This window comes from Georgenia sp. SUBG003 (assembly GCF_000715355.2).
Classification (GTDB): domain Bacteria; phylum Actinomycetota; class Actinomycetes; order Actinomycetales; family Actinomycetaceae; genus Georgenia.
The window spans coordinates 922,747-1,153,432 of record NZ_CP180204.1 but is presented as its reverse complement, the minus strand read 5'-3'; the positions used below and the strand labels follow the sequence as shown (position 1 = coordinate 1,153,432).

Genomic DNA, 230,686 nt, shown 5'->3' with positions numbered 1-230,686 from the left:
TTCAGCAGCCTCGAGGACTTCGAGGACGCCATCGCTATCCTGCGCGCGGAACGGGCCGACCGGACGAGGTCGGAGCAGGGCGGGCAGACGGCCGGCGGGCGGGCCGCCGGGCAGGACGGCGACGTCGTGGACGGCTCCGCCGACGTGGGGCCGGCCGGCGAGGTGGAGCAGGCGCCGGCCCGCTGACGCGTCGGGCGGCGGGCTAGGAGGCGCTCCCCGGCGGGCCGGCGTCCTTCTCGTGAAGCTGGGAGCGGACCTGCTCCGCCGCCGAGCGCACGTGCTCACCGGCCGCGAGCAGCTCCTCCCGGACCTTCCGGCGCAGCACCTTGCCCAGCTGCGAGCGGGGAAGCTCGTCGAGGATCGCGACGCGTCGCGGCATGGCGTAGTGCGCGAGCCGCTCGTGCGTCCACGCCCGCACCTGCGCGAGGTCGACGTGCACGCCGGGGGCGACGACCAGGGCGGCCACCACGCTCTCCCCGTGGGACTCGTCCGGGACGCCGACGACGGCGACGTCGATCACCCCCGGCATGGAGCGCACGGCGTCCTCCACCTGGGAGGGGTAGATGTTGAAGCCGCCGGAGATGATGAGCTCCTTGCGTCTGTCGGCGAGCACCACGAAGCCGTGCTCGTCGCGCCGGACGATGTCGCCGGTGCGGAGCCAGCCGCCCTCGAGCAGGACCTCCGCGGTCTCCTCCGGGCGGCCGTAGTAGCCGGCGAAGACCTGTGGTCCGCGGACGAGGAGCTCGCCCTGCTGCCCCTCGGGCACGTCTCTGGCGGGGTCCTCCGGGTCGACGATCCGGATCTCGGTCGAGGGGAACGGCAGCCCGAGCGTCCCGGGGCGCCGGCCCGGCCCCACGGGGCTGCCGAGGGCGACCGGCGAGGACTCCGTCATGCCGTAGCCCTCGATGATGAGCCCGCCCGTGAGCTCCTCCCAGCGACGGGCCACGTCGGCGGAAAGGGCCATGGCGCCGGAGATGGCGTAGCGCACGGACGACATGTCGACGCCGCGCTCGCGTGCCGCGGTCGTCAGCTTGTCGAAGATCGGCGGGACGCCCGGGAAGAACGTGGCCGGATGACGGCGCATCGCGGCAAGGACGATGTCGACGTCGAAGCGGGGCAGCACCACCTGCGTGGCCCCGAAGTGGACGGCGAACGTGAGGCACAGGGTCATGCCGAAGGCGTGGAAGAACGGGAGTACCGAGTAGATGGTCTCCTCGCCGGGCTGGAGGCCGTGGACCCAGGCGGCCCCCTGAACGGTGTTCGCCATGAGGTTGCGGTGGGTCAGGGCGACCGCCTTCGGGGTGCCGGTGGTGCCCCCGGTGTGGATCAGCACCGCCAGGTCCTCGGCCCGCGGCAGCGGGTGGGACGGGTCCAGGGGCGAGGCTGCGGCCGTCATCCGCTCCCAGCTGCGCGTCCCCCCGGGGACGGGCCCGCGAAGCGTCTCGCGCTGGCGGCGGGCGGCCCGGACGGGCAGGCGCAGGAGCAGGCAGGATCGGCGGGGGAGCGCAGCGGCGAGGTTGACGGTGAGGACCCGCCTGCCGCCGAGCTCGCCGCCCGGTGCCACCCGGTCCACCGCCTTCTCCCAGCACACCACCACACGGGCGCCGTGCGCCGCGAGCTGCGCCTGGATCTCGGAGGCCGGCGCCAGCGGGTTGTGCTCCGCCACGACGGCGCCCAGCCGGAGGACGGCGTAGAACGCGACCACGTGCTGCGGACAGTTCGGCAGGACGAGGGCCACCCGGTCGCCGGGGCGCACCCCCGCGGCGCGGAGCATGCCGGCCGCACGCTCCACCTGGTCGGCGAGCTCGCGGTACGTGGTGTCCGCGCCGAGGAAGTCCAGCGCCACCCTCTCGCCGTACCGGCGCGCCGCGTCGGTCAGGAGGGTGGGGACCGGGCGGTCCGGCACCTCGATCTCTGCGGGCACTCCCGGCGCGTAGCCGGGCCGGGCGGGCGCGGGGGACTCCGTGGCTCTCTCGGTCATCGTCTGCCTCCGGGTCGCGGGGTTCCTGCCTTCGGCTCAGAGGTCCGAGGAACGGGGGGCCCAGATGTTGATGCCGGCGTCGACGGCGTGGCGGTCGATCTGCGTGAGCTCCTCCTCGGTGAACTCCAGGTTCTCCAGCGCCCGCACGGAGTCCTCGAGCTGGGCGACGCTGGACGCCCCGATCAGCGCGGTGGTCACGCGCGGGTCGCGCAGCACCCAGGCGATGGCCATCTGCGCGAGGGTCTGCCCGCGGCGGGCGGCGACGTCGTTCAGCGCGCGCACGTTCTGGAGCGTGGACTCCTGGAGAAACTCCTGCCTCAGCGAGCCGTCGCGTGCCGCTCTCGACCCCTCCGGGACGCCGTCGAGGTACTTGTCCGTGAGCATGCCCTGCGCGAGCGGCGAGAAGACGACGGCGCCGGTGCCGGCCTCCCCGAGCACGTCGAGGAGGCTGGGCTCGCCCTGCTCGATCCAGCGGTTCAGCATCGAGTACGAGGGCTGGTGCACCAGGATGTCCAGGCCGATCTCCGCGGCGATCTCGAGCGCCTCGAGGGTGCGTTCGGCGGAGTAGGAGGAGATGCCTGCGTACAGGGCGCGCCCGGAGTCCACCGCGGTCTTGAGGGCGCCCAGCGTCTCGCGCAGCGGCGTCGTCGCGTCGAACCGGTGGGAGTAGAAGAGGTCGACGTAGTCCAGGCCCATCCGCTCGAGCGAGGCGTCGAGCGACGCGAGCAGGTACTTGCGCGACCCCCCGTTGCCGTACGGGCCCGGCCACATGTCGTAGCCCGCCTTGGTGGAGATGACGAGCTCGTCGCGCAGGCCTGCCAGGTCCTCGGCGAGCATCCTGCCGAAGTGTTTCTCGGCCGAGCCGGGCGGGGGACCGTAGTTGTTGGCGAGGTCGATGTGGGTGATGCCCAGGTCGACGGCGCGCAGGACGATGTCACGCTGGGTCGAGTACGGCGTCTCCTCGCCGAAGTTCTGCCAGAGGCCGAGGGCGACGGCGGGCAGGTCGAGGCCGCTGCGGCCGCAGCGGCGGTAGGTCATGGAGTCGTAGCGCCCGGGCGCGGGGGGTGAACATGCTCCGACGTTACTGCCGTTGCGCGGTCCGTCGCCGCCCGGCCCGCGTCGCGGCGGTCCCGCACGACGCCGCACCCGCCGGCGGTCGCTCACTGCAGGCCGTTGACCGCGTCCTCGTGACCGGGGCGCACCATGACGCGCAGGCGCACGGTGTCCTCCATGCTCCGCACGGCCTCCACGGCCTCACGGGGCAGCTCGGAGCCGATGTCCGTCACCACGTAGCCGATCTCGCCGACCGTGCCGAGGATCTGTCCCTCGATGTTGGCGCCGTGCTCCGCGAAGGTCTGGTTCACCAGGGCGAGGACGCCGGGCGTGTTGCGGTGCACGAAGGCGACGCGGTAACGCGCGGCGTCCGAGGGCTGCAGCGTGAGGCGGGGGGAGGTTGACGGAGAGGTCGGTGGACCCGGCGCGGACGTACTTGGTCAGCTTGTTCGCGACGAAGTGCCCGATGTTCTCCTGCGCCTCCTGGGTGGAGCCGCCCACGTGCGGGGTCAGGATCACGTTGGGCAGCCCGCGCAGCTCGGAGTCGAACGGGTCGCCGTTGCGGCGCGGCTCGTCCGGGAAGACGTCGACGGCGGCGCCGGAGATCGACCCGTCGAGGATCTTCTCCCGCAGCACGGAGTAGTCGACGAGGAAGCCCCGCGAGAGGTTGAGGAACGCGGCGCCGTGCTTCATCTTCTCGAACTGCTCGCGCCCGAACATGCCGGCGTTGCCGGCCCGTCCGTCCACGTGCAGCGTGACGACGTCGGCGACGGCCAGAACCTCCGACAGCGAGCTCATCCGGTGGGCGTTGCCCAGGGCGAGCTTCTCGGCCGTGTCGTAGAACACCACGCGCAGGCCGAGCGCCTCGGCCACCACGGAGAGCTGGGTGCCGATGTTGCCGTAGCCGATGATGCCCAGGGTGCGGCCGCGGACCTCGTGCGACCCCGATGCGGTCTTGTCCCACACACCCGCGTGCAGGGCCTTGTCCCGGACCGTCAGCCGGCGCGTGAGGGCGATGATCTCGGCCACCGCGAGCTCCACCACGGAGCGGGTGTTGGAGAACGGCGCGTTGAACACGGCGATGCCGCGGCGAGCGGCCGCACGGAGGTCGATCTGGTTCGTGCCGATGCAGAAGGCGCCGATCGCGGTCAGGCCCGGGTGTGCCGCGAGCACCCGCTCCGTGACGTGGGTGGTGGACCGGATGCCGAGCACGTCGACGCCGTCGAGGGCCTCGATCAGCTCGTCCTCCTCCATGGCGCCGGGGTGCCGGACGACGTCGAAGCCTGCGGCGGCCAGGATCGGGTCGGCGTCGGGATGGGGGTTCTCCAGGAGCAGTGCGCGAGCCACGAGGCCATGCTCCGCCCGTCTCGGTATGCGGAGCAAGTTCGTCCAGGTGTTGGATGAGTCTCACCGTCCGGCGCCGACGCCCCGCCGCGGGGCCGGCGAAGGCCCGCCCGCCCCGCCGCGGCGGCCGGGTCAGCCCGGGAAGCCGGCGGGGAGCTCCTCGGAGTGGACCACGTGCAGCCTGCGGGTGGGGCGGGTCATCGCCACGTACAGGTCACCGGCGCCGCTGCCGAGGACGCTTGCCGGATCGAGCAGCACGACCAGGTCGTACTCCAGGCCCTTGGCCTGCACCGCGTCGACGACGGCGATGCGGGCCCCCGAGCGGGTCGCCGTGCCCGGACGTCAGCGCGTCACGCAGGTCCTCCTCGGCGAGCAGCGCCTCGGCGACCCTGCGCTCGGACCCCGACGGCACGATCACGGCGAGGCGGCCGGAGCCGGGCCCGACCTCGGCGTCCAGGCGGGCCAGCTCCCCCGCGGACGCGCGACCGTGGCCGCCGGCAGGTCCTGCCGCCTGGCTGGGGTGGTCGCCAGGGAGCCCGGGAGGTCGCGTGCCGCCCGGACGGGGTAGGCGGGTTCGGCGCCGAGCTCCGTCATCACCGCCGTCGCCGCGTCCATGACCGTCGCGGGCGTGCGGTAGCTGACCGTGAGCACCGCCTCGCGCACGTGCTCGCTGCCCGCGGCGCCGAGGACCTCCGTCCACGAGCGGGCGGGCCGGTGCCCACTGCGCTGGGCCAGGTCGCCGACCACGGTCATCGACCGGGAGGGGCAACGGCGCAGCAGTGCCCGCCAGGCCATGGGAGAGAGCTCCTGCGCCTCGTCGACGACGACGTGGCCGTAGGTCCAGGTGCGGTCCGCGGCGGCACGCTCCGCCGTCGTGAGTCTCGGGCCGGTGGCCGTGAAGCGTTCGGCGAGCATCTCGGCGGTGACCATGCCCATGCCCAGCCCCTGCGACGTGATGGCCTCCTGGGCGTAGCGCACCTCCTCGGCGGCCTGGAGCCGCGCCTCGGCGGCGGCGCGTGCGGCCTCGGCCTGCTCGTGCGGGCCGAGCAGCTCGGCCAGCTCGTCCAGCAGCGGCACGTCGGCCACCGTCCACGGCGACCCCTTCTCGCGGCGCAGCAGCTCCCGGTCGTCCGCGGACAGGCCGCGCCCGTGCAGGGCCAGCAGGTCCGGCCGTGCGTACAGCCGCTCGAGCAGCCCGTGCGGGGTGGTGGGCATCCAGCAGAGGTTCACGGCCCGGCGCACGTCCCGCGCCGTGCGCACGTCCTCGCGCAGCCACGCCCGGTCCTCGGGGTCGTCGTCGCCCTCGCCGCCGCGGGCGACGGCGTACTCACGCACCAGGACGTCGAGCACCGCGAGGGCGAAGGTCTCCCGCGCCTGGTTGTGCGGGAGGCCCGTGCGGCGCGCGCGGCCCATGGCGGTGCGGACGTCCTCGGGGCGCAGGTGCAGCCGCACACCCTCGACGTCGAGCTCCTGCACCTCGGCGGGGACGCGCTGGAGGGCGCGCACGGCGCGGGAGAGGACCTTCGCCATGGCGGTGCGGCCCTTGACCTCCGCCACCTCCGCGCGCTCGGTGGCTGTCGCCGTCGTCCCGGGGAGGAGCTCCGCCATGGTGGTGGCGACGACGTCCGTCTCGCCGAGGGAGGGCAGGACCTGCTCGATGTAGCGCAGGAAGACCCGCGACGGGCCCACGAGCAGCACGCCGGAGCGTTCGAGGCGCTCGCGGTGCGCGTACAGGAGGTAGGCGGCGCGGTGCAGCGCGACGGCCGTCTTGCCGGTGCCGGGCCCGCCCTGGACCACCAGCACACCGTCGAGGGGGGAGCGGATCACCGCGTCCTGCTCGCCCTGGATGGTCGCCACGATGTCGCTCATGCGGCCCTCGCGGGCGGCCGACATCGCCGCGAACAGCGCACCCTCGCCGGTCAGGCCCTGGGCCACGTCCTCGTCCAGGTGCGCGTGGTCGAGGAGCTCGTCCTCCACCCCCACCACGGAACGGGCCCGGGTCATCAGGTGGCGGCGCCGGACGACGTCGCCCGGGTGCGCAGCGGTGGCCTGGTAGAACGGCTGCGCGCTGGGGGCCCGCCAGTCGACGAGCAGCTGGTCGTGGTCGGCGTCCGACATCCCGATCCGCCCGACGTACCGAGGCTCCTCGGAGCCGCGCAGGTCGAGGCGGCCGAACACGAGACGGTTCTCCACGTGGTCCAGGCGGGACACGGTGTCCTCGTAGTGTGCGGCGAACGCGTCGCGCTCGGAGCGGTTCTGGGGCGAGCCGGAGGGACCGCCGCGGCGCACCTGGGCCAGCCGTTGCCGGTACGCCGCGCGAAGCTCGTCCAGCCGGGCGTAGACGACGTCCAGGTACCGCTGCTCCTGGGCGATCGCCGCCTCGGCGGTCGATGCCGGCACTGCCTGCTCCGGCGTGATGGCCTCTCGTGGCACGCGGGCCCCCTCGTCGTCCTGTCCGTGTGTCGTCCCTGCCGTGTGCGGTCGACACACGGCCATCCATTATCCGCCACCGCGCGGCCCGCTGCAGGCGGTCCGCGTGATGGAACCGGTGATTCCGGACGCCCTCTGCGGCGTGCCCGGCGGTGCGCCGACCGCCGTGGAATGATGCGGACGCCTCCGGTGTTGGGTAAGGCAGAGACCGACAGAGGTGACTTCACGAGAGGAGCGCGGCAGCATGCGCGACCCCCACGACCTGTACGCAGTGAGCCCGGAGGCGTTCGACGACGGCCCCGTCCCGGTGCTCGTGCATGCCCTCCGCGGGGCGATGGACGCCGGGCACGCCGGGGAGATGGTCGCCCGCCACCTGCTGGAGTCCCTGCCCGTCGAGCGCGTGGTCACCTTCGACTCGGACGCGCTGATCGACTACCGCTCGCGCCGGCCCGCCATGACCTTCGAGGACTGGCGCTACACCGACTACGACGAGCCGGTCATCGCGGTGGACCGCCTGCGCGACGACGAGGGCACCGAGCTGCTGCTCCTGCACGGGCCCGAGCCGGACCTGCAGTGGGACCGCTTCACGGCCGCCGTCGTGGACCTGGTGGAGGCGTTCGGGGTGCAGCGCACCATCGGCCTGCAGGGCATCCCCATGGCCGTCCCGCACACCCGCCCCATCAGCGTGACCGCCCACGCGACCCGCGACGGGCTCGTCGACCCGCAGCGCCACCTCATGGGCCGCGTCCAGATCCCGGGGAGCGCCGCCGGGCTGCTGGAGCTGCGTCTGGGCCGCACCGGGCACGACGCCCTCGGCTTCGCCGCCAACGTCCCCCACTACCTCGCGCAGTCCGAGTACCCGCAGGCCGCCGCCGAGCTCGTCCGTCAGGTCGCGGCCAGCACGGGCCTCGCCCTCCCCGTCGGTGAGCTGGAGGCCGCCGCCGCCGAGACCGCGCGTCAGATCGAGGCGCAGGTCTCCGCGTCGGCCGAGGTCGGAGCGGTGGTCCACGCCCTCGAGCAGCAGTACGACGCCTTCATGGAGGCCGCGGCGCAGCCCACGCACCGGACGCTGCTCGCCGAGCCGGACCCGCTTCCCACCGCCGACGAGATCGGTGCCCAGCTCGAGGCCTTCCTGGCCGAGCAGGCCGACGACGGCGGCCGCCCCGACCAGCCCTGACGTGGCCGGCGCGCCCCTGGATCTTGCGGGCGCGGCCCGGACGCGACCACGCGCGGCGCGGCGTGCCGGAGACCGGCGCGACCCTGCGTGCCGGACAACACCCGGCCGCGGCGTGTGAGCAGGCTCATCCGCCCTCACCGGCGCTCGTGGGGCCACGGGCGGCGGGGACTGGGACAATAGCGGCCGTGTCACCGTTCCGATCCCCAGCGCCCACCCGAGCGGCGATGACCGTCTGGGGCGCCGGACTGGTGGCCTACGTCGTCGCCACCACCGGTCGCACGTCCCTCGGCGTGGCCGGGCTGCAGGCGGCCGAGCGGTTCGGCATCTCGGCGTCCGTCCTGTCCCTCTTCGTCGTCGTCCAGCTCGCCGTGTACGCGGCCGCCCAGGTCCCGGTCGGGATGGTCCTGGACAAGGTCGGCAGCCGGAAGGTCATCTTCACCGGCGCGCTGATTCTCGCGGGCGGCCAGCTCATGCTGGCGCTCGTCGACACGCTGCCTCTGGCGCTCGCGGCCCGGGCGCTGGTGGGGGTCGGTGACGCCACCGCTTTCGTGTCCGTCCTCCGCCTCGTCCCCGCCTGGTTCCCCGGTCAGCGCGTACCGCTGCTGACCCAGATGACCGGCATCGTCGGGCAGACCGGTCAGATCGTCTCCGCCGTCCCCTTCCTCGCGCTGCTGCTGGGGGCGGGATGGACGACGGCGTTCGCGTCGCTGGCTGCCGCCGGCGTCTTCGTGGGCCTCGTCGTCCTCGTCGTCGTCCGGGACCACCCGACGGTGCGCCCGGGGCGGCGGTCGTCGGAGTCGGTGCAGCCCGTGGGGACCGGGGCGGAGGTGCCCGCCGCGCCGGTCCCCGCCGCGGCGACCCGGGTGCCGATCGCCGTCGTGCTCCGCGAGCCGGGCACCTGGCTCGGGTTCTTCACCCACTTCGTCTGCCTCTTCCCCACCAACACCTTCATGCTGCTCTGGGGCGTGCCCTTCCTCACCGCCGGTCAGGGGGTGAGCACGGCCGCGGCGAGCTCCCTGCTCACGCTCGCCGCGCTCACGGGCGTGGTGACCGGCCCGGTCACCGGGCTCCTCCAGAGCCGGCACCCGCTGCGCCGCTCCTGGCTGGTGCTCGGCGCCGTCGCCGCGACCGTCGTGGTGTGGGCGACGGTGCTCCTTCCTTCGACACCACGCCCGACGTGGCAGCTGGCGCTGCTGGTCGTCGTGCTGACCGTCTCGGCGACCGCCTCCAACATCGGCTTCGACTTCGCCCGCACGTTCGTCCAGCCCGAGCGGCTCGGGACCGCCACGGGCCTGGTCAACGTCGGGGGGGTTCGTGGCGTCCCTCGTCGCGATCTTCCTCGTCGGGGCGGTGCTCGACGTCGTCCGCCCGGACGGCGCGTACACCCTCGCCGACTTCCGGCTCGCGATGTCGTCGCAGGCCCTGCTGTGGGTGGTCGGCCTCGCCGGGCTGCTGGTGTGCCGTCGAAGCACCCGGCGGCGGATGGCAGCGCACGGCGTCGTGGTCCCCCCGGTGCGCGAGGCGGTAGCCCGCCTCCGCCGTCGGGGTTCGGGTCGCTCCTGACACCCTGTGGGGCCTGCGGGCAGGTCCGGGCGCCTGCCGACCGGGCGCGGTGACGGCAGCGGCAACACCGGTCGCGGCCGCCGCAGGCACCTGCGACGCCCGCCGCGAGCGGTGCAGGTAGCAGGTTCTGGTGAGGCGCGGAATTCCGCCGTAGATCCCTAGCCGCCGAACGTGACTTCTGCCATGCTGTGGCCGTTGCATCTGCGTTTCCCTGACGTGCGGTCCGGGACCCGCCCGAAGGTGGGCCCCACGGGCACCGGTCGCTCCGGCGGGCGGGGTCCGGGCAAGGAAGTGGGACGAGGTATTGCGGCAAGAACCGGGCCGGCACGAGGCAGGCCCACCAACGTCCCGGAAGGACACAGCAAGATGGCACAGGGAACCGTGAAGTGGTTCAACGCTGAGAAGGGCTACGGCTTCATCGAGCAGGACGGTGGCAACGCCCCCGACGTGTTCGTCCACTACTCCGCGATCCAGTCCGACGGTTACCGCTCGCTCGAGGACGCGCAGCGTGTCGAGTTCGAGATCACCCAGGGCCCGAAGGGCCCCCAGGCCGAGAACGTCCGCGCTCTCTGACCTGCCGGCCGGCTGACCGGCCACCTACGGGCCCGTACCGCCAGGTACGGGCCCGTTCCTCTTCCGGCCCGGTCCCGGCCGCTCAGCGGGCCGACGCCGTCTCCGCGTCCGCGGGCGGGTCGAGCACAGGCGGCACGGTCCCGCGGAAGGCGTCGAGATCGGGGCCCTCGACGAGCCGGACCGGCAGCGGCAGGCGTCGCAGTCCCCGCTCGACCTCCGCGACCGGGATCGGCCGGTCCGACGCCGCGAGGACGACGTTGCCGTAGCGCCGACCGCGCAGGATCGCCGGGTCCGCCACCAGCTGCACGTGGGCGAACACCTGCTGGAGCGTCGCGACCTCCACGCGCGCCCGGTGCAGCGGCGGGTGGTCCGTGAGGTTCACCAGGTACAGACCGCCCGGCACGAGCACCCGGTGCACCTCCGCCACCGCCTCGACCGTGCGGACGTGGCGCGGCACCTCGGCGTGGTCGAACACGTCGCGGACCACCACCTCCCACGAGCCCTGGCGCTGGGACGCCGTCACGGCGCGGGCGTCACCCGTGCGGATGCGCAGCCGGGGGGCCCGGGGCAGGTCGAACCACTCGCGCACCAGCGCGGCGAGCTTCTCGTCCAGCTCCACGGCCAGCTGCGTCGAGCCGGGACGGCGGGCCTCCAGGGCGCGGGGCAGCGCGCACCCCGCGGCGCCGAGGTGGAGGGCGCGCACGAGGCCGGCCGGCCGGGCCGCGCCTCTGTCGAACGTCTGACCGCCGCCCGGCGCCGACAGGTCCCAGCGATATAGCAACTACTCCGGCCTCATCCTTAGCCAGCTCTACCAGTCCACCGAAAAGAACGACTCGATCCTCACGCCGTTGACGAAGAAGTCTTGCTCCTTGAAGCAGTCCACCCGCGGGGAGACGACTACTGGTCAGATCTTTCTCCCGAGTTCCGCTCCCTAGATGCGACCCATAGCCCCAAAGTCACCAAAGCAAGGAACCCCAATACGCCGCCCACCCAGTTACCGAGGCTGTCACTCACGAACACACTCAGCCCGATCTTCGCGATCAGCCCGAGCAACCACAGAGTCAGCGGCACCTTCCACGAAACACTCCACGGCGACTCGCTCATGTCCCACCGCCCTCCGTCGGATTAAAAAACGCTATTGCCCGGGGTCCCGGTTGTGGGGGAGATGCCACTCAGGCGCAATCGGTATGCCGATCCAGAACCCCTAGCGCGGTGTTGAGCTGTCGCTTCGCCCCAGGCGGCGATCCTCTTTGAGCCGCCGCCACGCAAGGATCAACTGCACGATGAAGACCACGAACAGAGCAGCGCATCCTGCCAGGAGCGCATAGCGGAGTGACGTCGCGCCGTCGCTCCTCAGACCTAGGACGAGTCCAATTCCGCTGAGGAGCATACCGACGGCCAACATCGCATTCGCCCAGATACGGGCTTTCGGATTCTGCGACGCGCCAGTCACGGCCTCACCATAGCGACGCCAGGTCGCCTCGCACGGAAGTTCCGTGTGCAATCACGGCATGCCGGGCGGAAACCCGTTCCGCATAGACATCGTCGAGGAGGTGCTCACCCGCGACGGAGTCGACGGCGTGACGCTCGTGCTTTACCTCTACGAAGGCCTCTTGGCCTGAACCAGAGATGACTTCCCGGGGTCAAGCGGTTCCTCAAGAACCAAGGATTAGCTGGCGCGGTCGGGAGCCGGCAGGTCCAGTTCGGGATGGCCACACAGGTTGCCGAGTTCCTCGACGGGCAGCGTCGGCTTCCCGGACGCGATGTCGTTGATGATGAATTCGCCGAGGTGTTGCTGCTGCTCTGGGCTGAGCTGTACGCCGGGTAGGACGGCGAGCAGGCGTAGAGGCGCGGGGGCTCCCGTGCCGAGCGCTTCTGCGGTGACCGTCGCGATCCACTCGTCCGACCTCAGGCGGCGGGCGGCCATGGTGAGCCAGTCCATCTGCCGGTAGTAGAGATCTTCCGAGGTGCAGGTGCCGAGCAGCACCTCTCGTGCACGTGGCAGATCCAGACTCGCCGGGTCGAGGTCCGACAGTCCCATAAGGAGCCACAGCGCGTGCCTAGCGGCCACCGGCGTCCCCTGGCTGAGCGTGGTGAGCAGGAACGGGCGAACCTCGTCGTCGAGGGCCCGAGCGAGTTCTCCGACCGGGCGGAACTCTCGGCGGTCCGGACCAAGAACGTACGACCTGACGACTGCGGCGCCGCGGCGGCGCTGGGCTTCGGTGAACTCGGCTGTGCCGAGCGCCCGGAGCAACCGTTCCTTGGCGTAGCCGGACCGGAAGCACCACGGGTCGGCCTCGAGAAAGGTCAGCGCATCATCGGCGCCGTGCGGCGCGCGGTGGCGGACCCGTTCGACGATGTCACTCACGAGGGCCTCGAGTGTGCCAACCGCGCGGTGTGCTCCTTCCGCGCTCTCCGTGCCCTTAGCGCCGGCCGCACCGGCCGCCGCCGACCAGTTTTCGCGGACCGTTCGCGCGAGGACGTGGACGTCACTCTCGCTCAACGGGGTCTTCTTCGCTGCTCGCTCCCCTCGCGGTGCCACTCTCAAGCCCCGTCCCCTCCACCGGCAGCAGCATCACGCTGCCCCCTCTATCTTCTGGATCGCAGCCATCTGGCGCACTGCCGAAGTCCGCGAGATGAGGGTCACCACCGCACCAACGGTTCCTGCGATGACGAGGACCGCCCAGAGCAGGAGGGTGCCCCGAGGAAGAAGACTCCACTGATGACGAATGCCGCTATCAGTATCAGCGGGCTGATCACGACCATGAGGAAAGCCCCCGGAAGTGGAGAACGAAGAGCGATCACGCTCTTGGGGTCTTCGACGACGTAGCCCTTCCGCCGGCGGAGTATTTCCAACGGGATGATGACGAGGACGCCAAGGAGAAGGAAGAGGGAATGCACCCACATGAGCGTCAGGCTCAGCGCCACAGCTGCGCCTAACACGGCGAAGTACCACCACGGAGGGAGGCGCGGATCGGCGGCGGCAGCGGCCCGCTCCTCATCGTTTCTCACCCGTACGGACGATACGCACGGTCCGGCGCCAGTGTGGCGGAAATTGCCACACCTCGGCGACGCTCGGTTCTAGGGTTCGATTGTGCAGACCGCTCTCGGTGCCGCCTCGCTCGCCGGCTTGGCCGTCATCGTGGTGTTCTCTTTCGTGGTGCTGATCAGGCTGGAGACGCTTACGTCCCAGCCGGAGAAGCGCCGGCGGTTCCTGCGGTGGTGGGCTCCGATGGTCATCGTGGCCACTCTGATAGGACTTGTCGGTCTCACTGGACAACTCCTGCTGAGCTAGCGACAACCCACTTCCCGGCCGAGTATCAAGCACGAACGGTTATGGACGCTCGCGTCGCAAGGAGCGTCCATAACCGCCTGTTAGGTGCCGGCGTGCTGTCGGCACTCCATAGCGGGCCTGCCTCAAGTAATGGGTCCTGCAAGACACTATTAACATGACGTGATCCCAGCCACTGGGCGCCCTCTGCTCGATTGCAGGTTCCGCATCGGGATCGTCGGAGAAATGTAAAGAAGCGAACCATCCGCCTTCTTGTCGCTCAGGTTCGTTCCAGTCTGATTCTCCGACCCGAACGCGGATGACTGCGAGCGGATCTGTCCGACGAAAGACCACGTAGTAGGTAGCGTCGACCGCTTTCACGCCGTTCGTAGGCGCAGCCCGTCTCGTTGGGCAACCGACTCACGCTGTCGCGCTGAGCGTCTCCCGGAACCACGCGACCGTCCGGTCGAGGCCCTCGGCCCACCGGACCTTCGGCCGCCACCCGAGCACCTCGGCGGCGAGCGTGGTGTCCGGCCGGCGCACCTTGGGGTCGTCGACGGGCCGCCCGACGAAGGTGATCTCCGAGCGGGACCCCGTGGCGGCCCGGACGTCCTCGGCGATCTCGAGGACCGACCGCTCGTGCGGGTTGCCGATGTTGATGGGCCCCGGGTGGGCGCTGGCCGCCATGGTGAGCACACCGGCGACGAGGTCGTCGACGTAGCACACGGACCTGGTTTGACGGCCGTCCCCGGCCACGGTGATCGGCTCGTTGGCGAGCGCCTGGCGGATGAACGTCGGGATGGCGCGTCCGTCGTTCGGGCGCATGCGTGGGCCGTAGGTGTTGAAGATCCGCACGATGCCGGTGTTGACACCGTGGGTGGAGCGGTAGGCGGTCACGAGCGCCTCGCCGTACCGCTTGGCCTCGTCGTACACGCCGCGGGGCCCGATCGGGTTGACGTGCCCCCAGTAGTCCTCGGACTGCGGGTGAACCTGGGGGTCGCCGTACACCTCCGACGTCGATGCGATGACGAAGCGCGCCCCCTTGTCGCGGGCAAGCCCGAGCGCGCGCTCCGTGCCCACGGACCCCACCCGCAGGGTCTCGATGGGCATCTCGAGGTAGTCCACCGGCGAGGCCGGCGACGCGAAGTGAAGCACCAGATCCACGTCGCCGCGCACGTGCGCGTTCTCCGTCACGTCGCAGTGGACGAGCTCGAAGCCGGGCCGGCCCATCAGGTGTGCCACGTTCGACGGCGTGCCGGTGAGGAAGTTGTCGAGGCACACCACGGCCCAGCCCTGGGCCAGCAGCGTCTCGCACAGGTGGCTGCCCAGGAACCCGGCCCCACCGGTCACCACCGCGCGGGGCCGTGCCGTGCCGTCCCGCCCCTTGACGCTGCGCACCGACCTCATACGTCACCTCCGTTGCTCACGGCGCCCACCCGGGCGTCCTCGGTCATGCCCGTCCGGGCACGTGTCCTGCGCTCGGCCCGCGCCGCACCGCCGCTGGCCGGCGGGGCGGCGGGGGCGAACCGCACCGGCGCGAACGGGCTCGTGCCCAGCCCCGCGGAGACGTTCACCCACGTGGAGCCCGATCCGCCGTCGGCGTCCGGCCGGGCGCCCGGCCATCCGTGGAGGCCGGACGCGCGCGAGCGGTCGAGGTCGCAGTTCGTCACGAGAGCGCCGTAGAACGGCACGCACAGCTGCCCGCCGTGGGTGTGCCCCGCGAGCACCAGGTCGCACCCGTCACCGCGCATCTCGTCAAGCACGCGGGTGTAGGGCGCGTGCGCGACGCCCAGGTGGAGGGCGGCGTCGCGGGCCGGCGGCTCCGGAACGGCCGGACGGATCCTGCCCCGCGCTGAGCCACCGTTCTGCCGCGCGGGGAAGCGGTCACGGTCCAGGTGCGGATCGTCCACCCCGACGAGCGTGATCTCGCTGCCCCCGACCTCGAGCCGGTCACGGCGGTTCGTCAGGTCCTTCCACCCCGCCGCGCGGAACGCCTCGGCGAGCTCGTCCGCGGGCAGCGGGGCGTGGTCCATCTCGGTCCGTGCGTCCGGGAGCAGGTAACGGGCGGGGTTCTTCGGCCTCGGTGCGAAGTAGTCGTTCGAGCCGAGAACGAACGCGCCCGGCCTGTCGAGGAACGGCGCGTACGCCTCCAGGACGCTCGGCAGGGCGTCCTGGTGGGCCATGTTGTCCCCCGTGGTCACTACGAGGTCAGGCTCGTGCGCGGCCAGGTCGCGGACCCATGCGACCTTGTGACGCTGCGAAGGCACCAGGTGCAGGTCGGACAGGTGCAGCAGGCGCAACGGCCGGGCGCCCGCGGGAAGCACCGGCACCGTGTGGCGGCGCAGGGTGAACATCGAGGTCTCGGCGAGCGCCCACCCGAGCGCACCAACCCCCGCGAGTGTCAGCGCGCCCAGGCCTCCGGCCAGGCGCCGCGGGCCGACGGCGCTCAGCCGTCGTCCCCGTTGCCGTTGCCGCCGCCGTCGTCCGCCGCCGTTCCCGTTGCCCCCACCGTTGCCGTTGCCGCCGCCACCACCGCCGTCGCCACCGCTGTCCCCGCCGCCGGCGGCGGGCTGCTCGGGCGCTGGGGGGCGGGTGCAGGACCGGCGCTCGGGACGATCGTGGACGGTGGTCCCCGGGGCGACCCGGGTGCCGGCGGACGGGTTCGTCGCCACGGCGGCGCCGGGGCGCCAGCCGGAGTTCACGGGGGAGCCGAGCTGGACCTGGAACCCGGCCTGCGCCAGGACGGACTGTGCCTCCGAGGCGCTGCGCCCGGCGACGTCCGGCACGGGCACGCGGTCGCCGAAGAGCGCGCTGCCCGGCGCGGCGGCGAAGGGCTGGTGAGGGGTGCCCTCGAGGGCCCTGGCGACGTAGTCCCGCCACGTGGGCGCGGGGATCCTGCCGCCGTAGACGAGCTCGTGGTACTGGCCGTTGATGGTCGAGTCGAACATCGACTTGGTGCCCTCCTGGTACCCCATCCACACGGCCGCGGCCAGCTGCCGCGTGTAGCCGACGAACCAGGCGGCGGAGTCGTCGTTCGCCGTTCCCGTCTTGCCGGCCGCCGGGCGGCCGTCGGGCAGGACGGCGTTCATGCCGGTGGACCCCCGCTGCGTGGACACCACGGCCTGCAGCGCGTGGGTGACGCCCTGGGCGACCTCGGGCGCGATCGCCTGCTTGCAGGCCGGCTGCGGTGCCGCGATCTCGTTGCCGGCACGGTCGGTGACCTTGGTGATCGACAGGGGGGCGCACGTCTTGCCGTCCGCGGCCAGCGTCGCGAACGCGACGGCCTGGCTCAGCGGGGTGATCGTGTTCGAACCGAGCACCGCGGCGGGGTTCGGCGTCAGCGGCTCGCCGGAACCCGTCCGGATGCCCATCGCGGCCGCGGTGTCGACGACGTTGCACATGTCCATCTGGTTCGCCATCTCGACGAACGGCAGGTTCACGGACATCCGGGTGGCTTCCAGGACGGAGAGCCGACTGGCGTCGGGAGAGCTCTCGAGGTTCTTGGGCTCGTAGTTGTCCTCGTACTTCCCGCAGGAGATGTTCCAGCTCTCGCGCGGGTACGAGCGCCGGTTCGCCACGACCCGGTCGTTCAGGCTGTGGCCGGTCTCGAGCCACTCCACGAGGGTGAAGACCTTGAACGAGGAGCCGGACTGGAAACCGGAGCCCCCGCCGTGGCTGAGCCCGACGTTGAGGTTGACCTTCGTCGCGCCCGGCTCCTCCGCCGAGGGCGTGCCCCAGTTCGTGTTCTGCACCATCGCCTGGATCTTGCCGGTGCCGGGCTCCACGGAGGACAGTGCCATCTTGATGGTCGACGGGTCGTTGACGGGGACGCTGCCGGTGACGGCGTCGTAGGCGGCCTGCTGCCTCGCGGGGTCGAGCGTCGTGTGGATGACGAGGCCTCCGCGGTAGAGCGCCTGCTGGCGGTCCGCCCGGTCCTCGCCCCAGTCCTCGGAGTTCAGGAGATCGTCCACCACGTACTCGCAGAAGTAGACGGAGATCCCGGCCGCCGCGCACCCGTTCGGGGTGGGGGAGACGTTGAGCATGTCCTCGATGGACAGGGCGACCGACTCGTCGTGCTCCGCCTGGGTGATGAACCCCTGGTTGAGCATCTGCCGCAGGACGGTGTCGCGCCGGGTCTTCGCGTTCTCGGGGTTGCGGACCGGGTCGTGGCGGGCCGGCGACTGGGTGATGCCGGCCAGCATCGCGGCCTCGGGGATGGTCAGGTCCTTGGCGGACTTGGAGAAGTAGTACTTCGACGCCGTCTCGACCCCGTACTGGGACGGGCCGAACTGCGCGATGTTGAGGTAGCCCTCGAGGATGTCGTCCTTGCTGACGTTCTGCTCCAGGCCGATGGCGAGCCGGGCCTCCTCGAGCTTGCGACCGACCGTCGTCTCGGTGGCCGCGTCGATGGCCTCGGGGTCCCCGGAGATACGGCCGGCCTCGACGAGCACGTTCTTGACGTACTGCTGCGTCAGGGTGGAGGCGCCCTCGAGCGGTCCGCCGGTGAGGTTGTTCACCAGGGCGCGGAGCATGCCCTCGGGGTCGACACCGCGGTGGTCGTAGAACCGCCTGTCCTCGATCGCGACGACGGCGTCGCGCACGTACGGCGACATCTCCTCGAGCGGCACCACGATGCGGTTGTCCGCGTAGATGGTCGCCAGCAGCGAGCCGTCGGCGGCAAGGATCTGGCTGCTCTGCGACGGCTCCGGGATGGCGAGCTCGCTGGGCAGGTCCTCGAACAGGTCGGTCGTGGACTGGCTGACCGCCCCGGCCGCGCCGACCGCGGGCATGACCAGCCCCGCGGTGAGGACTCCGCCGACCCCGGCGACGAGGAGGAAGGCGAGCAGCATGACGAGCAGCTGCATCGGCTTGACAGCGCGCCCCGGCGCGACGAGGGAGACGACATACGCCTAGGGTACGGGGCCCCTCTGACGGCGGCCCCGCCAGGTGGGGCGCGCCACGCCGGTCGCCCCGTCCCCGGGCGGGACGCCGGGCCGCCGCCGTCCGCCCGCCGACGGTGCGCGGAACCGGGCCCAAGGTCGCGGTTCAGTCACGGCTCTTCCATGACACCTGCATCACGGATAGCGTCACCGGTGGGGCGAATTCGACCGGCGATGGCGCCGGGGGCGGCGGGGGGGCGTCGCAAGGAGGAGGTCCGATGATCGACGAGGATCAGTCATGGGCGTCCGGCGCAGCCTGCGCAGGGATCGAGCCCGACGCGCTCTTCGTCCGGGGCGCGGCGCAGCGGCAGGCACGCCAGCTGTGCTTCACCTGCCCGGTGCGGATGCAGTGCCTGGCCGAGGCGCTGAGCTCCAACACCTCCTTCGGGGTGTGGGGCGGCCTGACCGAGCGGGAGCGTCGTGCGCTGGTGCGCCGGTACCCGGGCGTGCGGGACTGGGCGGAGTGGCTGCGCGGTGACGACGACGAACTGGTCGCCGAGCTCCGCGCGCAGCGCCCGCCGCGGATCATCGCGCGGATCCGCGCCACCAGCACGGCCTAGATGTACCCGGCCAGAAGGTTGGTGACATCGGAGCGGTCGGGACACACGGTCGTGGGTGATTGAACGAGGGAGGGCCTCCGGGTGGGGGTGTGGCTTGCCTAGAGTCCGCACCCACCGGAGGCCCTCGTGTCCCACCGTAACGCCCGCCTGACCTTCCACGGCCGCCTGACCATCGTCGACCGGGTGCGCCGGCAGGGCCGCCCGCAGGCCCATGTCGCCAAGGAGATGGGCGTCTCGCGCAAGACCGTCATCTACTGGCTCAAGCGATACGACACCGAGGGCGAGGCCGGCCTGCACGACCGCTCGTCGCGGCCACGTTCCTCACCCCGGCGCACCCCGGCCGAGGTCGAACGGCGGGTGCTCGAGCTGCGCGCGTCGTCCCGGCGCGGGCAGGACTGGCTCGGCCCCGAACTCGGTCTCCCCGCCCGGACCGTCTCCCGGATCCTGCGCCGCCACGGCGTGCCCTACCTGCGCGAGTGCGACCCGCTGACCGGAGAGGTCGTCCGCTCCTCCAAGGCCACCACCACCCGGTACGAGCGCGCCCGGCCCGGGGAGCTGGTCCACATGGACGTCAAGAAACTCGGCAAGATCCCCGACGGCGGCGGCTGGAAAACCCACGGCCGTGAAGCGGTCTCCACCACCCGGGACCGCTCCGGCAAGCTCGGCTACGACTACGTCCACTCCCTCGTCGACGACCACTCCCGCCTGGCCTACTCCGAGATCCTGCCCGACGAGAAGGGCACCACCTGCGCGGGGTTCCTGCGCCGGGCCGCGGCCTACTTCGCCGCCCACGGCATCACCCGGATCGAGCGCGTCATCACCGAAAACGCCTGGGCCTACAAACACTCCCTGCGCGAGGTCGTCGCCGAGCTCGGCGCCAGGCAGAAGTTCATCAAGCCGCACTGCCCCTGGCAGAACGGCAAGGTCGAAAGGCTCAACCGCACCCTGCAGACCGAGTGGGCCTACCGGCAGGTCTTCACCAGCAACGCCGAACGCGCCGCCGCCCTTGCCCCCTGGATCGAGTACTACAACACTCAAAGACGCCACAGCGCACTCGGCGGCCTCCCGCCGATCAGCCGACTGTCACCAACCTGATGGCCGGGTACACCTAGAGCCGCACGGCGGTCGCTGTCCGGGCCGCCGGGCCGGGCTCCGGAGGGACCGGCCCTGCGGCCCGGACCGCCGGCCGGCGCGACCCGGGCCGCCGGGCGCGCCAGAGGGCGGCCCCTAGGATGAGCGCCATGACCACATGGGAGTACGCGACGATTCCGCTGCTGATCCACAACACGAAGGCGATCCTCGACCAGTGGGGCGAGGACGGCTGGGAGCTGGTCCAGGTGGTGCCGGGACCCGCCGGCTCGAACAACCTGGTGGCGTACCTCAAGAGGCCCAAGGGGCAGCGGTGAGCGTCGGCGCGCGACTCGCCGAGCTCGGGATCGAGCTGCCGGCCGTCGTCCCGCCGGTGGCCGCCTACGTCCCGGCGGTGCGTCACGGGGACCTGGTGTACACCTCCGGGCAGCTCCCCATGGTCGACGGCGCACTGGCGTTCACCGGCAAGGTCGGGGACACCGCCGGCGCGGTCACGCCCGAGCAGGCCAAGGACGCGGCCCGCACCTGCGCGCTGAACGCGCTCGCCGCCGTCGCCGCGGAGGCGGGCGGCCTCGACCACGTGGTCCGGGTGGTCAAGGTGACCGGCTTCGTCGCCTCGGAGCCGGCCTTCACGGGTCAGCCCGGCGTGGTCAACGGTGCCTCGGAGATCCTCGGCGAGATCTTCGGCGACGCCGGGCGGCACGCCCGCTCCGCCGTCGGGGTCGCCGCACTGCCCCTCGACGCACCGGTCGAGGTGGAGATCGTCGTCGCCGTGCGCTGACGGGCCGGGCCCGCCCACGGATACGGCGCCCTCCCTCGGGAGGGGGCGCCGTATCCGCAGGAGCCGGTACCGGCCGTCAGCGGGCGCGGCGGCGCAGCCTGTCGAGGTCCATCAGCAGGACGGCGCGGCCCTCGAGGCGGATCCACCCGCGGGAGACGAACTCCGCCAGGGACTTGTTCACGGTCTCGCGGGAGGCGCCGACCAGCTGGGCGAGCTCCTCCTGGGTGAGGTCGTGCGGGACGTGGACCCCCTCGTCCGTGGCCTGCCCGAACCGGTCCGCGAGGTCGAGGAGGGCCTTCGCGACGCGCCCGGGGACGTCGGAGAAGACGAGGTCGGCGAGCGACTCGTTGGTGCGGCGCAGCCGCTGCGCGAGCGCCCTCAGCATGTGCCGGGACAGCGCCGGCCGGGTCTCGGCGAAGCTCATCAGCGCGTCGTGCTCGAGAGCGAGCAGGCGGGTGGGCGCCACGGCCGTCGCCGTCGTCGAGCGCGGGCCCGGGTCGAAGAGGGTCAGCTCGCCCAGCAGCTCCCCGGGGCCGAGCACGGCGAGCAGGTTCTCGCGGCCGTCGCTGGCCGTGTGACCGAGCTTCACCTTGCCGTCGACCACGATGTAGAGCCGGTCGCCGGGGTCGCCCTCGTTGAAGAGCGTCTCGCCACGTCGGAGCGTGGTCTCGGACATCAGGGAGCGCAGCTCGGCCTGGTCCTGCTCGTCGAGCGCGTCGAAGAGTGGCACGGTGCCGATCACGTTCTGTTCCACAGTGGCTCCCATCTGCCGCCGGTCATCCTCGTGCGGCCCGCCTGAGGAGCCGCGACATCGGCTACATCCTGCCACCACCTGTGAGGGCGGGCACGGGCGGTCCGCCGGGAGCGCGATCTAGGCTGGCCGCATGAGCCCCGCCGCACCTCGCACCCGGCCGGCCAGGCCGCCGCGCCCGCGCTCGAAGAAGGCGGCGCGGGAGCAGGCCCTCGCCGTCGACGAGCTCCTCGCCGCAGCGTGGCCCGACGCCCGGTGCGAGCTCGACTTCACCACGCCGCTCGAGCTGCTGATGGCGACCGTGCTCTCGGCGCAGACGACCGACAAGCGCGTCAACCAGGTCACCCCCACCCTGTTCGCGCGGTACCCCGACGCCGCCGCCTACGCCGGGGCGAGGCGGGAGGAGCTCGAGGAGGTCCTGCGGCCGCTCGGGTTCTTCCGCGCCAAGGCGGCCTCGGTGCAGGGCATCGGCGCCGCGCTCGTCGACCAGCACGGGGGCGGGGTGCCCGCGACTCTCGAGGAGCTCGTGAAGCTGCCGGGTGTCGGCCGGAAGACCGCGAACGTCGTGCTCGGGAACGCGTTCGGCGTCCCCGGCATCACGGTGGACACGCACGTCGGCAGGCTGGCACGGCGGCTGGGATGGACCCGGGAGAAGGACCCGGTCAAGGTGGAGAGGGCGATCGCCGAGCTGCTCCCGCCCGAGGAGTGGACGATGGCGTGCCACCGGCTGATCTTCCACGGACGGCGCGTGTGCCACTCCCGCCGGCCGGCCTGCGGGGCGTGCGTGCTCGCGGAGCTGTGCCCGTCGTACGGCGAGGGTGAGACCGACCCGGAGAAGGCGCGCGCCCTGGTGACGGTCTGACGAGGCTGTGGCGGTCTGACGTCGCGGTGACGGCCTGACGTCTCCGTTCCCGCCGGGGCGCGGTGCGCGGACGCCCGCTCTCCGCCTGAGCCGGGTGGCTGCCGGGGCCTCACACGCCGGCGAGGAACTCGAGCAGGAGCTCCGAGACCAGGTCGGGGGTCTCCTCGGGCAGGAAGTGCCCCGCGCCGTCGACGACCTCCTGGCGCAGCGGCCCGGTGACGTAGGTGGCGTCGTGGGCGAACATCCGGCCGGGGAGCAGCGGGTCGAGGGCACCCCGGACGGTGAGCGTCGGGACCGTCACGGGCGCGCTGACCTGCGCCAGGTACCGGCGCCCGTCGATGCGCGGGGTGGACCGGACCAGCCAGCGGAAGTGCTCCATCGTCGAGTGGGCGGCGAACGGCAGGCCCATCGCCTCGGTGTACAGGGCGGCCTGGGAGGTGGCACCGTCGTTGCCCGGAGCGGACCACGCCCGCAGCATCCTCTCCACGAGGTCTCCGCGGCGGAGCGCCTGCTCGGGGAACCAGGGAACCTGGAAGCGCAGCAGGGTCGTGGCCGCCCGGGCGGGGAGCGGGTTGCGCAGCCGGTGCAGGGGCACCGGGTGGGGATTCGCCAGGGCGGCGACGGCGCGGGTCAGGTCCGGGGCGACGTGCGGCATCGCCCATGCAACGGTGCCGCCGAACCCGTGCCCCACGACGACGGCGCCGGCGGCGCCGAGGGAGCGGATGACGCCGGCGACGTCGCGGGCGAGGACAGCGGTCTCGTGGCGGTGCGGCGGCTTGTCGGATCCCGCGAAGCCCCGCAGGTCCATGGCGGCGACGGCGTGCCCGGCCTCCGCCAGCGCCGGGATCTGGTGCCGCCACGCCCACCAGAACTCGGGGAAGGCGTGCAGCAGCAGCACCACCGGCCGCTCCGGGCGGAGGTCGCCCGCCGTCACCACGTGGAACTGGGCGCCGTTGGCGGGGACGTCACGGTGCTGCCAGGGACCTGGGACCAGCACACAGCTCGAGTCGGCGACCACGCACGGCACGCTACCTGCTGCCCTGCCCGGGCCGGACGGAATCGCCCGGTAACGCGCGGAACCTCTCAGAGCACGGCGAGCAGCGCCATGTAGGTGCCGGTGCCGCCGACGATGCTCAGCATGGCGTTGCGCCGCCACAGGTGCAGGGCGGCAGTGACGCCGACCCCGGCCAGCTCGGGCAGACCGTGCGGGGCCGCCGCGAGGTCCACCGTGGAGAGCGTGTACACCACCAGGATGGCCATGACGCCGAGCGGCATGGTGCGGGCGAGATGGTCGACGACGACGGAGTCCCGCACCCGTCGCAGCGCGACGAACGGGGCGAGCCGGAGCGCGTAGGTGACGGCGAAGATGACCAGCAGCGTCAGCAGGATCTGGCCGGCGCTAGGCATCGGCGCCTCCGAGGTGGTGGCCGTGGTCCCCTGCCCCGGTGCGCGCGGGACGGCGCACCAGCAGCCGGGCGACGAGGACGGCCACGAAGGCGGTCAGCGCCAGGACGAGCATGCCGCCGGGCGCGACCGCCAGGGCGAGACCGGCGCAGACGAGCGCCATGACCAGCGTCGGCAGGTCGGGCGCGGCGCGGTAGGCGTCGATCGTCAGGACGACGAAGAGAGCCGTGAGGGTGAAGCCGAGGCCTTCGGCGTCGAGACCGAGGCCGGCGCCGAGAAGCGCCCCGACGGTGGAGCCCGTGAGCCAGTACAGGTGGCACAGGATCTGCGTCGCGAGCACCCGGGTGCCGGTCAGTCCCTGCTGGGGCCGGGTGGCGAGCAGCGCGTAGGCCTCGTCCGTCAGGGCGTGCACGCCGTACAGACGCCCGGCCCCGGAGCGGATCTTCCGCAGCGGGAAGCTCAACCCGTAGAACACGTGCCGGAAGTTGACGAAGAACGTGGTCGCCGCCACCTGCGCGAGGGCGACGCCGCCGGTGACCAGGCCGATCGCGAGGAACTCCATCGACCCTGCGTAGATCAGCACGGAGAACACCGGCGCCCACCACCACGCCAGACCGCTGGTGGAGAGCAGCACCCCGAAGGCGGCGCCGAGCGGCAGGTACCCCATGCCGACGCCGAGGGTGTCCCTGGCCGCGAGCGCTACCTGGTGGCGCCGGTAGGCGCGCCGGTCCCGCTGGGTCCCTGGTCCGCCGTCGTGCCCGGGTTTCTGCTGCGGCGCTGCGTCGCTCGGGACTGCCTGCCGGCTGTCGGGCGCCGCGTCACCCGGGTGGGTGCCGTCGTCGCCCTCGGCGGCAGGGAAGGCGGGCGTGGACATGGGGCCAGGCTAGGTCGGCGCACCGCGCGTGGTGCCTTCTGCCCATGCCTCGGAAGGCGCTGCGACACCGGCCCGCAACGGCGCGGGGCCGACCGCGCCACGACGCGACGACCGCTGCTGGCGCACCAGCAGCGGTCGTCGTGTCGGGCAGCGGTCGCGGAAGGACGTCTCGGTCCGGGAGTCCCGTGCGGTCCCGCGTCGGTCAGCGCTGCATGCCGCGGCTGATCTGGTCCATGACGGAGGAGTCGGCCAGGGTGGTGACGTCACCGGCCTCGCGGCCCTCGGCGATGTCCTTCAGCAGGCGGCGCATGATCTTGCCGGACCGCGTCTTGGGCAGCTCGGACACCACGAGGATGGAGCGGGGCTTCGCGATGGGACCGATCTCCTTGGCCACGTGAGCCCGCAGCTCCGCGACGACGTCGGCCCCCTCGCCGGCCTCGTCGGCCCGGTCGACGGCGTCGGAACGAAGGATGACGAACGCGACGACGGCCTGGCCGGTGGTGTCGTCCTTGGCGCCGACCACCGCCGCCTCGGCCACGACCGGGTGGGAGACGAGCGCGGACTCGATCTCCGTCGTGGAGAGGCGGTGCCCGGAGACGTTCATGACGTCGTCGACGCGACCGAGGAGCCAGATGTCGCCGTCGTCGTCCTTCTTGGCGCCGTCGCCGGCGAAGTACATGCCCTCGAACCGTGACCAGTAGGTGTCCTGGAAGCGCTGGGGGTCGCCCCAGATGCCGCGCAGCATGGACGGCCACGGCTCGGAGAGCACGAGGTACCCGCCGCCCCCGTTCGGGACCGGCTCGCCACGCTCGTTGAGGACGTCGGCCGCGATGCCCGGCAGCGGCGTCTGGGCGGAGCCGGGCTTGGCCGCGGTGACGCCGGGCAGCGGGGAGATCATGATCGCGCCCGTCTCGGTCTGCCACCACGTGTCGACCACCGGCGTCCTCCCGCCGCCGATGGTGCTGCGGTACCAGACCCAGGCCTCAGGGTTGATCGGCTCGCCCACCGAGCCCAGCACGCGCAGCGAGGAGAGGTCGTGGCGCTCGGGGTACTCCGCGCCCCACTTCATGCACGTGCGGATCGCCGTCGGGGCCGTGTAGAGGATCGAGACCCTGTACTTCTCCACGATCTCCCACCACCGGTCCTTGTCCGGGGTGTCGGGCGTGCCCTCGTAGATCACCTGGGTGGCGCCGTTGACCAGCGGGCCGTAGGTGACGTAGCTGTGTCCGGTGACCCAGCCGATGTCCGCGGTGCACCAGTAGACGTCGGTCTCGGCCTTGAGGTCGAAGACGTTCTTGTGGGTGAACGCCGACTGGGTGAGGTACCCGCCCGTGGTGTGCAGGATGCCCTTCGGCTTCCCGGTGGTCCCGGAGGTGTAGAGGATGTAGAGCGGGTGCTCCGCCCCGACGGCGACCGGTGTGTGCTCCGGCGAGGCGGCGGCCAGCAGGTCGGTCCACCTCTTGTCCCGGCCCTCCGTCCACGCGACCTCCTGGCCGGTCCGCTCGACCACCAGCACGTGCTCGACGGGGGGTGCCCTTCTCGAGCGCCTCGTCCACGGCGGGCTTGAGCGCGCTGGGCTTGCCGCGGCGGTAGCCGCCGTCGGCGGTGATGACCACCCGGGCGTCGGCGTCGTTGATGCGGCTGTGCAGCGCCTCGGCGGAGAAGCCGCCGAAGACGACGGAGTGCGGGGCGCCGATCCGTGCGCACGCGAGCATCGCGACGACCGCCTCGGGGACCATCGGCAGGTAGATCGCGACGCGGTCGCCGGTCCGCACGCCGAGCTCGGCGAGGGCGTTGGCGGCCCGCGACGTCTGGTCCTTCAGCTCCGCGTAGGTGATGGCGCGGGTGTCGCCGGGCTCGCCCTCGAAGTAGATGGCCACGCGGTCGCCCAGGCCCGCCTCGACGTGGCGGTCGACCGCGTTGTAGGTGGCGTTGAGCTCGCCGTCGGCGAACCAGCGGGCGACCGGCGCGCCCGAGAAGTCGAGGACCTCGGTGAAGTCCTTCGACCAGGTCAGCAGCTCACGCGCCTGCTCCGCCCAGAACCCCTCGCGGTCGGCCGCGGCCCGCTCGTACATCTCCGCCGTGGCGTTCGCCTGCTCCGCGAACTCGGGGCTCGGCGGGAACGTCCGCGTCTCGCGGAGAAGGTTCTCCAGGTCGGCCTCGGGGGCCTGGGGCGTCGTGGTGGCGTCGTGCTGGGACATCTACGTCCTCCCTGTGGCGAGGGTCATCCGTGCGTCGCCGAGGTGTCGCGGCTCACACAAACTGTCGCATGCAACATAGCGAACTCGCTCCGTCCGGACAGCCTCCGGGCGCCCGCCTCCGGGCCGCCCGCTTCTCGGGCCGCCCGCTTCTCGGCCGCCCGCTTTTCGGGCCGCCCGCTCTCCGGACGGCGCCGCCGCGCGACTCAGCCCCGGCCGTTGCCGTGGCGGGCCGGGCGGCCCGTGCTGCGCGCGTAGGCCTCGCGCGTGTCGTTCCTCGGCCCGGCCGCGACGGCGGGCGCCGCGCGCGACGACCCCGGTCAGGAGCAGCGCGAGTCCGTACAGGGCCAGGCGCCCGGACGGGCCGTCGGCGAGCAGGTGGTGCGCGACGTTCCCGCCCAGGTCGTTCAGGTCGCGCAGCCAGGCCAGAGCCGGCTCCAGGAACGCCGCCGTCCGGGCGGGCACGACCACGAACGTGAGGCCGGCGAGCAGCACGAGCGTGCCGGTCACCAGCGCCCCCAGGGAGGACCACCGGGCGGTCAGCAGGACGACGGCGGTGGCGACGAGGCCGGCGGCGAGCTCGGTCAGCGCCGCGGGGCTCAGCTCCCCGCGGGCCCAGGGACTGTCCTCACCGAGAGCCAGCCGGGCTCCGCCGTCGGCCACCAGGTACCAGGCCACCGGGGAGAGCACGAGCGCGAGTACCAGGCTCCACCAGTGCGCGGCGGCGCGGGAGCGCGGGCCGGCCTGGGTGGCGCCGTCGAGAAGGGCGTCACCGGCCGGCGCGGGGCGTTCCCGCCAGCGGTCGCGCAACGCGTCGTCGTCCGGCGTCGTCGCGGACCGGACCGTGGTGCGGGCGGGGCGCGTCGGCCGCCGTCACGGTCTCGGTCTCCTGCGGGCCAGGATCGGCCCGCACGCCGAGGAAGCCCTGCCGGCGGACGGCCGTCGTCTCCAGGTCCGAGGTGTCGTGCCGCTCCGCGCGCCGGCCGGTCGGGCCGGTCCCGGGCGGCTGCTGCGTGGACTGGTCCCGGCCTGGGCCGCGGGCGTCGTCGGAGCTGGGCGTGGTCACGAGGCCTCCTGGATGGTCGACGGTCCCGGTCGATCGCCGTCACGGTAACGGACGCCTCCCAGCCGCCGGCGGGGGCGCGCCGCCCGGGGCACCCCTGCCTACGCCTCCGCCGTCGACAGCGCGAGATCCGTGCGCTCGTAGCGGCGCCCCGACAGGCGGGCCCAGTGGGCAGAGGCGCCGCAGACCGCGAGGACCGCCCCCAGGAGCAGCCACGCGCCGGAGGTGAGCAGCTGGAACCCTCCCGGCAGGGCGCTGAGCGCCTCGAGGAGAGGTGCGAGCCACCGCCAGCCGTGCGCGTGGAGCACGGGGAGCGTCCCCACCACCAGCAGCAGCCACCCGGCCAGCTGGGGCCCGAGGGACGACAGCCCCGCGAGCAGGACGACGACGGCGATCAGCGCGGCTCCTGCCAGCAGGCTCGGCTGCTGCCAGGGCTGGCTCGTCATGCTCACGCCGAAGACGAGCGCCGCCGTCGTGCCGCGTCCGAGCAGCACGGCGACCGGCGGGAGAAGCACGAGGGAGAAGAAGACGCTCACGGCGTGGCCCCACATCCGCGAACGGGGCGGGACGGGGCCGGGCGTGCTGCCGCTGAGCGTGGCGTCCTCCCGCTCGTGCGTCCGTCCGGCGCGGCGGGCGAGGTGGCACGCCGCCCCGCCGGGCGGCGAGCGCGACGCCCGTGACCAGCACGAGACCGGAGGCGAGGGGCCGCAGGAGCGGGTCGACGAGCTCCGCCGACGTGCCGGTGCCCAGGAGGGGCCGCAGGACCGGGAACCCGACGAGCCCGGGGAGCACGCCCCACACGAGCCCGGCGACGCCCAGAGCCAGGCTCGAGCCCCCGCGCCGCGACCGCGCCGAGCGCCGCGAGCACCACGACCCCCGAGCAGGAACGGGCCGGCCCCGACCAGGTCGGACGCGCCCTCCAGCGGCAGCATCAGGTCGATGCCGTACAGCACGAGGAAGAGCGCGACGGGGGGTGGCCACGAGACCGGCGACGACGGCGAGCAGGTGCGCACGCCTCCGCGACCGGGGTGGCGCGGGCGGGCCGCCGGTGCCCGCGGGCGAGCCCGGGGAGCCGTCGGACTGCGGGCTGTGCTCGCTGCGGGCAGGGTCCTCCATCGCCTGGGAGCCTACGCGTCCTGCCCCGTGCGGGCCGCGCGGCGCCCGACCTGGCTGCCCACCTAACCTGGCCCGGTGAGCTCCGACGTCGTCACCGCCCTGGCCTCCCTCGCGCACCTGGACGGGGTGGCCGAGGCGGCGGACCGCGCGCGCGAGGCGACGACGGCGCTGAGGTGGCACGAGGGCCTGCGCCGGCGGTGGCGCGAGGCCCGCGCGGAGACAGCGGTGCGCTCCGCCGTCGCGACCGTCGCCCTGGAGGGGGTGCGCGCGGACACCGCCGAGCTGCGCCGGTGGGTGGCCTCCGGCGCCCACCGCGAGCCGGCCGCCGCCGAGCCCGGCCCCACGGACGTGGGCGGCGCCGAGTGGGCGTTGGTGGGTGGCTGCCTGGCGGGCGCAGGTGCACGTGGGGGGAGGTGCTGGGTGAGCTCGGCGGCCGCGGGGGACCGCCCGTCGTGCCCTCGGGCGGAGCTGCTCGCCGGGCTGGCACCGCGACCTCACTGCGCACCTCGCCTCCGCCGCGCCCGCCAGGGCGACCGCGATGGCCACCAGCACCACCGCGAGGATCACCCGGGCGAGGCCGGCGGTCCGCGTCACGCCCCGCCAGCTCACCGCGGTCAGGGCGACCACCGCCGCCGCCGCGACCGGCCGCTGCCACGGACCGGGGACGGTGTAGGCCGCGAACGTCGTCGCCATCGCGGCGCACGAGGCGGTCTTGCCGACGACGAAGCACCACCCGGCGGCGAAGCCCCACCACGGCCCCAGCTGCTCCCGGCCGTAGACGTACGTCCCGCCCGAGGTGGGGTAGGTGGCCGCGAGCTGGGCCGTCGACGTCGCGTTGCACAGCGCGACCACGACGGCGACGGCCAGGCCCGCCAGGAGCCACGGCCCGGCCGCCCGGGACGCCGGCGCGAAGACGGCGAACACGCCCGCGCCGATCATCGACGAGGCGCCGATGACGACGGCGTCACGCAGGTCGAGCCGGCGGGCGAGGGGAGCGGTGGTCACGGCGGGCAGGGTAGCCCCCGGAGGTGACCGGCGGGTGTCCCGGCGCCTCCGCGGCCACGGCCGTCGGACGGCGGACCACGGCGAGCGGAGCGCGACTACCAGCGGTGGGCGACATCGACCACCAGGCGCGAGCCGCTGCCCGGCCCGTCGACGATGAAGGCCCGGAACGGCAGACGGGCGCGCACACCGAGCCCGACGGTCGACTGCCCCTCGAACGTTCCGGCCCACGCCAGCTGACGGAAGGTGCGGTAGCCGGTGACGTTGCGCAGCTCGCGAGGGTTCGCCGGCCGGTAGGTGGCGCGCCCGTTCTCGTCGTAGGCGGGCACGCGGGCGACGACGGCGAGCTTGGCGCCGCCGCGCAGTGGCACCACGAAGCCCGACCCCTCCTGGTGGACCTGGGTGGTGTAGCGGACGTCGTAGCCGCGGATGTCGCCGCGCACGTCCAGCACCATCCTGTCGAAGCACGCGTGCCTGCCGGTGCGCACGTTCGTCAGCGAGGCGTCCATGGACATCGCCGGCACGTTCCTGGGCAGCGAGCCCCAGCGGATCCCGCAGTACGGCGCCGCGGCCTGGGCGGCGGAGACCGGGCCGAGCAGCAGGAGTCCGAGAACCAGCGCGAGCACCACACGCAAGAGACGCTTCATCGCACTCTCCGTTCCAGCGGGTCCTCCCCCGGCGGCACCAACGACGGTACGCCGGTGCGAACGCCCCGGGACAGGGGAGAACGCCGCGAATCCGTAACGATTCCGCCGCTCCCGCCGCCCCGCTGGGGCGGGAGGTCAGCTCGTCGCGAGAGGTCAGCTCGTCCTCGAGAGGTCAGTTCCCAGCGGGGAGGTCGTCTCCGCGAGAGGTCTCGCCGGCGGCGGCGAGCAGCGCCGACGTCACCTCGAGGAGCCGGTTGCGCAGCGGGGCCGCCCGTTCGCCGAACTCTCGCTGCCGGGCGACGTACTCCGCCCGCCCTGCCGGTGTCTCGATCGCCACGGTCGCGTGCCCCAGGCCGGTGACGTCGTACGGGGAGGCCTGCATGTCCAGCACGCGGATGTCCCGGGCCAGCTCGAAGCAGTCGAGCAGCAGCTCGCCGGGGCAGGCGGGGCCGAGCTTCAGGGCGATCTTGAGCAGGTCCATACTTGATGGCTTAACATGCATCTATGACCAACTCGAGCGGCACGGATGCTGCGACGATCTACCTCCGAATCTCCCTCGACAAGACGGGCGAGGGCCTTGGCGTTGAGCGCCAGGAAGCGGAGTGCCGTGCTTTGTGCGAGCGCAACGGCTGGGCAGTTCATGAGGTGCTGACAGACAACGATATCTCCGCTACATCGGGCAAGGTTCGCCCCAGCTTTGAGCGGCTGCTCACGTCCAAGCCCGAGCGCATCGTGGTCTGGCACATTGATCGGCTCGTGCGTCTGTCCAAGGACCTGGAGCGGGTCCTAGACCTTGGCGTGAACGTCTACGCCGTTGCCTCTGGACAGTTCGATCTGTCCAATCCTGCCGGTCGGGCCGTTGCGCGAACCGTGACGGCGTGGTCGCAGTACGAAGGTGAGCAGAAGGCCGAGCGCCAGAAGGCGGCAGCCCGCCAGCGGGCGAAGGCGGGCCGCTCGTGGTGGCCTCAGCGTCCGTTCGGGTTCGAGCGTGACGGTTCCCACCGGCCCGAGGAGGTGGAGGCTCTGCGCACGGCGTACGGGGACGTGCTGGCGGGGAAGCCGCTCATGCGCATCGCCGACGAGCTGACAAGAAGCGGCTTCACTACGAACCGAGGCCTGCCGTGGCGTGCAACTTCCCTTCGCCCGGTTCTACTCAACGCCAGGAACGCGGGCATCCGCGTCTATGAAGGGGAAGAGATCGGCCCGGCCGCTTGGGAAGCGATCGTGCCGGAGGAGACCTACCGTGCTGCGGTGCGGAGCCTCAGTGACCCTAAGCGCAAGGTCGGCGGCAACGGTCGGCGCTCTTCGCTCTTGACGGGCATCGTCACCTGCGGCGTTTGCGACGGCCCGGTTCGCAAGGCATGGCGGGGCAGGAAGGGCGATGTGGGGGCGCGGGCCATCTACGTCTGCAAGGTTAACCACGTCAGCAAGCCCATGGACGAACTCGATTCCATCGTTGCCGGCGCGGCCATCGCCCGGATGACACTGCCGCACGCTCACCGGCCGTTCTCCCTGTCCCGTCAGGCAAAGTCGGACGCCGCGCCTCTGCGAGAGGAGGAGGCGACACTTCGTCAGCGTCTGGACGAACTCGCCACCGATCGGGCCGAAGGACTCATCACCCGCCAGCAGATGGTTACAGGGACCGAGCACATCCGTGCCCGCCTGGAAGTAATTGAGGCGGAGTTGGCTGAGATTGGAGACGTGTCCCAGGACGGTGAAATGAGCATCGCCGAGGTGGCGGATCACTTCTTCGAACTCGACACCGACCGCCAGCGGCAAGTGATCACGCAACTGTTCCCGTCCATCAAGGTTCACGGAAGAGGGCGAGGCGTGCGCACCTGGCAGCGGGGGGGAAGTCGAGTTCGACATTGCGCCGTGGCACGGAGGCAAGCGGAAGTTCGAACTGCCGGACGGCACGACGGTCGAAGGCGAGGAGGCGGGAGACGACCTGACCTTCCTTGGCGTGGTCGACATCATGATGCAGACCTGGGCCGACCGCAGAGACCTCAGCGCGGAGGTCTGGGCTGAGGAGCCGCGAACGGGAGTTGTCGCAGCAGCTGGGCGCTGAAGACTCCGCGTACCACCCAACCCACAAGGGATGCCCCCTGGCCACGATGGCTGGGGGCATTCGCGTTCTGTGAGTCGGATCACGTCCTTGTGGGGGTGACCGCGCTCAGCGCCTGCGTAGCGAAAGGTTCAACAGCCACGGGGAATCGTCACGCCACATCCCTCACCTGCGATTAAGACGTTTAACACGGATGAGGTCAAACAATGACCCGAGACAAGGTTAAACGAACCTTCCACGCCGACTTTCACATTGAGTGACCGTGGTTACATTGACGGCGGTATCCACGTCCTGCCAAGGTTTATTTCGCAAAGACCCGAGATGGCCGGGTAGTCAGTTCCGATCGGATGCTGGCATGAACGAGAATTTGCTTGGAGGGAATGGTGGTGCGCTGGTGACTGGTAAGTCAAACAAACGTAGACCTGTGTTGCTCCAGGACTGGACCGCAATAGAACGAGCAAAGGCACTGGCGTTGGGCGCTAATCCTGACCCAGACACTACGCCGTCCGTACAGGCGCGAATGTTGCTCTTGGCTATTGGCCGCGTGCAATTAGACGGCCACGCACACTTTGCTCCGGGCGAGTTGAGGGACTTGCTCGGCAAGGCCAAGCTTGAGGATGGCGGAGAAGTCTCGCCGTGCTCTGGAAGCACCGTTAACCGCGCAATTGATGCACTCGTGGATGCTGACGTTTTCCACCCGTCATCGTGGCTCCGTTGTCTGAAGTTTCAGATGAGCATCGTGGACTACGCCAAGCGTCACGGTGACATGACGACTTGCCCCAAGATACCTCCCGGCAACCGGCAGAACCTGCGTCACGCCCGCCCTACTCCACCGTGAACCTTTTTCGGATCTGATCGAGCACAGAAAAAGCTTTCGTTCACATTTTTGGTCGAGTCGCTCGATCTTCTGGACCAGATTTGAGGGTTGTTGTCGCGAGATAGCAACGAAAAGGCGGACGCTGCTCTCCTCTCATTTCATGCGGTGGCAGGGAGAAACAAAGGGGATAGTGAGTCCTCTGATCCAACGACGGAAGGCAATGGAAAGGGTTGGGGGTTAAATCCTCCCGCCTCCCTGGAGGTTGAAAGGTGTCGGACCCTCAAACCTTTCTGCCAAAGATGAAGGATGAGAAACAAAAGGGTAGGTGTTAGCTCTATCTCTCTATCTCTCTATCTCTCTACCTCGTAACTCTCTACCTCGTAACTCTCTACCTCGTAACTCTCTACCTCGTAACTCTCTACCTCGTAACTCTCTACCTCTCTATCTCTACAAGTGGCCCTACGGGGCTCCTGAAACCTCTGAGACTTCTTCTCAGAACCAACAACCGATACGCGCCCGTCGCGGCCGAATCGCCCCCCTCTTCAACTAGGAGCTGAACCAGAAGTGACAAATGCAGAGAAGACCCAGAAGACCTCCACCTCTACGGTTAAGTCGTCCGACCGTCTAGCCCAGGCACGAGAAGCCCTCACCCTCGCTGAGCAAAACCTCACAAACGCTGAAGCGTCACTAAGCGAGACCATCGGAAAAGTGGCCTCGGGCTCCGCTGACCATGCAAGACTGGCCAACGCTCGCGGCAGCGTCGAGGTTGCGTCTATCCGCAGAGATGCCGTGGCCCGTGAGGTCTCCGATGCTGAGGCCGATCTACGGCGGGCTCAGAAGCGTGCCGCCGGCCAGGACTTGCTCGCTGTAGGTGTCGCTGCCATCGAGTCAGCCGTCGGCAAGGCCGCTCGGGTAGTCACCGAGAAACCTGACCCGGACGCCATCGAATACCCGACGCTCTACCTAGCCGTGGCCCCGGGTGTTGCCTCCTTCGATGTTCAGTCGCCGAGTCTCGTCCGTGGTGTCGTGGGAGTTACTGGCTTCCACGTCTTGGGCGCCTGGTGGGACGCCCTGACAAGTGGGCGGGAAGGAAGTAGGTACATCCTGCATCGGCAGTCATATGCCGCTGGCGATCTGGTACGGGGCGAGATTGCCCCCGGTAACAACGGCAACGCCACCATGCGTCTTGCTGTGGTGCCTCATCTGCCGGTGATTCCCTACCTTGCCGATGAAGTCGTTATCAGGTCTAACCTCGCAGTAACGGTCGGTGCAGTCGCGAAGTCAGAGGTTCCCGAGGCGCACCCGCTCGAGACGCCCGTTCGCCTCGACGCTGAGCGGTTCAGCGAAAGCTTCACCGACCAACCACGCCTTGGCACCGGAGCGCAGGTGCTGAACGTCGAGACGAGCGGGAATCGGCGACGCTACCTGGTTCAGGTCAGCGTCCAAGGTGGCCGCGCAGTGGGAGCCGACAGCAGGACGTTCATGGTCACCCCCGGCGCGCGTCGCCGAGATTCTCGTGGCCCTCAGTGGGCAGCTCGTGTCACGAGTCGGACGGGTGACCAAGCTGGAAAATCTGAACACGACGGCGGACGGTGCCACCGCAGTTCTGACCATCGAATCCCGCACCGCCTACCCCGAGGAGGTGTAACTGTGTCGGACAAGATGACCTTCCCCGCTCAGTACGTAGAGAAACTGCACAAGGAGCGGGACGACATGCGCACCCGTCTCGTTGCCGCTGAGGCGCGGCTTGCCGCCCAGGCCGAGGTTGAGCGGTTGAGGTCGGAGAACCTGGCACTACATCGCCGGATCATTGCCCGAGCGCATGGCCTAGAGCCAATTGCCGACCGGCTGAGGGGCGAGGACGAGGAATCCATTACCGAGGACGCCCGACTCATCGCAGGCAATCTGCCGTGGCATCGGTGAAGGCGGCCGACGAACTCCGGCTACGGGAATGTCCGTGGTGCCGGGAGGTAGCCGCCCAATGGCAGGACCGCGGACGGGCCGAGAACCCGCGCGCCGTTCACTGCTCGCCGTCGTGCCGCACCAGCGCATCCCGTGAGCGCACCGGATAAGGCTGGCGCGACTAGCGAGTGATCGAGGCTCCCACCCGAGGACATTGATTCCTTGGGTGGGAGCCCTCCTCTGCCGCCTCGGTCGTACGAGAGTCCTCGGGGCGCTTCCGTCGTCGTGGAAGGCGCGCAAACCTTCTTAGTAGTCGGGCTCCTCGGGCACCCTAAAGAGGGCCTGATCTTCCAATCTCTTCTTGAACTCGTCTTCGTCGTTGGTGAGTGTGCCGTCCTCGCACCGAAACCAAACCTGATCCCGCGCGTCGGTGAACTTAACCCACACCGGCTCTTTCGTGTTGAGGTAGCGGACTTGGATCTCCCAGTCGTGCCCCGGCGCGACGGTGCGCGTTTGGTGCCCTCCAGTCCGCGCCCGGAACTCCGCGCCTGTTTCCTCGTCTTCCCAGATCCTAAAAGCGAAGAGCTCGACGTTGAAGATCGGCATGTCTGACGCGTTATGCACCACGCAGAAGAAGATGGGTGACAGCTTGTTAGGAATCCTCCGCGAGTCGTTCCAAATAGTGACTCGCCGCGCCTGTGCCATGACGCGCTCTTCATCTTCGCGTGCCCGGATCGCGGAGACCTCCGCTTCCGCGGACTTACGGTCGCTTCGTTCGACCAGGAACAACACGAATGGGACCACCGCGGCCGCAATGGTGCCGCCCGCCGTAAGCCACTCCAACAGTTCCGGCAAGATTATGCTCCGCCGTGGTCGACCGACGAAACGCTTGCCGTTGCGGCCTTCTTCGCCGGGAAGCCGGATCGCCCTTTCCGTGCCTTCTCAAGGGCGGCTGGCTGGACGTAGAGGAACCGAAGCAGTTGCAGGACGAGAGCTCGCAGATCCTCCGCCTCCTCCATGGTGACTGCACCAAAAATCTCGGGATGTGCGCCCGCGTTGCCCATGTTCTTGATGTGCTCGGCCCAGTCCTTGAACACTGGCGGCAGTGTCTGCTCGCTGACCATCTGTTTGATTGCGTCGTTGAGCGTCTTCTTATCCCGGGCGGCCTCCGACCCCTTGTCTTGGACGACCTGTGCCAGGGCGCTGCGCAGCATCGCGGCGGCGGCATTGGGGACCTGAATGGACAAGCATCGGACGCCTTCGTCGTATGCCTTCACGACTGGCGCCGGCACCGATTCATCGTCGAAGTTGGCTGCGCCGGGCGTAGGCCACCAAAGGACGGGATGAAGCGACTCCAGCGGCCTCGCCCTGGACTCGATGACCACGATGTACTCCCTGCACCCCTGGCACATCATGGTGACCGCTTGCTGGAGCGGAACTAGGTCTCTGTCCCTCCAGGTCTGGCGCAGGGGCGTTCTTTGGACGTCAGTGAAATGGCTGACGCGGCCGCACCGAGGACAGGGACCGCTTGGGTCGTCAGAACTCGGCGCGGTGTCGGGGTCGTATTCACGGGCCATAGGCGAACCGTATGCCCTGCCGCTGACATCGCGCATGAGGCCATCTCACAGCACGCTAGACCTCTACCCAGGCCCAGCCCTCCAGCGCATACAGTTGCTCGCCTTCCGCCGTGGTTCCAGCGGCTTGCCATTCATCGACGAGGCCTTCGCCGTCGTCATAGGCGAGAAGGTCACCAATAACCGTGACTCCGCGAGAGTCCCATGTGCCGTTCGGGTCCATGGACTGCCAAGCGCATATGAAGTTCCGGAAGGCGTCTGCCGTAGCTAGTGGGACGACCCACCCGTTCCAGGTACCGCGCGTTCCACTCGCCTCGAGCGGCGGCGTTGTCCCTGGGTCTTCCGTGTCAATGTGAATAGTCATCGGCGCCTTGTTCTTGTTCCACAGGGCTCGTCCTCAACTCGGCGACGTAGTCCTCTGCGGCCGCCTCTAGTGGGTCTCGCGCTTTCTGTCGGAACACTCGATCAATAGGTCCCAGCTCATCTGGACCCGGTTTCACCGCTCGGTGCCACCGGCGTCCGCTGTGGATCAGAGCCTGGAGTTCCCGATACATCTCTACCGTCAACGCCGTGGAGCCAGCGCAATGTCCGTACTGCATCTCAATCTCGTACTCGGGACCGAGGACTGTCAGGGCGCGCTCAACTGCATCCTCAATGGGTTTGTCCCTGTCCGAGAGGTGCATCTTCCACATCTCGACGGTGGTCCATAGTTGGGACCATAGGCGCTGGAACTCCTCCCAGGTGCCGTCGACGGTGAATGACTTGGTGCCGGAGAGTTGGTCTACGGCATGAAACTTTGCGATGACTTCACCGAACATCTCGTTGCGGCGATGCAGTTCACCGGTGCGACGTTCTTCTGCGACTGAGTACCGTGCAACCCCAGCCGCTACAGCGGCGCCAATGACGCCGCCGAGGACCGCTCCCCAGATTTCTTCCACAGGAGGAACGCTACAAGTCCGTTGAGACATGCGTTCCCCTGGACCTCACCAAACATGGCGAGGCGATCCACAGGACGCGCTGTGTCAGGCCGTCTGGGACACGAACTCGGCAAGCGGAGTCAGGTCATGCTCCCAGAACAGAATGACGCCCGAGTCCTGGGCCGTCTCAAGGCATCTCATGTCAAAAACGCCGGCCAGGACCACCGCGGTAAGCATGTGCGTGCCGAACTGCTCGCGCCAGTCAGTGGCCTTGCCTCCGACTTCGCGATTCACTCGCTTCCAACTGTTCTTCGGGCCGTTACTTACCTTGCATTCGATGGCCAGCAAACGGCCGTCGTGCAAGCGGGCGGGGACGTCGCACTTTGCCTTGGCAATGTTGCGCTCTTTTGAGTAGGTCCCTCGCGCCATGTCATCGAAGAACTGAATAGGGCTTCGCGCTACATCGAGAGAGAGCCCAGCATTCGCCAGTGCTTGCGCGGTCGCCGCCTCCTGTCGTGTCGATGCCTCGCCGCGCCGCTCTGTTGCGAGCTGTTGCGCCGCCCAGAGAAGGGAAGTCGAGAGGATGGCGGCATCTCGCTCCGCTGTGGTGGGCGCACCACCAGCCTCTACCCACGGAAACCGTACGGGGTCGATCACCACGCGGATGGCATCGGCAGTCGCTTCCGCGAACTTCGCTGGCACCTGCTTGAACTTCGGCCCCTCCACGAGGGTCCAGAGGTCTTCCTGGCTGATTGGCGGGCCGCACACATAACGGCACGCCTGCCAGGCGCCGGGATCAGAGAGGAAGAGTTCTGCGGTTAGATCGCGGAGGTTGTCGGTCGCGTCGAAAACCGCCTCGACCCGTGGGCGAAGCCGCCTATACATGCGCGCGAAAGACCGTGGTCCTTCTTCGCGGCGATGGTCACTGAAGCCTCGTTCCGACCTGTCACGTGCCGCCTTCAGGTCAGACTTGCTCCAATGCGGTGGCTGAACCAGATTTGATGAACGCACATTCGCAGTGTGCCGTCGACACCTCGACTGTCCTAACTGGCGCGCACGGGCGATTCCTTCCGTGCAGCCCGAACACGGATGCGGAGTTCGCCGTTAACTCGATGCTCACTCGCTGTGTATCGCACGCGCTTGACCAGTTCGGTCGGCCAGGGAGGAGTGGTGGGCGGTTCCTCTGGAACGCCGTTCCGAAGCGAGCGCAGGAGGACTTCGCCAACTGCACGTGCGACGTCAACCTGTACTGCATTGCCGATCTGCTGGAACAACGACGCCCTGTTTCCGTAAAAGCGCCAGTCTGAAGGGAAGCCCTGCAGTGCGGCGCACTCCCGCCAAGTGAGGCGCCGAAGGTCTTGGCCCTCAACTCGGACCCAGTCAGGCGTGGAAGCCGCTCGGATCGTTCGCGAGGGAAGGTCTAGGTCAGCGAGAAAACTGTCCTGCCGATAGCCCCAGTGGCCGCCTGGCCTGTTATTCATCACCCTTCCGCCTGTCTTAATCCCCGTCCCTGGCGTCAACGCACGTAGTTCAGCGGCCCTTTCACCGGAGGGCAGGACCACATCCTCATGCGCAGGGTCTGGCATGGCGGCGAGCAACTCACGAAGCGTCATCCAAGCCTTGCGCCCGTGGTTGCGGTGCCTATCGTGAGTCGGGCTCGGGAACTCCGGAAGTGAGTGTTCTCTTGTAGCCATCAGCAGGAGCCGGACTCGGCGCTGCGCTGCGCCATAATCGGCTGCATTGAGTGTGGCAACCCTGCTCGCGTAACCCATGTCGGCAAGGTCGCTTTGGATACTTCGCAGCACTTCTCCCGGTGTGCCCGTTGCGCCCAGTGCCGTGACAAGTCCCCGGACGTTCTCGAAAAGAACAAGGCGAGGGCTAGCCTCGTCGATGAGGCGGAGGTAATGCGCAATGAGTTTGCCACGCGGGTCGTTGAGGCCTTTCTGGTGACCAGCCGACGACCACGGCTGACACGGTGGCCCGCCCACGAGAATGTCTGGCCTCCAGTCACGGCGAACCCGCGATGGGCGAAGATCAGACGCGCTGATCTCTTGAACGTCTTCTTCGATTAGGCGTGCGTGCTCTAGGTAAGTGCCGCGCCGCTTTCCAATCGGTATTTGCGCCTGTTGGCTCAAGCGGAGGGTCTCCATGCTGTCCGGAGCAATGTCAGTGGCCGTTACGACGTCCCATCCGGCTTGCTCCAAGCCGATATCTAGACCGCCGGCTCCGCTGAAGAGACTCACTACAGTGGGTCGACGCCTTCGCTGGGCCACGCGTCGCACTTCCTTTCCCTCACGCCGATCCTCGACACCAGTCGGGAGTCGCTCTGTCTCACGCCGCGCCTACGCGTCAGAGCGACCCCTTGATCCTGGGCCAAGACCGGCCGCGATTCCGTCAGGCGCGCCATAGGAGGATCGCACGAGACGGTGACATGCGGCGCGGCCCCTGTGGATGTCCGCTCGGCCGGGGGCATGCGTTTGTGTCTCTGGACGAGCCACGTGGTCCCCGTGGCTGTCTCTGGCTTGAGGTTTCCATGACGGTTGCGTCCAGGTCACAGCTGAGAGCGTTGGGAGCTGCTTGCGCGTCTTGTCAGTCGTTGTGGATAGCCTCCGACCATGAACGAGCGTGACGTAGAGCACATCGATTACTTTGTGACGCACCGAAGGCTGAGCGAGAGCACACGGAGGTTGTATCGCCACCACGTATCCGCGTTAGCTGCATGGTGTGGGTCTGAAGGTTTAAACTTAACTTCTGTCAGTTCCGCCTCGCTTGCTAGGTACATTCGTATCGAACGGCAGCGACTGGCCATCTCGACAGTCAGATCGCGATTCGACTGCCTGCGGTTATTTTTCGCGTGGATGGTTGAGCAGGGGGCCCGAGCCGACAATCCGGCGGCTAAGCTTGATGTAGAGATACCACAGAGGCCTATCCGTCAAGCACTGACTGCCGAACAAATCGGACTATTGTGGCGGGCGGCGCGGCGTCCGGGTGAACGGGTGATCGTCGGACTCCTAGGAATCTGCGCCCTGCGCCCAGAAGAGGTTTGCGGCGCTGAGGTGTCCCACCTCGGAGAACTTGACGGGCGCCGGATTCTGCACATCCCGACACGCGGACGTTCGCAGCCGTACACGGTTCTGCCTGACGAGGTGTACTCAGCGATTAAGGAGCATCTGGAAGGGCGAGACCGTGGCGCCCTGGTTGTCACTGGCAGCGGCGGGAAGGCGCATCGCAAGCACCTTTACGTCGTCGTGAGGCGACTGGGTGAACTTGCTGGCATTCCTTTTTCTGTGTCACCCCGGCTTCTTTCATATTCTATGCGTGCTGTTGCCGTGGAGAGAGGGTTCAGTTTTTTCGAGCGTTATTCAGGCCGCCGGTGATGATGAGTTCAGGCGGCTTGCGGCATGGCTGAAGAGTGCTCCCAATTCTGCTCGGGAGCATGCTGCTCTGCGGATGGCTCGCCTGGTTGTAGGGACGGGCGATGAGGCGCTTGATTACTTGATGCATGCAGAAGTGGTTCTTCGGGAAACGGACTTGCCTCCTGCCGCTGCCGCAGGATTTGCTGGCGCGGCACTTGAGCGGCATCTCCGTCAACTAGTTTTGCAGTTGCGCGGTGACATTGAGGTCGACGGAAAAGCCGCCAAGCTTACTCGCTGGGCAGACCAGTTGAAGAAGGAGGGCGTCTTCACTGCGGCAGACGTCCAACTGGTCGCCAATATCCAGGGTTATCGCGATTCTGCGGCACATGGCTGGATGGAGCGCGTGTCGGCGAACGATGCAGCTTGGGTTATCGAGAACGCTCGGGAAGTCGTTCGCCGGTATCCGCTTGCCGGGCGCCTTTCCTTAGTGCAAGCGAGGGATGCGTCCTGAATCGGCGGAGCATCGACTAGATCGCACAAGAACGTCCCTTCGGACACGCACCTCTCATCTTGAAGGTTTGTTGCCGTTTTACGCTTCCGTCGTGGAGCAAGGACAGGGGGCGAACAGCAACGACTGGAAGACATGCGCCGGAAGGCACTTGAGCAGGGTCGGAGAGCAGCTGCTTCAGGGGAGTTAACGGAGGATGCGAAGCAGGGCGTTGGACGAGTTCATTGCAAGGGTGCGGCGACAACTGCCACCAGCGGGCGATGAGTGGCGTCGCTCCAACGGTGCGCTACGGGTTCGACGCGGCTTCGCCGTCGCATGGTCGGAGCGCCAGCGATCCTGCTAGCTCGCATCTCCTGTCGCCCTCGACGCCGGATATGGCCTGCATCAGACCAGCGAAACTTATGCGCGGGCATGCGGTCAGAAAACTTTTTGAGGGTGGCAGATCCACGGTTGCTAAGACGCGGCGGTGCCTCTCCGGTTAAGAAAGAGGTCATCCCCCCCGCCGCGCGATGATGATCAGTTTTGGCGAGCGATATCGTCGCAGCCGAGCGTCACGCCTTACAGCTTCATGCGCTTTACGACCTAGATTGGCATGTTCTCGTAGAGTATTCGAGTCGCCAGCTCGGGCCCTGTTGCGGTAACTACGAAGGCCTCGTTGACCCAGATGACTTTTAAGAGTTGTGAGTCGGAATCTTCATAGAACCAAGTGTAGCCGGATCCGTCATCATAAAGGGCTCCTTCGCCTAGCAGTTCTGCACCGCTGTCCGCATACCCTTTTCGTAATTCTTCGACGTATGCATCCTGACGGGAAGCGGAACGGAACTCCGCCGCAGTTACGTAGACTTTTTGATACCCCCATTGGTAAAAAGTGGCGTGCATGGCATCAAGGGCAGACCCCGGACCTTGCCGATGGCTTGTCCATCCTGGGGGGTCGGAGCGTGAAAGCAGTGTCCTGAAGTGCTCCGTCAAGCCGTGCGCGAAGCTCGCCTCGCGAGGAATCGGAACCGACATCCTGCGGTGAAGTGCTGTCGTTGGAACCATTGTAGGCGTGTGCGATTCCGTAAATCATCATTCCTGAGATGATGAGGGCGGCAACGAGGTTCCACCATTTTCCAATGCCGCTGCTGGTCGGCGTATTTGGTACGTCTGAGGCTTGCGACGGACGCGGTTGGCTCGTGTCTCGACGGTGCTCGGCTTCAGGTTGCGAGCTCGGCGCTCCCTGTGTGCCTGAGTTTCTTGGAATGTCTTGGTCACGAGCTTCACGGGCCTCCCGGGCTTCACGAGCCTCCCGGGCTTCACGAGCCTCCCGGGCTTGCCGAGCCCGAGCTTCCCGAGCCTCCCGAGCTTCTCGAGCCTCCCGGGCCTCCCGGGCTTCACGAGCCTCCCGGGCTTCACGAGCCTCCCGGGCTTCACGAGCCTCCCGGGCTTCACGAGCCTCCCGTGCTTCACGAGCCTCCCGTGCTTCATGAGCCTCCCGAGCCGAGGCCTCCGAATCTTGACGAGGCGGGGCCTTGGAATTATCCCTCTGCGTCGAGTCCGGGGCTGGTCGCGGCGAAGTGGGTGGACGTTCTTGGGAGCCGTTCTCGGAGCGCGGCGATCCGGTGCCGAGTTTCAACAGCAGCGTGGCTGCCTGGTTCGCTTCCTTCAGGCGGTCCTCCGCGGCCTCCGCTAAGCCTCGGTTATCAGGGAACCGATCAGGATGGTAGACCTGCGCGAACTGTCGCTGGGCCGTGCGGATCTGGGCAACCGTCGCGCCTGGCTTCAGAGCCAGTACCTCGAGCGCGCGTCGGACCTTCTCGTCCATCCTGGACTCCTGTGCTTGCGATACTGGTCGGCAGTAGTTGCATTTTCGGGAAAAACTTAGTGCCTCCCGAACTCGTCGGTTCCGTTTTGCCGTGGCTCGCGCCAGAGTCTCGTGGCGAGCGGTCAACGGCGGCGTTGGCGAGCGACTGACCACCGCGAATGCCCACGACCATGTTCCGGTCGGTTCGGGCGTCCGTTGGCCGCGCCGGGACGTGCTCTTACTTGGGGCAGCTTGCGCCTCCCCTAGGAGTGGCTGCGCCTGGGAGGTGGGGACCTGCACGGACGGCGTTATGGCCCCGGCTTCACGTCTCTTGCAGCAGACTTTGGCAGACATTGGCGAGCCGGCTGCGCAAGACCGCTGCCTTTGAGGCGAAGGTGCGCTGTCTTGTCACATACTCGGCCTTGCCGTCAGCAGTCTCTATCTTCACGGCTCGTTCTCCGAGAGGTGTTACGTCGTAGGGCGACGCCTGCATGTCCAGCGTGCGAATCTCGCGGGCAAGTTGGAAGCAATCAAGGGCGAGGTCGCCCGGCACGGCCGGGCCGAGCTTCGAGACCCACTTCCAGAGATCCATTCCTACATGAAGGCAACCCGGCTGCTCGAGCTGCGGCTGCGTCGATCGAGTTGGCTGGAGGCGATTTCGGCCCACGGCTTCGGGTGTGAAGAAGCGGAAGGCGTCGTAGTGGGTGCAGCGAATTTGGTGTCGCTCAACGACTGCGTCCGTCGCATCTTGGCCCAACCGGAGGGGCAGGGGGTGCCTGTGTGCTTCCTGCCGGTACACCATGGCCCACTCGTGGAGACCGAAGCAGGCTGTAGACGGGGGCCGTGAAGCTGTGGCGTTGAGCAATGTATGGATGTACTGCACGCTGTCTCGTCGCACAGCGATAAAGGCTGGAGCATCGAAGCGCACAGCCCCATCGGCGGTCGTCTTGTACCAGCGCCAAGCGTGGTGCGGGGCGGGCGTGCCGTTGTCCGGCAGCAGGATGATCCTTGCTCCAGGGTGCCAGCGTCGGACGAGGCGAGGCTTCGTACCGTAGTAGTCATAGAGGAAGTCATCGATTGGATGACGCTCACCCGTCGCAGCCCGTCGCCTGTGATCGGCAGTAAAGGCGTCAGCCCTAGTGGCGTGTGCCTGTTCGATGGTTCGCCATTCGGACGGCGCAAGCTGCACATCGTCCTCGCTCATGGAGCCACCGGATCCCGGAGGCGCGCGGTGTCCATGGTCGTCCAAACAACGCTCAGCCCAACGATGCATGCAAGCCCCTTGACTAGATCCATGTTCGCGTGCAGGCAGCCGGGCTGCTCCAGGTCAAGCTGCGTGGTGCGGCCGGGCTGCAGCCGGTTCAGCGGGCGGGCCGGCTCGGTGAAGAACCGGAACGCGTCGAAGTGCGAGCAGCGGATCGGGTGCGACTCGACGACCGCGTCGGTGCCCGCCTGCCCCAGCCGCAGCGGCAGTTCGTGGCGGTGCTCGCGCTGGCGGTAGACCATGGCCCACTCGTGCAGGCCCAGGCAGCCCAGGTGGGCCGGCCGGGCCGCCGTCCGGCGCAGCAGTGCGTCCATCCACCGGACCCCGTCGGCGCGGTCCGCCATGAAGGCCCGGACGTCCAGGACGACGACGGACGGCACGTCCTGCCCCGCGCCACCCGCTGCGCCGTCGGGAAGCGTGGTGGACCATCGCCAGCCGGCCCGCTCGGCGAGGTCCGCGCGGACGGCGGGGTCGTCGTCGGCCAGGAGGGCGACACCCACGCCCGGGTGCCAGCGGGCGAGCTGGGCCGGCCGGACCGGGTAGTACTCGAACAGGAAGTCCTCGATCGGGTGCTTCTCCTGCCTGGACCGTCGCTCGCGGCGGGCGGCGGTGAGCTCGTCCGCCCGTGCCGCGTGCGCCGACGCCCGCGCGGTCCACTCGGCGGGCGCGAGCGCGCGCACGGGAACGGTCGAGGTGGGCACGGCCACCAGGGTAGGAGACCGGAGCGGGCCCCGTGACGGCCGCCGGCCACGGCTGACCTAGGGTGGGACCCATGCGCATCGCACGGTTCATCACGGGGGAGAACCCGCAGTACGGCATCCTCGACGAGGAGAGCGACGAGCTCGTCGTCCTGCGGGGCGACCCCATCTACGGGGACCTCGACACCACCGGCAAGCGGGTGGCGCTCGACGAGGTCCGCCTCCTCTCGCCCGTGATCCCGCGCTCGAAGGTCATCGGCATCGGCCGCAACTACGCGGACCACGCTGCCGAGCTGGGCAACGAGGTGCCCGCGGAGCCGCTCGTCTTCCTCAAGCCGAACACCTCCGTCATCGGGCCCGACGACCCGATCGTGCTGCCCGCGTACAGCGAGAACGTCCATCACGAGGCCGAGCTCGCCGTCGTCATCTCGCGGCTGTGCAAGTTCGTGCCGCCGGAGAAGGCCGGCGACGTCATCTTCGGGTACACCGTCGCCAACGACGTCACCGCGCGTGACGTCCAGCGCACGGACTCGCAGTGGACCCGCGCGAAGGGGTTCGACACCTCCTGCCCGCTGGGCCCGTACATCGCCCTGGACCTCGACGTCTCCGACCTCGCGGTGCGCGCGAGGGTCGACGGCGAGCTGCGGCAGGACGGGCGCACCTCCGACCTCGTGCACAAGGTCCCGGACCTCGTCGCGTACGTCTCCTCGATCTTCACGCTCCTCCCGGGCGACGTCATCCTCACAGGCACCCCGGCCGGGGTGGGGCCCATCGACGTCGGCCAGCGGGTCGAGGTCGAGGTCGAGGGCATCGGGTCCTTCTCCAACCCGGTCGTCCGGAGGGACTGACGCAGCGGGCGACCGAGGCACGGGAGCGGGGAGGCCGGTCCGGCGGTGCGGCCAGGGGCAGGCGGCCCGGTCCCGGGACCTCGGTCACTCGTGCGCGCACGACGGCGGTGGTGCGCTGGTCCTGAGGTGATCACCGTGACCCGCGCCCGCGTCGCTCCCGCTCCGCTCGTCCTGGCGTCCCTGGCCCTGGCGGCCGCCGCCCTGCGGCAGGTCCAGGCTCGGTGGGGCGCCACCGACGCCGAGGTGACGGAGGCCCTGCCCGGCGACGACGTCCTCCCGTCCGCCGGGCTCAGCGCCACCCGGGCGGTCGACATCGAGGCCCCGCCGGGCTCCGTCTGGCCCTGGATCGCCCAGCTCGGGCAGGGCCGCGGCGGCTTCTACAGCTACGACGTGCTCGAGAACCTCGCCGGCTGCGACATCTACAGCGCCGACAAGGTCGTGCCGGAGTGGCAGGACGTCGCCGCCGGGGACGAGATCCGTCTCGCGCCGGAGGTGGCGCTCTCGGTCGCGGACGTGAGCCCGCCCCGGCACCTCGTGCTGCACGGCGGCGTCGCGCCCGGCATGCCGGCACCCCCGTACGACTTCACCTGGGCGTTCGTGCTCCGCCCGACGTCGGGCGGCGGCACCCGCCTCCTCGTGCGCGAGCGGTACGGGTGGCAGCGCCCGTGGGTGCGTCCGGTCGTCGAGGTCCTCCAGGCGGCCAGCTTCGTCATGACCGAGCGGATGCTGCGGGGGATCCGGGACCGGGCCGAGCGCGCGCCGGGCCCGACCCCCACCGCAGGTGCGGCGAACCTCGAAACGGTCAACCCCGTGGCCTGAGCGCCCTGCGTACGAACTGGATACGGCGGCGTGCCCGAGACCATCCGGCACGACCGGCCGTCAGGTGGCGGCCAGAGGCCTCCCCCTGCCCCGGGCGGGCGCCTTGCCGGCTCGCCAGGCGATCCAGCCGCCGCTGAGGACGACGAGGCCAGCTCCGATCAGGACCGTGGGAGGCGTTGCACCGGTGGTGAGCGCACCCAGGACTATCCCGAAGGGGTACATCAGGACGGCCGCGACGATCCACAGCAGGCCGGCCCAGAGTGGGAGGTCCTGCGACCGCGCCACCGCCGCACCGAGCAGCACGTTGCCCACGAACCCCAGGAGGATGGCGGCCATCGTGACCAGCGTCTGCAGGTCTCCGGCGGTGCTCTCCGGCAGCGCGTCGAGATTCATGCCCGCCAGGTAGGCCTGGCCCTCCATGGGCGAGCCGAACGCCGAGGCCCCGGCGAAGAACAGGAAGAGCATCTGGCCGAATGCCGCGAGCACCATGGCCCACATGCCCAGGTGGCCGGCGCGGCCCGGCGCCAGGTGCGCACCGAGGGCGAAGGTGCCGAAAATTCCCAGAACGAGTCCGAGGCCGCTGCCGAAGACGTGCGTCACGGCGTACTCCGGCTCGGTGACGAAACGAGACCAGGCCTCGTACTGCTCGGCGGGGTTGGGCTGCGGTTCACGGGAGGCCCACAGCGTCAGCGCCCCGTAGAGCGGAAGGCCGAGCAGGCCCGCACGGATCCATGGCGTCGCCGGTGTCGGTGCCATCGTCGCTCCTCGTGGCAGGTGGCCAACGCTCCGTCCCGTCTGTCACATGGTGACCCCGACCCGCTCACGTCGTGCGGCTTTCGGGCCCCCTGAAGCACGCGCGGGACTACCTCGACCGACGCTCCACCCCCGGACGACCCGGGCAACCAGATCGCTCGCTGGGTGGACCTCAGCCGGAGGCTCCGCGAGGCGGGATCCACCTGGCCGACCACCGCCTGCACGACGTCAGCGCCGCCACGACGGTGCGGGTCCGGGACGGGAGGACCATCGTCGCGACGGGCCCTTCGCCGAGACCAAGGAGTATCTCGCCGGGCGACCCCGAGGGAGCCACCGCTGTCCGCGACGAGCTCCGACGCCGCCGGGTCGGCCGCGCCACGACATGAACGGAAGTTCCGTGGCCATCTCGCGCCCGCGGGTCGTGTCGCTGCCCGTCCGGACCGGTTCAGCGGCAGAACCCACCGACGTGAGCAGGGCGGGGCCCGGTGGCCGTCGCTAGACGCGCACGCGTGCCAGCGCCTCGCCCATCTGCTCGACGGCCTGGCGCAGAACGGGCCGCGGCGCGGCCATGATGATGCGGACGAAGCCGGTGCCCGCCTCCCCGCAGGCCACGCCGTCGGTGAGGGCCACCTGGGCCTCACGTCGGAAGAACGCCGCCGCGGAGCCCTCGATGGCCAGCCCGCGGCAGTCGAGCCAGGCGATGTAGCTGCCCTCGGTCCACGTCAGAACGGCGCCGGGCAGGTGCTCCGCGACCAGCTGCGCCAGCAGGTCCCGGTTCCCACGCAGGTACTCGACGACGTCGTCCAGCCATCCGCCGTCGTCCGTGTAGACGGCGGTGGCGACCCGCGCACCGAGCAGGCCCACGGTGTCGGAGACGTCCGCGGCGTACGGCGCGAACGCCGCCTGGTCGGCCTCGTTGGACAGGACCATCTGCCCGCACTTCAGGCCCGGCACGTTCCAGCCCTTCGACGCCGCGACCGCGGTGACCGTGTGGCCCGCGGTGCGCTCGTCCAGGGACGCGTACGGCACGTGCTCGACGTCGTCGAGCAGGATCGGGGCGTGGATCTCGTCGGAGAAGACGCGGCCGCCGTGCCGGTCGACGACCTCGGCCAGCGCCAGGAGCTCCTCTCGCGTCAGCACCCGGCCCACCGGGTTCCACGGGTTGCACAGCACGAGCAGCCCCGCCCCGGCCGCGAAGGCGGCGTCGATCGCGTCGAGGTCCAGCGTGTAGCGCCCGGCGTCGTCGACGAGGCTCGGCACCTCGATGACCTCGCGGTCGGCGGCCGGCACCACCGTGAGGAACGGCATGTACGCCGGGGTGGGGACGATGACGGCGGAGCCCGGGGCGGTGAAGTGCCGGATCGTCTCGCGCAGCACCGTCAGCACGTCCGGCACCAGGTGGACGCGCTCGGCGGGCACGCGCCAGCCGGTGGTGCGCAGCAGCCAGTCCGCGGTTGCCTCGCGGGCCGCCTGCCGCTCGGCGACCGGCAGGTACCCCAGGGCGCCCGCGTCGGCGGCGCCGCGCACGACGTCCCGCACGACCGGCGGGACGCCGAAGTCCATCTCGGCGACGAACGCGCCGATGCAGTCGGGGAAGCGCCGGGCAGGGGCTGGGCGGGCCGGCGGGCGGCCGCCGATCCGCCCCGTGGACGGCAGTTCCCTCGCTACGCTCCGGCCGTGCCGACGACGACTCCGACCGCCGCCCCGACGACCGGGCGGGCCACCCCGCTCCGCGCCGTCGCGCTCCTCCTGGCGCTCGCCTGGTCCACGCTCGGGTTCGCGACGACGGACCTGTGGGTCGTCATCCCGCCCGGCCACCCGCTGTTCGCCGCCGACGAGGCCATGCTCGAGGCCGGCTGGGGCATCAGCTTCACCTGCCTCGTCGTGCTGCCGCTGCTGGTGCTGGTGCTGCGCCCGGAGCTCGGCCGTGCCGTGGCGGTGCAGCTCGCCGTGGTGGCGGCGTGCACCGTTCCCGTCGCCGCGCTCGCCCTCGACCCGACCCTCCTCCTCCTCCTCGGCGCCGTGCTGGCAGCTACGGGCGCCGCGGTGGGGTGGCTGGCGCGGGCGGGACGACGCCGCCGCCCGGGGGACCCGCGGCGGCTCACCCTGATCTGGGCGGCCGTCACGCTGGTGGTGTTCGCGGGCGTCCCGTGGGTCGGGTTCATGCGCACGTCCGGTGACTTCTACCCGGACGGTTCCCGCAACGGCGCCGTCCTGGTGCTCGCCACCGTCGCGGCCGCCTGGCTGGTCGCCGCCGTGGTCGGCGAGCAGCGACGTGGAGGACAGGTGCCGAGCAGCGCGCTCCCGCTCCCGCGGCACCGGCGTGGTCACCTCAGCTCCGACGACCCCGGCGGATCTCTGTCCGACGTTCGCGGACGGCCCGCGGGGACTGTGCTCGCTGTGGTCGCCGTCGGAGCAGGGCCGTGGTCGGTGTACGTATGGCACCTGGGCCACGCGGGGCGGTACGTCGACTCCTACCTGACCAACGGCATCGACCACTGGCCGGCGCAGGCCGCGTGCGCGCTCGCGGTGCTCGTCCTCCCGGTCCTCGCCGCGTTCGGCCGGGGCCCGGTCCGGCTCGCGACGTCCACGGCCGGGCTGACCGGGCTCCTGCTGGGCGTCTTTTCTCTGCTGTATCCGGACGTCGGAGCGTCGCTCGGCCCGGTGTGGGGCGTGCTGTCGGTGGTGTGGGGCGTCGCGCTGATCGGCGCGGGTCTCCTGTTCGCCGGTCGTCGCGAACGGATGCCCTTCAGGCCCGGTGCCGCCGGCTCACGTCAGGCCGCGACGGATACCGGCACGCGAGCACCGTCGTCGGCCGTGCGACGGACGAGGTCGCGCACGACGTGGGACGCGTCGTCCCCGACTCCCCCGACCGTGTCCGAGGCGTAGCTGCGCTGGAAGGTCTGCCCGAGCACGTACAGGCCGGGCTGACCGAGCACCCGTCCGCGCTCGTCGGGAAGCCGGCCGGAGGTGTCGAGGCCGGGCAGGTCGATCCAGCCGAAGTCGGGGCGGAAGCCGGTGGCCCAGATGACGTTGCGGACGTCGAGCGTGCCGCCGTCCTCAGTGACCGGGAGCCCGTCCGTGACACCGACGATCCGTGCCGTCCGCACGATCCGGGCCGCATCGATGTCCTCGGGCTTGATCCGCACCAGCTGCTCGCCGTGGCCGCCCAGGAGCTCGCGGCGCACGCGGCGCCCCACCGGCGTGCCGACGGTGAGGATCTTGGTCCACGCGAACCAGAACAGCGGGAACAGCGCCCGGGAGGTGCGGCTCTCGATGCGGATCTTCAGGTGCCCAGGGTGCCGACCGGCCAGCAGCACCGGATGCGTGGCCGCCAGCTCGACGGCGATGTCGGCGCCGGAGTTCCCGGCCCCCACGACCAGCACCGGACCTGGACGGAGCTGGGTCGGGTTGCGGTACTCCGCCGCGTGCAGCTGGAGGACGTTCGGGGCCAGGGCGTCGGCGAAGTCCGGGGTGTGCGGCGTGTGGTGCGGGCCGGTGGCGACGATGACGTTGTCGGCCGCGTACGACTGCGCGCCGGCCGTGACGACGAACCGGCCACCCTCGCGGACGAGCCCGTCCACGTGGACGCCGGTCCGCACGGGCAGCGAGAACCGCCTGGCGTACGCCGACAGGTAGTCCACCATCTCGGCGCGGGTGGGGAAGCGGTAGCCGCCGGGGAAGCGCATGCCGGGCAGCCCGTCGTGCGTGGCGGGGGTGAACAGCCGGACGGAGTCCCAGCGCGTGAGCCAGGACCCGCCGACGCGGTCCGCGGCCTCGAGGATGACGAACGCCCGGCCGTGGCTGGCCAGGTGGTACCCGGCGGCCAGTCCGGCCTGTCCGGCACCGATGACGACCGTGTCGAAGTGCTCTGCCATGTCGACTCCTTGGTTTGATCCGTCGGGGTCGACGCTAGGGAGCCACGGTGGCCTCGCGCGTCGGCGAGACTACCCATCTTCCGAGGCACTGCGCGTGGGTACCAGCTGCAGCTCGAGGGCGCGGGCGGTGGCCGCCGCCCGGGACGACACGCCCAGCTTGGCGAAGATGTTGCTCACGTGCCGGTCCACGGTGCGCTCGCTCAGCACGAGCTCGGCGGCGATCGCACGGTTCGTCGCTCCGGTGACGACCAGGCTCAGCACCTCGGTCTCGCGTTCGGTGAGAAGCCGGCTTCCGTCCAGGGACCTGAGGTCCGGATCCGCACCGAGCCGCTCGAAGATCTCGCGGGCCACGCCGGTCTCGCGCTGCGACGTCTCGGCGTCCCCGAGAAGAGCGCACGCGCGGGCGAGCAGCACCCTTGCCCGCGCCTCCTCGTACGGGGCCCCGATCCGCAGCCACGTACGGATCGCGGTGCGCAGCCGGGGCGGCGCGTCCACGGGACGGCCCGCCGCAAGGTCGAGCTGAGCCCGGCCGTGCGCGGCGAGCGCCTGCACCACCGGGCTGGCGCGCTGCTCGCCGATGGCCTCGAGCTCGGCGGCCGCACTCAGCGTCCCGGCGTCGTCGCCCACGGCGAGCAGGATCTCGACGGCGGCGAGCAGCACCTCCACCCGCCGGGCCGGCGTCCGCACCTCGGCGAGCGAGCGTCTGATCATGGCCGCGGCTGCCTGCGTGCTTCCCCTGGCCAGGCGGAGCAGCGCGAGGCCGGGCTGGGGCTCGAGCCCGAGGCGGGCAGCGTCGGCGTAGGCGCTCGCCGCGCCCTCCCACCGCCCCCTGGAGCCGGTCGACGTTCCCCCTGACGTAGGCCGCCGTGGCCGCCGACTCGATGTCGACGTCGGCCGGCGTCACTCCGGCCAGCTCCGTGCGAGCCGCCTCCCACTCACCGTGCAGCACCTTGAGCTCGGCGCGGTGCACCTTGCAGTCGCCGGTGAAGTTGGCCAGCTCCGGCTGGTCGTCGCACCAGGCGGCCATCACCGCGGTCCACTGGTGAGCACGGCGCAGCTCGTACACCGTCCAGCAGCCCTCGATGACGCCGCAGTAGACAATGCCGGTGACCATCGGTGAGACCTCGCCGGCCGCCACGCCGACCATCGCCTCGTCGAGCGCGGCCAGTCCTTCGGCCGCTCGGCCTGCGGCGATCAGTGCGAGGCCCTGCTGCTCGAGGGCGAGCGTGGTCAGGTCCGCGTCCGCGAAGCGGTGCGCCCGTTCGACGGCGCGCTCGGCGAGCTCGAGCGACCGCTCGGTGTCGCCTCCCGCGGCGGCCTCGAGCGCCTGGACCACCTCGAGGTAGCCGTGGGCGACGTTGTCCGCGCCCGCCTCGGCAGCGAGGCGGGCCGCCCGCCGCAGCCAGCCGGTGCCGGGACCGACCTGGCCCTCCTCGAGCCTCTGGCTGCCGATCCACATCGCCGACAGGGCCGCGCCGACCCGCTCGCCCCGTTCGAGGTGGCTGCGGTAGGCACGCTCCCGCAGGGCAACGTAGTCCTTGAGCCGTCCGGCGAGGAACGCCGCCGCGGCGAACAGGTGAAGGTCCGCCGGCTCGAGCGACTCCTCCACGTCCGCCTTCGCGAAGCTGTCCACGGCCGCCCGCCAGCGGCGCCCGGCATATGCCGCCCGGGCGTCAGCGAGAAGGTCCCGCGAACCCACAGCTCCAGTATCGACCAGAGGCGCAGGAGTCGTGCCGCAACCGTCGGCAGGAGACAGCCCGTAGAGGCGACGGGAACTGCCGGTTCCGCAGAACTCGTTCCTGCGTGCCGCGGGGCATTTCTGGGCGCGCATTTCCGTGTCTTCCGTCACAGGAGCGAATCGACAGGGAAGCAATGGGTGTACGGCTCGAACTTGGCGTTCCGGTCCAGCTCTCCCTGGCCGGGTTCGTCACTGCGGCCGCTGCCAGGCCGTGAGGACGGGCTGCGTCACGCCGAGACACGGTCGAGGCGAACCTGGCCCCGGCTCGAAGGAAAGAATGGCGGACCGGCATGCCGAACGGGCCGTGCCGTGAAGGGCCGCACCTAAAATGGAATACGTGTCGAGAAATGCGCCGGCCCCGCGCACCAAATCGCCCTGGCGCCTGCGCGGAACGGTCACCGGAGCGGCCGTCCTCGTCGGCGTCGCGGTCGACGGCCTCACCGGCGCCTGATGCTCCTCGGACTGGGAGCGCTCCTGACCGGACTGCTCGCGCTCGCCACCGGCCGCACGGTCCTCTCGCTGCCGGGCCGCAAGGGCGGAGTGCGCGCCGTCGTCGCGTCCTTCGTGCTCCTTGGCCTCGGGGCGGCGACTGTCCCGGCCGCCTCGGGCGAGCCGGGGCCGACGACGACTCCCGCCGTCGTCCCGTCACCCGCAGCGCCGACGGCGGAGCCGACGTCGGAGGTCACCGCCGCGCCGTCGGCGAGGCCCTGCGGGTCGCGCACCGCCTGCAGGCCCGCGGTGCGTCGCCAGGGGTCCGGGCGCGGCGCCGGCGGAGGTGCCGTGCGCACGTGCTCGAACTCCTCGAGCCGCCCACCGGAGCTTGCCCGCCTCCTCGAGCTGGGCGGTCAGAACCTCGCGCAGCTCCACGAGCAGCTCGACGTCCAGCGCCGCGTAGCGCAGCCAGGGGTCGGGCAGCGGCCGGGTGGACCAGTCCGCGGCGGAGTGCTCCTTGGCGAGCGCGTACCCGAGGTTCTCCGCGACGACGGCGGCCAGCCCCACGTGGGCGCGCCCGAGCAGGCGTGAGGCGAGCTCGGTGTCGAAGAGCGCGGGCGGCGTCAGCCCCAGCTCGCGCAGGCAGGGCAGGTCCTGGTCGGCGGCGTGCAGGACCCACTCGGCGCGGTTGACGACCGCGGCCAGCGGGTCCAGGTCGGGCAGGGCGACGGGGTCGAGCAGCACGGTGCCCGCCCCGGGCCGGCGGAGCTGGACGAGGTAGGCACGCTGGCCGTAGCGGAAGCCGGAGGCCCGCTCGGCGTCGACGGCGAGCGGGCCGCCCGCCGCGGCGAGCCGTGCGGTGGCGTCGGCCAGCGCACCCTCGCTCGCCGTGACGGGTGGCACGCCCTCGGCGGGGCTCGAGGAGGGGCACGGCGCGGGGCTCGTCCTGCACCGTCGCGACACCGTCCGGGCCGGGCGAGAGCCCGGTGTCGAGGTGGTCGTGGGCGTCGGTGGGGGCAGGCACGGCGTCAACGGTACGACGGCGCCGCCCCCGCCGCGTTCGCGGCACGCGCGAGCGGGTGCCCACCAAGACGCGAGCGGGCGCCCACGAAGGGGCGGATCGGGCCGCCCCACCGGTGACGCCCTCGGCCGGAGCGGCGTCGGTCGGTCGGTGCCGCCGGTCGGTCAGTGCCCTCGGTCAGCGCCGCCGGTTGAAGGACGCGACGTTCTCCGGCAGCGGTTCGAGCCCGGCGGCCTGGCAGGTCAGCGCCGCCCACGCCTTCAGGTGCGGACCGAGGTCCGCCGTCGTCGGTGTCCAGGAGGCACGGACCTCGATCTCGACCTCGCCGCCGCGCAGCTCCAGGCCGCCGAAGGTCTCCGAGAGCACCCGGGTGACCGTGCCGGAGAGGTCGTGGTAGCCGGCTCCGGCGTCCGTGAGCGCGTCCGTGAGCCAGGTCCAGCCGACCTCGCCGAGCAGGGGGTCGGCCCCCAGCTCCTCCTCGAGGCGGGCCTTGGCGAGCACGATGACGCGGAAGGTTCCGTTCCAGGCCTGCTGGCCGGCCGGGTCGTGCAGCACGACGAACCGTCCGTGGCCGAGCAGCGCGTCGGGGTCCATCGTGCGAGGCTGGGCGTTGACCTCGCCCGTCAGGGCCAGGGCGTACGGGGCGATCCGGGTCGGCGCGGGGACCTCGTCCAGGTGCAGCTCGGGGCGCAGCCGATGCCCGCGCAGACTCAGGAGCGCGGTCTCGAACTCCGGCGGTGCCACCGCCTCGTCACCGGTCACACCCCCAGGCTAGGACTCGGGCCCCCTTCCCCGGGGCAGGCCGCGCCCGACTCGCCGGGCCGCACTATGCTCGCCGGCGTCCCCGGCACTTTGGAGAAGCTTTGGCCGCCAGCTCCGGCACCGCAGTCCGCCCCGTCATCCTCGGCGGCGACATCGGGGCCTACGCCACCGCCCGGACGTTCCACGAGACCTACGGCGTGCGCTCGGTCGTCCTCGCCGGCGTGGAGACCTGGGCCGTCACGGGCTCCGTAGCCGTCGACCACCGCGTCGTCACGGGACTGTCCGACCCCGACCTGCTGGTCGCGGCGATCCGCGACGTCGCCGCCGAGGCGCCGGGGCGGACGCACATCGTCCTCGGCAGCGCCGACTGGCTCGTGGACGCGCTCGTGACCCACCGAGAGCAGCTCGGCGACGTCGTCGTGCCCTACGCCGGCCCCGGCGCCATGGCGCAGGTGACCGACAAGGGGACCTTCACCGCCCTGTGCCGCGAGCTCGGCATCCCCGTCCCGGAGACGGTGGTGCTGCGGGCGGGCGACGGCCCGGGCGCGGCGGCCGGGCTGACCTTCCCCGTGGTGGTCAAGGCGGCCTCGACGACGGCGTACCACGCCGTCTCGTTCGCCGGGAAGAAGAAGGTCGACCGGGCCGACGACGTCTCCGAGCTCGGGGAGGTCCTCTCGCGGATCGCGGCGGCCGGGTTCGGCGGCGATCTGCTCGTCCAGGAGCTCGTGCCCGGCGGGGACGCCGAGATGGCGGCGGTGAACCTGTTCTTCGACGCGACGGGGTGTGGCGGTTCGCGCAGTTCGGGCGGGTGCTGCTGGAGGAGCACACGCCCGGGGCGCTCGGGAACTCCGTCGCCCAGGTCACCGGCGTCGACCCCGAGGCCGTCGACCACGCCCGCCGGCTGCTGGAGCACGTGGGATGGCGCGGGTTCGCCAACGTGGACCTCAAGCGGGACCCCCGCGACGGCGTCTACCGCTTCCTCGAGGTCAACCCCCGCGTCGGCCGCAGCGGGTACGCAGTGACAGCCTCCGGTCACGACATCTCGCGGATGTACGTCGACGCCTTCGTCGACGGCCACCCCGCGGAGCCGGTCGTGAGCAGCGCCGAGCATCTCTTCCACGTGGTGCCGCTGAGCCTGGTGCGGCGCTACGTCAGCCCCGAGGACGCCGCGCTGGTGCGCCGGCTGGCCCGCGCCGGCAAGGCCACCAACCCGTTGCTCTACCGCGCGGAGCGCGACCCGCGTCGCTGGGCGAGCATCCTCGCCGCCCAGCTCAACCAGTTCCGGAAGTTCGCGCGGCACTACCCGAACTGACGCGACCCGGCGGCGCGACGTTCTCCGGCCGGGCCTTACCGCCGTCGCACGCGGTGGCGAGGCTGTCCCTGACGGCCGCGGGAGGCCGTTCCTGTGGGCGGCGAGACCGGCGGGTCGCCTGCCACGATTTTAGGTACGCGGGTGTTGCGTATATGTGGGTTAGGGTCTCCTTCGTTAGGTCACCCTTCCTCAGGAGAGAACGTGAGCAGCACCCTGCGCCGGGCCGTCGTGGCCGCCGGCACCCTCGCCCTGGCCAGCGCTCTCGCGGCCTGCTCGTCGTCGAGCGCGGGCGGCGGGGCCGACGAGCCCGAGACCGCCGGGACGGTCACCGTGGAGCACGCCCAGGGCAGCACCGAGGTGCCCGCCGACCCGCAGCGCGTGGTGGTGTTCGACATGGGGGTCCTGGACACTCTCGACACGCTCGGCGTCGACGTCGTCGGGCTGCCGAAGGCCAACGTGCCGTCCTTCCTCGGCGAGTACGACTCCGACGAGTACACCGACGTCGGCACCCTGCAGGAACCCGACTACGAGGCGCTCGCCCGGCTCGACCCCGACCTCGTCATCGTCGGCTTCCGCTCGGCGGCCGCCTACCCCGAGCTGTCGAAGTCCTTCCCCGACCGTCGACGCGACCTTCGAGTGGACCGGGGACTACCTCGCGAACTTCGGCGAGAGCGCCACGATGGTCGGCGAGATCTTCGGCAAGGAGGAGGAGGTCGCCGCCGCGCTCGCGGACATCGACGCCCGGGTCGAGGAGATCCGGCCCGAGGGCGAGGCGGCCGGCGACGGCATGGTGCTGATGACGTCCGGCGGCGAGGTCACCCTCAACGGGGCCGCCTCCCGCTTCGGCCTGATCTACTCCGAGCTCGGCGTCACCGAGGCGGAGACGGGCGTGGAGGCCGCGGACCACGGCGAGGCTGTCTCGTTCGAGCTCATCCGGGACGTCGACCCCGACTGGATGTTCGTCGTGGACCGCGACGCCGCGATCGGTGAGGCCGGCGGTCAGGCCGCCGAGCAGGTGCTCGACAATGAGCTCATCTCCTCCACCACGGCGTGGCAGGAGGATCAGGTGGTCTACCTCGACGGCGAGCGGTGGTACGTGGTCATGCACGGCCTGAGCAACGTCCCGGCGATGCTCGACGAGGTCGGGACGGCGCTGGCCCGGTGACGGGCGCGGACCACGCGTCCGGGCGCGGGGCCGTCACGACGACGGCCGACGCGCGGCGGTCGTGCGGCCGAGCCGGACCCAGATGTGGCGCTCCGTCGTGGCGGTCGCGCCGGTGTTCGTCGGGGCGCTCCTCTACGCGGCCCTCCGGCACGGACCCGTGCCCGCGCTGCCCGTCGGCGCCGCCGGCGTCGTGCTCTGCGCGCTGTACGTGGTCCTGGAGCTTCGCCGGTCGAGGATCGTCGTGACCCCGCTCGGCCTCGAACGCGTCCGCGTCCTCGGCCGGATCTCCTTCCCCCTCGCGGACGTCGGCCAGGTTCTGCTCTTCCGCCTCCGCGCCGAGCAGGGGGCGGACCGCAGCACCTACCTCACGGCGCTGGTGCGCGACCGGTCGGGCCGCAAGCTCCTGACCGTCCGCTCCGACGTCTGGGCGCCGGAGGACGTCCGCGCGCTCGCCGGCTCGCTCGGCGTGGTGCCCACGCAGCTCGAGAAGGTGCTCTCGCCGCGCGAGCTCGAGGCGGCGTACCCCGGCACGGTGCCGTACGTCCGGCGCAACCCCCGCCTCGTGGCCTTCCTCGTCACGATCCCGCTCGTCCTCGTCATCGCCGCCGTCGTCGTCCTCGTCAACCGGTGACGGCGGAGAACCCCCACGACGCCGGCACGGTCGGCGTCGGCCCGTGGCCCGGCGGCCCCGGGGCCTGGCCCGACGACCCCCGGTACGACCCCGAGCTCCTGCGTGACGGCGACCGGCGCAACGTGGTGGACCGGTACCGCTACTGGACCGTCGAGGCGATCGTCGCGGACATCGACACCCGCCGGCATCCCCTGCACGTGGCGATCGAGAACTTCTCGCACGACCTGAACATCGGTTCCGTGGTGCGCACGGCGAACGCGTTCGCCGTCGCCGAGGTGCACATCGTCGGCAGGCGCCGCTGGAACCGGCGCGGTGCGATGGTCACCGACCGGTACCAGCACCTGCGCCACCACGCGGACGTGGCCGACCTCCTCGCCTGGGCCGCGGCGCGGAGCCTGCCGGTCCTCGGGATCGACAACGTCCCGGGCTCGGAGCCGATCGAGGGCCGGGCGCTCCCACGCGAGGCGGTGATGGTGTTCGGGTCCGAGTCCGCCGGCCTGTCCGCCGAGGCGCGGGCGGGCTGCGAGGCGATCCTCCACATCAGTCAGCACGGGTCCACCCGCTCCATCAACGCGGGCGCCGCGGCGGCTGTCGCCATGCACGCCTGGATGCTCCAGCACGCCCGTCCCACCGACCACGACGAGAGTCCTCTCTGAGCCCGCACCACGGCGACTGTGACGGTCCTCACCCAGGACGACCGGCTTAGGTTACGGCCGAGGTAGGTGGAATGATCGGTCTCGTACAGATTCGTCGAGCACAGGAGACCTGACGTGCCCATCGCAACTCCCGAGTCCTACGCCGAGATGATCGACCGCGCGAAGGCCGGCCGCTTCGCGTACCCCGCCATCAACGTCACCTCCTCGCAGACGGTGACCGCGGCGCTGCGCGGCTTCGCCGAGGCCGAGAGCGACGGGATCCTCCAGGTCTCCGTCGGCGGCGGCGAGTACGCCTCGGGCGCCACCGTGAAAGACCGCGTCGCCGGCACGCGGGCGCTGGCCGCCTACGCCAAGGAGGTCGCGAACGGCTACGGCGTCACCGTCGCGCTCCACACCGACCACTGCGTCAAGGAGAACCTCGACTCCTGGGTGAAGCCGCTGCTCGCCCTCGAGGCCGAGGAGGTCGCCAACGGCCAGCTGCCCACCTTCCAGTCCCACATGTTCGACGGCTCCACCGTCCCGCTGGAGGAGAACCTCGTCATCGCCGAGGAGCTCCTCGAGCTGTCGCAGAAGGCGCGCACGATCCTCGAGATCGAGATCGGCGTCGTCGGCGGCGAGGAGGACGGCCACGAGGCCGAGATCAACGAGAAGCTCTACACCACGCCCGAGGACGGCCTGGCCACCGTGCGCGCGCTCGGCACCGGCGAGAAGGGGCGTTACCTGACCGCGCTGACCTTCGGCAACGTCCACGGCGTGTACAAGCCCGGAGCCGTGCGGCTGCGCCCGGAGCTGCTCGGGCAGATCCAGGAGGTCGTCGGCAAGGAGGTCGGCAAGGACAAGCCGTTCGACCTCGTCTTCCACGGCGGCTCCGGCTCGACCGCCGAGGAGATCGCCCTGGCGGTCGACAACGGCGTCATCAAGATGAACATCGACACCGACACCCAGTACGCCTTCACCCGCCCGGTCGTGGAGCACATGTTCCGGAACTACGACGGCGTGCTGAAGATCGACGGCGAGGTCGGCAACAAGAAGATGTACGACCCGCGCGCGTGGGGCAAGGCCGCCGAGGCCGGCATGGCCCAGCGCATCGTCGAGGCCTGCCAGCAGCTGCGCTCGGCCGGCACGAAGATGGCCTGAGCAGCACCCCGGACGACGAGCGGGCCCGGCATCCGCGCGGATGCCGGGCCCGTGGTCTGCGAGGTGACGCCGGCCCGGGTCAGGCCGCGTCGTCGGGAGCGGGGCCGTCGTCGGGCAGCGGGCCCGACTCCGTCGGGAAGCCCGGGTCGCTGTCGAGGACGTCGACGACCTCGCCGATGCGGGTGACCTCGAGGAGGAAGCGCACCACGTCGGGCGGCTGGATGAGGGTGAGCCGCCCCGGGGTGCGGTGGGCCAGGCGGGCCAGCATCGAGACGCCGGAGGAGTCCATGAACGTCACGTGCCGGGCGTCGATCTCGACCGGCAGGCCGACCCGCTCCGCCTCCGTGACCGCCTCCGACAGGTCGGCCCCCAGCGCCACGTCGACCTCGCCCGAGAGGACGAGGCGAGTCCGTTGACGTGAGACCATCACGTGGACCGATCCGGTCTCCGGGGTCGCCGGCGTGGAGCCGGCACCCTTCTCCGGCCGGGGCGGTCCCTGCGTCACCTCGTGCACCGGGCATCCTCTCGCCGCTGGACTACAGAATGTTTGCGACCCGCTCGTTCACGGGGCATCGTACGGAACGCTAGACGATCGGAGACGTTGATGGGCAAATCGGCCGCGGGAACCGCCGGTGTCGGACACGACGACGATCGCCTCGTGCTGCCCGCGCCGACCCTCGCCGGTGACCGGCTCGCCGCGAGCGCGGCCCTGTCCGTGCTGCGGCAGCTTCCCGACGGCGTCGTCGTGGTGGAGCAGCATCCCGACGGCTCGTGGGAGGTCGTCATGGCGAACGACGCCGCCGTCGAGCTCTCCGGCATCAGCCGCGACCACCTGCTGCACGGCGGTAAGGAGCTCCTCCGCCTGGTCGGGGTCGACGAGAAGGGCGCCCGCGCGATCAGCAGGGCGTTCGAGGCCGGCCGCCCCGCGGGGGTGACGACGCTCCTGGGACGCGCCGACGGGACCCGGTTGTGGGCCTCGCTCGACCTCGCTCCCCTCGACCTGCCCGACGCCGGGGCGAAGCTGTGGGCCGCCGTCGTCCGGGACGTCTCGGCGCAGGTCGAGACCGCCAAGCTGGAGCAGGTGCGCCTCGACATCGAGCGCCGGGCGCGTCTCGCGCTCAGCATCGTGGCCCGCGTGTCGGACCTCCTCCAGGACGCGGACTCCACGGACGTGCTGCGCGCCATCGCCGACCTCGTGACCCGCCAGGTGGTGGCCTGGAGCGGCTTCTACGTCCTCGGCCGGGAGCTGGCCGAGGTGGACGGGATCGTCGACCACCCCGACACCCGCCCTCGGCGGTTCACCGCGGAGGAGCTCGCGACGGACCCGGTGCTCGAGCTCTTCGAGGGCACCACCATGCGCACCGTCCGGCTGGAGCCGGGCGAGCACGGCGAGCCCGGGACGCTCACGGCCGAGCTGCTGAGACTCCTGCAGCCGCGCCTCGAGAGCATGCCCGAGGCGGAGGGCAGCGTGCTGGTCCTGCCCGTGCTCGGCCGTCAGCGCACCCTCGCGCTCTTCGTCGCCCTCCCGCACCGCGGGCCGACGTCGGCGAAGATCGCGGGCGTCCTGGACCTCGAGGGTGCCGAGGAGGCCATCGCGATCCTCCCCGACGAGGTCGGCACGGTGCTGGAGCTGGTGGCGCGCCGCGTGGGCATGGCGATGGACAACGCCCAGCTGTACGTCCGCGAGCACCTCCTCGCGGAGACGCTCCAGCGGGCGATGCTCCCGGAGCAGGCGGACGTGCAGGGCCTGGACGTGTGGACGTACTACTCGCCCAACGTCGAGCACGCCCAGGTGGGCGGCGACTGGTACGACGTGGTCCACCTCGACGAGGACACGGTCGCCGTGGTCATCGGCGACGTCGTCGGCCACGACGTCGAGGCGGCCGCCGCGATGGGCCAGCTGCGCTCGGTGGTGCGTGCCTACGCCCAGGAGCTGGTGGACCCGGGCACCGTGCTGGGCCGCGTCGACACGCTCGTCACGAGCATGAACATCCCGCGCAACGCCTCCCTCGTCTACGCCACCCTGACCCGGCGGGGCGACGACGCCTGGCACCTGGCGTACTCGCGGGCCGGGCACCTTCCCGCGCTGCTCGTGCGCGACGGCGAGGTCACCACCCTCGACGGGGCCGGCGGGTCGCTCATCGGCTTCGGGACCGGCCCGCGCGGCACCGCCCGGGCGGAGATGCTGCCCGGCGACGTGCTGGTCCTCTACACGGACGGGCTGGTCGAGCGCCGCGACCGCGGCATGCGCGAGGGGCTCGAGGCGCTCATCGAGCTCTCCGCGTCCGTGCACGCCCCGGATGCCGCCGGGGTGGGCGAGGAGCTGCTCCAGCTCGCCGACGCGCCGGAGGACGACGTGGCCGTCGTCGTCATCCGGGTGCCCGGGGGCAAGGGGCCCGGCCAGGACGGCACCGTGCTGCGCCGTCGCCGGTGGCAGCTGCCGTCCGACGCCGCCTCCATCGGGCGGGCCCGGCACGCGGTCCGGCGTGCGTGCGACGCCTGGGGCATCTCCGAGGTGGGCGCGGCAGAGCTGGTCATCTCCGAGCTGATGGCCAACGCCGTCATGCACGGGTGGGGCCGGATCGGCCTGCGGCTGCAGGACACCGGCGACGGCCTGCGCATGGAGGTCGAGGACGCCAACCCCGCGCCTCCGGTGACCCGTGAGCACCACTCCTCGCGTGTGGGCGGGTTCGGCATGCACATCGTCGACCGGCTCGCCGACTGGGGCTGGCGGCCGACGACGGGCGGGAAGGTCGTGTGGGCCCGGGTGCGGACCGACAACGGCCGGACCGGCGGCGCGAGGGCCGAGCTGGCCTGACAGCGCCCGCGCTCAGCGCGCCCGCGGCCTGAGCCGCACGTTCGGCAGCTCGGGTGCCGGCAGCGGCGCGCCGCCGTAGCCCGCGACTTCCCCGAAGCGCGCGACGCCGTCGGGCTCGCCGGCGATCGCCGCCTGCCACTGCGACCGTGCCTGCACGACCTCCTCGTGCGTCCGGGCCACGAAGTTCCACCACATGAGCACCTGCTCGCCGAACGGCTCCCCGCCCAGGAGCACGGCGCGCACCGGGGTGGCGCCAGCCTCGAGGAGGATCGCGTCCGGCCCGGGCGCGAGGTACGCCAGCCAGGCCTCCGGCACCGCCGTGCCCGCGACCGCGAGCTCGCCGGAGTCCACCAGCACGCCGTGCTCGAACGCCGGGTCCACCGGCAGGCGCACGGCTGCACCGGCGGGGATGTCGATCTGCGCGGCCACCAGCGGCGAGTATGCCCGAGCCGGTGACGTCACCCCGCCGAGCGAGCCCATGAACACCCGCACCTCCGCGCCGTCGATCCAGAAGGCCGGCACGTCCGGGACGTGCTCGAAGGCCCGCTCGCCGGCGCGGTCGGCGTCGGGCAGGGCGGTCCACAGCTGCACGCCGTGCAGGCGCCCCTGCGTGGGGAACCGCCCGACCGTGCCCTCCTCCGAGTGGCAGATCCCGTTCCCGGCGGTCATCAGGTTGAGCTGCCCCGGCTGGATGGTCTGCACCGAGCCGAGCGCGTCCTGGTGGAGCACGTGCCCCTCGAACAGCCACGTCACCGTCTGCAGCCCGGTGTGCGGGTGGGGCGGGACGTCCATCCCGCCGGAGACCGAGATGTCGTCCGGGCCGTAGTGGTCGGCGAAGCAGAACGCCCCGATCAGCGACCGCTTCTTCGACGGCAGCGTGCGCCGCACCGTCATCGCCCGCGGCCCGCCCAGCGGCACGTCACGCGGCTCGATGAGCTCGACGGCGGACGGCAGGGGACCCGCGACGCACACCTGCTCCTGCGGCCGGGTCTCGAGGTTGGTCATGCCGCCCAGGGTAGGAAGGACTGGACGACGGCGCAGCCGACCGCCCTGCCCAGGATCTCAGGCAGGCCGGCAAGCAGGACCGGACGACGGCGGCGGGAGTGCCTGTGTGACCGGACCCACCCTGAAATCAGAAACAAGACCCGATGATCAAGAGTTCAACCAGTCATGACCAGCACCGCTGAACTCCAGACCACGGACGCGATCGTTCTCGACGAGCAGGCTCAGGACCTGCTGTTCCGGGAGGCCCGCACGGCCAACGCTTTCACCGACGAGCCCGTCACGGACGAGCAGCTCGCGGCGATCTTCGAGCTCGTGAAGTGGGCACCCACGTCGATGAACACCCAGCCGCTGCGCGTCGTCGTCGTCCGCTCCGCCGAGGCCAAGCAGCGTCTCCTGCCGCACATGGCGGAGGGCAACCGCGCCAAGACGGAGGCCGCGCCCGCGACCGCACTCCTCGCCGCCGACATCGACTTCCACGACGAGCTGCCCCGCGTCTTCCCGCCGTTCCCCGGCGCCCGCGACATGTTCGCTGACGACGAGGAGGCGCGCGTCCGCACGGCCGAGCTCAACACCGGCCTGCAGGTGGGCTACGCCATCGTCGGCATCCGGGCCGCCGGCCTCGCCGCCGGGCCGATGACCGGCTTCGACGCCGACGCGATCTCCCGCGAGTTCTTCCCGGACGGCCGCCACCGCGTGCTGGTCGCCATCAACATGGGCAAGCCCGCCGAGAACGCGTGGCACGACCGTCTCCCGCGCCTCGACTTCGACGAGGTTGTCACGGCCATCTGAGGCCACTCCTCCCCACGCGGGGACGAGCTGGACCCAGACGCTCTCCGCGCATCACCGACGGGTGCGGTTCCGACCAGGAACCGCACCCGTCGGGCTTCAGCGGCGGACCGCCAGCGTGTCCGCCCAGTCGCCGTCCCAGTCGCCGACGTAGACGTCATCCGTGGCGCGGCCGTAGACGGAGACGGTGTCGGCCACCCCGCCGGCGATGGTGTTCTTGACGTAGTACGTGTTGCCGCGGCGCATAGCGAAGCTCTGCCGGCCGTCGCCGTCCCAGTCTCCGACGAGTGTCACGTCACCGGTCCGCCCGTAGCCGACCACGCGGTCGGCGACCCCGGACGTGAGGGTGTTGCGCACGTGGTACGTGCTACCTCTGCGCACGGCGAGCGTGTCGACGCCGTCGCCGTCCCAGTCGCCCACGTAGACGGCGTCGTCGGCCTTCCCGTAGTACACGACCCTGTCCGCCGGCCCGCCGGTCACCGAGTTCTTGATGTGATAGGCGTTGCCCCGCCTCACGGCGAACGTGTCGACGCCGTCCCCGTCCCAGTCGCCGACGAGGACCGTGTCTCCCGGCCGCCCGTAGTCGACGATGCGGTCGGCAACGCTGCCGTGTCCCTGCGGCACCTGGAACGTCCGCCCGTACCTCAGGGCGATCGTGTCGATCCAGTCACCGTCCCAGTCGCCGACGAACGCCTCGTCGAACCGGTCGCCCCAGATGAAGGTGTGGCTCGCCGTCGGCCCCCAGGTGTTGTTGAGGTAGAACCGCGTGCCGCCGAGCCGGGGCACACCGCCGCTGCAGTCGTCGACCCCGAGCCAGCGACGCTCCGACGAGACGGCACCGTCGGAGTCCCTCGCCCCGTAGCTGATCTCGCCGGTCCACAGCGCAACCGGCTGGACGGGAGCGGAGAGGTCGACCTGGATCTGGGGCTCGCCGTGCAGGCCGGGCTGGCCGGCGTCCCACTCCCCGGGCGTCACGATCGGGAGGTCCCAGCCGTCGTAGTCGTCGACGACGGACACCCCCCGACAGCGGGTCGAAGGCGTCATCCATGCAGACCTCTACCGCGTCCAGGCCGAGGATCAGGGGCGGTTCGTTGTCGGGCGGGGCGCTGGTCGCGGCCGCGGGGAGGGTGGTGACCGGAAGCAGCAGGGAGGAGGCGAGGCCGACGGCGGCCAGACGCGGGAGCGGCACGGAGATTCCTTCTTCGGAAACGACGAGGTGCTCGCACGATAACCGTGCGGGTGTGCCCGGCGAGGCCTTTTCGGGACGCTACCCGGCCGTTCATCGAACCGCACCGGTGAAGGGGCCCGCCGCACCCTGCGCCACCGTCATCGCCACCACGCAGAAGATGTAGACGTCCACGGCCGCGATGAAGACCCACTCGCGCCGGGAGCCGGCGTTGCCGAGCAGAGGGAGCGCGAAGTGGCCGTTCCGCCGCCACAGCGGCGTCACGACCGCGGGCGACGGACGCAGCGGCCACAGCAGCGGCACCCCCTGCGAGGTGAGCGCGTCACCGGCCAGGTGGCACAGGCAGCCGAGGACCACGGCCGCGGGCAGCCACCAGGTGGTCTCGGGCGCGAACCACGTCGTCGCCGTCGCCACGGTGAGTGACACGGCCCAGGACGAGAGCCAGCCCCTGGTCAGGCGCAGCGCCTTCGCGGCAAACGCGACGAGCAGCACGATCATCAGCCACGCCCCGAGCTGGAAGTCCTGCTGGGCGAGCGGGACGCGGACCTCGGACACCGCCCGCGCGACCAGCCCCGCCCCCAGCACCCCGAGCAGGGAGTGCGTGGCGTGCCGGTGCCCGCCGGAGAGGTGGCCGAGCCCCCTGGTCACCCACCGGGAGACGGGCGGCAGGGACCGCGCGATGGTTCCGGAGTGGTGGTCCGCGTCGAGGAGCAGCGCGGCGCCCGCCGTGGCCACCGCGCCGGAGAGCACCTCGTCGGGTGGGAGCGGCACCCACCCGGCGGCCCAGGGCACCGTGGCCGTCACCGCCAGCCAGGCCGCGGCTCCGGTGGTGGCGTGAGCGTGGCTCATCATCGGTGGGGTGCCCTCCTGGCGGTCGTGGAAGTAGACATCCTCGGCCACGGCACCGACATCCCCGCCGTCCGGTCACCCGCGGACGGGTCGCTGCCGCGCCGCGACCTCGACGCAGGGTTGCCATTTCGCCCACGACGGCGGCCGGAACCCGCCATCATCGCCGCGTGAGCTATGACATCACTCTCGTCCGCCGTCGTCCGGGCCAGTCGTGGGACGACGCCCTCGAGGCTGCGCAACGGGACGCCGACGAGCCGCTGCGCCCCGAGCAGCTCGCCCAGTGGTCCCGGATCGAGGGGCGGGTCAACGCGGTCCTCGGAGACCTGGAGTCCGCGGTCGACGCCAAGACGGCCGAGCTCACCCACCTGCCGACCGGCCTGCAGGTCTACCTCTTCGCCCACGAGGCGGGCGTGTCCTACCCCTACTGGGATCGGCCCGACCCGGACCTGTTCCACCGGCAGGTCGCCGAGGTCGTGGCCGTGGTGGAGGAGGAGACCGGCCTGTCCGCGTACGACCCGCAGACGGACGAGGCCTTCGACGGCACGCCCGCCGACGACGAGGGCCTCGCGCTCGTCCGCACGCTGCAGGCCCGGGGAGGCCGCGGGAGCCGCAGGAGTCCCCTGGCCCGGCGACGTCCTCCCGCCGCGTCACGACGACGTCGCCCCCGACCGTGGCGCCCCGGCACCTCCCCACCGGGCCGGCCCGGGCCCCGGCCGCCGGGCGGCCGTGCGCAGCAGGTCGCCGCGAGCACGCAGAATGCCGTCAGCAGCGGGGCGCCGCGTGCCCGTCAGCCGAAGATGTCGCCGAGGCCTGTCCCGCTCTTCCCGGCCTGCTGCCCGCCGCCGGCCTTCACCGACTCGCTCGGCTGGACGAGCACGTACCCCTGGCCGCCGAAGGCCATCTGGAACGTCTCGCCCGTGCCTCCACGCACCATCGATCGGATGCCGCCGGTGTCGATCCGCACGTCCATGGAGACCCCGGCCGTCCAGAGCACCACGGCCTGCGCGTCCCCGAAGGTGGGGGCGCTCGCGACGTCGAGCGCAACCGGATCGCCCTTGGTGGTGACGGCCACGTACCCGGTGCCGCGCAGCGACACGTTGTACAGCCCACCGGTCATGGCGGCACCGCGCGCCTGGATGCGGTGGATGTCCCACTCGATCGACGACGAGAACGCGAGGACGTTGTTGCCGTTGACGGAGATCATGTCGTTCTCGAGGTAGACGACCTGCACGTCGGCCCCGTCGTCGGCGACGAAGAGCTCCCCGTGGCCTGTCGCCTGCATCATGTCGACGCCCTCGCCGGTCATGGCGGACTTGAACATCTTGCCGAGCCCGCCCGAGCCCTTGTTCTCGAACCGGATGTCGCCCTGGTAGGCGACCATCGAGCCCGTCTTCGCCCAGACCGGCCCGTATCCCATCTGGATCTTCAGCAGCTTCTTGTTCTGGAGGGAGAAGGGGTCCTGCGAGACGTTCTCGCGGTAGTCGTTGAACAGGCTGCCGTGGATGGGCATGGGGACGAACTCCCTAGCGTCGATGGGCACCGGCACCGGAGTGGCGCCGTCCTGACCAAAACCTATCCGAGGCTGCGTAGGCTCCGACGGGACGCGACGCAGCAACACGCTGCGGCGCTCGAGCTGGCGGCGTTCGGTCGGACGGTGGGCGGGAGGTCGGATGTCGGCATGGGACTCCCTGCACATGGTGACCACCGGGGCCAGGCACGACGGCGGCACCTCCAAGCCGTGGGACGGGTGACGGTGCCGTGGGAGATGTGACGGAACCGTGGGACCCGCGGAGCGCGGGCGTCGTCACGCTCCCGTCCGGCCGCCTGGTCCGGGGTCGTGCGCTCAGCACCGCACCGGTCCCGGTGCCCACGTTCTCGATGTTCCTGCTGGGCCGCCGCCCCCCGTCGACGCAGTGGCCCTCCCGGTGGGTACGTTGGCCGGACTTCTGGCTCCCCTCCGACCGCGCCGACGCCGTCGACGCCTTGCACGAGACGTGGCGCCGCGCGGCCGAGGAGCGGGTCGAGATCGTCTGCGGCGGGGGCCGCGGCCGCACCGGGACCGCGCTGGCATGCCTGGCGGTGCTGGACGGCACCCCGCCCGACGACGCGGTACGCCTCGTGCGCCGGCGATACGACGCCCGCGCGGTCGAGACACCGTGGCAGCGCCGGTTCGTGCGGTCGTTCGCCCGGGAGTCGCTCCCCCGGGGGTCGTGACGCCACGGTCAGGCGTGGGATCGCCCTTCGGCCCGGGGCCGGCATGACGCACGACAGCACGCGCGCGGACTACGGTCGCGACCGCCCGCTGCGCCTCAGCTCCCGGTGCAGGGCGCCCCACGATCGCTGCTGCGCCCGCAGACGGGCATCGGTGCGCGTGGCCATCCACGCCGCCTCGCGCTGCAGGCGCCTCCAGCTCTCCAGCCGCCGCCGCGGAAGGTCACCCGACTCCACGGCGGCGACGACGGCGCACCCGGGCTCAGTCCGGTGGCTGCAGTCGACGAACCGACAACCCAGGGCGAGCTCGTCGACGTCTGCGAAGACCCGGTCGACACCGTCACCGATCTCGTAGAGGCCGACGCGACGCAACCCCGGGGTGTCGATCACCAGTCCGCCGCCCGGCAGCAGCACCAGCTGGCGGTGCACGGTGGTGTGCCGGCCCCGCCCGTCGGCGGCGCGGACCGCCTGGGTGCTCATGACGTCCTCGCCCGCGAGCGCGTTGACGAGCGTGGACTTGCCGGCCCCGGAGGGCCCTACCAGTGCGGCGGTCCGGGAGCCGGACAGCCTGTCGAGGACCTGGTCGACGCCGCGCCCGTCTACGGCGCTGACCGCCACCACCTCCACGCCGGGCACCGACGCGGTGACGCGCGCGAGAAGTGCACCCAGGTCGTCGGCGAGGTCAGCCTTGGTGATGAGGACGACCGGCTCGCCGCCGCTCTCCCACGCGAGGGCGACGAGGCGCTCGATCCGTTCGAGATCGGCCGGGTCGTCCCCGTGGCGGGACGGTTCGGTGACCAGCACGACGTCGATGTTGGCTGCCAGGACCTGGCCCTGCCCGTCGCCTGACAGCCCGCCGCGGGCGTGCCGCTCGACCCCGCCGCGGACGAAGGCGGTGCGACGCGGGAGGACGACGACGAGTCGGTACCCCTCGTCCGCGGGACGCAGGCCGACCCAGTCGCCCACGCACGGCAGGGCGACCGGATCCTCGCCGGCGGCGAGCCTGACACGACCGGCGAACCGGGCCCGGACCGGCCCCCGTCCGGCGAGCGACTCGGCGGCTCCGCGGTCCACACGGGTCACGCGCGCGGGGAACGTGCCGGAGGGTAGGTGCACACCCAGGGCGGGGTCCCAGCCGAGAGCGAGGAGGTCGACGGCGGTCGAGGGGGCCAACCGCGCTCGATGCTGCGGGTCTCGCAACCCGTCGGAGGAAGACATCAATGGGTATCCGTTCGGACCGGGGCACCCGGCGGCACTCAGGCGGCAGCGGGCGTCCGTGGAGAGGGGACGAGAGAGCTGGAAAAGATCCGCATGGCCCCAACCTCCTTCCCTGATCCCCGAGCCTTGACCGCCACCACGCACGCGGCCTCGTGGGACACCGCACCTGCGCCCGCCCGTGCCGCCGCCGTGCCGCGGTGCCACCCGAACGGTACGGACGCGCCCAGCGTCGAGTCGACACAAATTCCCGCAACTCTGATGGGCGTGCTCCGACCAGGCTCGACGAGGCGCTCGCCACAACGCCGAAGACTCGAAAGGACGCCTGGGGCCAGTCTCGGCAGAGAATGGCCGGCGAAATATTCTGGGCGGCGCCTGCGCCGCCTGGTGGAGACCCCAAGCGACATTCGGGCCTGGATTTTCCGTGAATATGCGGTCACATTCCCGCCCCGCTCGTGCTCATGGTCGCGATCGCCGTCGCGCTGCCGCTGGACGAGTCGGTACAGGTGGAGCTGCTAGGGCCTCGCACCGCCCGCGATCGCCGCGGCGGCGGCACCACGTGCCCCTCCGCAGCGCTGGGTGTAGTGCCACGCGGCGAGACCCCAGAGCTGGGTGACGCAGTCGGCGTTCTGCTCCAGGCCGGAGAAGCCCGATCCGCCGTAGATCGAGTTCATCCGGGTCGCCAGGGCATCGACGTCACCGCCGAAGATCCGGTACTGCATCAGGTGGGCGCACTCGTGGGCGACGACGTACGACAGCCGCGCGGTGGGGGTGGCGGAGCGGATGAGGATGGCGTTGTTGTACCAGTCGGCGGACCCGTTGGCGCCGCCCAGCCTGGGGTCGTCGATGCGGATCGTCGCCGACCCGCAGCCGTACTGGGCCGCGACCGCTGCCACCCGGTCGCGGAGCGACCCCGCGACCGCGGCGGGCGAGATGTCGGTGGAGGCACCGGCCTGCGCCCCGCCCGGACGCGGACCTCCTTCTCGCCGCCCGCACCGCGGAGCAGGCGCACGGGGCGGCCGTCGCGGTCCGCGGCTCCGCCGTCGGGGTTCTCCACGCCGGCATCGGTGCGGGTGGCACGGCCCCCAGCGACGACGGCACCGCCCCGGTCGACGGCGCGTCCCGGCACGGGTCGGGCGCCCGTGCGACGGCCGGGGTCCTGGCGGCGCTGCGTGCCGCTGCGCCCAGCCCTCGTGAAGGGACCGTCGTGGTGCTGCGGGCGCCGGCGGAGCTGCGTCAGGGCCTCGACGTCTGGGGCCCCGTCGGCGGCCTGGACCTCATGCGCAGCATCAAGGACCGACTGGATCCCGGCCGTAACCTCGCCCCCGGCCGCTTCGTGGGAGGCATCTGATGACCGTCGAGACGCCAAAGGGACAGATGGGGGACGCGCAGCCGGCCCAGGCGGGCACCACGTTGCCTGACGTGCTGGGCATGGCCGCGTTCGACGCCCACCACCCGCCGGCGCGCGACCTCATCGACGACTGCGTGCACTGCGGCTTCTGCCTGCCCGCGTGCCCGACCTACACGCTGTGGGGCGAGGAGATGGATTCCCCGCGCGGGCGCATCTACCTCATGAAGGAGGGGCTCGAGGGCGAGCCGATGAGCCCCTCGATGGTCCAGCACATCGACCGGTGCCTCGGCTGCATGGCCTGCATGACCGCCTGCCCGTCCGGCGTGCAGTACGACAAGCTCATCGAGGCCACCCGCCAGCAGGTGGAGCGTCGCGGCTCCCGGCACCGGTCGCTGGCCGACCGTGCGCTCCGCGAGGGGATCTTCCAGCTCTTCCCGCACCCGGGACGGCTCCGTCGCCTTCGCGGCCCGCTGGCGCTGTACCAGAGGAGCGGCCTGAGCAAGCTGGTGCGCGGTTCGAAGGTGCTCGAGAAGATCTCGCCCACGCTCGCGACCATGGAGGCCATCGCGCCGCCGGTCGGGCGCCAGGTGCGGATCCCCGCCTTCATGCCCGCCAAGGGGGAGCGGCGGATGACGGTCGGACTGCTCCTCGGGTGCGTGCAGCGGGAGTTCTACCCCGGGGTCAACGCAGCCACCGTGCGGGTGCTCAACCTGGAGGGCTGCGACGTCGTCACCCCGCCGACGCAGGGCTGCTGCGGCGCACTCTCGGTCCACGCCGGCCGCGAGGACGAGGGGCTGCGTTACGCCCGGAACCTCGTCGACGCCTTCGCCGAGACCGGAGTGGAGCGCGTCGTCGTCAACTCCGCCGGCTGCGGCTCGACCATGAAGGACTACGCCCACCTCCTCGCCGACGACCCGGCCTACGCCGAGCGCGCCCGCGCATTCTCCGAGAAGGTGCGCGACATCTCCGAGATCCTCGTCGAGCTCGGCCCCGTGGCGCCCCGGCATCGGCTTCCCGTGACGATCGCCTATCACGACGCCTGCCACCTCTCGCACGCGCAGAAGGTGCGCTCCCAGCCCCGCGAGCTGCTCCGCGGCATCCCCGGCCTGACGATCAGGGAGATCGCCGAGGGCGACCTGTGCTGCGGGTCGGCCGGCATCTACAACCTCGTCAACCCCGGGCCGGCCCGCGAGCTCGGCGACCGCAAGGCCACCAACGTCGCCGCCACCGAGGCCGAGTTGCTGGTCACCTCCAACCCGGGATGCCTGCTGCAGATCACCGACGCGCTCGGCCGCCAGGGCAAGCACATCTCAACCGCGCACATGATCCTCGTGCTCGACGCATCGTTGCTGGGCAAGGGTGTGGACACGCTGCTCCAGGAGGCGCCCACCCGCGCCCGGCCGGCCGCACCACAGCCGGCCCCGACGACGCCCGAGGCCCGGTCCCGCGGGTGCGCCTGCGGGAAGCCGGGCGGCTGCGAGCCGGGGCGCCTCAGGAGCGCGCCCAGCGCGCCGGGCTCGACGCCTCCGGCGGCGAGCTCCCCCGGCGAGACCGCGCCGCAGTCCAGACCCCGCTGGAGGAACCACGCCAGTGCACGCGCGGTGGCCGGCTCGTCCATCACGGCACCCTCCTCCCGGGCAAGGTAGGCACGCAGCCGAGCGGCGGCCGCGGGCGTTCCCTCCCGGTAGAAGGTGTAGGTGGCGGCGAACCTGCTGGGCAGGTGGGCGGGGTGCAGGTCCCAGCCCTGGTAGTAGCCGCGCTCGAGCGAGCGGCGCACCAACCTCGCGTGCAGCGCCCAGGCGGACCGCACGCTCTCGGGCTCCCCCACCGGCAGCACGTTCGTGGACCCGTCGGACAGGCGGACGCCCGTGCCGGCGGCGGCCAGCTGCATGACGGCCTTGGCGTGGTCGGCCGCCGGGTGCTCCAGCGACTGCTGCGCGGCGGAGATGCCGAGGGACGCCGAGTAGTCGTAGGTGCCGTAGTGCAGCCCGGTCACCCGCCCCTGCCCGGCGTGCACCATTCGCGCCACGAGCGCGGTGCCGTCGGCGCCCAGGATCGCCTGGGACGTCTCGACCTGGACCTCGAACCCGAGGCGGCCGGCGGGCAGGCCACGGGACCGCTCGACCCGGTCGCAGACGGCGGCCATCGCCTCGACCTGCTCGACGGCGGTCACCTTCGGCAGGGTCAGGAGGAGCCCGTCCGGCAGGTCCCCTCCCTCGAGCAGCGTGGTGAGGAAAAGGTCGAGCGTGCGCAGGCCGCGCCGCCTGGTCGGCCGCTCGAGGCTCTTGAACCTGATGCCGACGAACGGCGTGGCGATTCGCTGCTCGAGCTCGGCGCGCAGGGTGCGCGCCGCGGCGACCGCCACATCGTCCTCGGCGTCACCGTGGTCGCCGTAGCCGTCCTCGAGATCGATGCGCAGGTCCTCGACCGGCTCGCGCTCGAGCTTGCCGCGGACCCGGTCGGCGACGTCGTCGCGCAGACCGGCCGGGACGCGCGCGGCCTCGAGCAGGGCCGGGACCCCACCCGCTCCCTCGACCGCCTCACGGGCCCGCTCGCCCCAGTCCCGGGCGAGACCGGCGGTGTACCGGTCCGCAGGGACGTACACGGTGTGGACCGGCTGGCGACTCAGGTCGTCGCCCGGATAGTCACGGGCGAGCCGGGCGTCGACGGGAGCGAGGAGCTCCTCGACGGCACGCAGGGTGCCCTCGTCCAGGGACGTGCTCATCGCGCGGCCCCTGCGGCGACGGGTTCCGCGGCGGCACCGCCCTGCTCGACGTCGCTGGTGGTCGTCACCTCAGGGTCTCCGACGACTGCGGCGTCGGCCCTCTCCTGCTCGGCGAGGTCCCGCTGCGCCTCGGCGCGCACCGCGTCGGCCACCGCCTCGGCCACGCGGACGTCGAAGACGCCGGGGATGACGAACGCGGGGTTGAGCTCGTCCTCGGAGACCACCTCGGCGATCGCCACCGCCGCCACCCGCAGCAGCTCGGGCGAGATGTGCGTCGCCCCCACGTCCAGCAGCCCCCGGAACAGGCCCGGGAAGGCGAGCACGTTGTTGATCTGGTTCGGGTAGTCCGACCGCCCCGTCGCGACGACGGCGGCCGTCTCCCCGGCCTCGATCGGGTCAACCTCCGGCGTGGGGTTCGCCAGCGCGAAGACGATGGCTCCGTCGTTCATCGTGGCGACGTCGGCGCCGGTGAGGATGTTGCCCGCCGAGACCCCGATGAACACGTCCGCACCCGCCAGACCCTCCCGGAGGGTGCCGACGAAACCGGCGGGGTTGGCGTTGTCGATGATCCAGTTGCGGTGCTCGTCCCCGTTTCGCACGCCGGGGGTGCAGGGCGCCCTGGCGGTCGAACCCGATGACGTTCCGAGCGCCCTGCGCCATGAGGAGCTTGATGATCGCGGTGCCGGCGGCGCCGACGCCGGAGACGACGATGCGCACGTCCTCCATCGACTTGCCGACCACCTTGAGCGCGTTGATCAGCGCCGCCAGCACCACGATGGCGGTGCCGTGCTGGTCGTCGTGGAAGACGGGGATGTCCAGCTCCTCCCGCAGCCGCGCCTCCATCTCGAAGCACCGCGGCGCGGAGATGTCCTCCAGGTTGATCCCGCCGTACACCGGCGCCATCGCCTTGACGATCGAGATGATCTCCTCGGTGTCCTTGGTGTCCAGGCACACCGGCCACGCGTCCACGTGCCCGAACTCCTTGAACAGCGCGGCCTTGCCCTCCATCACCGGCAGCGCCGCCGCGGGCCCGATGTCCCCCAGCCCGAGCACCGCCGTGCCGTCGGTCACCACCGCGACCGTGTTCCGCTTGATCGTCAGCCGCCGCGCGTCCTCGGGCTTCTCCGCGATCGCCAGACACACCCGGGCCACTCCCGGGGTGTACGCACGCGAGAGGTCGCGGCGGGTCTTCAGCGGCACCTTCAGGTTCACCTCGATCTTGCCGCCCAGGTGCATCAGGAACGTCGAGTCCGACATCTTCAGCACCTTGACGCCCTCCAGGGCGTCGAGGGCGTCGCGGACCTGCTCGCCGTGCTCGCCGTCGACGGTGTCGCAGGTGACGTCGACGACGATCTTCGTGCTCGTGGACTGGACGATGTCGACGCCCATGACGGCGCCGCCCGCCTCGGCCACCGCCGAGACCACCGTGCTCGTGGCCCGCTGCGACGCCGGGACCTCCACCCGCAGGGTGATCGTGTAGCTAGGACTGGGCAGACCCATGTGACCGATTTCCTCTCAACAACAGTGGGCAACGTTTTCAACATGTGAAACACTACTTCCGCACGGCTGGCACGCGGTCGTGACGCACCGGGCGCCGGTGGACGACAGGAGGCGGAAACTCGTGACCGAGGGCAACGGGGTCCAGTCGGTTGACCGGGCTATCGACCTGCTGGAGATCATGACGGACCTGGGCGGCGACGCCGGGCTGAGCGAGCTCGCCGCGAGTTCCGGCCTGCCGCTGCCCACCATCCACCGCCTCATGCGGACGCTGGTGGGCCGTGGCTACGCGCGTCAGCTGCCCTCGCGGCGCTACACGCTCGGCCCGCGCCTGATCCGGCTGGGCGAGAGCGCCGGACGGCAGCTGGGCTCGGGAGCCCGCCCGCACCTCGAGCGGGTGGCCCGCGAGCTCGGCGAGACGGCCAACATGGCGATGATCGACCGCGACATGGCCGTGTACGTGGCCCAGGCGGCGTCGCCGCACTCGATGCGGATGTTCACCGAGGTCGGCCGGCGCGTCTACTGCCACAGCACCGGAGTCGGCAAGATGGTCCTGGCCCAGCTGCCAGACACCACCGTGCGGGAGATCGTGGCCCGCACCGGCATGCCGCCCGCCACGGAGGCGACGATCACGAACGTCGAGGACCTCCTTGCGGAGCTGGACAAGATCCGCAGCCAGGGCTACGCCGTCGACGACGGCGAGCAGGAGATCGGCGTGCGGTGCTTCGCCGTCGCGGTCCCGGACGCCCCCACGCCGTCGGCCGTCTCCGTGTCCGGCCCCGCAGCGCGCGTCACGTACGAGTTCGGCGAGCGGGCACTGCCGGTGCTGCACGAGCTGGCCGACCAGGTGGCCGGCCAGCTCCTCAGCGCCCGCTGAGCGCCGCGCGACCGGCGCCGCCGTCATCGTCTGTGAGACCCGGTCAGCAGAAGCCGGTCACGGTCGCCCAGGCGCGCGGCTCGGGGGCGACGTCGGAACGCTTCACCTCGCCCTCGATGAGGCCGTAGGGCCGGTCGGCCGCATAGAAGACCTCGTTCGGGTTCTCCAGGCCGAAGGGCTCGAAGTCGACGAGGAAGTGGTGCAGGTTCGGCATGGAGAACTTGATCTCGCCGATCTCGGCGTGCGTCTCGAGCACGCGCCGGCCCATCTCGTACAGCGTCTGCTGCAGGGCGAGGGAGTGGACGTCGGCGAAGGTCTCGAGAAGGACGCGCCGCACGTCGTCGTAGGCGGCGTTGAAGTCGATGTCCGTGCGCAGGTAACGCCACCGCGCGGTGACCGAGGTCGCGAGGATGCGGTCGTTCGTCTCGGCCAGCGTGGTGTAGCGGTCGCGCGGGAACCCGTGGAACTCCGAGCCGGTCGACTTCATGACCTTCAGGTCCTCGAGGCCTGCGACGACGAAGATCTCGTCGCCGTCACGCTGGACGACGGCGGTACGCGTCTCGGTCCCGCCCTTGACGAAGGCGTGGTTGTGCTCGCCGTCGGCCGCGTTGCGCGTCAACGACGTCGGGATGTGCTCCCAGGTGTACTCCTTCACGCCCCAGCGCCCGCCGGCGACCCAGTCGAAGGAGGCGGTGAAGTGCTCCGAGAGGCGGATGGCGAACTCCTCCGGGGACGAGATGCCCTCGCCCGCAAACGCGAAGATCGTGTTCTTCTGGGTGTCCGTGGCCACGACGGGCGAGTTGTCGCCCTTGGTGTGGGCGACGGTGAACTCACCGCGCAGCTGCGAGGTGACGGACAGCTCGGTGACGCGGTGGCGCGGCCGGTCCCGGTCGACCCGGACCAGGCGGACCTCGGCCTTCCCGTACTGGTTGTCACCGAGCACGATCGAGCCGTCGGCCTCGGCGGAGCCGCCGGTCACGGGGTTGGTGAGGGTGTCGCTCATGTCCAGCTCCTTCGATAGGTGTTCTGCGACGTGGTGGGCCGGGACGGTCCTGAGGGTTCCTTCCGCGTGGCCCGGGGTGGGCCTGCCGCCGGGAGTCCGGTCGACGGCCGTCGTGGCCGCCCTTCGCGCGTCCCCGCGGTCCGTCCCGACGGCGGCACGCGGCGTGGCGGGCTCCGGAGCGGGGGGGCGCAGCGGGTCAGCTGCCGCGGTAGGTGGAGTACGCGAACGGGCTGAGGAGGATCGGCACGTGGTAGTGCCCCTGACCGTCCTCCACCGAGAAGTCGATCGTGACCTGCGGGTAGAAGGTCCGCTGCTCGCGGGCGGCGAAGTACTCACCGGTCGCGAAGACGATGCGGTAGACGCCGGCCTCGAGGCGCTCGGGCCCCAGCTCACGGACACGGCCGTCGTCGTCGGTGACGGCGGAGGCCACCCCCGTCAGCCCGCCCCCGGCGTGCCGCGAGAGCGTGACTCCGACGCCCGCGGCAGGGCGCCCCGCGACGGCGTCGAGGACGTGGGTGGTGACGTGCGAGGTCACGACAGCTCTCCTTCGAGTCTGAGGACGGCGATCTCACGGAGCTGCTCGGCAGCGATCCGCCGCTCCGTCGCCGGGTCGTTGCCGAGGCGCTCGTCGAGCGCGGCGAGAATCTCCTCCGGCCCGCGCCCGGCGGCCCGGATGAGGAACACGTGCCCGAAGCGTTCCTCGTAGGCACGGTTGCCCTCCGTCAGGCGGCGCCGGACATCTCCGTCCACGGCGGCCACGCCGGCCTGTTCGCGGCGGGAGTGTGCGGCGTCGGGATCCGCCCCCTCCGCCCGCTCGCCGATGCGCGGGTGCCGTGCGAGGGCGGCGTCGACCTCCTCGTCGCTCCACGGGTCGGCCACGCTGCGCGCGGCGTCGAGGGCATCCTCGACGGAGGCGTAGGGTCGGCCGCGCACCATCTCCTGCGCCCAGCGGGGGACGGCCGCGCAGGCGAGCAGCAGCGCCCGCGCGTCGTCGGCGTCCGCCGCGTTGAGGCGGTCGAGCCCGGTGGCTTGCATGTCGCCCTCGCCATCTCCGTTGATTTCGCTATATGGAAGTCGCCTTCCATTTGAGGAGAGTGAACTCTCTGGGTCGCGCACCTGTCAAGACGGTGCGGGACAGTGTTCGTGCCGCAGACGCGGGCGGGTCAGGACTTTTCTCGTTCCTCCCGGTGCGAACGGGACGTAAGCCCCAGGAACCGGACATTTGGGTGCCGCATGCTCTTCTACAAGACAAGAGCAGCACCGCAAGTCACGGCAGGACCCCTCACAGCACCGACGCTCAAAGGAGAGCACGATGGCCACCACGACCCCGCGCCGCACGGAGCGCGAAGTCACCATGCAGGAAGACATCATCACCAGGTCGGCGGTGCGCAAGACCCTCGCCGTCGGCCGCATCATCATCGGCTGGACGTTCCTCTGGGCCTTCATCGACAAGTTGTTCGGCCTGGGGTACATGACTCCCGCCGAGCGCGCCTGGATCAACGGCGGCACGCCCGCCCAGGGCTTCATCAACGGTATCGAGAGCCCCTTCGCCGGCTTCTTCCAGCTCTTCGCCAACCCCTTCGGCGACGCGCTCTTCATGGCCGGTCTCCTCGGCATCGGCGTGGCGATGGTGGCGGGCGCCGGACTGAAGATCGCCGCCGTCACCGGCTCACTGCTTCTGTTCTTCATGTACCTCGCCGAGCTGCCGCTGGCCATCGGCGGCACCAACCCCATCACCGACTCCCACTGGATCGAGGCCATGCTGCTGATCATCTCGGCGGTCACGCTCTCGGGCGACACGTGGGGCCTCGGCCGGTGGTGGGCCCGCAAGGTCGGGAACAGCTGGCTGCGCTAGTGCCGAGCCGCAGACACTGCGCCTGACGCCCTTCAGGACAGAGGAGCCCCCGACCCATGGCGGGTCGGGGGCTTCGCTGCGTTCGCTGCCGCGGCACCCAGCGGTCGCTCCCCGCGGCACCCACTGGTCGGGCGGGGTTTCAGCCGGGGCGGCACGCAATCGGCGGGGGCTGCACGCAACCGGCCGGGGCTGCACTCAGCCGGCCGGGGCGGGCGTTCAGCTGGCCGGGGCGGCCGAGGCTCCGACGTCGGACCCGGCCTCCACGCCGGCACTCTGCTCGTCGAGGTGGCGCTGCGCCTCGGTGCGCACCGCGTCGGCGACCGCCTCGGCCACGCGGACGTCGAAGACGCCGGGGATGACGAACGCGGGGTTGAGCTCGTCCTCGGAGACCACGCCGGCGATCGCCACCGCCGCCACCCGCAGCAGCTCGGGCGAGATGTGCGTCGCCCCCACGTCCAGCAGCCCCCGGAACAGGCCCGGGAAGGCGAGCACGTTGTTGATCTGGTTCGGGTAGTCCGACCGCCCCGTCGCGACGACGGCGGCCGTCTCCCCGGCCTCGATCGGGTCAACCTCCGGCGTGGGGTTCGCCAGCGCGAAGACGATGGCTCCGTCGTTCATCGTGGCGACGTCGGCGCCGGTGAGGATGTTGCCCGCCGAGACTCCGATGAACACGTCCGCACCCGCCAGACCCTCCTTCAGCGTGCCCGTGAAGCCCTCCTCGTTCGTGTTCTCGGCGATCCACCGACGGTACTCGTCGCCGTTGGCGGCCTCCCGGTGGAGCGCTCCGCCCCGTCCGAAGGCGAGGATGTACCGGGCGCCCTGGGCCTTGAGCAGCTTGATGATCGCCGAGCCGGCGGCGCCGACGCCGGAGACGACGATGCGCACGTCCTCCATCGACTTCCCGGTCACCTTCAGCGCGTTGATCAGCGCCGCCAGCACCACGATGGCGGTGCCGTGCTGGTCGTCGTGGAAGACGGGGATGTCCAGCTCCTCCCGCAGCCGCGCCTCGATCTCGAAGCACCGCGGCGCGGAGATGTCCTCCAGGTTGATCCCGCCGTACACCGGCGCCATCGCCTTGACGATCGAGATGATCTCCTCGGTGTCCTTGGTGTCCAGGCACACCGGCCACGCGTCCACGTGCCCGAACTCCTTGAACAGCGCGGCCTTGCCCTCCATCACCGGCAGCGCCGCCGCGGGCCCGATGTCCCCCAGCCCGAGCACCGCCGTGCCGTCGGTCACCACCGCGACCGTGTTCCGCTTGATCGTCAGCCGCCGCGCGTCCTCCGGCTTCTCCGCGATCGCCAGACACACACGGGCCACTCCCGGGGTGTACGCACGCGAGAGGTCGCGGCGGGTCTTCAGCGGCACCTTCAGGTTCACCTCGATCTTGCCGCCCAGGTGCATCAGGAACGTCGAGTCCGACATCTTCAGGACCTTGACACCCTCCAGGGCGTCCAGGGCGTCCCGCACCCGCTCCCCGTGCTCGCCGTCCACCGTGTCGCACGTGACGTCCACCGTCAGTTTCGTCGTGGACGAGTGGACGATGTCGACGCCCATCACGGCGGCCCCCGCCTCGGCGACCGCCGAGACCACCGTGCTCGTGGCCCGCTGCGACGCCGGGACCTCCACCCGCAGGGTGATCGTGTAGCTAGGACTGGGCAGTGCCATGGGAGCGCCTTCCGGGCAGGGGTGAGAGTGCGCTGCATCGTAACCCGCGTCACACCGCCACGGACGAGGCGCCCGCAGCCCGGGCCGGCCGGGTCAGGGACGACGACGGCGGGCCCCTCCGAGGAGGGGCCCGCCGCCCGGACGTCTCGCGCGCCGGCCTCTCAGCCGATGCGGGCCATGAGGATCTCGCGCACCTTGGCGGCGTCCGCCTGTCCGCGCGTCGCCTTCATGACGGCACCGACGATCGCGCCCGCCGCCTGCACCTTGCCGCCGCGGATCTTCTCCGCGACGTCCGGGTTGGCGGCAAGAGCCTCGTCGACGGCGGCCTCGAGGGCGCCGTCGTCGGAGACGACCTCCAGGTCGCGGGCCACGACGACCTCCTCCGGCGCCCCCTCGCCGGCGAGCACGCCCGCGAGCACCTGCTTCGCCAGCTTGTCGTTGATGCGCCCGGCCCCGACGAGCGCGGACAGCTCGGCCACCTGGGCCGGGGTGACGGACAGCTCCTCGAGGCTGAGGCCGTCGGCCTTGGCCGTGCGGGAGAGCTCGCCCATCCACCACTTGCGGGCGTCGGCGGGCGAGGCGCCCGCGGCGACGGTGGCCTCGACGAGGTCGCCGGCGCCGGCGTTGACGAGGTCACGCATCTCGGCGTCGGAGAAGCCCCACTCGCCCTGCAGCCGGCGACGGCGGACGGCCGGGAGCTCGGGCAGGCTCGCCCGGATCTCCTCGACCCACTCCCGCGCGGGCGCGATCGGCACCAGGTCGGGCTCGGGGAAGTACCGGTAGTCCTCGGCGTCCGACTTCACGCGGCCCGGCGACGTGGTGCCGGTGTCCTCGTGCCAGTGCCGGGTCTCCTGCACGACGGCGGCGCCGGCGTCGAGGATCCCCGCCTGGCGGGAGATCTCGTAGCGCACGGCGCGCTCGATCGAGCGGAAGGAGTTGACGTTCTTGGTCTCCGTGCGGGTGCCCAGCGCGGCGGCCGGGTTCGCGCGCAGGGAGACGTTGACGTCCGCGCGGACGTTGCCTCGCTCCATCCGGGCCTCGGAGACACCGAGGGTGCGGAAGATGTCGCGCAGGGCGTTGACGTACGCGCGGGCCACCTCGGGCGCACGCTCGCCGGCGCCCTCGATGGGCCGGGTGACGATCTCCACCAGCGGGATGCCGGCCCGGTTGTAGTCCACGAGCGAGTGGGTCGCCCCGTGGATACGGCCGGTGGCGCCGCCGACGTGGGTGTTCTTGCCGGCGTCCTCCTCCATGTGGGCGCGCTCGATCTGCACCCGGAAGATCTCGCCGTCGGAGAGCTCGACGTCGAGGTGGCCGTCGTGCGCGATCGGCTCGTCGTACTGCGAGGTCTGGAAGTTCTTCGGCACGTCCGGGTAGAAGTAGTTCTTGCGGGCGAAGCGGCACGACTCCGCGATCTCGCAGTTCAGCGCGAGGCCGATACGCACGGCGTACTCCACCGCCCTGCCGTTGACGACCGGCAGCGCGCCGGGGAGCCCGAGGGAGACGGGCGTGACCGCGGTGTTGGGCGCGGCGCCGAAGGTCTGCGGGGCGCCGTCGAACATCTTCGAGGCGGTGCCCAGCTCCACGTGCACCTCGATGCCCAGGACCGGGTCGTACTTGCGCACCGCCTCGTCGTAGTCGACCAACGTCTCGGTCTGCGTGCTCATCGGGAGCTCACCTCCAGCTCGGGGGCCTTGTCGAGGAGGGGGCCGCCCCACTCGGCGGTCAGCAGGCGCTCGAGAACGCCTCCGACCCGGTACATGCGGGCGTCCTCGCGGGCCGGCGCGAGGATCTGGAAGCCGACCGGCAGGCCGTCGTCGCTCAGGCCCGAGGGCAGCGAGAGACCGGGGACGCCGGCGAGGTTCGCCGGGATCGTGGCGATGTCGTTGAGGTACATGGCCAGCGGGTCGTCGAGCTTCTCGCCGAAACGGAACGCCGTGGTCGGCGACGTCGGGGAGACCAGGACGTCGGCGTCGGCGAAGGCCGCCGCGAAGTCGCGCTGGATGAGGGTGCGCACCTTCTGGGCGGAGCCGTAGTAGGCGTCGTAGTACCCGGCCGAGAGGGCGTGGGTGCCCAGGATGATGCGGCGCTTGACCTCGTCGCCGAAGCCGGCGCCGCGGGTGGCGGCCATGACGGTCTCGGCGGTGACCGGGCCGCTCCCGGGCTCGACGCGCAGCCCGAAGCGCATGCCGTCGAACTTCGCGAGGTTCGAGGACGCCTCGGCGGGCATGATCAGGTAGTAGGCCGCCAGGGCGTAGTCGAAGCTGGGGCAGGAGACCTCGACGACCTCGGCGCCGGCGGAGCGCAGCAGCTCCACCGCGTGCTCGAAGCTGGCGCGGACGCCGGGCTGGTACCCCTCGCCGCCGAGCTCGGAGACGATGCCGACGCGCACCCCCCTTCAGGTCCCCGGCCCGGGCCGCCTCGGCGAGCCCGGTGACCTCGTCGGTCAGCGAGGTGGAGTCGAGCGGGTCGTGACCGCCGATGACCTCGTGCAGCAGGGCCGAGTCGAGCACCGTGCGGGAGACGGGGCCCGCCTGGTCGAGCGAGGAGGCCATCGCGATGAGGCCGTAGCGGGAGACGCCGCCGTAGGTCGGCTTGGCGCCGACGGTGCCGGTGACGGAGGCGGGCTGCCGGATGGACCCGCCGGTGTCCGTGCCGATGGCGAGCGGGGCCTCGAAGGCGGCGACGGCGGCCGCGGAGCCGCCGCCCGAGCCGCCGGGGATCCGGTCGAGGTCCCACGGGTTGCGCGTCGGCCCGAACGCCGAGTGCTCCGTGCTCGAGCCCATGGCGAACTCGTCCATGTTGGTCTTGCCGAGGATCGGCATGCCGGCCTCGCGCAGCCTGCGCACCAGCGTGGCGTCGTAGGGCGGCACCCAGCCCTCGAGGATCTTCGAGGCGGCGGTCGTGACCTGCCCCTTGGTGACGACGACGTCCTTGACCGCGATCGGCACGCCGGCCAGCTCGGGCAGGTCCTCGCCGGCGGCCCGCCGGGCGTCCACGTCGGCGGCGGCGGCGAGCGCCTCGTCGGTGTTGGTGTGCAGGAACGCGTTGACCGCACCCTCGACGGCGGACATGCGGTCCAGGTGGGCCTGCGTCACCTCGACGCTGGAGACCTCCCCGGAGCGGAGCAGCTCGGCCAGCTCGGCGGCGGTGCGGCGGGTGAGGTCGTTCATGCGTCCTCCCCGAGGATCTGCGGCACGGCGAACATGCCGTCGCTCGCCTCCGGCGCGGCGGCCATGACGGCGTCGACGTCGAGCGTCTCGACCACCTCGTCCTCCCGCCAGACGTTGGTCAGCGGGATCGGGTGGGAGGTGGCGGGCACGTCCGGGGTGGCGACCTCGTTGACCCGGGCGACGGCGCCGGCGATGACGTCGAGCTCGCCGGCGAGCCGGTCGATCTCCTCGTGGGTCAGCGCGATCCGTGCCAGGGCCGCGACGCGCGCGACCTCGTCGGAAGAGATGGTGGACATGGCGGCGATTCTACGTGGCTCGGCGTGCGCCCGCGGAAGCGGGTGCCCGGACAGCAGGCCCGGGGAACCGGGGAACCGGGTGACCGGGCCGGGGAGCATGGTGGCGGCGCCGAGGAACCGGGCGACCGGGCCCGAGGATCGGCGGCCGACCCGAGGAGCCCGGTCAGCCGGACGAGCGGCCGATGAGGTCGAGCAGGGCCGCGCCGTACGCGTCGGCGGGCTCCGCGGCCGCGTGCTCGACCTCCTCCGTGCCGGCCCCGGCGGGGAAGGTCGCCCGCACGCGGTAGGCGCCGTCGTCGCGCTCGAGGCGGCGGAACGTGGCACCCAGCAGCTCGCGGAGCTGGTCCTCCCGCGGTCGCCAGATCGTCTGCTCGAGGGTGACGGAGTCCAGCGCCCACTCCGTCGTGCCGTTGAAGCCGAGGATCGTGCCGGTGGGGTACGTCCGGGCCTCGACCGTCATCTCCGAGATCGTGAAGACGTCGTCGGCCAGGTCGGGCTGGTCGATCGAGAAGCGGTCCCCGGCCGCCGGCCGCCAGCGCAGCCCCGCCTCCTGCAGGGCCCGCGCGAGTTCGAGGGAGATCATCCGGCCAGTATCGCCTCGTGGGACGCACCGCGCCGCCGATGGTGGCTCCCCCCAGTCCGGCCCCGGTGACCGACCACGACGCCGACCGGGCCGTCCCGCCGACCCGCCCCCCGGCCCCGGACGGGCGCACGAGGCGGCGCCGCAGCCACCGAACCCGCGAGGCTCCGGGAGATTCCCGATGATCCGGACGGCGCAGTGCCCTAGGTTTGTGCACATGTCGCTCCGTCAGCGCGCCGTCTCCACGATCCTCCGACTGCCCCACGTCGGCCCGAAGGACGTGTGGCGCGCGGTGCGGTGGTACGTCACTGGCGTGGCTGCGCTGCAGGCGGCCGCCGTCGCCGCCGTGCTGACGGTGGACCGGGTCCGCAAGCTCCGCGAGCCCCCGTCGGGCGAGTTCCCGCGCACGGAGCCGGCGAGCGTGCCCGTGGCGGACTCGTTCGTCACGACGTTCACCTACGGCGCCGACCTCTACGAGGACATGCTCGCGCGCATCGACGCCGCCGAGCGCACCATCTACTTCGAGACCTTCATCTGGAAGTCCGACGGCACGGGGCAGCGGTTCAAGGAGGCCCTCCTGGCGGCCGCACGGCGCGGGGTCGAGGTGTTCGTGGTGTTCGACAGCTGGGGCAACACCGTTGTCTCGCCGCGGTTCAAGCAGTTCCCCGACCTGCCGAACCTGCACGTGCTGAAGTTCCCGTTCTTCCGGCCGGGCCTGCTGACGTTCAACCTGCGCAAGACCGGCCGCGACCACCGCAAGATCCTGGTCGTCGACGGGGTGACGGGCTACGTCGGCGGGTACAACATCGGCGATCTGTACGCCACGTCATGGCGGGACACGCACCTGCGGGTGGACGGCCCGTCCGCCTGGGAGCTCGAGAACGCCTTCGTCGACTTCTGGAACGACCACCGCAGGAAGAGCCACCCGGAGATCCCGGACCACGGCGCGCGCTCGTGGGACGCCCGCATCCGCGCGGCGCAGAACGCCCCGGCACGCCTGATCTTCCCCGTGCGCGGCATCTACCTCGAGGCGATCGACCGCGCCGAGCACCACGTCTACATCACGCAGGGCTACTTCATCCCGGACCGGGAGATTCTCCACGCGCTCATCTCGGCCGCCCGCCGCGGGGTCGACGTGCGGGTGCTCATCCCCGAGTACTCCAACCACATCCTCGCGGACTGGGCCGCCCGCACCTACTACTCACGCCTCCTGGAGGCCGGAGTCAGCATCTGGCTCTTCCAGGACGCGATGGTGCACGCGAAGACGATGACCGTGGACGGACGCTGGACGACGGTGGGGACCACGAACATCGACCGGCTGTCCATGACCGGCAACTTCGAGATCAACCTCGAGCTCTACGACGACGAGCTCGCCGCGCAGATGGAGAAGATCTTCGCCAACGACCTCGGAAACTGCCGGGAGCTGACGCTCGAGGAGTGGGAGCAGCGCGGGATGCCCCGCCGCGTCGTCGAGCGACTTCTCAAACCGCTCGGCCCTCTCCTCTGAGCACGCGCCCCTCTCCGATCCCGCGCAACGCCGGAGGCGCACAGGACGCGCGGGCGGTCAGACCCGGAGCTCGTAGAACCACATCTGCGGGCGCGGGTCCCAGCCGCCGACATAGTCCCGGGACGGCACGCGGCGGAAACCGACCCGCTCGTAGAGCCGGTGCGGCGTCCCCGGGCCGTCGGTGCTGACCACCGAGAGCACGAGGGCCGGGTATCCGTGCTCGCGGGCCCACTCCGCCGCCCCGCGCAGCAGCGCCTCCCCGGTACCGCGGCCCTGGGCGCCCGGGTCGACGGTGAACATGCGCACCTCCAGCTCGTCGCCGAGGGCGATGTCCGCGTAGTCCGTGCCGGCAGCGGCCAGCGTCAGGGAGCCGACGACCTTCCGTCCCTCGCGCGCCGCGAGGACGACGGCGTCGGCCGCCCGGGCCGCGACGTCGCGCAGCGCCGTGGCGTAGTCCTCGGACAGCTCGAAGACGGCCCGGTAGGCCTGGACGCCGATCTGCCCGATCCTCCCGAACTCCTCCGGGCGGGCAAGGTCGACGGTGGCACGGGCGGTGGGAAGCACAGGCGTCATTATGACGCCGCCGGCGGGTGGTGCCCGCGGGCGCCGTTCCGCGAGCGCGCTTCCGCGAGCGCGCTTCCGCCCGCGCGGTTCCGCCCGCGCGGTTCCGCGAGCACCGGCGCGTCTGTGCGGGGCCTGGTCACCGGCCTGTACCCCGCTCCGCAGTGCTCCTACCCTGGGTCCGTCGGGCGCCGCCCCGGCGCCCCCGGCACGAGGAGGTGCCCGCCATGACCGGGCGCGTGGTGCATTTCGAGATCCCGTTCGACGACGCCGGACGGGCCAAGGCGTTCTACCGCGAGGTGTTCGGCTGGACGATGAGGGACATGCCCGGCTGGGACTACGTGACCGTCTCGTCGGGCCCGACCCGGGAGGACGGCTCGGCGACCGAGCCCGGCTACATCGGCGGGGGCATGACGGCCCGGACGGGCGTCAACGGAACCACCGTCATCACGATCGACACCGACGACGCCGACGCCACCCTCGCGACGGTCGCCGCCCACGGCGGCGAGGTGCTTCAGGACAAGATGCCTGTCGGCGACCTGGGGTTCGCCGCGTACTTCCGGGACCCGGAGGGGAACGTCGTCGGGCTCTGGCAGGACGCGGGACGCACGGCCGGCTGAGCTCGGTCCGGAGGGGCCGCGCCCCGGCCGGCGGGCCGAGGCTCGGTCCGGAGGGGCCGTGCCCGGGTCCGGCGACTAGGCCTCGGCCTGCACCAGGTTGGCCACCGCCTCGGGCCCTCCGGCGAGCAGCGCCTCGAAACCCTCCTCGTCGAGGATGGGCCGGCCGAGCTCGCGCGCCTTGGCCTCCTTGGACCCGGCGTTGTCACCGACGACGACGTAGTCGGTCTTCTTCGACACGGAACCGGACGCCTTCCCCCCGCGGGCGATGATCGCCTCCTTGGCGGAGTCGCGGCTGAAGCTCTCGAGGGAGCCCGTGACGACGACGGTCAGCCCCTCGAGCGTGCGCGGGACGGAGGCGTCGCGCTCGTCGGCCGTGCGGACCCCGGCCGCGGCCCAGCGCGCGAGGATCTCCTGGTGCCAGTCGACGGCGAACCACTCCCCCAGCGCCTCGGCGATGACGGGGCCGACGCCGTCGACCGAGGCGAGCGCCTCCGGCGTGGACTCCCGGATCGCCTCGAGCGAGCCGAGCTCGGTGGCCAGCGCCCGTGCCGCCGTCGGACCGACGTGACGGATCGACAGGGCGACGAGCACCCGCCACAGCGGCTGCGCCTTGGCCTTCTCCAGCTCGGCGAGCATGCGCTCGGTGTTGGCCGCGGGCTTGGACGGCCGGTCGGGCGTCCCGTCCTTCTTGTAGGTGGGTGTCGTCCAGAAGAAGAGCCGCTGCTCCCAGCGGCCGGTGCCGACGCCGTCCTTCTTGATCTCGCGCCAGACCCGGACCTCGGCGAGGTCCTCGGCGGTGAGGTCGAACAGCCCCGCCTCGGTGGTCAGGACGGGCTGCTGGCGCGGCGGCAGGTCGGCCTCCGCCGCGGCGAGAGCCGCCTCGTCCGGCACGGGGCCGTGGCCGGCCTCGACTGCGCGGGCCGCCACCACCCGCTCCCGCCCGGCCTCGGGGTCCGTCAGCGCCAGGGCCGCCTCGCCGCCGAGCGCCTCGATGTCGAGCGCACCGCGGGAGGCGATGTGCGCGACCCGCTCGGTGAGCTGGGCCGGGCAGGACCGGGCGTTGGGGCACCGCAGGTCGACGTCGCCCTCCTTCGCCGGTGCCAGCGGGGTGCCGCAGGACGGGCAGCGGGTGGGCATGACGAACTCGCGCTCGGTGCCGTCCCGCAGGTCGACGACCGGGGCGACGATCTCCGGGATGACGTCCCCCGCCTTGCGCAGCACCACCGTGTCCCCGATCAGCACCCCTTTGCGTCGCACCTCGTTCGCGTTGTGGAGCGTCGCCTGCGACACGGTCGACCCGGCGACGAGCACGGGCTCCATGACGCCGTACGGGGTGACCCGGCCGGTTCGGCCCACCTGCACCCGGATGTCGAGGAGCCTGGTGTTGACCTCCTCCGGCGGGTACTTGTAGGCGGCGGCCCAGCGAGGCGCGCGGGAGGTGGAGCCCATCTGGCGCTGGAGCGCGAAGTCGTCGACCTTGATGACGATGCCGTCGATCTCGTGCTCGACGGTGTGCCGGTGCTCGCCGTAGTAGGCGATCATCTCCTCCGCCGCCTCGCGGGAGTCGACCACGCGGGTGCGGGAGGAGACCGGGACGCCCCAGGCCTTCAGCTGCTCGTAGAGGTGCGACTGGCTCGACCACCGCTCGGGCGGGCCGCCGGCGCCCCAGTCCACCGAACCGACGCCGTGGGCGATCATGTCGAGCGCCCGTGAGGCGGTGACCTTGGGGTCCTTCTGCCTCAGGGAGCCCGCCGCGGAGTTGCGCGGGTTCGCGAACGGGGCCTTGCCCGCCGCGACGAGGGAGGCGTTGAGCTCCTCGAACGCCGTCACCGGGAAGAACACCTCGCCGCGGATCTCGATGCTCTCCGGGACTCGGTCGCCCGCGAGCTGCTGAGGGACCGAGCCGATGGTGCGGACGTTGAGCGTGACGTCCTCCCCGGTGCGGCCGTCGCCACGGGTGGCGGCTCGCACGAGGCGGCCCCGCTCGTACAGCAGGTTGACCGCGAGCCCGTCGATCTTCAGCTCGCAGGTCATGGCCACGTCGCTGCGCCCGGCCGCGGCGTGCACCCTCGACGCCCACTCCCGCAGCTCCTCGAGGGAGAAGACGTCGTCCAGGCTCTGCATCGGCTGCCGGTGCTGGACCGTGGCGAAGTCCGTGGAATAGGTACCGCCCACGCGCTGGGTCGGGGACGACGGCACGCGCAGGTCGGGATACCGCTCCTCCAGCGCCTCGAGCTCGCGCATCATCGCGTCGTACTCGGCGTCCGAGATCGTCGGCGCGTCCCGCACGTAGTAGGCGAACTGCGCGGCGTCGACCGCCTCGGCCAGCTCGGTCCACCGCTGCCGCACGTCGGCCTCGGCCGCGGGGCGCGCGTCGGCCGGCTCGCCCTCCGGCGTCAGGCCGAGGTCGTCGTCGGAGTCGGGCGTCGCTGAGGTCTCGGTCACGAGGACATGATGGCAGGCACCACCGACGCCGGCCTCGGCGAACGGCCGCCCGGCGGCGCGGCTCCGGTCGGGTCAAAGGGCAGTCGTCCGGGACCGGGATTTTCGTCGGTCCGGAGCCGATCGAGGGGGCGGTCAGTCGTCGAGGACCTTGCGCAGCAGCCTCGCGAGCGTGTCCCGCTCCTGGGGGCTCAGCGCGCCGAGAAAGGCCGCGGACTGCTCGGCACGATGACGTTCGAGCGCCTCCTGCACGCGCAGCCCCTCCGCCGTCGGCCGGACGACGACCGCCCGCCGGTCCCGCGAGGACGGCGAGCGCTCGACCAGCCCCCGTGACTCCAGGACGTCGACCACCTCGGTGGCGGACCGGGGCGCGATGCGCAGCGCGCCGGCGACGTCGGACAGGCGCGTCTCGCTCTCGGCCGCCCCTGCACACACCGCCCGCAGGGCGCGCACGTGGTGCGGCGAGAGCTCCCAGGGAGCGAGCGCCTCGGCCGAGCGCCGCCGCAGGGGTGCGTGCGGCGCGCATCAGCAGCTCCGCCGGGTCTCCCGCGCCGTGCCCGCCCACCTGCGTGCCGTGCCCGGCCCGTGCACCGTGCGCCTCCGCGTGCCCGTCGCCGGTCCCCTCGCTCATGGCGTCACCCTACCCAGGCTGGCGTCTCGCCTCATTGTGAGGTAACCTCAGCATGTTGCCCAGACAGAAACGAGGTGATGTCCGTGAGTGACGTCATCGCCGGGCCGCGCAGCGGCCACCGGGGGGACTCCCCCGCCCGCAAGGACCCGCAGGATCTCGCCCAGCTCGACGCCCACCCGGTCAGCCTGCGCCGTATCGGCGCGCTCTTCCGCCCGTACGCCGGCCGCCTGTCCGTCGTCGTGGGGCTCATCGTGGCCGCGTCCGTCGTCGGGCTGGCCACCCCCCTTCCTCACCCGTCACCTCATCGACGAGGCGATCCCCCCAGCAGGACGTGCAGCTGCTGCTGCTCCTGGTCGGCGGCATGCTCGCCGTCACCGTGGTCAGCTCCGTGCTCGGCGTCCTGCAGACCTGGCTGTCCACGACCGTGGGCCAGCGAGTCATGCACGGACTGCGCACGGACGTCTTCACCCACCTCCAGCGGCAGTCCCTCGACTTCTTCACGCGGACCCGCGGCGGCGAGGTCCAGTCGCGGCTCACGCACGACATCGGCGCCATGCAGTCCGTCGTGACGACGGCGGCCACGTCGATCGCCTCCAACCTCACCACGGCCGTGGGCACCGCCGTCGCCATGGCGGCACTGAGCTGGCGCCTCTCGCTCCTCTCCCTCGTCGTCCTGCCGCCGGCGGTCTGGCTCACCCGCCGGGTGGCCGTCATGCGCCGCGCCGTCACCGCCCGGCGCCAGCGCGCGCTCGCCGACCTGCACGGCCAGGTGGAGGAGTCCCTCTCCGTCAGCGGCGTGCTCCTCGGCAAGACCATGGGCACCGGGACCCTCCTGTCCGAGAGGTTCCGCGCGGGGTCGGAGAACCTGCTGGACCTCGAGGTGCGTGCGGAGCTCGCCGGCCGCTGGCGCATGGCGACCATGAGCGTCGTCTTCTCCGCCATCCCGGCGCTCGTCTACCTCGTGGCGGGCCTTCCGGCGACGTCGGGCGGGATGACGATCGGCACCCTGGTCGCGTTCACCGCCCTCCAGGCCGCCCTGTTCCGCCCGCTCATGGGCGTGCTCAACGTCGGGGTGCAGGTGACCAGCTCCCTCGCGCTCTTCAGCCGGATCTTCGAGTACCTCGACCTCCCGGTCGACATCGCGGACCCGGCGGAGCCGGTCGAGCTCGATCCCGCGCGGGTGCACGGCACCGTCCGGTTCGAGGGCGTCGGCCTCACCTACCCCGGCGGCGAGCGGCCGGCGCTCGACGGCGTCGACCTCGTGGTCCCCGCCGGCACCCGCCTCGCGCTGGTCGGGTCCACCGGCGCCGGCAAGACGACCCTCGCCTCGCTCGTGGCCCGGCTGCACGACCCGACTGCCGGGCTGGTGAGCATCGACGGCGTCGACCTGCGAGACCTCAGGCTGAGCACCCTCGCCCAGATCGTCGGCATGGTCTCCCAGGAGACGTACCTCCTCCACGCGAGCGTCCGGGAGAACCTGCGCCACGCGCGCCCGGACGCCACCGACGCCGAGATCGAGGACGCCGCCCGCGCCGCGCAGGTGCACGACCTCATCGCCTCGTTCCCGGACGGCTACGACACGTTGGTCGGGGCGCGGGGGCACCGCTTCTCCGGCGGGGAGAAGCAGCGGCTCGCCATCGCCCGGACGCTGCTGCGCGACCCGCGGGTGCTCGTCCTCGACGAGGCCACCAGCGCCCTGGACACCCGGACCGAGCGCAACGTGCAGGCCGCGCTCGACGCCGTCAGCCGGGGACGCACCACCATCACGGTCGCCCACCGTCTGTCCACAGTGCGGGACGCCGACCTCATCGCGGTGCTCGACGGCGGGCGCGTCGTCGAGCTCGGCGACCACGACACCCTCGCCGCGGCCGGCGGTCGCTACGCGGCCCTGCTGGCGGCGGCGGAGGAGCGCCGGCCGGAACCGGCCCTGGCCGCCTGAGGGCGGCCGGTGCGCGACCCGCGGCGGCGGGCCCGGCACCGGCCGGGGCGGGACCGTCCGGCGACCTCGACCCGGGTATGAGCCGTCACCCGTCGGGTCCGCCCAGCGGATGATCCGCGGTCGTCCCCGAAGATCCTAGGCTCGAGGCATGGGAACGACCGCGGCCGTGCGTGAGCGCCTCCGCGACCCCCGCACCCGGCGGATGACCGTCGACTCCCTGCTCGCCCTGGTCCTCCTGCCCCTCCTCGGCCTGCCGTCCGCGGCGATGTCCATGAGCTACGGGACCCCGTCGGTCCCCGCGATCGGCGTCGCGGCCTCGATCCTCATGTGCGCGGCGCTCGCGTGGCAGCGCACCCGCCCGGCGGCCTCGGCGATCGTGGTCTACGCCTCCGCGCTGGTCCATCTCCTCGTCGGGTTCATGATCCTGCCCGTCGACGTGCTGGTGCTCGTCTCCCTCTACTCCGTCACCGTCTACGGCCCGCGCTGGGCACGCCGCGCCGGCCTGCTCGGCGCGCTTGCCGGCGCGCTGCTGCTCGGGGTCGCCTTCGGCGTCTACATCCCCGGCCGCTTCCTGTGGTCCGCCGTCGTCCTGTGGTTCCTCGCCGTGGCGGGCATGGTGTTCGCCACCTGGGCCGTCGCCGTGAGCCGACGCAGCCGCCTCGAACGGCTCGAGGCCCTCATGGAGCGCGCCCGGCGACTGGAGGTCGAGCGGGACCAGGAGGTCCGGCTCGCCACGGCCGCCGAGCGCACCCGCATCGCCCGGGAGATGCACGACGTCGTCGCGCACTCCCTCTCGGTGGTCATCGCCCAGGCCGACGGCGGACGCTACGCCGCCCGCACGGATCCTGAGGCCGCCGAGCGCGCCCTGCGCACGATCTCCGACATGGGACGCGACGCCCTGGCCGACATGCGGCGGATCCTCGGCGTCCTGCGTACCGAGGACGCCACCGAGCGTCTCCCCCCAGCCCGACGACGCCGATCTCGACAGCCTCGTCGCCCAGGTGCGTGCGACCGGCGTGGCGGTCTCCGTGGTCCGCACGGGCACCGCCGGTCCGCTGCCGCCCGGCGCCGGGCTGAGCGTGTACCGGATCGTCCAGGAGGCGCTGACGAACGTGCTCAAGCACGCGGGCCCGGAGGCCGCGGTGACCGTCGCCCTGCACCGCTCGCCCCGGCACCTCCTCGTCCAGGTCGACGACGACGGTCGCGGCGCCGCCGCCACCTCCGACGGCCGCGGACAGGGCCTGGTTCGGCATGCGGGAGCGCGCCGCCCTGTTCGGCGGCTCCCTCGAGGCCGGACCGCGGCCCGGCGGCGGCTACCGTGTCCGTGCCGAGATCCCGCTGCCCGCAGCCGGGGCACCCGGGCCGGCCCCCGCCCCCTCGACCGTCCCCGGAGAGCGCCGATGACCACGACCGAGACCACCACGATCCGCGTCGCCCTGGTGGACGACCAGCAGCTCGTCCGCGCCGGGTTCGCCATGGTCATCGGCTCGCAGCCGGACATGGACGTGGTGGTGGAGGCGGGTGACGGCGCCCAGGCGCTGCGGCTGCTGAGCTCGCACCGCGCGGACGTCGTCCTTATGGACGTGCGCATGCCCACGATGGACGGCCTCGCGGCGACCGCCGAGCTCACCGGCGCGCCCGGACCGGCCGGCGTGGCGCCGAAGGTCATCATCCTGACGACGTTCGACCTCGACGAGTACGTGCTCCAGGCGATCAAGGCCGGGGCCAGCGGGTTCCTCCTCAAGGACGCCCCGCCCGAGGAGATGCTCGCCGCGATCCGCACGGTCCACCGCGGCGACGCGGTCATCGCGCCGTCGTCCACCCGACGGCTGATCGAGCACCTCGCCGACGTGCTCCCCGACGAGCAGAGGACACCGCCGGCGATCCTCGAGTCGCTCACCGACCGCGAGCGGGAGGTGCTCGTGCTGATGGCACGCGGGCGGTCCAACACCGAGATCGCCGGCGAGCTCTTCGTCGCGGAGGCGACGGTCAAGACCCACGTGGGCCGGGTGCTGGCCAAGCTGGGCGCCCGGGACCGGGTCCAGGCCGTCGTCGTGGCGTACGAGACCGGGCTGGTGACCCCCGGCTCCTGAGGCGGACGTCGGCGCGCGGCGGTCCGACCACGGCATGACTCCGGGACCAGCCCCGGGCCCGACGACGGCGAGCACCCGGGCTCCGTAGCGTCGTTCCTGCCGGGAACCTCCCGGCCACGCGGCCCCCCGGGCCGCGCACCGCCTCGAAGGAGTTGCCCATGAGCCCGCTTCCAGCCGTCCGCGCCACAGGCCTGACGAAGGTCTACGGACGCGGCGACGTCGCCGTCCACGCGCTGCGCGGCGTCGACGTCGCGTTCGAGGCGGGGGCGTTCACCGCGATCATGGGGCCGTCCGGCTCGGGGAAGTCCACGCTCATGCACCTGCTCGCCGGCCTGGACGAGCCCAGCGGCGGGCGGGTCCTCCTCGGCGAGACCGACCTGGGTGGGCTCGACGACCGCCGGCTGACGCTGCTGCGCCGCGAGCGCGTCGGCTTCGTCTTCCAGTCCTTCAACCTGCTGCCGATGTACACCGCGGAGCAGAACATCACCCTCCCGTGCGAGCTGGCCGGGCGCGCGCCGACCGGCAGTGGATGGACACGCTGGTCGACATCCTCGGCCTGCGGGAGCGGCTCACCCACCGGCCCGCGGAGCTCTCCGGCGGGCAGCAGCAGCGGGTCGCCATCGCCCGGGCCCTGGTCACCCGGCCGGACGTGGTGTTCGCCGACGAGCCGACCGGCAACCTCGACTCCCGCGCCGGCGCGGAGGTGCTGTCCTTCCTGCGAACCTGCGTGCGTGAGCTCGGCCAGACCATCGTCATGGTCACCCACGACCCCACGGCCGCGGCCTACGCGCAGCGGGTCGTCCTCATCGCCGACGGCCTGCTGGCCGGCGAGATCACCGACCCCACCCCGGAGTCCGTCCTCACCGGCCTGGACGCGCTGCGCCCGGAGGCGATGGTCCGATGATCCTCCTGACCCTCTCTCAGATGCGCACCGGCGCCCGCCGTCTCGCGGCGGCGGGGGGTCGCGGTCGTCGTCGCCACGGCCTTCGTCGCCGCGACGCTGCTCGCCGGCGTCCTCGCGCGCGACACCACCTACCGGACTGTGACGGCCTCGCTGGCGGACGCGTCCGTCGTCGCGCGCGGCACGGACGACCATCCCCTCGGGCCCGAGGACGCGCGGCCCTCGCCGGGCGCTCGAGCCCCTCCGCGCCGGCACGACCGGCCGAGTACCGCAGGCCGGTGGCGCCGCCACGCACGAGCGCGACCTCGTGCGCGGACGCGAGCCGGTCCACCACGTCCCAGTAGAGGTCCGCGTCGAGGTCGCTCGCCGCCTCCCCGACCAGGACTTCGCGCAGCTGCACGAGAGCGGCGACGGCGTCGGCCGGGGCGCACTCCTGCCCGGTCAGCTCACGGCCGAGGAAGATCGTGCGCTCGTAGGCGGTCCGGAGCAGAGCCGGCAGCGGCTCCAGCGTCCGGGCGTCGAGCGGTTCGCGGGCCTCCCACAGCAGGGCGAGCTGCGCCGTCGCCGCGGCCAGGGCGTCGAACGCGACGTCGGTGGCGAGAGCCTCCCGGACGAGCCTCACGGGTTCGGCCACGTGGTGGTGGAGGCCGAGGACGCAGGCGCGCACGAGCAGCGCGGTCGCGGCCGGGGCGCTGCGGGCGCGGCGGCGCGTTCGGCCTCCAGCAGCTGCTCGAACCGGGTCAGGACGGCGGCCGGCAGGGTCCCCCCGTGCACGGAGGCCTCGGCGAGCGCGCCGTCGGTCGCGGGGGTCCACCGGTAATCCCAGCGCTCCTGGAGCCGGCTCAGGCCGTGGCCGTGGACGAAGTCCGGCCCCGCGGTGCGGACCGCGAAGGGGACGCCGAGCAGGGCGAGCCCGTGCAGGAGGCGGCTGGTCTCGCGGTGGGCGGGCCGCCGGTACAGGTCGAGGGCGGCGGTCCGGGGCTCGCCCTCCACGTCCAGATTCCGGCGGCGCAGCCGCTCAAGGGCGTCGGCGACCAGCGGCGGGGTGCCGGCCCCCGGCGGGACGGTGCCGACGGCCGTGCCCGTGAGAACGCGGCGGGTGACGGCGTCGACGAGGGCGCCCTCGACGTCGGCGTCGCCCTTGACGAAGCAGCTCGACACGGCGTCGACGAGGTCGCTGCGCAGCGGAGCCGCCCGGTCGCGCAGGTCCGCCAGGCGCAGCGCCTGCTCGTACGCGGCGGCGACGGCGGGCATCGGGACCGGGGTCTGGTGGCGCCCTCGGAGCTCGTCGGCGATGTCGAGGATCGTCGACAGAGCGGCCCTCGGGCGCGGGTTCTCGGCCCCCTCGGTCATGAGCTGCCACAGCTGCTGGTGCCAGGCCGGCGAGGTCATCCCGGACGCGTAACCGTTGAGGCGCTCCAGGCGCTCGAAGGTGTAGCGCACGATCGCCGCCCCTCCGGTCACCGCGTCGGCGCTGACCCGAGGCCGGGCCGGCGGGTCGGCCAGCAGCGCGGGGAGCGCCACCGCGTGGAAGCCGCCGACGACGGCGAGCACCGGCCCGTCGCCCGGAACCCGTCCCGCCAGGGCCTGGCTCACGTGCCACGCCATCTCGGCCTCGCGGGCGGTGGTGCCGTCCCGGTCCAGCTCCGCCGCGGGGTGGTCCAGCCGGGCCAGCTGGCACCACGCCGTCACCCGGGCGGTGTGCTCCGCGGTGGTCACCTCGGTGGCGTCCGCCTCGAAGAGGTGCTCCCAGAGGTCCTCGTGATCGCGGCAGCCCACCTGCTCGGCCAGCGCCTGGAGGCGGGCGCTGGTGCGGTAGTGGTGCTCGTCCTGCAGCGGCTCCTCGGCGTCCGGGTCGAAGTCCCGGGTGCGAGGGCGGACTGCTCGGCGAGGTCGAGGTCGATGAAGCGCGCCGGGACGCCCCGCGCGGCGGCCTCGCGCAGCGCGACGAGCTCGGGGGGAGTAGTCACAGAGCGGCAGGTGCGCGCTCCACCGCTCCGCGGCGGCGCCCCTCCTGCTGCGGACCGCCCAGGTGTAGACGGAGAGCGGCATCCGCGCCGCGGGGTGGGTGAGCAGCGGGACGAGCGGCGTCAGCGAGCGCGGACCCTCCACCAGGACCACCGAGGGGCGGTGCTCGTCGACGGCCCGGCGGACGTGCCACGCGCACGCCGGGCTGTGGTGCCGCACCGGCACGACCACCAGCTCGCCGCTGACGAGGGAGGCCGCGAGCTCACGGACGCCGGCGGTGCTGAGCATCGGTGGCTCACCGGCCCCGCTCACCGGTCCAGCTCGCGGCGCGCGTCGAGGGCCCGCCGCCACCGCCGGTCCCGCCGGGCCCGCTCCCTGACGACGACGTCGAAGTAGTGCCGCAGCTTCGTGCCGTCCTGCGGCTCGTCCTTGAGCACCGTGCCGATGAGCTGGCGGGCCACGTGCTCGCCGCCCACCTCGCCGTCGCCGAAGTAGTGCGCGTCGAGGCCCGCGGCGTAGCCGACCGCGACGGCCTCGGCGGAGGACATCACCGCGGTGGGGCGCTCGACCACGGTCCCCTCCGCGGTGACGCCGTCGCGCAGGTCGTGGAAGGCGGTGACGAGCAGGTCGACGACGTCCTCGCTCATCCGGGTGGTGACCTCCGCCTGCCGCAGCAGGGCGTCGGTCTGCTCGCGCACGAGCCGGGCCTCGAGCCGCCGGTCCGCGATGGGGCGCACGGTCTCGAAGTTGAACCGGCGCTTCAGCGCGCTGGACATCTCGTGCACTCCGCGGTCGCGGAGGTTGGCGGTGGCGACGACGTTGAAGCCCGGCCGGGCGAAGACGGTGGCGGCCCCGCCGTCGAGCTCGGGCACGTGGAGCACCTTGTCCGAGAGCAGCCCGATGAGGACGTCCTGGATCTCCGGCTGGACCCGGGTGACCTCCTCGAAGCGGCACAGCGCGCCGCGCTCCATCGCCTGGTACGTCGGGCCCCGGACGAGGGCCCGCTCGCTGGGCCCCTCGGCCAGGAGCAGGGCGTAGTTCCACGAGTACGTGATCTGGTCGCCGGTCGTGCCGGAGCTGCCCTGGACGGTGCAGGTGGAGTCTCCGGAGATCGCCGCGGCGAGGAGCTCGGAGAGCATCGACTTCGCCGTGCCGGGCTCGCCGACGAGGAGGAGCCCGCGGTTGCTCATGAGCGTGACGACGCACCGCTCGACCAGGGCGTCGTCGCCGTAGAACTTGCGGCTCACGCCCAGCGCCGCGTCGCCGACGACGAACGCGCGCACCGCCCGCGGGGAGAGCCGCCAGCCGGTCGGGCGCGGGCCGGTGTCCGCCTGGGCGAGGGCGGCGAGCTCGTCCGCGTGGACCTGTTCCGCGGGGGCACGGAGGATCGCCGACGGGGGCACGCTCACCGGCCCACCACCTTCTCCCAGTCCGGGTCGAACCCGGTGCCGTCGGCGGCCATGAGACCCATGTCGCCGTAGGCCTCCGAGAGTAGGACGGCGGGCACGTCACCGAGAAGGAGCCCCGAAGCCTCGCGGCCCCACGCGCCACCACCCGCGCCGTGGCCCCCGCCACCGTCCGTGTGCCGCACGAACCGCAGGGCCGTGAGCGCAACCCTGTTGTTCTCCTCCGGCAGGCCGTTCCCGGAGAACTCGACGACGGTGCTCAGGCCCAGGGTGGGGAACCGCTTCTCGTACGTGAAGAACCACCCGCCGTCCTCGGTCTGGCCGCGGGTGTAGCCGAGCTTGCCCGCCCGGCCGCGCAGGGCGAACGCCTCGAGCACGTGCCCGCGGAAGTCGGTGATCTCCGCGCTGGCGGACCCTCCGTCGGGCAGGACGTACGTGTCCCTCCCGAGCTGGGTGAACAGCGGGGCCACCTCGTAGTCGGCCAGGTGGTCGATCCATCGGCGGGCGCTCTCCGCGTCGAGGTTGGTGTCGTGCGCCAGGCGGACGACGGCGTCCGGTGCGATCGCGACGGCCTCGTCGTCGACGTCGGTCAGCGAGCCGTCGTCGAGCGGCCGGAAGACGACGACCGATCCGTCCGGGGCGGTCGCCGTCCACACGAGGCGGCGCACGAGGTGTCGCACGACCGGGTGCCGGGCGAGGTAGCGGTCCCAGTCCTCGAAGGACCAGGTGCGTCCGGTGCAGAGCGCCTCGTACAACCGCTGGGTCTGCAGCTGCACCACCGCCTTGAGCTCCTTGCGGGCCGCGGCCAGCGCCTTCCTGGACTCGGCGGCGCGGTCGGGGTCGTCGGTGCGGCGCGGGGCCGGCAGCGAGGTGATCTTCTTCTCCTCCGGCGAGCGCAGCTCGAGGGTCAGCTCGGGCCGCAGCACGGCGGCGAACGTGCGCTCGCCGTAGCTGAGGTCCAGGCGGCCGGACTCGTCGAGCCCCGCGGTGGGAACAGTCCGGTCGGCGAGCTCGTCGACGGTCCACCCCTTGCGCTCCGCGAGCGCCAGGGCCTGGCGGTTCGCCTCCTCCTGGATGCTCCTGGTCCGGAAGCGGGAGCCGACGGAGAGCATGAGCTGGGTGGCCGTGGGGTGCTCGATCCACCCGAGCATGGCTACCAGCGCCTTCGACTGGGCGGCCCGCTTGCCGTACCAGTCCCTGAGGTACCGGGCGACGGGCGGGGCGGCGCGCTCGCCCGCGCACGCGGCGACGACGGCGAGCAGCCCCTTGGACGCGGCGGCCGAGCCGACGGGCTCGCGCAGGAACCGGGGCAGGTACGCCGCGGTGATCTCCTCCACCGAGGCACCGAGGAGCGGATTGTTCTGGTACCCCTGGGGGTACCGGGCCATGGACTGGTGCGTCCAGCCGGCCTCCTGCGCGGCCCGCCGGTAGGCCTCGTCGGCGTCGATCGGCCGGGTGTCCTCCGCCAGCCAGGCCTCGAGGACGAACTGCCCGAGCCGCTCCCCGTCCGCCGGGGCGAACATGGCGCAGTACTTCCGCAGCATCGCGTTCGGCTCCGGACTCTTCGCCCGCACGGCCTGGGCGAGCAGCCACTGGAGCGTCTCCGTGCCGACCGGTTCACCGCTGTCGGCCCAGCGCACCTCGGGCAGGCCTGCCCAGGGGAACCACCCCAGCTCCTTGGGCAGACCCTTGGCGACGGCGGCGCGGGCCTTCCGTCCCAGCTCGCCCCGGTCGACGTACCTCTCGACGGGGAAGCCCATCGCCTCCAGCGCGTCGAGCATCGCACCCTTGGCGAGGTCGTGCTTCTCCTTGCCGACGGCGGCCTCCAGGGCGGGCACAGCCGCCTCGGCCCGGCGTCGGCGCAGCCAGCCCGCCGCCTCGGCGCGCACGTCGAACTTGCCGTCCTGGAGCGCGGCGACGATGCGCGCCTCGGTGCCGGCCAGGTGATCGAGCGTGCTCTGGGCCGGGCGCCGGTCCACCCGGTTCCCGGACAGTGCCGTGGCGAAGAGGGCGTCGACGGCGCGGCGGGGAAGTGTGGGCAGGGTGGCTAGCGCGCGGTAGGGGGCCTCCGGGGCGATCGACCAGTCCCGGTCGGTGCTGGACAGGGTCCGCAGCACAAGGTCGAGGTGCGCCAGCACGAACGGGGAGACCTGCTCGTCCGGCCAGTCCCGGCCGAGGCGCGGGCCCCAGGGGGACGCGAAGCGCCGGTAGACGGCGCGACCGCCGTCGAGCCCGAGCTCGTCCAGCATGGTGGCGACCTCGAGGACCGTGGGCCGGCCGGTGCGGGCGTGCTCGGCCTCTAGGAGAGTCGCCGCGGTGCGCGACAGCGCGCCGCCGTGCTCGACGAGGTGACCGAGGTGGTGGAGCAGTGCCACCACGCCGGCCGGTCCCAGAGCCAGGCGGTCTGCGCGGCGCTCGAGCAGGTGCGCCACGACGTGGGGCGCGTCCTCGCTCGGGGTGGCCGGCGGCGTGCCGTGCCCGAGCTCGGACAGGAACCGCCTCAGCGTGCCGCGGTCGAGCGGTGGCGTGCGGTAGCGACTCGCCTCGTAGCCCGGGTGCTGGGCCCGCGTCCGGGCTTCCAGCTCCTCGGCCCTGAGGTTGTCGAGCTCGATCTTCCGGTTGGTCTCCGTCCAGAGGTCCTCGAGCTGCGCCGTGAGCTCGGGGGTGACCCGGACACGCCAGTCGATCGTCGGCCGCTGCGGCGGGGCGGGTTCGCCGTCGGTGGCGCCGGCCGGGTCGGCCGCCAGCTCCGCGACGAGAGCCCGGACGCTCGCCGCCCGGTCAGACGACGCGTGCTCGAGCGCCCAGGCGCGGGCGTCGTCACCGGCCGCGGCGAGTGCCCGCAGCGCGTGGAGGCGGGTCTCCGGCGTGCCCGACACCGTCAGCTCCCGAAGCGGCTCCGTCAACAGGGTGCCGCAGCGGGCCGCGACCGGCGCGACCGCCGCCCTCACCTGCTTGCTGCCCGAGGCGAGCATGGCCGCGATCTCCGGCACGAAGAGACGCAGCGTGTCGTCGGGCAGAGGCGCGAGCATCTCGAGGGCGACGAGCTGGCCGCGCGCACCCTGGGCGGCGACGGTCCGGCGGAGCACGTCGGCGTCGCGGGCGACGGCGGCGGCGTAGCCGTTCAGCGCGCGGATGCTCTTCCGCGTTCCCGACCAGGAGGGCTCGGGCTTTCCCGAGTCCCGGAACGCGGCCTCCATCAGGTCGTGGCGCGGGGCGCCGACCGAGACCAGGGCGTCCTCGACCACCGCGATGTCGACCGGCACGGTCGGGCGTCGCGCCTGGCGGTCCCAGAGCTGCTCGGCCAGGTGGACGACGAGGTTCTCGGCCCAGTGCGCGCCCGCCACCGGGTCGAGCCTCACCGACCACGACCCCGCGGACACCTCGAGGACGCGGGCCCACCGCACCACAACCTCCGACGGCACGCTGCCGAGACCGGTGCACAGGGCCCGCATCGCCTCCTGGTCGCCGTCGAAGCCCACGCTCCCCGCTCCCAGGGTGGTGCGGCCGGCGTTGGTCCGCAGGGCCGGATTCTGCAGGACGCCCGCCGGGCTGCCGGTGAGGACGTAGTCACGCAGGTCTCCGGGCAGGCCGGGAGCCGCGCCCTCGAACGGTGCGAGCACCCGCCCCAGGGCAGCGCGCCACTGACGCGGCACAGTCGCCACGTCGTCCCTCCGCCCCGTCAGCACCTGCCACAGCGCCATGTCGCACCCCTTCCGGCCGTGCGCACCGCCGCGCCCGTCGAGGGCGAACGTAGCCGAGGACCGGACGGCGGATGGCGGTTTCGGGAACGTTGCCCCGTCACCCGTCCGTAAAGGTGCTCGCGCGGGGGCAGGGCGCGAGGGCCTGCCCGGAGAAAATGTCGTGTCGGGCAATGGTGCGCCGCGTACGCTGGTGCGGCTGCGGCAGGGCCGCGGCGGGAGAGAAGTAGGTCCGATGCTGCTGAGAGTCCTCCGGCGCTTCCTGCGCCCCTACCGGCGCGACGTGGCGGTCGTCGTCGTGCTGCAGATCGTGCAGACCGTCGCGGCGCTGTCCCTGCCCACCCTCAACGCCGACATCATCAACAACGGCGTGGTGACCGGCGACACCGGCTACATCCTGCGAATCGGCGGGCTGATGCTCGCCATCAGCGCTTTGCAGGCGGTCTGCGCGATCGCCGCCGTCCGGCTCGGAGCGCGGACGGCCATGGCTGCGGGCCGGGACATGCGCGCCGCGGTCTTCAACCGCGTGCAGCGGTTCTCCGCCGCGGAGATGGGGCGCTTCGGCGCGCCGAGCCTCATCACCCGGACCACCAACGACGTCCAGCAGATCCAGATGGTGACCGTGCTGACGTTCACCATCATGGTGATGGCCCCGATCATGATGGTCGGCGGCGTGTTCATGGCCCTGCAGCAGGACGTCGGGCTCTCGGCGCTGCTGCTCGTCGTCGTCCCGGTGCTCGGAGCCGTCATGGGGCTGGCGATCTGGCGCATGGCGCCGCTGTTCAAGGTGATGCAGAAGCGCATCGACCGGATCAACCTGGTGCTGCGCGAGCAGATCGCCGGCGTGCGGGTGGTCCGCGCGTTCAACCGCCAGCCCACCGAGCGGGTCCGCTTCGACGAGGCGAGCACGGAGCTCATGGCGACGGCGCTCGGCGTCGGGAAGATCATGGCCGTGGTCTTCCCGGCGGTGCAGCTGATCATCGGCGCCTCGTCGGTGGGCGTCATCTGGTTCGGCGCCGGCCGGATCGACGCCGGAGAGATGGAGATCGGCTCCCTCGTCGCCTTCCTCAACTACCTCATGCAGATCCTTATGTCTGTGCTCATGGCGGTCATGATGTTCGTGATGGTCCCGCGCGCCGAGGTCAGTTCCGAGCGCGTCAAGGAGGTCCTCGACGTCGAGCCCGCGATCGTGGTTCCCGCCTCGCCCGTGCCCCTGCCGGTGCCGCCGAACGGCGACCGCGGTCTCGTCGTGGAGCTCGACGGCGCGAGCTTCGGGTACGCCGGCGCTGAGTCACCGGTGCTGCGGGGCGTCGACCTGCGCCTCGAGCCGGGACGCACGACGGCGGTGATCGGGGCGACCGGCTCGGGCAAGACCTCCCTGGTCAACCTGATCCCCCGACTGGTCGACGTGACCGCCGGTGCCGTGCGGGTGGCCGGTGTCGACGTGCGCGAGCTCGACCCCGGTGCGCTGCGCGCCCGGGTCTCCCTCGTCCCGCAGAAGGCGTACCTGTTCTCCGGCACGGTGGCCTCGACGTTGAGGCACGGCCGCGCGGCGGCCACCGAGGCCGAGCTCTGGAGGGCCCTCGAGGTCGCCCAGGCCCGCGACTTCGTCGAGGCGCTGCCCGGCGGGCTCGACGCGCCGGTCGAGCAGGGCGGCACGAACTTCTCCGGCGGCCAGCGCCAGCGTCTCGCGATCGCCCGGGCCCTGCTCCGGCGCGCCGACGTCTACCTGTTCGACGACTCCTTCTCGGCGCTCGACTTCGCCACGGACGCCCGCCTGCGCGCCGCCCTCCCGGCGGCCACCGGCGGGGCGACCGTGCTCGTCGTCGGCCAGCGCGTCGCCTCCATCCGGGACGCCGACCAGATCGTCGTCCTCGACGAGGGACAGGTGGTCGGCGTCGGGACGCACCACGGGCTCATGGAGACCTCGCAGACCTACCGCGAGATCGTGCTGTCCCAGCTCAGCGCGGAGGAGGCGTCATGAGCGGGCACGGTCCGGGGCCACGCGGGCCCGGTATGGGGCCCGGCATGGCGCCGGTGCAGAAGTCGCTGCACTTCGGCGCCTCGCTGCGCCGGCTCCTCGGCGAGCTCCGGCCCGAGCGGGCCTGGATGGTGCTCGTCGTCGGGCTCGGGGCGGGGTCGGTCTTCCTGCAGGTGCTCGGGCCGAAGCTGCTCGGTGACGCGACCAACATCGTCTTCGACGGCGTGGTCGGCAAGACGCTGCCGGCCGGCGTCTCGAAGGCGCAGGCGATCGCCGGTCTGCGGGCGTCGGGGCAGGACCAGGTGGCCGACATGGTCTCCGGGATGGACGTCGTGCCGGGGCAGGGCATCGACTTCGGCGCGCTCGGCACCACCGTCCTCGTGGTCCTCGCCGTCTACGCGGTGGCCGCCGTCCTGGGCTGGGGCCAGGGGCTCATCCTCGCGCACGTCGTCCAGCGCACCGGGTACCGGCTGCGGCGGCAGGTCCAGGCCAAGATCGACCGGCTCTCCCTCTCGCACCTGGACTCCCAGGCGCGCGGCGACACGCTCTCCCGCGTCACCAACGACATCGACAACGTCACCCAGTCGCTGCAGCAGACCCTCTCGCAGCTGATCGTCTCGCTGCTGACGGTGCTCGGCGTGCTGGGCATGATGTTCTACCTCTCGTGGCAGCTGGCCCTCATCGCGCTCGTCACCGTGCCGCTCTCAGCCTGGCTGACGATGACGATCGCCAAGCGGGCCCAGCCCCACTTCGTCGCCCAGTGGAAGTCCACCGGCGATCTCGGCGGCCAGGTGGAGGAGGCCTTCACCGGCCACGAGCTCGTCACCGCGTTCAACAGCCAGGACGCGTTCACCCAGGCGTTCACCGAGGAGAACGATCGCCTGTACCGGGCGAGCTTCCGGGCGCAGTTCATCTCCGGGACGATCATGCCCTCGATGGCGTTCGTCTCGAACCTCAACTACGTGCTCGTCGCGGTGGTCGGCGGGCTGCGCGTGGCCTCGGGCGCGCTCACCCTCGGCGAGGTGCAGGCGTTCATCCAGTACTCGCGCCAGTTCAGCCAGCCGCTGGCGCAGCTCGCGTCGATGACGAACCTCGTCCAGTCGGGCGTCGCCTCGGCGGAGCGGATCTTCGAGCTGATGGACGCCGAGGAGGAGGCGCCCGACCCGGTCCCCGGCGCACTGCCCGCCGCGGTCCGCGGCCGCGTGGAGTTCCAGGACGTGAGCTTCCGCTACGAGGCCGACACCCCGCTCATCGAGCACCTCGACCTGGTGGTCGAGCCGGGCCAGACCGTCGCCGTCGTCGGCCCCACCGGCGCCGGCAAGACCACGCTGGTGAACCTCATCCTGCGGTTCTACGAGATCGACTCCGGCCGGATCATGCTCGACGGCATCGACACCCGCGCCATGACGCGGCAGGACCTGCGCGGCCAGATCGGGATGGTCCTGCAGGACACGTGGCTCTTCAAGGGCACCATCGCGGAGAACATCGCCTTCGGCCGCGACGGCGCGACCGACGGCGAGGTGGAGCTCGCCGGGCGCGCGACGAGCGTGGAACGGTTCGTCCACTCCCTGCCCGACGGGTACGGGACCGTGATCGACGACGAGGGCGGCGGCGTGTCCGCCGGCGAGAAGCAGCTCATCACCATCGCGCGGGCGTTCCTCTCCGACCCCCAGATCCTCATCCTCGACGAGGCCACCAGCTCGGTGGACACCCGCACCGAGGTGCTCGTGCAGCAGGCGATGAACGCGTTGCGGCAGGGTCGGACGAGCTTCGTCATCGCCCACCGCCTGTCGACCATCCGTGACGCCGACGTCATCCTCGTCATGGAGGAGGGGCGCATCGTGGAGAAGGGCACCCACGCCGAGCTGCTCGGGTCCGGCGGGGCGTACGCGCGGCTGTACGAGGCACAGTTCGCGGCCCCGGCGGTCGAGGAGGCATAGGTCCGGCGACGGGACGACGCGGGCGGCTCGCTCTCCCGGGGACCTACGTCCACCGGATCCGCCGGCGCGCGCACCTAGCGTCGGGATCAAGAGGCCCCGGGGAGCCCGCGGCCGCGGAGAGAAGGACGATCCCCGATGGTCTACCCCGTGCTCGAAGGAAAGGTTGCAGTCGTCACCGGCGCCGCGATGGGGATGGGCGAGGCGACGGCCCGCCTGTTCGCCGAGGCGGGCGCCAAGGTGGTGATCGCCGACATCAACGAGGAGGCGGGGCGGGCCACGACGGACGCGCTTCGCGGCGACGGGCTGGAGGTCGCCTTCGTGCGCACCGACGTCTCCTCGCCGGCGAGCGTCCAGGCGATGGTGGCGTTCGCGGTGGAGACCTACGGCCGGCTCGACTGCGCGGTCAACAACGCCGCCATGACGCCGGACACGCACCCGGTGGCCGAGCTCGACGAGGCGGAGTTCGACCGCCTCATCGCCGTCGACCTCAAGGGCGTCGCGCTGTGCCTGAAGTACGAGATCCGTCAGATGCTCGCCCAGGGCGACGGCGGGGCGATCGTCAACATCTCCTCCGTCTCCGGTGTGCGGCCGCAGCCCAACAACGTCGCGTACGTGGCGGCGAAGCACGCCGTCATCGGCATGACCAAGGTCGCCTCCCTCGAGTACGCACCGCAGGGTATCCGCGTGAACAGCGTCGGCCCGGGCGCCATCGACACGCCCATGCTCCGAGGCGCCCTGGAGACGATCGGGGCGACTGAGGAGGAGTTCGCGCCGCAGCTCAGTCTCCTGGGTCGCTTCGCCCAGCCCTCGGAGGTGGCCGAGGCCAGCATGTGGCTGTGCTCGGACCAGTCGTCCTACGTCACGGGCGGGCTGCTGATGGTCGACGCGGGATACACGTCGCGCTGAGACCTACCCGCTGGACGGGGAGCGGTCGGCGGCACGGGAGAATGGTCCCGTGCCGCTGATCCGCATCACCGACCCCGCCGAGGACCGCCTCGGCGACTACACGAACCTCACCGACGTCGCCCTGCGCTCGAAGCACGAGCCCGAGAAGGGCCTGTACATCGCCGAGAGCTCGAACGTCATCCGCCGTACCGTGGAGGCCGGGCACCGACCCCGCTCGTTCCTGATGGCGGAGAAGTGGCTCGCCTCGATGGCCCCCGTCATCGAGGCGGCGACCGGGGCCGACGACGGCGGGGCGGAGGTCCCCGTGTTCGTCGCCGAGGAGCCGGTCCTCCGGGCGATCACCGGCTTCCACCTCCACCGCGGCGCGCTGGCGGCCATGCACCGCCCGCCGCTGCTGGGCGTGCGCGAGCTGCTCGCCTCGGCGCGCGGGGGAGCGGGTGCGCGGAGGGTCGCGATCCTGGAGGACATCGTCGACCACACCAACGTCGGTGCCATGTTCCGCTCGGCCGCGGGGCTCGGCGTCGACGCCGTCCTGGTGACCCCGCGGTGCGCCGACCCCCTGTACCGGCGCAGCGTCCGCGTCTCCATGGGGACCGTCTTCCAGGTGCCGTGGACCCGGATGACGCTCTGGCCCGGCGGGGTGGCGAAGCTGCGCGACGCCGGCTACACCGTGGCCGCCATGGCGCTGTCGGACGACTCCGTCAGCCTCGACGAGTTTGCCGCCTCCCCGGCGGTGACAACTCCGGGCTCGAGGATCGCCATGGTGCTCGGCACGGAGGGCGACGGACTGGCCCGCACCACGGTGGAGGCGGCCGACGTCGTCGTGCGCATCCCGATGGCCGGCGGCGTCGACTCCCTCAACGTGGCCGCCGCCTCCGCCGTCGCGTTCTGGGCCACGCGCGTCCCGGGTCGGTCTTAGCGGCGGCCCGCCAGCCGGTCGGGCGACGCCGGTCTGCTTCGCGTCCCACCGGCGGCACCCGCCGCTACCCTGGCGGCGGGAGGAACCGTGGCGCACCCGATCATGTTCGACGACGACGATCCCTACCTCGCGCGCCTGCGCCCGCTCGCGCTCGCACTCCCGGATGCCGAGGAGAAGGTCGCCCACGGACGCCCGCACTTCAGGGTGCGGAAGGTGTTCGCCGTGTACGGCTCGAGCACGAAGGGCGGTGCCGGCGTACGCACGGAGTACCCGCACGGGCTCCTCGTGCTGCCGGAGGACTCGGACCGCATGGCTCTGGCCGAGGACGCGCGCACCTTCACGCCCGCCTACCTCGCGCCGTCGGGCTGGATCGGTCTCGACCTCGCCGCGGGGGGCTCCGGCCCCGAGGACGTGGACTGGCAGGAGGTCGCCGAGCTGCTCGACTGCTCGTACCGCCAGGTCGCGACCCGGGGGCAGATCGCCCGGCTGGACGCCGACGGCGGACCAGCGGGCCGCTCGAGCGCCGTCGCTGGCGGCCTGGACGGCAGCTCGAACGACTCGCCGGGCCCTCGCACGGTCTGAGGCCTGACCGCCCCACCACGCCGAGGCCCTTTCGACCGTCCATGGCCGCACCGGCCGCCGGTCCATCCACAGAGCGCCCGGCGGTCGGGGGGGATGTCAGTGCGTCGTACTAGTGTTCGATGCATGGTCGGGGACGAGGTGGGCGGGGGCGGCAGGCAGGGTACCGCCGGGGCCGCGGGTGCCCTGGTGCCGGACCTGGAGCGCGCGTTTGCCGAGGTCGTGAGCGGCTGGGCCGCGGCCGGAGTCGGGCTGTACCCGCCGTCGGCGGAGCTCAGGCTGCTGTGGGAGGGCGCGGAGCCGACCGACCGTGCCGTGGACGCGCCCGCCATCGCCTCGAGCGACGACGCCGCGGCGGACGGCAGTTCGGGCACCCCGCCCGGTGACGGCTGTTCTTCCGTCGACGTCGAGCGCTCCTCTGACATCGCCTCCCCTTCGACCGCCGCGTCCCACGTGTCAGCTGACGGGGTCGGGGACGCCGGTCCGGTGCCGTGGTGGGCGGTCGTGCCGACGGGCGCGGCGCCGAGGCCGGCGTCGGTGCCGGTGCCCTCCGCGGGGGATCCGGCGCTGGTCGGGGCGCTGGCGCGGGGGCTGGTGGACGCGGAGGCGGACGCGGCCGGGGCCTCGGCGCTGGAGGCCCTGCCGGGCGGGCCGGTGCTCGCCGGGCTGGTCGGGCCGCTGGTGCCCGGGCAGGTCGGCGCGGCGACGCTGGTCGAGACGATCGCCGCGTTCGAGCGCCTGGCGTCCTGGGCCCTGGCCAGGCAGGCCGTCCTCGTGCGCGAGCTGACCGACCGGCAGGGCACCTCGGCCGGGGCGGCGGACCGGGCCGCGGCCGAGATCGCCGCCCGGCTGGGCTCGACGAACGCGGTCGGGGCGGCGAAGGTGAACCTCGCCGCCGCCCTGGACTCCTTCCCCGAGGTCGCCGACGCCCTGAGCACCGGGCGGATCGACTCCCGCAAGGCCACCGTCCTGACCACCCGCGAGCCGGGCCTGACGGCCCGCCAGCACCGCCGGGTCGTCACCGGGCTGCTGAGGGACGCCGACCGGCTCTCCGGGCCGAAGCTGCGCAACCGGATCCGGGCCGCCGCCCTGTCGGTGAACCCGGAGGCGGGGGCGGAGCGGCGCAGGGCCGAGCACGCCGCCCGCAAGGTCACCATCACCCCCGCCCCGGACGCGATGGCCTGGATCACCGCCTACGTGCGCGCCGACCACGCCCACACCGTCAAGGCCGCCCTGGGGGCCCTCGCACGGGCGGCGACCGACGGCACCGGGCCCGGCGAGGACGAGCGCACCCGCGCCCAGGTGCAGGCCGACGCGTTCGTCGACCTCTTCGCCACCGTCCTGGACCGCGGCCTCGACCTGGCCGGCCACCCCCTGCCCACCGGACGGACGGCGCGGGCGGGGGCGCAGATCACCGTCGGCGCCGGCACCCTGCTCGGCCTGGACCACCACGCCGGCCACCTCGCCGGATACGGGCCCATCCCCGCCGAGCTCGCCCGCGAGCTCGCCCAGGACGCGACCTGGCGGGCCCTGCTGACCGACGAGCACGGCCACTTCACGGACCTCTCCACCACGGCGTACCGGCCCGGGGCGGACCTGACCCGCACCGTCAAGGCCCGGGACCTCACCTGCACCTTCCCCGGCTGCGCGCGGCCGTCGGTGGTGTGCGACCTGGACCACCGCATCGCCTACGACCCGTCCATCGCGCACCTGGTCAGGCAGACGAGCACGTGCAACCTGAACCCGTTGTGCCGGCGCCACCACAACCTCAAGACCACCAGGCACTGGCACGTGCGCCGCGAGACGGACGGCACCGTCATCTGGACCGTTCCTCGCACCGGCCACCGGTACCGGCACACCCCCCGACCCGCCCGCCGGCACCCCGGCAGCCACCACCCGCTGGGCCGACCTCCTCGCCAACGGCGAGCCACCGTTCTGAGGCCCGGCAGGCAGCGCGGGACCCGCCACGACGACCAACCCAGCACGCCAGCACGCCAGCACGCCGGATAACCCCGGCACGCCCGAAGAACAGAGCATCTCCACGCGCGCCGGCTCCACGCCATGCCTGCACAAGTGCTCGTGCCCCCCGCAAGGGCGATGTCTCGCGCCTGTCCTGCCGTACCGCGTCATCGGCTCGAGACTTCAGCGTTTCCGCATCACCAGGACGTCCGGAGCGCGGATGAGCCCGAGGATCTGTCGAACCGGCACGGGAGCCCACGAGCGCCAGGGGTCGTGAACCAGCCGCGGTTCGACGAGCTCCACGACCCGGCCGCGGGTCTGCAGCGTGCAACGGCCTGCTGCGCGCACGTTGCGGACCCACTCGGCGTCGCGGCCGTAGGTGAGGGCGACGCGGAAACCCTGCTCGCCGTCGCGGAAGACGTTGACCGGAATCGTGTACCGGCGCCCCGACCGGCGTCCGACGTGCGTGAGCAGCCCGAACCCGGGCAGGTGCGGGGCGATGAGCCTCATCACCGGGTTGAGCACACGACGGTTCGCACGGGCCACCGCCCGCGGGATCGGACTCATCGGGCCTCCTCCGACGGATGGCGCCCAAACTAGCCGTCGTCCAGGCGTCGCGGGTCGGCGTCGGGCAGTACGCGGGTCGGCGTCGGGTGGGCAGTACGACGAGCACTGACCGCGGGATCTTCTGCGGAGGACGACACCGTGGCACGCTGGCGACATGTGCCGAAACATCCATCCGCTGCACAACTTCGCCCCACCCGCCACCACGGACGAGGTTCGCGCAGCGTCGCTGCAGTACGTCCGCAAGGTCGCCGGCATGACGAAGCCGTCGCAGGCGAACCAGGAGGCGTTCGACCGGGCCGTCGCCCAGATCGTCTCAGCCACCCAGGAGCTGCTCGACTCCCTCGTGACCACGGCGCCGCCCAAGGACCGCGAGGTGGAGGCGGAGAAGGCACGCGAGCGTAGCCGCCGCCGCTTCGCGACGCAGCCGGCCTGATTCTGCTCGCGTACGGGACGCAGTCGGCCCTGAGCTGCTCGGGTCCCCGACGCAGTCGGCCTGTTCCGCCCAAGCACGTCACCGGCGTGACATTGTTCGGCCCTGCCTCGTCCAGCGGCGCTGCTTCTCGGGTGTGGCCACCCGTAGGCGGCCCACCTACCCTGATGAGACCGACTACGCCAAGGAGGGCGCAGACATGGCACAGCCACTGGGCGGTGGCGCGGGCATGGATGTCGTCGACATTCTCACCAGCGACCACCAGGACATGATCGAGCTGCTCGGCCAGATCGAGGGGGCGGCGGACGCCGAACGGCGCAGGGACCTTGCGGACACCGTGATCGCCGAGGTGATGCGGCACGCCGTCGCCGAGGAGATGTACGTCTACCCGGCGATCGAGAAGCATGTGCCCAACGGTCCCGAGGAGGTCGAGCACGACAAGAAGGAGCACGACGAGATCGTCCAGCTCATGAAGCGCCTCGAGGACGTCGACGCCGCGTCCGCCCAGTTCATGGACCTCGTCCGTGAGCTCGAGGCCCAGCTGCGGCACCACGCGAACGACGAGGAGACCGAGCAGTTCCCGTCGCTCCGCGCGCACATCCCGGCCGACGAGCTGGTGGAGCTCGGCGAGAAGGTCGAGACCGCCAAGAAGATGGCCCCGACCCGTCCGCACCCGACCGCACCCCACTCCGAGCTGTTCCACAAGAGCATCGGCGCGGGCGTGGGCATGGTGGACCGGCTCCGCGACAAGCTCACGGGTCGCAGCACCGGCTGACGCCTCGGCGCGACACCGGCCGACGGGGCGGACACCTCGGAGGTCCGGCCCGAGGAACTCCTGCGGCCGGTGTGGCGCCGGTTCCGGCAGGCGGACCTTCGGCCCTGGCGTGGCCGGCCCCGACGGCGGAGAGTGGGGAACGGCGAAGAACCGGGCACGAGGCCCGGCTCCGAGCGGAAGGTGTGACGACGATGTCACCGCTGACAGTTCTCTCTCCCGCCGTCGGGCCGGCACGCCGCTGGTTGCGCTCCGCCGTCGCGCGCGCTGCGTCCGCGGCCCGTTACGGCGCAACCCGGGTGCGGAACGCGTGGGGCCGCGGCCAGGCTCAGCGCGAGCTCGTCGAGCACGGGCCTGGCTGTGCAGCGAGCGTGCGAGCGGCTCCTGCCCGGTGGGGCCGCGGCTGCCGCCACCGCGCCGCGCACGGGCGTGAAGTGGCCCAACGACGTCCTCGCGCTCGGGGCGGGGGAGGACGACGTCGAGGGCTGGGGCCACGACCGCAAGCTCGCCGGCATCCTGGCCGAGGTCGTTCCTGCCGGGAAGGCCGGGACCGCCGTCGTCCTCGGGATCGGGCTCAACGTCGCCCAGCGTGAGCTGCCGGTGCCGTGGGCGACCTCGCTGGTCCGGCTCGGCGCCGGGACCGGCCCCCGCGCGGCCCTGGAGGTCCTCGGGGAGGAGCTCGTCCCGCTCGTGCGCGCGTGGGAGGCGGACGGCGGGGACGCGGACGCGCCGGGCTCCGCGAGCAGGTGCGTGCGGTGTGCGCCACCCTCGGGCGGCCCGTGCGGGCGGAGCTGCCGGGCGGCGGCCAGAGAGTCGGCCGGGCGGTCGACGTCGACACCGACGGGCGCCTCCTGATCGACACCGGGGCCGGCGTGGAGGCTGTCGCCGCCGGGGACGTCCGGCACATTCGGACCACCCCGACGGCCGACTAGGCTCGAGTCGTGAGTGAGGACACACGCGGCGCCGGCCCCCGTGCCGAGAGGGTCGGCGAGCTGCGCACCGACCAGATCGGCCTCCCCGAGGGCCCGCGCCCGGACGACATCGGCGAGGCGTCCGGCGGCGAGGTGTACTCGTCCACGGTGCGCGCGTCGGTCGAGCAGCTCCTCGGCGGGTCCGAGCGGTACACGATCATCGAGCTCGCCGCGCTGGCCGGCGTGAGCGTCGACTTCGCCCGCACGTTCTGGAAGGCGATGGGCTTCCCCAACGTCACCGACGACGCCGTGCTCTTCGGCGACAGCGACGCCAACGCGCTGCGCGTCATGGGACAGCTCATCGACGACGGCCGTATCGACACCAGCACGGCCATCTCCCTGCTGCGGGCCCAGTCCCACACCACGGACCGCCTCGTGCTGTGGCAGACCGAGGCCCTCGCCGAGGGCGCCGCCCGCAGCATGGCGCTCGACGACGTCTCCGCCAAGCTGGTGGTGCTCGACAAGCTCCCCGGCATCGTCGACGTCCTGCAGGCCCAGCTCGACTACTCCTGGCGCCGCCAGCTCGCCGCGCTCATGGTGCGCACCGAGGCCGAGGTGGCCGACAGCCGCCGCCCGGACGTCGACCCCTTCCGGATGCCGCTGCAGCGTGCGGTCGGGTTCATCGACATGGTCGCCTACACCCGGCGTACGACCGAGCTCGGTTCCCGCGCGCTCGCCGAGCTGGTGCAGACCTTCGAGTACACCTCGCGGGACGTCATCACCACCCACGGCGCGCGCGTGGTCAAGACGATCGGCGACGCCATCCTCTACGTCGCGGACGACCTCCCGACGGGCGCGGAGGTCACCGTCGACCTGCTGGGCGCGCTGCAGGCGAGGGAGAACATGCTTCCGGTGCGTGCCTCGATCGTGTGGGGAGGGCTGATCTCCCGGAACGGGGACATCTTCGGCCCCACCGTGAACCTCGCCTCGCGCCTGGTCGACGTCGCCCCGGCCGGCACCATCCTCATGGACCGCTCGACCGCGGACACCTTCGCCACCCTGCCGGCGGCGTCGATGTACACGATGGTGCCGCGGGAGGTGGCAGAGCTGCAGGGACTGGGCGAGGTCACGCCGATCGAGCTCCGGCGTCGGCCGGGCTGACGGCTACCTGGCTCCGGCTCCGCCTTCCAGGGCTCCGGCGTCGGCCCGGGCGACGGCTGCCGGCTCCGGCGCCGGCCGGGCCGCCGGTGTCGACGGCGGGCCGCCGGACGCGGGGAGAAACGGGACGAAAGACCTGCCGGACCGGGCCGGAGAAGTGGGCGGCGCCGGCCTGGCCATCTGCCCGTCGCACACAGGTAAGGGTTACTTGACCAGTTCTTGGCAATCTGCCCTACGATGACGAACGTGACCAACGTACTGCTCGTCGAGGACGACCCCGCCATCGCTGAACCGCTCGCCCGCGCCCTCGGGCGTGAGGGTTACGAGGTCCGTCCGCACGGGACAGGACAGGCCGCGATCGACGACCTGGCCAACGGCGTGGACCTGGTCGTGCTGGACCTGGGGCTGCCCGACATGGACGGCCTGGACGTCGCGCGGCACATCCGCAACCAGGGCCTTTCCCTGCCGATCCTGGTGCTCACCGCGCGCGCCGACGAGGTCGACCTCGTCGTCGGGCTGGACGCCGGCGCGGACGACTACGTCACCAAGCCGTTCCGGCTCGCCGAGCTGCTCGCCCGCGTGCGGGCGCTGCTGCGCCGGGCCGGCGGGGACATCACCGAGGACGACGAGCTCGTCGCGCAGGACGTGCGTGTGGACGTGGCCGCGCACCGTGCCTTCCGCGGCAACCGTGAGATGCACCTGACGGCCAAGGAGTTCGAGCTCCTGCGGGTCCTCGTGCGGGAGGCGGGCTCCGTCGTCGGGCGGGAGACGCTCATGCGCGAGGTGTGGGGGACCGACCCGACCGGGTCGACGAAGACGCTGGACATGCACGTGTCCTGGCTGCGCCGCAAGCTGGGCGACGACGCGAACGACCCGAGGTACATCACCACCGTGCGGGGCATGGGCTTCCGCTTCGAGACCGCCGGGAGCTAGCGCACGTGCGCCGTCGCGCCATCCAGATGATCGTCGTCGCCGTGACGGTGGCGGTCCTCATCCTCGGGGTCCCGATGGCGGTCTTCGGCGGGCTCTTCGTCTGGGAGGCGGAGAAGGCCACCCTCGACCTGCGGGCCTCGAACCTCGGGCGCACCGTCGAGCGGCGGATCAGCCTCGGCGAGGAGCTCGACGACGCGATGCTCGAGCCGTTCGTGGGCGGCAACGTCCAGCACGAGGCCGCCATCCTCGTGCGCGGGCCCCAGGGCGGGGAGTTCCGTGCCGGGCCGGCGATGGAGGGGCACGTGCTCCAGTCCCTGCAGATCACCCCGTCCGGGGCGACGGTCCGCATGTACGTCGACGCCTCCGACGTGCAGTGGCAGGTGGCGCGCGTGGTCGTGCTCATCGTCGCCGGGGCGCTCGCGGCCGAGGCCGTCGGGGTGGTCGTCGCCCGGCGCCAGGCGCGGAGGCTGTCCGCGCCGCTCATCTACCTCGCCGCCTCGGCGGAGCAGCTCGGTTCGGGCCAGGTGCGCCCGCGCATGAAGCCGTCCGGCGTCGAGGAGATCGACCTGGTCGCCGCCGAGCTCGCGCGCTCCTCGGACCGGATGGCGGGGCGGCTCGCCGCCGAGCGGCAGTTCGCGGCGGACGCCTCCCACCAGCTGCGGACCCCGCTCACCGCGCTGTCGATGCGGCTCGAGGAGATCCTCGCCGTCTCCGACCAGGAGGAGGTTCGCGAGGAGGCGCGGGTCTCCCTCGAGCAGCTCGAGCGGCTCACCGGCGTGGTGGAGGACCTGCTCAAGACGTCCCGGTCCTCGGCCGGCGGCACCACCGAGGCCGTCCACCTCGACGAGCTCTTCGCCCAGCAGCAGCTGGAGTGGGCGCCCAGCTTCGAGCAGGCCGGCCGCCGGCTCGTCCTCGACGACGCCGCCGGTGCTGCCGTCCTCGCCTCGCCCGGCTCCCTCGCACAGGTCCTCGCGACGCTGATCGAGAACTCGCTGAAGTACGGCGCCGGGACGACGACGGTGCGTACCCGAGCCGCGACGGGCACGGGCAAGGGCGTCTTCATCGACGTCGCCGACGAGGGGCCGGGCGTCAGCGACGACCTGGCCCCGGACATCTTCACCAAGCACGTCTCCGGCGGTTCCGGCACCGGGCTAGGACTTGCGCTCGCCAAGGACCTTGTCGCGGCCGACGGCGGACGGCTCGAGCTCCGTCAGCGTCGCCCGCCGATCTTCACCGTCTTCCTCAACTCCCTGCCCGCGGCGCTCGACCCGGACGTGGTCCTGCCGCAGGGGGCACTCGTCACCGTGGGGCGGCGGCGCCGGCGGAGGTGAGCTCGGCCGGCGCCGTTACGGGACCCGTCGCGTCCGGCTACGGGACCCGGCGGACGCCGAGGGTGTCGTCCCCGTCACCGTCCCAGTCGCCGACGTAGACCTCGTCGGTGGCCCGGCCGTAGGTGAGCACGAGGTCGGCGGGGCCGCCCGCGATGGTGTTCTTGACGTAGTACGCGTTGCCGCGCCGGACGGCGAGGCTGTCGCCACGTCTGCCGTCCCAGTCGCCCACGAGCACCTCGTCGCCTGCGCGGCCGTAGTAGACGATCCTGTCGGCGGGGCCGCCGCTGATCGTGTTCTTGATGTGGTACGCGTTGCCGCGTCGGACGGCGAGCGTGTCGACGCCGTCGCCGTCCCAGTCACCGACGAGGACGACGTCGCCCGGTCGTCCGTAGGTGATGACCTTGTCCGCGGTGCCGCCGCCGAGGCTGTTCCGCACGTGGAAGACGTTGCCGCGGCGAAGCGCGATGGTGTCCCCGCCCCTCCCGTCCCAGTCACCGACGTAGACGCCGTCCGTCGACCTGCCGTACTGGAAGACGTGGTTGGCCTTGGACGTCCAGGCGTCGTTGAGGAAGAACCCGTACTGCTGCTCGGTGGGAGCCGGCGTCGGCTCCGTCGGGTCGGAGGGCTGCACGGGGTCGGTGGGGTCTGCCGGGTCGGTGGGGTCCGTCGGCTCCTGGGGTGTCGCAGAGTCGGACGTGATGAGGGCGGAGTGGACGTCGTCTCCGACGTCCGCGGCGAGGACCATCAGGTCGCCGGTCCACCTGTCCTTCGTGCTCGTCGGGTTGTTGAAGCTTCCGGAGAAGACGGTCTCCGCGGAGCCGAAGCTGATCCTGCTCGTCGAGCTCTCGCGCACCCGGATGTCGTCGTAGTTGACCGCCGCCGTGTAGATCACGTGCAGCGTCCTCTCCGACTCGTTCAGCTGCACGATGCCGCGGGTACCGCCGCCCGAGACCTCGTAGAACGGGTCCCAGCGTCCTCCCGGACGGCGGACCAGCAGGCCCAGGTCGGGGTGCGAGGAGTCGTCGAAGGACGTCTTCACCACCGCGTAGAGCGTGCCGTCCGACGCCGCGGCGACGTTGATGTGGTCGTCCGCGAATCCCGAGCCCGCGGAGGCTGCGTAGGCCGCTCCAGGAGACTCGTCGCCGCCCCAGGTGCCCGGCGCCGCGCCGTTGGCGTGGAACCGGAAGCCGAAGAGGTCGGAACGCTGGTCCGACCACATGACGCCCACACCGCCGGACATCGCGGTCACCACGGCGATGTCGTCCTCGGTGATGCCCGTCTCGAGGGTGACGGGGCCGGAGAAGGAGCTGTAGGGGGAGTCGGCGTACCTGACCTGCACCGAGCTCTCGGTGTCGTAGCCCAGCCACATCCGTCCGGTGCCGTCGATGTCGATGGTGGCGGTCTCGCTCCCCGGGAGACTGACGGGCGTGGAACCCGGCCGGGCGCTCCAGGGTCTGTAGCTGCGGGAGCCGGAGTCGTACTGCAGCGACACAAGCTTGCTCGACCCGCCGTGGAGCAGCACGTGCACCACACCGCCGACCGCCTTGACGTCGGCCCGCAGCGTCGTGTCGTCGCTCAGCTGGTAGACGTCCGACCAGCCGCTGCCGTCGTGGCGCCACACCCAGGTGCCGGACGACGTGGGCAGGACGGCCCACCATGCACCGGCGTACTTCCACGTCTTCGACTGCGGCTTCTCGCCGGTGTTGACGGTCGAGGAGATGCTGGAGCTGTCCTCGACGATCTGCGCCGCGGCGAGCTGTTCGGGTGCGGCGGCGCCAGGCTCCGGTGCCGTGGCACCCGCCACGCCGGGCTCGCCCGCCTCCACCGAGGTGCGGGCGTCGGCCCCCGGCTGCGGCGTCCCGTCCGGGCCCGCGCGGTGCCAGGCCAGGCTCACCAGGCCGGGCTCCTCCGAGGGGGCTACGACCTCGATCGCGTGGACGTCCCCTGCCTCGGCCGTGAAGGTCACGAGAGAGGTGGCGACGTCGCCGTCGTCGTCGTTGCTCACCAGGGTCGTTTCGCCGGCGCCGTCGGTGTACACCGTGAGCACCGTGTCCATCTCGCTGCCGTGCGTGTAGAAGCGGTAGGTCCCGGTCTCCGGGGCCGTCCAGGTCCACCAGAGGGACGGCTCGGGTGCCACGCCGTCCGAAGGCGCAGGCAGCACGGTCACGGAGCCCTCGGCGCCGGTGAGCGACGGCCCGGCATGGTCCGCCGTCGTCGCGGCGACCGCTGCCGCCGGGATCGTCGCCAGCAGCACCGTGCAGGCCAGCGCTCCGGCCCAGCGCCCTCGCGCGAATTCCCGTGCTCTGGTCATGGCTCGCTCCTGATGATGCTGAGGCTGCTCGCTCGCCGGACGGCTGCGGGACGGCTCGAGAAATGAGGGGTTCCGGTCCGTTGCGAGTATCACAACGGCCCGATCGGGCCGGGCAGTTAAGGAGGGTGATTTCCGGGCGACGGCGGCGGGTCACCCTTGGGTGGGACAGAAGGGGCCCGCACCCGAACGGGTGCGGGCCCCGGCCCTGCTGCGAGGTGGACCTACGGAACCCGCCGGACGCCGAGCGTGTCGGTGCCGTCGCCGTTCCAGTCCCCGACGTAGACCTCGTCGTCGACCCGGCCGAAGCTCTGGACCAGGTCTGCGGGTCCGCCCGAGATCGAGTTCTTGACGTGGTAGACGTTGCCGCGCCGGACGGCGAAGCTGTCGCCGTTCTCGCCGTCCCAGTCGCCGGCCAGAACCGTGTCGGTGGCCCTGCCGTAGGCGATGACGCGGTCCGCGGGCCCGCCGGAGATCGAGTTCTTCACGTGGTAGACGTTCCCGCGCCGGACGGCCAGAGTGTCGCCGCCCGTGCCGTCCCAGTCTCCGACGACGACCTCGTCGCCTGCCTTGCCGTAGTACACGACCCTGTCCGCAGGCCCACCGGAGATGCTGTTCTTGATGTGGTAGGCGTTGCCCCTGCGCACCGCGAACGTGTCGGTTCCGTCGCCGTCCCAGTCGCCCACCAGGATGACGTCGCCCGGCCTGCCGTAGGCGACGACCTTCTCGGCCTGCCCCCCCACGCTGAGCGTTGCTGATGTAGAAGGTGTTGCCCCGGCGCAGCGCGATGGTGTCCCTGTAGTCGCCGTTCCAGTCACCGATGAACACCTGGTCGGCGAACCGGCCGTAGGCGAAGACGTGGTTCGCCTTGGACGACCACGAGTCGTTGAGGAAGAACCCGTACCGCTGCTCGGCCGGAGCGGGCGCCGGCGCCGTCGAGGTGGAGAAGGTGTGCGTCCACGTCGTCCTCGCGCCGGCGCTGAAGGTGTATCCGGTGAGCGCCCGCGCGGCGACCGTGACGCTGCCCGTCGCGGTGTAGGTGCCCGGCGCCTTCACCGCGCCGCCGACGAGGTACTCCACCCCGGTGGTCGCCGGAATGGTGTACCTGTCGGACGCGGTGCCGGCCTGGTCGCTGAAGGTCACCGCGGCCGGGGTGACCGCGACGTCCGCCGGGTTCGGGTCCGCCGGGTCGGCATTCATGAGCTCGGTGACCTCGGCCGGGCTGAGGGCCCGGTCGTAGATGTGCACCGAGTCCACGGCCCCGTCCATCGCCCCGGTCCCGGTGGCGTTGGGCTGCGCGCCGATGGCCAGGGGCAGGTTGTTGGCAGCGACCGCGGCCGGGCCCGGCTCCCACGGCCGTGCGCCGCCGTTGACGTACAGCGTCATGTTGGTGCCGTCGTACACGCCCACGAGGTGGGTCCACTGGCCCGGCTGCAGGGCCTGCAGCCCGGTTCCCGAGTCCACGCGGTAGGGATCGCCAGCCGTCGTCTGGTTGAGGCGGAAGAAGGCCGTGCCGTTGTTGGACAGACCCAGTTCGTATCCGTCGGTCGTGTTCTGGACCGACTTGCGCACGATGGACGATGTGTTGATGGTGTCGGGCCGCACCCAGGCGGCCACGGACATCGGACCGGTCACGTCGAGGTCCGCGGAGTCCGGGACCGTGACGCGGCCACCGGCGAAGTCCAGGGCGCCGCTGCCGCGATGGCCGGCGATCCTCGCTACTGCACCCTCTATCGTGCCGGTGTTGCCGCCCACCGAGTCGACGACGGCGGACCCGGAGGCCTCATCCATCCGCCAGCCGCCGACGAGCCCGTCGGAGGTCGCCGCGGCGGCTCCGGTAGCGGGCACCGCGACCAGCGCCGCGCCCATCAGTACGGCCGCCGACGCGGCCAGCACCCCCCCGTGAAGGGGCGATCCTGCGTTCAGACATCATTGCTCCGCCCTGAGTTCGGACGCCGCGACTCGCCCCCCGGTCACTGCGTGGCGCAGGTCATCGTTGACCTGCGCCGAGTGTTGCAGAGCACCGGGCGGCCACGAGGGGAAATGGCTGTCCTATATCGCGGACGTGATCAGCGCGTCACGGTGAACACGAGGTACCGGTAGCAGACGTAGCGGAACGCGGTACCGAGGACGAGGCCGACGCCGTTGGCGGCGACGTTGTCGGCCAGCGGAGAGGTGAACCCGAGCACGTAGTGGCTCACGGCGAGGCAGCCGACGGCGATGGCCATGCCACCGAGGTTGACGAGCCCGAACAGCGCGAGCTCCCGTCCGCGAGACTCCCGCCTCGTGCCGGCGAAGGTCCAGTACCGGTTGCCCAGCCACGCCACGAGCACGGACACGGTCACCGAGACCACCTTGGCGGTCAGCGGCTTGTCGCCGAGCAGCTCGCCCGGGCCGAACCGGAGAAGGTTGAACAGCCCGACGTCGACGACGTAGGCGGTGCCGCCGACGGCGCAGAACCGCACCATCTCGAGGAACCAGGCTGCGAAGGACTGGCCGCGCAGCAGCCGCCGGAGCAGGGCGGGCGCGCGCGACACGTCGCCGGCACCGGACGGCGCCGCGGCCGTCCCTCCCGCCTCGAGGAGGGGTGCGTGTTCCCCGCCCCTGGCGGAGTCCGCGCCCGGGGCGTTCTCGATGCGGGACGCCGTCACCGTCCCAGCGTATCGGCGGTTAGGCTCGACGATCGTGGAAGCACCAGTTGTCGCGGTCGTGGGCGGGGGCCAGCTGGCCCGGATGATGCAGCAGCAGGCCATCGCGCTGGGTGTGCACCTGCGCGTGCTCGTGGAGTCCCCGACCGTCGCCACGGCGCAGGTGGTCCCGGACGCCCCGGTCGGCGCCGCCTCCGACGCCGACGCGATCCGCGCGCTCGTCGACGGGGCCCGGGTGCTGACGTTCGAGCACGAGCACGTGCCGAACGAGCTCCTCCGTGAGCTGGAGGCCGACGGCGTGCCGGTCCGCCCGGGCCCCGACGCCCTCGTCCACGCCCAGGACAAGATCGTCATGCGCACCCGGCTCACGGAGGTGGGCGCTCCCTGCCCGGCGTGGGCCGCGGTGCGCACCGCCGCCGAGCTGACCACGTTCGGCGACGCCACCAGCTGGCCCGTCGTCGTCAAGACAGCCCGTGGCGGCTACGACGGCAAGGGCGTGCGCGTCGTGAGCTCCGCCGACGAGGCCGCGGACTGGCTCGAGGGGCTCGCGCCGGAAGACGCCCTGCTCGCCGAGGAGAAGGTGCCGTTCACCCGCGAGCTCGCCGTGCTGGTCGCACGCCGCCCCGGTGGCGGCCCCGACGGCTCCGGCGAGGTCCGGTCCTGGCCCGTCGTCGAGACCGTGCAGCAGGACGGCGTCTGCTTCGAGGTCTTCGCGCCGGCGCCCGAGCTCGACGACGCGACCGCCGCCCGCGCCCGGGAGATCGGCGAGCGCATCGCCGTCGGCCTGGGGGTCACCGGCGTGCTCGCCGTCGAGATGTTCGAGGTCCACCACGACGACGGCAGCTCCCGGCTCGTGGTCAACGAGCTGGCGATGCGGCCGCACAACTCCGGTCACTGGACCATCGACGGCGCCGTGACCAGCCAGTTCGAGCAGCATCTGCGCGCCGTTCTCGACTGGCCGCTGGGCGGCACCGAGCCGAGCGCCGACCACGCCGTCATGGTCAACCTCCTCGGCTCGGCCCTCGACGACCCGCGCTCCGCGTTCCCCGAGCTCATGGCCCGTTACCCCGCGGCCAAGGTGCACCTGTACGGCAAGGAGGTGCGGCCCGGGCGCAAGCTCGGTCACGTCACCGTGACGGGGGCCGACCTCGAGGAGGCGCGGCGCGTCGCCCACGGCGCCGTCGCGCTGCTGCGCGGGGACGACGCCGAGGTCGAGCCGATCGGCGACGAGGACGCCGACCACGTGGACCGGTAGCGGCGGACCGGTGGCGCACCGAGGCCGCCCGTCCCTCTCGTTCGCGTGCCGGCGCGGCGCGCGTACGGGACGTATCAGTTCGCCCGTGGGACCTCGAACATGGCGGACTCGGAGTATCGCCCGCCGACGGCGAGGTCGTACTGGACGAGCCGGTAGTCCTCGAGGAGCTCGACAGCCCGCGGCGAGAGGTCCGCCGGGTCGATCTGCCGGCCCGCCGCGTCGAGCGTCAGAGTTCTCTCGACGGCTGCCGTCTCCTTCTCGAGCTCAGCCAGAAGCGCGTTGTACGGGGGTGATCGGCGCGTCGGCCGCCGCCAGCATCTGGTTGACGAGGAAGTTCGGCCCCACCGTCGGAGCGTTGTCGAGCTTCCGGGTCGGGAAGTTCGCCCACACCAGGTACGGCGTCTCGTACAGGACCTGCTCGGGAACGGCCGCCTTGACGGACTCCGGCCAGAGCGAGGCCAGGTGGTCGCCGTAGAGCAGCACGATGGTCCGCTCGTACATCTGCTCGAGATCGGTGACGAGCTGCTCGAGCGCCCGGTCGCTGTGGCTCAGCCCTCTGAGGTACTGCCCGGCGTCGGCCTTCTGCGCATCGCTCAGAGCGTCGCCCCCCACCGCGACGGGGTCGCTGTAGAGGCCCCCGTACGGGCGGTGGTTCTGCATGGTCACCACGTTGACGAGCATCGGTTCGTCCGTCGCCCGCAGCTCCGACACGACCTCGTCGAACGTCGCTGCGTCGGAGACCTGGCCCCGGCCCTCGACCCGGACCGTGTGCTCCATGTCGTCCCGGAACTTGCTGCGGTCGAAACCCAGCGCGGGGTAGACCGCGTCCCGCCGGTAGAAGCTGCTCACGAACGGGTGGACGGTGAGCTTCTCCCGGCCGCTGCCGAGACTGCTCACGAAAGAAGGGAAGGCGTCCCGGTGCGGCACCAGCGTCTGGAACGGCGTGTGCAGCTGCGGGCGGAAGTTGCTCTGTGCCATCCCGGTGAGCACCTCGAACTCGACGTTGGCGGTGCCGCCGCCGTAGCCCGAGGCGACCGTGGAGCCGGAGGTGTGCGTCTCCATGAGCGAGCGCGTGAACGGGATCGGGTCCTCGGACATGCTCAGCTGGAGCCGGGACGGGTCGGCGAACGTCTCGCTCAGGACGATGACGATGTTCGTGTCCTCCAGCGCCGCGGGGTTCCGCCCGGCGTTGGTCGCCGCGGCCAGCTCCGTGTACCTGGCCGCCAGTTCGTCCATCGCGCTCTCGCCGTACCGCGCGGGCCGCGGCATCGCGGTGGCCGGAAGGTTGTACAGGGTTCCCGCGAGAAACCCGTTCCTCCCGTAGTTCTTCGGCTGGTCCCAGTGGATCCACGTGGGGCCGGTACGTTCGTACACCGACCGCAGCGCGTTGCCGGGCTCGTTGAACCCACCTGTCAGGACGAGTGCGCCGACCGCCAGCACGGCCGTCGCTGCGCGGAGTCCCCACGAGAGCAGACGGTCGACGGGCGGTCTCGGCGCGGCCCCGCGTCGGCGGAGGACGCCGACGACGACGCCGGCGACGAGCGCGGCACCCAGTGCGACAGGCACCGCCAGCGCGGTGCCAGGGCTGACCCCCGCACTCTCCAGGAGGAGTCCAGGGTCGCCCAGGTAGGAGAGGTCCGCGGGGTACACCGGCTCGGACCGCAGCTCCATCTTCTTGGTGTCGGCGAAGCCGATGACCGCGACGGTCACCACGCTCAGCACCGCGGTGACCAGAAGCCGGCCGGTGACCGCCTGCACCAGGGCCACGGCGGCCCACACCACCAGGCAGTTCAGAGCGAGCCGCGCCGTCGGCATCGCGTCGACGTAGTCGACCGGGTCGAGCGAGGCGACGGTGGCGGCGTGGGCGAGCTCGAGCCCCACCGTGATCACCACTGCGGTGGCGAGGGTCAGTGCTGCGGCCGGAACGGCACGGGTCAACGAGCCGTGCATCAGGCGCAGCAGATCCGCCACGGTGCGGCCGCGACGAGGCCGGCGGTGCCGCACGGGCCAGTCCTTCTCGGTGGCGCACGCGCTCCCGTGAGGCGTAGCGGTGGACGCGCTCCCGCGAGGCGTAGCGGTGGTGGTGGTGGGCATGGAGGCCGTTTCGGTTGCCGACGTGGTGGAGCGGACCCGGCGCCGGGGCGCCGACGCGGGTGAACCTGAGGTGAACGGAAGGTTACGACAGGTGCGGCGGCACGGCCTTTCCCGCCGCGCCCCGCCGCCTCGTAAGCCCTGGCCGGACCGGGGTCCGCTGGCCCGTGCGGCACCCGTCGGCGGAGGGGTGCGCCGTGGGCGAACCGATCGGCGGCCTGCGCGGCCCCGGTGGAAGACTGGCGACCGGAAGCCGGTGAGGGCCGGTCACGACTCGAGGAGGCAGCGATGGGCGCAGCGGTGGGGATCGTCATGGGGTCCGACTCGGACTGGCCCGTGATGAAGGACGCGGCCGACGTCCTCGGCGAGTTCGGGGTGGAGGTCGAGGTCGACGTCGTCTCCGCCCACCGCATGCCCGCCGAGATGGTGGACTACGGCCGCGAGGCGGCCGGCCGCGGGCTGCGCGTCATCGTCGCGGGCGCCGGGGGAGCGGCCCACCTTCCCGGGATGCTCGCCGCCGTCACGCCGCTGCCGGTCATCGGCGTTCCCGTGCCTCTGCAGTACCTCGACGGCATGGACTCGCTGCTCTCGATCGTCCAGATGCCCGCCGGCGTCCCGGTCGCGACGGTCTCGATCGGCGGTGCCCGCAACGCCGGCCTGCTGGCCGCCCGCATCCTCTCCTCGGGTGCCGACGACGACGCCGCCCGCCTTCGCGAGCAGATGGTCACCTTCCAGGAGGGCCTGCGTCAGGTCGCCAAGGAGAAGGGGGCGCGCCTGCGGGCGCAGCGCTCCGGCCGCGTGGGTTTCGGCGCCTGAGCCGCCGACGACCCGGAGTCCCGCCCGGCAGCCCGTAGGGTGGCGACCATGAGCACCCTGGTCATCGGCGGCGCCGGCTACATCGGCGCGCACGTGGTTCGTCTCCTGCTCCACCGCGGCGAGGACGTCGTCGTCGTCGACGATCTCTCCACGGGGGCGGCCGACCGGGTCGGCGAGGCCACGCTCGTCGAGCTCGACGTTGCCGGCCCGGACGCGCAGGACAGCCTCGAGCTGGTCATGCGGGAGCGCGCCGTCACCTCAGTGATCCACTTCGCCGCGAAGAAGCAGGTGGGCGAGTCGGTGGCCCGGCCCACCTGGTACTACCGGCAGAACATCGGCGGCCTCGCCAACGTCCTCGGCGCCATGGAGGAGACCGGGGTGGCGAACATGATCTTCTCGTCCTCCGCCGCGGTGTACGGCATGCCCCCGGTCGAGGTGGTCACGGAGGCGACGGAGTGCCGCCCGATCAACCCCTACGGCGAGACCAAGCTTGTCGGCGAGTGGATGCTCGCCGACTGCGAGCGAGCCTGGGGGCTGCGGTGGGCCGGGCTTCGGTACTTCAACGTCGCTGGTGCGGGGTGGCCCGAGCTCGGCGACCCCGCGGTGCTCAACCTCGTGCCCATGGTGCTCGACCGCCTGGCGAGGGGCGAGCGGCCGAAGATCTTCGGCGACGACTACCCGACCCCTGACGGCACGTGCATCCGGGACTACATCCACGTCCTCGACCTCGCCCACGCGCACCTGGCGGCGATGGACCACCTGAACTCGGACGCTCAGCTGGACGAGCACGTGTTCAACGTCGGGACGGGGACCGGGGCGTCCGTCCGCGACGTGATCGACGCGATCGGCGAGGCCTCGGGCCTGGACGTCACGGCCGACGTCGAGCCGCGCCGGCCGGGCGACCCGCCGCAGCTCATCGCCTCGCCCGAGCTCATCCGGGACGTGCTGTCCTGGAAGGCCGAGCACGGGCTGAGCGACATCATCCGCAGCGCCTGGGAGGCCTGGCAGGCGGGCCCGCGCCGCATCGGCTGACCGGCCACCTTCGAGCTGTCACCCCTCCGGAGACGGCCTCACCCTCAGGGTGGGGCGTCCGATTTCACCCGCGCCTCGCCCAGCGGACCCGGTTACGGGCGTCCGGTTCTCCGTGTGTGCTTGGGGCATGCCGTAAGGCCCGTCGTTCCGACGACGCCGACGGGCCGGCGCCCAGCCTTCGGTCCGGCCGACGCCGGCCGCCGTGTACGAGGAGGACCAGCGTGATCGATGACCGGACGTGGGCGGGCTCCGCCGCGTGTGCGCAGACCTCGCCCGACACCCTGTTCGTGCGGGGAGCCGCGCAGCGGACCGCCCGCGAGCTCTGCTTCTCCTGCCCGGTACGCATGGCCTGCCTGGTCGAGGCGCTCTCCAGCGCCACCGAGTTCGGCGTCTGGGGCGGCATGACGGAGCGGGAACGCCGTGCGATCCTCAAGCGGAATCCCGGCGTGCACGACTGGGTGAGCTGGCTCGCCGAGCACGGCCACGAGGTCGAGACTCCGTCCATGGCGGCCTCCCGCCGCCGGGTCGCCGCGATGGGAGCGCGGCGGGCCGCGGAGGCCCGTGCGAGCTGATGTCGCCCGGGAGCGGACGCCCGACGTGCGGAAGATCACGCCGTCCCTCGTGAGCCGCGCTGCGCCGCGGGCGCGGCCGTCGCGCAGGGTCCGGCGTCGTGACCAAATCGTGACCTTGGGGATGCGGGGCCGGTAGGACGCTCCTACGGTGGAGGCGATGGTCGCCACCTCAGCAACGTCTGCTGCCCCGGCCCAGCGGACCCTCCCAGGCCCTCCCGCGCCGGTGCGCAAGCCCGCGCGCCCTCGCCTGTACGCCGTCGACGGGCTGCGGTTTCTCGCGGCCCTGGCCGTCGTGCTGTACCACTTCGCCGCGCGGTGGTCCCAGGTGTGGGGCGAGGAGCCCGGGAGGGTCTTCCCGGAGATCGGCCCGGTCCTCATCTACGGCGTGCTCGGCCCGGAGCTGTTCTTCGTCATCTCCGGCTTCGCGATCCTCATGACCGCGTGGGGGCGCGACGTCCCGCACGTCGTCGCGTCGCGCGTGGCCCGCCTGTACCCGTCGTACTGGATCGCGGTGATCGCGACGTCGGTGCTGCTGCTCTGGATCTGGCCGAGAGGCAAGGAGATCAGCGTGGGGGGAGGCGCTGGTCAACCTCACGATGTTCCAGGAGGCCTTCGGGGTCCGGCACGTCGACGGCGTCTACTGGACGCTGTGGACGGAGCTTCGGTTCTACGGCCTCATGGTGCTGTTCGTGGCGTGGGGCATCACCCGGCGCCGCCTGCTGTGGGCGTGCGCGGTGTGGCCGCTCGCCGCGCAGGTGGCGTTCGAGCTGCAGGTGCCGTGGCTCCGGGCGGCCCTCGTCGAGCAGTACGCGCCGTTCTTCGCCGGCGGGATGCTCATCTACCTCATGCACCGGCAGGGGCAGTCGCTGGTCCCCTGGCTGCTCGTGGCGATGAACGCCGGGCTGGCCGTGCGCAACACCGTGCCGTGGCAGATGCACTCGGTGAGCACGAACACCGTCTTCACGCCCGACCCGTGGATCCTCGGCGTGCTCACGGCGGGGTGCTTCGCCGTCGTGGCGGCTCTGACCCTCACCCGCGTCCAGCGGCTCCCGTGGGCCTGGCTCCTGCCCGTCGGTGCCCTGACGTACCCCCTTTACCTCATCCACGAGTACTGGGGCTGGTGGGCTATCGACAACCTCGCCGGCCACGCGAACCGCTGGGTCGTCCTCGGTGCCGCCGTCGGGCTCTCGATCGTCCTCGCCTGGCTGATCCACCAGGCCGAGAAGCGGATCGGACCGCCGTTCCGCCGCTGGATCGACCGTTCGCTGCGACGTCGGCCGGCCGCGGCCCCGGCCCCGGCCGCACGCCGCAACGTCCCGGTCACGGCCTGAGCTTCACCGCCGGGTTGTCGTGACGAGCCGTGAGTGCCGAGGCCCCGAGTCCCGACCAGGCGTGGGCACCCGGCCGCCGACGCGCCCCCGTCAGGTGGTCAGCCGCGGCGCCTCCATCGCCGGGCAGGTGTCCATGACTACCTCGAGGCCTGCGGCCCGCGCCCGGTCCGCCGCCGCCTCGTCGACCACCCCGAGCTGCAGCCACACCGCCTTGGCGCCGACGGCGATCGCCTGGTCGACGACATCCCCGGCGAGCTCGGACCGCACGAAGACGTCGACGACGTCGATCGGGCCGGGCACGTCCGCCAGGGTGGCGTAGCCCGTCGCCCCGTGGACCCTCTGCGCCTTGGGGTGGATCGGCACGATCTCCATGCCGAGCTCGCCCTGGAGGTACTTCGCGATGCTGTGGGCCGTGCGCGCGCGGTTCTCGGAGAGGCCGACGACGGCCCAGCGCCCGCGGGTGTTCAGCAGGCGGCGGATGACCTCGGGATCGTTCACGTGGACCATTCCCCCAGGGAACCACGGCAGCCGAGACGGTGCGCGTGACGCCGCGGAGTCGCCGTGCCGGGCGCCAGCGGCGCCGGCGGAGCGTTATCGCGCTGTGACTCTTCCCTCGCTCGCGGGGAAGCGCTTTATCGGACGGCGGGAGAGTACCTAGCCTCGACAGCGGTCCGATTCACAGAGGCGAGGAGCTACGGGCAGATGATCAAGCGCGCGGCGCTCGCTGCAGCAGGGCTGGTCGTGGGGGTCGGCGTGGCCGCGGGCGTCTCGGAGGCCGCCATCGGCCCCGTGTCCCAGCTGACCACCGCTCACGTCACCAAGGCCGAGCCGTTGCCGGCTGCGACGGAGGAGCTCGCCACCGCCACCCCGGCGCCGCAGCAGGCAGGGGCGCCCTCCGCCCCGGGAGCCACCGAACCCCAGGTCCCCGAGGCGACCGTCCAGGCGGCGCCCACCGCCGAGCCTGAGCCCGGTGTGCCCGACGTGATGCCCTCGCCCGCCCCGACGACCGGCCCCGGGGATGCAGCCGCGGCACCGGAGACGGAGGTGCCGTCCGACGAGGAGACGCCGGCCGGCACGGGAGCGTCTGCCGCCGGTCCGGAGGACACCTTCGACGAGCAGATGGTCGCGCTGGTCAACGCCGAGCGCGACGCGGCCGGCGTCGCTCCGCTGCAGTACTGGGACGGCCTGCGGGCCGGCGCTCTCCAGCACTCGACCTGGATGGACGGGAACGACTTCCAGCACGCCTCCGACGCGAGGATCGACGCCGAGGCCGCAGCCGCCGGCTGCTCTGGCGGCTGGGCCGAGAACATCTACTGGGCGTCCGACACCGGCACCTCTCCGGAGGCAGCGATGCGGTCGTACATGGACTCCCCGGGACACCGCGCCAACATCCTGAACCCGGACCTGCGCTTCGTCGCCACCGGCACGGTGACGACCGACGGCGGCCTGTTCAACACGCAGCGGTTCGGCTACACCTGCGGCTGAGGCCACGGGGCGGTACGCCGTCGCCACGGGCCGTACGCCGTCGCCACGGGCCGTACACCGTCGCCACGGCCCTGCGTCGTCGCCACGGCCCTGCGTCGTCGCCACGGCCCTGCGCCGTCGCCACGGGCCCTACGTCGCCACGAGCGCTAGGGCGTCGCGACGTCCGAGGGCGTGAGCTCGCCGTCCCGCAGTCGCTGGAAGAACTGGGGAGCGCGGTCCTCGTCCAGCAGCACGGTGGAACCGACGCCGCCGGGACGGTAGTCGTAGTCAGCGATCGGTGGGGTCCCGAGGACACCGGCCGGACCGGTGGCGCTGCGGAAGGCGAGGGCCATGCGACCGAGGTCGATGATTCCGCTGTCCGTGTCGGTCACCAGCGCGCCGGTGCCTGCCTCGACCAGCTGCACGTGGTCGACGGGGTTCGCGAGCGTGCCGGGTGTCGCGACCTCCTTCATCACCGCGCTGACGACCTGGCGCTGCCGTTCGGACCGACCGAGGTCGCCCGTGGGGTCCGAGTACCGCATGCGGGCGAACGCCAGGGCGGTGGGCCCGTCGGCCACCTGGCAGCCGGCGGTCCACCTCAGCCCGCTGAACTCGTCGTCGACGTCGTAGTCCAGGCAGAGCTCGACCCCTCCGACGGCGTCCACGACGTTCTGCACCCCGCCCATGCCGATCTCGACGTAGTGGTCGACCGTCAGACCGGTGAGGCCCTCCACGGTCTGGACCAGCAACGGCGGACCGCCGATCGAGTACGACGTGTTGAGCTTGTCCGGGCCGTGGCCGGGGATGTCCACGAGAGTGTCGCGCGGCAGGGAGATGAGCGCCGCGGCGCCTGACTCGGGTACGTGCAGCACCATGATGGTGTCCGAGCGCTGACCTACGGTGGCGTCGGCGACGGCGCCGTCGGCCCGCGAGTCGGACCCCGCGAGCACGTAGGTGGTGCCGGGCGTCCCGGGCGCGCCGGACAGCGCCTCGGTGTGGTTGATCTTGCCGTTCGCCCAGACGAGCAGGCCGACCGGCCAGGCGAGGAGGAGGACCAGCAGCACGGTGAGCCCGACCAGCACGGGGCGGCGGCGCGTCGCGCTGCGGCTCGACCGGGTGGCGGAGGGGCGGCCCGTTGGTGCCGCGATGAGCGCGGCGGCCCGGCTGTGGTGGCTCCTGCGGCGGCGCGACGCCGGACGGTCGGACCCGCAGCGCCTCACCACCTTCCTCGCGGTCGTGGCGTTCGCCGTGACGGCGGCGGTCCTGCTCGTCGTCCTCGGCGGTGTCGGCGCGTTCCTCGCCCGGGCGCAGGACGCCGGGGTCGGTGACACGGACGGCCTGTACGCCACGCTCGCCTGCATCGCCGCCGGTCTCCTCGCGGTGCCGCTCGTGACGCTGGGCGGCGCGGCGGCGCGGCTCGCGGTCGCCCGGCGCGACGCCCGGCTCGCCGCGCTGCGCCTCGCGGGCGCGACCAGCTCGCAGGTGGGTCTGCTCACCGTCCTCGACGCCTCGGCGCAGGCGGCGGCCGGTGCGGTGCTCGGGGTTCTGGGGCACCTGCTGCTGCTCCCCGCCGTCATGCAGCTGCGGTTCCAGGGGCGCACGTTCGACCTCGCCGAGCTGCTGCTGCCGTGGTGGGCGTTCCCGGCCGCGGTGCTCGGGACCGTCGTGGTCGCCCTGCTCTCCGCCGTGACGAGCCTGCGCGGGGTGGCGATCAGTCCGCTGGGGGTCGCCGCACGCGTGACCCCGCGGCGCCTGCACTGGACGCGGCTGGTGCCGCTGGTCGTCGTCGCGGCGGCCTTCGCGGCGATGTTCACGTTCGGACTGGCCGGGATCGCGGTCCTTGCCAGCGTGCTCGTGCTCGGCTTCGCCACGCTCAACGTCGTCGGCCCGTGGGTGATGTCCGTGGTGGGCCGCGTGGTGCTGGAGTTCGCGAGGAGGCCGGCCACGCTCATCGCGGCGCGCCGGGTGATCGACTCCCCGCGCACGGCCTGGCGCAGCGTCGGCGGCGTCTCGCTCGCGGTGTTCGTGGCGGGCCTGAGCTCCACGGCCGCGATGTTCGAGGCCGCGGGTCCCGGCAGTGCCGAGGACGCGGCGCTCTTCGCGGACCTGGGCACCGGCGGCTTCCTCACGCTGGGCATCGCGGGGCTGCTCGCCGCCGTGTCCACCGCGGTGATGCAGTCCGGCCGGGTCATCGACCAGCGCGGTCAGTACCGCGCCCTGCACCTGGCCGGCACGGATCTGCGGGTGCTGGACGCGGCGCGGCGCCGGGAGACGACGATCCCGCTCGCGGCGGCCGTCGTCCTCGCCGCCTCCGCGGCCGGGGTCTTCATGCTTCCGGTGGTCGGGACGTACCTGTTCACGGCCGTGCCCCTCGTGGTGCGCTTCGCCCTCGGGGTCGCGGCCACGACTTCGCTGGTGGTGCTCGGGTCGGCGGCCAGCCGTCGGGTGGTGCGGACCGTGCTGGCCTGAGCACCCCGGGACGACCCGCCCGGCGGGCCCCGACGGCCTGGATCCGCCGGATCGCGCGGAAGCAGGCCTGCTCCCCCGCACGGGGGACTTCGTCCGGCAGGTGTGAGATGACCCGCCGACGTTCGGAGGCTGTTGGTCCGCTGTTCACTTATCCGTCAGCGGGGCGCATGATGGGGGTATGGCCTCTACCCGCGCCGGGTCCCGCCCGCACCTGCCCAACAGCCCGTTCAACGCCTCGCGGCGCACGCCCGCGGCCGAACCCATCCCAGTGGGCGCGCAGCTGTGCCACGACCGGCACGGCCTGGGCCGGGTGATCGCGCTGGACGGCGCGGCGTCGGTCATCGTCGACTTCGGCAACGGCGAGCGCCGGCGTGTCGCGATCGACAGCCCGCGGATCGAGCGCCTCTGACGGCGCGCGCCCACGACCGACCTGAGCCGTCTCCCGACGCTCAGCCCCGCAGCTTCTCCAGCCTCGCCCGGAGCGCCTCGGCGCGCCGGGCGTTGCCGTGCAAGGTCACGTACCGGTCCCCGAATACCTCGAGCAGCGCGTCGTCGAGCCGGCGGACCGCACCGGGCGGGTAGCGGTAGCCCATCTTTTCGCTGATCGCCTCGCTGTCGACGCCGGCGAGCACCTCGCCCAGCTCCTGCAACGACGCCACACCCAGCTCGAGGAGCAGCCCCGACACCCAGGCGTAGTGGTCCGTCCGTGACCAGCCCGCGCCGGGGAACCTCCCCGCCAGGAACGCCGCCAGGTCCTGCGCGCTGACCCGCGGGTCGGCCGCGTCCGCCCCGGGCTCGTGGCCGGTCATGCTCTCCTGGAGTCGGTCCCGGATCGCGGAGAACTCCCGGTCCGCGAGGTCGAGCAGGCCCGCGGCCAGGGTGAAGCGCCGGTCGAGGTCCGGGGCGTACTCCTCCGGCACGGTGCCCTTGTAGCGGATGTCGTGCTCGAACTCCGCCCACGCGTGCTGCAGCACGGTGCGCACCTGAACCGACGCCGGGCGCCCCACGAGGTCGGCGAGCCGAGGTTCGCGGGCGTGGGTCTCGTCGAGCTCGACGAGCACGTGCCGGCTGCTGTATCCGAACCGTCCCTCCTGGGCGGTCTTCAGCCCCATGTCCCGGTCGACCAGGACGGTGAGCTGGTCGGCGAGCAGGTCGACGACCGCCGCGACGTCGCTCACGAGGTACGCGATCACCCGCACGCCGACCTGGTCGGTGATCTGGTGCAGCGGGTCCGTGTAGACGGGCCGGCCGTCCGCGGTGCGCGCGGCCTTCGCGGCGAACGACTCGACGGACTTGGCACGCCCCGTGACCGTGAGGTAATTGATGCCCGCCTCGTCCAGCAGCGAGGTGATGAGCTCGACGTACCGCCCGGTGGCGCGCTCGACCGCCGGCCGTTCGGCGGCGTAGGCCTGCACGGCCTCCCGGACGGGATCGGCGGCGCCCGGCTCCGCCTTGACGCGGGCGTCCGGCGCCGCGGGTCCGGCCGGTGCGGCGCCGGACGTCGCGTCGTCGGGCGGACCGGCCGCGTCGGGCGTGCGCGGCGCACGTGGGGCCGGCACGAGGCCCTCGGGCAGCGTGGGCGTGACGATGTAGCCGGTCGTGAGGTCCCCGTACGTCGTCGTGCGCTCGGGGTGCGCCTCGGCGAACCGGGCGACGTACGCGCACACCACCGCGTCGACCTGGTCCTCCGCCCGGCGCAGCTCGCTCTTGCGGGTCGCCTCCCGGACACCGGTGGCGAGCCGGCGCCACTCCTCGTGCCCGCTGACGACCATGGGGGTCTCCGCGCCCGCGAGGCCCTCGACGTGGCCGATCAGCTCGAGGAGCGCCGCGCGGAGCTCGGGCACCGTGCGGCCCGGCTTCTGCTTGTACTTCAGCGTCCGGCCCAGGCGGAAGAGGGCGACCGTCGCCGGGTGCGGGTACACCTCGATCCCGCGGCGGGGCCGGCGTGAGGCGGGGTTGATGTCCAGGCGCAGCGCCTTGGCCAGGCGTGCTCCGCGCGGCGTGCCCGCGAACTCGCGCTTGCCCGTGTTGGCCGGGTGGGCGCCGGCGTCGAAGCGGGCGAAGTCCCGGTTGAGGGCTGCCTCGCACGGGCGGTTCCCGATGGCGTTGACGACCACGAGCGGCGCGTCGATCGCCACCAGCACGGGCGATTCCCGGTAGGGCGCCAGCACGGCCAGGATCGCCTCGTCGGTGTCCTGTGCGGAGAGGTGGACCAGGCGCCCGTCGTCGTCCAGGACCGCGACGCCGCTCGGGCGCACCTCGCCCCAGGCGAGATCGATACCGACGTAGTGCATGGGGACACTCTGCCCTGCCCCGCCCACGCACGACGACGGCCGCCGGGTTCCGGCCGGACCGGGTCAGGGCGGTCGCTAGAGCTGCACGTGCCGCTCGTCCGGGCCGCCGTAGGCGCTGAGGGGGCGGATGAGGGCGTTGGAGGCCAGCTGCTCCATGACGTGCGCGGTCCAGCCGGTGATGCGGGCGGCGACGAACAGCGGCGTGAACGTCGCGGTGTCGAACCCCATGAGGTGGTAGGCGGGACCCGACGGGTAGTCGAGGTTCGGCAGGATGTTCTTGCGCGCCACCATCGCGGCCTCGAGCCGGTCGTACAGCTCGGCCAGGTCGGGACGGTCGTAGTGCGCCACGAGCGTGTCGAGGGCGGCCTTCATGGTGGGCACCCGGGAGTCGCCGTGCTTGTAGACGCGATGGCCGAAGCCCATGATCTTGCGCTTGTGGGCCAGCGCGTCCTCGAGCCACGCCTCGGCGTTCGCGGCCGTGCCGATCTCGTCGAAGACGTGCATGACGGCCTCGTTCGCGCCGCCGTGCAGCGGCCCCTTGAGCGCCCCGATCGCCCCGACGACGGCGGAGTAGAGGTCCGAGAGCGTCGAGGTGATCACCCGGGCGGTGAAGGTGGAGGCGTTGAAGGAGTGCTCCGCGTAGAGGATGAGCGAGACCCGGAACGCGTCGACGACGACGTCCGCGGGCACCTCCCCGAAGGTCATGTGGAGGAAGTTCTCGACGTACCCGAGGTCGTCGCGGGGCTCGACCAGCTCCAGGCCGCGCCGGCGCCGCTGGTCGTAGGCGACGACGCCGGGGACCTGGGCGAGCAGCCGGACGGACTTGGCGTAGTTGGACTCCGGCGAGGCGTCGTCGGCGGCGGGGTCCGCCGCCCCGATCACCGACACGGCCGTGCGGAGCACGTCCATGGGGTGCGCGGTGGTCGGGAGGAGGTCGACGGCGGCCCGGACCTCGGGAGCGAGCACCCGCTGGGCGCGGCCCGTCTCCTCCAGGTCGGCCAGCTGCTCGGGCGTGGGCAGCTCCCCGTGCCAGAGCAGGTGGGCGACCTCCTCGAAGGAGCACCGCGCGGCGAGCTCCTGGACCGGGTAGCCCCGGTAGAGCAGGGAGTTCGTGTCCGGGTTGACCTTGGAGATGGCGGTCGTGTCGGCGACGACGCCGACCAGCCCCTTGCGGATCTCCGGCTCGGTCTGGGTCTGGCTCATGTCTCGCTCCTTCGCGGGCATCGGGCGGCAGAACTCTGGCAGGTGCGGGCGGGAGGCAGTGGTCGGCCCGTGAGCCGTCAGTCGGTGCGGACCGTGAAGTTGAAGATGCCGGTGTCGAAGTGGTTGTAGGCCTCGTAGTCGACCAGCTCGTACAGGCGCGCGCGGTGCTGCATGCTGTCCAGCTCCGAGATCAACGAACCCTCGCGCCGGATGGTTTCCAGGCCTCGTTCGGCGGCGCCCATCGCCAGGCGCAGCAGCGACACCGGGAAGATGACGATCGAGACGCCGGCGTCCGCGAGCTGGTCGGTGGTGAACAGCTCGGACTTGCCGAACTCTGTCATGTTCGCCAGCACGGGGACCTCGACCGCCTCGGCCATCGCCTCGAACTCGGCGAGGTCGCGCATGGCCTCGGGGAAGATCGCGTCCGCGCCGGCGTCGACGAGGGCCCTGGCGCGGTCCACGGCGGCGTCGAAGCCGTCGACCCCGCGGACGTCGGTACGGGCCATGATCAGCAGGTTCGGGTCGCGGCGGGCGTCGACGGCGGCGCGGACGCGCTTGGCGGCGGTTGCGACGTCGACCACCTGCTTGCCGTCGAGGTGACCGCACCGCTTGGGGTTGACCTGGTCCTCGATGTGCAGGCCGGCCACGCCCGCGTCCTCGAGCGACTGGACGGTACGGGCGACGTTCATCGGCTCGCCGAAGCCCGTGTCCGCGTCGACCAGCGCCGGCAGGTCGGTCACCCGGGCGATCTGCTGGCTCCGGCCCGCCACCTCGGTGAGGGTGGTCAGCCCGATGTCGGGAAGCCCCAGGTCGGCGCTGAGCACCGCGCCGGAGACGTAGACCCCGTCGAAGCCCTTGTCCTGGATGAGCCGGGCGGAGAGCGGGTTGAACGCGCCGGGGAAGAGCAGCGTCTCGCCGGAGGAGAGCCGCTGACGGAGGCGGGCGCGCTTGTCCGCGGCGGTGGTGGCCGAGTACAGCATCAGAAGATCCCCTCCGGGACGGTGACGGCGTCGAGGTAGCCCTCGGGTGCGGTGACGGTGAGCTCGCCGAGCTCGGCCGCGGTCAGCGCGGGCAGGCGCTGGGCCAGGTCGAGGAACCGCTCGGCCTCGGCAGGGTCCAGGACGCCGTCGGCCAGGGTGCGGAACTTGGCCACGTACTGCTGGCGGGCGAAGGGCCGGGCTCCCAGCGGGTGGGCGTCGGCGACGGCGATCTCCTCGACGATGCGTCCGCCGTCGGCCAGGGTGATCTCGAGGCGGCCGCCGAAGGCCTTCTCCGCCGGGTCGGTCGAGTGGTAGCGGCGCGTCCACCCGGGGTCCTCCGCCGTCGTGATCTTGCGCCACAGCGCCACGGTGTCCGGGCGTGCGGCCCGCTCGGGGGCGTACGAGCGCACGTGGTGCCAGGCACCGTCCTGCAGCGCGACCGCCACGATGTACGGGATCGAGTGGTCGAGCGTCTCGCGGGAGGCCGTCGGGTCGTACTTCTGAGGGTCGTTCGCGCCCGACCCGATCACGTTGTGGGTGTGGTGGGACGTGTGCAGCACGACCGAGGTGACGTTGTCCGGGTCCCGCAGGAACGGGTACTGCGTGCCGATCCGCCGCGCCAGGTCGATGAGCGCCTGCGCCTGGTACTCGGCGGAGTGCTCCTTGGTGTACGTGTCCAGGATCGCGGTGCGCGCCTCCCCGGGCCCGGGGAGCACCACGTCGTAGGCGGCGTCGGGTCCGTCCAGCATCCAGGCGACGACGCCGTCCTCGCCCTCGTAGATCGGCGTCGGGGACGTCTGGCCCCGCATGGCCCGGTCGACGGCCTCGACCGCCACCTTGCCGGCGAACGCCGGCGCGTAGGCCTTCCAGGTCGAGATCTCGCCCTTGCGGGACTGCCGGGTGGCCGTGGTGGTGTGCAGGGCCTGCCCGATCGCGTGGAAGATCACCTCGGTGTCCAGGCCCAGCAGCGTGCCGATGCCCGCGGCGGCGGAGGGGCCGAGGTGGGCGACGTGGTCGATCTTGTGCTTGTGCAGGCTGATCGCCCTCGCGAGGCCGACCTGGATCTCGTAGCCGGTGACGATGCCCCGCACCAGCTCCCTGCCCGTCAGGCCGCGGCGCTCGGCGAGGTGCTGGGCGACGGCGAGGATCGGCGGGATGTTGTCGCCCGGGTGGGAGTACTCCGCCGCGAGGAAGGTGTCGTGGTAGTCCAGCTCGCGCACCGCCACCCCGTTGGCCCAGGCCGCCCACTCCGGGCTGACCCGCGTGTCGCGCGGGGCGCCGACGACGGTGGCGCCGGGGCTGCAGGGGTGGGCGAGGGCCTGTGCGCGGGCGGCCGCCGGGGGCGTGCGGACGAGGGAGGCGGTCGCCACTGCCGCGTTGTCGATCACCCGGTTGATCACCATGTCCGTCACCGCCTCGGTCACCTCGACCGGGTCGGTGGCGAGCTCGGCGAGCTTCCAGGCCAGCTGCTCCTCGCGGGGCAGGTTGTCGGCGCTGGGGTGGACGCGGACGTGGTGCGTGATCACCGGGCGGCTCCAAGGGTCGGGGCGGGTGCGGGTGCCTGGGCCCGCGGGGACGTCGTCGTGCCGTGGGGGGCCGCCACCGGAAACGGGTCCGGCGCCCGGCCGCCGTCGGCGAGGCTGGTGAGGATCGTGTCGAGAGAGGCGTGCAGGTGCACGGCGGTGGCCTGGGCGGCGAGCGTCTCGTTGCCGTCGGCGACCGCCTCCACGATGAGGAGGTGCTCGTGGGCCGCGCGCACGAGCCGCGTGTCCCCCAGCCCGAGCGCCTGCGCGCATGCGCAGGACGCCCGCGCTCAGGCGGCTGCCTCATCCTTCCGGGGACGGCCGCGGCCACGCTTGCGGGCGACGACAACACCGTCGACGAACACCTCGCCGCCCCAGACGCCCCACGGCTCCTTGCGCTCGAGCGCGCCGGCCAGGCACGCTCGCGCACGGGGCACTCACGGCAGAGGGCCTTCGCCATCTCGACGTCGGCCGTGCGCTCGGCGAACCACAGGTCGGAGTCCTCGGCGGACTGGCACGGCGTGGCCGACGCGCCGGTGCTGGTGGGCGTGGAGAGGACTCCCCAGCCGGCCTCACCGTCGAAGGGTGTTGCGGTGGACCGGGCCGGGGTCGTGGGCCAGGAGACGGATGATCCCTGGCTGATCTGGTCGAGTAGAGCCGTGAGCTGCACAGCTGCTCCTGTTGGGTCGTTCTGTGTCCGGGGCTTGGGGCCACGGGCGTCATCTACGACGACGGCCGCGGTCCCGATCGGGATCGCGGCCGGAGCATGCAGCTCAGGGGTGTGAGCTACGTCCGGGAGTCGATCCCCAGGGTGGTGCCGAGGAGCCGAGGGCGGCGACGCGCCACGGCCGGGACAGTGCCGAGGGCAGACTTGTGCCCGGGCACGGCGGACGTGGACGGCATCGAGCTGACGGCGATCACGGCGATGACGTTCTTGATCACTTCCAGGCACCTCCCTCGGCTGCGGGGATCCCTTGTGCTGGCTAGGCAGGATCCGGGTCGATTCGGACAGGAATGAGACTAGACCCGCCGTTCCGCGGCGGGCAATCCTATTTATGGGGGATCTTTTCGATCCCCGGCTCATCCTTCAGGATGAGGGCGCGAGAGTGACCGGGTGCCGACTCGCGGCCCGCCCGGCTGCGCGCCGCGGACGCCGGCGCAGTCGCGGCGTCAGCGCGAGAGCCACTCCTGGACGTCGACGTCCTCGCCACGGACGACGGCGAGCACCTGCCCGCCGTAGGCCTCGAGCTTGGTCGCGCCGATCCCCCGGAGGACGGCCAGCTGACGGAGGTCTTTCGGCTTGGCGGTGGCGATCGCCTGCAGCGTGGTGTCGTGCAGCACCGTGTACGCCGGCTTGCTGATGGCCTTCGCCACCTGGCCGCGCCACGAACGGAGCCGCTCGAACAGCTCGGCGTCGGCCGGGTTGCTCTCGACGAAGGTCTCGGTGCGAGCCCGTGCCGCCGCGCGCCGGGAGAGGCCTCCGCGACGGGCGGCGGCCGCGTCGTCGGGCCAGATGCCGTCCAGAAAGCGCGACCGCTTCCGGGAGGCGCGCCCGCCGACGGTTCGCGCCCGCGCGTACGACAGCTGCAGGTGCTCCCGTGCGCGCGTGACGCCCACGTAGAGCAGCCGGCGTTCCTCCTCGACGGCCGCGTCGCCCTCGGCGAGCGAGATCGGGAGGAGCCCTTCGGAGACCCCGACGAGGAAGACGGCGTCCCACTCCAACCCCTTGGCGGCGTGCAGGCTCGCCAGCGTCACGCCCGCGACGGTGGGTGCGTGCTGCGCCGACATGCGCTCGTCCAGCTCCGCCACGAGCCCTGCCATGTCCGCCTCACGGCTGCGGTGCAGCTCGTCCGCCAGGTTCACCAGCGAGTTCAGGGACTCCCACCGTTCACGCGCCGCCCCGCGCGCCGAGGGCGGTGACGCCGCCCAGCCGACGGACGACAGCACGTCACGGACCGCCTCGGGCATCGACTGGCCGGCGCTGGCCCGGACGGCTCCCCGCAGCATCACGATCGCCTCGCGCACCTCGCGCCGGGAGAAGAAGCGTTCCCCGCCACGCACGAGGTAGCCGATCCCGGCGTCTGCCAGCGCCTGCTCGACGGCCTCGGACTGGCCGTTCGTGCGGTAGAGGACGGCGACCTCGCTGAGCGGGACGCCCTCCTTCGCGAGCGCGGCGATGCGCTCGGCGACACCCCGGGCCTCCGCCAGGTCGTCGTCGTACGTCTCGTACCGCACCGGTGCGGAGGAGGGGCGCTGCGCCACGAGCTCGACGGCGGCCGCGTTGCGGTGGCGGCCGGCCCGGGAGAGCACCTTGTTCGCGAGGTCCACCACCTGCGGGGTGGACCGGTAGTCGCGGACCAGACGCACGACCGGCGCCCCCTCGTACCGCCGCGGGAAGTCGGTGAGGAAGCGTGGCGTCGCACCGGTGAAGGAGTAGATGGTCTGGGAGACGTCGCCGACGACGCAGACCTCGCGGCGACCGCCGAGCCAGAGATCGAGCAGACGCTGCTGGAGAGGTGAGACGTCCTGGTACTCGTCGACGACGAAGTGCCGGTACTGGGTACGGACCTGCGCGGCGACGTCCTCACGCTCGAGCAGGATGCCGACCAGGAGCAGCAGGACGTCCTCGAAGTCGATGACGCCGCGTTCGTTCTTGACGTCCTCGTAGACGCTCAGCAGCCGGGCGATCGTCGCGTGGTCGTGGCCGGCGACCGCCTCGCGGCCGGCCCGCGCGGCCCTAACCGTGTAGTCGTCCGCGGTGACGAGTGAGACCTTGGCCCACTCGACCTCTCCGGACAGGTCCCGGATCGCGGTGCGGTCGGCTCCAAGGCCCAGCCGGCCGGAGGCCTCCGCCACGAGGGAGGCCTTGTGCTCGGCGATCCGTGGGAGCTGCCCGCCGACCGCCGTCGGCCAGAAGAACGACAGCTGCCTCAGCGCCGCGGCGTGGAAGGTGCGCGCCTGGACACCGCCGACGCCGAGGTCGCGCAGCCGCGAACGCATCTCCCCGGCGGCCCGGGCCGTGAACGTGACCGCCAGCACCGTCTGCGGGTTGTAGGCGCCGGACAGCACCCCGTTCGCGATCCGGTAGGTGATGGCCCGGGTCTTCCCGGTGCCCGCGCCGGCGAGGACGCAGAGGGGGCCGGTGACCTGCTCGGCGACCGCCCTCTGGTCGTCGTCGAGCATGTCCAGCAGCTCATCGGTGCTCGTACTCATCCCGGCCAGTGTCTCAGCCTGCGCCGACACGCACCGCGGCCGGTCGCCGGTCTGTGTGCGGCCCCACTCGCCGCGCGCAGGCACAGGGGGGAAGAATCAGAACGGTCCGGGCGTTCCCGGAACAGCGGGCGCGATACGCCCCACGAGAACGACGAGGGCGTGCGAGCCCCGCGACAACGGCGAGGGCGGAACGCCCGAGGACGAGAGGAGCAGCCATGACGGCACAGGCACCCGAGGCCGGAAGCATCACGATGTACTCGACCACCTGGTGCGGCTACTGCCGGCGGCTGAAGACGCAGCTCGACCGTGAGGGCATCCCGTACAACGAGGTGAACATCGAGGAGGACGAGGCGTCCGCGTCGTTCGTCGAGTCCGTCAACGACGGCAACCAGACCGTCCCCACGGTGGTGTTCCCCGACGGGAGCGCCGCGACGAACCCCTCGCTGGCCGACGTCGTCGAGCGACTCAAGAACTGAGCGGTCGGACCGGCCGCTGACCGATCCGCGTGCCGGCGCCGACGGACCGACAACCCGTCCGTGGGCGTGCTGCACGACCCGGCAGCCCCGCCGCAGCGGGCCCCGCGCACCAGCCGCGTGCGCCGGGCCCGCTGGCGCGTCCGGGACGACCTCGCCCTTCGGCGCCGGTCCTGGGCCGCTCCCGCGCCGGCCGCGCGGGCCCTTCGGCGATCAGAAAAGGTTGAGCAGGGTCCCGGGCACCGCGAGACCCAGCAGCACCCAGCTGAGGACGGCGACGGTGACCTGTACATGGATGAGCGTCACCGTGGTACCGACGACCGGAGGCAGGAACCAGCGGAGCCGCTCCAGCGAGCCGACGTGCTCCTCGACGCGCGAGGGTAACGAGACGAGCGCCCAGAACCCGCGGACCCGCGGCAGCAGTCGCAGGCCTCCGCGGTCGACGAGCGAGCGGAGCGCGTCGCTCACCTCGGCGTCCAGATCGCTGAGGTCGGTGAAGGCGACGAGGTCGTCGGCGAGTGCGGCCACGTCGTTCGTCGCCTGGAGGTAGCGGGCCCGGCGAACGACGAAAACGGCGACGGCGGTGCCGCCCAACGCCGTCACCACGAGGCCCACCGCCCTGGCGGGCGACTCCCACGTGGAGGCGAGCCAGGCCAGGACCGCAAGCGCGGGGACGGGGGCCGAGGCCAGCGCGAGCGACGGCAGCCGCAGCACCCGCACCGCAAGGGCGAACAGCGGTGCCAGCTGTGCGAACTGCTGGCGCAGCGCCGGCTCAGGGGACGGCTCCGACGTCGCGACCGCGGCGTCGGGTCCGGTACGGACCGGCTGGGCGCCCGTGCCGTCGGCCAGCCGCTGAGATCCTTCGTTCACGCGCGGATCTTCTCATCGACCGCACGGTCCGTGTCATGCCCGTGTCCCCCGGTGCCGCCGGTCGGCTCGTCGGGGGCCCGTTCAGGCGTCCGGTGCCGTCGGTATCGGACCTCCGAACCACTCCTCGATCAGGGCTCGCGCGATGGAGGACCGCATCGGGAGAAGCACCTCCCCCCGTCCGGGCCGCCGACGCAAGCACCTCGCGGGAGAAGAACCGGGCGTCGGTGATCTCGACGCCGTCGACCTTGACCGCTCCGTCGGAGCTCTCGGCCAGGCGTGCTCGGAAGCCGAGCATGAGCGAGGCCGGGAACGGCCACGGCTGCGACGCGACGAACTCCACCGACCCCACCTCGAGGCCGGCCTCCTCCTTCACCTCGCGGGCGACGGCGGCCTCGATGGATTCTCCTGGCTCGACGTAGCCGGCGAGCGTGGAGAAGCGCCGCGCCGGCCAGTGTGCGGCGTGGCCGAGGAGGATGCGGTCCTGGTTGTCGGTGACGGCCATGATGACGGCCGGGTCGGTGCGCGGGTAGTGGAGCGAGTTGTCGGCTGAGCATCGTCGAACCCAGCCCGCGTCGATGACCTCGGTCGGCTCGCCGCACCGAGGGCACCGCGGATGGCGGACGTGCCACGCGCTCACCGCGACGGCCGTGGTCGCGAGACCGGCGTCCCTGTCGGGCAAGGCGTCCCCGATGTCACGCAGGTGACGAAACTCGAGGGTCGCTACGAGATCCACCAGCCCCGCGTCCTCGACGATGGGGACGCCGTCCAGGTCACGCTCCTCCCCCAGGTGCTCCGGAAGCGTGAGGGCGAGATACGCACCGTCGTCGTCGCGTCCGAGGTACACGACGTCGTCCGGCCCCCATGCGTCGCGAGGGATCTCGGCCGGTGCACGGAGGTCGAGGGCCGACCCGCGGGTCGCAACCAGCCCACGTTGAATCAGCACGACCTGCGTCGTCGGCTCGGCCAGCAGGCGGCTCACAAGTCCCTCGACCGGGCGGGACACAGCGTCCGGGTCGACGGTGGACCGGGCGAGCGGGAGGACGTCGTGCACGGGCCAACGGTACGGTGTCGGCCGCACCACGGTCAGTCGCTCGCTCCGTCCCCGCGAGTCGCACCGGAGGCCCACACAGGTGCGCTGGGCACGCGGCGTTCGCTCTCCAGGGCGATAGCCGTCGACGGTGCCGTTCCTGGCTGTCACGGTGCGGGGTGGGTCGCGTGTTCGGAGTGTGGGATCTCGGTGCCGTCGCGCCGGTAGAACGTCCACCGGCCGTGTCGGCGTTCGATGCTGATGCGGCGTTGGTGGACGAAGTCGTGGTGGTGCCAGCACAGCAGGACGCCGAGCCGGGTGTCGGTGCGGCCGTGGTGCTCGTACCACCAGATGGAGTGGTGGATCTCGCCCTCGCCGGGCGGGGCGCCGCAGCCGGGGTAGCGGCAGTCCTTGTCGCGGGCGATGATCGCGCGGGTCTGGGCGGCGGTGAAGAGGCGTTCCTCGCGGCCGACGTCCAGAACCTCCGAGTCGGCTCCGAAGACGACGCGGTGGAAGCCGCCGCCGCAGGCCAGGCGGGCCAGCAGGGTCGGGGCCAGTGCGGTGCCGTCCTCCAGGGTGGCCGGGGCTGCGTCGCCGATCAGGGCCGGGTCGAGATCCGCGGTGATCACCGCCTCCGGCAGCTCCTCCCGCCCGCACCCGCACACCCCGCCCGCGCCGGGCGCGGGTGCCCGGTCCTCACCGGCCGAACGGTCCGTGCCGTTCGTGCCGTTCGCGCCATTCGCGCCGCCCGTGCCGCTCGTGCCGCTCGTGCCGCTCGTGCCGCTCGTAGCGCCCGTGGCGTCCGTCTCGGTGTGGAGGCCGAACGCCGCCCCGGGGTGCCCGGTGTCCGCGGTACCCGGTGTGCCGGCCCGGTCGTGCGAGGGGCACGAGGGGTGGGGGCGGACCGGCCGGGTGGCGCCGATCAGGCGCTGGAGGGTGTCGAAGGGGACGTGGACGCCCAGGTGGGGGCGGATCCGCGCTCCGGGGCGCAGGGCGCCGGAGTCCAGCCCCAGGCGGGCCAGCCCGGTCAGGTGGTGCGCGGCGCGCTGCCTCGCCGAGCGCTTGTCGTCCCGGACAGGGACCCCGCCACGGGCGGCCAGCGCGGCCAGCACCAGCTGCCCGCTGGTACGGGACAGCCATCCGCCGGGCACGTACCCCTCCGTGGTCTCGGCCAGGTAGAACTCCTCCCTGTCGGCGTCGGCCACGTAGCCGCGGTCCGCGGCGTCGGGGTCCGCGCGCAGCGCCCAGTGCTCCAGGGCGGTGGCGAACGCCGAGGCGTCGAGCCCGCGGGCGTGGGCCAGGAGGAACTCCTCCCCCGCGCTCGCCTCGCGCAGGGTCTCCCTGCGGGCCCGGGTGCCCGTGGTGTGCCGCACGAGCGCCGCGACGTGGTCCGTGCCGATCTGCCCGGCGGCCAGCGCCTTGGCGGTGGCGGGCAGGTGGTCGCGCAGTGCCCGGGCCTGGCGCACCTCCCGGGCCGCCGACGCCCGGTGCTTACCGGTGCGGCCCCGGTACCACGCGGCCATCGACCGGGCTCCGTCGAGGGCCCACAGCCCGTCGGTCTCGACCGTGGCGAGCGCCCTGGCGTTCAGCGCCTCCAGGCGCCGCCGGAGGTCCTCGACCCCGTCCAGCACCCCCAGGGTCGCCTCCCCGGCCACCGTGTGCAGGTCGATCCCGGCCAGCTCGTCCAGCACGTCCCGGACCTTCTCCAGCCCCACCGCGAGGGCCGCGGCCGGGCTTCCCGCCTCTTCGACCAGCGACACCCCATCACCCCCGGGCTTCCTAGGTCCGACGTCGTCTCCGCAACCTCCACCATATCGAACACCCGTTCGCATTCGGAAGGGCTGACTGGCTATTCCCGCGAATTTGTGGAAACGGTGGCAGCCCAGCCGCCTGTGCATAACCACATGCTGTGGAAGCAATGGCGCCCAGGTCCCCATTGATGGAGTCTCTGTGGAAAGCTTGGCAGTCCGCAGGCGTCTGATCTCCGGGCGAAGCCGGGCGAGCATTCGAATGCGTAAACAGCTCGAACCTCATGAAGCGGGCGACCGACCGCCACTTGACATTGCCTGGCCGGCCGGGAGCTGTCCCGAATTTCCTGGACGGGCAACGAACGATCCCACGACGTAGTCAGCAAAGCGGCGGGTGCCAGTCTGAACCGAGGCCGAGAGACTTGGCAGCCGGGCGGCGCAGACGCAGAATGACAGGGCACCGGCGGATCACCGTGGCTGAACTCGCTCCTACGTTCGGGGAGACCCCATGCCCAGACAGGAACCTGGCGAGGAACCTGGCGAGGAACCTGGCGAGGAACCTGGCGAGGAACCTGGCGAGGATCGCGAATCACCAGCCGTGCCGACGGGGGACGCCGCGCAGCTGGGCGACGCGTCACCCAGACACGCCAGCCGCACTGCGGCGCCCTCGGAGCGCGAACGGACGGCCGCGCAGCGGACCACCGCGGAACGGACAGCCACGGCAGACGACCTCGCCTCCTGGATCGACGGCTACGTACGCGCCTGGAACAGCAACGACCCGGACGACATCGCCTCTCTTTTCACGGCGGAGGCCGAGTACCGCACGGAGCCGTACGCCGATCCCGTCCGAGGCCGGGACGCCATCGTGGCGTTCTGGCTCGCGAACAGCGACGAACCCGGCCGGACGACCTTCACCTGGACGCCGCTCGCGGTGAATGCCGGCGTCTCGGTCGTCGAGGGCACCACCGACTATCGCGACGACCCGCCGCGCACCTACAGCAACCTCTGGATCATCCGCCTGGACGGACGCGGCCGCTGCACCTCGTTCACGGAGTGGTGGATGAGGCACCCCGCAGACGGCTGACCAACCCCGACCGTCGGTCAGCCGCGCGGTGACAGATCAGCCCGCCCGCAGAGGAGCACCCCGGCGGGCGGAGACGATCGTCGACTGGCCCAGAACGCGCGCGCCGGCGTACACCACCAGCGACTGCCCGGGCGCGATGCCTCTCAGCGGGACGGACAGCCGCGCCTGGAGAGTGTCGGCCGCCGCCCCCTCGGTGCTGGTCCCGCCGCGCCGGACCGACGCAACGACGGGATCCCCGTGCGCGCGGATCTGGACCTCGGCGTCGAACCACTCCCCCGCAGGGACGTCCTCGGCGAGCCACACCGTCTGGTCGGCGTGGAGCTCGTCCACGCTCAGCAGCTCGGTCGGCCCCACCACGACCTGGTTCGTCCCCGGCCGGACCTCGAGCACGTACCGCGGGCGCCCGTCGGCCGCCGGGCGGGTGAGCCCCAGACCTTTCCGCTGCCCGACCGTGTACGCGTACGCGCCGTCGTGCTGGCCGAGCACGCGGCCGTCCGCGTCCACCACCTCGCCCGGCCGGGAGCCGAGGTGGTCCCGCAGGAAGCCCTGGGTGTCGCCGTCGGCCACGAAGCAGATGTCGTACGAGTCCGGCTTCGCGGACACGCTCAGCCCGCGGGCGGCCGCCTCGGCGCGCACCGCGTCCTTCGAGGGTGCGTCCCCCAGCGGGAACATCGAACGGGCCAGGCGGTCCGCCCCCATCACCGCCAGGACGTAGGACTGGTCCTTCGCCGGGTCGGTGGCCCGGTGCAGCTCGCGGCGGACTCCGCCGGCGCCGTCGGGCACCTCCACGATCCGGGCGTAGTGACCGGTGGCGACGGCGTCGAAGCCGAGCGCCAGACCCCGGTCGAGCAGCGCCGAGAACTTGATGTGCTCGTTGCAGCGCACGCAGGGGTTCGGGGTGCGGCCGGCCTCGTACTCGGAGACGAAGTCCGCGACGACCGTCTCCTCGAACTCCTCGGACAGGTCCCACACGTAGTACGGAATGCCGAGGACGTCGGCAGCGCGGCGCGCGTCACCGGCGTCCTCGATCGAGCAGCAGCCGCGCGAGCCGTTGCGGTGCTGCGCCCGCGAGCGCGAGAGCGCCATGTGGACGCCCACGACGTCGTGCCCGGCCTCCACCGCACGCGCCGCGGCGACGGCGGAGTCGACTCCCCCGGACAGGGCCGCCAGCACCCGCATCAGGACACGCCCCCAGACCCGACGGCGGACGTGCCCGCCGCGGGAACCGCGCCGTTGCCGGAGCCGACGGCGGACCCCTCGCGCGTGCCGCGGCCAGGCCCTTCCCCTCCGAGGCCCGCCGGCTCGCGCGACGGCCGACGCCGTGCCGCGTGCGCACGGCGCGCGTTGTCCACCACGCCCGGCAGGGCTGCCACGACGGCGTCGATGTCGTCCTCGGTCGTGGTCCGGCCGAGGGAGAACCGCAGCGCCGAGCGCGCCAGCTCCTCGTCGCGGCCCATGGCGACCAGCACGTGCGAGGCCTGCTGCACGCCCGCGTGACATGCCGAGCCGCTCGACGCGGCGATCCCCGCCATGTCCAGACCGAAGAGCAGCGCGTCGGAGTCAGCCCCCTCGACGGTCAGGTGGGCGATCCCCGGGTGCCGGCCGCCCGCACCCGTCAGCGGGGTGGAACGCTCCAGCGGGTCGGTCGCCTCAGCGGCGATCGCCGGTCCGGTGAGCGCGACGCCGCCGACGGCGTGCTGCACCGCGGTGACGAGCCGGTCCCTCAGTGCGCTCAGCCGCGCCGCCTCGGCCGCCTGCTCGGCGACGGCCATCTCGACGGCGAGCGCCAGTGCGCGCGCGCCGGCGACCGCCAGGGTGCCCCGAGCGGACCCCCCGCTCCTGCCCGCCACCGTGCTCGACCGGAGTCAGCGGGAACGAGCGCCGCGCCACGAGAGCGCCGGCACCCACCGGAGCGCCCAGCTTGTGCCCGGTCAGGCTCATCGCGTCGAGCCCCGAGCGCGCGAAGTGCACGGGTACGTGACCGACCGCCTGCACCGCGTCAGAATGCACCGGCACGCCTGCGGCGCCGGCGAGCCGGACGATCTCCTCGACCGGCTGCACCACGCCGACCTCGTTGTTCGTCCACATGACTGAGACGACGGCGGCACCGCCGCCGCGGAGCACCTCGTCGAGATGATCCAGGCTCAGCACACCGTCGGAGTCGACGCGCAGCCGGACGAGCCCGGCGCCGTCGTGCGTCGCGAGCCACTCCGCCGCTTCCAGCACGGCATGGTGCTCGATCGAGGAGACGGCGACCGTGCGCAGCGAGTCGTCGGCCGCCCGTCTCGCCCAGTACGCGCCCTTCACGGCCAGGTTGTCCGCCTCGGTCCCGCCCGAGGTGAAGATCACCTCGGCAGGTTCCGCTCCGACGGCGGCGGCGAGCTGCTCGCGGGCCTCCTCGAGCCGACGGCGAGCGTCGCGCCCCGCGCTGTGGAGCGAGGAGGGGTTTCCCACCCGAGCAAGCTCCTCCGCGTAGCACGCCGCCACTTCCGGGCGCACGGGCGTGGTCGCCGCGTGGTCGAGGTAGACGGTCACGCCGACCAGTGTAAGGACCGTGCCGAACGCCCGACGGGGCCCGCCCCGCGCCGTACCCGCGCCCCGCGGTCCGGCGCCGCGGCGGACCCGCCGCGGCGGACCGGCCCCGCTCCGGCGCTCGCGCGCACCGGGCCCCGAACGCACCCGAACGGGACACGCCTCGGGCTCCGGCGCGAGCACCTGGCTGTGCAGGTAGTCTCACGCCATGCACCTCGGCGTCGACCTGGGCACCACCCGCACGATCGTCGCCCTCGCCGACCGGGGGAACTACCCCGTCGTGTCGTTCCTCGACGAGGACGGGGACGCCCACGAGAGCTTCCCCAGCGTCGTCGCCGTCCGTGACGGCGAGCTCGTGCACGGCTTCGAGGCCCTCGCCGCGGCCCGCCGGGGCGCTCCCCTGCTCCGCTCCTTCAAACGAGCGTTGGCCGACCCGGAGGTCGGCGCGGGCACGCTCCTCACCGTCGGCGACCTCGAGGTGCCGCTGCTCGAGCTGCTTACCGGCTATCTGTCCGCGGTGCGCACGGCGCTGCGCACGCGGTCCAACCTCTCCGACGCCGTGGAGGAGGCCGCCCTGGACGACGACGGGCCCCTGCGCGCCGTCGTCGCGGTCCCCGCCCACGCGCACGGCGCGCAGCGGTTCCTGACCCTCGAGGCGTTCCGGCGTGCCGGATTCGAGGTCCTCGCCCTCGTCAACGAGCCGTCGGCCGCCGGGTTCGAGTACACCCACCACCGAGGCGGCACGATCAGCTCGCGCCGCACCCGCGTCGTCGTCTACGACCTGGGCGGGGGCACGTTCGACGCCTCCCTCGTCGACGTCGAGGGCCACCGCCACGCCGTCCTGGGGTCGAACGGCCTGAACCGGCTCGGCGGCGACGACTTCGACGAGGTGCTCGCCCTGTGCGTGCTCGAGGCGGAGGCGGCCGCCACCGCCTCACCGCGCCACCTCGAGGACCTCGCACGCATGGAGCGTGACGAGCTGCTCGACCGGTGCCGGGAGGCGAAGGAGCGCATCGCCCCGCAGTCGCGACGGGTGGTGGTCGAGGTCGGCGAGAAGGACGTCAGCGTGCCCGTCGACACCTACTACGCGCGCTCCGCCCCGCTCGTGGAGGCGACGATCGAGGCGATGCGACCCCTGCTGGGCGGCCTCGACGACGCCTCCGGGCTGGCCGACGTCGCCGGCATCTACCTCGTCGGTGGAGCGTCCGGCCTGCCGCTGGTGCCCCGGCTGCTGCGGGAGAGGTTCGGCCGCCGCGTCCACCGCTCGCCGCACCCGTCCGCCTCCACGGCGATCGGCCTGGCCGTGGCGGCCGACGACGAGGCCGGGTTCACTCTCTCGGACCGTCTCTCCCGCGGTTTCGGCGTCTTCCGCGAGCGCGCCGGCGGTGCCGCCGTGAGCTTCGACCCCATCCTCGGTGCCGACACCGCGCTGCCCGAGCGTGAGGGCGTGGTCGCCGTCCGCCGTTACCGTGCCGCGCACAACCTCGGCTGGTACCGGTTCGTCGAGTGCGCGGGCATCGACGACGACGGAGAGCCGCGCGGCGACGTCGTGCCGTTCGCGGACGTCCTCTTCCCCTTCGACCCCGCGCTGCGCGACGGACGGGACCTGCACGAGGTCGACGTCGAGCGGCGCGACGGCTGCCTCGTCGAGGAGCGCTACCTCGTCGACGCGAACGGCATGGTCGAGGTGCAGATCACCGACCTCGACACCCGGTACACGCAGCGCCACGCCATCGGCACCTCGGCGTCCCGCCGGGCGTGGGCCGCGGCGCGGCCCTGGGCCCGCCGGGGCCCGCGGAACGCGCCGGCGGGGGCGGCGAGGGTGAGGACGGCGGCCACGACGGCCACCGCGGCGACGACGGCGTCCAGCGCCGCGCGTCGGGGAAGTGGTGCGGAGGGGTTCATCGCGCCTCCCTGTCCCGGCGTGGACGGGCCCGGAGGGAGGGGCCCGCACGGACAGGGAAGCGCGGCGGGAGGAGCTGGGAGACTGTTGTCGCGGGCGCAATGCGGATGAACCCCTACCGGGGCGCGGGGTGACCCCCTTCACCCTCGCCGGGCGAGGCGAGACCCGCAGGGTGTGCCGGAGCTACGGCCTCAGCACCACCCTCCCCGCGCCGTCGCGCTGGGCCGCCCACGCCCGCTGGATCTCGGCGAGGGGAAGACCGACGTGCTCGACCCCCCAGGGCGCCGTCGGCGGCGTGGGTGAGGACCGCGGTGAGCGCGTCGCGGCGCTGGTCCTTGGTGAGCGCGTTGTTGGTGTACCCGAGGACGGATGCAGACCGGCTGCGGAGCGTGGCCGAGTCGAACGTCGCGGTGGGCCCCGCGGAGCTGCCGAGGTTGACGAGGCGGCCGCCCTCGCCCAGGACAAGACCGGCGGCGGAGGCGGGGAGCCCGCACAGCGGGTCGACGACCACGTCGGCGTGACCACCCAGCGCGCTCTCGAACCGCGCCGCCAGGCCCGCGACGTCGTCGTCCGCCGCGAGGGGGACCACCTCGTCCGCGCCCGCCGCGCGGGACCGCTCGAGAGCCCCGCGCGAGCGCGCGGCGGCCACGACCCTCGACGCGCCGAGCAGCCTGGCCGCCCGGAGGGCCACCTGCCCCACCACGCCACCGCCGCCGAGCACGAGGACGCGTTCGCCGGGCCGTAGGCGGGCGCGCGCCGTCAGGGACATCCAGGCCGCGACCGCCGAGAGCCCGAGCGCGGCCGCCTGGGCGGCGTCGACGCCGTCGGGCAGGGGGACGAGATCGTCGTCGACGACGGCGCACAGCTCGGCCATCGAACCGTCGCCGGGCTTCATGCCGGCGTCCGTGGCGAACCAGACACGCGTGCCCTCCGGCCAGGTACCGGAGGAGCGCACGACGCCCACGCCCTGTACGCCGGGCACGTACGGCGTGGCCGGGGTGCCGAAGTACGAGGTGCCGCTCGCGCAGAGCTGGTCCAGCGGCGTGATCGCGGCGGCCGAGACCTCGACGAGGGTCCGCCCCTCCTCGCGCACCGGATCCGGGTGCTCGGCGTACGCGGGCAGCTGGCCGGGGACGGTGACGACGGCGGCACGCACGGGATCTCCTCCGATCTCCAGCGGACGACCGTCCGCCTGGAGTTCATGCTTCAGAGTCCGCCGCGTGGTGTCAACCGTCGCCGCTCCCCGTTCCGCCGCGATCCGGTCCGGTTCTTGACATGCTGAGGGGGTGACTCCAGAGTGTGAGCCACAACATTGGTGACCGCTAGACGGACGAGCGTCCGCGCGGAGTTCCTGCGACGACGGAGGTACCGACCATGAGCCAGACGCCCCCTTCCGGCTCCCCGAGCCAGCCCCCCCGCGGAGGGTCGTCCCCTCGTTCTCCGACGCGGCACGGTGGTGACGATGGACGACCGCCGGACGGTCCTGAAGGACTCCGACGTGCTGGTGGTCGGCGACCGGATCGAGGCGGTCGGCCCGAACCTGCCGGTGCCGGACGGCACCGTCGAGGTGGACGCCTCGGGCGGCATCGTCATGCCGGGGATGATCGACACCCACCGGCACCTGTGGCAGACCGCCATGCGCGGGTACGGGGCGGACTGGACCCTCACGCAGTACTTCGTCTGGTACTACCTCGAGCACGGCAAGGAGTTCCGACCGCAGGACGTCTACGCGGGCAACCTGCTCGGTGCGATCGAGGCCCTCGACGCCGGGGTGACCACCACGGTGGACTGGTCCCACGGTCTGCAGACGGTCGAGCACGCCGAGGCCGCCGTGGACGCGCTCGAGGAGGTGCCCGGCCGGTTCGTGTTCGGGTACGGCAACATCCACGCCGGCCCTTGGGAGTGGACCGCGTCCCCCGACTTCCGCTCCTTCGTCGAGCGCAGGATGCCGCGCAGCGAGATGCTCGGTCTCCAGCTGGCGTTCGACGTCACCGGCGACCCCGCGTTCCCGGAGAAGGCCGCCTTCGAGGTGGCCCGCGAGCTCGGCGTCGGGGTGACCACGCACGCCGGGGTGTGGGGCGCGACGAACGACAACGGCATCCGGCTCATGCACGAGCACGGCTTCATGACGCCGGAGACGGTGTACGTGCACGCGGCGACCCTGAGCACGGACTCCTACCAGCGCATCGCGGCCACGGGCGGGCACGCGTCGGTCTCCAGCGAGTCGGAGTCCTCCTGCGGGCAGGGATACCCCTCGAGCTGGTCGTTGCGGGCGCACGGCATCCCCATCTCGCTCTCCATGGACACCTCCGTGTGGTGGAGCGGGGACCTCTTCTCCGCGATGCGGGCGACCCTGTCCTCGGACCGCACCCGTGAGCACCACGAGGCCCACGCCAAGGGCGACACCGTTACGAACATCGCGCTGCGCGCCGAGGAGGTGGTGGCATGGGCCACCCGCGGCGGGGCGAAGGCGCTGGGCCTCGACAGGCTGGTCGGCTCGCTGGAGGCCGGCAAGCGGGCGGACGTGGTGCTGATCAAGAACGACGCCTCGCCCGTGATGTTCCCGCTGCTGAACCCCTACGGTCACATCGCGTTCCAGGCCCAGCGCGCGGACGTGCACACCGTGCTGGTCAACGGGAAGGTCGTCAAGCACGAACACAGGCTCGTCGACACGGGCCTGGCCCGCGCGCGCACCGCGGTGGAGGAGACCGTCGAGCACCTGCGGGCCACGCTCGGCGAAGAGGCCTGGCAGGCCGGCATGAACCCCGAGATCCCCGAGTCCAAGGTCCTCGACAACCCGTACATGTACACCGAGTACGCAGACGCCTCCACGCACACGAAGTGACGCTGCGCGTGCAGGCGTCCCTGCTCTCCTCGGGCGCCTGCACGCCCGGCAGCTGACACCGCCCCGGCACCGGCCGGGCCCCGCGCCCCGGCACCGGCGGTGCTCCGCGCTGCGGGACCCGACCGTGTCACGCGCCCGCGCGCCGCAATCCGATGACCTCGTACGCCCACGCGCCAACGACCTCGATCGACCCGGGCGACGCCGTCGTCGCCCTACCTACGGAGGGTTTTCGCATGACCGAGATCCAGGAGTACCCCGTCGTCGTCGTGGGCGGCGGACCCGTCGGACTGACCACCTCCCTGCTCCTCAGCAGGCTCGGCGTCGAGCACGCGGTGTTCGAGCGCCACCCGTCCACCTCGATCCACCCGAAGGCCGTCGGGCTGAACCAGCGGACCATCGAGATCTTCCGCGCCCTGGGCATCGAGGAGGAGGTCCGCGCCGCCGCGGCGCCGCCCCGGACGGTCTCGCGGACCGCCTGGTATACCTCGTTCGACGGCCCCACCGCCCTGCACGGCCGCCGGATCGCCGTCCGGGACGCGTGGGGAGGCGGACGGTACGCGGAGGAGTACGCGGCGATGAGCCCGTCGAGCTACACGGTGCTCCCGCAGATCCGCCTGGAGCCGGTGCTCCGGCGGGCCGCCGAGGCGCAGGCCCCGGCGCACGTCTTCTTCGGTGCACCGGTGGCCCGGATCGAGCAGGACGACGACGGCGTGACCGTCACCGTCGCCGACGGCGGAGACGGCGCCGAGCGCCGCGTCAGGGCGCGGTACCTCGTGGGGGCCGACGGTGGACGGTTCGTGGCCGACGAGCTCGGCATCGCCATGGCCGGCGAGAGCAACCTCGTCGACATGGTGAGTGCCCACTTCAGCGCCGACCTGCGCGGGCTTCTGCCGGACGACAGCTGCCTGATCAACTGGTTCGTCAACCCCGACCTCGGCGGGTCGATCGGCTCCGGCTACCTGTACCACCTCGGCCCGTGGGACGAGGAGGAGCAGTCCGAGGAGTGGGTCTTCGCCTGCGGCTTCGGCCCGGACGACCCCGACCGGTTCGACGAGGACGGGATGAAGAAGCGGATCCTGCGCTCGCTGGGCGTCGAGACGCTGGACGCCGAGCTGCACTCGATCTCGCACTGGTACATCAACTCGGTCGTCGCCGAGACCTTCCGGAACGGGCGGTGCTTCCTGGTCGGCGACGCGGCGCACCGGATCCCGCCGTGGGGCGCCCTCGGCCTGAACACCGGGATCCAGGACGCGCACAACCTCGCCTGGAAGATCGCCGCCACCCTCGACTCCGAGGAGCTGGAGCCGCTGCTGGACACCTACGAGCTCGAGCGCCGGCCCATCGCCACCACCGTGGCTGCCAACTCCCTGCACAACTTCAGGAACCACGGCGGTCTCGTCGACGCCGCAATCGGACTGGACCCGACGACGCCCCCGGAGGAGGGGTGGGCCGCGCTCGCGGACCTGTGGTCCGGCAGCGAGACCGGCCGGCGCCGCCAGGCGGCGCTCGACGAGGCCATCGCGTTCATGGACCAGGAGTTCCACGCCCACGGCGTCGAGTGCGGCTTCGCCTACCCCGTGGGCGCCGTCGCCGGTGAGAGCGAGACAAGCTCCCTGCCCAGCGACCCGCTCGTCTACCGCCCCACCACCGCGCCGGGCCACCACGTGCCGCACGTCTGGCTCGACGGACGGGACCGCCGGATCTCCACGCTCGACCTCGCCGCACCGGGACGGCTGGTGCTGATCGTCGACGCCGCCGCGGAGGAGTGGCGTCGCGCGCTGGGCGCCTCCGCCAGTCCGCTCGCGGACCTCGTCGACGTCGTCGAGGTCGGTGAGGGACACCCGCTCACGGACGCCGAGGGGCGCTGGGCGCAGCTGCGTGAGGTCGACTCCGACGGTGCGGTCCTCGTCCGCCCCGACACCGTCGTCGCCTGGCGCAGCCTCGGCCTGCCCGCGGACCCCGCAACTGCCCTCCAGTCGGCGCTGAGCACTGTCCTCGCGTCGTCGGCTGTGGTGCCGTCGGCCGGGGATGAGCCGGAGCTGTCCGTGGCGAGGTGACCGCCGTGCTGCAGGGATGGTGAAAGCCGGTGGCCGCTCGAACGATCGAGCGGCCACCGGCTTCTTGGTGTCGTGTTCCTACCGCTTGCCGAGCATCTGGTCCGGACGGACCAGCATCAGAGCCACGGCCCCCAGAAGCGAGGCGCCGGCCAGCTGCCACATACCCGCGCCGCTCCAGCCGACGGCCGCCACGAGCTTGGCGAACAGCAGGCCGGAGAACGCGGCGGCGACGTAGTAGGTGAGCATGAACAGGCCCTGGCCGCGACCGACGCTCTCGGGGCGGACGCTGCGCTGCATGGCCGTCGAGCAGTTGGTGAACAGGAACCCGCTGGCGAGCGTGCCCATGAGGAAGGACAAGACGTACTGGCCGGCCTCGCCGGTCACCACCGCGTACATCAGGTACCCGACCAGCGCCGTGCCCACGAAGGTGCCGGCGAGGAGCCACTTCTGGCTGAACCGGTCGCCGAGCCAGCCGGCGGGCAGCGCCATCATCGCGCCGAGGCCGGACATGGAGACCGCGAAGGCCGCCTGCGCGGGGTCGAACCCGAGCTCTTCCCGCAGGAACGTGGGGTACAGGCCCATGAACCCGTAGAAGACGGTGCCGCTGACGACGCAGGCGATGCCGAACCCGAGGGTGTTGCGGTTGTAGGGGCTGGCGGGGACGTGGCTGTAGTCCTGGGCGGCGGCCGCGACGGTTCCCGCCCGCGCCTCGGACATCCGCCGCGAGACGGCCACCAGGATGAGGGTGACCATCACGAGACCGAGGCCGCCGAACAGGAAGAACGGTGCCCGCCAGCTGTCGAAGGCCGTGGCGAACGGCACGCCGATCATCGGCCCGAGGAAGATGCCGGCGCCGAAGGCGACCCCGACGAACCCGGCCGCGAACGCGCGCCGGTGGAAGAAGAACGAGCCGACGACGGCGTACAGCGCCGTGGCCTGGACGCCCTCGCCGACCCCCGAGACGATCCGGTACGCGGCCATGTCGTACAGCCCGGACGAGAGCGGGATCGCGAGGGTGCCCAGGGAGTAGACCAGGACGCTGCCGACGATCACGGTCTTGCGGGAGAAGCGGTCGACGACGAAGCCTGCGAGGAACCCGGCGACGGCGAGCCCCACGGTGAAGCCCGTTGCGAGGAAGCCGGACTCCTCCAGCGTGAAGCCGAAGTCCTCCCGGATCTCCGGGAGCAGGGGGTAGAAGACCTGCCGGTCCATCGCGTTGAGCATCCAGGACAGGCAGAGCACCGCGAAGCCGACGGCGATCGCGGCGGGGGCGAGCGAACGCTGCTCGCCGCTCACGTTCTCGTTGAACTCTCGAGTCACCGCAGGGGTGGCCATAGGTATGTCCTCACAGTCAGGGGTGCCGCCTCGCCGCCCGGGCACCGGTGCCCGGGCGGGACGGTCGGCGAAGGAAGGGGTGTGCTCGGGCGACGGGCCGGGGTGGTGGCCCGTGCGTCGGCCGCGAGCGGTGGTGCGGCGGGACCGAGATGTGGGGCTCGGGACCGCCGGGCACGCGGGCGCGCCCGACGGCGCCCGTCACCGCCGGGACGGCGGACGGCATCGTCCGCGCCCGCGAGGTGACGGGTGCCGGTCGGTCGCTGGTCAGTGGTGGGTGGTGCGCGTCAGAGGGCGACGCTCGGGTACTCCTTGCCCGTCCAGTGCGAGAGCTTCTGCGCCATCTCGCGCTGGAAGGACAGCGGCCCGTGCTTCCTCGCGTACTCCTCGTCGTAGAGGGCGATGAAGAGGGTCAGGTTGAGGAAGAAGTGGGCGCCGTGCTCGAAGAGCCAGACGTAGTCGTGCGTCGCGAGGGCCTCGCGCTCCTCGTCGGTGAAGGAGAGCCAGGAGGTCTGCTCGACGCCGTTGAGCCAGGTCCCGACCTCCTTCTCCCACTTCTCGATGGTGCCCCGTGGATCCTCCCTGTACTGCTCGACCCAGTCGGGGTCGCGGTCGATCGTGAAGAGGAACTTGTCGACGTAGTACTTGCTCATGCCAGGACGCCCTTCTCCGCGTAGACAGGTCCGGTGCTGCCGCCGGAGATCTCGGCCGCGCGGGCGGCCGCCTCCGCCTGCGCGTCGGTCCGGTTCGGGTACCAGGTCATGTACATCTCACGGGTGTGGAAGAGGTCGAGCTGGTCGACGTAGGCGGCCTCGGCCCCCGGCCCGGCGATGCCCATCATCAGCAGCAGGTCCATGAAGCCGTGGGTGGCGTTGCCGGCGCCCGCCATGGACTCGTGCGTGACGTTCTGCAGGATGGCGTCGACGTTGCCGGTCGAGAGCCACTCGATCGCGTTGGCGTCGAACTCCGGGTCGGGGCCGTGCTCGCCGAACTGCCGGGGGCCGCCGAGCTCGAGGGAGAGGTGGCCGGTGCCGATGGCGGCGACCTTCTTGGTCGAGTCCCAGGAGTCGATGATCTCCCGGATGGCGCGGCCGACCTCGTAGAACCGCCGGGGCGAGGGCATGGGCGGGACGAAGATGTTCGTGTAGACCGGCACGACCGGCAGGTCCGCGTCGGGGCGGACCGTGATGATCGGGCAGATGATCGAGTGGTCGATCTTGAGCTCGTGGCTGAAGGAGAAGTCGAAGTCCCGGTCCACGAAGCCCTGGTGCATGTAGTCCGACAGCTCCTTGTCGCCCTTCAGGACGTACCGGGGGATGCCGAACTCGCGCTCCTCGTTGTAGAAGGTGGCGTCGTAGGTCTCCTGCTTGCCGATGAGGAACTGCGGGTAGTTGTCCAGGAAGAACTGGTGGAAGTGGTCCGCACCGACCATCACCAGCACGTCCGGCTCGGCGGCCGTGAGCGTCTCGCGGTAGGCCTCGACCTTGCGCTGCCACTCCGCCGCGTAAGGCGGACGCTGGTCGGGCGGAGACGTCGTCGCCTTGTAGTAGAAGGGATGGTGCGTGCTGGCCAGCACAGCGGTGAGCTCAGCCATACCTGCTCCTCGGGTCCGTTCCTTTTGTGGTGGTCTAGGGTCAGTGCGCGTCGTCGGCGACGTAGATAGCGTTCCGGTCGACGGCCATGTAGATGTCGTTCGCGACCGGGTTGCGCCTCTCCTCGGCGATCTGGCCGAGCAGGCCCGCCGTGCGCGCGAGCAGCGCGAAGCCGCGCAGCAGGTCGACGGGCAGGCCGAGGTCGGCGAGAGCGGCGCCGCAGACGCCGGCACCGTTGAGGGGCAGCGCCCGGCCGAGCGCGGTCCCGGACATGCGGCCGATCGCCTCGAACAGGCGCAGGTGGGGTCCGCGCACCCCCGCCTCCTCGGCGATGGCGATGAGCCGCGGGGTGCGGGGGTCGCCCTCCTTGTGGACGGGATGCCCCAGCCCGGGCACGAACCTCTTCTGCTCGCGCTGGCCGCGGATCGCCGCCAGGGCCAGCTCGTCCCAGCCCTCGTCGGTGGTCGGCAGGTCGCCGTCGTGCTCCGCGATCGTGCGGTGGAGGAACTTGCCGGTGTCCTCGGTGACGCCGAGGAAGCGGGACCCGCCGCCGAGCAGGCCCGACGCGATCGCACCCTGGAGGGAGTCCGGGGCGGAGAGGTAGGTGAGGCGGGCCGCGATCGCCGTCGGCGTGAAGCCGTGGTCGGCGAGGGCGACGAGCACGGCCTCGAAGACCTTCAGCTCGCCAGGGTTCGGGCGCCGCATGGCGACGAGCCAGAACGCCAGCTCCCCGAAGCTGACCTTGCCCATGAGGTCCTCGGCGAGGTCGTGGCCGAGCAGCCGGATCTCGTCGGCGGTGGAGGTCCCCAGCGCCGTGGGGTACTGGATCGGCGTGGTGGTCGCGGTCATCGTCAGCGTGCTCCCGTCGTGGCGGCGTCGTCGCTCCGGGCCAGCCAGGCCCGGACCTCCTCGGTGTGCTCGCCCAGGCGCGGGGGCGGCAGCTCGTAGCGCGGGGGAGTGGCCGAGTAGGTGACGGGATGGCGCACGCCGGGAATGGCGTCGTCACCCTCACCCACCCGGACGACCGGCTCGAGGCCGAGCTTCCTGGCGTACTCCACTCCCTGGGCGATCGTGTTGATGGGCCCGCTCGGCACGCCGACGGCGTTGAGCCGCTCGAACCAGTGCTCCGCGGGGCGGGTCCGGAGCCGCTCCACCAGGATCGGCCGGAGCTCCTCACGGTTGGCGGTGCGGTCGCCGTTCTCGGCGAAGCGCGGGTCGTCGGCGACCTCGGGGATTCCGAGCACCTCGCACAGCTTCCGGAACTGGGCGTTGTTGCCGGCCGTGACGATGAGCTGGTCGTCCGCGGTGGGCAGGGGTTCGTACGGGAAGAGGCTCGGGTGCGCGTTGCCCATCCGGAACGGCGTGACCCCGCCACCGACGTACGCCATGGTCTGGTTGACCAGGCCGCTCATCGCGGAGGCCATGAGGCTGGCCTCGAGGTGCTGGCCCTCGCCCGTGGCATCCCGGTGCCGCAGCGCGGCCAGGATCCCGATCGTGGAGTGCAGCCCGGCCATCACGTCGAAGACGCTGATGCCGGCGCGGTACGGCGAGCCGTCCGGGTCGCCGGTCAGGCTCATGAGGCCGGACATCGCCTGGACGATGAGGTCGTACCCGGGCAGGTGGGCGCCCTCCGCGCTGCCGAAGCCGCTGATCGACGAGTAGACGACCGCGGGGTTCCGGGCGGCGACCGATTCGTAGTCGAGGCCGAACTTCCTCAGGCCGCCGGGCTTGAAGTTCTCGATGACGACGTCGGCGCGGGCGGCGAGGTCCTGGGCGGTCCGGAGGTCGTCGTCGTCCTTGAAGTTCAGCACGATCGACTTCTTGTTGCGGTTGATCGACGCGTAGTAGGTGGACACCCCGTCGGGACGGACGGGTGGGACCCACGTGCGCGTGTCGTCCCCGCCCGGGCCCTCGACCTTGATCACCTCGGCGCGAGGTCGGCCAGCAGCATGGTCGCGTACGGCCCGGCCAGGATCCTGGAGAAGTCCGCGACGACGATGCCGTCCAGCGGACGGGCACCCGAAAACGTCGTAGAAGTTGTCTGCATCCTCGTTGATCCCTTCGTGGCGGGCGCTTGCGTCCGCGTGACGGACAGTTGTCCGCGAAACGTGGTTCCACTCTGGAGGTGCCGCGCGCACCTGTCAAGCCCTTCAGCCGCAACGGGTCGTGCACGCGGCGTGCCGGGATCGCCGTGTCGACGGGTTCCACCCGGGCGGCGGGGGTGGTACAACTGGCCGGAAGGCGGACAGTCGTCCGTGGACTCGGGTCGGCTACGGTGGCGTCCCGGAAATGGCAGTCGACGGCCTGGGGGAAGCATGGCACAGGACGGGCGTGGGCCCGACTTCATCGAGGCTCTGTCGCGCGGCCTGACGGTGCTCAAGAGCTTCTCCCCGGTCCGGCCCGCGATGACTCTCTCCGAGGTGGCGCAGGCGGCCGATCTCGCCCGACCGACCGCGCGCCGGATCCTGCTCACGCTCGAGGAGCTCGGGTACGTCCGGTCCGTCGACGGCCGCTTCCAGCTCACCGCCCGGGTGCTCGAGATCGGCATGGCCTACGTGGGTGCGCTCGGTCTCTGGGACGTCGCACGCCCGCACCTGGAGGAACTGGTCGGCCGCACCCACGAGTCGTCGTCGATGTCGCAGCTCGACGGGTCGGACATCGTCTACGTCGCTCGCGTCGCCGTGCCCAAGCTGATCGCGCTGCGCGTGGACATCGGCACGCGCTTCCCCGCGATTCGGACCTCCCAGGGGCGGGTGCTGCTGGCGGGGGATGGACGATGAGGCGGCGCTCGCCGTGCTGGCGGAGCCTTCCCGGTCGGACGTCCCCGCCGGGCGCGCGTACACCGCTGACGAGATCCGCGCCCTCCTCGCCAAGGTGCGCGAGCGTGGGTGGGCCGTGGCGGACGAGGAGCTGGCCCCCGGGGTGCGGTCCGTGGCCGTCCCGGTGCGTGACGGCAGCGGCAGCGTCCGTGCGGCCATGAACGTCACCGTGCACGCCTCCGAGACGAGCATGGAGACGCTGCTCGGCGACCACCTTCCGCTGCTCCAGGAGGCGGCCGGCCGGGTCAGCGAGGACTGGGTTCTCTGGCAGTCCCGGCCCACCGCCACGGTCACCTCTGCCTGAGCCGCTGCCGGATCAGGTCAGTTCTCGCACAAGGCCCTCGGCGGCTCTGACGACCGCCTCGAGCGACCCGCGCGCGAAGGGACCGGGGGCGCCGTAGTAGCGGTGTGCGTCGACCACCTCGTAGCCGCCGAGCTCGTACTCCTCGCGCGTCGGCAGGTAGCCCGGGCACCCGTCGGAGTACCCGGCGACGACGGTGACGGCACCCGGGACCATTTGGTCAACGGCGCCGCGCACGGCGTGCGCGGCGGCGGCGAACGGCTCACCGGGAAGTGCCAGGACGACGGCGGAGCCCCAGCGCAGCGCGGTGACCCGCGCACCGTAGGGCTCCGGCTCCGGGGCAAGCCGGCGCTGCTCGGCCCACTCGATCCAACTCGTCAGCAGCGCCGCCGTCGCGGGATCGGCGGTGTCACGGAGGGCATTCCACTGTGCAACTTCCGACCGGAGACGGCCCGGCGCCGCGACGTCGTAGATGAGCGGGACGACGGTCGTCGCCGACGCAACCGCACCGGCCGGGCGGACGGACACGGCGTCGGGGCTCGCCGAGCGGGCCGTCGGGTCCCGGTCCGCCCCGGCGGGTGCGCTCAGCTCCGCCTGCAGCGCCGCCTGCGCGATCACCCCTCCGACGCGCTCGCACTCCTCGAAGGTCCGGCCAGGCGCCGCCGCGACGGAGATCGACTGCTGAGCCGTGTGCCCTGTGTTGGCGTCACCGGCGCAGCCGGTGAGGAACAGCGTGGGCGCCCCCGGTCGCCTCGCTGAGGCGCCGGCGCACCACGCCCGGGTAGTCCGCGGTGAGCAGCGTGTTGTCGGCGCCGAGGACCACCGGATGGCAGGCGTACGACACCACGGTCGCCAGCACGGAGCCGTCGTCCCGCTCGAGTCTCACCACGGGCACCGCGTCGTCGACGGGGCCGTCCGGTCGCCGTCGGTTGCGCGCGATCCCGGGCGCCTCCGCGTAGCCGGCCCGGACGATCGCGGGCTCCTGCTTCTCGACCGCCTCGGTCACCGCGTTGACGCACGCGTCGAGGACCCGCTGCCACCATCCCTCGTCGCGGGGGCTGCCGAGCCGGCCGCGCATGCTGACCGGGCCGCCGTGGGTGTGGGTCGCGTGCACGACGACGCGGTCGTCCGGCAGCGGGCACCGCCGGCGGACGGTGCCGCAGTCCTCCTCGTGCAGCCCGACGACGTCGACCGTGACCACCGCCGTGTCCTCGACGACGAGGGCCTGGACCAGCAGAGTGTCGTGAGCGCCGGTGGCCGGGGAGGTCCTGGCGACGAACCCGGACATGAGGCACCCCGGTCCCGGTGTGACGTCGCGGACCGCGACGCCCGCCCGCACCGGCCCCCTCGCGCTCACGCCACCACGCGCCCCCCCGGCGACCACCTGTCGCAGTGTCAGGCTCCGGTCCCCGGGGGAGTGGTCGAACAGGACGAGGTCTGCCGGGGCGCCGGGCACCAGCCGGCCCCGGCCGGGCACGAGGCGGGACGGGTTGGTGGTCGCGAGCCGGAGGGCGTCGGCCAGGGAGAGCCCCGCGAGCCGGCACACCTCCGCGACGCCGTCCGCCAGCGACCGCGCGGCACCCGCCAGGTAGGGCGTCCCGGCCACGTTGAGCCGGCCGTCGTCGGAGAGCTCGACGTGCCCGCCGACCGGGGTCTCGTAGCTCCCGGCAGGCAGGCCGGCCAGGGCGACGGAGTCCGAGACCAGCACCGACCGGTCCAGGCCCTTGGCCCGCAGCATCGCGGTGAGCGTGTCGCCGGGCAGGTGGTGACCGTCGGCGATGAACCCCGCCGTGAGCCGGTCCTCGGCCAGCTGCGCCCAGATGTAGTTCGGGTGCCGCGCCAGCACGGCGTGCGCGCCGTTGCCCAGGTGCGTCGACAACGTGGCGCCCGCGTCGACGACCGCCCGTATCTGCTCCGGGCCGGCGTGCGTGTGCCCGACGGCGACGACGACACCGGTCGCCGTCGCCGCCTCCGTGTACTCGACCGAGCCGGGGTGGTGCGGCGAGATGGTGACGATGCCGACCAGCCCGTCGGCCGTGGCCTGCCACCGATCGAGCTCCGCGACGTCCGGCGGGCGTACCTGGTCGAGCGGGTGCGCGCCTCGCGGCCCGTCCTCCTCGCTGATGTGCGGTCCCTCGAGATGGACGAAGGGGATGGCGTGCCGGACGGCCGGGTCCCGCCGTCGGGCCTCCACGACGGCGCGCAACGAGCGGTCGATGTCCTCCTCGCTCGCGGTGACGACGGTCGGGACGAAGGTGGTCGTGCCCGCGCGGGCGAGCGCGGCGGTCAGGGCGACGACGTCGTCCGCGGTGACGCCGGGGCCGTTGACGTCGTGACCGCCGAAGCCGTTGACCTGGAGGTCGACGAGCCCGGGGGCGATCCACGGGTGGGCGGCGCCGTCGTCGTCCCTGGTGCGGACGTGCCGCACGACGTCGTCCTCGACCGTGACGGTGACGAGGCGGCCGCTGCGAGGATCCCTGCCGGTGTACCCGCTCACAGCGACCGGACCCGCCCGCGGAAGCGCTCGAGGAACCGGGCGTTGGCCTCGTCGCCGCCAGGGGCGTTGCCGCTGCGCCAGACCGGCACGTCCACGCCGCGGGCCGCCAGCGCCTCGACGGTGGCGAGGACCAGGCAGTTGAGGACGTACGCGTTGGCGAAGGTCGAGACGGCGGCGATGCGCTCCGCAACGCCGGGCACCTCCATCACCGCGTCACCGACCGGCACCTTGCAGTCGATGGCTACGTCGACCAGGTCGTGCAGGTTCGCCCTCGACGGGTGCCGGGCGGGGTGGTCCGGCGCGGTCTCCTCGGCATGGCGGCGCGAGCTGATGCCGACCAGGGTGACACCGCGCTCGCGGGCCGTCAGTGCCGCGTCGATGAGAGCTGCGTTGATGCCGTACGCGTTGACGAGGACGAGGAGGTCGTCCGGGCCGAGCCCACGGTCCTCGATGACGACGCGGCCGTACCCCGGGGTGCGCTCCATCGCCATCGACCGCAGCGCGCCGCTGGAGAGCAGCGTGCCCTCGTCGAGGATCGCGGCGACGTGCATGAGGCCGCCCGCCCGGAAGAACACCTCCTGCGCCGCGAGGTTGGAGTGCCCGCCCGGGCCGTAGACGTGGACGAGCCGGTCGGCGGCCACCTGCGCGGCGAGCAGGTCCGCCGCCCGACGGATCGCGGTCGACTCCTCCCTCAGGATGCGACCGAGGAGGTCGTCCACGCGGCCGAGGTAGGCGGCGAAGGTCGGGTCCGGGGTCACCGACCGACCTCCCCGTCGGGGCGGGTGGCGGGCGGCGCCGACTCCCGGTCGAGGTAGAGCGTGACGTCCGGGTGGGTGCGCAGTGCGGTGGCCGGGTCGGCCGCCGAGATCGGGGCGGTGAGCGCACGCTCGACGGCGGTGCGCTTGGCCGCGCCCGGGACCACGCAGAACAGGCGGTCGGCGGCAAGCAGGCGGGGGATCGTGAGCGTGACGGCGCGCTCGGGCACGTCCTCGAACGTCGGGAAGCACTCGTCGTCGACCTGCTGCTGACGGCAGGCGTCGTCGAGGTCGACGACCTTGACGTCGAGCGGGTCGTCGAGGTCGGCGACGGGCGGGTCGTTGAACGCCAGGTGCCCGTTCTGCCCGATGCCGAGGCACACGAGGTCGATCGGGGCCTCGGCGAGCAGGGCCGCGTACTCGGCGGCCGTGCGCTCGGGGTCGTCGCCCGGCTCGATGAGGTGCACCGCGGCGAACGGCAGGTGGTCGAAGAGGGCGGCGCGCAGCCAGGCCGAGAACCGCTCGGGCGCCCCCTCGGGCAGGCCGAGGTACTCGTCCATGTGGAAGGCCGTGACCCTCGACCAGTCGATCCCGTCGGCAGCGCGCAGCGCGTCGAGCATGTCGCTCTGGCTGGGAGCGGCCGCGAAGATCATCCGGACCTGGTCCTGCTGCGCGAGGCGCGTGCGGAGCTCGTTCGCGACGTCGTCCGCCGCCGCCTGCCCCATGGCGGTCCTGTCGTCGAAGACGCGCAGCCAGGGCCGGCCCTCGGTCGTCGTGGTCATCTCTCCTCCTGAGGGTCGGGGCCGGCGTGCTCGAGCTCGCTGAGGAGCAGGAGCGCGCGGGCCACGTGGAACGGGTCCTTCACCGGCAGCGCGACGGTCTTCTCCAGCGGCTCACCGGTGCGGGTGCGGATCTGCGTCCACTCCCGGCCGGGCCCGTCGGGGAAGGTAGCGAACGTGTAGTCGTGGACGCGGTCCGCCCACTCGTCCAGGCGCACGTCGCCGGTCTCGTTCGCCAGCAGGCGGGCGGCGTACAGCGCCTCGGCGTGCGGCCACCACAGCTTGGTGTTCCAGGTGGACCGGACGAGTGCCTCGTACGGGTCCTCGCTCGCGGCGCCGGCCGGTGGTCCGCCGTCGACGTCGGTGTACCGGAACAACCCGCCGCGCTCGCCGTCCCAACCGACGCGCAGCGCCCGCTCGGCGACCCGCGCAAGGAGGGCCGGGTCCGCGAGCGGTCCGTCGACGAGGTCGCGGGCGTGACGGAGAAACCACAGCGCCTCCAGCACGTGCCCCGGCGTGCGGTGCCGGGTCAGGAGCGTCCCGTCGGCCGGGCCCGTCCCGGTCCGGGCGGCGCCGTCCGTCGCGGGCATCTCGGCGACGTCGTCGTCCCTCAGGTGATGCTCGGCGATGTCGGCCGCGGCGGACCGGACGACGGCGGCGGCAGCAGCATCCCCGGTCGCTCGGTAGACCTGCTCGCCGACGCGACGAGGATCATCGGCAGCCCGAACGAGCGGTGCCCGGCGGCGACGGGGTACGGCTCGGAGCGGTACAAGCCGTCAGAGATTCGTTCCGCCGACCGCAGCAGCGTCCCCAGCGCCAGCTCGCCCCAGTCGCCCTCGGGCTCGAGCGTCACGGCGCCGGACCAGCCAAGCGCCGCGAACAGGTCCGCGAAGACGGACGTGTGCAGCCCGTCGCCGGCGACCGGCTCGAACGGCCTGCCCTCACGGGTGGTGACGAACACCGTCGTCCCGTCCGGCAGGAGCGCGTGGTCCCGGACGAAGCGCGCCGCGCGCAGGCTCTGCTCGGCGAACGGGCCTTCGTCGACCCCGAGGCGGCCGGCGGACCTGGTCACGGCTGCCGTCAGCCAGGCCCACCGGCCCTGGGACCACGTGTACTTGTCCTCGGAGACCAGGCGGGACCCCGTGTTGTCCCAGCAGGTCAGGACCCCGCCGTGCGCGGTGTCCGGTCCGTGGGTCATCCACCAGGCGAGGACGTCCTCGACGAGGTGGTCGCGGTAGAACGGCACGTCAGGCGGACCCGGTGCGCACGGGGCCCGCGGGCGGCTGCTGGTCCGTGATCGCGTCCTCGGCCGGGTCAACCGCGATGGCGTCGACCAGCTCGTCGGACGCGGCGTCGTGCCACGGGAATACCAGGCCGACCAGGATGAAGACGAGGATGGCGACGACGACGGGCCCACCCACCTGCACGGCGGTGAGCTGGTCCGGGGCCAGCTCGGTGAGCTGGTCCGCGAAGACGTAGCGGGTCAGGACGAAGACCACCAGGCCCGAGGCCCACGACGTGATCGCGGCGAGCGGACCGCACCGCTTGAACGCGGGCAGCAGGCCGAGCAGCATCGGGATGGCGATCGGGCCGACCAGGGCGCCGAACCACAGGATGATCAGGCCGAGGACGCCGCCGAAGCTGTCCGCGGTCAGGGCGATCACCATGCTCAGCGCGATGAACGTGAACACCGAGATCCGGCCCACCGTCAGCTCGGTGCGGGTGCTCATGCCCCGGCCGCGCCTCCACACCGCCGGGATGATGTCGCGGGTGACAACCGCGGAGATCGCGTTGGCGTCCGAGCCGGTCATGGCCATCGTGTGGGAGAAGATCCCGGCGAGCACGAGGCCGACGAGCCCCGCCGGCAGGAGCTCCTGCGTGAGCAGGGCGTACGCCTGGGAGGTGTCCTCGATGCCGGGCAGGATGATCGGGGCCGCCCACATCGGGAAGAACATCACGAGCGGCCAGAACAGGTAGAGAGCGGCCGAGAACAGCGCGGCCCGCCGGGCGGTGCTGCCGGTGGGGGAGGCGATGAAGCGCTGCGCGAGGTTCCAGGTGCCCCCGTTGTACGACATGGTGTTGATGAGCAGGTACACCATGACGAACAGGACCGTGTACTGGCCGTTGAAGAGGTCGGAGTTGCCCTTAGGAAGGTCGTCCCACATCGTCCAGATGGTCGACACCCCGTCGAGAGTCGTCAGAACGGTCACGAACATCACGATGCCGGCGACGAACTGGATGACGAACTGGCCGAAGTCGGTCAGGGCGTCCGCCCACAGGCCGCCGATCGTGGAGTAGACGAGCGTGATGCCGCCGGTGAGGAGGATGCCCACCGGGAGCGAGACCCCGGCGAAGACGTTGAGCAGGACCGCGGTCGCCACCCACTTCGCGCCCACGTCGAACACCTTCAGGGCTGTGCCGCTCCACGCCAGGACCTGCTGCGTCGGCAGGTTGTACCTGATCTTCAGGTACTCGAGGGGTGAGATGATGCCGAGCCGTTGGCGCAGCCGCGGCCACCGCGGTACGAACACGAAGGCGCCGACGAGCATCGCGAAGGTGATGCCGAGCGCCCACCACACGTAGAGGACAAAGCCCTCGTCGTAGGCGATGGCGGCGTAGCCGACGAACACCGCGGCGCTGTAGCCGGACATGTGGTGCGAGATGCCGGAGAGCCACCACGGCATCTTGCCGCCCGCGACGAAGAAGTCGCTCGAGTCGTGGATGCGGGCCTTGGCCCACAGCCCGATGCGACCATGACGAAGAAGTAGCCGCCGAGCACGAGCCAGTCGAGAACGCCCATCGTCCCTCACCTCCTCAGTGGGGACGCCCGTTGGTGTCCCGGTTGGGGAGCGATGGTTGCGTGCAACCGTTTGCATGTCAATGGTTCCGGGCGCGTATGGTGAGTCCGTGGCCAGGAGACGCTCGGATCGTCCGGCCGTCCCGACACTCAAGATGGTCGCCGCGGCGGCCGGTGTGGCGACGTCCACGGTGTCCCGCGCGTACTCGCACCCGCACCTGCTCCGCCCTGAGACGGTGGAGAAGGTGCGGGCAGCCGCCGACGAGCTCGGCTACGTGCCGCACTACTCCGCGCGCGCCCTCAGCACCGGACGCCTCGCCACGATCGCGGTCGTCGTGCCGGACATCGCCAACCCGTTCTTCCCGCCGCTGATCCGAGCGGTCCAGTCGCGGGCGAACGAGTTCGGCATATCGACCCTCCTCGCCGACACCGACGAGGAGCCGGACAAGGAGGCCGCGCTGCTCACGGCGATGCAGCAACGCACGGACGGAGTGATCCTCGCTTCGTCACGTCTCGCGGAGGGCACGGTCCGTGCTCGCGCCGCCCTTCACCCGCTCGTGCTGGTCAACCGCGATGTCGACGGAGTCTCCCGCGTTCTTATCGACTGCGCTATCGGCGTGCGCGAGGCGGTCGACCATCTTGTGGACCTGGGACACCGGCGGCTCGCCTACCTCGCCGGGCCAGGCTCGTCGTGGTCGAACGCCGAGCGTCGGCGGGCGTTGCTCGAGCGAGCCACCGAACGCCGCGTCCACGCCGTCGTGCTGGCCGAGCGCCGGCCGGAGCACGAGGAGGGCGTCGCCGCCGCCGACGACGTCGCGCGGTCCGGCGCGACCGCCGTCGTCGCCTTCGACGACGTGCTTGCGCAAGGCCTGATGGCCGGTCTGGGCCAGCTCGGCGTGTCTGTGCCCAGCGACGTGAGTGTGATCGGCTGCGACGACATCCTCGCCGTGCGTACCACGCCGCCGCTGAGCACGATCCATGGGCCGTCTACGGAGGCCGGTCGTTCTGCGGTCGACCTGCTGCGCGATCTCATCGACGGGGGCGCGTCGGAGAAGGCCGCCGTCAAGCTTCCCGCGCACTTCATCCAGCGCGCGACCGCAGGGCCCGTCGCGGGATCGTAGAAGTCGCTTCGGCCGGGCACGTGGCTGTGGAGGTGTCCTCTGCGGCGACGCACCGCCGTCGTCGGAGAGGGCGCTGGAGGTTCGGGCGGATCGGGTCCCGGCGGCACTGCCGTCAGAACGGGCACTGGCCCGCGACGATCCGCTGGGCGTTCCGGCGCTCGGCCGGGGTGCCGGCCGTGGGCGCCTTCCGCGGGTTCTCCAGCAGCTGGGCGAGCGCCTGCGCCATGCCGTCCCCGCCGGGCAGGTTCAACGTGCCGCAGGCCTTGTACTGCAGCGCACGGCCGATCTCGTAGCGCGCCAGCTGCTCGAGCCGGGCCACGGGCCACTCGGCCACGGCCTTCTCCGACACCCAGAGGTACGGGCGGTCGACGTGGAAGCACCCGTTGGCGGAGGGGCGGCAGGTGTTGTGCTTCAGGGCGTAGCGCACGGACATGCCGTGGGCGGCCGCCAGCCACTCGAGCCGGGTCTGCGGACGCTCGATCGTCTCCGGCGCGCGCACGGCGGGGGTGTCCCGGCCGTCGCCGTTCCAGTCGCCGACGAGCACGGTGTCGCCGGCGCGGGCGAACCGGATGACACGGTCGGCCTCCTCGCCCTCGGCCATCCGCAGCTTGACGTGGTAGCGGTTGCCGCGGCGCAGGACGGGACTGTCGGTGCCGTCGCCGTCCCAGTCGCCGACCAGGACGGTGTCCCGAACCTTGCCGAGGGTGAAGACGCGCGCCGCCGGGCCGCCGCGCTGGACGTCCGTCACGTGGAACTGGTTGCCGCGGCGTACGGCGGGCGTGTCGCGGCCGTCGCCGTCCCAGTCGCCGACGAGCACGACGTCGCCCGGCCTCCCGTAGGCGAAGGAACGTTGCGCGCGCCCGCTGCAGGGCGCGTCGGTCAGGTGGATCATCCTGCCGCGACGCACGGCGAGCGTGTCCCGGCCGTCGCCGTCCCAGTCCCCGACGAGCACCTCGTCGTTGGCGGTGCCGAGCACGAACCGGCAGGTGCCGGTCTTGTAGGTGCTGCCGCGCCGCCAGCCGATCTCGTCCGCGCCGTCGCCGTCGAAGTCGCCGACGAAGGTGCGGTCGTAGTGGTTGCCGGCCGTGACCTCCTGCTCCGGCTCGACGTCCCACCCGTCGTTGAGCAGGTAGGTCCGCCCGGTGGGGCCGTCCATGGCGGGGTTGCGGTCGCTGGGGTCGTCCACCTGGCCGCCCCGGAACGCCGCGGCCGGCGCCGCGGCGCCGAGGGCGGTGGTGGCGCACAGGGCCACGACGGCGACGAGCCGCCCCGCTGAGGTGATGATCTGTCCGCGCATCGTCGCACCTCCGCCGCTCCGGCTGGGTCACCAGAGAACCGCAGGACCGGTGCGGTCCGGAGCCGGACGGGCACCGAGAGCCGGGCGAACGGGACCTTCGGCACGGGGTGGGGCGGGGGTGAGGCATGGCGCGGGCTCGGTCACCGCGGGGCCCGGCGTCGTGAGCGCGGTGCCCCACCTCACCTCGTTAGCCCTAGTAATTAGCAACACTAATGACCTAGACTAACGACCGGAATGACAGAGACCTCGACACCCCAGCACCGCGCGGAGCGCCGCCCCGACCTGGCGACCAACGTGCGCATCGCCGTGCTCCGTCTCTCGCGCCGGCTGCGCAACGAGTCGACGCTCGAGGTGACGGAGGCGCAGCACTCCGTGCTCTCCGCCCTGTACCACCTCGGGCCGATGACGGCCGGCACGCTGGCCGAGCACGACCATGTGCAGCGACCCTCGATGACCCGGACCATCGCCTCGCTCGAGGAGCGCGGCCTCGTCAGCCGCGAGCCGGACCCACGGGACCGGCGCTGCGTCGTCGTCACTCCGACGGAGGCCGGCAACGAGCTCGTGAAGGAGATCAAGCGGCGCCGCAACGCGTGGCTGGACAAGCGGCTGGCGAAGCTCACCCCCGCGGAGCGCCAGGTGGTGGGCGAGGCCGCCACGATTCTGCGAAGGATGGTGGAGGAGTGAGCCGCACCTTCTACTCGCTGCGGTACTTCAACTACCGGCTGTGGTTCGTCGGCGCGCTGGTCGCCAACGTCGGGACGTGGATGCAGCGCGTCGCCCAGGACTGGCTGGTGCTGGCGATCCTCCCCGGCGGGTCCGGGTTCGCCGTCGGCGTCGTCACCGGCCTGCAGTTCCTGCCGATGCTCGTGCTCAGCCCCTACGCCGGGCTGCTCGCCGACCGCCTCGACCGGCGCAAGATGCTCATCGCGACCCAGGGCTCCATGGGTCTGCTCGCCGCGGGTCTGGGTGCGCTCGTGCTCACCGACGCCGCCCAGCTGTGGCACGTGTACGTGTTCGCGCTGCTGCTGGGCGTGGCCGCCGCCCTCGACTCCCCGGTCCGCCAGACGTTCGTGGCCGAGATGGTCCCGGCCGCGGACCTGCCCAACGCCGTCGGGCTGAACTCGACGTCGTTCAACGCCGCCCGGCTCGTCGGACCCGGCGTGGCCGGGCTGCTCATCGCCGCCGTCGGGCCGGGCTGGATCTTCGTCATCAACGCGGTCTCGTTCGCCGCGACGATCTTCTCCCTGACCCTCATGCGCACCCGCGAGCTGAACGCTCTTCCGCACGCACGGCGCGGCAGGGGGCAGGTGCGCGAGGGGATCGCCTACGTGCGCCGTCGTTCCGACATCGTCCTCATCCTGGTGGTCGTGGGGATCGTCGGGGCGTTCGGGCTGAACTTCCAGCTCACCTCCGCGGTCATGGCGCGGGAGGCGTTCGGGCTGGGGGCGGGGGAGTACGGCATCCTCGGGTCGATCCTGGCGGTCGGGTCCCTCAGCGGCGCGCTGATGGCGGCGCGGCGCCGGAACCCGCGGGTCGGGCTCGTCATCGCCTCCGCGCTCGCGTTCGGCGTCACCATGGGCGTGCAGGCGCTGATGCCCACCTACGAGCTGTACGCGCTGCTGTGCGTCCCGGTCGGGTTCTTCTCCCTGACGATGATGACCGCCGCGAACACCACCGTGCAGATGAGCACCGAGCCCGCCATGCGCGGGCGGGTGATGAGCCTGTACATGATGGTCTTCCTGGGCACCACGCCCATCGGCTCGCCGATCGTCGGCTGGGTGGCGGAGGCGTTCGGCGCCCGCTGGTCGGTGGGCATCGGCGCGATCGCCTCGGTCCTCGTGGCCGTCGCGGCGGCCGTGTGGGCCAAGCGGACGTGGCGCGTGGAGGTTCACTACTCGCTGCTGCACCGCCCGCACCTGGTCATGGACGGACCGCGCGAACGGTTCGCCCGCGAGGCCGAGCGGGTCGAGCGTGACCGGACCCGCTCCGCCCTGGCGGCGCAGGAGGCCCGTCAGGGGAGCGAGACGGCGTAGCGGACGGCCACGCCGTGCCCGGATGCGACTAGCCGCTCAGCCCGAGCTGCTCGAGCTGTCCCGCGACGTCGTAGTAGCGACGCTCGTCCACGATCACCCCGTCGTCGCCGAGGCGGGAGAAGACCGCCATCTCGAACCTCAGGGGCTTTCCGGTTGCTGGATACTCGCCGTCGGGCAGCGCCAGCGGACCCGTGTGCGTGCCGGTGATCGTCATCTCGGCCGCAAGGGTCGGGCCGTCCACCGCCTGGTACGTCACCTCCACCCGCAGGTCGGGAAAGGCGGCGAAGACGGCGGAGGCGTCGTCCACCACGCCGGCTCTCCCTCGCAGCGGCTCGCGGTACTGGGGGGTCGCGGACCACGGCGTCGTCGCCGTAGCAGCCGGCCAGCCGTGCGGGATCGTGCGCGTTGATCGCGGCGATCTGCTCCTCCAGGACCTGCATGCTGCGCGCGGCGTCGGCGTCGGCGTCCGGTCCGCGGCCAAGCGTCGTGCCGGTCATGGCTGCTCCCTCCGTCGGGTGCGGACGTGACCATGGTCCTCCGCCCGCGCGCGCAGCACCAGGGTGCTCCTTCGCCTCGGTCGCCGCGCCGGCAGGCAGCAGCGGCCTGGGGCTCGGACCCGCTACGGCACGTCCGCCTGGACGAGCGTGCCCATGCCGTGCCCGCGCAGCGCACCCTCGTCCGCGCGGACGAAGTAGGCGTCCCCGCGCTCGAGGACCGCGGAGTCGGACTCCGACCTCACCTCGACGCGGCCCTCGAGGCAGACCAGCACGCGGGGACCACGCCCCGGGAGCGGGTGGTCCGGCTCGCCGTCGACGTCGCCGAGCGTGGTGACCGCGAGCTCGAAGTCGTCGACCGGCGCGTAGAACATCCGGGTGGCCCCGTGGAACACCTCGGGCGCGATGCGGATCGGCGGCGCGGCGACGTAGTCGACGCACTCCAGCATCTCCGGCACGTTGACGTGCTTGGGCGTCAGGCCGGCGCGCAGCACGTTGTCCGACGCCGCCATCAGCTCCACGCCCAGGCCGGCGAGGTAGACGTGCACACCGCCGGCCGGCACGAACAGCGCGTCGCCGGGCTGGAGGGTGACGGGGTTGAGGAGCAGCGAGACGACGACGCCGGGGGTCGCCGGGGGTACGCGTCGGCGAGCCGGACCACGGTGGTGTCCGCGCGCGGGGAGGGGGAGCCGTCGGCCAGACGCCGGGCGCCCCCCGCCAAGAGGCAGAGGCGCCGTCGTTGTCCGGTCAGTCCCGGCTGGCCGGCGTCATGTCCGGCCGACGGGTCAGATGAGCCCGAGCTTGGCCGCGCAGGCCGGCCACTGGCCCCAGCCGGACCGGGCCTGCAGCGCCTGGGCGCGCTGGGTCTGCTCGGCGGGCGACGCCTGCGAGGGCAGACCGGAGCCGCCCATCGCCTGCCAGGTCTGCACGGAGAACTGGTACAGGCCGTGGTACAGGCCGTTGGGGCTCACCGCGCTCGGGTTCCCGCCGGACTCGCACTGGGCGAGCTGCGCCCACACCCCGGAGGTGGGGGCACCACCGCCGGAGGGAGCGGAACGCTGCGCGGGGGCGCTGGACGCCGCGGGGGACGCCGCGGGCTGCGGCTTGGGGGCGGGGCGCTCCTTGGTGCCGACGGCGATGATGCGGTCGACGGGCTTCGTGGTGACCTCGTCGCTGCGCAGCGTGGAGGTGATCTCCTTGCCGTCGACCGTGATGGTCGCGAAGGTGCGGGTGCGCTCACCCGGGGCGCCCTCCTGGACGACCTTCTTCTCGCCGACGTACAGCGAGCCGTCCTCACGCTCGACGGTGGAGAAGTCGACGGCCTCGGTCTCGTTGCGCTCGCCGGCGGCGACGCGCGTGACGGTGACCTGGACGGTGCCGTCGTCGGCGGAACCGACCGCGACGCGGTCGATGGGCGAGAGCTCGACACCGGCCGCCGCGAGGGCGTCCTTGACGTAGGCCTCGCCGTCGAGCTGGACCCGGGTGGTCTCGCCGTCGGCCACGACGTCGGCCTCGCCGTCGATCACCAGCGGAAGGTTGAGCCCGTCGCGGTCGAAGGACCGGGAGGCGGCCAGGGTGACGTCTCGCCCGGACTCGAAGAGGCTGCCGACGAGGTCGCCCTGGGTCAGCGCGGTCGTCCAGACGACCTGCGGCTCGCCGTTGACGTCGACGGTCACCTGACGGGCGGTCCGCACGACGATGTCCGCGCCGTCGCTCAGCGCGCTGTCCGGCCCCGGGGCCAGCAGATCGTTGTTGCCGATGGTGATGCCCTGCTCGTCGAGGAGGCCGTCGACGGAGCCGGCGAACGTGGAGACGGTGCGGGTCTCGCCGTCGATCTCGAGGTCGACGCTCTTGTGGGCGTGGGCCGCGACGGCGCCGCCGGCGACGAGCACCGGGGCCAGACCGAGGGCGATGAGAGGAAGGAGACGGCGCTTCCTGGCCGGCGGGGCGGTCTCGACGCTGGTGGCGGAGTCCGCGGCGTAGGGGTCGGTGGTGGGCTGGAGGGGGTTCGGCGCGCTCACGTTCGTCCTTTGTCGCGCGGCCCGGGCACAGGGTTGGGGCGGGCGGGACGAGCGGGGGCTCGCCGCGTACCCGGGAGGGCACGCCCGACCGTCAGCCTGATCCGGCGGTCATTACAGGCCGCGAGGGCCCGCTGAGCGGTCCGGCACAGCGGACCGCATCGAATGTAACCGAATCGTTATCTCCGCGTCCACGTGTCGTGGCACACACGTGATCGCGGTGCTCGTGACAGCGGGGGGCGCACCGCCCGGCCGGCGTCCCCCGAGGGACCTCCTGGGCTCGCTGCGAGAAACTCCGTCCGCGCCCAGCGAGCCGCGGCGCAGGTCCGGAGAGCCGTCCGGCTCAGTACCAGCCGACGCTCTGGGAGTGGCTCCACGCCCCGCACGGCGTGCCGTAGCGCCCGGCGATGTAGCCCAGGCCCCAGGTGATCTGCGTGGCAGGGTTCGTCGCCCAGTCGGCACCGGCGGAGGCCATCTTGGAGCCGGGCAGCGCCTGCGGGATCCCGTACGCGCTCGACGTCGGGTTGTCGGCGGTCACGCTCCAGTTGGACTCCTTGGTCCAGAGGTTGTCCAGGCAGGTGAACTGGTCCGCTCCCCAGCCACGGGCGGCGGCGAGCTGCCTGCCGATGGCCCGGGGGTCGCCCGAGTAGCTGGCTGCAGGCGCCGGGGCCTCCACGGCCTTCTTGGTGCCCACGAGCACGACCTCGTCGACCTTGGCGCTGGAGACGACCGTCGCGACGAGCTCGCGGCTGACCTCCTCGTCGCCGGCGGTGACGACCCGGTAGGTGTTGGTCGTGACGCCGTCGACGCCCTCGGTCTCGACCTTGCGCTCGCCCTCGGGCAGGGAGTCGTCCTCCTTCTCGACGACGCCGTGCTTGACGACCGACTCCTCGGTGACGTGCTCGGCGCTGGCACGCAGGATCTCGACGGTCTGGCCGTCCGGGACGGCGGCGCCGAGGCTGGCGGTGACGACGTCGTCCCCTCCGACGACGATCCCGGCCTCGCGCAGCGCCTCGCCGAGCGTGGCGGCAGTCGTGGTGATCTTGCGCGCCTCGCCGTCCACGGAGACGGTGAAGGTGGAGGCGCCGTCGGCCTCGAGCGCGAGGCGGCCGGCGAGCTGGGAGCGGGAGGCGGTGTCTCCGTCGCGGAGCGCGAGGGTGCCGGCCTCGACCGCGAGGTCGGTGCCGTCGGCCGTGCCGGCCTGAGCGGGACCCTGCGTGACGGCGAACGCGCCGGTTCCGAGGACGACGGCGCCCAGGACGCCGCCACGCATGGCCTTCACCGCGAGTCCGGGCAGCCCGATGGACCCCCTCTGCTCCTCGGCGGCCGCCGCGCGCTGCTCCTCCGCGAGCCGGAGGGCGCGCCGGGTTCCGGGTGCCGGAGCACCGGCGGCGGGCGTGGTCTCGTTCAGGAGCGCAGCCGTGCCACGCTCCGCGGTGTGTCGTGCCACGGAGTGCTGTTCCTGTCTGGAGGGAAGACGGTCCGAGTGCGACCGTAACCGATCTGTTATCTGATGCAAAGTCGGCCGTAACGATCTGTGGGCGTCATCACCGCGTCACGACCGGGCGTGCGAGACGTGTGACCCGACCGACGGGGCATGCGAACAGATGACGTCTCGTGGAGGAGATGACCTCTCGCGGAAAAGATGACGTCTCGCGGGGAAGATGACGTCTCGCGAAGGAGTGACGCCTCGCCCGCAAGGGGGCCGGGGGCTACCAGGCGCCGTAGACGGCGTCGGTGCTGGCCGTCAGGCGCTCGCACGTTTCGGCCAGGTCGAGCCTGAGCTGCTCGGCGACGGTCCGGACGGTCAGCGGCATCACGTACGAGGCGTTGGGGTGCCCGCGGAACGGAGCCGGCGTGAGGTACGGGGCGTCCGTCTCCACCAGGACGAGCTCGGGCGGCAGCTCGCGCAGGGCCGCCCGCAGCGCGTCGTTGCTCCTGAACGTCACGGGGCCGGCGAAGGAGGCGTACCAGCCGCGCTCGGCGCAGGTCCGGGCGAGCTCGACGTCGCCCGAGAAGCAGTGGAAGACGACCCGGTCGGGGGCGCCGTCGGCGAGAAGCGTTCGGACGACCTCGTCGTGCGCCTCGCGGTCGTGGATCTGCAGCGGCTTGCCGAGCTCCTTGGCGAGGGCGATGTGCTCGCGGAAGGCGCGGAGCTGGTGACCGCGGCCCTCCTCGCCGGTGCGGAAGAAGTCCAGGCCGGTCTCCCCCACCGCCACCACCCGCTCGTCCCGGGCCAGCTCGGCCACCCGGGCGATCGCGTCGTCGAGCGAGAGGGCGTGGTGCTCGCGGACCGCGGGGTCCAGCCCGTCCGGGGCGATCTCGCGGACGCCGGCGTGCAGAGGCGCCTCGTTGGGGTGGATGGCGAGCGCCGCCGCGATCTCCCGGTGGGCGCGGGCCAGGGCGACCGACCCGGCCAGCGACGGGACGTCGCACCCGACGGTGAGGATCCGGGCCACGCCGACACGGGTGGCCCGGGCGACCTGCTCCGCCGTCGTCAGCGGCTCCTCGCCCGGCGGCAGGGCGACGTCGAACTCGTCGACCGGGGCGCCGTCGTCGTCCAGGACCGGCAGGTGCGCGTGGTTGTCGACCACGGGCAGGGGCAGGGCCTCCGGCTCCTCCGGCCAGCCCCGACGCTTCTTCTGCTGCTTCTTGCTCACGGTGCCCGGGCTCGCGTCGGTACGGCTCACGCCGCGCTCACGCGGTGGGCCGGCTGCCGCGCAGGCGGGCTAGCTCGGACTCGACGACATCGTCGTCGAGCTTGGTGAACACGGGGGTCGGCTTCGCCACCGGGGTGCCCGGCACGACGGGCCGCGGCTCCCAGGCCGCCATGTTCTCGCCGCGGCGGTAGTCGCCGGTGATGACCGGGTACGGGTCCCCGCCGTCGAGATCCTCGACCTCCTCCAGCCGCGGCATGGGCGCGACGGTCCCGGTGCCGCCGAGGACGCGGTCGACGTCGTTGGCGGAGTGCGGCAGGAAGGGGCTGAGCATGACGTTGAGGTCGGCGACCGCCTGGGCGAGGGTGTGCAGCACGGTGGCGAGGCGGTCGCGCTGCTCGGGCGCCTTGAGCTTGAACGGCTCGGTGCGGGTGACGTACGTGTTTGCCTCGCCGACCAGGCGCATCGCCTCCGTGAGGGCGGCGCGCTGGCGGTGCTGGGCGATGAGCCCGCCGACGGTGGTGAAGCCGGCGCGCACCTGCTCGAGCAGCTCGGTGTCGATCGCCTCGAGGTCGCCCGGCGTCGGGATCTCGCCGAAGTTCTTGGCGATCATCGACGCGGTGCGGTTGACCAGGTTGCCCCAGCCGGCGACGAGCTCGCCGTTGGTGCGGCGGACGAACTCGGCCCAGGTGAAGTCGGCGTCCTGCGTCTCGGGGCCGGCGGCGGAGATGAAGTAGCGCAGCGCGTCGGGCTGGTAGCGCTCCAGGACGTCGCGGACGTAGATGACGACGCCGCGCGAGGACGAGAACTGCTTGCCCTCCATCGTGAGGAACTCGCTGGAGACCACCTCGGTGGGCAGGTTCAGCGTGCCGTAGGTGCCGGGCGTGCCGCCCCGCTCACCCTCGCCGTTGTACCCGAGCATCTCCGCCGGCCAGATCTGGGAGTGGAAGACGATGTTGTCCTTGCCCATGAAGTAGTAGGACAGCGCCTCGGGGTCGTTCCACCACCGGCGCCACGCGTCGGGGTCGCCGGTGCGGCGCGCCCACTCGACGGAGGCGGAGAGGTAGCCGACGACGGCGTCGAACCACACGTAGAGACGCTTGGTGGGCTGGTCCTCCCAGCCGGGCACGGGGATGCCCCAGTCGATGTCGCGCGTCATGGCGCGCGGGCGGATCTCCTCGAGGATGTGCTGGCTGAACTTGATGACGTTCGGCCGCCAGGTGCCGGACGCGGCGCGGTCGTCCAGCCACTTGCCGAGGGCGTCGGCGAGCGCCGGCAGGTCGAGGAAGTAGTGCGTGGTCTCGACGAACTCCGGCTTCTCCCCGTTGATCTTGCTGCGGGGGTCGATGAGGTCGGTGGGGTCGAGCTGGTTGCCGCAGTTGTCGCACTGGTCGCCGCGGGCGTCGTGGTAGCCGCAGATGGGGCACGTGCCCTCGATGTAGCGGTCCGGGAGGGTGCGGCCGGTCGACGGGCTGATCGCCGACTGGGTGACGCGCTCGACCATGTACCCGTTGTCGCGCACCGTGCGGAACATCGCCTGCACCACGGCGTAGTGGTTGCGGGTGGTGGTGCGGGTGAACAGGTCGTAGCTCAGCCCGAGCGCGACGAGGTCCTCGACGATGACGCGGTTGTTGCGGTCCGCGAACTCCTTGGCGCTGACCCCGGCGGCGTCCGCGGCGACGAGGATCGGCGTGCCGTGCTCGTCGGTGCCGGAGACCATCAGCACGTCGTGGCCCGCCATGCGCATGTATCGGGAGAAGACGTCGGAGGGCACGCCGAAGCCGGCGACGTGACCGATGTGGCGCGGCCCGTTGGCGTACGGCCAGGCCACGGCGGAGAGGATGCGCGTCATGGGGGCCAGCCTAGTTGGCGCGGCGCACGCCCCGTCCGACGGCGTCCGCTTCCGTCCTCCCCCTCCCGACGCGCCGCCCGCGCCGCCGTCCCCCTCCCGACGGCGCCGCCTCCGCCGTCCGGTCCACGCCCGCTGTCTGGGCGTCGGTGGGCCGGGATATCGTCGGTGTCCATGAGCCAGATCGGAGCGCACGTCGACCAGGAGGATCCCGTCGGTGAGGCGCTGGCCCGCGGCGCGGACCTCGCGCAGTTCTTCCTCGGCGACCCCCAGGGCTGGAAGGGGCCGGAGGTGCGCTACCCCGGCGGTGCGGCAGCGCTCCGGAGCGCAGCCGAGGAGGCAGGGATCACGCTGTACGTGCACTCGCCGTACGTGATCAACGTCGCGACGACGAACAACCGGATCCGCATCCCCAGCCGCAAGCTGCTGCAGCAGCACCTCGACATGGCTGCCGAGGTCGGGGCGGCCGGGCTCGTGGTCCACGGCGGGCACGTCCTGAAGGACGACGACCCAGCCAAGGGCTTCGACAACTGGCGCAAGTGCATCGACGGGCTCGAGATGCCCGTTCCGCTGCTGATCGAGAACACCGCGGGCGGGAACCGGGCCATGGCTCGCGGGCTCGAGCGCCTCGAGCAGCTGTGGGGTTCGGTGCTCGAGGCGGACGGCGGCGACACCGTCGGGTTCTGCCTCGACACGTGCCACGCGTACGCGGGCGGCGAGCCCCTGCCCGGCATCGTCGAGCGGGCCCGGGCGATCACGGGCCGGGTCGACCTCGTCCACGCCAACGACAGCCGGGACGCCTTCGACTCCGGGGCCGACCGGCACGCCAACCTCGGCGAGGGCAGCCTGGACCCGGACGAGCTTGCGGACGTCGTGCGGGCGGCTGGCGCACCGGTGGTCGTCGAGACGCCGGGCGGGGTGGCCGAGCACGGCGCCGACATCGCCTGGCTGCGGGAGCGCCTGGCCTGACGACGTCAGCTCTGCCGGCCTCGCTGCGGGCATCCGGGCCGGCACGGGCGCGGGCCGCGCCAGGCGTGCCGCGTCCGGCTAACGCACGTCGAGCAGCTGCGCCACCGGGGGCTCGGGGTTCAGCTCCAGCGGCATCGGCCCGAACGGCGTGACGTCCTGGCTGCAGACGGCACCGTCCCGCGCCTGCAGGTCGAGCAGGTAGGCGGCGATCGCCGCGCTGGCGCAGGTGCTGGGCACGAGAGTCGTGTGGCCGTACCCCTCGATGGTGAGCACCCGCGCGTCGGGCCAGTGGTCCGCGTAGGGCTCGGTCGCCGAGTACGGGGTGGCGGGGTCGAACCGGGTGCCGATCACGAGGACCGGCTCGTCGACAGTCTGCTCCCAGGGACCGGTGTGCGCGTCCTCGTCGGTGACCGGCACGAATGCGCACGGCAGTGAGAGCCAGGCGCGGAACCTCCCGAAATGGCCGGCCTCCCGCTCGGCGGCGTCGGCCTGGGCCGGGAAGCCGCCAGGCCCTACGGGGTCCTCGGTGTCGACGCAGATGCTGGCGAGCGCGCCACCGACGGACGGGTAGTCCTCGATCAGCTGGAGACGACGCAGCAGGTCTCCGAGGGCGTCCTGACCGGGCTCGGCGCCGTCCGACTGCGCGGTCGGCGGCTGCGGTTCCAGCGACGCGAGTCCGGCGGCGAGCTGGCCCCACAGCCGGGGGTCGTACATCGACTGGAAGATGAGCGAGACGACGTCGTCGTAGCCGAGCTCCGTCGTCGTCCCGTCCCCGTTCGGGACCGCCACCGGTTCCGTGCGCAGCCGGGCCAGGAGGGTCTCGACGACGTCGCCGGGGTCCCCGAGAGCGGCGAGCGGGCAGCCGCTCGGGCCTGCCTCCCTGCACAGCCGGAGGAACTCGCCGTACGCCTGAGCCGCGGCGACGTGCTGGCCCAGGCGGCGCCCGAGCACCCGGTCGTCGCCCTCGCCGACCCAGATCTCCGGCAGCACGGTGCCGTCGAGGACCAGGGCGCGCACACGGTCGGGGAACAGCGCGGCGTACGTGGCACCGAGGAACGTGCCGTACGAGTAGCCGAGGTAGGTGAGCTCGTCGTCGCCCACGGCTGCGCGGAGCAGGTCCAGGTCCCGTGCGACGTTGGCGGTGGAGGATGCTGCGATGCGGTTCCCGGAGAGCACGGTGCACGAGGCTCCCAGGACTGCGACCGACGCGACGAACCCCGGCTCCTCATCAGGTTCGACGGGGAAGGCCGGGAGGGTGGCGAGCAGGGTGAACTCCTGCGCCGCGTCGCGGAAGCAGGTCGCGGGGTCGGACCGGCCGACGGCACGGGGATCGAACGCGACGACGTCGAACCGAGCCCGGACCGACGGGTCCAGGAACGCGCCGCCGAGGGCATGGAGGGTGTCGACCCCGGGGCCGCCCGGTCCGCCGAAGTTGAGGAAAAGGCTGCCGATGCGCTGGTCGGGAGCCGTGGCCGGGAGGCGGGTCAGCGCGATGGTGGTGGTGCCGGCGGCCGGGTCGTCGTAGTCGGTCGGCACCTCCGCCGTCGCGCACTGGAACGCCTCGAGACCGTCCCCGCAGCCCCGCCACGTCAGGGCCGGCGGCTGTGCTGCCTGAGCGGTGCCGGCGAGAGCGGAGCGGGCCGGATCCGTGCCGGACGAACCTGCACCGGCACCGGGTGGTGCCGCTGTCGCCGTGACCGCTCCCGCCACGAGCACCAGGACGACGGCGACGGCGGCGACCACCCGGCGCCCGGCGAGCGCGAGCCTCGCCGAGGCCACGGCGCGCCGACGCGCGACGGCGACGGTCCGGCGTCGTGAGAGGGCGGCGGTCCGGCGCCGTGAGAGGGCCACGGTCCGGCGCCGTGCGATCAGGGCGGCATCGGCCTTCCGCATGGTCCTTGGTATCCCGAACCGCGGGTGAGGTTCAACGGGGTGCGGACCCGAACTCCGGGCCGCGGGTGAGGGTCAACGGGACCCGGACCGAGTCTCCTCGGGCCGCCGGACGAAGAACGCGGCGACGACCGCGAGGAGCGAGAGCACGGCACCGCACAGGAACGCCGTGCGGATCCCGCCTGCGAGGGCGGCCTCGGGCGCCAGTCCATCGGCCGTGAGGCCCGCTGCGCGCGTGACCATGACGACGACGAACAGCGCCGTGCCGGCCGCGCCGGCCAGCTGCTGGACGGTGCCGACCAGCGCGCTCCCGTGCGCATACAGCTCGGGCCGGACGGCGCCGAGCGAGGTCGTGAACAACGGCGTGAACATCAGCCCCAGGCCCATGCTGAGGACGACGTGGATGGCGAGCACCAGGACGGGCGGCGTGCTCACCCCGAGAAGCGTCATCGACCAGAGTGCGGCACTCGTGAGCACGGCACCCGGGACGACGAGCACCCGCGGGCCGCGCCGGTCGTAGACGCGCCCGACCACCGGACCGAGGAGCCCCATGAGCAGGCCGCCCGGAAGCAGCAGCAGGCCGGTGGAGAGGGGGTCGAGACCCAGCACGTCCTGGGTGTAGATGGGGAGCAGGATGATCGTGCCGAACAGCGACGCCATGAGGACGAACATGAGCGCGACCCCGACGGCGAACATCGGTGCGAGGAGCGTCCGCAGGTCCAGCAACGCCCGGTCGGACCGCTGGAGCGCGAGCTGCCGGAGCACGAACGCGACGAGCGCGACACCGCCGGCAGCGAGCGGGATCCACGGCTGGACGGCCTGCACCCCGTGGACGGAGGAGCCCATGGCGCTCAGTCCGTAGATCAGGCCGCCGAACGCGGTCGCGGAGAGCAGGACCGAGAGCGCGTCGATGGAGCCGGGCCGCGTGGTGGCGACGTTGCGGATCCGCGCGGCGCCGAGGCCGAGAGAGAACAGGGCGATCGGAAGCACCAGCCAGAAGAGCCAGCGCCAGTCGAGAATGCTGAGGACGAGTCCTGAGATGGTGGGCCCGAGCGCCGGCGCCACCGACATCACGATCGAGATGTTGCCCATGGTGCGGCCCCGCAGGTGCGGCGGGACCAGGGTCATGATCGTCGTCATCAGCAACGGCATCATGATCGCCGTCCCCGTCGCCTGGACGACGCGACCCAGCACGAGCGCCGCGAAGCTGGGCGAGATCGCGCACAGCAGCGTGCCGAGACTGAAGAACGACATCGCGGCGAGGAACACCGGCCGCGTGTTGAAGCGCTGCAGCAGGAAGCCCGAGATCGGGATGACCACCGCCATGGTGAGCATGAACGCGGTGGTGAGCCACTGCGCGGAGGTCGCCGGGACGTCGAGGCCCTCCATGATGCGCGGCAGCGCCACGCCCATGACCGTCTCGTTGAGGATGACGACGAAGGCCGACACCAGCAGCAACGAGATGACGAGCCGCGTCGACGGGTCGAGGCGGTCGGTCCGGCCGCCGGCGACGGCCGCGGCGGCACCCCCCTCCCGCACGTGGGCGCCGGCGCCGGTCTGGCCGACGGCGACGGCCGCAGCGGCGGAGCCGCCCTGCAGCGGGTGGTCGTCGCGGGCGTCACCGGTCACGAGCTCGGGTGCGAGGCGCTTCTCAGGCATGGGTCCTCCGGTCCGCGGAGGGCGGACAGCTGGATCGGCGGGTACTGGTTGCGGCTCGCGCTGCTCGCGCGTCCGGGTCCCGACGCATCTTCACCGGGTTCGCCGATTGTGGCTGTCTCAGCGTCGGTGGGCGAAGCGAATATTCCGCTCGGAGCTGAGCTGTGCCGGAAGGGCACGGGCAGGTCTGTCCCCGGCACGTCGAGCGCGGACGCTCCCCCAGTTTCGCGGTGACCCGTCTCCCGGCGTGGGCCTCCCGGTTTGGGCTGCTGGACGGGGGCCGGGAGAATGGTCGCAGTGAGGCCTGCTGCGTCCCGGCGGGCCGTGATCGGAGGTCGCTGTGAGCCAGAACGCCGGCCCGGGCGGACGGGCCCTGATTCTCGTGGACGTGCAGCCCACGTTCTGCGAGGGCGGTGCGCTGCCTTCGCCGGGCGCCAACGCCGTCTCCGAGCGGGTGGCGCGATACACCGATGCCCACCGGGACGAGTACGCCGCGGTGGTGACGACCCAGGACTGGCACATCGATCCGGGAGCGCACTTCTCCGACGAGCCGGACTACGTCGACACCTGGCCGCCGCACGGGGTGGCCGGCAGCGCAGAGGCCGAGCTGCACCCTGCGCTGTCCGGGCTGATGTTCGACGCGTCCGTGAAGAAGGGCCAGTACGCCGCCGCGTACTCCGGTTTCGAGGGCACCGACGAGCAGGGGCGCACGCTCGCGCAGATTCTGCGCGACGCCGACATCACGTCGGTGGACGTGGTCGGGCTCGTGGAGTCGCACTGCGTCAAGGAGACCGCGCTGGACGCGAAGAAGCTGGGCCTGCACACGCGTGTCCTCACCGACCTCACTGTTCCGGTCAGTCCCGATCTGGGCGCGCTCGCACGCGAACAGCTGACGGCCGCGGGCGTCGTGCTCGAGGAGTCGGGGTTCGTTCCCGCTTCCTGACCTCCTGGCCGTGGCCTCCTCGACGGGTGCCGGAGCGCGCGGCACCCGGACGCGCTTGCGTCAGCGCCGCGCCTCGAGCGCGGCCTCGTAAAGCTCTCGCTTGCCGAGGCCCGTCTCCCCCCGCCACCGTCGCGGCCGCGTCCTTGAGCCGGGCTCCGCCGTCGGCGAGCGTGAGGACACGGCGACGTGGTCGGCGACCGACGGCACCGCCGGCTCGGCGCCCGCGACGACGACGGTGATCTCGCCCCTGACCCCGTCCTCCGCCCAGACCGCGAGCCCGCCGAGCGGTTCCCGCCGGACCTCCTCGTACGTCTTCGTCAGCTCCCGGCAGACGGCGGCCGGGCGGTCAGGGCCGAACGCCTCGGCCATGTCGGCGAGCGTGCCGGCGAGCCGGTGCGGCGACTCGAAGAACACCATGGTGCGCGGCTCCGCGGCCAACGCCGCGAACGCGCGCGCCCTGTCACCGCTCTTTCGCGGGACGAACCCCTCGAAGCAGAACCGGTCGGTGGCGAGCCCCGAGATCGCGAGCGCCGTCAGCACGGCCGAGGGCCCCGGTGCCACGCTCACCCGCACGCCGGCGTCGGCGGCGACCTTGACGAGGCGGTAGCCCGGGTCCGACACCGACGGCATCCCGGCGTCGGACACCACGAGCACCCTGGCACCCTCCTGCGCGGCCCGGACGAGCTCCGGCGCACGCTGGTTCTCGTTGTGCTCCTGGTAGCTGACGACGCGGCCGCCGATCTGGACGCCGAGGCGGCCCGCGAGCGCACGGAGCCGTCGGGTGTCCTCGGCGGCGACCACGTCGGCCTCGGCGAGCGCACGCCGGAGCCGGGGCGGCGCGTCCGCGGCGTCGCCGATGGCGTGGCGGCCAGAAGGATCACGCCGGGATCCATCGCCGGCGCGGCCCCGGGGTGGTGCGCCGTCGTCTCCACCGGGCCTTGCGCGGGCGCGCCCGGAGCGTGCGCGGGCACGTCGTCGGCGTGCGCGGGCACGTCGTCGGCGTGCGCGGGCGTGGACGCGGCCGGGTCAGTCTGCGCGGCGCGGTCGGGTGCGGCGGGGTCACTCACGCCCCCAGTCTCCCCCATCGCCTTAGACTCACCGGGTGCCCCAGCCTGACCGGACGCCGCACCTGGGCGGCACCACCCAGTCGGACGAGTCACCGTCGTCGTCGAGCGGTCCGGGCGTCCCGTCGCGCGGTACCGGCGAGCCCCCCACGGACGACCCACGCGCCGGCACCGACGATCCCCGCACCACGCCGCCGGTGCTCGAGGGCTCCCGAGCCACGGCGGCCATGAGGTTGACGTGCCGCTCCGTGCGCCCGCCCGCGGCCGGCTCGGCCAGGAGCGCCACGCCGTAGCGGTCCAGGGCGGCGCGCACGCGTTCACCCTCGTCGTCGGCGCCGAGCACGGTCCGCAGGGTCACCTCCGCGCCGAGCCGGGCGAGGTTCATCGCCTTGCCCGCGGACGTGCCTCCCACGGTCTCGTGGAAGCCGCCGGCGAAGTGGGTGCCCGGCCGGGGCTCCGGAAGGTGGTCGAGACGGACCAGCAGGTTCCAGGAGGCGGGGCCGGCCACCAGCACGCGGATCGAGCTCACCCGCCGACGCTACGGGATCACGGGCAGGGGCCACTGCTCGCCGGTGGAGCTGTCCACGAGCGCGGCGCGGGCGACGGGCAGCCGTATCGGGAGCACCGTGTACGCCAGCGCGGCCACGGCGGGCAGGTCACCCAGACGCGCCCGGGTGGCGAGGCTGACGTGCGGCACCCACGCGCCGGGCCGGTAGTTGCGGTGCAGGTCGGCGCCCGTGCCGACCGCCGCCTCGACCACCCGCTCCTGCCGCGCGGCGAGCTCGGACGCACCGAGGGCACCAGGGACGCGCGGCCGCGCCGGAACAGACCGAGCGCGTCGGCGTGCAGCACGACCGGACCCGCGTCCGGGAGCGCCGCGACCGCGGCGAGGACCGCCTCCACCTCGTACGTCCGCAGCACGGCGTAAGACAGGTGCGGCACGTGGCGGCGGTGCGTGTGCGTGAGCAGGGTCGGCACGCCGGCGCCTCGAGCCGGGCCCACAGCGTCCGCAGGGCGCGCTCCGCCGCGGCGTCGAGGAGCAGGCAGACGGCGAGCGCCACGGCGTCGCCCCGCTCAGCCCGCGTCGCGGTAGCGCAGCGCGCCGGGGGCGGCCCGCGCACTCGTCCCCGACCGGCACGGGTGCGATCCGGCCGACGCCGCGCAGCTCGCCCAGCCGGTCGACGACGCGGGCGCGCAGGGCGTCGGGGGAGATGGTGTTGACGTTGATCTTCGTCCCGCCCTCGAACCCCGCGAGCGTCGAGACCCGCCACTTGAGCATGGCCCGCAGGGGCATGGGTGCCCGGGCGTCGGGAGGCCGGTGGTGCCACTCCTCGTTGGTGGGCACGGCGGCGCCGGTGGCGGCGTGGCAGGCGTGCAGGAGGTCGGAGAAGTCTCGCAGCTCCGCCGCGGTCAGCGCCCAGGGCACGGTGGCGGCTGACTTGGACCACACCTCCAGCGTCGGGTAGCGGTGGCCGACGCCCGCCAGGGCCACCGCGTGCTCGTTCTCCGCGACCACCAGCCCCTCGGTCAGCGCCACCCCGAGCACCGCCTCGTTGTAGAGGTCCGGCCGGGTGTGCAGCAGCCCGAGCTCGTGGTCGACCTGGCCGCCGTGCTCGTCGATCGCGACCAGCTGCTTGTGCAGGTGGTCGAAGGACGCCCCGGCCGGCCGCAACCAGTTCTGGAACACCGCGACGTACCGGGCCTGCGGGATGTCGGCGTACAGCGCACGCATCGCCGCGACCGTGAACTCCAGGTAGCGGTGGTGCTCCTCGGGCGTGAGGGTGCCGGAGAAGGCGAGCCGCGGTGTGCCCGCGGGCGGCTCGGCCGGTCCCCGGGGGGCGGCTCCGCCGTCGCCCTCGAGGCCGTGGGGGGCGCGGTGACGCCGTGCGACGACGACGTCGTGCCCGCCCCGCGAACAGCCCCCTCGCCCCGGCGAGCCGGGCTGCGTCGTCGAGCGACTCCCAGGACGCCTCGCTGGTCCCGTTCGCGAGCGCCGACGGCGGAGCACCCCTTCCACGTGGGCGCGGCCGGCGGGGGAGGCGAGGTAGTCGTGCTCGTGGGCGAGGACGTGCGGCGGCGGGGTGTAGCCGTGGTTGAGCCGCCAGTAGTCGAACGAGAGAATCTCGAAGAGGTTCGGGATGCGCCGGAACTCGGCCACCGTCTGCCCGAGTGCGTCCGCCGGCAGCCGCTCGAGCGTGCGCCAGGTGCCGTCCGGGTCACGGACGAGGCGGGACTTCTCCGGCGGGGTGTCGAGATAGCGGCGCTCGCAGAACGCGCACCACCGTCCCTCGTCGCGCGGGTCGAGGGCGACGTCCGCCGTCGGGGCCGCGAGCGGGCGGTTCGCGCGGCCGGGGACCGTCCAGACCTCGGTGCCGGTCAGCGGGTTGAGCTGCTTGACCGTGCCGTCGGGCAGCCGGGTGAGCGGCGCGGCGGACAGGTCGAGCATGGTGCACCTCGGTGTGCGGCTTCCCTCGGACTCGGGCGACGCCCCGATCGTACGGCGGGTGGCGCGAGGTGCACGGGTAGATGCGGGCGCGAAGCCTTCCGGAGAGTGGGACCGGCCCCGGTCCGTGCGGACCGGGGCCGGTCGGGCCTGGGGCGGTTGCGGCCGCCCTCAGGGGCGGCTCACGCCGTCTGCTTCTCGTGCTCGCCCTCGGCGAGCTCCTCCACCAGCTTGTCGTTGAACGCCGGGAGGTCGTCGGGCGTGCGGCTCGAGACGAGCCCGTTGTCGACGACGACCTCCTCGTCCACCCAGGTGGCTCCCGCGTTGCGCAGGTCGGTCTGCAGGCTGGGGTAGGAGGTCAGGGTGCGGCCGCGGAGCACGTCGCGTCCGTGAGGATCCAGCCGCCGTGGCAGATCACGCCGACCGGCTTGTGCTGCTCGAAGAAGGCCCGGGTCAGGGCCACGGCCTTCTCGTCCATCCGGAGCTTGTCGCCGTTGGCGACACCGCCCGGGAGCACCAGACCGTCGAACTCCTGCGCGTCGGCCTCGCCGACCTGCAGGTCGACCTTGGCCTCGTGCCCCTTCTTCCCGGTGATCGTGCCCGACTCGGGCGAGACGAGAACCGCCTCGGCCCCGCCGGACGTCACCGCCTCCCACGGGGAGGTCAGCTCGGAGTCCTCGAAGCCGTTCGTCGCCAGGAACGCGATCCGCTTTCCGGTCAGTTCCGCCATGGTGTGACTCCTTCCAGTTCGGGTGACTTCCGTTCGAGGCTACGTTCGGGTCGCGAGGGTCGCATCCTCGGTGGCCGACCCTCGGTGACCGACAGAGAGAGGTGCCGGATGACCAGGTTCGTCGTCGATGCCGCCGCGGTCCTGCGGCTGGCGGCCGAGGAGGCGCAGATCCCCGCCGAGCACGAGCTGCTCGCCCCGACGCTGCTGCGGTCCCAGGCGCTCTCGGCCATGCACGAGGCGGTCCACGCCGGAGAGCTCCCGTCCGGCGTCGCACGCGCCCGGCTCGACCGGGTCACCCGGATGCCGCTCCGGCTGCTCGGGGACGCGGTGCTGCGCCGTCGGGCCTGGGAGCTGGCGGACCGGCTGGGCTGGGCCTCTACCTACGACGCCGAGTACGTCGCTCTCACCCAGCTCCAGGCCGACGCGTTCATCACCCTCGACGCCGAGCTGGCCCGAAGGGTGGCGGGCGTCGTCACGACGGCGTCGCTGGACGACCTGCGCTGAGAGCGTCGGCCATGCGGGTGTTGGCCAGCGCCCACTGCTCGGCCATCGACCTGCCCCCGTGCCCCTCGCCCTCGGCGACGACCAGCTCGCTCCCGGGCCACAGCCGGTGCAGGCGCCAGGCGGTGACGAGCGGCCCGCTCACGTCGAGACGGCCGTGGATCAACGTGGCCGGGAGGTGGGCGATGGTCTCCATGCGCTCCAGGACCGGCGGGTCGAGGAACCCGTCGTGCGCCCAGTAGTGGGTGACGAGGGTCGCGAACACCTCGGCGTACGTGGCGTCCTCCCAGCGCGGGTCCCGCTGGAAGCCGCCTGCGCCGATCGCGACGTGGGTGTCCTCCCACTCCGCCCACGCGCGCGCCGCCGCGGCCCGCACGGCCGGTGACGGGGCGCGCAGAAGTGCGGCGTAGGCCTCGACGAGCCGCCGCTCCCCCGCGCCGGTAGCCGGCGCCGGCGCCCTCGGCGTGGCTCGCCAGCCGGTCCCAGCCCTCGGGGTAGATCGCGCCGACGTGCTCGGTGATCCAGTCCACCTCGGCGCGGCTCGTCGTCGTGACGGCCATGAGGACGACGCCGAGCACGCGTTCCGGGTGCGCCTGCGCGTACGCGAGGGCGAGCGTCGATCCCCAGGAGACGCCGTCGACCACCCAGGCCTCGATGCCGAGGTGCCTCCGCAGCGCCTCGAGGTCCGCGACGAGCCGGCCGGTGGTGTTGGTGTCCAGGTCGTGGCGCGGGTCGTTGGCCAAGGGTGTCGAGCGGCCGCAGCCTCGCTGGTCGAGCCCGACCACCCGGTACCGGTCCGGGTCGAAGCTCCTGACGTAGCCCCGGCGTCCGAGTCCGCCGCCGGGGCCGCCGTGCAGGTACAGCGCCGGGAGCCCGTCCGGGTTCCCGGTCTCCTCCCAGTAGACCGACTGTCCGTCGTCGACGGTGAGCAGACCCGACCGGTACGCCGGCGCACGAGGGAACATGCGCACGAACGTACCGGTGCGGCTCTGCCGTGTTAGGACGGTCAGTGGGTGCCGCCGGACGAGACGCGCACCGTGCTGCTCGGTCGGGTACCGAGGTCGTCCTGCGCGGCGCCCGTGACCGATCCCTTCCGGCGCGGGGCGTAGGCCCTGAGCACCCCGAGCGTCGCCGCCAGGAACAGGAGCTGCAGCAGCGTCCGCGGGAGGAGGGTCATCGTCTGGGCTCCCTCCATGGCGGCGCCCGAGACGGCGGCGTAGACGTTGGCCGGGAACATCACGACCAGCAGGGCGGCGAGGCCGCCCGCCGCCCATGGGACGGTGCGCGGCACGAGCAGGCCGACCGCCCCGGCCAGCTCGAGCACGCCGGTGACGGTGACCAGCAGGCCGGGTTCGGGGAGGACGGGCGGCACCATGCTGATGAGCTCCGCGCGCATCCCCACGAAGTGGCTGGTGCCGGTCATCACGAACATGGCCGCAAGTCCGCCCCGGACGGCCGGAGGCCAGGACGACAGTCGAGCGACGCCGGCGAACCCCGCCGCGCGGAGTCCCAGCGTGACGACGACGAGAACGATGAGCGGTTGCATGCGGACCTCCACCTCGAGGGAACTAGGCACTGGCTAGTTGCCAGCGCGACGAACGTACGCCCGCAGCTCTCATTTTGTCAATGACTAGATCCCTCGTAGCATGCCGCCATGTGCGCACTCCGGCCCTATCACCACGGCGACCTGCGACGTGCCGTCCTCGACGCGGCCGTGGCGACGATTCCCGAGACCGGTCCGGCGGGCCTCAGCATGCGCGACCTCGCGCGCCGGGCGGGTGTGTCGCACGCTGCACCCGCCCACCACTTCGGTGACAAGGCGGGCCTCCTCACCGCCGTCGCCGCCGAGGGTTACGACCTGCTTGCGCGGGTGCTGGTGGACGCGCAGCACCGGACGGGTGACTTCCTCGAGCTCGGCGTCGCCTACGTGCGCTTCGCCGTCGAGCATCGCGCCCACTTCGAGGTGATGTTCCGGCCCGACCTGTACCACCCTGACGACCCGGAGCTTCTCGCCGCCCGGGAGCGGGCGGGGGAGGCGCTCTACGGCGGCGCGGGCGCGCTCCCGTCCGACCGTCGGGGGGGCGGACTCGCGTCTCGCCGGCGTCGCCGCGTGGTCCCTGGTGCACGGCTTCGCGAACCTGTGGCTCACGGGCTCCCTTCCGCCGGACCTCGGCGACGACCCCGAGGCGGCCGCGCGCGCCGTCGCGGGGCTGCTGTTCCGCCAGCCCTGACCGCCCGGAGCGGGCCGTCGATCCGGCGCTCCACCTCGTCCCGGCTGGCGCAGCCGCACGACAGCGAGGTCCGGGCTTCGACGGCGCAGCTCTGCGCGTGCCCATGCGCGTGACAGGGGCAAGCCGAGGGAATGGATTCCGTGCCGTGTGGGTTGAGTCAGTCAGACTCAAGTTTTCGGTCGACCGTTTGACGCGGTCGAAGCCGCGGTCCAGACTTGAGTGCATACGACTCAACACAGGTTCCGGCGGTCCGCGCCGGGCCGGAACGAAGGAGCGACGCACATGGCACGAGCTGTCGGGATCGACCTGGGAACCACCAACTCGGTGGTGTCCGTCCTGGAGGGTGGCGAGCCCACCGTCATCGCCAACGCCGAGGGAGCCCGCACCACCCCGTCGGTGGTCGCGTTCAGCAAGTCCGGCGAGGTCCTGGTCGGCGAGGTCGCCAAGCGGCAGGCCGTCACCAACGTGGACCGCACCATCACCTCCGTCAAGCGCCACATGGGCACCGACTGGAAGGTGGAGATCGACGACAAGACCTACACGGCGCAGGAGATCTCCGCGCGCGTGCTGGGCAAGCTGAAGAAGGACGCCGAGTCCTACCTCGGCGAGCCCGTCACGGACGCCGTCATCACGGTTCCCGCCTACTTCAACGACGCCGAGCGTCAGGCCACCAAGGACGCCGGGCAGATCGCCGGCCTCAACGTCCTGCGCATCGTCAACGAGCCCACGGCCGCGGCCCTCGCGTACGGCCTGGAGAAGGGCAAGGAGGACGAGCTCATCCTGGTCTTCGACCTCGGTGGCGGCACCTTCGACGTCTCCCTGCTCGAGGTCGGCAAGGACGAGGACGACTTCTCCACCATCCAGGTCCGCGCCACCAACGGCGACAACCGTCTCGGCGGCGACGACTGGGACCAGCGCATCGTCAACTGGCTCGTCACGCAGGTCAAGAACAAGGACGGCGTCGACCTGTCGAAGGACAAGATCGCCCTCCAGCGGCTGCGTGAGGCGGCCGAGCAGGCCAAGAAGGAGCTCTCCTCGACGACGAGCACCAACATCTCCCTGCAGTACCTCTCGATGAGCGAGTCCGGCCCGATCCACCTGGACGAGAAGCTGACCCGGGCGGCCTTCGAGGAGATGACGCGCGACCTGCTCGACCGCACCAAGGCCCCGTTCCACAACGTCATCAAGGACGCGGGCATCTCGCTCAGCGACATCGACCACGTGGTGCTCGTCGGCGGCTCGACGCGCATGCCGGCCGTGACCGAGGTCGTGCGTGAGCTCACCGGCGGCAAGGAGCCCAACAAGGGCGTGAACCCGGACGAGGTCGTCGCCGTCGGCGCGGCCCTCCAGGCCGGCGTCATCAAGGGCGACCGCAAGGACGTCCTGCTGATCGACGTCACCCCGCTCTCCCTCGGTATCGAGACCAAGGGTGGCGTGATGACGAAGCTCATCGAGCGCAACACGGCCATCCCGACCAAGCGGTCCGAGGTCTTCTCCACCGCGGAGGACAACCAGCCGAGCGTGCTCATCCAGGTCTTCCAGGGAGAGCGCGAGTTCGCCCGGGACAACAAGCCGCTGGGCACCTTCGAGCTGACCGGCATCGCCCCGGCCCCCCGCGGCATGCCGCAGATCGAGGTCACGTTCGACATCGACGCCAACGGCATCGTGCACGTCTCCGCCAAGGACCGCGGGACGGGCAAGGAGCAGTCGATGACGATCACCGGCGGCTCGGCCCTCCCCAAGGACGAGATCGACCGCATGATCAAGGAGGCGGAGGCCCACGCGGCCGAGGACGCCAAGCGTCGTGAGGAGGCGGAGACCCGCAACACCGCCGAGCAGCTGGTCTACTCCACCGAGAAGCTGCTGACCGACAACGCCGAGAAGCTCCCCGAGGACGTCACCTCCGAGGTGCGCGGCGCCGTCGACAACCTCAAGAAGGCCCTCGAGGGGCAGGACATCGAGGCGATCAAGTCCGCCCAGTCCGAGCTCACCACCAAGAGCCAGAAGATCGGCGAGGCCCTCTACGCCCAGCAGCAGGCCGGCGACGCCAACCCCGGTCCGCAGGGCGCCCCCGGGTTCGAGGGTGACGGCCGGGCCAGCGGCTCGACCTCCGACGACGACGTCGTCGACGCCGAGATCGTGGACGACGAGGAGGCCAAGTGACGGCCGAGAACGACCGTTCCGAGGAGGCTTACGACAAGCCCGTCGTGCACGACCGGCGGCGGATCGACCCGGAGACCGGGAAGGTCCGCGAGCCCGTCACGCAGCAGGCGCCGTCGTCCGACGGCGCCCCCGCCGGCGGGGCGGCCCAGCCTGCCACGCACCCTGGCGGAGGGACGACGGCGGAGGCTCCGGCGTCGTCCGAGGCTGCGGCGTCGGAGGCCGCGGAGGAGCTGGCCAGGGCGAAGGCCGAGGCGCTCGACCTGGCGGACCAGCTCGCCCGCCGCAACGCCGACTTCTACAACCTCCAGCAGGAGTACAGCGCCTACGTGCGTCGCGCGAAGGCGGACGCCGGTGCGCAGCGGCAGGCCGGTGCGCAGGACGTCGTCGAGGCGTTGCTGGGTGTGCTCGACGAGATCGAGCTCGCCCGCCAGCACGGCGACCTCACCGGCCCGCTCGGGGCGATCGTCGAGAAGGTGGACAGCACGCTGGCCCAGCGCTTCGAGGTCGTGCGCTTCGGCGCGGTGGGCGAGGAGTTCGACCCGGAGGTCCACGAGGCGCTCATGCACACCACGGACCCCGACGCCACGGCGACGACGGTCACCCAGGTGCTGCAGCCCGGCTACCGTGCCGGGGAGCGGGTGCTGCGCGCCGCGCGGGTGGCGGTCAGCAGCCCCGAATGAGCGTGCAGAGCATGACCTGGTGCCGCGGCGGTTCTTCCGCCGCGGCACCTCGTGATCGAGGAGGTGAGGCGCGATGACCGGACAGGACTGGCTGGAGAAGGACTTCTACGCCACCCTCGGCGTCGGGAAGGACGCCGACGCCGACGCGATCAAGAAGGCCTACCGCAAGCTCGCCCGGCAGTACCACCCCGACCAGAACCCCGGCGACAGTGCCGCGGAGGAGAAGTTCAAGTCGGTGGGTGAGGCCTACGCCGTCCTCTCCGACCCGGAGCAGCGCAAGCAGTACGACACGCTGCGGGCCATGGCCGGCGGCGGGGCGCGATTCTCCGCGGGCCGCGGAGGCACGGGCGGTGCGGGCTTCGAGGACCTCTTCGGCGACATGTTCGGTGCCGGCGCCGGGACCGGTGGCCAGCGGGTGCGGTACACCACGCAGGGCCAGGGCCCGAACGCGCCCGGCTTCGAGGACATCCTGTCCGGCATGTTCGGCGGCGGCGGGTTCGGTTCCCGGCGGCGGCCCCAGCGTGGCTCGGACGTCACCACGTCCGCGACGCTGCCGTTCCGCAACGCCGTGGAGGGCTCGACCGTCCAGCTCACCGTGGACGGCCGCACCATGACGACCCGCATCCCGCCCGGGGTGCACGACGGTCAGAAGATTCGGCTGCGCGGCAAGGGGCGGCCGGGGCAGAACGGCGGCGAGCCCGGCGACCTCATCGTCACCGTCCACGTCGAGCCGCACCCGCTCTTCTCCCTGGACGGGAAGAATGTGCGGATCACCGTGCCCGTCACGTTCGACGAGGCGGCACTGGGCGCGACGATCGACGTGCCCACGCTCGACGGCAGGTCGGTGCGGGTCAAGGTCCCGGCGGGTACGCCGTCGGGCCGGACGCTCCGGGTGCGACGGAAGGGGCTGAACGTCAAGAACGGCCCCGACGGCGACCTCCTGGTCACGGTGAACGTGGTGGTCCCCAGCCGCCTCTCGAGCGCCGCGAAGGACGCCGTGAAGGCGTTCGCGGCGGCGAACGAGGGTGTGAACCCCCGGCAGGGGCTGATGGAGCAGGCCGCGCGCTGACGGTCCGCCGGGTGGGTGAGTCTCACCCGGCGGTCTCAGCGCCGCGGAGAGGACCGTGGCGGAGCAGGGGAGGCGGGGACTGGTGACGACCGAGAGGCGCGAGGACGTGCCGATGCTGCCGATCTCGGTGGCGGCGGAGCTCGCCGGCATGCACCCGCAGACGTTGCGGCAGTACGACAGGCTCGGCCTCGTCCAGCCTCGCCGGACCCGGGGGCGCGGACGTCGCTACTCGATGCGCGACGTCGTGCGGCTCCGCGAGGTGCAGCGGCTGAGCCAGGAGGAGGGCGTCAACCTCGCCGGCATCAAGCGGATCATGGAGCTCGAGGACGAGCTCGTCCAGGTCCGCTCCGAGAACCAGCGCCTCCGGCTGATCGCCGACCCGGGGCAGCGGATCTTCGCGGCAGGCCCCTCCGGCGACGTCGTCGCGGTGCCGCGCGGCACGCGCGTGCGGCGCGTGTCCACCGCGAGCGGCGGCGCGCTCGTCCTGTGGAGGCCGCAGGGCCGCTGACGGGTTACGCCTGCTACTCGCGGGGCCCTCCTCCTCGTTCGGTTCACCCTCGGTCACCTCGGACCTCACCCTCGGTCACCCCCGGACCTCACCCTCGGTCACCCTCGAGCTCACCCTCGGTCACTCTCGGTCACCCTGCCGCCCCCTCCGCAGGATCAGGTGGTCTTCAACCGTCCGTATCCCCGCTACGCAGCGGTCGGCGCGGTGTGCTTTCACCAGGGATTCGGACGGTGCCGCCGGCGCCGAGGCCGGATCCCGCGGGGGCCCGCCGGGTTCTCCGCCGAGCGTGACCCGCCGGGCGGCGGGTGCGTGGGCCGCGGCGACGTGGTCACCGCGCCCAGCTCCGACGGTGATCGCGACAGGGGTCGGGCACGAGGAGCGGGCCGTGGTTGTTCTGAAGATGTCAGGTGCTCTGGGAGTCGTCGCGCTCGGTGCGGGCATGCTGGTCGCGGCCCCGACGGCAGCCGGTACGGGTGCGGGCTCTGCCTTCGGGCTGGCCCCGTCGACCGCCGTCGTCCGGGAGGCGGGAGAGTGCGTCGGTGTCGCACCGACCTACGCCGACGTGCTGGTCCGTCCGGCGTGGACGGAGAAGATCGAGCACGAGGCCACGTGGCTGACGGAGGCGCGCTACGCCCGCTGGGTCGTGGACCAGGAGTACCGGCCCGCTGTCCCCGAGATCGCGCACGACGAGACCGTGTGGTCGGTGGAGCCGTTGGCCGGGTGGACCGCCACGGGGGAGTCTCGGCCGGTGCTCGTCCGCCCGGGTACGCCGGGGGTGCCGGAGGTTCCGGCGGTCACGGAGCAGCGTCTCGTCGACCCGGGACAGCCCTACGTTGCGCCGACGGTCCAGCAGATTCACCACGAGGCCGAGTACACGACCGTGCACCACCCGGCCGTGTACGAGACCGTCCAGCACCCCGCCGTGTACGAGACCATCCACCATGACGCGGTGATCCGCTACGAGTTCCGCCAGAAGAACGGGAGCGCCACGCGGTGGGAGATCGATCCCGACTGGAACTCGGAGAGCAACTCGAGCAGCGTCGGCTGGGAGGCCACCGGTGTCAGCGAGGTGCTGCAGGACGCCTGGGTCGAGCAGAGGCTCGTCAGCGCGGCCTGGGAGGAGGAGATCCTCGTCACCGCGGCGTGGGACGAGCAGGTGCTCGTGAAGGAGGCGTGGGTCGAGGAGGTCCTCATCGACCCCGGCCAGGAGTACGTGCCGCCGACCTACGAGACGATCGTCGTCACGCCGTATCAGCCCGCCGTGCCCGCGCTGCCGGACGAGTGGGGCACCGAGCTCGAGTACACCAGGCGCGTCGTCACCCAGGAAGCGCTGCCCGAGGTCCCGGAGAGCGGGCACCTGGAGGAGCAGTGGTCCACCGAGCCGCCCGCCGAGGGGTGGGAGGCGACCGGAGAGACCCGGCAGATCGTGGACGAGCCGGCGTGGACCGAAGAGATCCATCACCCGGCCGTCTACGAGAACACGATGGTCGACCCGGGCGTCGTGTGCCCCGGACCTGATTCCGGCGGTGACACCGGTGGGGTCGGCGGTGACACGGGTGGGCCTGGCGTCCCAGGCGGGTCGGGTGGCATCCCGGGCGGCCGTCCTGGAACCGTCGTGACCGTCCCTGTCTCGAGCCCGACGGTCAGGAACCCCGCGGTGGAGAGCCCCGAGGCCGGCAGCCCCACCGTCACCAGGCCGTCGAGCGTCCGGGCTGCGGCTGCCCTGCCCAGCACCGGTGTCGGGGACGGCCTCCTCGCGGTGGCCGCGGTCGCAGTCGCGTCGGGTACAGCGCTCCTCGCCTTCCGGGCATGGGCAGCGCGCATCGCGGACGGCAGCGGCCGTCACCGCGACAGCCTGGCACGCGGGGTCGCCACCACCGCCGGCGCCTTGCCCGTTGGCGTCCCTTCCGCCGTCGCGCTCACAGGCGCGTGGCCTGAGACACGGGCGCGCCGACGCTGTCCCCCGACGTCCGGGCGCGCCCGTCCCACACCACCTACGTCCCTCCGGCCGCCGGCCCGGAGGGACGTAGGTTTTTGTTGCGGCGGTGACCAGGCACTTCACCGGCGGCGTCCCAGGCGCCCGGGCATGACGGGCGCATGCACCGGTTCCTCTTCGAGGTCGTCGTCGTTGGCCTCGGCGGGCACGAAGAGCGGACGCGCGTGACGGGGTGGCGCTGCACAAGTCACCAGGGGCCTCCGTCGTCTTGGCGTGCCCGAGGGCTTCTGGTGTGCGGACGTGCCGGGGTTATCCGGCGTGCTGGCGTGCCGGCGTGCTGGGTTGGTCGTCGTGGCGGGTCCCGCGCTGCCTGCCGGGCCTCAGAACGGTGGCTCGCCTTTGGCGAGGAGGTCGGCCCAGCGGGTGGTGGCTGCCGGGGTGCCGGCGGGCGGGTCGGGGGGTGTGCCGGTACCGGTGGCCGGTGCGAGGAACGGTCCAGATGACGGTGCCGTCCGTCTCGCGGCGCACGTGCCAGTGTGAAGCGTTCGGGTTTTCGTGCCGCTCTCATACTGGCTGGGCCTCGGGCTCGAGGGCAGCGTAGTGGGCCTGCTCGTGCTCGACGGGCGGGACCATCCCGATGCTGGAGTGCAGCCGGGTGTTGTTGTACCAGGCGACCCACCCGGCGGTGGCGAACTCGACGTCGGCGAGGGTCTTGTACGCCCCGTCGTGGAAGACGGTGGTGGCGATGCACTCGGTCTTGTACAGGCCGATGATCGACTCCATCAGGGCGTTGTCGTAGGCGTCGCCGACGGTGCCGATCGAGGGTGCGATGTCCTCCACGGCCAGGTGCTCGGTCAGCCGGATCGAGGTGTACTGGCTGCCCGCGTCGGAGTGGTGGATCAGCTGCCCGCGGGCGACGGGCCGCTCCTCGCGGTCGCGCTGCCAGATCGCCATGCGCAGCGGGACCATGACCAGGTCGGTGACCTTTGTGCGCTGGGCGTGCCAGGCCAGGATCCGCTGGGCGAAGACGTCGACGATGAAAGCGACGTAGACGAACCCCTCCCAGGTCCGCACGTAGGTGAAGTCGGTGACCCACACCAGGTTCGGTGCCGGCGCGGTGAAGTCCCGGTTCAGCAGGTCCCCAGCCCGTTTGCCGTCCCTGCCCGGCACGGTGGTGCGGTGGCGCCGTGCCCGGCTGACCCCGTGGTGACCCAGGGCCCGCATCGCGGCGTCGACGCGCCCGTAGGAGACCTCCAGCCCGCCCCGCCGCAGCAGCGCGGTCATCTTCCGCCGCCCGTACAGGCCCTCGGGAAGCAGCCGGTACCGGCCCGTGGTGGGGTCCAGCACGAACGCGAGGGAGTGGATGGCGTTGACCAGGTACGCCATCGCCAGCTCCCGCGGCGCCAGGGAGGTCCGGGCCCGCCAGGCCCGGTAGGTCCGCGCGGCGACCTGCAGGCCCTGGTCGGACAGGACCCGGCAGACCGACTCGACCGAGCGGCCCTGGGCGTGCTGAGAGCGGATGAACTCCATGATCATCGGTTTCGGGGGTCGAGCTCCCCCGCGAAGAAAGTCGCCGCCGACCTCAGGATCGCGTTGTCCTCCTCAAGGCGCCGCACCCGCGCCTTGAGGGCCTTGATCTCCTCGCGTTCCTGCGTCGTCATCCCGTCCCGGGCGCCGGCGTCGACATCGCCCTGACGCACCCACCCGCGCAACGTCTCCCGGGACATCCCCAGACGCGCCGCGACCGCCTCGCACGCCTTGGTGATCGACCCGTACTCCGGGACCTGCTCCCTGACCATCCGCACCGCGCGCTCCTTCGCCGCGGCGTCGTACTGCTTCGGCATACCTGCATCCTTCCTCGCAAGAAACGATGCGGCACACAAACCCGAACGCTTCACATCGCCTACGACCCGTCCATCGCGCACCTGGTCAGGCAGACGAGCACGTGCAACCTGCACCCGTTGTGCCGGCGCCACCACAACCTCAAGACCACCCGGCACTGGCACGTGCGCCGCGAGACGGACGGCACCGTCATCTGGACCGTTCCTCGCACCGGCCACCGGTACCGGCACACCCCCCGACCCGCCCGCCGGCACCCCCGGCAGCCACCACCCGCTGGGCCGACCTCCTCGCCAACGGCGACCCACCGTTCTGACCCACCGGCCGCGGGAACTCGCGTGCCCGTGAGCGCGTGCCCGTCACCACGCGCCCCCTCAGCGCGTGCCCCGTCAGCGCGTGCCCGTCACCACGTGCGTTCAGCGCGCGCCCCTGAGCGCGCGCCCGGCACCCGTCGCAGTCGTGCTTCTTCCCGGCCGTCACAGCCGGCGAGCCGGTTCCGTCGCCGGCACGGCACGGCACGGCACGGCACGGGCCGACGCGTACATGCGTACCGGCTCAGAGCCATGCCCGACTGGGGCTGGGCCCACCAGCAGAGCAGCACAGCAGCACAGCAGCACAGCAGAGCCGAAGCCAGCTGCGCCGGCATCTCACACCCGGGTCAGAGCATCCCCTTGGGGTGCCAGACGGTCTTGGTCTCGGTCAGGGCCGTGATCCGTCCGAGAGAGGGCGCGGGCACACCGTCCACCGGCGGAAGCACGCGCTTGAGCGTCTCCGCCGCGGTGACCTCGAGGTCGACCCAGTCCAGAGCACCGGCTCCGGCGAGGTCGAGGGCGTTGACGTCCGCGTGCGCCGCGAGCCACGGCGTGATCTCGCCCGGCGAGCCGGTGAGCACGTTGACGACTCCACCGGGCACGTCCGAGGTCGCGAGCACCTCGGACAGGCTGACGGCGGAGAGCGGCGCCCGCTCCGACGCGACGACGACCACGGTGTTGCCCGGCACGAGCGCCGGGGCGACCACGGACACGAGCCCGAGCAGCGCAGACTCCTGCGGCGCCACGATCGCGACCACGCCGGCCGGCTCGGGGGCGGACAGGTTGAAGTAGGGCCCCGCCACGGGGTTGGCGTTGCCGGCGACCTGCGCGTACTTGTCGGCCCAGCCGGCGTACCAGACCCACACGTCGATCGCGGCGTCGACCTGCTCGGCGGCCGCAGCGGCACCGACGTTCTCCGTCTCGCGGACCTCCTCGACGAACTGGGCACGACGCCCCTCGAGCAGCTCGGCGATCCGGTAGAGCACCTGCCCCCGGTTGTAGGCCGTCGCACCTGCCCAGCCCGGCTGCGCGGACCTGGCGGCGCGCACGGCGTCGCGGGCGTCCTTGCGGCTCGCCCTCGCGGCGTTGGCGAGGAACCGCCCGTCCGCCGTCGTCACCTCGTAGGTGCGGCCGCTCTCGGAACGCGGGAACTTCCCGCCCACGTAGAGCTTGTAGGTCTTCGGCACGGCGAGGCGGGTCATCGCGTCGCCTCCTTCTCCGTCGAGCGAGACGCTCGGCGCAACGGTTCCGGCACGCCGCCGGACCCGGCCGTCGGCTCCAGGTAGGCGGCGAGACCGTGCCGGCCACCCTCCCGCCCGTAGCCGGACTCCTTGTAGCCGCCGAAGGGTGAGGCCGGGTCGAAGCGGTTGAAGGTGTTCGCCCACACCACGCCCGCGCGCAGCCGGTCGGCGACGGCGAGGATCCGGCTGCCCTTCTCCGTCCAGATCCCGGCGGACAGCCCGTACGGGGTGTTGTTCGCCTTCGCCACCGCCTCCGCGGGCGTGCGGAACGTCAGCACGGACAGGACCGGCCCGAAGATCTCGTCGCGCGCGATGCGGTGCGACGTGGAGACGCCCGTGAAGATCGTGGGCGCGTACCAGAATCCGTTCTCCGGGATCGTGCAGGGGGCGCTCCACCGCTCCGCGCCCTCCTCCTCGCCGATCCGCGACAGCGTGCGGATGCGGTCGAGCTGCTCGGCCGAGTTGATCGCGCCGATGTCGGTGTTCTTGTCGAGCGGGTCACCGAGCCGCAGGGTCGACAGCCGGTCCTTGAGCCGGTCGATGACCTCGTCGTGGACGTTCTCCTGCACGAGGAGCCGCGACCCGGCGCAGCACACGTGGCCCTGATTGAAGAAGATGCCGTTGACGATGCCCTCGATGGCCTGGTCCAGCGGTGCGTCGTCGAAGACGATGTTGGCCGCCTTCCCGCCCAGCTCGAGCGTGACCTTCTTCCCCGTCCCCGCCACGGACCGGGCGATCGCGCGGCCGACGGCGGTCGAGCCGGTGAAGGCGACCTTGTCGACGCCCGCGTGGTTCACCAGGGCCTCCCCGGTGTCCCCGGCGCCGGTGAGGATGTTGACCACCCCGGGCGGCAGGTCGGCCTGCTGGAGGATCTCGGCGAAGAGCAGGGCGGTCAGCGGCGTCGTCTCCGCGGGCTTGAGCACCACGGTGTTCCCGGCCGCGAGCGCGGGCGCGATCTTCCAGGCCAGCATCAGCAGCGGGAAGTTCCACGGGATCACCTGCGCCGCGACACCGAGGGAACGCGGCGCCGGGCCGAGGCCCGCGTGGTCGAGCTTGTCGGCCCACCCGGCGTAGTAGAAGAACCAGGCGGCCACGAGCGGGATGTCGACGTCGCGACTCTCCCTGATGGGCTTGCCGTTGTCGAGGCTCTCCGCGACGGCGAGCTCGCGGGCGCGCTCCTGGACGAGCCGGGCGATGCGGAACAGATACTTGCCGCGGTCCGTGCCGCTCAGCCGCGACCAGACGCCCTCGTAGGCGCGCCGGGCCGCCGCGACGGCCCGGTCGACGTCGACGGCGTTCGCGGCGGCGACCGTGGCGATGTGCCGCTCCGTCGCGGGCGAGATGGTGGCGAAGGAGGACCCTTCGGCGTCGACGAACTCGCCGTCGATGAAGAGCCCGTAGGACTCGCGCAGGCTGAGGATCGCCGTGGACTCCGGCGCGGGGGCGTAGTCGAGAAAGCTCATCGGGACCTCAGTCGATCGTGACGTAGTCGGGGCCGGAGTAGTGGCCGGTGCGGACGCGTTGGCGCTGCAGCAGCACGTCGTTGAGGAGGCTCGACGCCCCGAACCGGAACAGGTGCGGGTCGAGCCACTCCTCCCCCACCGTCTCGGCCACGGTGACGACGTACTTGATCGCGTCCTTCGACGTGCGGATCCCGCCCGCCGGCTTGACACCGATCCGCTCGCCGGTGAGCCGGTACCAGTCCCGCACCACCTGCAGCATCAACAGCGTCACCGGCAGGGTCGCCGCCGGCGAGACCTTGCCGGTGGAGGTCTTGATGAAGTCCCCGCCCGCGAGGATCGCGAGCCACGACGCGCGCCGGACGTTGTCGTAGGTCGCCAGCTCGCCGGTCTCCAGGATGACCTTCAGGTGCGCGGAGGTGCCGTCGGGGCGCCGGCACGCCTTCTTGACGGCGACGATCTCGTCGAAGACCTTGCCGTACCTGCCGGAGAGGAACGCCCCGCGGTCGATGACCATGTCGATCTCGTCCGCGCCCGCCGCCACGGCGGCGGCGGTGTCGGCGAGCTTGACCTCCCGGGGCGCCCGTCCGCTGGGGAAGGCGGTCGCGACGGCGGCCACGTTGATCCCGCCGGCGTCCAGCCCCTTGAGCGGGCCGAGCGCCTCGACCGCGGCGGGGACCATGTCCCCGTACACGCAGACCGCGGCCGGGCGGGGCGTCGACGGGTCGGCCGGGTCCGGGTTCACCGCCTTGGCGACGAGCGATCGCACCTTCCCCGGCGTGTCCGCGCCCTCGAGGGTGGTCAGGTCGACGAGGGAGATGACCTTGTCGATCGCCCAGGCCTTCGACGTCGTCTTGATCGACCGGGTGCCCAGCGAGGCCGCACGCTGGTCGAGCCCGACGGCGTCCACGCCCGGCAGCCCTTCGAGGTGCAGGCGCAGGCTCTTCTCGGTCAGCTCGTTCCCGAGCACCCGGACGGCCCTCGCGGCCGGCGCCAGCGAGGCGGTCTGCAACGTCATCGTTCCTCCACCTGCTTCTGCCCCGCCCCTGTGGACGGGTGGTTCTCCGCCGACGGCGGAGCGTGCTGGCCGGCCCGCCCCCGTTCCCGGGGGCGGGCCGGCGGTACGTCCTAGAACTCCTCCGCGACCTCGCCCTCGTCGCCGTCCTCGTCCATGCCGGGCACCTCCGTCAGCTGCTCGGCCACGTCCGCGTGGTCGGCCTCGCGGGTCGCCGAGACGAGGTCCGGCTCGGGCTCGTAGTCCTCGGGCACGTCGGCAGGGTCCTCACTGACGACGTGCTCCTCGGCCAGCGTCTCCGGGTCCAGCTCGATGGCGGTGCTGTCGGGCTGCTCGCTCATGGGCTCCTCCTCGAACGGTCACGGGATGGGATGCCCAGACTGCCCCGCGTGCCCTGTCGGCGCAAGGGAATCGGCTCGCCCGACGGGCCCGGGCAGAAGGATCCAGACGACGTGCGTCCAGCCGCCCAGCGCCGGGTGCGGCGCGGCACGTCCGAGCAGGTCGGCGAGCGGTACCTGGTGCACCCGTCCGTCCGACGGGTCGTACAGGTGCAGCACGGGGTCGCCGGCGCGTCGAGACCCCGGTGCGGCGCGTCGGGCGGCGGCGGGACGGCCGAGGCCTCAGCCCCGAGCGCGGCCGAGCAGAGGGCGGCGCGCAAGGAGATGGCGCGCCTGGAGCGGCAGCTCGCCAGGGCGTCGGCCCGGATCGAGACGCTGCACGCCGAGCTCGCCGCGGCGTCGGCCGCCGGCGACGTCGAGGCGATCACCCGGCTGGCTGCGGAGTCCAGGGAGGCGGAGGCGCAGCACACGGCGCTGGAGGAGGAGTGGCTGGTGGCCGCCGAGGTCGCGGAGTAGCCACGGTGCCGACCTGCTCCCGCGGGAAGGACGCGTGACTGGTTCGGCCCTCGGGGAGCGGGGCCGTGCCGTGCCCGGTTCGGCCCTCGGGGAGTGGGGCCGTGCCGTGCCAGGTTCAGCCCTCGAGGGGAGGGGGCCGTGCCGTGCCCGGTTCAGCCCTCGAACGGGATGAGCAGCGAGCGGAGCGAGTCGCTCAGGCGCTTGCGGTCCGGCTCGGAGAGCACCGCCAGCAGGGCCCGCTCGGACTCGAGCAGCTGGGACATCGCCGCGTCCACCCGCCGCCTGCCCTCCGGGGTCAGGCGGACCTTCACCACCCGGCGGTCGGTGGCGTCCGCCGCACGTACCACGAGCCCGTGGGCCACCATGCGGTCGATCCGGTTCGTCATCGTGCCCGAGGAGACGAGTGTCTCGGCGATGAGCCGACCCGGGGTGAGCTCGTACGGCTCGCCGGCGCGGCGCAGGGCCGAGAGGACGTCGAACTCCCACGCCTCCACCCCGTGCTCGGCGAACGCCGAGCGCCGGGTCAGGTCGAGGTGGCGGGCGAGCCGGGTGACGCGGGAGAAGACGTGCAACGGCATGGGCTGGAGGTCGGGGCGCTCGCGCTGCCAGGCGTCGACGATGCGGTCCACCTCGTCCCGAGGTCCGTCGACGCCGCGGACGGTGCCGTCCCCGGTCGGCTGCCCTGCGTTCATACCCGGAGATTACTCGACATCGAGATAAATCGTGCGGAGCGAGCGTCTTGAGCAAACCTTGAGAGCCCGGCCCGCCACTCTTGAGCAAATCTTGAGTGCAACGCCCTCCGGGCTCGAGAGCGCGGCGAAAAGATGGCGCCATGTCGCCCCTCGTCACCTACGTCGCAGCCGTGGCCCTCACCGGCCTGAGCTGTTTCCTCGGCGACCGCACCCTCTTCCGGCGGCTGCGGATCTCCGAGGCCGGCGTGATCGGGTTCGCGTCCGTCACGCTGGGCGTCGTGGCGCAGATGCTGACCGCGCCGAACTGGGCGCTGACGGCGGTACCGGTGGGAGTGTCGCTGGTGCTGCTGCTCGTGCTCATGGGCACCCGCGTGCTCGAGGGGATGCTGACCTACCTCGCCGCGGGCGTCTACTACGTGGGCATGCACGTGGTGGCGAGCAAGTTCTTCGAGCTCGACGTCCTGATCCCCAGCTGGCCGCTCGGCTGACCGCCGGCCGGCGGGTGGGACGTCGTTGCCGCGAGGTCACGTCGTGCCGGACCACGTCGGGCTGGAGTCGTACCTACCGCCCGGCGGCACGCCGGCTCCCGGGCCGCGACCCGGCCGCGGACCTGCGGTCAGGCCTTGTCGGAGGCCGTCCGGCCCTGGTCGAGCGTCGTCAGGCGTGGCGAGCGCTCCAGCCCGGCCAGGCCGTTCCAGGCCAGGTTGACGATGTGCGCGGCCACCTCGGTCTTGGCCGGGTGGCGCGCCTCGAGCCACCACTGGCCCGTCAGCGCGATGAGGCCGACGAGCATCTGCGCGTACATGGGCGCCGCCGCGGGGTCGAGCCGCCGGGCCCGGAACTGGGCGGCGAGGATGTGCTCGACCTGGCTCGCGACGTCGCCGATCAGGGAGGAGAACGTGCCGGTCGCCTGCGCCACGGGGGAGTCGCGCACGAGGATCCGGAACCCGTCGGTGTTCTCCTCGATGTAGTCCAGCAGCGCCAGGGCGGAGCGCTCCACGATCGTCTTGGGGTGCCCGCCGGAGCTGAGCTGCTCGGTGAGCATGCCGAGCAGACGCTGGACCTCACGGTCGACGACGACGGCGTAGATGCCCTCCTTGCCGCCGAAGTGCTCGTACACCACCGGCTTGGACACCTTGGCGCGGGCGGCGATCTCCTCCACGCTCGTGCCCTCGAAGCCCTTGCTCGCGAAGAGGGCGCGCGAGACGTCCACCAGCTGCTCGCGTCGCTGGCTGCCGGTCATGCGCACGCGGGAGGTCTTCTGCTTGGGCGTCACCCGGCACATCATGCCGTGCGGGCGGCCGGGCCGGTGGAACCGGGGGAGGTGCGGCGCAGCCCACAGTTTCGGCCGCCCCCGTCGCTGCTGGCACACTGGTGCCGCGCGCGCGGCGCGCGGTCCGCCCTGGTGTAACGGCAGCACGCAGGCCTTTGGTGCCTTGCGGTCCGGGTTCGAATCCTGGGGGCGGAGCCGGGTCCCGCCGCTCCGCGCGGGACGGACGGCGGAGGCAGGGTGTCCGCGGGCGACGCTAGAGTGACCCGTGCACGACGCCCGGGACGACTCCGGGCGGTGATCCTTTTCCGAGGGAGCTGGCGTGAGCCTGACCCGACCTGCTGCTGTCGTCGTCCTCGCCGCGGGTGAGGGCACCCGGATGAAGTCCCGCACCCCCAAGGTGCTCCACGGCATCGGCGGCCGGAGCCTCCTGGGCCACGCCCTGACCGCCGCGCGGGGACTGGACCCGGCGCGGCTGGCCGTCGTCGTCCGGCACGAACGCGACGCCGTCGCGGCCCACGCCCTCGAGATCGACGGCGACGTCCTGGTGGTCGACCAGGACGAGGTCCCCGGCACCGGCCGCGCGGTCCAGTGCGCCCTCGGGGGCGCTCGACACCGCCACCCACGCCGCCTCCCTCGTCCACGACGAGCCCGGCCACGGCGGGGAGCGCCCCTCCCGGGAGCTCGAGGGCGCCGTCGTCGTCATGGCCGGCGACACCCCGCTGCTCGACGCCGGCACGCTCGCCGAGCTGCTGCGCGCCCACGGTGAGGACGGCAATGCCGTCACCGTGCTCACCACCACCGTCGAGAACCCCTTCGGCTACGGCCGCATCCTGCGCGAGGGCGGCGCCGTCGTCGGCGTCGTCGAGGAGCGCGACGCGACCCGGGAGCAGCGGGAGATCCGCGAGATCAACACGTCCACGTACGTCTTCGACGCCGCCGTGCTCCGCGAGGCGCTCGGCGCGGTGGACCAGGACAACGACCAGGGGGAGGTCTACCTCACCGACGTCGTCGCCCTCGCCCACCGCAAGGGACTGAGCGTGCGCGCCATCTCCGTGGACGACTCCTGGCTCGTCGAGGGCGTCAACGACCGTGCCCAGCTCGCCGCGCTCGCCGCGGAGCTCAACCGCCGCACCGTCGAGAACTGGATGCGGGAGGGCGTCACGGTCGTCGACCCCGCCACCACCTGGATCGACGTCGACGTCGAGCTCGGCCGGGACGTCACGATCCTGCCCGGCACCCAGCTCCACGGCACCACCCGCGTGGGCGAGGGCTCGGCCGTCGGCCCCGACACGACGCTCACCGACGTCACCGTGGGTTCCGGAGTCACCGTGGTCCGCACCCACGGCTCCGACGCTGTCCTCGACGACGGGGCGACCGTCGGCCCGTTCGCGTACCTGCGCCCCGGCACCCACCTGGGCTCCAAGGGCAAGATCGGCACGTTCGTCGAGACGAAGAACGCCCAGATCGGCGCCGGCTCGAAGGTGCCCCACCTGAGCTACGTCGGCGACGCCGAAATCGGGGAGGGCACGAACATCGGCGCGGCGTCCGTGTTCGTCAACTACGACGGCGTGCACAAGCACCGCACCGTCATCGGCTCCCACGCCCGCACCGGCTCGGACAACATGTTCGTCGCCCCCGTCACCGTCGGCGACGGCGCCTACACCGGCGCCGGCACCACGATCCGCGAGGACGTGCCCCCGGGCGCCCTGTCCGTCACCGGCGCCCCCCCAGCGCATCATCGAGGGCTGGGTGCTGCGCCGTCGTCCCGGAACGGCGGCCGCGGTCGCGGCCGAGAAAGCGCTCGCCGACGGCGGAGCAGGGCTGTCCCCGCAGGCGCAGGCCGAGCGTGAGCGTTCCGCCGGGAGCGACGGCGGCGCCACGACACCCCGGGACCAGCAGGCACCCGGCAACACCGACGAAGGGGACACCCAGCGATGACGGGGATCACCGCCCACGGCGAGAAGCGGCTCGTGCTGGCCAGCGGACGCGCCCATCCGGCGCTCGCCAAGGACGTCGCGCGGGAGCTCGACATCGAGCTGCTGCCGACCACGGCCTACGACTTCGCCAACGGTGAGATCTACGTCCGGTTCGCCGAGTCCGTCCGCGGCACCGACGTGTTCGTCCTGCAGTCCCACACCACACCCATCAACCAGTGGGTGATGGAGCAGCTGCTCATGGTGGACGCGCTCAAGCGTGCGTCGGCCAAGCGCATCACCGTGGTGGCGCCGTTCTACCCCTACGCGCGGCAGGACAAGAAGCACCGCGGCCGCGAGCCCATCTCCGCCCGCCTGATCGCGGACCTGTTCAAGACGGCCGGTGCGGACCGGCTCATGAGCGTCGACCTGCACGCGGCGCAGACGCAGGGATTCTTCGACGGCCCGGTGGACCACCTGTGGGCTCAGCCCATCCTCACCGACTACGTCCGCAGCCGCGTTGACCTGAGCAACACCGCGGTGGTCTCCCCGGACGCCGGCCGTATCCGCGTGGCCGAGCAGTGGGCGGCGAAGTTCGGCGGCGTGCCGCTGGCGTTCGTGCACAAGACCCGTGACATCACCAAGCCCAACCAGGCCGTCGCCAACCGGGTGGTGGGCGACGTCCAGGGCCGCACCGCCATCCTCGTCGACGACCTCATCGACACCGGCGGCACCATCGCCGAGGCCGTCAAGGTGGTCCTCGCCGCGGGCGCGTCCGACGTGATCGTCGCCGCCACGCACGGCGTGCTGTCCGACCCGGCCGCCCAGCGCCTGTCCGAGTGCGGGGCGCGAGAGGTCATCGTCACCGACACCCTGCCGATCCCCAGCGACAAGCAGTTCCCGCAGCTGACGATCCTGCCGATCGCCCCGCTGCTGGCGCGCGCCATCCGCGAGGTGTTCGACGACGGCTCGGTGACGTCTCTCTTCGACGGCGTGGCGTAGCAGGTCCCGCACCGGGCGCGCGTCTCCCTGCCGAGCGCGTGCGGCACCGCACCTTCGCGCAGCACCGCACCTTCCTGCAGCGCGCTGCCGTGCCTGGCCCCCGCACGCGAGCGCGCCCTGAAATCGCCAGCGCGCACCACCCGCGCTGGCGGTGTCGAGCCCGCACGCGAGCGCGCCTTGCTCGCGGTGTCGAGCAGCGCTCGGTGCGAGATGCGTTCCCGGTGGCACTGGCACCGTGCTCGGGTGTGACCTGCGCATCCGTGGACAGGCGCGGCGGGTGAACTGCCGGGGAACTCCTACCCGGCCGGGAAGGTACGCCGCAGGAAGTCCACCGTCTGCGCCCACGCGTCCGCCGACGCGGCGGCGTGGTGGAACAGCGGGTGCGGGTTGTCGAACGCGTGACCCGCGCCGTCGTGCAGGTAGAACTCCACGCCAGGCCCGTCGACCGCCGCGCGAATCTCCATCACGGTCTCCAGCGGGATGTACGCGTCGTCGGTGCCGAAGTGGTGGAGGCTCGGCACCGTGACCCGGTCGGCGAGACCCAGCAGGTTCGGCAGCGCGGACCCGTAGTAGGACACGAGCACATCCACGTCCGTGACCGCCGCGACGTTGAACGCGAGCCCTCCGCCGAAGCAGAAGCCCACGACGCCGACGCCGCCCGACACCTCGGGTCGCCCGCGCAGCGTGCCTACGGCGGCGGCTGCGTCGCTGACCGCGGCGTCCCAGTCCACCTGGCCGGCGAGTCCGAGCGCCTGGTCCAGCATGTCCACCCGCGACTCGTCCACGGTCGTGGTCTCGAGCCGCCAGTACGTCTCGGGCGCGAGCACGACGTAGCCGAGCGCCGCGAGGTCCGCGGCGCGCGTCCGGATGTAGGCCGAGACGCCGAAGATCTCCTGCAGCAGCACCAGCCCCGGCCCCTGGCCCGACGGCGGCAGCCAGAGATGGGCGGGCATCTCGCCGTCGCGCGTGGGCACGGCGAGGAGAGAGGTGGTGACGGTCATGGGCTTGCATCCTCCTGAAAGGGGCGGGAGCCGGTTGCCTCGAGTGACGAGTCTGCCCGAGTGCCCAGCCGTCGTGCGCGAGCCCCACCGGTGCGCAACCGCGAGCTACCGGTCCGTCGCGCCCGAGCCAAGGTCCGACGAGCGCGAGTTACCGGTCCGTCGCGCCCGAGCCAAGGTCCGACGAGCGCGAGCTACCGGTCCGTCGCGCCCGAGCCCACCGGCCGGACGATCGCGAGCTTCCGGTCCGACGTGGGCGATCGTTACGGGTTGCCGACCTTCGCCGCGGGGCGATGCTCGCTGCGGGCGTTGCGGAACCGCTGGACCGGGTCGGGGATGGCCAGGCCGTTCTGCTGGCCGTGGTGCCACAGCATCCCCGCGATCCCGACGAGGAGGAACAGCACCACCGTGACCTGGGCGAAGCTGAAGAGGTCGAACAGCATCCCGGAGACCGCGATGGACGTGATCGCCGCGAGGACCGCCTGCGCCCGCGAGGCGTCGGCGAGAGACGTGGCGCGCATGGCGCCTCCCCCGGGCGCTCGCGAGAGCCAGCACGAAGAAGGCGATGGTCGCGCCGAGAAGCACGATGCCGCCCTCGACGAGCGACATCAGGTACTGGTTGTCGAGGAGGACGTACTCCTCGGGCAGGAAGGTGCCGAGCCCGCGACCGATCCAGGGCGACTCCGCGAAGAACTTGTCGACCACCGGGTAGTCGTCCAGTCGTGCCGTGACACTGTCGTCCTCCGCCGCTCCGAGGAAGAAGCCGGTGATCGTGCCGAGGAGTCCCGGCAGAGTCGCACGGACGAGGACGAGCGCTCCGAGGGCGACGACCAGAAGGTTGAGCCGCTCCCGGACCGAGAGGCACATGGCGTAGACGACCATGGCCACCGTGAGCGTCAGCACCGCGGAGCGAGTCACCGACAGCAGGAGCCCCATGGCCAGGAATCCGGTGGCCAGCAGTGCCAGGTGACGCAGGAGCGTGGTGGCGGCGAAGCGGGCGAAGTGCAGCGCCACCGGGACCATGGCGCCGGAGAGGACACCGAACTCGATCGGGTGCGTGGACGTCCCCTTGACACGCAGGAAGCCGCCCCGGTCGCCCATGCCCCCGACCTCGCGGGCGACGAACCCCGGTGGGCGGAGGAGCTCGGCCAGGTCGAACGGCACGACGAACTGCGCCATGGCGATCACGGAGCTGAACGCCGCGCCGACGAGGATGAACGTCAGGAGCATGTCGGCCTTGCCCGAGTCGCCGAGGGACGCGACGCCCAGCGCGACGATGGTGAGAGGGATCATCACGAGGGCGACGCGGACGGCTCCGGCGAACTCGACCCCGGACAGCAGGCGGAGCTGCGCGGCGCCGAAGGAGACCACGACACCCAGGAGCAGGATCCAGCACCCCGCCTCGGCTGGGGACGTCCGGCGGGGTTCGGCGGCGGGACGGCGGAGCCAGCCGAGCACGATGGCGGCGGCGAGCGCGAAGACGAGCAGGCGGGCCGGCCAGCCGTTGGACTCGAGGGGCCCGGCGAGCACCAGCGCGGACGGGACCATCAGGGTGACCAGCGGCAGGAGCGACAGTGCCAGCCACGGTCCCGGGCGGGCCGGTCCCCATCGTCCCGGGCCGACGGCGCCGCTCAGGTCACCGGGCCCTTGACGACTCATGGCTCCGGGTGCCGAACGGCCGGTCCGTGGTGCTCAGGAGTTCGGGTCGCGGCCGTCCGGCGACGGGGGCCGGGGTTCGAGGCGCCCCCGGCCCCGGGGGTGCCGTCGCCGGCGTCGCGGCCGTCAGTCCTGCGGTCGCGGTCACCGCTCCCGGTGTCGCGATCGGCGTTCGTGCGGTCGCGATCGTCGATCCTGCGGTCGGACGTCCCGGAACCACCGTCGCCGGCCCGGGCCCCGCGGTCGCCGGCCTGTCGGGACGGGGGGACCGGGCGGGTCCGGGGCGTGCCGGGTGGCGTGCGCGCTGGGCGTTGCGGCGGTCGAGCGCCATGTCGAGGAGCGTGGCCAGAGCCGCGGCGACGCCGAGACCCATGACGACGATCGCACCGGCCGTGCGCAGGCGGCTCGGGGTGACGTCCTCGACGACGTCGGCGGGCACCGCCGGCGCCAGGGTGAACCGGGCCCCCTCGGTCGCGCCGGCCTCGGCCTGGAAGGAGTCGAGGATCGTGGCCGCGCTGGCGGTGACCTCCGTGAGAATGGCTTCCACGGCCGCGGGCGACTCCGCCGTCGCGATCACCTGGATGATCGGGTCGGAGCGTGCCGGGTCGGCCTCGATCGTCTGGTTCAGCTCCGACTCGAGGCCGAGGGCGTCCTCGAAGGAGGCGCTGTTGAGGTTGCGCGCGAGGACCGCCGCGGCGAGGTTCGGGCCGCTGTAGGGGTTGGCCTCGTAGGGCAGGACGACCTCACCGGTCACCGGGTCGGGCGGCGGTGGTGGCGGTTCCACCGGCTCGAGCACCGTCACCGAGACCGAGGACGAGTACACGGCCGGTACCGACTGGTACGACTGGTAGGCGAGGATCCCGGCGACGAGCATGACGGGGAGCGTCACGTACCAGCGGCGAAAGATGGCACCGAGAATCGTGAACAGATCCATGAGTCCTCCAGGGGTCGTGCTGGAAGGCTAGGTGCTTCCTCGCCGTCGCACCGGCGTTTCGTCCAGGCAATGACGCCCGGTGCTGGTAATGGCCGCGATTCGCCGAATCTTCGCGGACGGGTCGGGTACGTTCCAGGCACCGCGGGGTGCCGCACGCCTCGCCGAGGGAAGGGGCCACGTCATGGCAGCGCTCACCGACGTCCTCATGATCACGTACAACAGCCCGAGCCACGTCCGGGTCTCCCTGCCCCACCTGCTGTCCACCTGTGACGAGTGGACCAGGGTCTGGCTGTGGCACAACGGTGACGACGAGGAGACGCTCGCCGTCACCTCGGAGCTGGCGCAGGACCCGAGGGTGCACCGGTTCCACCACAGCCGTGAGAACGTCCGGCTCACGGCCCCCACGAACTGGTTGTGGAGCGAGTCGGACGCGACGTACGTGTCCAAGGTCGACGACGACTGCCTGCCGGCGCACGGCTGGATCGAGCGCCTCCGGGACGCCCACGACGCGAACCCCGAGTTCGGCGCGGTGGGCTGCTGGCGGTTCCTGGAGGAGGACTTCCTCCCCGAGGTGGCAGGGAAGAAGATCGCCACCTTCCGGGGCGGCCACCAGCTGATGCGGAACCACTGGGTCCAGGGCAGCGGCTACCTGCTGCCGCGGGAGATGGTGAGCCGGCAGGGCCCGCTGCGCACGGGGCAGTCCTTCACGCACTACTGCCTCGACCTGGCGCGCGGCGGTGCCGTCAACGGCTGGGCGTACCCGTTCATCCGCGAGGACAACCTCGACGACCCCCGTTCGCCCAACACCCTCTTCAAGGACGACGAGGACTTCCGCCGGCGCATGCCGCTCACGGCGCAGAAGCTCGGGATCACGTCGGTGGCCGACTGGGCGCGGCAGGAGCACGAGTCGGCCGTCGCCGTGCAGAGGGCGTCGCTGGACCTGCGCGAGTACTCCGGCTGGCGCGCGAAGCGGCGGGAGGCGCGCAGGCGTCTGGAGAAGGTCGTCCGGGGCCGCGGGAGCTGGTGACACGCCCGCGGCAGCCCAGGGCTGCCGTGACGACGGCGGGGCTGCCGTGACGACGCGGGGCTCCGTAAGACGACGCCCCGTCGGTCAGGCCCCGCTCTGCTGCCGGGTGAGCTCGGTGACCTCGCGGTAGAAGCTGTTGGTACCTAGCAGCTCCTGCGGCGGCGCGAAGGCGTCCAGGCGGCCGTCCGCGACCACCATGATGCGGTCGCAGAACGACAGGGTCGAGAGCCGGTGCCCCACCAGGAACATGGTGATGGTCCCCTTGAGCTCGTGCAGCGACTCCTTCACGAGCGCCTCCGAGCGCACGTCGAGAGCGCTCGTCGGCTCGTCGAGCACGAGGATCTCGGGGCGGTCGGCCAGCGCGCGGGCCAGGCAGATCCGCTGCCGCTGGCCGCCCGAGACAGCGGCGGCCCGCTGCCCGACGAGGGTGTCGTAGCCGTTGTCCCAGCTCATGATCTCGTCGTGGATCTGCGCGCGCCGGCACGCCGCCTCGATGTCCTCCTGGGTCAGGTGCGGACGGTAGAACCGGACGTTGTCGGCGACCGTGCCCCAGACGAGCTGGGGGGTCTGCGGCACGTAGGCGACGCGGCGCTGCCACTCCTCCCGCCGGAACTCCCGCGCGTCGACGCCGTTGATCTCCAGGGCCCCGGCGGTGGGCAGGCGCAGGCGCAGCAGGAGCTGGACGAGCGAGGACTTGCCGGCGCCGGAGGGGCCGGCGATGCCGATCGCCTCGCCTCGCGCCACCGAGAACGTCAGCCCCTTGAGGACCTCCTTGTCGGGGCCGTACCCGAAGTGCACGTCCCGCATGCCGATCCTCTCGGCCACCGCCGGCAGGTGCCGCTCGCCGTCCTGCCGCGGATGGGAGGTGTAGCGCTCGACGGCGTCAGCGAGGTGGTGCATGAAGGGCAGGCGCTCGTCCAGTCCCGAGACCGCGGTCTGCACCTGCTGCCCGTAGGTCACGGCACGCAGCAGGATGAGGACGACGGCGGCCAGGCTCGCGATCTGGTCCATCCCGACCAGCGTGATCACTCCGAGCGCGAGGACGAGGAGCAGCAGCGCGATGCTCTGGTACAGCGCCGGCACGCCCTGGGCGAGGAAACGCGTGCGCAGCATCGGCCGGCGGATCCCGTCGATCTGGCGGTGGAACGCGTCCAGGTAGGTCGGCGAGGCGCCGAAGACCTCCGTCTCCTCCGCCATGAGGACGACCTCCTGGACGCCCTTGGCGTACTCGATGTTCTCCGCGCTGAGCGCGGCGGCGTGCCGCCGCAGCCGCTTCGCCACGGGGCGCAGCAGCAGGAAGATCCCGGCGGAGACGACGGTGAGCACCACGGCGGCGGGGGAGGCTGAGCACGAAGGCGGAGATCAGCAGCGTGGTGAAGACGAGGGCGGCGGAGATCCCGCTGCCGAGCGTGATGATCGCGTAGCTGGTGGAGTTGACGTGCGTGGTCATGACGGACTGGAACTGCCCGTCGCGCTCCGACGCCTTCACGGGCCAGGCGGCACCGATGAAGGAGTCGAACAGGAGGCGCCGGAGGTTGGCCACCGCGTGGGCGGACATCCTCGCCGGCAGGTACGCGAGCATGAGCTGCAGCGCCCCGCGCACCAGGGCGACGCCGACGCCGACGGCGAACATGACGTCGAGCGGCTGGCTCACGCTCAACGGCCCGACGTCGAGACTCACCCGGGTCTCGCCGGTGCTGAGGGCCCCGGCGATGGCCCCGACGACGGCGAGGAGCACAGCCTCGACGCCGCCGGCGATGACCGAGCCGGTGACCAGCAGGACCGCCTCGAGCCTGGAGGTGCGGAAGAACGGCGCGAGGCGCCGCCATGCCGCCCGGGTCCTCCTGGCGACGGCGACCGGGTTGGCCCGCCCCCTCGCCGGTGGCGGAGCTGCTTTCCGCGGCACGGTGGTTCCCTCCGCTGTTCTTCGGGCGCCTGGTGGGAGGCCCGGGCGGGCGTCCCGCCGGCCGCGGCGGGGTGGAGTCCCGGGCGGGGATCCTCCTGGCCGCGTTCGCCACACGGTAGCCGCGCGGGACCCGCGGCGGAGGCGAATGCGGAGGCATTCCGGCCCCGCCCCGGCCGCGTTGGGCTGCGCCGCAACTGCGAGGCCCAATCCGGACACCTCGTGCGGACCGCGCCCTACAGTGCGGTTCGTGGAGCTCGCCGCACTGCTGGAACCCGGCAGCCGGGTGATCGACGTCGGGGCCGACGGTCCCGCGGTTGCCTCGGCGTTGGCCGCCTGCGGCCGTGGGCGCTACCTCGGGCTCGTCCCGCCCGGGCAGCTCGACGCGGTCAGGGCGAGGGCGGGGTCCCTCGCGGGCCGCTTCGTCGCGCTCGAGCCCGGTCTCGTGGCACGCAGCAGCACGGACCTCGTCATCCTGCGCGCCGAGTTCGGGCGGTGCGTCTGGTCGTTCCGGGACCTGCGCCACGCCCGTCTCGTCGCGGTGGAGCGGCCGGCCGGCGCCCGTGCCCTCGAGGTGAGGCTGGCGGAACTGGTGCCGCGGCTGTCGCACCGGGCGGTCCCGCGCGGCCGTTACACGTGTGCCGGGCACGAGTTCGACGTCCTCGAGGTCCACGGCCCGACGCGGCGCCGCGCCCGCCGTTACCTCTCCCCGTACTGGGGGGGTCACGGGTCTGGCCGAGCGGCTCCAGGAGCGCGGTGTGCGTCACGCCGTGCTGCGGTGGTTCGAGAACCTGCCGGAGATGGAGCCGGGGGAGGACCTGGACCTGCTGGTCGCGGACGAGGACCTCGCCGTGGTCGAGGCGCTGCTCGACGAGGAGCCCGGGACCATCCCGGTGGACCTCTACAGCGAGTCCGGCCAGACGGGGACCGACTACCACGGCATGGCCTACTACCCGCCCGCGCTGGCGCGCCAGCTGCTCGAGCGGGCGGTGGTGCACCGCAGCGGCTGCCGCGTGCCCGCCCCGGTCGACCACCTCCACTCGCTGGCCTACCACGCCGTCTACCACAAGGGACCGCGCTCGGGACTCGCGTCGCGGACCTCGTCCTGGCGCGAGCCGGAGCCCGAGCACGACTACACCTCGATCCTCGGGGAGCTCGCCGGCCGCCTCGGGGTGCCGCTGGAGCTGACCCTCGAGGGCGTCGACGAGTACCTGCAGGCCGTGGACTGGCAGCCGCCGCCGGACACCCTGCGCCGCCTGGCAGCGACCAACCCGTGGATCCGCCCGCCCGACCTGGACGCGGCCGAGGTGCCGGAGCCGTCGGTCTTCCTGGTGCGCGAGCGCACGCTGGACGTGCTGACCCTGGCGGACGTCGACCGGGTGCTGCGCACCCTCGGCTTCGAGACCGTGCTCCGGCGCGAGCTGGACGACGACGCGCGCCGGCGCTGCACCGAGACCATGCGCGGCGGCAACTGGAGCCGCGGCCCGTTCCCGCGGTCCGGAGGCCGCCCCGCCGTCGTCGTCGTCGCCCTCCACCACGGACCCCGCCGACCGGGTCCGGCCCTGCGGGCGCAGTACCCGTGGCTGTCCAACCTCGACATCTACCTGGCGAAGACCCGTCTGCGCGACCTCGTCGCCTCGCGGGTGCCCGAGGGGCAGCGGTTCAACCCCGTGCACTCCTCCGACAACGAGCCGGAGGCGTGGGAGTACGTCGAGCTGGCCGTGCCCGACGCGGCGGAGGAGCTGCGCGAGGAGGTCCGCCGCCGGCGCGCGGAGTACGCCACCGACGCCCCCGTCGTCGCGGTGCTGAGCCGCGGCCGCCGCGCCAAGGTGGAGCTGGTGGAGCACGACGGCGGCCTCGCCGTCCGCAAGACGTTCGCCCGCTCCGCCCGGGCCCACCTGGAGCGGGAGGTGCGGGGGCTGCGCGAGCTCACGCCCCACGTGCGCGTCCCCGAGCTGCTCGGGGTGGGACCGAACTGGGTGCTCACCAGCCACCACCCCGACCGGCTCCGCGTCGCGGACCGGCCCGGCGGCCGGCTGGTCCCGCTCCGGGCGGCGCGCGAGATGGTCGACGTCCTGCGCCGCGTGCACGCCGAGGGGTACGACCTCATCGACGCCAAGCCCCAGAACTTCCTCCTCGACGCCGACGGGTTGCGGCTCGTGGACCTCGAGTTCCTCCACGGGTACGACGGCGACCGGCCCCCGTTCAGCGACCTCTACGGGTTCGTCGGTGTGCCGGAGGACTTCGACGGCGACCTGCCCTTCGTCGACGACCTCTCCTACGACCTGCGCTGGCGCCCGTACGTCGGGCTGTCGAAGGAGGCGCTGCTCGACGGTGCCGCCTGGGAGCAGCACCTGCGACGCGCCACCTTCCGGCTCACCCGGGTGCTGACCGGCTCCAGCGAGCCGGTCCGCCGGGGCGGGCGCGTCCTCCTCCGCACCGCCCGGGGAGCCCGGCGCACCGCCGCGACGGCGTACCACGCGTGGGCACGCACCGCAACCCTGCTCGCCACGACCATCGCCCTGTCCGTGGCGCCCGCCGCGCAGGCCGCGACGCAGACCGGCGGCGCCGTCGCCCCGGCCGCCGAGGCGTCGGTCACCGCGGCCGAGCAGGTGCTCACGTGGACGGCCGGCAACAGCATGGACGCCTACACGTCCGCCCCGACGGAGGCGGTCGCCGGCCCGACGACGATCGTGTTCGAGAACAGCCTGGCCACCGGCAACACCACCGGCATGACGCACACGCTGACGTTCGACACGTCGACCCCGGGGTACAACCACGACGTCGACCTCAACATCATCGCCAGCCCGTTCGACGCGAAGGGTGGTCTGCACACCGTCGACGTCACGCTCACCCCCGGCACGTACCGCTACTTCTGCGCCATCCCGGGCCACGGGATGATGGTCGGGGAGTTCACCGTCGCCGACGACGGCGGGTCCGGGCCGGGCGACACCACGGCACCCGCCACGACCGCCGAGGTCACCGGCACCCAGGACGACGACGGCGCCTACGTCGGCACCGCCACCGTCGCCCTGACCGCCACCGACGCCGACTCCGACGTCGAGACCGTCGAGTACAACCTCGACGGGACCGGCTGGACCGCCTACACCGAGGCGCTGAGCGTCACCGAGCTCGGCGAGCACACCCTGCAGTACCGGGCCACCGACACCGCCGGCAACACCTCCGAGGCCCAGTCGGTGACCTTCACCGTCGTCGCCGACGAGCCAGAGCCGGAGCCCGACACCACCGCCCCGGCGGCCACCGCCGAGGTCACCGGCACCCAGGACGACGACGGCGCCTACGTCGGCACCGCCACCGTCGCCCTGACCGCCACCGACGCCGACTCCGACGTCGAGTCCCTCGAGTACAACCTCAACGACGCCGGGTGGACCTCCTACGTCGAGCCCGTCGCCGTCAGCACGGTCGGTGCCCACACCCTGCAGTACCGCGCCACCGACACCGCCGGCAACACCTCCGAGGCCCAGTCGGTGACCTTCACCGTCGTCGCCGACGAGCCCGACCCCCGAGCCCGACACCACCGCCCCGGCGGCCACCGCCGAGGTCACCGGCACCCAGGACGACGACGGCGCCTACGTCGGCACCGCCACCGTCGCCCTGACCGCCACCGACGCCGACTCCGACGTCGAGACCGTCGAGTACAACCTCGACGGGACCGGCTGGACCGCCTACACCGAGGCGCTGAGCGTCACCGAGCTCGGCGAGCACACCCTGCAGTACCGCGCCACCGACACCGCCGGCAACACCTCCGAGGCCCAGTCGGTGACCTTCACCGTCGTCGCCGACGAGCCAGAGCCGGAGCCCGACACCACCGCCCCGGCGGCCACCGCCGAGGTCACCGGCACCCAGGACGACGACGGCGCCTACGTCGGCACCGCCACCGTCGCCCTGACCGCCACCGACGCCGACTCCGACGTCGAGACCGTCGAGTACAACCTCAACGACGCCGGGTGGACCTCCTACGTCGAGCCCGTCGCCGTCAGCACGGTCGGTGCCCACACCCTGCAGTACCGTGCCACCGACACCGCCGGCAACACCTCCGAGGCCCAGTCGGTTACCTTCACCGTCGTCGCCGACGAGCCCGACCCCGAGCCCGAGCCGGAGCCGGGCGACCAGTGCACCGACTCGGACACCCGCGAGTTCGTGACCGTCGGTGACGTCGTCACCGAGGTCACCAACCTGGACGTCGGCGACGGCTGCACGATCAACGACCTCATCGACGAGTCCTCGGGGCACGCCAGCCACGGCGCCTTCGTCACGCACGTCGCCGAGGTCACGACCGGCCTGCGCAAGGAGGGGCACATCAGCGGAGCCGAGCGGGGCGCCATCGTGAGCGCCGCCGCCCGCAGCGACGTCGCGCAGCAGTAGTCCGCACGTCCGGCGAATCTGGGCCCCCGGCCCGCAGCAACCGTCTGCGGGCCGGGGGCCCTTCGCAATCCGGGTTCCCGTTCTCCTCCCTTGGCGAACGGACCCGGTATTCGTTGCGCCACCGCGGCGATCCCGAAAGGATCACGGTGTGAGACTCGTCGCCGTCGTGAGGTCGCTGGCTGTGGCCGCCCTCGTCACCGTTCCCGCCGTCACCGTCGCGGGGCCCGCAGCGGCCGAGCCGCCCACCAACCTGGCGGACCAGGTCACCGACACGGCCGAGGTCCTCAGCGACAGCGACGTCACCGAGATCCAGGCCGCCTTCGACGAGGTGCAGAACGAGACGGGCCAGATGGTCTTCGTCGCCTTCGTCGACAGCTTCGACGGCATGAGCGCGGAGCAGTGGTCCGTCGACACCGCGAACCAGTCGAACCTCGGCCCCGACAACGTGCTGCTCTCGGTCGCCGTCGGCGAAGGGGCGTACGGCTACGGCCTCCACCCGGACTCCCCCGTCAGCGACGAGGAGATGCAGCAGCTCCTGCGTGACGACGTGGTGCCGGCCCTCGGCTCGGAGGACTGGACGCAGGCGTCCATCGCCTTCGCCCAGGGCGTCGGGGACGCCGCCGAGGGCGACCTGTCCGGCTCGGGCGGCGGCGGAGGCATGGGCGGCTTCCTCACCATCGCGCTCCTGGGTCTGGTGGTCGTCGGCGGCATCGGCCTGATCTCCGTCTTCCGACGCCGCAAGGGCGGGGAGGCGCAGCCTCGCCAGGCCAGGCAGCAGCTCCCGCCGAACCACCCCCTCAACCTGCCCACCCCGGAGCTCGCGAAGCGGGCCGGGTCCGCCCTGCTCGGGGCGGACGACGCCATCCGCAGCTCCGAGGAGGAGCTCGGCTTCGCCAAGGCGCAGTTCGGGCTGCAGGCCACCGACCAGTTCACGGCCGCGCTCGAGGAGGCGAAGCGGAAGGCGCAGCGCGCCTTCACCGTCCGTCAGCAGCTCGACGACGACGTCCCGGAGACGGAGCCGCAGCAGCGGCAGATGTACGCGGAGATCCTCCAGCTCACGTCCGAGGTCGACGAGACGCTGTCGTCCCAGGCGCAGCACTTCGTGAAGCTTCGCGACATGCAGGCGCGCGCCCCGCAGGTGCTCTCCGAGCTGGACCAGCGGGCCACGGAGGTCGAGCGTCAGATCGAGGGCGCCCGCGCCCAGCTCGCCCGCCTGGCCACCCAGTACCCGAGGACGGCGCTCGCCTCCGTGCTGAACAACCCCGACCAGGCGAAGGCGCTGCTCGTCTCCGCCCACGAGTCGGTGGCGACGGGCCGCACGAAGGTCGAGGCCGGGGACCGGCAGACCGCCGTCACCCACGCCCGCGTGGCCGAGGAGGCCATCGCACAGGCCAACACCCTGCTCAACGCCGTCAACGGTGCCGGGGACGCCCTGGCCGACGCCGGCACGCGCCTCGACGCCGCCCTCGCCTCCATCACCCGCGACGTCCAGGACGCCAACCGGCTCGCACCGAACGACCCCGCCGTGATCGCCCGCCGCAAGGAGGCCGAGGCGGCCATCGCCCAGGGGCACCAGGCGCGCACCGGCGGCGACCCCGCTGGCCGCGCTCCAGCGCCTCCAGTCCGCCGAGACGGCGATCGACACGGTCCTCGCGCCCGCCCGCGACGCCGACGAGAACCGGCGCCGTGCCGCCGCCCAGCTGCAGGACCGGCTCGGCCGGCTGAACTCCCAGATCCCGCGCCGTCTCCGACTACATCTCCACCCGCCGCGGCACCGTCGGCGCCGAGGCGCGCACGCGGCTGTCCGAGGCGGCTCGTCTCGCCTCCGAGGCGAACCACCTGTCCACCACGGACCCGGTCGCCGCCATGCAGAGGGTGGCGCAGGCCGAGCAGATGGCGGCCGACGCCCAGCGCCTCGCCGAGCGCGACAGCGACCGCTACGACCCCGTGGGGGCGGCGGAGGCTGGGGCGGCGGCTACGGACGCCGTCGTCCGCCGACGGCGGAGCAGGCCCAGGGCCGATGCCCCGGCCGCCGCGGGAACCGGACGCGCCGGGGAGGGCCCGGGCGGCGCGGCTACGCTGGGAGGCATCATGACCGAGAACCTCGCCACGGCCCCGACGGACTCCGCCGTCCGGGTGCGCTTCTGCCCCTCGCCCACCGGTACCCCGCACGTGGGGCTGATCCGCACCGCACTCTTCAACTGGGCGCACGCCCGGCACGTGGGCGGCACGTTCGTGTTCCGCATCGAGGACACCGACCCCGCCCGTGACTCCGAGGAGAGCTACCAGCAGATCCTCGAGGCGCTCCGCTGGCTCGGGCTCGACTGGGACGAGGGCGTCGAGACCGGCGGTCCGTACGGCCCGTACCGGCAGTCCGAGCGGATGGACGTCTACCGCGACGTGGCGCAGAAGCTCCTCGAGGCGGGCCACGCGTACGAGTCGTTCTCCACGCCGGAGGAGATCGAGGAGCGGCACCGGGCGGCGGGCCGCGACCCGAAGCTCGGCTACGACGGGTACGACCGCGACCTCACGGACGAGCAGAGGGCCGCCTACCGCGCCGAGGGGCGCGAGCCCGTGCTGCGCGTGCGCATGCCCGACGAGGACGTCACCTTCACCGACCTCGTGCGCGGCGACGTGACGTTCAAGGCCGGCTCGATCCCCGACTTCGTCATCGTCCGCGCCAACGGCTTCCCGTTGTACACGCTGACCAACCCGGTCGACGACGCGCTGATGAAGATCACCCACGTGCTGCGCGGCGAGGACCTGCTCTCCTCGACCCCGCGGCAGGTGGTGCTGTACCGGGCGCTGCTCGACCTCGGCGTCGCGGACGTGATGCCGGTCTTCGGGCACCTTCCGTACGTGATGGGGGAGGGGAACCGCAAGCTCTCCAAGCGGGACCCGGAGTCCAACCTGTTCCTGCACCGCGAGCGGGGCTTCACCCCGGAGGGGCTGCTGAACTACCTGGCGCTGCTGGGCTGGGGCATCTCGGCGGACAACGACATCTTCTCCAAGGAGGAGATGGTCGAGGCCTTCGACGTCGCGAACGTCAACCCCAACCCCGCGCGGTTCGACCTCAAGAAGGCGGAGGCCATCAACGCCACCCACGTGCGGATGCTGGCGCCGGAGGACTTCCGCGCCCGCCTGGTCCCGTACCTGCACGCCGCGGGCCTGGTGCCCGCCGCGACCTTCGGCGAGCTCGGCGAGAGGGAGCAGGAGCTGCTCGTCCACGCCGCGCCGCTGGTGCAGGAGCGGATGACCCTGCTCGGCGAGGCCGTCGGCATGCTCGGCTTCCTCTTCCGGTCCGACGACGAGCTCGTGATCGAGGACGACGCGCGGAAGGCCCTGCGGGCAGAGGCGGCGGACGTCCTGGACGCCTCCGTCGCGGCCCTCGAGCCGCTGGAGGACTTCACCACCGAGGCGGTGGAGGCGGCGCTGCGCGCAGCCGTCGTCGAGGGCATGGGCGTCAAGCCGAAGTTCGCCTTCACACCGCTGCGCGTGGCCGTCACCGGCCGGCGGGTCTCCCCGCCGCTGTTCGAGTCGATGGAGCTCCTCGGCCGCGGGGCGACCCTCGCCCGGCTGCGCGCCCTGCGGTCCGGTCTCGCGTCCGAGCAGGCCTGACGACGGCGGAGCCCGGCCCTGAGGGCGGTGGCGCCGCCTGATGTCGCGGGCGCCCCTGGCGGCGGCGCTCGGTGGGCCCACCGCCGCCTCAGCGCACCGTAGGGTCCCATCGCCAGCTCGTCAGCCGGCCGTACCCCGCCAGCTCCTCACGTCCCGTCTGCCACAGCAGCCGGTCCTGGAAGGTCCCGACCTCCGGCGTGCCCGGGAACAGGCGGGCGAGCACGCCCTCGCAGAGGTCCTCGGGCAGGTCCGCGACCTCGTCGTCCAGTGCGCTCAGCACGTCCCACGCGTGGATGACGACCTCGCAGACGCCCATCGCCGCGAAGCCGCCCGCGTCGGACATGCCGTCGGGGTGCCAGGCCCGCGCCGTGGCCGGGAGCAGCTGCACCTGGCCGGCGAGCAGCTGGGCCATGGCTTCGAGCGTTCTCGCGAGGCCCTCGGCTCCCGCCGCGCGGTCGACCTGCAGGAGGTTTGGCCCCTCCCCCGGGGGCGTCAGCGGGAGATAGCCGTCCTCGAGGCGTCCTGCGAGCTGCAGCGCGTAGGCGAGCTGGTTGTCCGCGACGTGCTCGGCCGTGTACCAGCAGGACCACTCCAGCCCGCGTGCCGGCTGGTCGTAGTCGAACCCGCTCTCGGGGCGGCCGCGCAGCTCGGTGGCGAACCACTGTGCGGCGTGACGGACGTCGTCAGGTTCCATGGCCTGACGCTAGCGGCGCCGGGACGACGGCGGACAGTCCGGGAGGAGGGGGCTCTCCGTCGCGCCTGGCTCAGAAGTCGGTGGCGGTGGTCCCGTGGAGGGTGGTCCCGGCGACGAAGCTGTCCCACGCGTTCTCGTCCAGCCCGCCGGAGGGACAGATGTGGACGAGCCCGACCAGCACCTGGTCCGCGGAGGAGGCCCGCAGGACCATCATCACGTCCAGCTCCTGGGACCCCGACGCGGCCGTGAGGGAGACCTCGCGGGCGGCGAGCGGGCCGGCGTCTGACGGGATGGCGGCGTCCTCCCGCCCGGTCTCGGTGACGTCGCCGAGGGCGGACGTCGCGTTCTCGATGGCCGTGTCGGTGTAGGTCGAGTCGTCGATGCCCGCGTCGGGGATCACCTCGTGCGTCAGCTGCAGCAGGCACGACAGGTCGGTGTTCTCCAGCTGGACCACCGTGTCGGCCGGCGGGTCCTCGGAGAGGGCGTAACCCTCGACCTCGGGGTAGTCCCACGTGACCGTGGCCGGCTCCGCGGCGGCGCTCGGCGCGGGCGCGGAGGACGTGGTGCCGTCCACGCCCGGTGTGGCTCCGCCCTCGGAGCCTGCGCCCGGTGCACGCCGCGAGGCCCGCGGCCACGAGTGCGCCGGAGGCAAGGAACCCGAGTGTGCGGGCGGGACGCGGGAGGGTAGTTCGGGGCATGGAGCAGTTCCCTCGGTCGGGTGGGCGTGCCTCTCGAAGATATCCGACGAGCCGACGGGCCGAGGCTGCGCGGAGCGGGCGGCCGGGTCGCCGTGAGAACCGTCACGGATGGCTCTCCGGGTTTGGAGAGGCCCCTCGGCTCGGGTAATGTTCTTCGACGGTACGACCCCCGCCCGCCCCGCCGGCGGCGCGGAGGTTATACCCCTTGGGGTATGGTGTAATTGGCAGCACGACTGATTCTGGTTCAGTTAGTCTAGGTTCGAGTCCTGGTACCCCAGCCAAGCGGAAGGCCCACAGCCGACCGTGGCACCTCAGGGTGCCGAGCCCCCATCGTTTAGTGGCCTAGGACACCGCCCTCTCACGGCGGCGGCGCCGGTTCGAATCCGGCTGGGGGTACGTCGGAAGGCCCCGCACCTCGGTGCGGGGCCTTCGTGCATGTGGCGCCCGGTCGGGTCTCGTGCTCCGTCGGACCGGCGGGCCTCGACACGGGGAGCCGGTCGCGCCGGCGCTGTGCCTGACGTCACAGGCCCGTCCACGCTCTCGGGTCGATACCTCGGCGCCCCTCTGGTAATGTCTTCCGAGGTCGCCGCAAGGAGACCGACAACCAAAGATCACGCCCCCCATCGTTTAGTGGCCTAGGACACCGCCCTCTCACGGCGGCGGCGCCGGTTCGAATCCGGCTGGGGGGTACCACGGAGAAGGTTCTCGTCTGCACAGGCGAGGACCTTCTTGCGTTTCACGGGTTGCCCCCGCAGGCTTCCCGTCCGCCCGCGGCCTGACGAGCGGCGGTGCCAGGGTGATCGGGGTTTCGGTGCGCATTCCTTCGGTCCGGGCGTCGTGCACGCGCCGAACCAAGGACGTGCACCGAGGAGTGCAGGGCGAGCGACTCGCGCGGGAGCGACCTGTCCCCGGTGACGAGACGGCCCGGTCCCCGAGAACGGGGGCCGGGCGTCGTGGTGCTGAGCGGAACGGTGTACCGGGGCGGGCGAGTTCCTCGAGCGGGAGTAGTCGCGGACGCGCGGCGCGCCTCCGGGTCAGTCCTCCTCGGTGCGCCTGAGCACCTCGGTGAGCCGGTTGGCGGCGGCGACGACGGCGGCCGCGTGCAGACGGCCCGGCTGGCGGCCCATCCGCTCGATGGGGCCGGAGACGGAGACGGCGGCGAGCACCCGGCCGGACGGTCCGCGCACCGGCGCGGAGATCGAGGCGACGCCGGGCTCGCGCTCGGCGACGGACTGCGCCCATCCGCGGCGACGCACCGCGGAGAGCATGGTGGCGGTGAAGTTGGCGCCGTGCAGGCCGCGGTGGAGGCGGTCCGGCTCCTCCCAGGCCAGGAGCACCTGGGCGGCGGAGCCCGCCAGCATGCTCAGCGTCGCGCCGACCGGGATGGAGTCGCGAAGACCCATGGGACGCTCGGCGGCCGCGACGCAGATGCGCTGGTCGCCCTGGCGGCGGTAGAGCTGCGCGCTCTCGTTGGTGTGGTCGCGCAGCGCCGTCAGCACCGGGCCGGCGGCGGCGAGCAGCCGGTCCTCGCCGGCGGCGGAGGCCAGCTCCGCCAGGCGCGGACCGAGGATGAACCGTCCCTGCATGTCGCGCGCGACAAGACGGTGGTGCTCGAGCGCGACGGCGAGTCGGTGCGCCGTCGGGCGTGCGAGGTGGGTGGCGCTCACGAGCTGGGCGAGAGTGGCAGGCCCGGCCTCCAGCGCACCGAGAACCGTGGCGGCCTTGTCAAGGACGCCGACTCCGCTAGAGTTGTCCATGGGTCGATATTGACATCTCAGTGGGTGAGATTGCAAGTACGCCGAACGTGCATGCGGCCCCTGACGATCCGAGGGAGAGACGATGAGCGGAACGCTGGCCGAGAAGGTGTGGGACGCGCACGTGGTGCGCAGGGGCGCCGACGGTGCGCCCGACCTTCTCTACATCGACCTGCACCTGGTGCACGAGGTCACCAGCCCCCAGGCGTTCGAGGGCCTCCGGCTCGCCGGACGGCAGGTGCGCCGCCCCGATCTCACGATCGCGACGGAGGACCACAACACCCCCACGCTCAACATCGACCGGCCGATCGCGGACCCGACCAGCCGGACGCAGATCCAGACCCTCCGCAACAACGCCGAGGAGTTCGGCATCCGCCTGCACTCCCTGGGCGACGCCGACCAGGGCATCGTGCACGTCGTCGGCCCGCAGCTCGGCCTGACCATGCCCGGCCTGACCGTGGTCTGCGGCGACTCCCACACCTCCACCCACGGGGCCTTCGGCGCGCTCGCCTTCGGTATCGGCACCTCCGAGGTCGAGCACGTGCTCGCCACGCAGACCCTGCCGCTGACCCCCCTTCCGGACGATGGCGA

195 protein-coding genes, 4 tRNA genes and 22 pseudogenes (2 of these 221 running past the window's edge) are annotated in these 230,686 nt (G+C 72.3%); 96 read left to right on the top strand and 125 right to left on the bottom strand.

Annotated features, from left to right (window positions below; all coding sequences use genetic code 11):
• Positions 1-186: the final stretch of a transcriptional regulator NrdR gene (nrdR, locus tag DA06_RS05545; RefSeq protein ID WP_418607089.1), read on the top strand. The gene continues 390 nt to the left of window position 1, outside the view; the window shows 186 of its 576 coding nt (coding positions 391-576); the start codon falls outside the window, past its left edge; it ends in the stop codon at positions 184-186.
• A gap of 16 nt (positions 187-202) precedes the next feature.
• On the opposite strand, the gene DA06_RS05540 is transcribed toward nrdR, so the two are convergent.
• From DA06_RS05540 to DA06_RS05520, 5 genes and pseudogenes are all read right to left on the bottom strand, one after another.
• On the bottom strand, positions 203-1,981 hold the full coding sequence (locus DA06_RS05540) for an AMP-binding protein (protein ID WP_418607087.1): 1,779 nt from the start codon (positions 1,979-1,981) through the stop codon (positions 203-205).
• A 36-nt stretch (positions 1,982-2,017) separates the two neighbouring features.
• Positions 2,018-3,037, bottom strand: a pseudogene (gene mgrA / locus DA06_RS05535) (L-glyceraldehyde 3-phosphate reductase); the annotation flags it as partial.
• Between the two features lie 104 nt (positions 3,038-3,141).
• A pseudogene (gene serA / locus DA06_RS05530) lies at positions 3,142-4,381 on the bottom strand (phosphoglycerate dehydrogenase).
• A 129-nt stretch (positions 4,382-4,510) separates the two neighbouring features.
• Positions 4,511-4,669, bottom strand: coding sequence for a hypothetical protein (locus DA06_RS05525; protein WP_418607085.1), 159 nt, complete (start codon positions 4,667-4,669; stop codon positions 4,511-4,513).
• A 123-nt stretch (positions 4,670-4,792) separates the two neighbouring features.
• Positions 4,793-6,811, bottom strand: coding sequence for a HelD family protein (locus tag DA06_RS05520; protein ID WP_418607083.1), 2,019 nt, complete (start codon positions 6,809-6,811; stop codon positions 4,793-4,795).
• Positions 6,812-7,052: 241 nt separating this feature from the next.
• On the opposite strand from DA06_RS05520, the gene DA06_RS05515 reads away from it, so the two are divergent.
• The 3 genes from DA06_RS05515 (at position 7,053) to DA06_RS05505 (ending at position 10,121) form a co-directional block, all read left to right on the top strand.
• Positions 7,053-7,985: a proteasome assembly chaperone family protein gene (locus tag DA06_RS05515; RefSeq protein ID WP_043498043.1), complete on the top strand. Its 933-nt coding sequence runs from the start codon at positions 7,053-7,055 to the stop codon at positions 7,983-7,985.
• Between the two features lie 224 nt (positions 7,986-8,209).
• Entirely contained in the window at positions 8,210-9,601 is a 1,392-nt protein-coding gene (locus tag DA06_RS05510; protein WP_052436409.1) for an MFS transporter, read from the top strand.
• 313 nt (positions 9,602-9,914) lie between these two features.
• A complete protein-coding gene (locus tag DA06_RS05505; RefSeq protein ID WP_043498042.1) occupies positions 9,915-10,121 on the top strand; it encodes a cold-shock protein in 207 nt (68 codons plus the stop codon).
• An 82-nt stretch (positions 10,122-10,203) separates the two neighbouring features.
• Here DA06_RS05505 and DA06_RS05500 read toward each other — a convergent pair whose 3' ends face one another.
• The 5 genes from DA06_RS05500 to DA06_RS05480 form a co-directional block, all read right to left on the bottom strand.
• The gene (locus tag DA06_RS05500; protein ID WP_052436408.1) at positions 10,204-10,824 is read right to left on the bottom strand and encodes a fused MFS/spermidine synthase; all 621 of its coding nucleotides are present in this window, start codon (positions 10,822-10,824) and stop codon (positions 10,204-10,206) included.
• A gap of 966 nt (positions 10,825-11,790) precedes the next feature.
• Positions 11,791-12,624, bottom strand: coding sequence for a hypothetical protein (locus DA06_RS05495; protein WP_418607082.1), 834 nt, complete (start codon positions 12,622-12,624; stop codon positions 11,791-11,793).
• Positions 12,625-12,764: 140 nt separating this feature from the next.
• Entirely contained in the window at positions 12,765-13,133 is a 369-nt protein-coding gene (locus DA06_RS05490) for a hypothetical protein (RefSeq protein WP_043498039.1), read from the bottom strand.
• A gap of 679 nt (positions 13,134-13,812) precedes the next feature.
• Entirely contained in the window at positions 13,813-14,790 is a 978-nt protein-coding gene (locus tag DA06_RS05485) for a UDP-glucuronic acid decarboxylase family protein (protein ID WP_418607080.1), read from the bottom strand.
• A 5-nt stretch (positions 14,791-14,795) separates the two neighbouring features.
• Positions 14,796-18,257, bottom strand: coding sequence for a transglycosylase domain-containing protein (locus DA06_RS05480; RefSeq protein WP_418607078.1), 3,462 nt, complete (start codon positions 18,255-18,257; stop codon positions 14,796-14,798).
• A 293-nt stretch (positions 18,258-18,550) separates the two neighbouring features.
• Here DA06_RS05480 and DA06_RS05475 point away from each other — a divergent pair, with 293 nt between their 5' ends.
• The 4 genes from DA06_RS05475 to DA06_RS05460 all read left to right on the top strand — a co-directional run bounded on the left by DA06_RS05475 (position 18,551) and on the right by DA06_RS05460 (position 20,762).
• A complete protein-coding gene (locus tag DA06_RS05475) occupies positions 18,551-18,892 on the top strand; it encodes a WhiB family transcriptional regulator (protein ID WP_043498023.1) in 342 nt (113 codons plus the stop codon).
• A 126-nt stretch (positions 18,893-19,018) separates the two neighbouring features.
• Positions 19,019-19,987 carry an IS481 family transposase gene (locus DA06_RS05470; protein WP_043498021.1) on the top strand — a complete coding sequence of 323 codons (969 nt, stop codon included), beginning with the start codon at positions 19,019-19,021 and terminating at the stop codon, positions 19,985-19,987.
• A 146-nt stretch (positions 19,988-20,133) separates the two neighbouring features.
• Positions 20,134-20,298, top strand: a complete 165-nt coding sequence (locus DA06_RS05465; RefSeq protein ID WP_418607076.1) for a DUF4177 domain-containing protein — start codon at positions 20,134-20,136, stop codon at positions 20,296-20,298.
• Positions 20,295-20,762, top strand: coding sequence for a RidA family protein (locus DA06_RS05460; RefSeq protein ID WP_043498019.1), 468 nt, complete (start codon positions 20,295-20,297; stop codon positions 20,760-20,762). Before DA06_RS05465 ends, DA06_RS05460 begins: the two co-directional genes overlap by 4 nt.
• A 76-nt stretch (positions 20,763-20,838) precedes the next feature.
• On the opposite strand, the gene DA06_RS05455 is transcribed toward DA06_RS05460, so the two are convergent.
• Positions 20,839-21,528, bottom strand: a complete 690-nt coding sequence (locus tag DA06_RS05455) for a Crp/Fnr family transcriptional regulator (RefSeq protein ID WP_043498017.1) — start codon at positions 21,526-21,528, stop codon at positions 20,839-20,841.
• A gap of 118 nt (positions 21,529-21,646) precedes the next feature.
• Between DA06_RS05455 and nth the strand changes: the two genes are divergently transcribed.
• A complete protein-coding gene (gene nth / locus DA06_RS05450; RefSeq protein ID WP_043498015.1) occupies positions 21,647-22,375 on the top strand; it encodes an endonuclease III in 729 nt (242 codons plus the stop codon).
• 109 nt (positions 22,376-22,484) lie between these two features.
• On the opposite strand, the gene DA06_RS05445 is transcribed toward nth, so the two are convergent.
• From DA06_RS05445 to DA06_RS05400, 10 genes and pseudogenes are all read right to left on the bottom strand, one after another.
• Positions 22,485-23,393: an alpha/beta hydrolase gene (locus DA06_RS05445; RefSeq protein ID WP_052436404.1), complete on the bottom strand. Its 909-nt coding sequence runs from the start codon at positions 23,391-23,393 to the stop codon at positions 22,485-22,487.
• A 65-nt stretch (positions 23,394-23,458) separates the two neighbouring features.
• On the bottom strand, positions 23,459-23,782 hold the full coding sequence (locus DA06_RS05440; protein ID WP_043498011.1) for a branched-chain amino acid transporter permease: 324 nt from the start codon (positions 23,780-23,782) through the stop codon (positions 23,459-23,461).
• A complete protein-coding gene (locus tag DA06_RS05435; RefSeq protein WP_418607073.1) occupies positions 23,775-24,653 on the bottom strand; it encodes an AzlC family ABC transporter permease in 879 nt (292 codons plus the stop codon). The genes DA06_RS05440 and DA06_RS05435 overlap by 8 nt, the downstream gene beginning before the upstream one ends.
• Before the next feature lie 202 nt (positions 24,654-24,855).
• A pseudogene (gene acs / locus DA06_RS05430) lies at positions 24,856-26,854 on the bottom strand (acetate--CoA ligase).
• A complete protein-coding gene (locus DA06_RS05425; RefSeq protein WP_052436403.1) occupies positions 26,855-27,661 on the bottom strand; it encodes a hypothetical protein in 807 nt (268 codons plus the stop codon).
• Positions 27,621-27,917, bottom strand: coding sequence for a hypothetical protein (locus DA06_RS05420; RefSeq protein ID WP_043498009.1), 297 nt, complete (start codon positions 27,915-27,917; stop codon positions 27,621-27,623). The genes DA06_RS05425 and DA06_RS05420 overlap by 41 nt, the downstream gene beginning before the upstream one ends.
• Positions 27,918-28,015: 98 nt before the next feature.
• On the bottom strand, positions 28,016-28,927 hold the full coding sequence (locus DA06_RS05415) for a hypothetical protein (RefSeq protein ID WP_043498007.1): 912 nt from the start codon (positions 28,925-28,927) through the stop codon (positions 28,016-28,018).
• A 619-nt stretch (positions 28,928-29,546) separates the two neighbouring features.
• A pseudogene (locus tag DA06_RS05410) lies at positions 29,547-30,035 on the bottom strand (amino acid permease); the annotation flags it as partial.
• Positions 30,036-30,130: 95 nt separating this feature from the next.
• Positions 30,131-30,679: an AMIN-like domain-containing (lipo)protein gene (locus DA06_RS05405; protein ID WP_043497995.1), complete on the bottom strand. Its 549-nt coding sequence runs from the start codon at positions 30,677-30,679 to the stop codon at positions 30,131-30,133.
• A gap of 172 nt (positions 30,680-30,851) precedes the next feature.
• Positions 30,852-31,160, bottom strand: coding sequence for a hypothetical protein (locus DA06_RS05400; protein ID WP_043497992.1), 309 nt, complete (start codon positions 31,158-31,160; stop codon positions 30,852-30,854).
• Positions 31,161-31,183: 23 nt separating this feature from the next.
• Between DA06_RS05400 and DA06_RS05395 the strand changes: the two genes are divergently transcribed.
• Entirely contained in the window at positions 31,184-32,707 is a 1,524-nt protein-coding gene (locus DA06_RS05395; RefSeq protein WP_052436402.1) for a recombinase family protein, read from the top strand.
• A 1,418-nt stretch (positions 32,708-34,125) separates the two neighbouring features.
• Positions 34,126-35,484, top strand: a complete 1,359-nt coding sequence (locus DA06_RS05390) for a hypothetical protein (RefSeq protein ID WP_418607071.1) — start codon at positions 34,126-34,128, stop codon at positions 35,482-35,484.
• Between the two features lie 285 nt (positions 35,485-35,769).
• Here the strand turns inward: DA06_RS05390 and DA06_RS05385 are convergent, their stop codons facing one another.
• The 5 genes from DA06_RS05385 to DA06_RS05365 form a co-directional block, all read right to left on the bottom strand.
• Positions 35,770-36,318, bottom strand: coding sequence for a hypothetical protein (locus DA06_RS05385; protein WP_043497988.1), 549 nt, complete (start codon positions 36,316-36,318; stop codon positions 35,770-35,772).
• 2 nt (positions 36,319-36,320) lie between these two features.
• The gene (locus tag DA06_RS05380) at positions 36,321-36,848 is read right to left on the bottom strand and encodes a DUF4145 domain-containing protein (protein ID WP_418607070.1); all 528 of its coding nucleotides are present in this window, start codon (positions 36,846-36,848) and stop codon (positions 36,321-36,323) included.
• 536 nt (positions 36,849-37,384) lie between these two features.
• Complete coding sequence (locus tag DA06_RS05375; protein ID WP_418607068.1) at positions 37,385-37,975, bottom strand: hypothetical protein; 591 nt, start codon at positions 37,973-37,975, stop codon at positions 37,385-37,387.
• An 84-nt stretch (positions 37,976-38,059) separates the two neighbouring features.
• Positions 38,060-38,839, bottom strand: a complete 780-nt coding sequence (locus DA06_RS05370; protein WP_052436400.1) for a XamI family restriction endonuclease — start codon at positions 38,837-38,839, stop codon at positions 38,060-38,062.
• 158 nt (positions 38,840-38,997) lie between these two features.
• Positions 38,998-40,197: a DNA cytosine methyltransferase gene (locus DA06_RS05365; protein ID WP_418607067.1), complete on the bottom strand. Its 1,200-nt coding sequence runs from the start codon at positions 40,195-40,197 to the stop codon at positions 38,998-39,000.
• Positions 40,198-40,569: 372 nt separating this feature from the next.
• Here DA06_RS05365 and DA06_RS05360 point away from each other — a divergent pair, with 372 nt between their 5' ends.
• Together DA06_RS05360 and DA06_RS05355 are read left to right on the top strand one after the other, a co-directional pair.
• Positions 40,570-41,331, top strand: a complete 762-nt coding sequence (locus DA06_RS05360) for a tyrosine-type recombinase/integrase (RefSeq protein ID WP_418607065.1) — start codon at positions 40,570-40,572, stop codon at positions 41,329-41,331.
• Entirely contained in the window at positions 41,216-41,821 is a 606-nt protein-coding gene (locus DA06_RS05355; RefSeq protein WP_418608491.1) for a hypothetical protein, read from the top strand. Before DA06_RS05360 ends, DA06_RS05355 begins: the two co-directional genes overlap by 116 nt.
• Positions 41,822-42,886: 1,065 nt before the next feature.
• Here the strand turns inward: DA06_RS05355 and DA06_RS05350 are convergent.
• The 3 genes from DA06_RS05350 to DA06_RS05340 all read right to left on the bottom strand — a co-directional run bounded on the left by DA06_RS05350 (position 42,887) and on the right by DA06_RS05340 (position 45,566).
• Entirely contained in the window at positions 42,887-43,285 is a 399-nt protein-coding gene (locus DA06_RS05350) for a hypothetical protein (protein WP_418607063.1), read from the bottom strand.
• A gap of 638 nt (positions 43,286-43,923) precedes the next feature.
• A complete protein-coding gene (locus tag DA06_RS05345) occupies positions 43,924-44,805 on the bottom strand; it encodes a hypothetical protein (protein WP_043497982.1) in 882 nt (293 codons plus the stop codon).
• Positions 44,802-45,566, bottom strand: coding sequence for a 3-methyladenine DNA glycosylase (locus DA06_RS05340; RefSeq protein ID WP_418607061.1), 765 nt, complete (start codon positions 45,564-45,566; stop codon positions 44,802-44,804). Before DA06_RS05340 ends, DA06_RS05345 begins: the two co-directional genes overlap by 4 nt.
• A gap of 71 nt (positions 45,567-45,637) precedes the next feature.
• On the opposite strand from DA06_RS05340, the gene DA06_RS05335 reads away from it, so the two are divergent.
• Positions 45,638-46,411, top strand: a complete 774-nt coding sequence (locus DA06_RS05335; RefSeq protein ID WP_043497981.1) for a fumarylacetoacetate hydrolase family protein — start codon at positions 45,638-45,640, stop codon at positions 46,409-46,411.
• Positions 46,412-46,546: 135 nt separating this feature from the next.
• Positions 46,547-47,230, top strand: coding sequence for an SRPBCC family protein (locus DA06_RS05330; RefSeq protein ID WP_418607059.1), 684 nt, complete (start codon positions 46,547-46,549; stop codon positions 47,228-47,230).
• A gap of 60 nt (positions 47,231-47,290) precedes the next feature.
• On the opposite strand, the gene DA06_RS05325 is transcribed toward DA06_RS05330, so the two are convergent.
• Positions 47,291-47,986, bottom strand: a complete 696-nt coding sequence (locus tag DA06_RS05325) for a hypothetical protein (RefSeq protein ID WP_043497979.1) — start codon at positions 47,984-47,986, stop codon at positions 47,291-47,293.
• 71 nt (positions 47,987-48,057) lie between these two features.
• Here DA06_RS05325 and DA06_RS05320 point away from each other — a divergent pair, with 71 nt between their 5' ends.
• Positions 48,058-48,369, top strand: coding sequence for a hypothetical protein (locus DA06_RS05320; protein WP_418607057.1), 312 nt, complete (start codon positions 48,058-48,060; stop codon positions 48,367-48,369).
• A gap of 109 nt (positions 48,370-48,478) precedes the next feature.
• Here the strand turns inward: DA06_RS05320 and DA06_RS05315 are convergent, their stop codons facing one another.
• On the bottom strand, positions 48,479-49,546 hold the full coding sequence (locus DA06_RS05315) for a MalY/PatB family protein (protein WP_418607055.1): 1,068 nt from the start codon (positions 49,544-49,546) through the stop codon (positions 48,479-48,481).
• 114 nt (positions 49,547-49,660) lie between these two features.
• On the opposite strand from DA06_RS05315, the gene DA06_RS05310 reads away from it, so the two are divergent.
• Entirely contained in the window at positions 49,661-50,872 is a 1,212-nt protein-coding gene (locus DA06_RS05310) for a hypothetical protein (protein WP_418607054.1), read from the top strand.
• On the opposite strand, the gene DA06_RS05305 is transcribed toward DA06_RS05310, so the two are convergent.
• Entirely contained in the window at positions 50,758-51,861 is a 1,104-nt protein-coding gene (locus tag DA06_RS05305) for an NAD(P)-binding domain-containing protein (protein ID WP_043497971.1), read from the bottom strand. The genes DA06_RS05310 and DA06_RS05305 overlap by 115 nt on opposite strands.
• A 69-nt stretch (positions 51,862-51,930) precedes the next feature.
• Complete coding sequence (locus DA06_RS05300) at positions 51,931-52,572, bottom strand: LuxR family transcriptional regulator (protein WP_052436397.1); 642 nt, start codon at positions 52,570-52,572, stop codon at positions 51,931-51,933.
• A 1,355-nt stretch (positions 52,573-53,927) separates the two neighbouring features.
• Here DA06_RS05300 and DA06_RS05295 point away from each other — a divergent pair.
• The gene (locus DA06_RS05295; RefSeq protein ID WP_418607052.1) at positions 53,928-54,050 is read left to right on the top strand and encodes a hypothetical protein; all 123 of its coding nucleotides are present in this window, start codon (positions 53,928-53,930) and stop codon (positions 54,048-54,050) included.
• Positions 54,051-54,244: 194 nt separating this feature from the next.
• Here DA06_RS05295 and DA06_RS05290 read toward each other — a convergent pair whose 3' ends face one another.
• Positions 54,245-54,934 carry a ribonuclease D gene (locus DA06_RS05290; RefSeq protein WP_418607050.1) on the bottom strand — a complete coding sequence of 230 codons (690 nt, stop codon included), beginning with the start codon at positions 54,932-54,934 and terminating at the stop codon, positions 54,245-54,247.
• A gap of 295 nt (positions 54,935-55,229) precedes the next feature.
• A complete protein-coding gene (locus DA06_RS05285; RefSeq protein WP_043497964.1) occupies positions 55,230-55,814 on the bottom strand; it encodes a DUF3000 domain-containing protein in 585 nt (194 codons plus the stop codon).
• A 101-nt stretch (positions 55,815-55,915) separates the two neighbouring features.
• Between DA06_RS05285 and DA06_RS05280 the strand changes: the two genes are divergently transcribed.
• Both DA06_RS05280 and DA06_RS05275 read left to right on the top strand, forming a co-directional pair.
• Complete coding sequence (locus DA06_RS05280) at positions 55,916-56,836, top strand: ATP-grasp domain-containing protein (protein WP_052436395.1); 921 nt, start codon at positions 55,916-55,918, stop codon at positions 56,834-56,836.
• The gene (locus DA06_RS05275) at positions 56,833-57,126 is read left to right on the top strand and encodes a hypothetical protein (RefSeq protein WP_418607048.1); all 294 of its coding nucleotides are present in this window, start codon (positions 56,833-56,835) and stop codon (positions 57,124-57,126) included. The genes DA06_RS05280 and DA06_RS05275 overlap by 4 nt, the downstream gene beginning before the upstream one ends.
• Before the next feature lie 179 nt (positions 57,127-57,305).
• Here the strand turns inward: DA06_RS05275 and DA06_RS05270 are convergent, their stop codons facing one another.
• Entirely contained in the window at positions 57,306-57,521 is a 216-nt protein-coding gene (locus tag DA06_RS05270) for a hypothetical protein (RefSeq protein WP_418607047.1), read from the bottom strand.
• Positions 57,522-57,751: 230 nt separating this feature from the next.
• Between DA06_RS05270 and DA06_RS05265 the strand changes: the two are divergent.
• The 4 genes and pseudogenes from DA06_RS05265 to fbaA all read left to right on the top strand — a co-directional run.
• Positions 57,752-58,291 (top strand): annotated as a pseudogene (locus DA06_RS05265) (ABC transporter substrate-binding protein); the annotation flags it as partial.
• An 82-nt stretch (positions 58,292-58,373) separates the two neighbouring features.
• Positions 58,374-58,922, top strand: coding sequence for a hypothetical protein (locus DA06_RS05260; RefSeq protein WP_043497955.1), 549 nt, complete (start codon positions 58,374-58,376; stop codon positions 58,920-58,922).
• On the top strand, positions 58,919-59,578 hold the full coding sequence (locus tag DA06_RS05255; protein ID WP_043497953.1) for a TrmH family RNA methyltransferase: 660 nt from the start codon (positions 58,919-58,921) through the stop codon (positions 59,576-59,578). Before DA06_RS05260 ends, DA06_RS05255 begins: the two co-directional genes overlap by 4 nt.
• Before the next feature lie 114 nt (positions 59,579-59,692).
• A complete protein-coding gene (fbaA, locus tag DA06_RS05250; protein ID WP_043497951.1) occupies positions 59,693-60,715 on the top strand; it encodes a class II fructose-bisphosphate aldolase in 1,023 nt (340 codons plus the stop codon).
• A gap of 79 nt (positions 60,716-60,794) precedes the next feature.
• Here fbaA and DA06_RS05245 read toward each other — a convergent pair whose 3' ends face one another.
• Complete coding sequence (locus DA06_RS05245) at positions 60,795-61,229, bottom strand: STAS domain-containing protein (protein WP_418607046.1); 435 nt, start codon at positions 61,227-61,229, stop codon at positions 60,795-60,797.
• 144 nt (positions 61,230-61,373) lie between these two features.
• Between DA06_RS05245 and DA06_RS05240 the strand changes: the two genes are divergently transcribed.
• The gene (locus DA06_RS05240; RefSeq protein WP_418607045.1) at positions 61,374-63,533 is read left to right on the top strand and encodes a SpoIIE family protein phosphatase; all 2,160 of its coding nucleotides are present in this window, start codon (positions 61,374-61,376) and stop codon (positions 63,531-63,533) included.
• A 12-nt stretch (positions 63,534-63,545) separates the two neighbouring features.
• Here the strand turns inward: DA06_RS05240 and DA06_RS05235 are convergent, their stop codons facing one another.
• The gene (locus DA06_RS05235) at positions 63,546-64,538 is read right to left on the bottom strand and encodes a pirin family protein (RefSeq protein WP_043497946.1); all 993 of its coding nucleotides are present in this window, start codon (positions 64,536-64,538) and stop codon (positions 63,546-63,548) included.
• A 165-nt stretch (positions 64,539-64,703) separates the two neighbouring features.
• On the opposite strand from DA06_RS05235, the gene DA06_RS05230 reads away from it, so the two are divergent.
• Positions 64,704-65,327 carry a malonic semialdehyde reductase gene (locus tag DA06_RS05230; RefSeq protein ID WP_043497944.1) on the top strand — a complete coding sequence of 208 codons (624 nt, stop codon included), beginning with the start codon at positions 64,704-64,706 and terminating at the stop codon, positions 65,325-65,327.
• 96 nt (positions 65,328-65,423) lie between these two features.
• Here the strand turns inward: DA06_RS05230 and DA06_RS05225 are convergent, their stop codons facing one another.
• The 3 genes from DA06_RS05225 to DA06_RS05215 form a co-directional block, all read right to left on the bottom strand.
• Entirely contained in the window at positions 65,424-66,341 is a 918-nt protein-coding gene (locus DA06_RS05225; RefSeq protein WP_043497942.1) for a hypothetical protein, read from the bottom strand.
• 262 nt (positions 66,342-66,603) lie between these two features.
• Complete coding sequence (locus DA06_RS05220) at positions 66,604-67,410, bottom strand: metal-dependent hydrolase (RefSeq protein WP_052436391.1); 807 nt, start codon at positions 67,408-67,410, stop codon at positions 66,604-66,606.
• A 736-nt stretch (positions 67,411-68,146) separates the two neighbouring features.
• Entirely contained in the window at positions 68,147-68,869 is a 723-nt protein-coding gene (locus DA06_RS05215) for an AIM24 family protein (RefSeq protein ID WP_043497937.1), read from the bottom strand.
• 257 nt (positions 68,870-69,126) lie between these two features.
• Here DA06_RS05215 and DA06_RS05210 point away from each other — a divergent pair, with 257 nt between their 5' ends.
• The gene (locus DA06_RS05210; protein ID WP_043497935.1) at positions 69,127-69,573 is read left to right on the top strand and encodes a protein-tyrosine phosphatase family protein; all 447 of its coding nucleotides are present in this window, start codon (positions 69,127-69,129) and stop codon (positions 69,571-69,573) included.
• Positions 69,574-69,642: 69 nt separating this feature from the next.
• Here the strand turns inward: DA06_RS05210 and rsgA are convergent, their stop codons facing one another.
• Positions 69,643-70,743: a ribosome small subunit-dependent GTPase A gene (gene rsgA / locus DA06_RS05205; RefSeq protein ID WP_043497933.1), complete on the bottom strand. Its 1,101-nt coding sequence runs from the start codon at positions 70,741-70,743 to the stop codon at positions 69,643-69,645.
• Positions 70,744-71,300: 557 nt separating this feature from the next.
• Positions 71,301-71,681, bottom strand: a complete 381-nt coding sequence (locus tag DA06_RS05200; protein WP_418607043.1) for a hypothetical protein — start codon at positions 71,679-71,681, stop codon at positions 71,301-71,303.
• A 311-nt stretch (positions 71,682-71,992) separates the two neighbouring features.
• On the opposite strand from DA06_RS05200, the gene DA06_RS05195 reads away from it, so the two are divergent.
• Complete coding sequence (locus DA06_RS05195) at positions 71,993-72,136, top strand: hypothetical protein (RefSeq protein ID WP_418607041.1); 144 nt, start codon at positions 71,993-71,995, stop codon at positions 72,134-72,136.
• Positions 72,136-73,425: pseudogene (gene glcF, locus DA06_RS05190) on the top strand (glycolate oxidase subunit GlcF); the annotation flags it as partial. The gene DA06_RS05195 and the pseudogene glcF, both read left to right, overlap by 1 nt.
• Positions 73,426-73,607: 182 nt before the next feature.
• Here the strand turns inward: glcF and DA06_RS05185 are convergent.
• Both DA06_RS05185 and DA06_RS05180 read right to left on the bottom strand, forming a co-directional pair.
• Positions 73,608-74,861, bottom strand: a pseudogene (locus tag DA06_RS05185) (DUF6986 family protein); the annotation flags it as partial.
• Positions 74,858-76,361 (bottom strand): annotated as a pseudogene (locus DA06_RS05180) (NAD-dependent malic enzyme). The pseudogenes DA06_RS05180 and DA06_RS05185, both read right to left, overlap by 4 nt.
• Positions 76,362-76,482: 121 nt before the next feature.
• Between DA06_RS05180 and DA06_RS05175 the strand changes: the two are divergent.
• Positions 76,483-77,235: an IclR family transcriptional regulator gene (locus DA06_RS05175; RefSeq protein WP_418607039.1), complete on the top strand. Its 753-nt coding sequence runs from the start codon at positions 76,483-76,485 to the stop codon at positions 77,233-77,235.
• A gap of 43 nt (positions 77,236-77,278) precedes the next feature.
• Here the strand turns inward: DA06_RS05175 and pucL are convergent, their stop codons facing one another.
• From pucL to uraD, 3 genes are all read right to left on the bottom strand, one after another.
• Entirely contained in the window at positions 77,279-78,238 is a 960-nt protein-coding gene (gene pucL, locus DA06_RS05170) for a factor-independent urate hydroxylase (protein WP_052436390.1), read from the bottom strand.
• A gap of 196 nt (positions 78,239-78,434) precedes the next feature.
• A complete protein-coding gene (uraH, locus tag DA06_RS05165; RefSeq protein ID WP_043497903.1) occupies positions 78,435-78,773 on the bottom strand; it encodes a hydroxyisourate hydrolase in 339 nt (112 codons plus the stop codon).
• Complete coding sequence (gene uraD, locus DA06_RS05160) at positions 78,770-79,273, bottom strand: 2-oxo-4-hydroxy-4-carboxy-5-ureidoimidazoline decarboxylase (protein ID WP_043497901.1); 504 nt, start codon at positions 79,271-79,273, stop codon at positions 78,770-78,772. The genes uraH and uraD overlap by 4 nt, the downstream gene beginning before the upstream one ends.
• Before the next feature lie 277 nt (positions 79,274-79,550).
• Between uraD and DA06_RS05155 the strand changes: the two genes are divergently transcribed.
• Positions 79,551-80,093, top strand: coding sequence for a hypothetical protein (locus DA06_RS05155; RefSeq protein WP_052436389.1), 543 nt, complete (start codon positions 79,551-79,553; stop codon positions 80,091-80,093).
• 216 nt (positions 80,094-80,309) lie between these two features.
• Here the strand turns inward: DA06_RS05155 and DA06_RS05150 are convergent, their stop codons facing one another.
• The 5 genes and pseudogenes from DA06_RS05150 to DA06_RS05130 all read right to left on the bottom strand — a co-directional run bounded on the left by DA06_RS05150 (position 80,310) and on the right by DA06_RS05130 (position 85,813).
• Positions 80,310-81,761, bottom strand: a complete 1,452-nt coding sequence (locus DA06_RS05150; protein ID WP_418607036.1) for an NAD-dependent malic enzyme — start codon at positions 81,759-81,761, stop codon at positions 80,310-80,312.
• Positions 81,762-81,922: 161 nt separating this feature from the next.
• Positions 81,923-83,428: an Asp-tRNA(Asn)/Glu-tRNA(Gln) amidotransferase subunit GatB gene (gene gatB / locus DA06_RS05145; protein WP_043497899.1), complete on the bottom strand. Its 1,506-nt coding sequence runs from the start codon at positions 83,426-83,428 to the stop codon at positions 81,923-81,925.
• Positions 83,425-84,934: pseudogene (gene gatA / locus DA06_RS05140) on the bottom strand (Asp-tRNA(Asn)/Glu-tRNA(Gln) amidotransferase subunit GatA). The gene gatB and the pseudogene gatA overlap by 4 nt, the downstream one beginning before the upstream one ends.
• Positions 84,931-85,230, bottom strand: a complete 300-nt coding sequence (gatC, locus tag DA06_RS05135) for an Asp-tRNA(Asn)/Glu-tRNA(Gln) amidotransferase subunit GatC (RefSeq protein ID WP_043497896.1) — start codon at positions 85,228-85,230, stop codon at positions 84,931-84,933. Before gatC ends, gatA begins: the two are co-directional and overlap by 4 nt.
• Positions 85,231-85,393: 163 nt before the next feature.
• Complete coding sequence (locus tag DA06_RS05130; protein ID WP_043497894.1) at positions 85,394-85,813, bottom strand: hypothetical protein; 420 nt, start codon at positions 85,811-85,813, stop codon at positions 85,394-85,396.
• A gap of 214 nt (positions 85,814-86,027) precedes the next feature.
• Here DA06_RS05130 and DA06_RS05125 point away from each other — a divergent pair, with 214 nt between their 5' ends.
• Entirely contained in the window at positions 86,028-87,317 is a 1,290-nt protein-coding gene (locus tag DA06_RS05125; protein ID WP_418607034.1) for a phospholipase D-like domain-containing protein, read from the top strand.
• A gap of 57 nt (positions 87,318-87,374) precedes the next feature.
• Here DA06_RS05125 and DA06_RS05120 read toward each other — a convergent pair whose 3' ends face one another.
• Complete coding sequence (locus DA06_RS05120; RefSeq protein WP_052436388.1) at positions 87,375-87,881, bottom strand: GNAT family N-acetyltransferase; 507 nt, start codon at positions 87,879-87,881, stop codon at positions 87,375-87,377.
• 224 nt (positions 87,882-88,105) lie between these two features.
• Here DA06_RS05120 and DA06_RS05115 point away from each other — a divergent pair, with 224 nt between their 5' ends.
• The gene (locus DA06_RS05115) at positions 88,106-88,498 is read left to right on the top strand and encodes a VOC family protein (RefSeq protein ID WP_043497891.1); all 393 of its coding nucleotides are present in this window, start codon (positions 88,106-88,108) and stop codon (positions 88,496-88,498) included.
• A 75-nt stretch (positions 88,499-88,573) separates the two neighbouring features.
• Here DA06_RS05115 and ligA read toward each other — a convergent pair whose 3' ends face one another.
• Positions 88,574-90,943 (bottom strand): NAD-dependent DNA ligase LigA, encoded by a 2,370-nt coding sequence (ligA, locus tag DA06_RS05110; RefSeq protein ID WP_418607032.1) that lies wholly within the window; start codon positions 90,941-90,943, stop codon positions 88,574-88,576.
• 132 nt (positions 90,944-91,075) lie between these two features.
• A complete protein-coding gene (locus tag DA06_RS05105; protein ID WP_418607031.1) occupies positions 91,076-91,393 on the bottom strand; it encodes a MarR family winged helix-turn-helix transcriptional regulator in 318 nt (105 codons plus the stop codon).
• A 255-nt stretch (positions 91,394-91,648) separates the two neighbouring features.
• Here DA06_RS05105 and DA06_RS05100 point away from each other — a divergent pair.
• From DA06_RS05100 to DA06_RS05080, 5 genes and pseudogenes are all read left to right on the top strand, one after another.
• Positions 91,649-93,510: pseudogene (locus tag DA06_RS05100) on the top strand (ABC transporter ATP-binding protein).
• Positions 93,511-93,658: 148 nt separating this feature from the next.
• A pseudogene (locus DA06_RS05095) lies at positions 93,659-94,393 on the top strand (sensor histidine kinase); the annotation flags it as partial.
• 118 nt (positions 94,394-94,511) lie between these two features.
• Positions 94,512-94,664: pseudogene (locus DA06_RS05090) on the top strand (sensor histidine kinase); the annotation flags it as partial.
• A 246-nt stretch (positions 94,665-94,910) separates the two neighbouring features.
• On the top strand, positions 94,911-95,603 hold the full coding sequence (locus DA06_RS05085) for a response regulator (protein WP_043497907.1): 693 nt from the start codon (positions 94,911-94,913) through the stop codon (positions 95,601-95,603).
• Positions 95,604-95,761: 158 nt separating this feature from the next.
• A pseudogene (locus DA06_RS05080) lies at positions 95,762-96,507 on the top strand (ABC transporter ATP-binding protein).
• A gap of 16 nt (positions 96,508-96,523) precedes the next feature.
• Here the strand turns inward: DA06_RS05080 and DA06_RS05075 are convergent.
• Genes DA06_RS05075 through DA06_RS05060 form a run of 4 tightly spaced genes read right to left on the bottom strand, consistent with a single transcriptional unit; the run spans position 96,524 to position 103,582 of the window.
• A complete protein-coding gene (locus tag DA06_RS05075; RefSeq protein ID WP_418607029.1) occupies positions 96,524-97,126 on the bottom strand; it encodes a hypothetical protein in 603 nt (200 codons plus the stop codon).
• Positions 97,123-98,760, bottom strand: a complete 1,638-nt coding sequence (locus DA06_RS05070; protein WP_043497878.1) for a DUF5682 family protein — start codon at positions 98,758-98,760, stop codon at positions 97,123-97,125. The genes DA06_RS05075 and DA06_RS05070 overlap by 4 nt, the downstream gene beginning before the upstream one ends.
• 20 nt (positions 98,761-98,780) lie before the next feature.
• Positions 98,781-99,881, bottom strand: coding sequence for an AAA family ATPase (locus DA06_RS05065; RefSeq protein ID WP_043497876.1), 1,101 nt, complete (start codon positions 99,879-99,881; stop codon positions 98,781-98,783).
• Entirely contained in the window at positions 99,878-103,582 is a 3,705-nt protein-coding gene (locus DA06_RS05060; protein ID WP_052436385.1) for a DUF4132 domain-containing protein, read from the bottom strand. Before DA06_RS05060 ends, DA06_RS05065 begins: the two co-directional genes overlap by 4 nt.
• 232 nt (positions 103,583-103,814) lie before the next feature.
• On the opposite strand from DA06_RS05060, the gene DA06_RS05055 reads away from it, so the two are divergent.
• The 6 genes from DA06_RS05055 to DA06_RS05030 all read left to right on the top strand — a co-directional run bounded on the left by DA06_RS05055 (position 103,815) and on the right by DA06_RS05030 (position 111,914).
• Positions 103,815-105,563 (top strand): ABC transporter ATP-binding protein, encoded by a 1,749-nt coding sequence (locus DA06_RS05055; RefSeq protein ID WP_043497874.1) that lies wholly within the window; start codon positions 103,815-103,817, stop codon positions 105,561-105,563.
• A complete protein-coding gene (locus DA06_RS05050; RefSeq protein WP_043497873.1) occupies positions 105,560-107,500 on the top strand; it encodes an ABC transporter ATP-binding protein in 1,941 nt (646 codons plus the stop codon). Before DA06_RS05055 ends, DA06_RS05050 begins: the two co-directional genes overlap by 4 nt.
• A gap of 135 nt (positions 107,501-107,635) precedes the next feature.
• Positions 107,636-108,406, top strand: a complete 771-nt coding sequence (locus DA06_RS05045; protein WP_043497871.1) for an SDR family NAD(P)-dependent oxidoreductase — start codon at positions 107,636-107,638, stop codon at positions 108,404-108,406.
• A 49-nt stretch (positions 108,407-108,455) separates the two neighbouring features.
• The gene (locus tag DA06_RS05040) at positions 108,456-109,325 is read left to right on the top strand and encodes a TrmH family RNA methyltransferase (protein ID WP_418607027.1); all 870 of its coding nucleotides are present in this window, start codon (positions 108,456-108,458) and stop codon (positions 109,323-109,325) included.
• A gap of 87 nt (positions 109,326-109,412) precedes the next feature.
• Positions 109,413-109,907 (top strand): MmcQ/YjbR family DNA-binding protein, encoded by a 495-nt coding sequence (locus DA06_RS05035; protein ID WP_418607025.1) that lies wholly within the window; start codon positions 109,413-109,415, stop codon positions 109,905-109,907.
• Between the two features lie 123 nt (positions 109,908-110,030).
• Positions 110,031-111,914: an HNH endonuclease signature motif containing protein gene (locus tag DA06_RS05030; protein ID WP_043497869.1), complete on the top strand. Its 1,884-nt coding sequence runs from the start codon at positions 110,031-110,033 to the stop codon at positions 111,912-111,914.
• A 132-nt stretch (positions 111,915-112,046) separates the two neighbouring features.
• Here the strand turns inward: DA06_RS05030 and DA06_RS05025 are convergent, their stop codons facing one another.
• Positions 112,047-112,430, bottom strand: a complete 384-nt coding sequence (locus DA06_RS05025) for a nitroreductase family deazaflavin-dependent oxidoreductase (RefSeq protein ID WP_043497867.1) — start codon at positions 112,428-112,430, stop codon at positions 112,047-112,049.
• Positions 112,431-112,584: 154 nt separating this feature from the next.
• Between DA06_RS05025 and DA06_RS05020 the strand changes: the two genes are divergently transcribed.
• From DA06_RS05020 to DA06_RS04990, 7 genes are all read left to right on the top strand, one after another.
• Complete coding sequence (locus DA06_RS05020) at positions 112,585-112,863, top strand: DUF2277 domain-containing protein (protein WP_043497865.1); 279 nt, start codon at positions 112,585-112,587, stop codon at positions 112,861-112,863.
• 196 nt (positions 112,864-113,059) lie between these two features.
• The gene (locus DA06_RS05015; protein ID WP_043497862.1) at positions 113,060-113,635 is read left to right on the top strand and encodes a hemerythrin domain-containing protein; all 576 of its coding nucleotides are present in this window, start codon (positions 113,060-113,062) and stop codon (positions 113,633-113,635) included.
• Positions 113,636-113,992: 357 nt separating this feature from the next.
• The gene (locus DA06_RS05010; protein ID WP_052436383.1) at positions 113,993-114,487 is read left to right on the top strand and encodes a hypothetical protein; all 495 of its coding nucleotides are present in this window, start codon (positions 113,993-113,995) and stop codon (positions 114,485-114,487) included.
• The gene (locus DA06_RS05005) at positions 114,424-114,564 is read left to right on the top strand and encodes a hypothetical protein (protein WP_418607872.1); all 141 of its coding nucleotides are present in this window, start codon (positions 114,424-114,426) and stop codon (positions 114,562-114,564) included. The genes DA06_RS05010 and DA06_RS05005 overlap by 64 nt, the downstream gene beginning before the upstream one ends.
• Positions 114,565-114,573: 9 nt before the next feature.
• Positions 114,574-115,704, top strand: a complete 1,131-nt coding sequence (locus DA06_RS05000) for an adenylate/guanylate cyclase domain-containing protein (protein WP_052436382.1) — start codon at positions 114,574-114,576, stop codon at positions 115,702-115,704.
• Between the two features lie 243 nt (positions 115,705-115,947).
• Entirely contained in the window at positions 115,948-116,634 is a 687-nt protein-coding gene (locus DA06_RS04995) for a response regulator transcription factor (protein ID WP_043497855.1), read from the top strand.
• A 5-nt stretch (positions 116,635-116,639) separates the two neighbouring features.
• On the top strand, positions 116,640-117,965 hold the full coding sequence (locus DA06_RS04990) for an ATP-binding protein (RefSeq protein ID WP_043497839.1): 1,326 nt from the start codon (positions 116,640-116,642) through the stop codon (positions 117,963-117,965).
• A gap of 37 nt (positions 117,966-118,002) precedes the next feature.
• Here DA06_RS04990 and DA06_RS04985 read toward each other — a convergent pair whose 3' ends face one another.
• Positions 118,003-120,276, bottom strand: a complete 2,274-nt coding sequence (locus DA06_RS04985; protein WP_418607020.1) for a hypothetical protein — start codon at positions 120,274-120,276, stop codon at positions 118,003-118,005.
• 221 nt (positions 120,277-120,497) lie between these two features.
• A complete protein-coding gene (locus DA06_RS04980; RefSeq protein WP_043497835.1) occupies positions 120,498-121,016 on the bottom strand; it encodes a hypothetical protein in 519 nt (172 codons plus the stop codon).
• Positions 121,017-121,141: 125 nt separating this feature from the next.
• Here DA06_RS04980 and DA06_RS04975 point away from each other — a divergent pair, with 125 nt between their 5' ends.
• On the top strand, positions 121,142-121,312 hold the full coding sequence (locus DA06_RS04975; protein ID WP_418608490.1) for a hypothetical protein: 171 nt from the start codon (positions 121,142-121,144) through the stop codon (positions 121,310-121,312).
• A complete protein-coding gene (locus tag DA06_RS04970) occupies positions 121,313-121,513 on the top strand; it encodes a hypothetical protein (RefSeq protein ID WP_043497833.1) in 201 nt (66 codons plus the stop codon).
• Positions 121,514-121,542: 29 nt separating this feature from the next.
• Here DA06_RS04970 and DA06_RS04965 read toward each other — a convergent pair.
• Together DA06_RS04965 and DA06_RS04960 are read right to left on the bottom strand one after the other, a co-directional pair.
• Positions 121,543-121,896, bottom strand: a pseudogene (locus DA06_RS04965) (LamG domain-containing protein); the annotation flags it as partial.
• A 446-nt stretch (positions 121,897-122,342) separates the two neighbouring features.
• The gene (locus DA06_RS04960; protein ID WP_418607019.1) at positions 122,343-122,924 is read right to left on the bottom strand and encodes a GtrA family protein; all 582 of its coding nucleotides are present in this window, start codon (positions 122,922-122,924) and stop codon (positions 122,343-122,345) included.
• Between the two features lie 34 nt (positions 122,925-122,958).
• Between DA06_RS04960 and DA06_RS04955 the strand changes: the two genes are divergently transcribed.
• Positions 122,959-124,176: a 5-(carboxyamino)imidazole ribonucleotide synthase gene (locus DA06_RS04955; RefSeq protein ID WP_052436384.1), complete on the top strand. Its 1,218-nt coding sequence runs from the start codon at positions 122,959-122,961 to the stop codon at positions 124,174-124,176.
• A 264-nt stretch (positions 124,177-124,440) separates the two neighbouring features.
• On the opposite strand, the gene DA06_RS04950 is transcribed toward DA06_RS04955, so the two are convergent.
• Positions 124,441-126,270 carry an LTA synthase family protein gene (locus DA06_RS04950; RefSeq protein WP_418607017.1) on the bottom strand — a complete coding sequence of 610 codons (1,830 nt, stop codon included), beginning with the start codon at positions 126,268-126,270 and terminating at the stop codon, positions 124,441-124,443.
• Between the two features lie 285 nt (positions 126,271-126,555).
• Here DA06_RS04950 and purE point away from each other — a divergent pair, with 285 nt between their 5' ends.
• The 5 genes and pseudogenes from purE (at position 126,556) to DA06_RS04925 (ending at position 130,018) form a co-directional block, all read left to right on the top strand.
• On the top strand, positions 126,556-127,083 hold the full coding sequence (gene purE, locus DA06_RS04945) for a 5-(carboxyamino)imidazole ribonucleotide mutase (RefSeq protein WP_043497825.1): 528 nt from the start codon (positions 126,556-126,558) through the stop codon (positions 127,081-127,083).
• Between the two features lie 48 nt (positions 127,084-127,131).
• Positions 127,132-128,115, top strand: a complete 984-nt coding sequence (gene galE / locus DA06_RS04940; protein WP_043497847.1) for a UDP-glucose 4-epimerase GalE — start codon at positions 127,132-127,134, stop codon at positions 128,113-128,115.
• Positions 128,116-128,336: 221 nt separating this feature from the next.
• A complete protein-coding gene (locus DA06_RS04935) occupies positions 128,337-128,687 on the top strand; it encodes a WhiB family transcriptional regulator (RefSeq protein WP_418607015.1) in 351 nt (116 codons plus the stop codon).
• A 157-nt stretch (positions 128,688-128,844) separates the two neighbouring features.
• Positions 128,845-129,180 (top strand): annotated as a pseudogene (locus DA06_RS04930) (acyltransferase family protein); the annotation flags it as partial.
• Between the two features lie 103 nt (positions 129,181-129,283).
• Complete coding sequence (locus tag DA06_RS04925; protein WP_052436380.1) at positions 129,284-130,018, top strand: acyltransferase family protein; 735 nt, start codon at positions 129,284-129,286, stop codon at positions 130,016-130,018.
• 90 nt (positions 130,019-130,108) lie between these two features.
• Here DA06_RS04925 and DA06_RS04920 read toward each other — a convergent pair whose 3' ends face one another.
• On the bottom strand, positions 130,109-130,525 hold the full coding sequence (locus DA06_RS04920) for a CoA-binding protein (RefSeq protein WP_043497822.1): 417 nt from the start codon (positions 130,523-130,525) through the stop codon (positions 130,109-130,111).
• A gap of 195 nt (positions 130,526-130,720) precedes the next feature.
• On the opposite strand from DA06_RS04920, the gene DA06_RS04915 reads away from it, so the two are divergent.
• Positions 130,721-131,503 carry a CAP domain-containing protein gene (locus DA06_RS04915; protein WP_052436379.1) on the top strand — a complete coding sequence of 261 codons (783 nt, stop codon included), beginning with the start codon at positions 130,721-130,723 and terminating at the stop codon, positions 131,501-131,503.
• 146 nt (positions 131,504-131,649) lie between these two features.
• Here the strand turns inward: DA06_RS04915 and DA06_RS04910 are convergent, their stop codons facing one another.
• Positions 131,650-132,564: an LCP family protein gene (locus DA06_RS04910; protein WP_418607013.1), complete on the bottom strand. Its 915-nt coding sequence runs from the start codon at positions 132,562-132,564 to the stop codon at positions 131,650-131,652.
• Here DA06_RS04910 and DA06_RS04905 point away from each other — a divergent pair.
• Both DA06_RS04905 and DA06_RS04900 read left to right on the top strand, forming a co-directional pair.
• Positions 132,548-133,951, top strand: coding sequence for an FtsX-like permease family protein (locus DA06_RS04905; RefSeq protein ID WP_418607011.1), 1,404 nt, complete (start codon positions 132,548-132,550; stop codon positions 133,949-133,951). The two genes, DA06_RS04910 and DA06_RS04905, sit on opposite strands and share 17 nt — an antisense overlap.
• A 178-nt stretch (positions 133,952-134,129) precedes the next feature.
• On the top strand, positions 134,130-134,360 hold the full coding sequence (locus tag DA06_RS04900) for a hypothetical protein (protein WP_418607009.1): 231 nt from the start codon (positions 134,130-134,132) through the stop codon (positions 134,358-134,360).
• Positions 134,361-134,400: 40 nt separating this feature from the next.
• On the opposite strand, the gene DA06_RS04895 is transcribed toward DA06_RS04900, so the two are convergent.
• The 8 genes from DA06_RS04895 to DA06_RS04860 form a co-directional block, all read right to left on the bottom strand.
• Positions 134,401-136,245 (bottom strand): DUF429 domain-containing protein, encoded by a 1,845-nt coding sequence (locus DA06_RS04895; RefSeq protein ID WP_043497817.1) that lies wholly within the window; start codon positions 136,243-136,245, stop codon positions 134,401-134,403.
• Between the two features lie 75 nt (positions 136,246-136,320).
• On the bottom strand, positions 136,321-137,448 hold the full coding sequence (locus tag DA06_RS04890) for a bifunctional 2-methylcitrate synthase/citrate synthase (protein WP_043497815.1): 1,128 nt from the start codon (positions 137,446-137,448) through the stop codon (positions 136,321-136,323).
• 77 nt (positions 137,449-137,525) lie between these two features.
• Positions 137,526-138,428 (bottom strand): methylisocitrate lyase, encoded by a 903-nt coding sequence (gene prpB, locus DA06_RS04885; RefSeq protein ID WP_043497814.1) that lies wholly within the window; start codon positions 138,426-138,428, stop codon positions 137,526-137,528.
• Positions 138,428-139,954, bottom strand: a complete 1,527-nt coding sequence (locus tag DA06_RS04880) for an MmgE/PrpD family protein (RefSeq protein ID WP_043497812.1) — start codon at positions 139,952-139,954, stop codon at positions 138,428-138,430. The genes prpB and DA06_RS04880 overlap by 1 nt, the downstream gene beginning before the upstream one ends.
• Positions 139,951-140,187, bottom strand: a complete 237-nt coding sequence (locus DA06_RS04875; protein WP_418607007.1) for a hypothetical protein — start codon at positions 140,185-140,187, stop codon at positions 139,951-139,953. Before DA06_RS04875 ends, DA06_RS04880 begins: the two co-directional genes overlap by 4 nt.
• A gap of 54 nt (positions 140,188-140,241) precedes the next feature.
• Complete coding sequence (locus tag DA06_RS04870; protein WP_418607005.1) at positions 140,242-140,388, bottom strand: hypothetical protein; 147 nt, start codon at positions 140,386-140,388, stop codon at positions 140,242-140,244.
• 349 nt (positions 140,389-140,737) lie between these two features.
• Complete coding sequence (locus DA06_RS04865; RefSeq protein WP_418607003.1) at positions 140,738-140,893, bottom strand: hypothetical protein; 156 nt, start codon at positions 140,891-140,893, stop codon at positions 140,738-140,740.
• Between the two features lie 228 nt (positions 140,894-141,121).
• The gene (locus DA06_RS04860) at positions 141,122-143,164 is read right to left on the bottom strand and encodes an ATP-dependent DNA helicase UvrD2 (RefSeq protein ID WP_043497803.1); all 2,043 of its coding nucleotides are present in this window, start codon (positions 143,162-143,164) and stop codon (positions 141,122-141,124) included.
• A gap of 215 nt (positions 143,165-143,379) precedes the next feature.
• On the opposite strand from DA06_RS04860, the gene DA06_RS04855 reads away from it, so the two are divergent.
• Entirely contained in the window at positions 143,380-143,640 is a 261-nt protein-coding gene (locus DA06_RS04855; RefSeq protein ID WP_043497801.1) for a mycoredoxin, read from the top strand.
• A gap of 210 nt (positions 143,641-143,850) precedes the next feature.
• Here the strand turns inward: DA06_RS04855 and DA06_RS04850 are convergent, their stop codons facing one another.
• From DA06_RS04850 to DA06_RS04840, 3 genes are all read right to left on the bottom strand, one after another.
• Positions 143,851-144,507 carry a hypothetical protein gene (locus tag DA06_RS04850; protein WP_043497799.1) on the bottom strand — a complete coding sequence of 219 codons (657 nt, stop codon included), beginning with the start codon at positions 144,505-144,507 and terminating at the stop codon, positions 143,851-143,853.
• Positions 144,410-145,558 carry an NAD(+) diphosphatase gene (gene nudC, locus DA06_RS04845; RefSeq protein WP_418607001.1) on the bottom strand — a complete coding sequence of 383 codons (1,149 nt, stop codon included), beginning with the start codon at positions 145,556-145,558 and terminating at the stop codon, positions 144,410-144,412. Before nudC ends, DA06_RS04850 begins: the two co-directional genes overlap by 98 nt.
• A 143-nt stretch (positions 145,559-145,701) precedes the next feature.
• Positions 145,702-147,294, bottom strand: a complete 1,593-nt coding sequence (locus tag DA06_RS04840) for an HNH endonuclease signature motif containing protein (protein ID WP_043497797.1) — start codon at positions 147,292-147,294, stop codon at positions 145,702-145,704.
• Between the two features lie 586 nt (positions 147,295-147,880).
• Here DA06_RS04840 and DA06_RS04835 point away from each other — a divergent pair.
• A complete protein-coding gene (locus tag DA06_RS04835) occupies positions 147,881-148,366 on the top strand; it encodes a nuclear transport factor 2 family protein (RefSeq protein WP_418606999.1) in 486 nt (161 codons plus the stop codon).
• 36 nt (positions 148,367-148,402) lie between these two features.
• Here the strand turns inward: DA06_RS04835 and mnmA are convergent, their stop codons facing one another.
• Both mnmA and DA06_RS04825 read right to left on the bottom strand, forming a co-directional pair.
• Positions 148,403-149,545: a tRNA 2-thiouridine(34) synthase MnmA gene (gene mnmA, locus DA06_RS04830; protein ID WP_043497795.1), complete on the bottom strand. Its 1,143-nt coding sequence runs from the start codon at positions 149,543-149,545 to the stop codon at positions 148,403-148,405.
• A gap of 131 nt (positions 149,546-149,676) precedes the next feature.
• Positions 149,677-150,901: pseudogene (locus tag DA06_RS04825) on the bottom strand (cysteine desulfurase family protein); the annotation flags it as partial.
• A 205-nt stretch (positions 150,902-151,106) separates the two neighbouring features.
• On the opposite strand from DA06_RS04825, the gene DA06_RS04820 reads away from it, so the two are divergent.
• Positions 151,107-152,912, top strand: coding sequence for an Hsp70 family protein (locus DA06_RS04820; protein ID WP_418606998.1), 1,806 nt, complete (start codon positions 151,107-151,109; stop codon positions 152,910-152,912).
• Positions 152,913-152,916: 4 nt separating this feature from the next.
• Here the strand turns inward: DA06_RS04820 and DA06_RS04815 are convergent, their stop codons facing one another.
• Complete coding sequence (locus tag DA06_RS04815; protein ID WP_418606996.1) at positions 152,917-153,957, bottom strand: zinc-binding dehydrogenase; 1,041 nt, start codon at positions 153,955-153,957, stop codon at positions 152,917-152,919.
• Between the two features lie 306 nt (positions 153,958-154,263).
• On the opposite strand from DA06_RS04815, the gene DA06_RS04810 reads away from it, so the two are divergent.
• Together DA06_RS04810 and DA06_RS04805 are read left to right on the top strand one after the other, a co-directional pair.
• Positions 154,264-155,646: an amidohydrolase family protein gene (locus DA06_RS04810; protein WP_418606995.1), complete on the top strand. Its 1,383-nt coding sequence runs from the start codon at positions 154,264-154,266 to the stop codon at positions 155,644-155,646.
• A gap of 233 nt (positions 155,647-155,879) precedes the next feature.
• A complete protein-coding gene (locus DA06_RS04805; protein ID WP_052436376.1) occupies positions 155,880-157,703 on the top strand; it encodes an FAD-dependent monooxygenase in 1,824 nt (607 codons plus the stop codon).
• Positions 157,704-157,781: 78 nt separating this feature from the next.
• Here the strand turns inward: DA06_RS04805 and DA06_RS04800 are convergent, their stop codons facing one another.
• From DA06_RS04800 to DA06_RS04775, 6 genes are all read right to left on the bottom strand, one after another.
• On the bottom strand, positions 157,782-159,038 hold the full coding sequence (locus DA06_RS04800) for an MFS transporter (protein ID WP_043497778.1): 1,257 nt from the start codon (positions 159,036-159,038) through the stop codon (positions 157,782-157,784).
• 284 nt (positions 159,039-159,322) lie between these two features.
• Positions 159,323-159,688: a hypothetical protein gene (locus tag DA06_RS04795; RefSeq protein WP_043497775.1), complete on the bottom strand. Its 366-nt coding sequence runs from the start codon at positions 159,686-159,688 to the stop codon at positions 159,323-159,325.
• Entirely contained in the window at positions 159,685-160,629 is a 945-nt protein-coding gene (locus tag DA06_RS04790; protein WP_418606993.1) for a hypothetical protein, read from the bottom strand. The genes DA06_RS04795 and DA06_RS04790 overlap by 4 nt, the downstream gene beginning before the upstream one ends.
• Before the next feature lie 40 nt (positions 160,630-160,669).
• Positions 160,670-161,476 carry a citryl-CoA lyase gene (locus DA06_RS04785; protein ID WP_043497773.1) on the bottom strand — a complete coding sequence of 269 codons (807 nt, stop codon included), beginning with the start codon at positions 161,474-161,476 and terminating at the stop codon, positions 160,670-160,672.
• 2 nt (positions 161,477-161,478) lie between these two features.
• Complete coding sequence (locus DA06_RS04780) at positions 161,479-162,552, bottom strand: CaiB/BaiF CoA transferase family protein (RefSeq protein ID WP_418606991.1); 1,074 nt, start codon at positions 162,550-162,552, stop codon at positions 161,479-161,481.
• Positions 162,549-162,674, bottom strand: a complete 126-nt coding sequence (locus tag DA06_RS04775) for a CoA transferase (RefSeq protein ID WP_418606990.1) — start codon at positions 162,672-162,674, stop codon at positions 162,549-162,551. The genes DA06_RS04780 and DA06_RS04775 overlap by 4 nt, the downstream gene beginning before the upstream one ends.
• A 268-nt stretch (positions 162,675-162,942) precedes the next feature.
• On the opposite strand from DA06_RS04775, the gene DA06_RS04770 reads away from it, so the two are divergent.
• Together DA06_RS04770 and DA06_RS04765 are read left to right on the top strand one after the other, a co-directional pair.
• Complete coding sequence (locus DA06_RS04770) at positions 162,943-163,407, top strand: helix-turn-helix domain-containing protein (protein ID WP_418606988.1); 465 nt, start codon at positions 162,943-162,945, stop codon at positions 163,405-163,407.
• Positions 163,397-163,750 (top strand): IclR family transcriptional regulator domain-containing protein, encoded by a 354-nt coding sequence (locus tag DA06_RS04765; protein WP_418606986.1) that lies wholly within the window; start codon positions 163,397-163,399, stop codon positions 163,748-163,750. The genes DA06_RS04770 and DA06_RS04765 overlap by 11 nt, the downstream gene beginning before the upstream one ends.
• 12 nt (positions 163,751-163,762) lie before the next feature.
• On the opposite strand, the gene DA06_RS04760 is transcribed toward DA06_RS04765, so the two are convergent.
• The 7 genes from DA06_RS04760 to DA06_RS04730 all read right to left on the bottom strand — a co-directional run bounded on the left by DA06_RS04760 (position 163,763) and on the right by DA06_RS04730 (position 170,588).
• Positions 163,763-164,365, bottom strand: coding sequence for a hypothetical protein (locus tag DA06_RS04760; protein ID WP_052436375.1), 603 nt, complete (start codon positions 164,363-164,365; stop codon positions 163,763-163,765).
• Between the two features lie 88 nt (positions 164,366-164,453).
• On the bottom strand, positions 164,454-166,244 hold the full coding sequence (locus DA06_RS04755; RefSeq protein WP_418606984.1) for an amidohydrolase family protein: 1,791 nt from the start codon (positions 166,242-166,244) through the stop codon (positions 164,454-164,456).
• Positions 166,241-167,002: a sugar isomerase domain-containing protein gene (locus DA06_RS04750; RefSeq protein ID WP_043497772.1), complete on the bottom strand. Its 762-nt coding sequence runs from the start codon at positions 167,000-167,002 to the stop codon at positions 166,241-166,243. Before DA06_RS04750 ends, DA06_RS04755 begins: the two co-directional genes overlap by 4 nt.
• Positions 166,999-167,781 (bottom strand): glucosamine-6-phosphate deaminase, encoded by a 783-nt coding sequence (locus DA06_RS04745; RefSeq protein WP_052436374.1) that lies wholly within the window; start codon positions 167,779-167,781, stop codon positions 166,999-167,001. The genes DA06_RS04750 and DA06_RS04745 overlap by 4 nt, the downstream gene beginning before the upstream one ends.
• Positions 167,778-168,368 carry an AGE family epimerase/isomerase gene (locus DA06_RS04740; RefSeq protein ID WP_052436373.1) on the bottom strand — a complete coding sequence of 197 codons (591 nt, stop codon included), beginning with the start codon at positions 168,366-168,368 and terminating at the stop codon, positions 167,778-167,780. Before DA06_RS04740 ends, DA06_RS04745 begins: the two co-directional genes overlap by 4 nt.
• A gap of 20 nt (positions 168,369-168,388) precedes the next feature.
• Complete coding sequence (locus DA06_RS04735) at positions 168,389-169,024, bottom strand: hypothetical protein (protein WP_043497769.1); 636 nt, start codon at positions 169,022-169,024, stop codon at positions 168,389-168,391.
• A gap of 1 nt (position 169,025) precedes the next feature.
• Positions 169,026-170,588, bottom strand: coding sequence for a sodium:solute symporter family protein (locus DA06_RS04730; protein ID WP_418606980.1), 1,563 nt, complete (start codon positions 170,586-170,588; stop codon positions 169,026-169,028).
• 97 nt (positions 170,589-170,685) lie between these two features.
• On the opposite strand from DA06_RS04730, the gene DA06_RS04725 reads away from it, so the two are divergent.
• Positions 170,686-171,696, top strand: a complete 1,011-nt coding sequence (locus DA06_RS04725) for a LacI family DNA-binding transcriptional regulator (protein ID WP_043497768.1) — start codon at positions 170,686-170,688, stop codon at positions 171,694-171,696.
• A gap of 112 nt (positions 171,697-171,808) precedes the next feature.
• Here DA06_RS04725 and DA06_RS04720 read toward each other — a convergent pair whose 3' ends face one another.
• Positions 171,809-172,993, bottom strand: coding sequence for a hypothetical protein (locus DA06_RS04720; RefSeq protein WP_052436371.1), 1,185 nt, complete (start codon positions 172,991-172,993; stop codon positions 171,809-171,811).
• Positions 172,994-173,227: 234 nt separating this feature from the next.
• Between DA06_RS04720 and DA06_RS04715 the strand changes: the two genes are divergently transcribed.
• Entirely contained in the window at positions 173,228-173,677 is a 450-nt protein-coding gene (locus tag DA06_RS04715) for a MarR family transcriptional regulator (RefSeq protein WP_043497766.1), read from the top strand.
• Entirely contained in the window at positions 173,674-175,026 is a 1,353-nt protein-coding gene (locus DA06_RS04710; RefSeq protein WP_043497764.1) for an MFS transporter, read from the top strand. The genes DA06_RS04715 and DA06_RS04710 overlap by 4 nt, the downstream gene beginning before the upstream one ends.
• A 28-nt stretch (positions 175,027-175,054) precedes the next feature.
• Here the strand turns inward: DA06_RS04710 and DA06_RS04705 are convergent, their stop codons facing one another.
• From DA06_RS04705 to metG, 6 genes are all read right to left on the bottom strand, one after another.
• Positions 175,055-175,507: an ester cyclase gene (locus tag DA06_RS04705; protein ID WP_418606977.1), complete on the bottom strand. Its 453-nt coding sequence runs from the start codon at positions 175,505-175,507 to the stop codon at positions 175,055-175,057.
• 138 nt (positions 175,508-175,645) lie between these two features.
• Positions 175,646-176,083, bottom strand: a complete 438-nt coding sequence (locus DA06_RS04700) for a hypothetical protein (RefSeq protein WP_418606976.1) — start codon at positions 176,081-176,083, stop codon at positions 175,646-175,648.
• Positions 176,084-176,305: 222 nt separating this feature from the next.
• Positions 176,306-177,541, bottom strand: a complete 1,236-nt coding sequence (locus DA06_RS04695; protein WP_052436370.1) for a resuscitation-promoting factor — start codon at positions 177,539-177,541, stop codon at positions 176,306-176,308.
• Positions 177,542-177,881: 340 nt separating this feature from the next.
• Positions 177,882-178,988, bottom strand: a complete 1,107-nt coding sequence (locus DA06_RS04690; RefSeq protein WP_052436369.1) for a G5 domain-containing protein — start codon at positions 178,986-178,988, stop codon at positions 177,882-177,884.
• Positions 178,989-179,250: 262 nt separating this feature from the next.
• The gene (locus DA06_RS04685; protein WP_418606973.1) at positions 179,251-180,228 is read right to left on the bottom strand and encodes a TatD family hydrolase; all 978 of its coding nucleotides are present in this window, start codon (positions 180,226-180,228) and stop codon (positions 179,251-179,253) included.
• A 7-nt stretch (positions 180,229-180,235) separates the two neighbouring features.
• A complete protein-coding gene (metG, locus tag DA06_RS04680) occupies positions 180,236-182,047 on the bottom strand; it encodes a methionine--tRNA ligase (RefSeq protein ID WP_043497746.1) in 1,812 nt (603 codons plus the stop codon).
• A 171-nt stretch (positions 182,048-182,218) separates the two neighbouring features.
• Between metG and DA06_RS04675 the strand changes: the two genes are divergently transcribed.
• Positions 182,219-183,013, top strand: coding sequence for a deoxyribonuclease IV (locus DA06_RS04675; RefSeq protein ID WP_043497744.1), 795 nt, complete (start codon positions 182,219-182,221; stop codon positions 183,011-183,013).
• Between the two features lie 78 nt (positions 183,014-183,091).
• On the opposite strand, the gene DA06_RS04670 is transcribed toward DA06_RS04675, so the two are convergent.
• Together DA06_RS04670 and DA06_RS04665 are read right to left on the bottom strand one after the other, a co-directional pair.
• Positions 183,092-184,906 carry an alpha/beta fold hydrolase gene (locus DA06_RS04670; protein WP_052436368.1) on the bottom strand — a complete coding sequence of 605 codons (1,815 nt, stop codon included), beginning with the start codon at positions 184,904-184,906 and terminating at the stop codon, positions 183,092-183,094.
• A gap of 72 nt (positions 184,907-184,978) precedes the next feature.
• Positions 184,979-186,562, bottom strand: a complete 1,584-nt coding sequence (locus DA06_RS04665) for a DHA2 family efflux MFS transporter permease subunit (RefSeq protein ID WP_418606971.1) — start codon at positions 186,560-186,562, stop codon at positions 184,979-184,981.
• Between the two features lie 337 nt (positions 186,563-186,899).
• Between DA06_RS04665 and DA06_RS04660 the strand changes: the two genes are divergently transcribed.
• Complete coding sequence (locus tag DA06_RS04660; protein ID WP_043497742.1) at positions 186,900-187,502, top strand: isochorismatase family protein; 603 nt, start codon at positions 186,900-186,902, stop codon at positions 187,500-187,502.
• Positions 187,503-187,562: 60 nt separating this feature from the next.
• Here DA06_RS04660 and rsmI read toward each other — a convergent pair whose 3' ends face one another.
• The 4 genes and pseudogenes from rsmI to DA06_RS04640 form a co-directional block, all read right to left on the bottom strand.
• Entirely contained in the window at positions 187,563-188,303 is a 741-nt protein-coding gene (gene rsmI / locus DA06_RS04655; protein WP_418606969.1) for a 16S rRNA (cytidine(1402)-2'-O)-methyltransferase, read from the bottom strand.
• A gap of 294 nt (positions 188,304-188,597) precedes the next feature.
• Positions 188,598-189,095, bottom strand: a complete 498-nt coding sequence (locus tag DA06_RS04650; RefSeq protein WP_418606968.1) for a PfkB family carbohydrate kinase — start codon at positions 189,093-189,095, stop codon at positions 188,598-188,600.
• A gap of 9 nt (positions 189,096-189,104) precedes the next feature.
• A complete protein-coding gene (locus tag DA06_RS04645; protein ID WP_418606967.1) occupies positions 189,105-191,012 on the bottom strand; it encodes a DUF4921 family protein in 1,908 nt (635 codons plus the stop codon).
• A gap of 179 nt (positions 191,013-191,191) precedes the next feature.
• A pseudogene (locus tag DA06_RS04640) lies at positions 191,192-191,739 on the bottom strand (type 1 glutamine amidotransferase domain-containing protein).
• A 108-nt stretch (positions 191,740-191,847) separates the two neighbouring features.
• On the opposite strand from DA06_RS04640, the gene DA06_RS04635 reads away from it, so the two are divergent.
• Positions 191,848-192,243, top strand: coding sequence for a type II toxin-antitoxin system VapC family toxin (locus DA06_RS04635; RefSeq protein WP_043497725.1), 396 nt, complete (start codon positions 191,848-191,850; stop codon positions 192,241-192,243).
• On the opposite strand, the gene DA06_RS04630 is transcribed toward DA06_RS04635, so the two are convergent.
• The 3 genes and pseudogenes from DA06_RS04630 to DA06_RS04620 form a co-directional block, all read right to left on the bottom strand.
• Positions 192,212-192,616, bottom strand: coding sequence for an alpha/beta fold hydrolase (locus tag DA06_RS04630; RefSeq protein ID WP_418608488.1), 405 nt, complete (start codon positions 192,614-192,616; stop codon positions 192,212-192,214). The genes DA06_RS04635 and DA06_RS04630 overlap by 32 nt on opposite strands.
• 142 nt (positions 192,617-192,758) lie before the next feature.
• Positions 192,759-193,205, bottom strand: a pseudogene (locus tag DA06_RS04625) (alpha/beta fold hydrolase); the annotation flags it as partial.
• Between the two features lie 41 nt (positions 193,206-193,246).
• On the bottom strand, positions 193,247-193,786 hold the full coding sequence (locus DA06_RS04620; RefSeq protein WP_418606965.1) for a DoxX family protein: 540 nt from the start codon (positions 193,784-193,786) through the stop codon (positions 193,247-193,249).
• Positions 193,787-193,894: 108 nt separating this feature from the next.
• Here DA06_RS04620 and DA06_RS04615 point away from each other — a divergent pair, with 108 nt between their 5' ends.
• From DA06_RS04615 to DA06_RS04590, 6 genes are all read left to right on the top strand, one after another.
• Positions 193,895-194,584: a TetR/AcrR family transcriptional regulator gene (locus DA06_RS04615; protein ID WP_418606964.1), complete on the top strand. Its 690-nt coding sequence runs from the start codon at positions 193,895-193,897 to the stop codon at positions 194,582-194,584.
• Positions 194,585-194,753: 169 nt separating this feature from the next.
• Positions 194,754-196,634 carry a molecular chaperone DnaK gene (gene dnaK / locus DA06_RS04610; protein WP_043497723.1) on the top strand — a complete coding sequence of 627 codons (1,881 nt, stop codon included), beginning with the start codon at positions 194,754-194,756 and terminating at the stop codon, positions 196,632-196,634.
• Positions 196,631-197,314 carry a nucleotide exchange factor GrpE gene (locus tag DA06_RS04605; RefSeq protein WP_043497721.1) on the top strand — a complete coding sequence of 228 codons (684 nt, stop codon included), beginning with the start codon at positions 196,631-196,633 and terminating at the stop codon, positions 197,312-197,314. Before dnaK ends, DA06_RS04605 begins: the two co-directional genes overlap by 4 nt.
• 73 nt (positions 197,315-197,387) lie before the next feature.
• Positions 197,388-198,383 (top strand): DnaJ C-terminal domain-containing protein, encoded by a 996-nt coding sequence (locus DA06_RS04600; RefSeq protein ID WP_043497719.1) that lies wholly within the window; start codon positions 197,388-197,390, stop codon positions 198,381-198,383.
• Between the two features lie 112 nt (positions 198,384-198,495).
• Positions 198,496-198,891, top strand: a complete 396-nt coding sequence (locus DA06_RS04595) for a heat shock protein transcriptional repressor HspR (RefSeq protein WP_043497732.1) — start codon at positions 198,496-198,498, stop codon at positions 198,889-198,891.
• Between the two features lie 385 nt (positions 198,892-199,276).
• Positions 199,277-201,055: a hypothetical protein gene (locus DA06_RS04590; protein ID WP_418606962.1), complete on the top strand. Its 1,779-nt coding sequence runs from the start codon at positions 199,277-199,279 to the stop codon at positions 201,053-201,055.
• A 336-nt stretch (positions 201,056-201,391) separates the two neighbouring features.
• On the opposite strand, the gene DA06_RS04585 is transcribed toward DA06_RS04590, so the two are convergent.
• The 5 genes from DA06_RS04585 to DA06_RS04565 all read right to left on the bottom strand — a co-directional run bounded on the left by DA06_RS04585 (position 201,392) and on the right by DA06_RS04565 (position 207,034).
• Positions 201,392-202,671, bottom strand: a protein-coding gene (locus tag DA06_RS04585; RefSeq protein ID WP_418606960.1) for an IS3 family transposase whose coding sequence is annotated in 2 segments (ribosomal slippage) — positions 201,392-202,398 and positions 202,398-202,671 — 1,281 coding nt in all. Because the reading frame shifts where the segments join, the coding sequence is not laid out codon by codon here.
• A 653-nt stretch (positions 202,672-203,324) separates the two neighbouring features.
• Positions 203,325-204,179, bottom strand: a complete 855-nt coding sequence (locus DA06_RS04580) for an aldehyde dehydrogenase family protein (RefSeq protein ID WP_043497712.1) — start codon at positions 204,177-204,179, stop codon at positions 203,325-203,327.
• Positions 204,176-205,681 carry an aldehyde dehydrogenase family protein gene (locus DA06_RS04575; RefSeq protein ID WP_043497707.1) on the bottom strand — a complete coding sequence of 502 codons (1,506 nt, stop codon included), beginning with the start codon at positions 205,679-205,681 and terminating at the stop codon, positions 204,176-204,178. The genes DA06_RS04580 and DA06_RS04575 overlap by 4 nt, the downstream gene beginning before the upstream one ends.
• A gap of 7 nt (positions 205,682-205,688) precedes the next feature.
• Positions 205,689-206,696, bottom strand: coding sequence for a deoxyribose-phosphate aldolase (gene deoC / locus DA06_RS04570; RefSeq protein ID WP_043497730.1), 1,008 nt, complete (start codon positions 206,694-206,696; stop codon positions 205,689-205,691).
• 110 nt (positions 206,697-206,806) lie between these two features.
• On the bottom strand, positions 206,807-207,034 hold the full coding sequence (locus DA06_RS04565; protein WP_043497705.1) for a hypothetical protein: 228 nt from the start codon (positions 207,032-207,034) through the stop codon (positions 206,807-206,809).
• A gap of 111 nt (positions 207,035-207,145) precedes the next feature.
• On the opposite strand from DA06_RS04565, the gene DA06_RS04560 reads away from it, so the two are divergent.
• A complete protein-coding gene (locus DA06_RS04560; protein WP_418606957.1) occupies positions 207,146-207,547 on the top strand; it encodes a hypothetical protein in 402 nt (133 codons plus the stop codon).
• 152 nt (positions 207,548-207,699) lie between these two features.
• Here DA06_RS04560 and DA06_RS04555 read toward each other — a convergent pair whose 3' ends face one another.
• Positions 207,700-208,239, bottom strand: coding sequence for a MarR family winged helix-turn-helix transcriptional regulator (locus DA06_RS04555; protein ID WP_052436367.1), 540 nt, complete (start codon positions 208,237-208,239; stop codon positions 207,700-207,702).
• 140 nt (positions 208,240-208,379) lie between these two features.
• On the opposite strand from DA06_RS04555, the gene DA06_RS04550 reads away from it, so the two are divergent.
• The gene (locus DA06_RS04550) at positions 208,380-208,727 is read left to right on the top strand and encodes a hypothetical protein (RefSeq protein WP_043497693.1); all 348 of its coding nucleotides are present in this window, start codon (positions 208,380-208,382) and stop codon (positions 208,725-208,727) included.
• A 128-nt stretch (positions 208,728-208,855) separates the two neighbouring features.
• Here DA06_RS04550 and DA06_RS04545 read toward each other — a convergent pair whose 3' ends face one another.
• Complete coding sequence (locus DA06_RS04545; RefSeq protein ID WP_043497699.1) at positions 208,856-209,482, bottom strand: TetR/AcrR family transcriptional regulator; 627 nt, start codon at positions 209,480-209,482, stop codon at positions 208,856-208,858.
• 153 nt (positions 209,483-209,635) lie between these two features.
• Between DA06_RS04545 and DA06_RS04540 the strand changes: the two genes are divergently transcribed.
• The 3 genes and pseudogenes from DA06_RS04540 (at position 209,636) to DA06_RS04530 (ending at position 212,427) form a co-directional block, all read left to right on the top strand.
• Positions 209,636-209,707 (top strand) — tRNA-Gln (locus DA06_RS04540).
• 181 nt (positions 209,708-209,888) lie between these two features.
• A pseudogene (glmU, locus tag DA06_RS04535) lies at positions 209,889-211,450 on the top strand (bifunctional UDP-N-acetylglucosamine diphosphorylase/glucosamine-1-phosphate N-acetyltransferase GlmU).
• Positions 211,447-212,427: a ribose-phosphate diphosphokinase gene (locus DA06_RS04530; RefSeq protein WP_043497691.1), complete on the top strand. Its 981-nt coding sequence runs from the start codon at positions 211,447-211,449 to the stop codon at positions 212,425-212,427. Before glmU ends, DA06_RS04530 begins: the two are co-directional and overlap by 4 nt.
• Before the next feature lie 296 nt (positions 212,428-212,723).
• On the opposite strand, the gene DA06_RS04525 is transcribed toward DA06_RS04530, so the two are convergent.
• From DA06_RS04525 to DA06_RS04515, 3 genes are all read right to left on the bottom strand, one after another.
• Positions 212,724-213,428 carry a dienelactone hydrolase family protein gene (locus tag DA06_RS04525; RefSeq protein ID WP_043497689.1) on the bottom strand — a complete coding sequence of 235 codons (705 nt, stop codon included), beginning with the start codon at positions 213,426-213,428 and terminating at the stop codon, positions 212,724-212,726.
• Positions 213,429-213,533: 105 nt separating this feature from the next.
• Entirely contained in the window at positions 213,534-215,084 is a 1,551-nt protein-coding gene (locus DA06_RS04520; RefSeq protein WP_418606953.1) for an O-antigen ligase family protein, read from the bottom strand.
• On the bottom strand, positions 215,062-216,015 hold the full coding sequence (locus DA06_RS04515) for a hypothetical protein (RefSeq protein ID WP_043497685.1): 954 nt from the start codon (positions 216,013-216,015) through the stop codon (positions 215,062-215,064). Before DA06_RS04515 ends, DA06_RS04520 begins: the two co-directional genes overlap by 23 nt.
• Before the next feature lie 181 nt (positions 216,016-216,196).
• On the opposite strand from DA06_RS04515, the gene DA06_RS04510 reads away from it, so the two are divergent.
• Positions 216,197-217,042, top strand: coding sequence for a glycosyltransferase family A protein (locus DA06_RS04510; RefSeq protein ID WP_043497698.1), 846 nt, complete (start codon positions 216,197-216,199; stop codon positions 217,040-217,042).
• Between the two features lie 84 nt (positions 217,043-217,126).
• On the opposite strand, the gene DA06_RS04505 is transcribed toward DA06_RS04510, so the two are convergent.
• On the bottom strand, positions 217,127-218,371 hold the full coding sequence (locus DA06_RS04505; RefSeq protein WP_418606952.1) for an ABC transporter ATP-binding protein: 1,245 nt from the start codon (positions 218,369-218,371) through the stop codon (positions 217,127-217,129).
• 1,374 nt (positions 218,372-219,745) lie between these two features.
• Here DA06_RS04505 and DA06_RS04500 point away from each other — a divergent pair.
• The 5 genes and pseudogenes from DA06_RS04500 to gltX form a co-directional block, all read left to right on the top strand.
• Positions 219,746-222,388, top strand: a pseudogene (locus tag DA06_RS04500) (OmpL47-type beta-barrel domain-containing protein); the annotation flags it as partial.
• A gap of 172 nt (positions 222,389-222,560) precedes the next feature.
• Positions 222,561-222,971, top strand: a pseudogene (locus DA06_RS04495) (OmpL47-type beta-barrel domain-containing protein); the annotation flags it as partial.
• Positions 222,972-223,106: 135 nt separating this feature from the next.
• Entirely contained in the window at positions 223,107-223,331 is a 225-nt protein-coding gene (locus tag DA06_RS04490) for a hypothetical protein (RefSeq protein ID WP_418606951.1), read from the top strand.
• Between the two features lie 148 nt (positions 223,332-223,479).
• On the top strand, positions 223,480-225,426 hold the full coding sequence (locus DA06_RS04485; RefSeq protein WP_418606949.1) for a TPM domain-containing protein: 1,947 nt from the start codon (positions 223,480-223,482) through the stop codon (positions 225,424-225,426).
• Positions 225,423-226,949, top strand: a complete 1,527-nt coding sequence (gene gltX, locus DA06_RS04480) for a glutamate--tRNA ligase (protein WP_043497669.1) — start codon at positions 225,423-225,425, stop codon at positions 226,947-226,949. Before DA06_RS04485 ends, gltX begins: the two co-directional genes overlap by 4 nt.
• 88 nt (positions 226,950-227,037) lie before the next feature.
• On the opposite strand, the gene DA06_RS04475 is transcribed toward gltX, so the two are convergent.
• Both DA06_RS04475 and DA06_RS04470 read right to left on the bottom strand, forming a co-directional pair.
• Complete coding sequence (locus tag DA06_RS04475) at positions 227,038-227,643, bottom strand: maleylpyruvate isomerase N-terminal domain-containing protein (protein ID WP_052436365.1); 606 nt, start codon at positions 227,641-227,643, stop codon at positions 227,038-227,040.
• Between the two features lie 70 nt (positions 227,644-227,713).
• Positions 227,714-228,217, bottom strand: coding sequence for a hypothetical protein (locus DA06_RS04470; RefSeq protein ID WP_043497667.1), 504 nt, complete (start codon positions 228,215-228,217; stop codon positions 227,714-227,716).
• Between the two features lie 330 nt (positions 228,218-228,547).
• Between DA06_RS04470 and DA06_RS04465 the strand changes: the two genes are divergently transcribed.
• The 3 genes from DA06_RS04465 (at position 228,548) to DA06_RS04455 (ending at position 229,030) form a co-directional block, all read left to right on the top strand.
• Positions 228,548-228,622, top strand: a tRNA-Gln gene (locus DA06_RS04465).
• 42 nt (positions 228,623-228,664) lie between these two features.
• A tRNA-Glu gene (locus tag DA06_RS04460) sits at positions 228,665-228,737 on the top strand.
• 220 nt (positions 228,738-228,957) lie between these two features.
• Positions 228,958-229,030, top strand: a tRNA-Glu gene (locus DA06_RS04455).
• Between the two features lie 345 nt (positions 229,031-229,375).
• Here the strand turns inward: DA06_RS04455 and DA06_RS04450 are convergent.
• Complete coding sequence (locus DA06_RS04450; protein ID WP_043497665.1) at positions 229,376-230,098, bottom strand: IclR family transcriptional regulator; 723 nt, start codon at positions 230,096-230,098, stop codon at positions 229,376-229,378.
• An 82-nt stretch (positions 230,099-230,180) separates the two neighbouring features.
• On the opposite strand from DA06_RS04450, the pseudogene leuC reads away from it, so the two are divergent.
• Positions 230,181-230,686, top strand: a pseudogene (gene leuC / locus DA06_RS04445) (3-isopropylmalate dehydratase large subunit); it runs 923 nt beyond the window's last position.

Coding starts and splice junctions, on each gene's coding strand:
- DA06_RS05540 (WP_418607087.1), bottom strand. CDS start 1,981: ATGACCGAGAGAGCCACGGAGTCCCCCGCGCCCGCCCGGCCCGGCTAC.
- DA06_RS05515 (WP_043498043.1), top strand. CDS start 7,053: ATGCGCGACCCCCACGACCTGTACGCAGTGAGCCCGGAGGCGTTCGAC.
- DA06_RS05510 (WP_052436409.1), top strand. CDS start 8,210: ATGACCGTCTGGGGCGCCGGACTGGTGGCCTACGTCGTCGCCACCACC.
- DA06_RS05505 (WP_043498042.1), top strand. CDS start 9,915: ATGGCACAGGGAACCGTGAAGTGGTTCAACGCTGAGAAGGGCTACGGC.
- DA06_RS05480 (WP_418607078.1), bottom strand. CDS start 18,257: ATGCAGCTGCTCGTCATGCTGCTCGCCTTCCTCCTCGTCGCCGGGGTC.
- DA06_RS05475 (WP_043498023.1), top strand. CDS start 18,551: ATGATCGACGAGGATCAGTCATGGGCGTCCGGCGCAGCCTGCGCAGGG.
- DA06_RS05465 (WP_418607076.1), top strand. CDS start 20,134: ATGACCACATGGGAGTACGCGACGATTCCGCTGCTGATCCACAACACG.
- DA06_RS05455 (WP_043498017.1), bottom strand. CDS start 21,528: ATGGGAGCCACTGTGGAACAGAACGTGATCGGCACCGTGCCACTCTTC.
- nth (WP_043498015.1), top strand. CDS start 21,647: ATGAGCCCCGCCGCACCTCGCACCCGGCCGGCCAGGCCGCCGCGCCCG.
- DA06_RS05440 (WP_043498011.1), bottom strand. CDS start 23,782: ATGCCTAGCGCCGGCCAGATCCTGCTGACGCTGCTGGTCATCTTCGCC.
- DA06_RS05435 (WP_418607073.1), bottom strand. CDS start 24,653: ATGTCCACGCCCGCCTTCCCTGCCGCCGAGGGCGACGACGGCACCCAC.
- DA06_RS05405 (WP_043497995.1), bottom strand. CDS start 30,679: ATGAAGCGTCTCTTGCGTGTGGTGCTCGCGCTGGTTCTCGGACTCCTG.
- DA06_RS05400 (WP_043497992.1), bottom strand. CDS start 31,160: ATGGACCTGCTCAAGATCGCCCTGAAGCTCGGCCCCGCCTGCCCCGGC.
- DA06_RS05395 (WP_052436402.1), top strand. CDS start 31,184: ATGACCAACTCGAGCGGCACGGATGCTGCGACGATCTACCTCCGAATC.
- DA06_RS05370 (WP_052436400.1), bottom strand. CDS start 38,839: ATGTATAGGCGGCTTCGCCCACGGGTCGAGGCGGTTTTCGACGCGACC.
- DA06_RS05360 (WP_418607065.1), top strand. CDS start 40,570: ATGAACGAGCGTGACGTAGAGCACATCGATTACTTTGTGACGCACCGA.
- DA06_RS05350 (WP_418607063.1), bottom strand. CDS start 43,285: ATGAAGCACGGGAGGCTCGTGAAGCACGGGAGGCTCGTGAAGCCCGGG.
- DA06_RS05345 (WP_043497982.1), bottom strand. CDS start 44,805: ATGAGCGAGGACGATGTGCAGCTTGCGCCGTCCGAATGGCGAACCATC.
- DA06_RS05335 (WP_043497981.1), top strand. CDS start 45,638: ATGCGCATCGCACGGTTCATCACGGGGGAGAACCCGCAGTACGGCATC.
- DA06_RS05325 (WP_043497979.1), bottom strand. CDS start 47,986: ATGGCACCGACACCGGCGACGCCATGGATCCGTGCGGGCCTGCTCGGC.
- DA06_RS05315 (WP_418607055.1), bottom strand. CDS start 49,546: ATGGACTTCGGCGTCCCGCCGGTCGTGCGGGACGTCGTGCGCGGCGCC.
- DA06_RS05305 (WP_043497971.1), bottom strand. CDS start 51,861: ATGGCAGAGCACTTCGACACGGTCGTCATCGGTGCCGGACAGGCCGGA.
- DA06_RS05300 (WP_052436397.1), bottom strand. CDS start 52,572: ATGATCAGACGCTCGCTCGCCGAGGTGCGGACGCCGGCCCGGCGGGTG.
- DA06_RS05295 (WP_418607052.1), top strand. CDS start 53,928: ATGGAATACGTGTCGAGAAATGCGCCGGCCCCGCGCACCAAATCGCCC.
- DA06_RS05270 (WP_418607047.1), bottom strand. CDS start 57,521: ATGTCGAACACCACCACGCGCTGCGGGTCGGCGGGCACCTCGGTGCTG.
- DA06_RS05260 (WP_043497955.1), top strand. CDS start 58,374: ATGTGGCGCTCCGTCGTGGCGGTCGCGCCGGTGTTCGTCGGGGCGCTC.
- DA06_RS05235 (WP_043497946.1), bottom strand. CDS start 64,538: ATGACCAACCTCGAGACCCGGCCGCAGGAGCAGGTGTGCGTCGCGGGT.
- DA06_RS05230 (WP_043497944.1), top strand. CDS start 64,704: ATGACCAGCACCGCTGAACTCCAGACCACGGACGCGATCGTTCTCGAC.
- DA06_RS05215 (WP_043497937.1), bottom strand. CDS start 68,869: ATGCCCATCCACGGCAGCCTGTTCAACGACTACCGCGAGAACGTCTCG.
- pucL (WP_052436390.1), bottom strand. CDS start 78,238: ATGAGCGACACCCTCACCAACCCCGTGACCGGCGGCTCCGCCGAGGCC.
- uraD (WP_043497901.1), bottom strand. CDS start 79,273: ATGCAAGCCACCGGGCTCGACCGCCTCAACGCGGCGGACGCCGACGAC.
- DA06_RS05155 (WP_052436389.1), top strand. CDS start 79,551: ATGGCCACCACGACCCCGCGCCGCACGGAGCGCGAAGTCACCATGCAG.
- DA06_RS05150 (WP_418607036.1), bottom strand. CDS start 81,761: ATGGCACTGCCCAGTCCTAGCTACACGATCACCCTGCGGGTGGAGGTC.
- gatB (WP_043497899.1), bottom strand. CDS start 83,428: ATGAGCACGCAGACCGAGACGTTGGTCGACTACGACGAGGCGGTGCGC.
- gatC (WP_043497896.1), bottom strand. CDS start 85,230: ATGTCCACCATCTCTTCCGACGAGGTCGCGCGCGTCGCGGCCCTGGCA.
- DA06_RS05130 (WP_043497894.1), bottom strand. CDS start 85,813: ATGATCTCCCTCGAACTCGCGCGGGCCCTGCAGGAGGCGGGGCTGCGC.
- DA06_RS05125 (WP_418607034.1), top strand. CDS start 86,028: ATGTCGCTCCGTCAGCGCGCCGTCTCCACGATCCTCCGACTGCCCCAC.
- DA06_RS05115 (WP_043497891.1), top strand. CDS start 88,106: ATGACCGGGCGCGTGGTGCATTTCGAGATCCCGTTCGACGACGCCGGA.
- DA06_RS05085 (WP_043497907.1), top strand. CDS start 94,911: ATGACCACGACCGAGACCACCACGATCCGCGTCGCCCTGGTGGACGAC.
- DA06_RS05070 (WP_043497878.1), bottom strand. CDS start 98,760: ATGCTCAGCACCGCCGGCGTCCGTGAGCTCGCGGCCTCCCTCGTCAGC.
- DA06_RS05060 (WP_052436385.1), bottom strand. CDS start 103,582: ATGGCGCTGTGGCAGGTGCTGACGGGGCGGAGGGACGACGTGGCGACT.
- DA06_RS05055 (WP_043497874.1), top strand. CDS start 103,815: ATGCTGCTGAGAGTCCTCCGGCGCTTCCTGCGCCCCTACCGGCGCGAC.
- DA06_RS05050 (WP_043497873.1), top strand. CDS start 105,560: ATGAGCGGGCACGGTCCGGGGCCACGCGGGCCCGGTATGGGGCCCGGC.
- DA06_RS05045 (WP_043497871.1), top strand. CDS start 107,636: ATGGTCTACCCCGTGCTCGAAGGAAAGGTTGCAGTCGTCACCGGCGCC.
- DA06_RS05030 (WP_043497869.1), top strand. CDS start 110,031: ATGGTCGGGGACGAGGTGGGCGGGGGCGGCAGGCAGGGTACCGCCGGG.
- DA06_RS05025 (WP_043497867.1), bottom strand. CDS start 112,430: ATGAGTCCGATCCCGCGGGCGGTGGCCCGTGCGAACCGTCGTGTGCTC.
- DA06_RS05020 (WP_043497865.1), top strand. CDS start 112,585: ATGTGCCGAAACATCCATCCGCTGCACAACTTCGCCCCACCCGCCACC.
- DA06_RS05015 (WP_043497862.1), top strand. CDS start 113,060: ATGGCACAGCCACTGGGCGGTGGCGCGGGCATGGATGTCGTCGACATT.
- DA06_RS04985 (WP_418607020.1), bottom strand. CDS start 120,276: ATGACCAGAGCACGGGAATTCGCGCGAGGGCGCTGGGCCGGAGCGCTG.
- DA06_RS04950 (WP_418607017.1), bottom strand. CDS start 126,270: ATGCCCACCACCACCACCGCTACGCCTCGCGGGAGCGCGTCCACCGCT.
- purE (WP_043497825.1), top strand. CDS start 126,556: ATGGGCGCAGCGGTGGGGATCGTCATGGGGTCCGACTCGGACTGGCCC.
- galE (WP_043497847.1), top strand. CDS start 127,132: ATGAGCACCCTGGTCATCGGCGGCGCCGGCTACATCGGCGCGCACGTG.
- DA06_RS04925 (WP_052436380.1), top strand. CDS start 129,284: ATGTTCCAGGAGGCCTTCGGGGTCCGGCACGTCGACGGCGTCTACTGG.
- DA06_RS04920 (WP_043497822.1), bottom strand. CDS start 130,525: ATGGTCCACGTGAACGATCCCGAGGTCATCCGCCGCCTGCTGAACACC.
- DA06_RS04915 (WP_052436379.1), top strand. CDS start 130,721: ATGATCAAGCGCGCGGCGCTCGCTGCAGCAGGGCTGGTCGTGGGGGTC.
- DA06_RS04900 (WP_418607009.1), top strand. CDS start 134,130: ATGGCCTCTACCCGCGCCGGGTCCCGCCCGCACCTGCCCAACAGCCCG.
- DA06_RS04895 (WP_043497817.1), bottom strand. CDS start 136,245: ATGCACTACGTCGGTATCGATCTCGCCTGGGGCGAGGTGCGCCCGAGC.
- DA06_RS04890 (WP_043497815.1), bottom strand. CDS start 137,448: ATGAGCCAGACCCAGACCGAGCCGGAGATCCGCAAGGGGCTGGTCGGC.
- prpB (WP_043497814.1), bottom strand. CDS start 138,428: ATGCTGTACTCGGCCACCACCGCCGCGGACAAGCGCGCCCGCCTCCGT.
- DA06_RS04860 (WP_043497803.1), bottom strand. CDS start 143,164: ATGAGTACGAGCACCGATGAGCTGCTGGACATGCTCGACGACGACCAG.
- DA06_RS04855 (WP_043497801.1), top strand. CDS start 143,380: ATGACGGCACAGGCACCCGAGGCCGGAAGCATCACGATGTACTCGACC.
- mnmA (WP_043497795.1), bottom strand. CDS start 149,545: ATGCGGGTGCTGGCGGCCCTGTCCGGGGGAGTCGACTCCGCCGTCGCC.
- DA06_RS04820 (WP_418606998.1), top strand. CDS start 151,107: ATGCACCTCGGCGTCGACCTGGGCACCACCCGCACGATCGTCGCCCTC.
- DA06_RS04810 (WP_418606995.1), top strand. CDS start 154,264: ATGGACGACCGCCGGACGGTCCTGAAGGACTCCGACGTGCTGGTGGTC.
- DA06_RS04805 (WP_052436376.1), top strand. CDS start 155,880: ATGACCGAGATCCAGGAGTACCCCGTCGTCGTCGTGGGCGGCGGACCC.
- DA06_RS04800 (WP_043497778.1), bottom strand. CDS start 159,038: ATGGCCACCCCTGCGGTGACTCGAGAGTTCAACGAGAACGTGAGCGGC.
- DA06_RS04795 (WP_043497775.1), bottom strand. CDS start 159,688: ATGAGCAAGTACTACGTCGACAAGTTCCTCTTCACGATCGACCGCGAC.
- DA06_RS04790 (WP_418606993.1), bottom strand. CDS start 160,629: ATGGCTGAGCTCACCGCTGTGCTGGCCAGCACGCACCATCCCTTCTAC.
- DA06_RS04785 (WP_043497773.1), bottom strand. CDS start 161,476: ATGACCGCGACCACCACGCCGATCCAGTACCCCACGGCGCTGGGGACC.
- DA06_RS04775 (WP_418606990.1), bottom strand. CDS start 162,674: ATGCAGACAACTTCTACGACGTTTTCGGGTGCCCGTCCGCTGGACGGC.
- DA06_RS04770 (WP_418606988.1), top strand. CDS start 162,943: ATGGCACAGGACGGGCGTGGGCCCGACTTCATCGAGGCTCTGTCGCGC.
- DA06_RS04765 (WP_418606986.1), top strand. CDS start 163,397: ATGGACGATGAGGCGGCGCTCGCCGTGCTGGCGGAGCCTTCCCGGTCG.
- DA06_RS04745 (WP_052436374.1), bottom strand. CDS start 167,781: ATGACCACGACGACCGAGGGCCGGCCCTGGCTGCGCGTCTTCGACGAC.
- DA06_RS04740 (WP_052436373.1), bottom strand. CDS start 168,368: ATGCCCGCGACGGACGGCGCCGCCCGGACCGGGACGGGCCCGGCCGAC.
- DA06_RS04720 (WP_052436371.1), bottom strand. CDS start 172,993: ATGCGCGGACAGATCATCACCTCAGCGGGGCGGCTCGTCGCCGTCGTG.
- DA06_RS04715 (WP_043497766.1), top strand. CDS start 173,228: ATGACAGAGACCTCGACACCCCAGCACCGCGCGGAGCGCCGCCCCGAC.
- metG (WP_043497746.1), bottom strand. CDS start 182,047: ATGACGCGCATCCTCTCCGCCGTGGCCTGGCCGTACGCCAACGGGCCG.
- DA06_RS04675 (WP_043497744.1), top strand. CDS start 182,219: ATGAGCCAGATCGGAGCGCACGTCGACCAGGAGGATCCCGTCGGTGAG.
- DA06_RS04670 (WP_052436368.1), bottom strand. CDS start 184,906: ATGCGGAAGGCCGATGCCGCCCTGATCGCACGGCGCCGGACCGTGGCC.
- DA06_RS04665 (WP_418606971.1), bottom strand. CDS start 186,562: ATGCCTGAGAAGCGCCTCGCACCCGAGCTCGTGACCGGTGACGCCCGC.
- DA06_RS04645 (WP_418606967.1), bottom strand. CDS start 191,012: ATGCTCGACCTGTCCGCCGCGCCGCTCACCCGGCTGCCCGACGGCACG.
- DA06_RS04635 (WP_043497725.1), top strand. CDS start 191,848: ATGACCAGGTTCGTCGTCGATGCCGCCGCGGTCCTGCGGCTGGCGGCC.
- DA06_RS04620 (WP_418606965.1), bottom strand. CDS start 193,786: ATGCAACCGCTCATCGTTCTCGTCGTCGTCACGCTGGGACTCCGCGCG.
- DA06_RS04615 (WP_418606964.1), top strand. CDS start 193,895: ATGTGCGCACTCCGGCCCTATCACCACGGCGACCTGCGACGTGCCGTC.
- dnaK (WP_043497723.1), top strand. CDS start 194,754: ATGGCACGAGCTGTCGGGATCGACCTGGGAACCACCAACTCGGTGGTG.
- DA06_RS04600 (WP_043497719.1), top strand. CDS start 197,388: ATGACCGGACAGGACTGGCTGGAGAAGGACTTCTACGCCACCCTCGGC.
- DA06_RS04595 (WP_043497732.1), top strand. CDS start 198,496: ATGCTGCCGATCTCGGTGGCGGCGGAGCTCGCCGGCATGCACCCGCAG.
- DA06_RS04580 (WP_043497712.1), bottom strand. CDS start 204,179: ATGACCCGCCTCGCCGTGCCGAAGACCTACAAGCTCTACGTGGGCGGG.
- DA06_RS04575 (WP_043497707.1), bottom strand. CDS start 205,681: ATGAGCTTTCTCGACTACGCCCCCGCGCCGGAGTCCACGGCGATCCTC.
- deoC (WP_043497730.1), bottom strand. CDS start 206,696: ATGACGTTGCAGACCGCCTCGCTGGCGCCGGCCGCGAGGGCCGTCCGG.
- DA06_RS04565 (WP_043497705.1), bottom strand. CDS start 207,034: ATGAGCGAGCAGCCCGACAGCACCGCCATCGAGCTGGACCCGGAGACG.
- DA06_RS04555 (WP_052436367.1), bottom strand. CDS start 208,239: ATGAACGCAGGGCAGCCGACCGGGGACGGCACCGTCCGCGGCGTCGAC.
- DA06_RS04550 (WP_043497693.1), top strand. CDS start 208,380: ATGTCGCCCCTCGTCACCTACGTCGCAGCCGTGGCCCTCACCGGCCTG.
- DA06_RS04545 (WP_043497699.1), bottom strand. CDS start 209,482: ATGACCGGCAGCCAGCGACGCGAGCAGCTGGTGGACGTCTCGCGCGCC.
- DA06_RS04530 (WP_043497691.1), top strand. CDS start 211,447: ATGACGGGGATCACCGCCCACGGCGAGAAGCGGCTCGTGCTGGCCAGC.
- DA06_RS04525 (WP_043497689.1), bottom strand. CDS start 213,428: ATGACCGTCACCACCTCTCTCCTCGCCGTGCCCACGCGCGACGGCGAG.
- DA06_RS04520 (WP_418606953.1), bottom strand. CDS start 215,084: ATGAGTCGTCAAGGGCCCGGTGACCTGAGCGGCGCCGTCGGCCCGGGA.
- DA06_RS04515 (WP_043497685.1), bottom strand. CDS start 216,015: ATGGATCTGTTCACGATTCTCGGTGCCATCTTTCGCCGCTGGTACGTG.
- DA06_RS04510 (WP_043497698.1), top strand. CDS start 216,197: ATGGCAGCGCTCACCGACGTCCTCATGATCACGTACAACAGCCCGAGC.
- gltX (WP_043497669.1), top strand. CDS start 225,423: ATGACCGAGAACCTCGCCACGGCCCCGACGGACTCCGCCGTCCGGGTG.
- DA06_RS04475 (WP_052436365.1), bottom strand. CDS start 227,643: ATGGAACCTGACGACGTCCGTCACGCCGCACAGTGGTTCGCCACCGAG.
- DA06_RS04450 (WP_043497665.1), bottom strand. CDS start 230,098: ATGGACAACTCTAGCGGAGTCGGCGTCCTTGACAAGGCCGCCACGGTT.